Annotated in this window: 146 protein-coding genes and 2 pseudogenes (1 of these 148 cut by a window edge); 76 read left to right on the top strand and 72 right to left on the bottom strand. The window is 66.2% G+C overall.

Features of this window, described 5'->3' with window-relative positions; all coding sequences use genetic code 11:
• The 3 genes and pseudogenes from A3K89_RS26475 to A3K89_RS20810 all read left to right on the top strand — a co-directional run.
• Positions 1-171: pseudogene (locus A3K89_RS26475) on the top strand (glucose-1-phosphate thymidylyltransferase); the annotation flags it as partial.
• A 3-nt stretch (positions 172-174) separates the two neighbouring features.
• Complete coding sequence (locus tag A3K89_RS20815; protein WP_068430033.1) at positions 175-762, top strand: dTDP-4-dehydrorhamnose 3,5-epimerase family protein; 588 nt, start codon at positions 175-177, stop codon at positions 760-762.
• Positions 763-765: 3 nt separating this feature from the next.
• A pseudogene (locus A3K89_RS20810) lies at positions 766-1,017 on the top strand (dTDP-4-dehydrorhamnose 3,5-epimerase family protein); the annotation flags it as partial.
• A 164-nt stretch (positions 1,018-1,181) separates the two neighbouring features.
• Here A3K89_RS20810 and A3K89_RS20805 read toward each other — a convergent pair.
• Positions 1,182-1,667, bottom strand: coding sequence for a GtrA family protein (locus A3K89_RS20805; protein ID WP_084423913.1), 486 nt, complete (start codon positions 1,665-1,667; stop codon positions 1,182-1,184).
• A gap of 74 nt (positions 1,668-1,741) precedes the next feature.
• Between A3K89_RS20805 and A3K89_RS20800 the strand changes: the two genes are divergently transcribed.
• The 7 genes from A3K89_RS20800 (at position 1,742) to A3K89_RS20770 (ending at position 15,637) form a co-directional block, all read left to right on the top strand.
• On the top strand, positions 1,742-3,193 hold the full coding sequence (locus tag A3K89_RS20800) for an FAD-binding oxidoreductase (RefSeq protein ID WP_068430031.1): 1,452 nt from the start codon (positions 1,742-1,744) through the stop codon (positions 3,191-3,193).
• Positions 3,190-3,954: a decaprenylphospho-beta-D-erythro-pentofuranosid-2-ulose 2-reductase gene (locus A3K89_RS20795; RefSeq protein ID WP_068430027.1), complete on the top strand. Its 765-nt coding sequence runs from the start codon at positions 3,190-3,192 to the stop codon at positions 3,952-3,954. Before A3K89_RS20800 ends, A3K89_RS20795 begins: the two co-directional genes overlap by 4 nt.
• Positions 3,955-5,907: a galactan 5-O-arabinofuranosyltransferase gene (locus A3K89_RS20790; protein WP_068430024.1), complete on the top strand. Its 1,953-nt coding sequence runs from the start codon at positions 3,955-3,957 to the stop codon at positions 5,905-5,907. It begins immediately after the preceding gene.
• Between the two features lie 35 nt (positions 5,908-5,942).
• On the top strand, positions 5,943-7,727 hold the full coding sequence (locus tag A3K89_RS20785) for a glycosyl transferase (protein ID WP_068430018.1): 1,785 nt from the start codon (positions 5,943-5,945) through the stop codon (positions 7,725-7,727).
• A 48-nt stretch (positions 7,728-7,775) separates the two neighbouring features.
• Complete coding sequence (locus A3K89_RS20780; RefSeq protein WP_068430016.1) at positions 7,776-10,988, top strand: arabinosyltransferase domain-containing protein; 3,213 nt, start codon at positions 7,776-7,778, stop codon at positions 10,986-10,988.
• Positions 10,989-11,060: 72 nt separating this feature from the next.
• On the top strand, positions 11,061-14,372 hold the full coding sequence (locus tag A3K89_RS20775) for an arabinosyltransferase domain-containing protein (protein WP_068430015.1): 3,312 nt from the start codon (positions 11,061-11,063) through the stop codon (positions 14,370-14,372).
• A 59-nt stretch (positions 14,373-14,431) separates the two neighbouring features.
• Positions 14,432-15,637: a hypothetical protein gene (locus tag A3K89_RS20770; protein ID WP_157105394.1), complete on the top strand. Its 1,206-nt coding sequence runs from the start codon at positions 14,432-14,434 to the stop codon at positions 15,635-15,637.
• Between the two features lie 150 nt (positions 15,638-15,787).
• Here the strand turns inward: A3K89_RS20770 and A3K89_RS20765 are convergent, their stop codons facing one another.
• From A3K89_RS20765 to cobM, 16 genes are all read right to left on the bottom strand, one after another.
• On the bottom strand, positions 15,788-17,332 hold the full coding sequence (locus A3K89_RS20765; protein ID WP_068430012.1) for an acyl-CoA carboxylase subunit beta: 1,545 nt from the start codon (positions 17,330-17,332) through the stop codon (positions 15,788-15,790).
• A gap of 4 nt (positions 17,333-17,336) precedes the next feature.
• Entirely contained in the window at positions 17,337-22,469 is a 5,133-nt protein-coding gene (gene pks13, locus A3K89_RS20760) for a polyketide synthase Pks13 (RefSeq protein ID WP_068430011.1), read from the bottom strand.
• Between the two features lie 52 nt (positions 22,470-22,521).
• Entirely contained in the window at positions 22,522-24,420 is a 1,899-nt protein-coding gene (fadD32, locus tag A3K89_RS20755) for a long-chain-fatty-acid--AMP ligase FadD32 (protein WP_068430010.1), read from the bottom strand.
• A 163-nt stretch (positions 24,421-24,583) separates the two neighbouring features.
• Complete coding sequence (locus tag A3K89_RS20750; protein WP_084423912.1) at positions 24,584-25,624, bottom strand: LLM class F420-dependent oxidoreductase; 1,041 nt, start codon at positions 25,622-25,624, stop codon at positions 24,584-24,586.
• A 179-nt stretch (positions 25,625-25,803) separates the two neighbouring features.
• Entirely contained in the window at positions 25,804-26,772 is a 969-nt protein-coding gene (locus A3K89_RS20745) for a cutinase family protein (protein ID WP_068430009.1), read from the bottom strand.
• Between the two features lie 11 nt (positions 26,773-26,783).
• On the bottom strand, positions 26,784-27,335 hold the full coding sequence (locus A3K89_RS20740) for a DUF732 domain-containing protein (protein WP_068430127.1): 552 nt from the start codon (positions 27,333-27,335) through the stop codon (positions 26,784-26,786).
• A gap of 99 nt (positions 27,336-27,434) precedes the next feature.
• A complete protein-coding gene (locus A3K89_RS20735; RefSeq protein WP_068430008.1) occupies positions 27,435-29,324 on the bottom strand; it encodes an alpha/beta hydrolase-fold protein in 1,890 nt (629 codons plus the stop codon).
• A 255-nt stretch (positions 29,325-29,579) separates the two neighbouring features.
• Positions 29,580-30,593, bottom strand: coding sequence for an alpha/beta hydrolase (locus A3K89_RS20730; RefSeq protein ID WP_068430007.1), 1,014 nt, complete (start codon positions 30,591-30,593; stop codon positions 29,580-29,582).
• A 352-nt stretch (positions 30,594-30,945) separates the two neighbouring features.
• On the bottom strand, positions 30,946-31,875 hold the full coding sequence (locus A3K89_RS20725; RefSeq protein WP_068430126.1) for an alpha/beta hydrolase: 930 nt from the start codon (positions 31,873-31,875) through the stop codon (positions 30,946-30,948).
• 242 nt (positions 31,876-32,117) lie between these two features.
• Positions 32,118-34,067, bottom strand: coding sequence for a flagellar motor control protein ZomB (gene zomB, locus A3K89_RS20720; protein WP_302050742.1), 1,950 nt, complete (start codon positions 34,065-34,067; stop codon positions 32,118-32,120).
• Complete coding sequence (locus A3K89_RS20715) at positions 34,045-34,950, bottom strand: decaprenyl-phosphate phosphoribosyltransferase (protein ID WP_068430006.1); 906 nt, start codon at positions 34,948-34,950, stop codon at positions 34,045-34,047. The genes zomB and A3K89_RS20715 overlap by 23 nt, the downstream gene beginning before the upstream one ends.
• The gene (locus tag A3K89_RS20710; RefSeq protein ID WP_371828820.1) at positions 34,947-35,429 is read right to left on the bottom strand and encodes a phosphatase PAP2 family protein; all 483 of its coding nucleotides are present in this window, start codon (positions 35,427-35,429) and stop codon (positions 34,947-34,949) included. Before A3K89_RS20710 ends, A3K89_RS20715 begins: the two co-directional genes overlap by 4 nt.
• A 31-nt stretch (positions 35,430-35,460) precedes the next feature.
• Positions 35,461-37,368, bottom strand: a complete 1,908-nt coding sequence (locus A3K89_RS20705) for a glycosyltransferase (RefSeq protein ID WP_068429998.1) — start codon at positions 37,366-37,368, stop codon at positions 35,461-35,463.
• Complete coding sequence (glf, locus tag A3K89_RS20700) at positions 37,365-38,594, bottom strand: UDP-galactopyranose mutase (protein WP_174551478.1); 1,230 nt, start codon at positions 38,592-38,594, stop codon at positions 37,365-37,367. The genes A3K89_RS20705 and glf overlap by 4 nt, the downstream gene beginning before the upstream one ends.
• A gap of 67 nt (positions 38,595-38,661) precedes the next feature.
• Complete coding sequence (gene cobF, locus A3K89_RS20695; RefSeq protein ID WP_068429995.1) at positions 38,662-39,390, bottom strand: precorrin-6A synthase (deacetylating); 729 nt, start codon at positions 39,388-39,390, stop codon at positions 38,662-38,664.
• Positions 39,387-40,175, bottom strand: a complete 789-nt coding sequence (gene cobM, locus A3K89_RS20690) for a precorrin-4 C(11)-methyltransferase (protein ID WP_068429993.1) — start codon at positions 40,173-40,175, stop codon at positions 39,387-39,389. The genes cobF and cobM overlap by 4 nt, the downstream gene beginning before the upstream one ends.
• Before the next feature lie 317 nt (positions 40,176-40,492).
• Between cobM and A3K89_RS20685 the strand changes: the two genes are divergently transcribed.
• Positions 40,493-42,580, top strand: a complete 2,088-nt coding sequence (locus A3K89_RS20685; RefSeq protein ID WP_068430124.1) for an N-acetylmuramoyl-L-alanine amidase — start codon at positions 40,493-40,495, stop codon at positions 42,578-42,580.
• A gap of 180 nt (positions 42,581-42,760) precedes the next feature.
• Here A3K89_RS20685 and A3K89_RS20680 read toward each other — a convergent pair whose 3' ends face one another.
• Positions 42,761-43,597: a Cof-type HAD-IIB family hydrolase gene (locus A3K89_RS20680; protein ID WP_068429991.1), complete on the bottom strand. Its 837-nt coding sequence runs from the start codon at positions 43,595-43,597 to the stop codon at positions 42,761-42,763.
• 130 nt (positions 43,598-43,727) lie between these two features.
• On the opposite strand from A3K89_RS20680, the gene A3K89_RS20675 reads away from it, so the two are divergent.
• Genes A3K89_RS20675 through A3K89_RS20655 form a run of 5 tightly spaced genes read left to right on the top strand, consistent with a single transcriptional unit; the run spans position 43,728 to position 55,168 of the window.
• On the top strand, positions 43,728-51,866 hold the full coding sequence (locus tag A3K89_RS20675; protein WP_068429988.1) for a non-ribosomal peptide synthetase: 8,139 nt from the start codon (positions 43,728-43,730) through the stop codon (positions 51,864-51,866).
• Between the two features lie 10 nt (positions 51,867-51,876).
• Positions 51,877-52,833 carry a daunorubicin/doxorubicin resistance ABC transporter ATP-binding protein DrrA gene (locus tag A3K89_RS20670; protein ID WP_068429984.1) on the top strand — a complete coding sequence of 319 codons (957 nt, stop codon included), beginning with the start codon at positions 51,877-51,879 and terminating at the stop codon, positions 52,831-52,833.
• Positions 52,830-53,606, top strand: a complete 777-nt coding sequence (locus A3K89_RS20665; protein ID WP_068429979.1) for an ABC transporter permease — start codon at positions 52,830-52,832, stop codon at positions 53,604-53,606. Before A3K89_RS20670 ends, A3K89_RS20665 begins: the two co-directional genes overlap by 4 nt.
• A complete protein-coding gene (locus A3K89_RS20660; protein WP_068429976.1) occupies positions 53,603-54,376 on the top strand; it encodes an ABC transporter permease in 774 nt (257 codons plus the stop codon). The genes A3K89_RS20665 and A3K89_RS20660 overlap by 4 nt, the downstream gene beginning before the upstream one ends.
• A gap of 48 nt (positions 54,377-54,424) precedes the next feature.
• On the top strand, positions 54,425-55,168 hold the full coding sequence (locus A3K89_RS20655; RefSeq protein ID WP_068429974.1) for a CPBP family intramembrane glutamic endopeptidase: 744 nt from the start codon (positions 54,425-54,427) through the stop codon (positions 55,166-55,168).
• Positions 55,169-55,781: 613 nt separating this feature from the next.
• Here A3K89_RS20655 and A3K89_RS20650 read toward each other — a convergent pair.
• Entirely contained in the window at positions 55,782-56,528 is a 747-nt protein-coding gene (locus A3K89_RS20650; protein ID WP_068429971.1) for a lysophospholipid acyltransferase family protein, read from the bottom strand.
• A gap of 2 nt (positions 56,529-56,530) precedes the next feature.
• Positions 56,531-57,274 (bottom strand): lysophospholipid acyltransferase family protein, encoded by a 744-nt coding sequence (locus tag A3K89_RS20645; RefSeq protein WP_068429968.1) that lies wholly within the window; start codon positions 57,272-57,274, stop codon positions 56,531-56,533.
• A gap of 64 nt (positions 57,275-57,338) precedes the next feature.
• Here A3K89_RS20645 and A3K89_RS20640 point away from each other — a divergent pair, with 64 nt between their 5' ends.
• Entirely contained in the window at positions 57,339-58,169 is an 831-nt protein-coding gene (locus A3K89_RS20640; protein ID WP_068429965.1) for a hypothetical protein, read from the top strand.
• A complete protein-coding gene (locus A3K89_RS20635; RefSeq protein ID WP_068429962.1) occupies positions 58,166-58,588 on the top strand; it encodes a hypothetical protein in 423 nt (140 codons plus the stop codon). Before A3K89_RS20640 ends, A3K89_RS20635 begins: the two co-directional genes overlap by 4 nt.
• A gap of 87 nt (positions 58,589-58,675) precedes the next feature.
• Here the strand turns inward: A3K89_RS20635 and A3K89_RS20630 are convergent, their stop codons facing one another.
• Entirely contained in the window at positions 58,676-60,625 is a 1,950-nt protein-coding gene (locus A3K89_RS20630) for an amino acid transporter (RefSeq protein WP_068429953.1), read from the bottom strand.
• Between the two features lie 51 nt (positions 60,626-60,676).
• Between A3K89_RS20630 and A3K89_RS20625 the strand changes: the two genes are divergently transcribed.
• Together A3K89_RS20625 and A3K89_RS20620 are read left to right on the top strand one after the other, a co-directional pair.
• Positions 60,677-61,906, top strand: coding sequence for an NAD(P)/FAD-dependent oxidoreductase (locus A3K89_RS20625; RefSeq protein ID WP_068429950.1), 1,230 nt, complete (start codon positions 60,677-60,679; stop codon positions 61,904-61,906).
• A gap of 16 nt (positions 61,907-61,922) precedes the next feature.
• Positions 61,923-62,228 (top strand): ABC transporter permease subunit, encoded by a 306-nt coding sequence (locus A3K89_RS20620; protein WP_254303606.1) that lies wholly within the window; start codon positions 61,923-61,925, stop codon positions 62,226-62,228.
• A 55-nt stretch (positions 62,229-62,283) separates the two neighbouring features.
• Here the strand turns inward: A3K89_RS20620 and serS are convergent, their stop codons facing one another.
• Together serS and A3K89_RS20610 are read right to left on the bottom strand one after the other, a co-directional pair.
• Positions 62,284-63,537: a serine--tRNA ligase gene (serS, locus tag A3K89_RS20615; RefSeq protein ID WP_068429948.1), complete on the bottom strand. Its 1,254-nt coding sequence runs from the start codon at positions 63,535-63,537 to the stop codon at positions 62,284-62,286.
• A gap of 11 nt (positions 63,538-63,548) precedes the next feature.
• Positions 63,549-63,944: an ankyrin repeat domain-containing protein gene (locus tag A3K89_RS20610; RefSeq protein WP_068429946.1), complete on the bottom strand. Its 396-nt coding sequence runs from the start codon at positions 63,942-63,944 to the stop codon at positions 63,549-63,551.
• Between the two features lie 21 nt (positions 63,945-63,965).
• Between A3K89_RS20610 and A3K89_RS20605 the strand changes: the two genes are divergently transcribed.
• Both A3K89_RS20605 and A3K89_RS20600 read left to right on the top strand, forming a co-directional pair.
• A complete protein-coding gene (locus A3K89_RS20605) occupies positions 63,966-65,069 on the top strand; it encodes a septum formation family protein (protein ID WP_068429943.1) in 1,104 nt (367 codons plus the stop codon).
• A gap of 13 nt (positions 65,070-65,082) precedes the next feature.
• The gene (locus A3K89_RS20600; RefSeq protein WP_068429938.1) at positions 65,083-65,415 is read left to right on the top strand and encodes a metallopeptidase family protein; all 333 of its coding nucleotides are present in this window, start codon (positions 65,083-65,085) and stop codon (positions 65,413-65,415) included.
• A 51-nt stretch (positions 65,416-65,466) separates the two neighbouring features.
• Here the strand turns inward: A3K89_RS20600 and A3K89_RS20595 are convergent, their stop codons facing one another.
• Positions 65,467-66,258 carry a CbtA family protein gene (locus A3K89_RS20595; protein ID WP_068429935.1) on the bottom strand — a complete coding sequence of 264 codons (792 nt, stop codon included), beginning with the start codon at positions 66,256-66,258 and terminating at the stop codon, positions 65,467-65,469.
• Positions 66,249-66,443, bottom strand: coding sequence for a CbtB domain-containing protein (locus A3K89_RS20590; RefSeq protein WP_068429932.1), 195 nt, complete (start codon positions 66,441-66,443; stop codon positions 66,249-66,251). Before A3K89_RS20590 ends, A3K89_RS20595 begins: the two co-directional genes overlap by 10 nt.
• 199 nt (positions 66,444-66,642) lie before the next feature.
• On the opposite strand from A3K89_RS20590, the gene A3K89_RS20585 reads away from it, so the two are divergent.
• From A3K89_RS20585 to A3K89_RS20570, 4 genes are all read left to right on the top strand, one after another.
• Positions 66,643-67,209 (top strand): histidine phosphatase family protein, encoded by a 567-nt coding sequence (locus A3K89_RS20585; protein ID WP_068430122.1) that lies wholly within the window; start codon positions 66,643-66,645, stop codon positions 67,207-67,209.
• A 111-nt stretch (positions 67,210-67,320) separates the two neighbouring features.
• Entirely contained in the window at positions 67,321-67,623 is a 303-nt protein-coding gene (locus A3K89_RS20580; RefSeq protein ID WP_068430121.1) for a PE domain-containing protein, read from the top strand.
• Between the two features lie 34 nt (positions 67,624-67,657).
• Positions 67,658-68,932, top strand: coding sequence for a PPE domain-containing protein (locus A3K89_RS20575; RefSeq protein ID WP_068429928.1), 1,275 nt, complete (start codon positions 67,658-67,660; stop codon positions 68,930-68,932).
• Complete coding sequence (locus A3K89_RS20570) at positions 68,929-69,753, top strand: ESX secretion-associated protein EspG (RefSeq protein WP_068429924.1); 825 nt, start codon at positions 68,929-68,931, stop codon at positions 69,751-69,753. Before A3K89_RS20575 ends, A3K89_RS20570 begins: the two co-directional genes overlap by 4 nt.
• Here A3K89_RS20570 and A3K89_RS20565 read toward each other — a convergent pair.
• The 3 genes from A3K89_RS20565 to A3K89_RS20555 are packed head-to-tail and all read right to left on the bottom strand — an operon-like array spanning position 69,746 to position 72,074.
• Complete coding sequence (locus tag A3K89_RS20565) at positions 69,746-70,411, bottom strand: histidine phosphatase family protein (protein ID WP_068429919.1); 666 nt, start codon at positions 70,409-70,411, stop codon at positions 69,746-69,748. The two genes, A3K89_RS20570 and A3K89_RS20565, sit on opposite strands and share 8 nt — an antisense overlap.
• A complete protein-coding gene (gene pheA / locus A3K89_RS20560; RefSeq protein WP_068429914.1) occupies positions 70,412-71,353 on the bottom strand; it encodes a prephenate dehydratase in 942 nt (313 codons plus the stop codon).
• Positions 71,354-71,363: 10 nt separating this feature from the next.
• Entirely contained in the window at positions 71,364-72,074 is a 711-nt protein-coding gene (locus tag A3K89_RS20555; RefSeq protein WP_068429911.1) for a hypothetical protein, read from the bottom strand.
• A gap of 98 nt (positions 72,075-72,172) precedes the next feature.
• Here A3K89_RS20555 and A3K89_RS20550 point away from each other — a divergent pair, with 98 nt between their 5' ends.
• The 5 genes from A3K89_RS20550 (at position 72,173) to A3K89_RS20530 (ending at position 76,472) form a co-directional block, all read left to right on the top strand.
• On the top strand, positions 72,173-72,940 hold the full coding sequence (locus tag A3K89_RS20550) for a DUF2470 domain-containing protein (RefSeq protein WP_068429909.1): 768 nt from the start codon (positions 72,173-72,175) through the stop codon (positions 72,938-72,940).
• A 24-nt stretch (positions 72,941-72,964) separates the two neighbouring features.
• Positions 72,965-73,771 carry a CPBP family intramembrane glutamic endopeptidase gene (locus tag A3K89_RS20545; RefSeq protein WP_068429907.1) on the top strand — a complete coding sequence of 269 codons (807 nt, stop codon included), beginning with the start codon at positions 72,965-72,967 and terminating at the stop codon, positions 73,769-73,771.
• A 247-nt stretch (positions 73,772-74,018) separates the two neighbouring features.
• Positions 74,019-75,257 (top strand): LCP family protein, encoded by a 1,239-nt coding sequence (locus A3K89_RS20540; RefSeq protein ID WP_254303609.1) that lies wholly within the window; start codon positions 74,019-74,021, stop codon positions 75,255-75,257.
• Positions 75,258-75,273: 16 nt separating this feature from the next.
• Positions 75,274-75,804 carry a ferritin gene (locus A3K89_RS20535; protein WP_068429904.1) on the top strand — a complete coding sequence of 177 codons (531 nt, stop codon included), beginning with the start codon at positions 75,274-75,276 and terminating at the stop codon, positions 75,802-75,804.
• Between the two features lie 113 nt (positions 75,805-75,917).
• A complete protein-coding gene (locus tag A3K89_RS20530; protein WP_068429902.1) occupies positions 75,918-76,472 on the top strand; it encodes a ferritin in 555 nt (184 codons plus the stop codon).
• 69 nt (positions 76,473-76,541) lie between these two features.
• Here A3K89_RS20530 and A3K89_RS20525 read toward each other — a convergent pair whose 3' ends face one another.
• The 4 genes from A3K89_RS20525 to A3K89_RS20510 all read right to left on the bottom strand — a co-directional run bounded on the left by A3K89_RS20525 (position 76,542) and on the right by A3K89_RS20510 (position 79,572).
• Entirely contained in the window at positions 76,542-77,447 is a 906-nt protein-coding gene (locus tag A3K89_RS20525) for a DUF5926 family protein (protein ID WP_068429900.1), read from the bottom strand.
• A 33-nt stretch (positions 77,448-77,480) separates the two neighbouring features.
• Complete coding sequence (locus A3K89_RS20520; protein ID WP_068429898.1) at positions 77,481-78,263, bottom strand: glycerophosphodiester phosphodiesterase; 783 nt, start codon at positions 78,261-78,263, stop codon at positions 77,481-77,483.
• Positions 78,260-79,123, bottom strand: coding sequence for a DUF4328 domain-containing protein (locus tag A3K89_RS20515; protein WP_217266277.1), 864 nt, complete (start codon positions 79,121-79,123; stop codon positions 78,260-78,262). The genes A3K89_RS20520 and A3K89_RS20515 overlap by 4 nt, the downstream gene beginning before the upstream one ends.
• Before the next feature lie 101 nt (positions 79,124-79,224).
• Complete coding sequence (locus A3K89_RS20510; RefSeq protein WP_068429894.1) at positions 79,225-79,572, bottom strand: rhodanese-like domain-containing protein; 348 nt, start codon at positions 79,570-79,572, stop codon at positions 79,225-79,227.
• 159 nt (positions 79,573-79,731) lie between these two features.
• Here A3K89_RS20510 and A3K89_RS20505 point away from each other — a divergent pair, with 159 nt between their 5' ends.
• Positions 79,732-80,661, top strand: coding sequence for an LLM class F420-dependent oxidoreductase (locus A3K89_RS20505; RefSeq protein ID WP_068430120.1), 930 nt, complete (start codon positions 79,732-79,734; stop codon positions 80,659-80,661).
• A 25-nt stretch (positions 80,662-80,686) separates the two neighbouring features.
• Here the strand turns inward: A3K89_RS20505 and A3K89_RS20500 are convergent, their stop codons facing one another.
• Positions 80,687-81,805: an acyltransferase family protein gene (locus tag A3K89_RS20500; RefSeq protein WP_371828819.1), complete on the bottom strand. Its 1,119-nt coding sequence runs from the start codon at positions 81,803-81,805 to the stop codon at positions 80,687-80,689.
• Between the two features lie 262 nt (positions 81,806-82,067).
• Here A3K89_RS20500 and A3K89_RS20495 point away from each other — a divergent pair, with 262 nt between their 5' ends.
• From A3K89_RS20495 to A3K89_RS20470, 6 genes are all read left to right on the top strand, one after another.
• Entirely contained in the window at positions 82,068-82,691 is a 624-nt protein-coding gene (locus A3K89_RS20495) for a superoxide dismutase (RefSeq protein WP_068429890.1), read from the top strand.
• Between the two features lie 206 nt (positions 82,692-82,897).
• Positions 82,898-83,425, top strand: coding sequence for a peptidase (locus A3K89_RS20490; protein WP_068429889.1), 528 nt, complete (start codon positions 82,898-82,900; stop codon positions 83,423-83,425).
• A 224-nt stretch (positions 83,426-83,649) separates the two neighbouring features.
• The gene (locus A3K89_RS20485; protein ID WP_068429888.1) at positions 83,650-84,360 is read left to right on the top strand and encodes a TMEM165/GDT1 family protein; all 711 of its coding nucleotides are present in this window, start codon (positions 83,650-83,652) and stop codon (positions 84,358-84,360) included.
• A gap of 43 nt (positions 84,361-84,403) precedes the next feature.
• The gene (locus A3K89_RS20480) at positions 84,404-85,582 is read left to right on the top strand and encodes a sensor histidine kinase (RefSeq protein WP_068429887.1); all 1,179 of its coding nucleotides are present in this window, start codon (positions 84,404-84,406) and stop codon (positions 85,580-85,582) included.
• Positions 85,567-86,604 carry a phosphatidylserine/phosphatidylglycerophosphate/cardiolipin synthase family protein gene (locus A3K89_RS20475; protein WP_068429886.1) on the top strand — a complete coding sequence of 346 codons (1,038 nt, stop codon included), beginning with the start codon at positions 85,567-85,569 and terminating at the stop codon, positions 86,602-86,604. The genes A3K89_RS20480 and A3K89_RS20475 overlap by 16 nt, the downstream gene beginning before the upstream one ends.
• 122 nt (positions 86,605-86,726) lie before the next feature.
• Positions 86,727-87,494, top strand: coding sequence for an SDR family NAD(P)-dependent oxidoreductase (locus A3K89_RS20470; RefSeq protein ID WP_068429885.1), 768 nt, complete (start codon positions 86,727-86,729; stop codon positions 87,492-87,494).
• A gap of 89 nt (positions 87,495-87,583) precedes the next feature.
• Here A3K89_RS20470 and A3K89_RS20465 read toward each other — a convergent pair whose 3' ends face one another.
• Positions 87,584-89,197, bottom strand: a complete 1,614-nt coding sequence (locus tag A3K89_RS20465) for a TM0106 family RecB-like putative nuclease (RefSeq protein ID WP_068429881.1) — start codon at positions 89,195-89,197, stop codon at positions 87,584-87,586.
• Between the two features lie 102 nt (positions 89,198-89,299).
• Here A3K89_RS20465 and A3K89_RS20460 point away from each other — a divergent pair, with 102 nt between their 5' ends.
• The 10 genes from A3K89_RS20460 (at position 89,300) to A3K89_RS20415 (ending at position 99,044) form a co-directional block, all read left to right on the top strand.
• Positions 89,300-89,953: a DUF6474 family protein gene (locus A3K89_RS20460; RefSeq protein ID WP_068429880.1), complete on the top strand. Its 654-nt coding sequence runs from the start codon at positions 89,300-89,302 to the stop codon at positions 89,951-89,953.
• A gap of 7 nt (positions 89,954-89,960) precedes the next feature.
• Entirely contained in the window at positions 89,961-90,485 is a 525-nt protein-coding gene (locus tag A3K89_RS20455) for a hypothetical protein (protein ID WP_068429879.1), read from the top strand.
• A gap of 46 nt (positions 90,486-90,531) precedes the next feature.
• Positions 90,532-91,197 (top strand): YcnI family copper-binding membrane protein, encoded by a 666-nt coding sequence (locus A3K89_RS20450; RefSeq protein ID WP_068429878.1) that lies wholly within the window; start codon positions 90,532-90,534, stop codon positions 91,195-91,197.
• Entirely contained in the window at positions 91,194-91,712 is a 519-nt protein-coding gene (locus A3K89_RS20445) for a copper resistance CopC family protein (RefSeq protein WP_068429877.1), read from the top strand. The genes A3K89_RS20450 and A3K89_RS20445 overlap by 4 nt, the downstream gene beginning before the upstream one ends.
• 2 nt (positions 91,713-91,714) lie before the next feature.
• Complete coding sequence (locus A3K89_RS20440; RefSeq protein ID WP_254303604.1) at positions 91,715-92,635, top strand: CopD family protein; 921 nt, start codon at positions 91,715-91,717, stop codon at positions 92,633-92,635.
• Positions 92,636-92,725: 90 nt separating this feature from the next.
• The gene (locus tag A3K89_RS20435; RefSeq protein ID WP_371828817.1) at positions 92,726-93,757 is read left to right on the top strand and encodes an ABC transporter substrate-binding protein; all 1,032 of its coding nucleotides are present in this window, start codon (positions 92,726-92,728) and stop codon (positions 93,755-93,757) included.
• Positions 93,747-95,384, top strand: coding sequence for an ABC transporter permease (locus tag A3K89_RS20430; RefSeq protein WP_068429875.1), 1,638 nt, complete (start codon positions 93,747-93,749; stop codon positions 95,382-95,384). Before A3K89_RS20435 ends, A3K89_RS20430 begins: the two co-directional genes overlap by 11 nt.
• Entirely contained in the window at positions 95,384-96,436 is a 1,053-nt protein-coding gene (locus tag A3K89_RS20425; protein ID WP_068429873.1) for an ABC transporter ATP-binding protein, read from the top strand. The genes A3K89_RS20430 and A3K89_RS20425 overlap by 1 nt, the downstream gene beginning before the upstream one ends.
• Before the next feature lie 179 nt (positions 96,437-96,615).
• Positions 96,616-97,089, top strand: a complete 474-nt coding sequence (locus tag A3K89_RS20420) for a MarR family winged helix-turn-helix transcriptional regulator (protein ID WP_068429870.1) — start codon at positions 96,616-96,618, stop codon at positions 97,087-97,089.
• A gap of 2 nt (positions 97,090-97,091) precedes the next feature.
• Positions 97,092-99,044 (top strand): MDR family MFS transporter, encoded by a 1,953-nt coding sequence (locus A3K89_RS20415; protein ID WP_068429868.1) that lies wholly within the window; start codon positions 97,092-97,094, stop codon positions 99,042-99,044.
• 276 nt (positions 99,045-99,320) lie between these two features.
• On the opposite strand, the gene A3K89_RS20410 is transcribed toward A3K89_RS20415, so the two are convergent.
• Positions 99,321-100,874 (bottom strand): succinic semialdehyde dehydrogenase, encoded by a 1,554-nt coding sequence (locus tag A3K89_RS20410; RefSeq protein WP_068429866.1) that lies wholly within the window; start codon positions 100,872-100,874, stop codon positions 99,321-99,323.
• Between the two features lie 245 nt (positions 100,875-101,119).
• On the opposite strand from A3K89_RS20410, the gene A3K89_RS20405 reads away from it, so the two are divergent.
• Genes A3K89_RS20405 through rraA form a run of 5 tightly spaced genes read left to right on the top strand, consistent with a single transcriptional unit; the run spans position 101,120 to position 104,501 of the window.
• Complete coding sequence (locus A3K89_RS20405; RefSeq protein ID WP_254303602.1) at positions 101,120-102,325, top strand: lipase family protein; 1,206 nt, start codon at positions 101,120-101,122, stop codon at positions 102,323-102,325.
• Positions 102,326-102,379: 54 nt separating this feature from the next.
• Entirely contained in the window at positions 102,380-103,129 is a 750-nt protein-coding gene (locus A3K89_RS20400; RefSeq protein ID WP_068429863.1) for a MerR family transcriptional regulator, read from the top strand.
• A 53-nt stretch (positions 103,130-103,182) separates the two neighbouring features.
• Positions 103,183-103,632, top strand: a complete 450-nt coding sequence (locus A3K89_RS20395; protein ID WP_068430113.1) for a hypothetical protein — start codon at positions 103,183-103,185, stop codon at positions 103,630-103,632.
• Positions 103,633-103,642: 10 nt separating this feature from the next.
• Positions 103,643-104,014 (top strand): DUF5313 family protein, encoded by a 372-nt coding sequence (locus A3K89_RS20390; RefSeq protein ID WP_068429858.1) that lies wholly within the window; start codon positions 103,643-103,645, stop codon positions 104,012-104,014.
• Between the two features lie 10 nt (positions 104,015-104,024).
• Positions 104,025-104,501, top strand: a complete 477-nt coding sequence (gene rraA / locus A3K89_RS20385; protein ID WP_068429855.1) for a ribonuclease E activity regulator RraA — start codon at positions 104,025-104,027, stop codon at positions 104,499-104,501.
• 92 nt (positions 104,502-104,593) lie between these two features.
• Here rraA and A3K89_RS20380 read toward each other — a convergent pair whose 3' ends face one another.
• Both A3K89_RS20380 and A3K89_RS20375 read right to left on the bottom strand, forming a co-directional pair.
• On the bottom strand, positions 104,594-105,301 hold the full coding sequence (locus A3K89_RS20380; RefSeq protein WP_068429853.1) for a YoaK family protein: 708 nt from the start codon (positions 105,299-105,301) through the stop codon (positions 104,594-104,596).
• 21 nt (positions 105,302-105,322) lie between these two features.
• Positions 105,323-106,162, bottom strand: a complete 840-nt coding sequence (locus tag A3K89_RS20375) for an alpha/beta fold hydrolase (RefSeq protein WP_068429849.1) — start codon at positions 106,160-106,162, stop codon at positions 105,323-105,325.
• 106 nt (positions 106,163-106,268) lie between these two features.
• Here A3K89_RS20375 and A3K89_RS20370 point away from each other — a divergent pair, with 106 nt between their 5' ends.
• Together A3K89_RS20370 and A3K89_RS20365 are read left to right on the top strand one after the other, a co-directional pair.
• Complete coding sequence (locus A3K89_RS20370) at positions 106,269-106,826, top strand: TetR/AcrR family transcriptional regulator (RefSeq protein ID WP_174551477.1); 558 nt, start codon at positions 106,269-106,271, stop codon at positions 106,824-106,826.
• 136 nt (positions 106,827-106,962) lie between these two features.
• Positions 106,963-107,145 carry a hypothetical protein gene (locus A3K89_RS20365; protein WP_068429847.1) on the top strand — a complete coding sequence of 61 codons (183 nt, stop codon included), beginning with the start codon at positions 106,963-106,965 and terminating at the stop codon, positions 107,143-107,145.
• A 27-nt stretch (positions 107,146-107,172) separates the two neighbouring features.
• Here the strand turns inward: A3K89_RS20365 and A3K89_RS20360 are convergent, their stop codons facing one another.
• The 6 genes from A3K89_RS20360 to A3K89_RS20335 all read right to left on the bottom strand — a co-directional run bounded on the left by A3K89_RS20360 (position 107,173) and on the right by A3K89_RS20335 (position 114,439).
• Entirely contained in the window at positions 107,173-108,423 is a 1,251-nt protein-coding gene (locus A3K89_RS20360) for a reverse transcriptase family protein (RefSeq protein ID WP_240931412.1), read from the bottom strand.
• Positions 108,424-108,638: 215 nt separating this feature from the next.
• Positions 108,639-110,024, bottom strand: coding sequence for an FAD-binding oxidoreductase (locus tag A3K89_RS20355; RefSeq protein ID WP_068429845.1), 1,386 nt, complete (start codon positions 110,022-110,024; stop codon positions 108,639-108,641).
• 14 nt (positions 110,025-110,038) lie between these two features.
• Positions 110,039-110,824 carry an SDR family NAD(P)-dependent oxidoreductase gene (locus A3K89_RS20350; RefSeq protein ID WP_068429842.1) on the bottom strand — a complete coding sequence of 262 codons (786 nt, stop codon included), beginning with the start codon at positions 110,822-110,824 and terminating at the stop codon, positions 110,039-110,041.
• Positions 110,821-111,690, bottom strand: a complete 870-nt coding sequence (locus tag A3K89_RS20345; protein WP_254303600.1) for a PCC domain-containing protein — start codon at positions 111,688-111,690, stop codon at positions 110,821-110,823. Before A3K89_RS20345 ends, A3K89_RS20350 begins: the two co-directional genes overlap by 4 nt.
• The gene (locus tag A3K89_RS20340) at positions 111,687-113,273 is read right to left on the bottom strand and encodes an AMP-binding protein (protein WP_084423911.1); all 1,587 of its coding nucleotides are present in this window, start codon (positions 113,271-113,273) and stop codon (positions 111,687-111,689) included. The genes A3K89_RS20345 and A3K89_RS20340 overlap by 4 nt, the downstream gene beginning before the upstream one ends.
• Entirely contained in the window at positions 113,270-114,439 is a 1,170-nt protein-coding gene (locus A3K89_RS20335) for a thiolase domain-containing protein (protein ID WP_068429833.1), read from the bottom strand. The genes A3K89_RS20340 and A3K89_RS20335 overlap by 4 nt, the downstream gene beginning before the upstream one ends.
• Positions 114,440-114,578: 139 nt before the next feature.
• Between A3K89_RS20335 and A3K89_RS20330 the strand changes: the two genes are divergently transcribed.
• Positions 114,579-115,769, top strand: a complete 1,191-nt coding sequence (locus A3K89_RS20330; RefSeq protein ID WP_240931413.1) for a zinc-dependent alcohol dehydrogenase — start codon at positions 114,579-114,581, stop codon at positions 115,767-115,769.
• A gap of 4 nt (positions 115,770-115,773) precedes the next feature.
• Here A3K89_RS20330 and A3K89_RS20325 read toward each other — a convergent pair whose 3' ends face one another.
• On the bottom strand, positions 115,774-116,967 hold the full coding sequence (locus tag A3K89_RS20325) for a PucR family transcriptional regulator (protein ID WP_068429831.1): 1,194 nt from the start codon (positions 116,965-116,967) through the stop codon (positions 115,774-115,776).
• A 151-nt stretch (positions 116,968-117,118) separates the two neighbouring features.
• On the opposite strand from A3K89_RS20325, the gene A3K89_RS20320 reads away from it, so the two are divergent.
• Both A3K89_RS20320 and A3K89_RS20315 read left to right on the top strand, forming a co-directional pair.
• Positions 117,119-118,468 (top strand): MFS transporter, encoded by a 1,350-nt coding sequence (locus tag A3K89_RS20320; RefSeq protein WP_068429828.1) that lies wholly within the window; start codon positions 117,119-117,121, stop codon positions 118,466-118,468.
• 45 nt (positions 118,469-118,513) lie between these two features.
• Positions 118,514-118,984, top strand: coding sequence for an ATPase (locus A3K89_RS20315; RefSeq protein WP_068429821.1), 471 nt, complete (start codon positions 118,514-118,516; stop codon positions 118,982-118,984).
• On the opposite strand, the gene A3K89_RS20310 is transcribed toward A3K89_RS20315, so the two are convergent.
• The gene (locus tag A3K89_RS20310) at positions 118,957-119,427 is read right to left on the bottom strand and encodes a MarR family winged helix-turn-helix transcriptional regulator (RefSeq protein WP_068429818.1); all 471 of its coding nucleotides are present in this window, start codon (positions 119,425-119,427) and stop codon (positions 118,957-118,959) included. The two genes, A3K89_RS20315 and A3K89_RS20310, sit on opposite strands and share 28 nt — an antisense overlap.
• Positions 119,424-120,035: a DJ-1/PfpI family protein gene (locus A3K89_RS20305; protein ID WP_068429816.1), complete on the bottom strand. Its 612-nt coding sequence runs from the start codon at positions 120,033-120,035 to the stop codon at positions 119,424-119,426. Before A3K89_RS20305 ends, A3K89_RS20310 begins: the two co-directional genes overlap by 4 nt.
• 147 nt (positions 120,036-120,182) lie before the next feature.
• On the opposite strand from A3K89_RS20305, the gene A3K89_RS20300 reads away from it, so the two are divergent.
• Positions 120,183-121,199, top strand: coding sequence for a DUF5914 domain-containing protein (locus A3K89_RS20300; RefSeq protein ID WP_068429813.1), 1,017 nt, complete (start codon positions 120,183-120,185; stop codon positions 121,197-121,199).
• A 13-nt stretch (positions 121,200-121,212) separates the two neighbouring features.
• Here A3K89_RS20300 and A3K89_RS20295 read toward each other — a convergent pair whose 3' ends face one another.
• Genes A3K89_RS20295 through A3K89_RS26060 form a run of 5 tightly spaced genes read right to left on the bottom strand, consistent with a single transcriptional unit; the run spans position 121,213 to position 126,013 of the window.
• Positions 121,213-122,700 carry a hydroxysqualene dehydroxylase gene (locus A3K89_RS20295; protein WP_068429811.1) on the bottom strand — a complete coding sequence of 496 codons (1,488 nt, stop codon included), beginning with the start codon at positions 122,698-122,700 and terminating at the stop codon, positions 121,213-121,215.
• Positions 122,697-123,431, bottom strand: coding sequence for a class I SAM-dependent methyltransferase (locus tag A3K89_RS20290; protein ID WP_068429808.1), 735 nt, complete (start codon positions 123,429-123,431; stop codon positions 122,697-122,699). The genes A3K89_RS20295 and A3K89_RS20290 overlap by 4 nt, the downstream gene beginning before the upstream one ends.
• Positions 123,428-123,661 (bottom strand): RNA-binding S4 domain-containing protein, encoded by a 234-nt coding sequence (locus tag A3K89_RS20285; protein WP_068429806.1) that lies wholly within the window; start codon positions 123,659-123,661, stop codon positions 123,428-123,430. The genes A3K89_RS20290 and A3K89_RS20285 overlap by 4 nt, the downstream gene beginning before the upstream one ends.
• A gap of 14 nt (positions 123,662-123,675) precedes the next feature.
• Positions 123,676-125,859 carry a heavy metal translocating P-type ATPase gene (locus tag A3K89_RS20280; protein WP_068429803.1) on the bottom strand — a complete coding sequence of 728 codons (2,184 nt, stop codon included), beginning with the start codon at positions 125,857-125,859 and terminating at the stop codon, positions 123,676-123,678.
• A 16-nt stretch (positions 125,860-125,875) separates the two neighbouring features.
• Positions 125,876-126,013 carry a hypothetical protein gene (locus A3K89_RS26060; protein ID WP_167674330.1) on the bottom strand — a complete coding sequence of 46 codons (138 nt, stop codon included), beginning with the start codon at positions 126,011-126,013 and terminating at the stop codon, positions 125,876-125,878.
• Positions 126,014-126,167: 154 nt separating this feature from the next.
• Between A3K89_RS26060 and A3K89_RS20275 the strand changes: the two genes are divergently transcribed.
• From A3K89_RS20275 to A3K89_RS20255, 5 genes are all read left to right on the top strand, one after another.
• The gene (locus A3K89_RS20275) at positions 126,168-127,850 is read left to right on the top strand and encodes a cutinase family protein (RefSeq protein ID WP_068429802.1); all 1,683 of its coding nucleotides are present in this window, start codon (positions 126,168-126,170) and stop codon (positions 127,848-127,850) included.
• A 124-nt stretch (positions 127,851-127,974) separates the two neighbouring features.
• Entirely contained in the window at positions 127,975-128,361 is a 387-nt protein-coding gene (locus A3K89_RS20270; RefSeq protein ID WP_068430095.1) for a helix-turn-helix transcriptional regulator, read from the top strand.
• Between the two features lie 19 nt (positions 128,362-128,380).
• On the top strand, positions 128,381-128,788 hold the full coding sequence (locus tag A3K89_RS20265; RefSeq protein ID WP_068430092.1) for a VOC family protein: 408 nt from the start codon (positions 128,381-128,383) through the stop codon (positions 128,786-128,788).
• A gap of 40 nt (positions 128,789-128,828) precedes the next feature.
• On the top strand, positions 128,829-129,128 hold the full coding sequence (locus A3K89_RS20260; RefSeq protein WP_068429801.1) for an ArsR/SmtB family transcription factor: 300 nt from the start codon (positions 128,829-128,831) through the stop codon (positions 129,126-129,128).
• Entirely contained in the window at positions 129,125-129,514 is a 390-nt protein-coding gene (locus A3K89_RS20255) for a VOC family protein (protein ID WP_068429799.1), read from the top strand. Before A3K89_RS20260 ends, A3K89_RS20255 begins: the two co-directional genes overlap by 4 nt.
• 18 nt (positions 129,515-129,532) lie before the next feature.
• On the opposite strand, the gene dmpG is transcribed toward A3K89_RS20255, so the two are convergent.
• The 3 genes from dmpG to A3K89_RS20240 are packed head-to-tail and all read right to left on the bottom strand — an operon-like array spanning position 129,533 to position 132,349.
• On the bottom strand, positions 129,533-130,591 hold the full coding sequence (gene dmpG / locus A3K89_RS20250; protein ID WP_068429798.1) for a 4-hydroxy-2-oxovalerate aldolase: 1,059 nt from the start codon (positions 130,589-130,591) through the stop codon (positions 129,533-129,535).
• Positions 130,588-131,535 carry an acetaldehyde dehydrogenase (acetylating) gene (locus A3K89_RS20245; protein ID WP_068429795.1) on the bottom strand — a complete coding sequence of 316 codons (948 nt, stop codon included), beginning with the start codon at positions 131,533-131,535 and terminating at the stop codon, positions 130,588-130,590. The genes dmpG and A3K89_RS20245 overlap by 4 nt, the downstream gene beginning before the upstream one ends.
• Before the next feature lie 4 nt (positions 131,536-131,539).
• Entirely contained in the window at positions 131,540-132,349 is an 810-nt protein-coding gene (locus tag A3K89_RS20240; RefSeq protein ID WP_068430089.1) for a 2-keto-4-pentenoate hydratase, read from the bottom strand.
• Between the two features lie 137 nt (positions 132,350-132,486).
• On the opposite strand from A3K89_RS20240, the gene A3K89_RS20235 reads away from it, so the two are divergent.
• From A3K89_RS20235 to A3K89_RS20225, 3 genes are read left to right on the top strand one after another with little or no spacing between them, the layout of a single operon-like run.
• Entirely contained in the window at positions 132,487-134,832 is a 2,346-nt protein-coding gene (locus A3K89_RS20235) for a CaiB/BaiF CoA-transferase family protein (RefSeq protein WP_068429793.1), read from the top strand.
• 29 nt (positions 134,833-134,861) lie between these two features.
• Positions 134,862-135,824 (top strand): quinone oxidoreductase family protein, encoded by a 963-nt coding sequence (locus A3K89_RS20230; RefSeq protein ID WP_068429791.1) that lies wholly within the window; start codon positions 134,862-134,864, stop codon positions 135,822-135,824.
• Positions 135,825-135,840: 16 nt separating this feature from the next.
• Complete coding sequence (locus tag A3K89_RS20225) at positions 135,841-137,364, top strand: AMP-binding protein (protein ID WP_254303599.1); 1,524 nt, start codon at positions 135,841-135,843, stop codon at positions 137,362-137,364.
• Here the strand turns inward: A3K89_RS20225 and A3K89_RS20220 are convergent.
• From A3K89_RS20220 to A3K89_RS20165, 12 genes are all read right to left on the bottom strand, one after another.
• Entirely contained in the window at positions 137,345-138,253 is a 909-nt protein-coding gene (locus tag A3K89_RS20220; RefSeq protein ID WP_068429786.1) for an IclR family transcriptional regulator, read from the bottom strand. The two genes, A3K89_RS20225 and A3K89_RS20220, sit on opposite strands and share 20 nt — an antisense overlap.
• Before the next feature lie 137 nt (positions 138,254-138,390).
• Positions 138,391-138,720: a ferredoxin gene (gene fdxA / locus A3K89_RS20215; protein WP_068429785.1), complete on the bottom strand. Its 330-nt coding sequence runs from the start codon at positions 138,718-138,720 to the stop codon at positions 138,391-138,393.
• 4 nt (positions 138,721-138,724) lie between these two features.
• Positions 138,725-139,714 carry an NAD(P)/FAD-dependent oxidoreductase gene (locus tag A3K89_RS20210; RefSeq protein ID WP_068429782.1) on the bottom strand — a complete coding sequence of 330 codons (990 nt, stop codon included), beginning with the start codon at positions 139,712-139,714 and terminating at the stop codon, positions 138,725-138,727.
• A 155-nt stretch (positions 139,715-139,869) separates the two neighbouring features.
• Positions 139,870-140,658: a class II aldolase/adducin family protein gene (locus A3K89_RS20205; protein ID WP_068429779.1), complete on the bottom strand. Its 789-nt coding sequence runs from the start codon at positions 140,656-140,658 to the stop codon at positions 139,870-139,872.
• A complete protein-coding gene (locus A3K89_RS20200; RefSeq protein WP_068429778.1) occupies positions 140,655-141,488 on the bottom strand; it encodes an ABC transporter permease in 834 nt (277 codons plus the stop codon). The genes A3K89_RS20205 and A3K89_RS20200 overlap by 4 nt, the downstream gene beginning before the upstream one ends.
• Entirely contained in the window at positions 141,485-142,291 is an 807-nt protein-coding gene (locus tag A3K89_RS20195; protein WP_068429777.1) for an ABC transporter ATP-binding protein, read from the bottom strand. Before A3K89_RS20195 ends, A3K89_RS20200 begins: the two co-directional genes overlap by 4 nt.
• A complete protein-coding gene (locus A3K89_RS20190; protein WP_068429775.1) occupies positions 142,288-143,271 on the bottom strand; it encodes an ABC transporter substrate-binding protein in 984 nt (327 codons plus the stop codon). The genes A3K89_RS20195 and A3K89_RS20190 overlap by 4 nt, the downstream gene beginning before the upstream one ends.
• A 205-nt stretch (positions 143,272-143,476) precedes the next feature.
• Positions 143,477-144,472, bottom strand: coding sequence for an NAD(P)-dependent oxidoreductase (locus A3K89_RS20185; RefSeq protein WP_254303598.1), 996 nt, complete (start codon positions 144,470-144,472; stop codon positions 143,477-143,479).
• Between the two features lie 129 nt (positions 144,473-144,601).
• A complete protein-coding gene (locus A3K89_RS20180) occupies positions 144,602-145,474 on the bottom strand; it encodes an alpha/beta fold hydrolase (protein WP_068429771.1) in 873 nt (290 codons plus the stop codon).
• Positions 145,471-146,454 (bottom strand): catechol 1,2-dioxygenase, encoded by a 984-nt coding sequence (locus A3K89_RS20175; RefSeq protein WP_068429768.1) that lies wholly within the window; start codon positions 146,452-146,454, stop codon positions 145,471-145,473. The genes A3K89_RS20180 and A3K89_RS20175 overlap by 4 nt, the downstream gene beginning before the upstream one ends.
• A 4-nt stretch (positions 146,455-146,458) precedes the next feature.
• Entirely contained in the window at positions 146,459-147,778 is a 1,320-nt protein-coding gene (locus A3K89_RS20170; protein WP_068429766.1) for a M20 family metallopeptidase, read from the bottom strand.
• 126 nt (positions 147,779-147,904) lie between these two features.
• On the bottom strand, positions 147,905-149,203 hold the full coding sequence (locus A3K89_RS20165) for an aromatic ring-hydroxylating oxygenase subunit alpha (RefSeq protein ID WP_068429764.1): 1,299 nt from the start codon (positions 149,201-149,203) through the stop codon (positions 147,905-147,907).
• A 180-nt stretch (positions 149,204-149,383) separates the two neighbouring features.
• Here A3K89_RS20165 and A3K89_RS20160 point away from each other — a divergent pair, with 180 nt between their 5' ends.
• Together A3K89_RS20160 and A3K89_RS20155 are read left to right on the top strand one after the other, a co-directional pair.
• Complete coding sequence (locus A3K89_RS20160) at positions 149,384-150,154, top strand: enoyl-CoA hydratase/isomerase family protein (RefSeq protein ID WP_068429762.1); 771 nt, start codon at positions 149,384-149,386, stop codon at positions 150,152-150,154.
• Between the two features lie 34 nt (positions 150,155-150,188).
• Positions 150,189-151,157: an ABC transporter substrate-binding protein gene (locus tag A3K89_RS20155; protein ID WP_068430086.1), complete on the top strand. Its 969-nt coding sequence runs from the start codon at positions 150,189-150,191 to the stop codon at positions 151,155-151,157.
• Positions 151,158-151,208: 51 nt separating this feature from the next.
• On the opposite strand, the gene A3K89_RS20150 is transcribed toward A3K89_RS20155, so the two are convergent.
• Both A3K89_RS20150 and A3K89_RS20145 read right to left on the bottom strand, forming a co-directional pair.
• On the bottom strand, positions 151,209-151,601 hold the full coding sequence (locus tag A3K89_RS20150) for a hotdog domain-containing protein (RefSeq protein WP_068429760.1): 393 nt from the start codon (positions 151,599-151,601) through the stop codon (positions 151,209-151,211).
• Positions 151,598-152,083 carry a hypothetical protein gene (locus A3K89_RS20145; protein ID WP_068429758.1) on the bottom strand — a complete coding sequence of 162 codons (486 nt, stop codon included), beginning with the start codon at positions 152,081-152,083 and terminating at the stop codon, positions 151,598-151,600. The genes A3K89_RS20150 and A3K89_RS20145 overlap by 4 nt, the downstream gene beginning before the upstream one ends.
• 101 nt (positions 152,084-152,184) lie before the next feature.
• Between A3K89_RS20145 and A3K89_RS20140 the strand changes: the two genes are divergently transcribed.
• From A3K89_RS20140 to A3K89_RS20125, 4 genes are all read left to right on the top strand, one after another.
• On the top strand, positions 152,185-153,033 hold the full coding sequence (locus tag A3K89_RS20140) for an alpha/beta fold hydrolase (RefSeq protein ID WP_068429756.1): 849 nt from the start codon (positions 152,185-152,187) through the stop codon (positions 153,031-153,033).
• Positions 152,987-154,240, top strand: coding sequence for a multidrug effflux MFS transporter (locus tag A3K89_RS20135; protein WP_068429754.1), 1,254 nt, complete (start codon positions 152,987-152,989; stop codon positions 154,238-154,240). Before A3K89_RS20140 ends, A3K89_RS20135 begins: the two co-directional genes overlap by 47 nt.
• Before the next feature lie 5 nt (positions 154,241-154,245).
• A complete protein-coding gene (locus A3K89_RS20130) occupies positions 154,246-155,094 on the top strand; it encodes an alpha/beta fold hydrolase (RefSeq protein WP_068430083.1) in 849 nt (282 codons plus the stop codon).
• 82 nt (positions 155,095-155,176) lie between these two features.
• Entirely contained in the window at positions 155,177-156,343 is a 1,167-nt protein-coding gene (locus tag A3K89_RS20125; RefSeq protein WP_254303597.1) for a hypothetical protein, read from the top strand.
• On the opposite strand, the gene A3K89_RS20120 is transcribed toward A3K89_RS20125, so the two are convergent.
• Positions 156,344-156,916, bottom strand: a complete 573-nt coding sequence (locus A3K89_RS20120; RefSeq protein WP_068429751.1) for a dihydrofolate reductase family protein — start codon at positions 156,914-156,916, stop codon at positions 156,344-156,346.
• 78 nt (positions 156,917-156,994) lie between these two features.
• Here A3K89_RS20120 and A3K89_RS20115 point away from each other — a divergent pair, with 78 nt between their 5' ends.
• Positions 156,995-157,561: a TetR/AcrR family transcriptional regulator gene (locus A3K89_RS20115; protein ID WP_068429748.1), complete on the top strand. Its 567-nt coding sequence runs from the start codon at positions 156,995-156,997 to the stop codon at positions 157,559-157,561.
• 139 nt (positions 157,562-157,700) lie between these two features.
• Here A3K89_RS20115 and amaB read toward each other — a convergent pair whose 3' ends face one another.
• Positions 157,701-159,266, bottom strand: a complete 1,566-nt coding sequence (amaB, locus tag A3K89_RS20110) for an L-piperidine-6-carboxylate dehydrogenase (RefSeq protein ID WP_068429745.1) — start codon at positions 159,264-159,266, stop codon at positions 157,701-157,703.
• A gap of 115 nt (positions 159,267-159,381) precedes the next feature.
• Between amaB and lat the strand changes: the two genes are divergently transcribed.
• A complete protein-coding gene (gene lat, locus A3K89_RS20105) occupies positions 159,382-160,704 on the top strand; it encodes an L-lysine 6-transaminase (protein ID WP_068429744.1) in 1,323 nt (440 codons plus the stop codon).
• On the opposite strand, the gene A3K89_RS20100 is transcribed toward lat, so the two are convergent.
• The gene (locus tag A3K89_RS20100; protein WP_068429743.1) at positions 160,692-161,309 is read right to left on the bottom strand and encodes a class I SAM-dependent methyltransferase; all 618 of its coding nucleotides are present in this window, start codon (positions 161,307-161,309) and stop codon (positions 160,692-160,694) included. The genes lat and A3K89_RS20100 overlap by 13 nt on opposite strands.
• Before the next feature lie 137 nt (positions 161,310-161,446).
• On the opposite strand from A3K89_RS20100, the gene A3K89_RS20095 reads away from it, so the two are divergent.
• Positions 161,447-161,794: a PLD nuclease N-terminal domain-containing protein gene (locus A3K89_RS20095; RefSeq protein ID WP_068429742.1), complete on the top strand. Its 348-nt coding sequence runs from the start codon at positions 161,447-161,449 to the stop codon at positions 161,792-161,794.
• A gap of 27 nt (positions 161,795-161,821) precedes the next feature.
• On the opposite strand, the gene A3K89_RS20090 is transcribed toward A3K89_RS20095, so the two are convergent.
• Positions 161,822-161,943, bottom strand: the 3' portion of a protein-coding gene (locus A3K89_RS20090) for an ABC transporter ATP-binding protein (RefSeq protein WP_068429741.1). The gene runs 667 nt beyond the window's last position; 122 of the gene's 789 nt are visible here — the last part of the coding sequence; the start codon falls outside the window, past its right edge — the gene reads right to left on this strand; it ends in the stop codon at positions 161,822-161,824.

Below are 161,943 nucleotides of genomic sequence, written 5' to 3'. Positions count from 1 at the left end.
AACTTCGTCCGTACCATCGAAGAACGCCAGGGCATGAAGATCGGCGCCCCCGARGAGGTGTCGTGGCGTCGCGGGTTCATCACCGAYGACGAACTGCGTGAGCGGGCGGAGAAGCTCGTCAAATCCGGCTACGGGCAGTACCTGCTCGAACTGCTCGACCGAGGGAAATAAGACGTGACTTTTCGCGAGTTGAAGATCGCCGGCGCCTACGAGTTCACCCCACGCCAGTTCGGTGACGATCGTGGCGTGTTCTTCGAATGGTTCAAATCAACCGCRTTCGARGARGCGATCGGGCGGCCGYTSGAGCTACAGCAGGCGAACTGTTCGGTGTCCGCRGCCGGGGTGCTGCGCGGTATCCATTTCACCGACACCCCTCCCGGGCAGGCGAAATACGTCACCGCCGTGAAGGGYGCGTTCCTSGACGTGATCGTCGACCTGCGGGTTGGTTCGCCYACGTTCGGGCAGTGGGACAGTGTGCTCATCGACGACGTCGACCGGCGCGCGGTGTATCTGCCCGAAGGTCTCGGGCATGCGATCTTGTCCCTCGAAGACGGCTCGACGGTGATGTACCTGTGCTCGATCGAGTACACCCCGTCCCTCGACCGCGACCTGAACCCCCTCGATCCGGACCTGGCGATCACCTGGCCCACCCACGGCCGCGACGGTCGACCGTTGGAGTATCAGCTCTCGGACAAAGACAAAGCCGCACCCTCGCTCGCCGACGCCATCACCGCCGGATACCTACCCAAATACGACGGCTGAGTCCTGCCCGAAGGTCTCGGGCATGCGATCTTGTCCCTCGAAGACGGCTCGACGGTGATGTACCTGTGCTCGATCGAGTACACCCCGTCCCTCGACCGCGACCTGAACCCCCTCGATCCGGACCTGGCGATCACCTGGCCCACCCACGGCCGCGACGGTCGACCGTTGGAGTATCAGCTCTCGGACAAAGACAAAGCCGCACCCTCGCTCGCCGACGCCATCACCGCCGGATACCTACCCAAATACGACGGCTGACCGCGCACTTTCCAGCACACGCGCACGTTGCAACCTGCGCAGCCGCTGAAACCTGCGCGCATAAGCCGCCCGCCCCGGAAGCCCGGGGCAGCCCCACCCCCGACCGCGCACCTTCCAGCACACGCGCACGTTGCAACCTGCGCAGTTGCTGCAACCTGCGCGGATCAGCGAATTTTGAAGATCACCGCACGCTGCACGACGAAATTGATGACCGTCGCGGTGCCCTGGGCGATCACGAACGCGGCCGCGCTGTACAGGATTTCCTCGGGCCACAGGTGGCCGAACACCGTGTACAGCAGGTTCTGCACCCCGAACGTTGCTGCGTAGAGCAGGACGACAGCGATGAACCGAGCTCTCGACGGTTCCGCCTTGAACGTCCAGCGCCGATTGATCAGGTACGCAACGGTTGTTCCCACCACGAATCCGACCGCCTTGGCGATGGACAGCTGCAGGCCAAGTCCGTACTGCAGCGCGATCGTGATCGAGAAGTCGAAAACAGCCGACAGCACACCCGTCGCCAGGAATCGGATGATCTGAGTCTTCAGGTCGAGCGCCTCGTCGGCGATGTTCTCGGTCAGTGGCAGTTCGACGGGGAGAGGCGCGTGATGCTCGTCGCCGGTCGGCCGGTCGTCTTGGGTGGACACGACCACAGAGACTAGCCCTCCCCCCTGAGCCTCAGCGCAGCCTGCGGAGTGACCCGTCGAAGCGGGTACCCTCTACACCGATGTCCACGACAGCCGACGACGCACTCTTCCCCCTGGAACCCCAGGCCGGGAACACTGCGCCGCTACCCACGCACACCCGCACACTCACCGGATGGGGACGCACGGCGCCCTCGACGGGTGAGGTGCTCTCCACCTCGGACCCCGAGCTCATCGCGAAGGCCGTCAAGCAGGTCGCAGAGCAGAACGACAGCAAGCCGTCCCACCTTCGCCGCGGCGTCATCGCACGTGGCCTGGGCCGGTCGTACGGTGACAACGCTCAGAACTCCGGCGGCCTCGTCGTCGACATGACCGCGCTGAACGGCATTCACAGCATCGACGCGACGACACGCATCGTCGACGTCGACGGCGGTGTGAGCCTCGACGCTCTGATGCGTGCGGCCCTGCCGTTCGGCCTGTGGGTTCCGGTGCTGCCGGGTACGCGTCAGGTCACCATCGGTGGCGCCATCGGCTGCGACATCCACGGTAAGAACCATCACAGCGCCGGGAGCTTCGGCAACCACGTGCGCTCGATGGAACTGCTGACCGCCGACGGAGAAATCCGTCACCTCACCCCCGCCGGCCGCAACTCCAAGCTGTTCTGGGCCACGATCGGCGGAAACGGTCTGACCGGGATCATCCTGCGCGCCACCATCGAGATGACGCCGACGGAGACCGCGTACTTCATCGCCGACGGCGACGTCACGCAGACTCTCGACGAGACCATCGCGCTCCACACCGATGGCAGCGAGAACAACTACGACTACTCGAGCGCCTGGTTCGACGCCGTCGCCGCTCCCCCGAAGCTGGGTCGCGCCGCGGTTTCACGTGGATCATTGGCTCGACTGGATCAGCTGCCCGAGAAGCTGCAGAAGGATCCGCTGCGGTTCAACGCCAAGCCTCTCGTCACGTTCCCGGACATCTTCCCGAACGGTCTGGCGAACAAGTACACGTTCTCCGCCGTCGGCGAGGTCTGGTACCGCAAGGCGGGCAACTACCGGAACAAGGTGCAGAACCTCACGGCGTTCTACCACCCACTCGACATGTTCGGTGAGTGGAACCGCGCCTACGGATCAAAGGGATTCCTGCAGTACCAATTCGTGGTGCCGCCGGAGGCCGTCGAGGAGTTCAAGAAGATCATCGTCGACATTCAGCGTTCGGGTCACTACTCGTTCCTGAACGTCTTCAAGCTGTTCGGCCCGGGAAACAAAGCGCCACTGAGCTTCCCGATTCCGGGTTGGAACATCTGCGTCGACTTCCCGATCAAGCCGGGGCTGAACGAATTCGTGCGCGAACTCGACAAGCGCGTCCTCGAATTCGGCGGACGCCTCTACACGGCGAAGGACTCGCGGACCACCGCCGAGACTTTCCACGCGATGTACCCGCGGATCGACGAGTGGATCAAGGTCCGCCGATCCGTCGACCCCACAGGCGTTTTCGCCTCCGATATGGCCAGAAGGTTGGAATTGCTGTGACGATCGACGCTGTGGGTAATCCGCAGACCATTCTCGTACTCGGTGGCACCAGCGAGATCGGTCTCGCCATCACCGAGGAGTACCTGGCGAAATCGCCCGCCCGCGTCATCCTTGCGGCGCTGCCGAACGACCCGCTGCGCGACAGTGCCGTCGCACAGTTGACGGCCAAGGGCGCCAAGGCAGTCGACGTCATCGACTTCGATGCACTCGACACCGCGTCGCACCCGAAGGTCATCGACGAAGCCTGGTCCAAGGGTGACGTCGACGTCGCCATCGTGGCATTCGCCGTCGACTTCGACGCCGAGGAACTGTGGCAGGACCAGCGCAAGGCGGTGTTGACGGCCAACATCAACTACACCGCGTCCGTCTCCGTCGGCGTGCTGCTCGGCGAGAAGATGAAGGCACAGGCGTCGGGACGCATCATCGTCATGTCGTCGGTCGCCGGTGAGCGCGTGCGTCGCTCGAACTTCGTCTACGGCTCCACCAAGGCGGGTCTCGACGGCTTCTACCTCGGACTCGGAGAAGCGTTGCGCCCGTTCGGTCCTCGCGTCACCGTCATCCGCCCGGGCATGGTGCGCACCAAGTTCAGCGCCCACGTCAAGGAAGCACCGCTGACAGTCGACAAGGAAGACATCGCCGCGCTGGCAGTCGCCGCGTCGCAGAAGGGCAAGGACCTGGTCTGGGCACCCGGGCCGTTCCGCTTCGTGATGATGATCCTGCGGCACGTCCCGCGGCCCATCTTCCGCAAGCTGCCCATCTAGATGAAACGAGCGCTCGGGACCGCCGTCGACGGCGTACTGGCCGCTCTCGTCGCGACACTCGTTGCGACGGTCGGGCTGTACGCCTTCTCGCTCGTCGAGTGGCCGGCGTTCAACTCGTCCAACGTCACACGGGCACTCACGACGCTGGGACAGGTCGTAAGTGCGGCCCTGCTCGGTGCGGCCATCGTGCTGTACCGACGCGGCACTCGTGCATGGCTGGCACGCGGGCTCACATGGGTGGGCCTGTCCGGCTTCGTGACGGTCACGCTCGGAATGCCTTTGGCGGCAACGAAACTCTATCTGTTCGGCATCAGCGTCGACCAGGAGTTTCGCACCGAATACCTGACGCGGTTGACGGATTCGGCTGCGCTGCGCGACATGACGTACGCGGACATTCCGCCGTTCTACCCGGCCGGATGGTTCTGGATCGGCGGACGCGTCGGCAACCTGCTCGGCATGGACGGCTGGGAAGTGTTCAAGCCGTTCGCAATCGGCTTCCTGGCCGTCACTGCCGTCGTCGCCTACACACTGTGGCGCCAACTGGTTCGCGCGGACCTGGCCGTCGCGGTCTCCGCGGTCACGACGGCTCTCGTCGTTGCCTATGCATCTCCCGAGGCCTACAGTGCCGTCATCGCTCTCCTGATCGCGCCGGCCTTCCTGCTCGCGTGGGGTGCGCTGAATCGGCCGGTGACTGCCCGCTTCGTCGGCATCGATGGTCCGCGGCATCCGATAGACGGCGACAGCGGTCCATCGATGCCGACAAAGGCGGGCAAGGGCTGGGGCTGGGGCGCTGTCGTCGGGACCGGTCTGTTCCTCGGTCTCGCTGCGACGTTCTACACCCTCTACCTCGGGATGGCCGCGTTCGCCGTCGTACTGATGGCGATCGTCTCGGCGTTCCTGGGCATTCGCGCCGAGAAGACGTGGCGCGCAGCGATACCCGTCGTCGTCAGGCTCGCCGTGATCGCGGTGATCTCCGGGCTCGTCGCGCTGACGGTGTGGCTGCCGTATCTGGTCGATGCGCTGACCGGTACACCGGCGACGTCCGGCACCGCGCTGCACTATCTACCGGAAACCGGTGCGACACTGCCGTTCCCGATGTTCGAGTTCTCGCTCCTCGGCGCGCTCACGATGATCGGAACACTGTGGCTCGCCGTGCGGACCGCCACGTCGCGACGGGCACAGGCACTGACCATCGGCGTCGTCGCGGTGTATCTGTGGACGCTGCTGTCCATGGCCGCGACCGTCGCGGGAACGACGCTGCTGAGTTTCAGACTCGAAGCGGTACTGATCGTATTGCTCGGCGCCGCAGGCGTTTTCGGTTTCATCGAGGGCTCGAAGGCGATCTACCAGGCGATCAACGAGCCGGTGCGGTTCAAGGCCGCAGCGGTCGTCGTCGCGGCCGTGGGGGCGTTGGCGTTCGCCCAGAACATCCCGCAGGTGCTGCAGACCGAGATCACCGTCGCCTACCAGGACACCGACGGTGACGGCGTGCGCGCCGACAAGCGGCCACCGAGCGCGGTGTCGTACTACGGCGACGTCGACAAGGCCATCGGTGAGCAACTCGGCAAGCCTCGCGACGAGACGATCGTGCTGACGGCGGACACGTCGTTCCTCAGCTACTACCCGTACTTCGGCTTTCAGGGTTTGACGTCGCACTACGCGAATCCGCTGGCTCAGTTCGATCAGCGGGCCGCAGCCATCGAGGACTGGGCGGAGCTGGAGTCGCCCGACGAGCTCGTCGCCGCGATGGACGGCAGCGAATGGACAGCTCCCGACGCCTTCCTGTTTCGCCGCGGCGCCGACGGTTACACGCTGCGCCTTGCCGAGGACGTCTACCCGAACGACCCCAACGTACGGCGCTACACCGTCACGTTCGACGAGTCGCCGTTCGAGGATCCGCGATTCACCGTCACCGACATCGGACCGTTTGCGCTGGTCACACGAGTTTCGTAGGCAAAACACATAACGTTCACGTAACGTTCGATTCGATGACAACCACCGACCAGACCGTTCTCGGGCCTTCGGGGACGACGCAGGAACAGAAGACCGGGGCGCGACGACAGCTCCACCGCGCCGACCTCGCGGCCGCCGTAGCGTTCACCGTCGGCGCCCTGTTCGTCCTGCAAGGTCAGTGGCGAAACCTGTCCAGCGGGTACCTGTACAACAGCGGCCAGGACCAGGCCATGTGGGAATGGTTCTTCGCCGTCGCGGCGCATGCCGTCGCGCACCTCGACAATCCGATGTCGAGCGATCTGCAGAACTACCCACTCGGCGTGAACCTGATGGCCAACACGGCGATGTTCGGGCTGTCGATTCCGCTCACACCCGTGACGTTGCTGTTCGGCCCGACCGTCACGTGGGCCATCGCCCTCACCGCGGGCCTCGGCGGCACCGCGTACGCGTGGTACTGGCTGTTCTCGCGACGCGTCGGCGCGTCGAAGGGAGCGTCGGCACTCGGAGGAGCGCTCTGCGGGTTCGCCCCAGGGATGGTGTCGCACGCCAACGGTCACCCGAACTTCGTCGTCCTGTTCCTGCTGCCGGTGATCGCGTCGCTCGTCATCGGCATCGCACAGGACGGCCCCACCCGCCGCAGTACCATCACGCTCGGCCTCGTCGTCGCGCTGCAGATCATGTTGGGCGAGGAGCCGCTGCTGATCTTCGCGATCGCGTTCGGCGTGTTCGCCTTCGCCTACTACCTCGGCAGCCCGCGAAGCTTCGTTCCTGCGGTGAAGAACGCGTCGAAAAGCCTTCCGTCAGCCGCGATCCTGACGCTGCTGCTCGTCGCGATTCCGTTGTACTGGCAGTTCTTCGGGCCGCAGAGCTACTCGTTCCTCGAACACGGCAACATGGGCAACGACGTCAAAGCTCTGTTCCAGTTCCCGGCCCAATCCATCGGCGGCACCGCCACACCCGGCCAGGACGTCAGCATCAACGCCACCGAGGAGAACGCCTACTTCGGCTGGCCGCTGCTCGTCCTGGGTCTGATCGCCACCCTGTGGATGTGGCGCGAGGCCCGGGTGCGCGCCGCGGCCGTGACGGTCGTCGTCGTGAGCGTTCTGTCCCTCGGATCCGAGCTGTACATCGGCAAGCGCAACACCGGAATCGAATTGCCGTGGACGTGGCTGGCCGAGTTGCATCTCGTCGAGTCGGTACTCGAAACTCGTTTCGCGCTGGCCGCCGTGCCCGCGCTCGCGTTGCTGATCGTCGTCGCCACCGACAAGGCATTCGGACGCGGATTGCGTCCGGTTCCTGCGCTGTGGTCGATCGCGTTGGCGCTGGCCCTGATTCCGCTCGTACCGACGCCGCTGCAGGCCGTCGATCGGTCGCCGACGCCTCAGTTCTTCGCGGGCGACGAGTGGAAGAACTACGTGTCCGACGGCTCGGTCGTCACCGTGCCGCTGCCGCGCCCCGAGGATGCACGTCCGCTGCGCTGGCAGATCCAAGCCGACATGCAATTCCCGCTCGCCGCAGGCTATTTCGTCGGGCCGAGCGACGCGGCGGACAAGAAGGCGAAATACGGTGCCGTCGATCGTCCGACCGCTCTGCTGCTCGGATCCGTGCAGAACTCCGGCACGGTCCCGGACATCACTCCCGACCAACGGGCACAGGCCGTCGACGATCTGCGCTTCTGGAACGCCGACGTCGTCGTCCTGCCGCCGGAAAAGAACGCCACCGCGCTGCGCGGAACCGTCGACCAACTCCTCGGTTCGGAAGGCGAATTTCACGGCGGCGTTTGGGTGTGGGACGTGCGCCAATTGGTGAACACTCCCTGACCTGCGAGAAACAGGGGCCCACAGGCCCGTGCCCTAGCATCGACAATCGTGTCCACCGCAGCAGCCACCGCACCGAAACCGCCTTCCGCAAAATCGACGTCACGTATCTCGGCGGGACTGGTCGCTGTCGTCTCCGGTGTCATCGCCGTCCTCGCGGCGATCGTGACGCCACTGCTGCCGGTCACTCAGGATTCGGCGTCGATCAGCTGGCCGCAGAACGGAACGCTGAACTCCGTCGAGGCGCCGCTGGTGTCGTACTCGCCGCTGTCGATCGACGCGTCCATCCCGTGCGACGTGATCTCCGGTGCAGCTCCCGACACGGTCGTTCTGTCCACCACCGCACCGGGCGCGCCCGACGCCCAGGGCGTCGGACTCGTCGTGACCCGCACCGAGGGCGGCCTGCAGGCGGTGTTGCGCGAACAGGTTCTGCTGTCGTTGACCGACGCCGAGCTGGCGTCGTGCTCGTCGGTGGACATCAGCTCGACGGACGTCGTGAGCACCGCGTCGGCCGCGGGCACCGACGTCACGACCACGATCGAGGGTGACCAGCGCCCGCAGACGGTCGGTATCTTCTCCGAACTCGACGGCGCCGCGCCCGCAGGGCTGAGCGTGGACGTGCAGATCGACTCACGGTTCTCGTCGACCCCGACCCTGCTGAAGAAGCTCGCGATGGCCGTCGCGGTGCTCGGCACGATCGTGTCGCTGATCGCGCTGCATCGGTTGGACCTGCTCGACGGCCGTCGAGGACGCCGTTTCTTCCCCGCGCATTGGCTGCGCGTCACCGTGGTGGACGGGATCGTCGTCGGCGTGCTGGTGGTGTGGCACTACATCGGCGCGAACACGTCCGACGACGGCTACCTCCTCACAATGGCCCGCGTCTCCGAGCACGCCGGGTACATGGCCAACTACTACCGCTGGTTCGGCGTCCCCGAAGCGCCGTTCGGCATGCCGTACTACGACATGCTCGCCGCGTTCGCGAAGGTGTCGACGGCCAGCCCGTGGATGCGCCTGCCGGCGCTCGTCGCCGCGGTGCTGTGTTGGGCGGTCATCAGCCGTGAGGTGATTCCACGTCTCGGTCGCGCCGTCCGCTTCGACAAGGTCGCCATCTGGACGGCGGGACTGGTGTTCCTCGCGTTCTGGCTCCCCTACAACAACGGTCTACGCCCCGAGCCGGTCATCGCTCTCGGCGCGCTGCTGACGTGGTGCTCGATCGAGCGTGCCATCGCCACCGGCCGACTCCTCCCTGCCGCCGTCGCCGTCCTCATCGCCGCGTTCTCGTTGGCCGCCGGGCCGACGGGACTCATCTGCGTCGCCGCCCTTCTCGCCGGCGGACGCCCCCTCGTTCGCGTCGTCATCGCGCGAGCACGCATGGTCGGATACGCCGCCGTCCTCGCCCCGATTCTCGCGTCGGGCACCGTCATCATCGCTGCCGTCTTCGCCGATCAAACGGTGACGACGGTTCTCGAGGCGACGAAAGCGCGTGCGGCCGTCGGCCCGAACGTCCCCTGGTTCGACGAGCGCACCCGCTGGGATTCGCTCATGGAGATCACGCCCGACGGCTCGCTCGCCCGCCGATTCGCGGTCTTCGCAATGGTGCTGTGCGTCATCACGACGATCGTCGTCATGCTGCGTCGCAACGGTCGCATTCCCGGTGTGGCACTCGGCCCGTCGCGTCGCATCGTCGGCATCGTGATCGGCGCGTTGGCGCTCATGATGTTCACCCCGACCAAGTGGACGCACCACTTCGGTGTCTACGCGGGCCTCGCCGCATCGCTCGCAGCCGTCGCCGCGGTCGCAGTCGCCTCCGTGACACGGGAGAACGCGCGCAACCGCACGCTGTTCACCGCGGCGGTCCTGTTCCTGACCGCGCTCGCGTTCACCGGCTCGAACGGCTGGTGGTACGTCTCGAGCTACGGCATCCCGTGGTTCGACAAGCCGCCCATGATCCTCGGCAAAGGCTTCTCGACGGTCTTTCTCGGACTCACCGTCCTCGCGCTCCTGTACGCCGGGTGGCAGCATCTCCGCGCGCCCTATCGCGCGCCGGCCCGATCCGCGCGCTTCGGCGTGTCCGCGCTGACGGTGATGGCCGCATTCATCGTGCTGTTCGAGCTGTTGTCGTTCGCCAAGGGCATCGTGGCCCAGTATCCGGCGTACTCCGTGGCCCGTTCGAACCTGAACGCGCTGGCCGGGAACTCGTGCTCGCTCGCCAATGATGTTCTCGTCGAACAAGATCCGAATTCTTCGATGCTCACGCCGATCGATTCGTCCGCCGCGGACTCCCTCGCCGGGCCGGGAACCACCGGATTCACACCCGACGGCGTCCCGACCGACCTGACCGCCGACGAGGAAGACGTCTCGCAGCAGAGCACCCGCGGATTCGGCGACGACGCGGACACCGACCAGCAGACGGCATCCGCGTCCGGGGCCTCCGGCACCGAAGGCGGCACCACGGAGGCCACCGGCATCAACGGAAGCTCCGTCGCCCTGCCGTTCGGGCTCGACGCGTCGCGCACCCCGGTTCTGGGCAGCTACGGCGCCGACACGGCGGAACCCGCGACCCTCGAGACCGGGTGGTTCGCCCTGCCCGACGACCCTGCCAGCGACTTCATCGCCATCAGCGCGGCAGGACGCATTCGCTCGGTCGACTCCGACGGCATCGTCGCGTCGGGCCAGCCGCTCGAGGTGGAGTACGCGTCGGGAGACCAGGTTCTCGGACGCATCACGCCGATCGACATCGGACCGCAGCCGTCGTGGCGCAACCTGCGGGTGCCGCTGGCCGACATCCCACGTGACGCCGACCGCATCCGCCTCGTCGCCACCGACTCCGACATCTCGCCCGACCAGTGGCTCGCGGTGACGCCGCCGCGCATTCCGCGCACGACCCCGCTCGTCGACGTCATCGGACCCGATGTCCCGGTGATGCTCGACTGGACCGTCGCGCTCGGTTTCCCGTGCCAGCGTCCGTTCGGTCACAAGGACGGCGTCGCCGAACTGCCCGAGTACCGGATCCTGCCCGACCGCAGTGGTGCGGCAGCTCACAGCCCCGTCATGGACGCGTACGGCGGCGGACCGCTCGGATGGCAGCAGCTCGTCCTGTCGGCGCAGGTCGTACCGACCTATCTACGCGACGACCTGGACCGCGACTGGGGTTCGCTCGAGCGTTTCACGCCGATCGATTCGTCCGCTGCGCCGGCCGAGCTGACGGTCGACACGGTCACCCGCAGCGGATGGGAGTCGGAGGGACCCATCAGAGTCGGATGAAACGGGATTCTTGCCGGTTTCTTTCCGACGCGGGTGCGATGAACCGATCACGGTCGCATAACATCGTCAATCGTGCCCGACGTCGTGACAGATACATCCGCTGTGCCCCCTGCTCCATCGAAGAAGGGCTCGGCGGTCGATCTGCGATCCCAAGTCCGCACGACGCGGCTGGTCGCGATAGTCACGGGTCTGCTCGGCGCGCTGTTGGCGATCATGACGCCGTTCCTGCCCGTCGTGCAGACGACGTCGACCATCTCGTGGCCGCAGAACGGATCGATTCAGGACGTCGACGCGCCGCTCGTCTCCCAGGCGCCGATCGCCTTCACCGCGACCCTTCCGTGTAGCGCCGTCGCCCAGCTGCCGCCGCAGGGCGGACTGCTGCTCGCGACGGCCCCTGCGCAGGGTGAGGGCGCGGCGCTGAACAGCTTGTTCGTGCGCGTCAGCGAAGGGTCGGTCGATGTTCTCGACCGCAACGTCGTCGTCGCGTCGGCACCTCGCGCCGACGTCGAAGGCGCAGCCTGCGGGTCCATCGAGATCAACTCGGACATCGACTCCACCACGGCCGAATTCACCGGGCTGTCCGACGACGCGGGCAACCCGCGCGCCGGACGCCTCGACGGCGACCTGCGACCTCAGGTCGTCGGCGTCTTCACCGACCTCCAGGGCGCAGCACCTGCGGGCATGTCGGTCACGATCGACGTCGACTCGCGGTTCTCGTCGACACCCACCCTTCTCAAACTCCTGGCCATGATCGTCGCCGTCGTCTGCACGATCTCCGCGATGGTTGCGCTCGGACGTCTCGACGGCATCGACGGCCGCGGTCACCGCAGGTTCTTCCCGTCGCACTGGTGGAAGTTCACCGGCGTCGACGTCACCGTCGTCGGCGTGCTCGTCGGCTGGCACTTCGTCGGCGCGAACACCTCCGACGACGGATACCTGCTGACGATGGCCCGTGCTGCCGAGAAGTCGGGCTACATGGCCAACTACTTCCGCTGGTTCGGTGTCCCCGAGGCACCCTTCGGCTGGTACTACGACGTCCTGGCCGTCTTCGCCAAGATCTCGACGGCAAGCCCGTGGATGCGTCTGCCCGCACTGATCGCAGGCGTGCTCTGCTGGATGGTCATCAGCCGCGAGGTCGTCCCGCGCCTGGGCCGGGCAGTGCGGAAGTCCAACGTCGCACTGTGGACCGGCGGCCTGGTCTTCCTCGCCTTCTGGCTGCCCTACAACAACGGCCTGCGACCCGAACCCATCGTTGCCGTCGGTGCGCTGCTGACGTGGTGCTCGATCGAGCGCGCCATCGCCACCGGACGGCTGCTGCCCGCCGCGGCCGCGTTCCTGATCGGCGCCTTCACGCTCGCGTCGGCGCCCACCGGTCTGATGTGTGTGGCTGCCCTGCTCGCAGGTGCCCGCCCGATGGCCCGCATCGTGGTGCGTCGTCATCGTCTCGTCGGCACGTTGCCGCTGCTGGCGCCGTTGGCTGCCGCCGGCTTCCTCGTACTCGTCGTCGTCTTCGCCGACCAGACGTTCGCGACGGTCATGGAGTCGACGCGGGTGCGTACCGCCATCGGTCCGAGCGAGGCGTGGTACCAGGACTTCCTGCGCTACTACTACCTGTTCGTCCAGACCGTCGACGGTTCCGTGGCACGCCGCTTCGCGTTCCTCGCCATGATCCTGTGTCTCTTCACGACGCTGTTCGTGCTGCTGCGTCGCCGCCGCGTTCCCGGCATCTCCAACGGGCCCGCGTGGCGTCTGATGGGCGTCGTCTTCGGAACGATCTTCTTCATGATGTTCAACCCGACCAAGTGGACCCACCACTTCGGTTCGTACGCGGGCATCGCAGGCAGCCTTGCAGCCCTGACGGCCGTTGCCGTCTCCGCGAGCGCACTGCGTTCGCGCCGGAACAGGACGATCTTCCTCGCCGGCCTGATGTTCGTTCTCGCACTGTCGTTCTCGGGCATCAACGGATGGTGGTACGTCTCCAGCTACGGTGTGCCGTGGTTCGACAAGACGGTGTCGCTGAGCGGAAACCAGTCCAACACACTGTTTCTCGTGCTCTTCGCGCTCGCGCTGGCACTCGCCGCATGGCAGTATCTGCGTGAGGGCTATGCCCCGCCGCAGCCGCGCGCAGGTACCGAACGCGGACGACGCATCAAGAAGTTCGCGGCAGCACCGTTGACCGTGATCGCAGGACTGATGGTGCTGTTCGAAGTGCTGTCACTCGTCAAGGGCGCCGTGTCGCAATACCCGGCCTACTCGCTGGCGCGCTCGAACATCCAGGCACTGACCGGAAACACGTGCGGACTCGCGAACGACGTCCTCGTCGAATCCGACGCCAATGCCGGCGTGCTGCAACCGATTCCGGACGACTTCGACCCCGAGACCGGACCGTTGGGAGGATCGACGCCGTCGAACTTCACACCGAACGGTGTGCCGACGGACCTCAGCGCCGACGCCGTGGAAGTCAAACCGGGACAAGGCAATACGGATCAGCAGAGCGTCGGACCCGCATTCGAGGAAGGCCAGAGCTCGGGCACCGGAGGAGGCGTCGGCGCCCGTGGCGTCAACGGTTCCACCGCGGCACTGCCGTTCGGACTCGACCCCGCCACCACCCCGGTCCTCGGCTCCTACCAGCCGGGCATCCAGGAGCCTGCGTCGGCCACGTCGAGTTGGTATGCGCTGCCGGAGCGTTCGGACTCGGCACCGCTGATCGTCATCTCGGCCGCAGGCCGCATCCTGTCGTACGACGACACCGGCGCGATGACGTACGGTCAGTCGTTGCTCGTCGAATACGGCACCCGCCAGCCCGACGGCACCGTCGACGTCAAGGGCACCTACCTGCCCCGCGACATCGGCCCCGCGCCGTCTTGGCGCAACCTGCGCATCCCGATCGCCGATCTGCCGGGCGACGCCGACGCCGTTCGCATCGTCGCCAACGACCCGAACCTGACCGGTGACCAGTGGTTCGCGTTCACCCCGCCGCGCGTTCCGCAGCTGGAGACGCTGAACTCCGTCATCGGCAGCGAACAGCCCGTGCTGCTCGACTGGGCCGTCGGACTGCAGTTCCCGTGCCAGCGTCCCTTCGACCACCAGTACGGCGTCGCCGAGGTGCCCGGATACCGCATCCTCCCCGACCGCCCGCTGGCCGTCAGCTCCACCGACACCTGGCAGTCCGCGGACAACGGTGGTCCGCTGGGATGGAGCGAACTCCTCGCCCAGCCCGTGACCGTGCCCACCTACCTCAACCGGGACTGGGCGCGCGACTGGGGCTCATTGGAGCGCTACGACCCGTACTACCCCCAGGCCGTCCCGGCGACCATCGACACCGCTGAAGCCACGAGATCGGGCTTCTGGACGCCCGGAAACCTGCGCGTGTTCGACAGGTAGGTTCTGCGGGTTCTGCTGAGCCCTTCCGGCATCGATGGACCACGGCAACTGTCTAACGGTTGTGGCGGGCCATCGATGCCGTTGCTTCAGCGCACCTTTTCGGCATCGATGGTCCGTGGCAACCGTCTAACGACTGTGGCGGGCCATCGATGCCAACCGGTGCGACCGCACCAGATCGGCACCACAACGGCGCGTCGACTGTCCTCGCCCATCGCCGACACGACCATAGTTGTCCACAGGACTCCGCTATCCACAACCCAATTCGCGACCTGCGGGATACCGATCTTCATGTCGGCGCGAACGTCGAGGGTGAGCGCATGAAGAAACCGAAATGGTCACCGTCTCAACTGCACGATCTCAGCACTCACGGCGTCGTCACCCGGGCAATGCTTCGGGAAGCGAAGGTCTCTGACAGCACCCTCACCGCCCGGTGCGCGCCCGGCGGGCCTTGGCAGCACGCGCTGCCGAGCGTCTATCTACTGCACAACGGGTACCCGACGCCTCTTCAGCGGTCGATCGCCGCACTGGAGTACTGCGGTCCTACGAGCATGATCACCGGTCGCGTCGGCCTCGGCGCGCACGGTTACGGGACGGGCGCCACGCCCAGCGAGGTGCATGTGCTGATCCCGTCGGACCTACGACGCGCCTCCAAATCTTTTGTGCGCGTGGAGCGCACGGGCCGATTACCCGACCCGACCATCAAAGGTAGCCTCCGCGTCGCGCCATTGGTTCGGTGCCTGGTCGACACAACGCGTGCAGTGACCAGCGACAAGTTGTGCACTCAGTTGTTTGCCGAGGTTCTCCAACGCGGCGAAGTCACGATCGCCGACATCGACCGCGAACTGCGCGATGGGCCAAGACAATACGGCGCTATAAGCCGACGAGTAGTGAACGAGTTACGCGACGACGCGCATTCGGTCGCGGAAGCCGAAGCACAGAAGCTCTACGCCCGCAGCGGGCTCCCACCGATGCTGCACAACTGCAACGTGTACACCGAATCCGGCGTGTTCATCGGATGCTTCGACAACTTCCTCGACGAGGTCGGTTGGGTGTGGGAAGTCGACTCCTACGCTCACCACCTCTCCCCTCCCGACCACGCGAAGACCATGGAACGGCGAACGCATATACAGAATCAAGGTCTTCTCCTGCTGTCCACACTGCCCAGCGAGATTCGTGACAACCCTGAGAAAGTGTTGGCGGACTTGAGGTCTCACTACGAACTCGCGCGGAGCCGGCCAAGACCGCGGATCGTCGTGAAGCCCTGACCACCGACCGCATCGTTGGCCCGCGGCAACCGTCCAACGGATGCTGCGGGCCATCGATGCCAACAGGCCCGAGTCGGCCACCAACATGAATGGCCCGCGGCAACCGTCTATCGGATGCTGCGGGCCATCGATGCCGAAAAGGCCGGGACACTAGATCGGAAACAGGTGATGCTTCCGCGGGTTCTTGAACACCTTCTTCTCCGTCAACAGCTTCAACGCCTTACGGAGCTCGAGGCGGGTCTGCGACGGCTCGATGACGGCGTCGATGTAGCCACGCTCGGCCGCGACCCAGGGGGTGGCGACGTGCTCGTTGTAGAAGTTGATGAGCTGCTGACGCACGGCGGGGGCGTTCTCGCCTGCCGCGGCGAGCTGCTTGCGTCCGATGATGTTGACGGCACCCTCGGCGCCCATGACCGCGATACGGGCCGTCGGCCAGGCGAAGTTTATGTCGGCACCGAGCTGCTTGCAGCCCATCACTGCGTAGCCGCCGCCGTATGCCTTGCGGACCACGACGGTGATCTTCGGGACGGATGCTTCGATGTACGAGAACAGGAATCGGCCACCGCGCTTGATGACGCCGACCTTCTCCTGGTCGACGCCGGGCAGGAAGCCGGGTGTGTCGACGAGGAACACCAGCGGAATGTTGTACGCGTTGCAGATGCGCACGAAACGCGCTGCCTTGTCGGCACTGTCGGCGTCGAGCGCACCCGACAGGTACATCGGCTGATTGGCGACGACACCGACGGACTTGCCGTCTACCCGCGTCAGACCGGTGATGACATTCGGCGCGATTTCCGACGACAGTTCGTGGAACTCGCCGTCGTCGAACAGGCGCAGGATGATGTCGTGCATGTCGTAGCCGGCGTTGTCGGCGTCGGGCATGATCCGGTCGAGCGACAGATCGGACTCGGTGATCTCGGGCTCGAGACCCGGGTTCACGACGGGCGGATCTTCCTGGCAGCTCGACGGCATGTAGCTCAGGTAGTTACGCACCCAGTCGAACGCGGCCTTCTCGTCACGCGCGACGTGGTGCACGTTGCCGTACTGCGCCTGCTTGCGTGCACTGCCGAGTTCGTCGAGGCTGACGTCCTCACCGGTGACGGACTTGATGATGTCCGGTCCGGTGACGAACATGTACGCCTCTTCGGTGGCGACGACGATGTCGGTGTTGATCGGCGCGTAGACGGCACCGCCTGCGCACTTGCCCAGGATGACCGAGATCTGCGGGCACATGCCCGACAACGGCTCGTGACGACGGCCCAGCTCGGCGTACCACGCGAGTGACGTGACGGCGTCCTGCACGCGCGCGCCACCGGAGTCGTTGATGCCGACGACGGGGCAGCCGACCTTGATCGCGAAGTCCATCAGCCCGGCGACCTTGCGGCCGAACATCTCGCCGACGGTTCCACCGAACACGGTCTGGTCGTGGGAGAAGACCGCGACGGGACGGCCGTCGACGGTTCCGTGGCCGGTGACGACGCCGTCGCTGTACAGCGCGCCCGGATCGTTCGGAGCTTTGACCAGCGCGCCGATTTCGACGAAGCTGCCCGGGTCGAGGAGCATGTCGATGCGCTCGCGCGCGCTCGGGATGCCCTTCTTCGCCCTCTTGGCGACACCGACCTCCCCTGCCGGTTCCCTGGCAAGTTCGAGGTTGGCGCGTAGCCCGGCCAGCTTTTCCGCGGTGGTACCAGTCAAGATTCTAAACTCCGGTTCTAGCTGACTCGATGTCGTTCAGCGTCGTCGTCAGGTGTGCCGCAATACGGCCGATGTACGGTTCGTCGACGACGGCAAGGTGGTCGCCTCCGATGTACACGATCTCGAGATCCTTCACGACCGGACCCCAGCCGCCGTGTTCCTCACGGGTGGCGTACGCGGGTTCGAGCGCGATGGCGTCGTCGTGGTACTTGTCCGCCATGTACAGCGTCACGTGTCCACCGTACGGCTTCAGTTCCGCCGTTTGGATGGCACGGTTGTCGAGCCACGACGTGCGCTGGTGCTCGATGATGCCGCCGGGGATCTTCGCACCGCTGAGCTTGACCAAGTCCGTGATGATCCGGATCTGGCCCTCGTCGTCGGCATCCACGAGCTTCTCGTACGGGATCGGGTAGTCGACGCCGTACGTCTTCTTCGCGAACGCGGCGTACCGCTCCCAGCGTCGACGCACTTCCTCGCGCGTGTCCGGAATCTCGGTGCCCGGCATGACCGTGTCGAGCAGTCCGACGTACGCGACCTCGATGCCCTGCTCTTCCATCTGCCGCGCGACCTCGTAGGCGAGGATGCCGCCGAGCGACCAGCCGACGAACACGTAGGGACCCTCGGGCTGGATCTCGCGAATGAGCGGCACGTACTCGGCGGCCCGCTTCGAGATCGGGCCTTCGACGCGCTCGAGTCCGTACATCGGCGTGCCCGCGGGCAGCTTGCGGAGCAGCGGCTCGTAGGCGACGGTCGAGCTACCTGCCGAGTGGAACGCGAAAACCGGTGTGGCCGTCGACCCTTCGGGACGCGGACGCAGGTTGCGTACGAGCCCGTCCATCTCCCCGCCTTCGAGGTGCGGACGTACCTTCTCGGCGAGCTGCTCGATGGTCTCGGAATCCAGGACGTCGTCGAACGTGACCTCGCCGCCCGCACGCTCGGTCAACCGAGCAGCCAATTTCTCGGCGGTCTCGTCGTCGAGAATCGGCAGCGTGTTGAAGATGCCCTTCGCGGACTCCTTCGTCACGACGGCCCATGTGGCGAACGTCAGACGCTCGGCGTTGTCACGCGGCGGCACATCCGACCCGGCCGCCTCGGCGAACGCTTCACGATTACCGACGTCGGCAGCCCCGGTCTCGGGGGCAGGCTGGTATTCGGCACTCGGCACGTCGGTTTCGGGGGTCGCGACGGCCTTCTCCAGCGCCTCGTCGCGCGCCTGGCCACCGGCTTCGGCCGCGGCTTCGGCTTCCTTCTCCGCCTTCTGCTGATCTGCCAGCGCCTGAACCTCGTCGCGGTTCTCGAGCGCGTAGCGCAGGTACTTCTCGACCTCGCGCAGATTGGCGTCACGCACAGCCTGCAATTGCACTGTGGGGATGTCGAATTCGTACTCGACGCGGTTCTTGATGCGCACCGCGCTGAGCGAATCGAGACCCAGCTCGATCAGCGGAATCTCCGGCGGCAGATCCTCGGGTGCGTAGCCCATGGAGTCGGCGACGATGATCGCGAGCCGCTCCTCCATGGTCTGCTTGCCTGCCGGATCCCAACGGTCACCGAAATCCTCGACCACCTCGGGCAGCTCTTCCACTCCGGTCTGGTCGCTCCGCAGGCTCCGCTCCTGTGGCGACGAAGAAGGCACTGCGACAACAGGTTCCGGCAGCGCCTCACCCGATGTCACGACGGCTTCGTGCAGCAGCGTGAACGTCGACCCGGCGCGCGCATGAACCTGGATCGACGCGCCTCCGAGGTGCGACGTCAGCGTCGTGACCAGCGTTCCACCGGCAGGCACCGAACCGTGCGACACGGACGCGCCGAGCGTGACGCCCGAGAACACCTGTGCGGCAGCCGCATTCACCAACGCGTCCAACGAATCCACAGCCGACGCGTCGACCTCCCACACGTGGCGGCCGTCCGGCAGTGCTACCCGAGATCCGGGAATCCGGGCGCTTCCGCTCGAGTTCACCCGAGTCGACAGCCAGAATTCCTTGCGCAGGTACGCGGTTCGTGGAATCGCCGCGTACGCACCGTCGTCGAACAGCGTCGTCAGGTCGAGCGCGTGACCGTGCACGTAGAGCTGCGCGAGCGCGGCCAGGAACGTCTCGGCCTCGTCTTCCTTGCGCTTGAGCGTCGGGATCAGCGTCGAATCGGCGACGCCCGCAGCCCACGCCGTCGCGGCGACCGACATGAGAGCGACCGGGTTCGGCGCCAGCTCCACGAACGTCGTATGCCCATCTCCCACAGCCACATTGACAGCCTGCGTGAAGTAGACCGGGTACCGCATACCCTTGGTCCAGTAGTCGACGCCGTGGATCGGCTCGTGGCCGGCGCGGTAGTGCGCTTCCTTGTCGACGGACGAGTACACGCCTGCGCGCAGCTTGCCCGGCTCGATACCTGCCAGTTCGGCCGCGAGTTCACCGAGCAGCGGGTCGACCGCAGCCGTGTGGCCTGCGCCCTTCACGTCGAGGATGCGGGCCATCTTCTCGGCCGCTTCCGCTTGCGCGACAAGCTGTTCGACCTGTTCGCGCGGCCCACCGACCGTGGTGTGCGTCGGTGCTGCGTAGACGCAGGGTTCGACGTCGGGGAATTGATCGGTCAGCTGAGTGACCTCGTCGGGGGTGTATTCGACGAGTGCCATCGCGCCCTGCGACGCGGCACCGAGACCCTCCTGGCCCTCGGCGAGCAGGCGGGATCGTGCGTAGATGATGCGCACGGCGTCCTCGAGGTTCAGACCACCGGCGACATAGGCCGCGGCGACCTCACCCATCGAGTGCCCGATGACGGCAGTCGGCTCGGCGCCGTGCGCGCGAAGCGTTGCCGCCAAGGCGATCTGGATGACGAAGATGGCGACCTGAGAGTTCTCGAACTCGTAGGTCTGCGAGTCGTCGAGGACGATCTCCTTGATGGAGTACCCGGCCTCGTCGATCAGCAGTTCGTCGACCTCGTCGAGCGCGGCAGCGAAGATCTTGTTCGTGCGGTACAGCCGCGACGCCATCTTGCGATGCTGCGAGCCGAACCCGGAGAACACCCACACCGGCCCGTTCGACGCGGGCGAGTCGGCCGAGAACACACCGGGCCCCGGCTTGCCTGCGGCGACCGCGCGAAGTCCGGTGATGGCCTCGGCCGTCGTCGACGCGAGAACCACTGCGCGCGAACGACCGTGGTTGCGCTTGGCCAGCGCGCGGCCGACGTCGACGAGCGGGGTCGTGCTGCCCTCTTCGGTCTCGAGCCAGTCCGCGAGATCCGAGGCAGCGCGCTTGCGTCGCGACGGCAGTGCCGCCGACACGGCGAGCACGATCGTCTCGGGAGCGAGCTCCTCGGCGAGCGTCTCCTCCGCAGCGGGCGTCTCGAGAACCACGGGTTCTTCCTCGACGGGTCGTTCCGCGGGCTCTATTCCTGCCGAAACACCCTCCGCCAGAACGGCTTCCGGGTCCACCGACGCCGCGTCGAAACCGGCTTGTCCATCGGGTCGTTCCGCAGGCTCCACTCCTGCCGTTTCGTCGGCGACGTACTCCTTCACGACGACGTGCGCGTTGGTGCCACCGAAGCCGAAGCCCGAAACACCCGCGACGGCCTTGCCGGTGTAGCGAGGCCACTCCGCGCCGTCGGGAATGACCTTCAGATGCGCCTTGTCGAAATCGATGTACGGGTTGGGGCCCGCGAAGTTCAGCGACGCAGGCAGACGGTTCTGCTGCATCGCGAGGACGACCTTGATCAAACCTGCTGCGCCTGCAGCGGATTCGAGGTGGCCGAAGTTGGTCTTGGCCGAACCGAGCAAGGCAGGCTTGTCGGCGTCGCGCCCACGGCCGACGACGCGTCCCAACGCGTCGGCCTCGATCGGGTCTCCGAGGATGGTGCCGGTGCCGTGCGCCTCGATGTAGTCGACGCCCGACGGGGCGATGCCCGCATCGCGGTAGGCGAAACGAAGCGCGTCGGCCTGAGCGTCGGGACTCGGAGCGAGAAGACCGTTGGAACGCCCGTCCTGATTGACCGCGGAACCCGCGATGACGGCGAGGATGTCGTCGCCGTCGCGCTTGGCGTCCTCGAGACGCTTGAGCACGACGAGACCGCCGCCCTCGGAACGAATCATGCCGTTGGCGTCGGACGAGAACGCTTTGATCTTTCCGTCGGGCGCGAGCACGCCGGTCTGACCGAATCCGACGGTGATCGGCGGCGCTAGCAGCATGTTGACGCCACCGGCGACGGCGAGATCGGACTCACCGGAACGCAGGCTGCGGACTGCTTGGTGGACGGCGACGAGCGACGACGAGCACGCGGTGTCGACGGCCACGGACGGGCCACGGAAGTCGTAGAAGTACGAGACGCGGTTGGCGACGATGGCGGTCGACGTTCCGGTCAGCGCGTACGGGTGCGCGTTCGGGTCGCTGACGGCGAGCAACTGGTAGTCGTTGGACGAGCTGCCGATGAAGACACCGACCTGCGAACCCTTCACCGAGCTCGCCGGGATGCGTGCGTGCTCGAGCGCTTCCCACGTCAGTTCGAGAGCGAGTCGCTGCTGCGGGTCGACGTTGACGACCTCGTTGGGCGACATCGCGAAGAATTCGGCGTCGAACGTCTTGACGTCGTCGAGGTATCCGCCCTTGGTGACGGTCGCGTCGACGGCTGCCTTGATCGCCGGATCGGAGGTGAACTCCTCCCAGCGGCCCTCGGGCAGATCGGTGATGCCGTCGCGTCCTTCGCTCAGCAGCGACCACATCTCCTCGGGCGTCGACCCTGCACCGGGGAAGCGCGTCGACACGCCGACGATGGCGATGTCGTGCGAGTCGCCGGGCTGCAGCCCGTGCGTGTAGAACGAGTCGTCGACCGTGTCCGTGACCTCGGGCTCGCCCTCGATGATGATCGTGGCGAGCGAGGCGATGGTCGGGTGCTGGTAGACGACCGTCGCCGTGAGCGTGACGCCGACGAGCTCCTCGATCTCACCACTGAGAGCGACGGCGTCGCGCGAGGACAGCCCGAACTCCTCCATCGGCCGGTCGTCGGAGATCTGCTCTGCCGACTGGCCGGTGGCCTCGGCAACCCAGTTGCGCAGCCACTCACGAAGCTGAGCGACGGTCATGTCACCCCCAGCGCCGTCGCCGGCCACGGTGGGCATCGTCTTCTCAGCATCGTTTTCGTGGTCTGCCATCAACTCACCAAGTTACCTGTCGATTGAGGAACGGGACGTCTGCGCGCCGAGGTCAGTTCTGCAGTTCCGCGTCCGGGAACGCGGTCTGCTGGTATCCACCGCGCAGCGTGCCCTCGATGTACGCCGCCTTGCAGGCACGGCGGGCGATCTTGCCGCTGGACGTACGCGGGATGGACCCGGCGGGAACGAGCAGGATGTCGCGAGCGGTGACGCCGTGACGAGCCGAGATCGCAGCGCGCACCTCGTCGGCGATCGGCTGCGGATCCGCCTTGCCTGCGCCGGGAGCACGCTCGGCCACGATGACGAGCTGCTCGGACGAGTCGCCCGGATCCTTCGTCAGTGCGGCGCCTGCGAATTCGAAGACGACGTCGGGCAGCTGGTTGGCCGGGACCGCGAACGCTGCGACGAAGCCGGGGCGCAGGGCCTTGCTCGCTTCCTGCGCCGAGAACTCGATGTCCTGCGGGTAGTGGTTGCGACCGTCGACGATCACGAGGTCCTTGACGCGACCGGTGATGTACAGCTCGTTCTCGTAGTAGACACCGAAGTCGCCGGTGCGCATCCAGTTGGCACCCTCGGGCGCTTCCTCGGCGTGCGACGCGGTTCCGCTCAGCGTCAGCAGCTTGTTGTGGAACGTCTCGCTGGTCTCCTGCTCACGACCCCAGTAGCCCTGACCGATGTTCTCGCCGTGCAACCAGATCTCGCCTACGCGCTCGTCGGGCAGCTCGGTGGCGGTCTCGGGATCGACGATGGCGGCCCACTGGCTCCGCGCGACGTGTCCGGTGGAGACCTGCGGAATCGCTCCCTCGGCGTCCTGATCGACGACGACGAACTCGCCCGCGTTGAGCTTGTTCCGATCGACGTAGACGACCTTGGCCTCGTCGGTGTGCCTCGGGGTGGAGACGAACAGCGTCGCCTCGGCCATGCCGTACGACGGCTTGATGGCGGTCTTCGGAAGCCCGTAGGGGCCGAACGCCTCGTTGAACTTTCTCATCGACGTCGTCGTGACCGGCTCGCTGCCGTTGATGAGGCCGATGACGTTCGACAGGTCGAGGGTCTCGCCTGCTTTCGGCAGGCCGCGGGTCGCGGCGTGCTCGAACGCGAAGTTCGGGGCGGCGGCGAAGGTACCTGCACCGTCGGAGACGGCAGCGAGTTCCTTGATCCAGCGCCAGGGACGCTGGACGAACGCGCGCGGGGACATGATGGTGATGTACTTGCCGCCCAGCGCCGGGAGGATGACGGTCAGCAGACCCATGTCGTGGAACATCGGCAGCCACGTCACGCCGCGCGAGTCCTCGTTGAGCTCCATGCTGTCGACCATCTGCAGCGCGTTGACGCCGACGGCGCGGTGCGTGATCTCGACACCGGCGGGCACACGCGTCGAACCCGACGTGTACTGCAGGTAGGCGATGTCGTCCAGCTTGGCGGGCGGCTCGACCCAGGTCTCGCCGACGCTGTCCGGGATGGCGTCGACGGCGATGACACGGGGACGCTGAGCGGCGGGAAGAGAGCGGAAGAAGTTACGTACACCGGCGGCGGAATTCGTGGCGGTGAGGATGGCCGTCGGCTCGCAGTCACCGAGGACCGCGTGCAGCCGGTCGGTGTGGCCGGGCTCGTCGGGATCGAACAGCGGGACGGCGATGGTGCCCGCGTAGATGGCACCGAAGAACGCGACGACGTAGTCGAGCCCCTGCGGCGCGAGGATGGCGACGCGGTCTCCCGGCTGGGTCACCTGCTGCAGACGCGCGGCGACTGCGCGGAGTCGGGTGCCGAACTGAGACCAGGTGAGCTCGTGAGCTTCCCCGTCGCGTTCGCGGGAGTAGTCCATGAAGCGGTATGCCAGCGTGTCGGCGTTCTCCGCGACGTTCACCTCGACGTGGCGGACCAGCGTCTTGCCCTCGCCGATGTTGATGTGGCCGTTCTCATCGATGTACTCATCGAATTTGTGGCTCATTGTGTTCAATCTCCTCCGACGGGATTCCGCTGCCGGCTGTGCCCCGAACGGCAACGGCCCGCGCCCGACTATGCTCCGGCTCACGCCTGGTTCGAACAGCGTGAATATTAGTAGCTGCTAACTATCTCGATGACCAAATCTTTTCGTCGCACCGCGTCCGCGGTCATTCGCCTTTCAGCAGATCCACGACGGGTGCGAAGGCTTCCATCTGTGTGGGGAAAACCCCGACATAGGACATCGTCGTCATCTTGCGAACGTTACGGATCTGGTCGGCTATTTCCTCGTACGTGCCGAATGCCAGGTACGGGGACGTCAGAATGTCCTCGACGCTGAGCTTCACGTCGACGTCGACGTTCGGCGGGTACCCGTTGTCGAGCGCGGCCAACGCCATCTCTGCCATCTGCTCGCGGTCGTCGGTGACGACGATGGTGGTGATGGCCCAGTTGAGCTCGATCGAGTCGAAACGATCGCCCGCTGCCTTGCGGATCAGTTCGACGCGCTCCAACGTCTTGTCGAGGGTCATTCCCGACAGCTGGAGCTTGCCCTCCTTCGTCGTACTCGGCACGACGGAGATGATGTCGGCGTACTTCGCCGCGAGCGCCAGCATGCGCGGTCCGCCGCCTCCGACGCAGATCGGCGGGCGCGGACCCTGACGCGGGCGTGGGCTTCCCTTGAGACCGGTGATCGTGAAGTGCTTGCCCTCGAAGTTGCATTCCTTGCCGCGCAGCAGCGTGTCCAGGATCTCGAGGCTCTCCTCGAGCTTCTCGATACGGACACCGGGCCGGTCGTACTCGATTCCGGCCTTGTCGTACTCGTCGCGCATCCAGCCGGCGCCGAGACCCAGTTCGAGACGACCGCCCGAAAGGACGTCGATCGTCGCCGCGTCCTTCGCGAGGATCGCCGGATGACGGAACCCGTTGGCGAGGACGGCGGTGCCGAGGCGGATCTTGTCCGTCGCGACCGCGAGTGCTCCGAGGGCGGCAATCGGCCCGACCTGGTTCCCGAGGTGATCGGGGATCATGAAGCTGTCGTAGCCCAGCTCTTCGGCCTGCTGCGCCAGCTTGATGAACTTACGCGCCCCGCCCTCTTCGGCATTGCCCTCTCCGCCTGCGGCGAAGCGGAACTTGCGCAGTGCCGCGGTCTGCCCTTCTGCGGGCTGAGCTGAGCCCCCGGGAGACAAACCTGGGGCCTGGGCGGAACACATCTATTGGTCTCCTCGGTGCGGGTTTCGGCGTGGTCGATCGATGCCGATCTCGGCTGGTCCAAGGCGTCACTCTATAGGTTCGCCACGTGCGAATACACCTGGCGGGGTCACCCACGACCAGCTTTGTGCCCGATCATCGACCGTCCCGAGCGGTCGTTGTGAGAACTACACGGCCGTAGTCAGGAGTGCGCAATCTCCGGTGCCGACTCGATCAGACCAGCTGCCCACGACGCCGTCCACTGCGTCGAAGTGGTACCCGCGTCGTCGACGACGAAACTGTTGTACGACGCGTGCACCGGGTTGCCCGCGGCCCCCAGCAGGATGCCGATGCTTTGCGGAATGTTCCGCAGCGACAAGCCTTCCGACGGCGCGGCGCAGATCAGATCGCCTGCCGCGCAGATCTGATTGACCTTGTCGTCGAGCGTTCCGAAACCACCGGGACGCGGTCCTGTCATCGTGATTCCCGGCAGGTCCAATCCGCCGAGAGCCACCTCGGCTCCGACGCCGTCGACGGCCGGTCCGATGTCGTTTCCGGACGTGCCGTCGCGCCTGCCGTCGGCGATGAGTGTCACGCCGAGAACGCGGTCCGCGGCGATCGGTCCGTTGCCCGCGCCGATGTCCGACGCGATGTCACCGGCGATGACCGCGCCCTGCGAGAAGCCCGTCAGAACGAAGTTCGTCAGGGGGCAGTGCTCGCTGTAGCGAGTCATCTCGTCGCGCGCCACTGCCGAACCCTCGGTGCGGCTGTTGTTGTACGACTGCTGCCCGTCCGGCGGGAACGCGATCGGATTCGAGAACTGCGCGACGTACGGAACGGTGTAGACCGTTGCACGGCTCGGGTCGAACTGCTGCTGCAGCGCTCGCGTCACGTTCAGCATCAGGGACGCGGGGTTCGCGGTCGGGTTGTACGGGTCGTCGTTCGCCGCGGATTCCCACGTGCCCGGAATGGCGATGACCGCGACGTCGGCGCAATCGGCGGGTTGCGACGACGGCTGTTCGGGACCCGGCCCCGGAATCGGCGACGGAATCTCCTTCGGGAGCCTTCCGGCCAACAGGTACCAGAGCGCCACGATGACAAGCCCGAGTACGACTGCTACCGCGAGAAGCTTCGGTAGCAGTCGTCTTCTGCGTTTCGTTCGATTCGCCACGACGTGTCTCGTCAGGACTTGCAGTAGGTGTTCTGCGCGGCCGTGATGTAGGTCTGGGCCTGCTGGCCTGCCTGCTCGGCGCTGATCTCCGTGCCCGACGCGCTGGCCTCGACGCCGACGTTCGCGGTCACGAAGGTCGAGATCTCGTCCGCTGCGACACCCTGCGACTGCGCAGAGCAGATGTAGTTGGCGGTCGAGATCGCGATCTCACCGTTTCCTGCCGGCGTGATGCCGTCCTTCTTCAGCTCGTCGAGGAACGCCTGCCCGCGTGCGTCGATCGGACTCTCGGTCGTGCCGGGGAAGTCGTCGGGCACGGGCTGCGGCTGCTCGGGGGGAGCCGTCGCCGCCTCGCCCGGAGTCGTCGTCGGCGCAGTCGAACTGGTCGTCTCCGACGCCGACGTGGTCGCCTCCGCCGATGTGGACGTCGACTCGGCGGCGGCGGAGGTCGTGGTCGACGGAGTTCCGGTGGCAGTGGAATCGTCGCTGCCGCACGCCACCAACAGTCCACCGGCGGCGACGGCCAGTAGGCCCATGGACAGTGTTCGGGCCAGAGTCGTGTGCATCATCGTGTCTACGTCCTTGGTCGTCGTCGTTTCAACGCGTCACGGTACAGAGAACCGCTGAGAGAACTCTGAGGGACTACTCGTCGGTAACTGCGGGAGTTACGGGGCGATCGTGACCTTGCCGTCCTTGACCGTGATGATGCCGAACTGGAAGTTCTGCTGGATTCCGCCGCCGTCCATCTCGAACTGATCGCTCGTGATGTAGCCGAGGCGTCCGTTCTCGTAGCCGACGCTCTTCCACGCGTCGAAGATCTCGCCGTTGCGGATGGCCCATGCACCCGTCACAGGACTCCAGTAGATGTTGCCGTTCTCGAACTCGTTGAACCGACCGCCATCCTTGAGCGGACCCATCTCGCTGGTCTTCGGGAAGCCGAGAGCGCTGTTCTCCCAACCCAATTGACCGTACTTGTCGAGAATCATGCCCTGCACGGAATGCGTACCGAGATCGGGGCTGTGGTACATCGCTCCGATCTCGAAGCCCTGGACCGCGCCCGGCTTCGACGGCGTCGCGACCTCGTCGAGGACGGGGTAGCCGAGCGGTCCGGTCTCGTAGCCCTGACGCGCCCACTCGTCGAGGATCGCTCCGCGGACGGCGTGCGCACCGGTCTGCGGCGTGAAGTAGATCATCCCGTTCTGGAACGCGCCCGCGCGTCCGCGGCCGTCCGGCGTGCCGAACTCACCGGTCTTCGGGAAGCCGAGCGGGCCCGCAGGTCCGCCGGATCCCTGGTAGTTTCCGCCGATCGCGCCTGCCACGACCTGCGCACCGGAGTCCTGCGAGAAGAACACCCGTCCGAAGCGGAAGTCCTGGGCGCGTCCACCCGCGACGTTGTATTCCGGCGTCAGGCAGTCGCCGAGCCAAGCGTTGGCTCCCGACGCGTTGCCGATGGCACCCGTCGGGCTGCACGCGGGCTTGTCCGCTTCGACACCGAGAGCGTTGGCGAGCTGCGGCCACAGCTGGTGCAGCTCGAACTGCCAGTACTCCCACGAGTGCGTGCCGGACGGCCGGTAGTTGACCTGCGCGGGAATGCCGAGCTTGTTGAGCTTGGTCGCGAACGTCTGCGACGTCAGTCGCGACAGAATCTCGAGGCCCATGCCGGCGTAGTTGGAGCTGACGCCGGGGATTCCCGACGGTGCGTCGTACGGCCCCGCGGCACCGTTGCCGCTCGAGATGTACAGGCTGACGCCCTTCAGCTTCTCGGCGAGCAGATACGGGTCGTGCTGCGCCCACAGATCGTTGGTCGGCGCGCCCCACATCGCCTTCGAGTCGAAGCCACCTGCGTCGGCCATCGCGTACTGGATTGCCTGCGGCATGCCGAGGGTCGTCGTGGTGAGCATTCCGGACAACGATCCGGCGAACTGGAAGAAGCCCTCGTTGCGCGCGGCGAGGAACATGGCCGCGGTGCCACCCATCGACAGGCCGACGACGCCGCGTGTCTGGTTGGTGCGCCAGTCCCGCTCGAGAATCGGGGGCAGTTCCTTCGTCAGGAACGTCTCCCACTGGTAGTTCTTGCCGTTGTCCTGGTCGACCCAGTCCGAGTAGAAGCTGGACTGTCCGCCGACCGGGAGGACGACGTTGACGTTCTTGTCCGCGAAGTACGACTCGGCGTCGGTCTCGGCGGTCCAGCCGTTCTCCATGTCGGTGGCGCGCAGACCGTCGAGCATCCACACGGACGGGAAGGACGCCTGCGGGTTCAGATTCCAGTCACGCGCGAGCAGCAGCTGCACCTGGATCGGAGTGCCCATCGACGGCGACTGGATCCACAGCGCGACGCGGCGGTCCGACAGCCAGTCGACGGCGGTGACCGTCGCTCCGGACGCGGTCTGCGTACGGTCGGGCGACGACGCCACTGCAATGGGCGACGCCTGCGCGATCCCGACAGCGCCGAACGGCGACGCCAATGCGACGGCCACTGCCGCGGCGATCGCAGCCCGACGAGCCTGAATTCCGGCTGTGCGGCGCCGATCGGTCCGAGCAAGCCCAGTGCGCATGATGGTGACTCTCCTTCTGCAAGTGCTGCTGCGAGGTCGCGTCGACCCGTGTCGGATGCCGACGAGGGGTAGGTCACCGACCTCTTTAGCTGTCTTTCTTACACGCGAACGACGACGAAACGACCGAGGCTCGCTGTGGCTGGTGATGCAATTGTGAATTTGTCTTCGAAATGCCGACCGGTCCGTACACACGCGAAAGCCGTCCTACGCAGGGCGCAGGACGGCTTTCGACGATCATGAGACGAACGACCCGAATCAGGCGTTCAGGGCCTCGAGGATCTGGCCGCGAGCCTTCCAGAGCTCTGCGGACCAGTACGGCCACGAGTGGATTCCGTTGGACGGGAAGTCGAACGTCGCCGGGATTCCGAGCGTTGCCAGGCGGACCTGGAATGCGCGGCTGTTGGCGAGCGCGAGCGCTTCGAGAGCCATGCCGTTGGCCGTGTTGTAGAAGTCGATCGGTGCGCGCGGGTGATCGAACTCGCCGGGCAGGCCGCTGGCTGCCGAGATGTACATCGACAGGCCCTCGAGCTGCGGAGCGAAGACGAACGGGTCGTTACGCAGCCATGCCGGGCTCCACGGAGGTCCCCACATGGAGTCGACGTTGAACCAGGACTGCGACAGCATGGCGACGCGGATCGCTTCGCGCATACCGGGAGCCGAGATGTTCAGGTAGCCCGAGAACGAACCGGCGAACTTGAACTGCTCGCGGTGGTACGCAGCCAGCGTCAGAGCGGCCGATCCACCCATCGAGATGCCGAGAACGGCGTTGTTGGTACGCGAGACTCCGTAGCCCTCGAGGAACGCGGGCAGGTCCTGCGTCAGGAAGGTCTCCCACTTGTAGGTGACTTCCTGGCCGTTCAGGTTCGACGCGGCGTACCAGTCGCTGTAGAAGCTGGCCTGGCCGCCGACGGGCATGACGAGCGTGACGTCGTCGTTCGCGAACTGGTCCTGGGCGTTGGTCTCGAACGTCCATGCGTTGCGGTCGTCGCGAGCACGGAGGCCGTCGAGCAGGTACAGAGCCGAGCTGCCGCCGCGGGCTGCCCACTGGACCTGGACCTTGATGGGGCCCATCTCGGACGGAACCCAGAGGTCCTCACGGCCGCCGGCCGGAGCCTTGTGGGTGATGGGGCTGGGAGCCGCTACCGCTGTGGCACCGCCGACGGCTCCGAGAGCGATCGGAAGTACGAGTGCGGCTGCACCGAGTCCCATGAGTCGCTGACGCCATCGCTGGGTCAACCTCGGTTTGTTGCTGAGGCCGGCAAATCGCATGAATCGTGCTCTCTCTCGTCTTCTGCGGATTCCGCGTCTGCTGCGGCCCCCGGCAATTCCAACAGGGCTGTTCTTCGGCCCTGTCGGGCCGTAGTACGGGCTGTTCAGTTTTTCGACAATCAAGTGTGAAACAGGTACGGACCCGTCCGCGTCCGCGAGGGTCGGCGGCCGTGACCGAAAGGGAGGCTATTGCACCCGGCGGCCCCGATGCAAAACCGTGATCTTGATCTCAGGTTTGCTTCGGGGCCGATATCAAGTCGTGACACTATCCTGTCGGCCCCCCCGCGCGACACCCCGTGAAAGTAGTGAAATATCACAGCAAGTTGTCGTGCGGGGACCGCCGTCAGGTGTTTCAGCCGATGTTGGCGCTCAGGTCCGGTGCCATGATGTGCACCTGCTCCTGCCAGTAACCCCACTGGTGGGTACCGACGGCCGGGAACGCGTACGTGACGTTGTTGGCGCCGATGCTGGCCATCCGGACCTGGAATGCCCGGCTGTTGGCCAGTGCGATCGCTTCGAGTCCCATCGCGTTGCCGGTGTTGTAGTAATCGATGAAGCTGCGCGGCTGATCGAGACCACCCGGGAGACCGCTACCGGCGAAGACCCACACTCGGGTGCCGTTGTCGCGCAGTCGCGGGGCGAAGACGAACGGGTCGTTGCGCAACCACGCCGGGTTCCACGGCGGGCCCCACATCGCGTCGATGTTGTATCGGCCCGAATCGAGCAGAGCCAGACGCATCGCTTCGCGCATGCCGGGTGCCGAGATGTTCAGGTAGCCGGACAGCGAGCCCGCGTAGGAGAACTGATCGGGGTGGTAGGCCGCCAGCGTCAGCGCCGCGGATCCACCCATCGAGATGCCGACGACGCCGTTGCGGTTCCGGTTGAAGCCGAGCTGATTGGCGAGATTGTCGCGCAGGTTCTGCGTCAGGAACGTTTCCCACTTGTAGGTCGTCTGCTGACCGTTGAAGTTCGACGGCGCGTACCAGTCGGAGTAGAAGCTGGACTGACCACCGACGGGCTCGACGACATTGATGTTCCAGGCAGCGAGCGTCGCGCCTGCATCCGTCTCGTGCTCCCAGCCGGAGATGTCGTTCGTGGCGCGGAGGCCGTCGAGCAGGTAGACGACGCGGTCGGTGTTACCGTCCGCGGCCCGCCAGACACGGCTCTTGATCGGGCCCATGCTCGAGTCCGTCCAGAAGTCGAACGCACGCGGATCGAACGCCGCGTTGGCGGTCGCACCCGTTCCCACCACTGCCAGCCCGAGGGGTAGTGCCACAGCCATCACCAGTGACGTCAGCAAACGGCGTGTGCGCCCCCCGGCACTCTTCTTCGTTCCAAACAGCATGCAATCGACCTCTCAGCGGTTTTGGTGGGCCGTAGTGCTACGACTCGCCCGTTCAGCGTGGTGATTTCGGTCCCGACGGCCCATCAGTCACACACATCTTCGACATACATCGGCCGAAACTCGACCTCCGTTACGAAAATGAGATATCCCATCTTGGCGTCGAACCGATATCGGCGCAACTAATTGTCGGCTTGGAGAACCGGCTCTTCCAAACCACATCTCTGTATTTCGTATTTCGGCACGCGGTCGAAACGGTAACCCGCATAGAACAGCGACCGCTTGATGTTCCTGATGAACAGGTCTTTCGTCAACGGGGCCCGGTACGACGCGATCAATTCCTGTGTATCGGGGCAGGACAGCGCGACCCGCGCCTCGGTGTTCCAGTCCTCGTCCATGTACCAGGGCAGATACGGATGCTCGCCGACCATGCCGAGATCGGCGACGACCCAGTCCGGGAAGAGGTTCTTGTCGTGGCCGATGCGTCCGTTGTCCAGCCGCTCGGTGTGGGACGCCAACGGGTACGCGAGGCCCATCTGATCGATGACGCGAACGTCGAGACCGACGTTCATGCTCGTCATGCCCAGATTGAGGAAGTACACGGTATGCCCTGCGCCGCCGGGCGGGATCGGCAACGGTGGCGGCACGACGTCCCAGTACGTGAATTGCGACGACGGAAGCAGCAAGCCGCCGTCCGGCGTGTTGTCTATGGCTTCGACCATCGCACGCATACGGGGGTAGTCCAGGTAGTCCGACGCCAAGATCGGGTGCGCGTGACCGGTGTTGAGCGCGTAGAAGGCGCGCTCGTCGACGATGCCGGATCGACCGACGATCGACCCCTCGGGCATTCCCGTCGTGTTCGCCGCGAAGAATGCCCAGATCACCGTGACCACCCAGACGAAGGCACCCGCACAGAGGAGAACGACACCGCGGGTATCGGACTTCGTGGCGGGGGCGGTCAGCGGCAACACCGAGATCGGCAGCAGAAGGGTGAACAGTGCCGGGAGCAGCGTGCGTCCGTGCATGAAGTCGCCGCCGACGCGTACCGCGTACACGAGCTGCAGCACACCTGCGAGCAGTACGAACACGAGAACCGCAGTCGGCGACCGCAGCGCACGTTGCGCGCCTCCCAGTGTCTTCGGGAGTTGCACCTTCCGCGGCGTGCCCGTCGTGACGACGGCGCCGACGAGGAGCAACAGCAGTGGCAACCACAGCATGTACGGGCCGAGAAGATTCCACAGGTAGTCCAAGCCCTGTGCCCATTTGGCGCCGCCCGCATCCTTCGCCACCGCGGTGTTGGGGTACGGCAGGCCGTAGTAGCCCATGCGCCAGATCTGGTAGGCCACGGGGACGGCGCCGGCGAACACGAACACGAGGAACCGACTCGGCCAGGTCTGCGGGGCCAGGAAGATCATGGCGAGCGCGAGCCCGGACAGGATGACCAGCTCGGGGCGAACGAGCGGGCCGAGGCCCGCCCAGAACGACAGGAACAGCAGCTTCGCCTGGTCACTCCGCAGGCTGCGCTCCCGCGCCGCCTCGCCGATGTCTCGCGTCGCCCACCGGACCATGAGCAGCCACAGCGTCGCGATCCAGAAGATGACCAGGCAGGTCTCGAGTCCCGACGTCGCGAAGTCACGTGCAGGCGGGACGGCGATGTAGACGAGTACGCCGGCGGGAAGAAAGATGCGCTTCGCGCCCGTGCGCGGAAAGTTGGGCCCTGGGCCAACTATCCGCTCACGAGCACGAAGTGCATAGGTGCCGATCATCGCGATCGCGATGGCGGCGGTCGACAGGACGAGCGCGATCGTCAGCACGACGTACTCGATGCGCGCCTCGCTCAGCCAGCTGCCCGCGTAGACGAGGTACGTCCAGATCGTGCTGGTGTTGGTCTCGACGCGTTCGCCCGCGTTGAAGACCGGCCCGTTGCCCGCCAGGAGGTTGCGGACGGTGCGAAGGACGATCAGACCGTCGTCGGCGATCCACCGTCGTTCCCAGGCGCCGAACAGGAACAGCAGGCTGGAGACGGCGACGCCGATACCGAAGATCGCTGTGGTGAGGGGGGTACGCGAGCTGACCGAGGGCGCGTCGGGTGCGGGGTCGGTCAGTGCCTCACGCGAGGTAGACAGCGACACCCACTACTCCGATCCACGCAAGGGCGAGCACCTGCAACACCCTGTCGCCCAGCGCGATCTCCTCCGGTTCACCGGCCTGACCCCCGTCGACGTCCACCGCGTACCGCAGGATCGCGATGGTGAACGGAATCATCGAGATCGCGAACCAGTTTGTCGAGGTTTCGGCGTCTTGTTCGAAGGCCCACAGTCCATAGCAAATCACGACGGCCGTCGCGGACAACGTCCAGACGAACCGAAGGTAGGTGGTTGTGTAGTTCTCGAGCGACTTACGGATCTTCGCGCCGGTACGTTCTGCCAGCTGAAGCTCGGCGTAGCGCTTGCCCGCGGCCATGAACAACGAGCCGAACGCCATGATCAACAGGAACCACTGCGACAGCGGAATCGATGCGGCGACGCCACCCGCGATGGCGCGAAGCAGGAAGCCCGACGAGACGATGCAGATGTCGAGCACGGCCTGGTGCTTGAGCCCGAAGCAGTAGGCGAGCTGGATCGCGATGTAGACGGCGATGACCAGCGCGAGCTTCCAGTTCGCGAGGAACGACAGTCCGATCGCCAGCACGATGCAGGCGATGGCCATGCCGTACGCCAGCGGGACGGGCAGTACGCCCGCGGCGATGGGCCGGAAACGCTTGGTGGGGTGCGCACGGTCGGCCTCGACGTCCATCGCGTCGTTGACCAGGTAGACACCCGATGCCGCGAAGCAGAAGACGACGAACGCCAGACCCACGGGCAGCAGGACGTCGGCCTGCGTCACCGATCCCGCGGCGAGCGGGGCAGCCAGGACCAGGACGTTCTTGACCCACTGACGTGGACGCAGGGCCTTGATGATCCCGTCGACCAGGTTCTTCGGGGGCGCCCCGACGGCAGTAGCTTCCTCGCTCATGAATCTCCTTCGAACTTGCGCACGGCGGCTGCGGACAGAGCGCCGAGCGCAGTTCCGGCAAGTACATCTGTGGGGTAGTGCACACCGAGGACGAGCCGCGACAGCAGCATCGGAGGCACCAGGACCGCAGGCAAGGGTAGACCGGTGAGCCGTCCGAGCAGAATCGCGGCTGCCGTCGTCGAGGTGGCGTGCGACGACGGGAAGCTCAGCTTGCTGGGCGTCGAGACGTTGATCTGGACGCTCGGGTCGTTCGGTCGAGGGCGACGGACGACGCGTTTGATCACGATCGACGCCGCATGCGAGCCGACGGCACCGACGGCGACGCCTGCCCACTGCTTGCGACGCGTCGAGTCCAGAGCCGCGCCGACGCCTGCGACGGCCACCCAGCCGAGCGCGTGCTCGCCGAAGTGGGACATGCCGCGTGCGACGGAGATCGCGCCCGGCTGGGCTGCGACGGTCTTCTGGATTTTCGACAGGATGCGAACTTCGGCGGCTGCCTCGCTCTGGTTCTTACGCCTCGTAACGAAAGACACGTTCCCAGGTTTCCTTACTGGTGAGGTGAGGGACGGCGTCGCGATAGCGACCCTTGAGATCGGGGAAGCGGCGAGACAGTTCCGTCCGCAGCGCCATGGCTTCCTTGAACAGAGCCGCCGCCTTCTCGCGGTCACGCTGCCGGTACACGACGCCACGGCCGTCGGCAGTGGTGACGGTGACCCCGTCGACCTGGGACAGCAGGAACCAGCGTGCGTCGAGCGTCGGCACGTTGAGCTGCGGGCGCTCGTGATGACGCGTGTGCGCGGGCTTGACGTTGTGGATCAGGCCCTTCGCGAGACGGCCGATCTTCGCGAGCGGGTTGGTGGGCAGGCCGACGGCTCCCACCTCTTCGCCGGACGCCAGCGGCAGTTCCGTCGAGGAGCCGACGACGACGGCGTCCGGGTAGTTCTTGCGCAGCGCGTGCACATCGCCGAGCGACGTCGGCAGGATGTCCAGGATGTGTTCGGGTCCTTCGAGGAAGTCGCGGATCGCCTTGTTCTGGATTGCGACGGTCGAGTACTCGAGGCACAGCAGATGCTTGATCGTCGCCTTGACGGTGTCGAGGACGAGTCCTCGGCCGTTGCCCGGCATGTGCAGCGCCGCGACGACGAGACGGTTACGCAGGTGGAAGTACGCCTGCCAGTCGATGGCGTCGTCCTTGTCGCTCCACGCCATGTGCCAGATCGCGGCACCGGGCAGAGTGACCGTCGGGTAGCCGGCTTCCCGTGCGCGCAAACCGTATTCGGCGTCGTCCCATTTGATGAACAGCGGGAGCGGCTGGCCGAGTTCCTCCGCGACGACGCGCGGGATCATGCACATCCACCAACCGTTGTAGTCGACGTCGATACGCCGGTGCATCAACTTGCTGGAGCGCAAAGGGTTTTCGCTGAAGTCGTGGTCGTACTCGACGTTCTGGGCACCGGTCCACATGAAGTTGGTCCGGTTGACGACCTCACCCATGACGTGAAGGTGACTGCGCGCCTGCAGATTCAGCATCTGTCCGCCGACGAGTGTCGGTACTTTCGCGAAGCGGGACATCGCGAGGGCACGCAGGATCGAGTCCGGCTCGATCTCGATGTCGTCGTCCATGAACAGGATGTGCTGCGCCGACGTGTTGTTCAGCGCCTCGTACATGATGCGGCTGTATCCGCCGGAGCCGCCGAGGTTTGCCTGGTCGTGGACGGCAAGCCTGCCACCCAGAGTTGCGGCGGCCGCGTCGAAACCGGGTTCGTCCTTGGCTTTTCGGGTTCCCTGGTCCGGCATGATGACGGCGTCGATCACCTCGAGAACCAGCGGGTCCGATCCGAGCGCCTCCAACGCCTTGACGGCGTCGGTCGGGCGGTTGAACGTCGGGATTCCGACGGCGACGCTTGCCTCGCCCGGCGCCTCGATCGGCGCGTACCAGCCTGCGCTCTCGAGCACGACCTCGCTGTCGGAGGTGATGTCGAACCAGATCCAACCGCCGTCCTCGAACGGGCCGAGATCGATCAGGAACTCTTGTGTCGCATCGGATTCGACGACCTCGCGGCCCTCGACGTGGATGCGCGACGCATCGGCCTTGGACCGGTAGACGTCGATGCGGCAGTGCCCGGAGACCTCGACGCGCAGCACGACGGACGTCAGGATGCTGTAGCGCCGCCAGTAGCTGGCCGGGAACGCGTTGAAGTAGGTGCAGAACGAGACCTCGGACTCAGCACCGACGGTCAACGACGTGCGCGAGAGCGAATGCGCCCGTCGCGCATTGGTCGTCGCTTCCTCGAGGTAGAGCGTGCGCACGTCGAGCGGCTCACCGGATCGCGGCAGCAGAATTCTCTGCAGAAGCGACTTGCCGAGAACCTCGGTGACGTCCTGGACACCGTCGTCGAGCAAGTGTTTGGCCGTCATTTGTCCCCCGTCAGCGCAGCGCCCGACTCGAAGTGCGGGACGAGCGTGTTGTCGTACATGTTGAGCGCGCTGGCGATGGCCATGTGCATGTCCAGGTACTGGTACGTGCCGAGGCGACCACCGAACAGCACGCCCGCGTCGGCCGTTTCCTTCTTGGCCAGGTCGCGGTACGCCTCGAGCTTCGCGCGGTCGTCGGGGGTGTTGATCGGGTAGTACGGCTCGTCGCCGCTTTCCGCGAACCGCGAGAACTCGCGCATGATCACCGTCTTGTCCGACGGGTACTCGCGCTCGGGGTGGAAGTGGCGGAACTCGTGAATACGGGTGTACGAGACGTCGCCGTCGTTGTAGTTCATGACGGGCGTGCCCTGGAAGTCGCCCGTCGGCAATACCTCGGTTTCGAAATCGAGTGTGCGCCAACCGAGTTCGCCCTCGGCGTAGTCGAAGTACGCGTCGAGGGGACCGGTGTAGACGATCGGAGCGTCGGGGCTCTCGGCCGTCAGCTCCGCCTTGACGTCGAACCAGTCGGTGTTCAACCGAACCTCGACGAGCTCGTTGTCGGCCATCTTCTCGAGCCACGCCGTGTAGCCGTCGACGGGAAGGCCCTCGTAGGTGTCGTTGAAGTAGCGGTTGTCGAAGTTGTAGCGGACCGGCAGACGCGTGATGTTGCCCGCGGGCAGATTCTTCGGATCGGTCTGCCACTGCTTGGCCGTGTAGTCGCGGATGAACGCCTCGTACAGCGGGCGGCCGATCAGCGAGATGGCCTTCTCTTCGAGGTTCTGCGCGTCCTTGGCGTCGAACTCGCTGGACTGCTCCTCGATGAGGGCGCGCGCCTCTGCAGGCGAGTAGTACTTGCCGAAGAACTGCGAGATCAGACCGAGGCCCATCGGGAACTGGTACGACTGCCCGTTGTGCATCGCGAAGACGCGGTGCTGGTAGCTCGTGAACTCGGTGAACTGGTTGACGTAGTCCCAGACCCGCTTGTTCGAGGTGTGGAACAGGTGCGCGCCGTACTTGTGGATCTCGATGCCGGTCTCCGGCTCGGCCTCCGAGTACGCGTTGCCGCCGATGTGGTGACGACGGTCGAGGACGAGGACGCGCTTGCCCAGCTGCGACGCCGAACGCTCCGCCACGGTCAGGCCGAAGAATCCGGATCCGACGACGATGAGGTCGTATCGGCCGGTCACGGAGGCATCTCGGGCAGAAGACGAAGGAGTTACAGCAGTCACGGGCAACCAGGGTATCCGACGCCGGCAGATGTGCCGTCCATGGTTGGTTCGCCGGCGGATTGCCCAGTCACCGGCGCAGCAGGTATGTATCCATCACCCAGCCGTGCTCGGCCTTGAGCTGCGCACGCACCTGCTCGATCTCGCCGATGCAGTCGTCGAGCGGCCCGGCCACCAACTGTTCATCGTCCGTTCCCAGGTTGGCTCCCCAATGAATACTCCACCGGCCGTCGCCGACCAGGCTGCGGCAGGTCAGGTGGCCGTCGAGCATGACGACGACGTTGTCCGCCCCCGCGTTCACGTCGTCGAGCAGGGCCCGTCCGGTCGTGATCACGATCGGCCCGCCGATGCGATTGAGCACCAACCGGTGCGCCGCTGCGAGCATCGACACACTGCTGATGCCAGGGGTGACGTCGAAATCGATGCCCAGCCTCTCGACGACTCGAATGGTGCTGTCGTAGAGCGCCGGGTCGCCCCAGACCAGGAAACCGATCGTCGACGACGGATCCAGCTGCGCCAGGACCTCCTCGTACGCGCGGGCACGGGCGTCGTGCCAGTCGAGCACCGCGGTGCCGTAATCGCCGGGCTTCCGGTCGCGCTCCGGATCGGGCACCTGAATGACCGTCGGCTCACCGGGAACGTGGCGACGCAGGATCTCGGCGCGCGCCTGGGCGAGGTCGCCCACCGAGGAGCCCTTGTCGGCGACGAGAAAGACGTCGACCTCACGGAGCTTGGCGACGGCCTGGACGGTGATCTGGTCGGGATGGCCTCCGCCGATTCCGACGAGATGCGCCCTCACGCGTCGCCCCCCGGCCGTTCCGGTCGTTCCGCGGGCTCCACTCCTGGTCGTTCGCGGCACGCGTCGTACAGGTGCGATTCGACGCCCGGAGTGCGGCCCACCGCAGGCCCGACCAGGATCACTGCCGCCTGCCGAAGCCCCGCGGCCTCGACCTGATCCGCGATGTCGGCGAGTGTTCCCGTCAGAACGAGCTGATCCGGCTTGCTGGCGTGGAACACGACGGCAGCGGGGCAGTCGGACCCGTAGAACTCGACCAGCTCGTCGGCCAGAACCCGGGCGCGCGTGATCGCGAGGTGCAGCACCAGCGTCGCGCCGGTCGCCGCGAAGTTCGTGAGCGCCTCGGCGTCGGGCATCGCGGTGGAGCGTGCCTGGGTCCGCGTCAGGACGACGGACTGCGTGACCTCGGGAACCGTCAGTTCGACGCGCAACGTCGCCGCTGCGGCCGCGTACGCCGGCACCCCAGGCGTGACGTCCCACGGCACACCTGCCCGGTCCAGGCGCGCGGACTGCTCCGCGAGCGCCGAATAGAGAGACGGGTCACCCGAGCACAACCTGGCGACGTCCTCACCGCGTTCGTGCGCGGCGACGAGCTCGGCGGTGATCGCGTCGAGATCCATCCTTGCCGTATCGACCTTCCGAACATCGTCGGGGCAATGCGCGAGGACGGCGTCGTCGATGTAGGTGCCCGCATAGACGCAGACCGGGCTGGTTCGGAGTAACTCCGCCGCGCGCAGCGTCAGCAGATCTGCGGCGCCCGGGCCGGCGCCGATGAAGTGAACAGTCACGAGCAGCAGCCTAAATCGGGTCGCTCCTGCGGACTCCACGCCCAACCCCAGGCACGGAGCCCGACGCGCCGCGGCCCCTCGGATCCCCGCACTGGCTAACTCTCAAGCTAAGGTTTAGCCTTGTGTCTGATGAGGTTGTTGTTACTCGTGTGACTTGATTCAAGCATCAACAGTCACACACGTAACAACAGCATCGAAGCTTGCGGACATTGGATCTGAACGGAAGCAGAACGCGTCGCACCGTCGCCGGAAGCTTCGCGGCGGAGGCCATGGCAGTACCGGTCGCCCGTCGCACCCAACAACCAGGGAGAAACGCCTTGCACCGTCGAACGAAGCCGTCGATCGTTCTCGGCGCAGTCGCCTTGCTGGCCGTCGCGGGCCCCGTGACGGTCTACAGCATCTCCGGCGACGCTGCGTCCACCGATGTTCGATCGGCCAACGAGACCACCCCTGTCACCGTGCCGACCAAGATCGTCGAGACAGCGCTCGAATCCGCGCCGGACATCGTCCTCCCCCTCGCAGAACTCACGGGTCTGCCGTTGCCGGACCTGCGCCTCTCCGACCTGAAGTACCTACCTCTTCCGGACAACATCACGCTTCCTGCGATCCCGGAGATCCCCGGCCTGACCGTTCCGGCACCGACGAGCCCGTCGGCGCAAGCTCCCATTCCCGGCCTGGAGCGCAACAACGCATCGGCACCGATTTCCCCGTCCGCCGACGACCCGGGCGCCCCCTTGGGTGCCGTCGTCAAGGAACTGCGTCAGGACGACCCCTTCAGCATGGTCGCGCTGACGTCGACGGCTCTCGACGGGGCTGTCGCGCAGGTCCGCCGCCAGCTCGACGACGGTTCGTGGGGCCCGTGGATCGCGACGGAACCGATCGACACCGCCGCGAGCGACGCCGCACCCGTGCCCGACAAGAAGGGCACCGAACCGATCTTCGTCGGCGCGACGAAGGCCGTGCAGATGCTGCTGACGCCGCGGCCCGGATCTGCCGTTCCCGCACAGGAACTCGCACCGGCACCCGAGGCAACACCTGTTCCCGAGGCGCAGGCACCCGCTCCCGAAGCGCAGGCACCCGCTCCCGAAGCGGCAGCACCCGATCTCGGGTACACACCCGCGTCGGTCTCGAAGCCGCTGCGCCAGCAGGAAACTCCCGTCGCGGACGCATTGGCCGACATCAGTGCCGTGCTCATCCAGCCGGGAAGCTCGCCTGCGGACTCCGCGCTCGCCGACCTCGCGACGCCCGTCGCCGGTGATGCAGGGCCGAAGGTCATCTCGCGTGCACAGTGGGGTGCCGACGAATCGATCCGCTGCGCCAACCCGACGTACGACGACTTCCTCGGTGGCGCAACGGTTCACCACACCGCAGGCAGCAACGACTACTCCAAGTCCGAGTCGGCCGAGATCGTCCGCGCGATCTACGCCTACCACGCACAGACGCTCGGCTGGTGCGACGTCGGCTACAACGTGCTGGTCGACAAGTACGGCCAGATCTTCGAGGGTCGCGCAGGCGGACTCGACAAGCCGGTCCAGGGCGCGCACGCCGGTGGCTTCAACGAGAACACCATGGGCATCGCGATGATGGGTGACTACACGTCGCAGTCGCCGTCGCAGGAAACCCTCGACTCGGTCGGCAAGTTCCTCGGATGGCGTTTGGGCAAGGCAGGTCTCGACCCCAAGGGTGAGACCACGATGACGTCCGAAGGCACGAACTACACGTTCATCGGCCAGGGCCAGAGCGTCGACCTGCCGGTGATCTTCGCGCACCGCGACGTCGGAAACACGACGTGCCCCGGCGACGCCGCCTACTCGAAGATGGACGAGATTCGCGACATCGCGGCCGCGAATCTCGGGGGCGGAAGCGTCGACACCGCTCCTGCACCGTCGGTGGACGAGCCGGAACAGGCAACGCCGTCGTCACCGGGAACGGATGCGAGCAGCACTGTCGGACAGAACATTCCGGCTCTCGTCGACGAACTGGTTCGCCTTGCGAGCTCGAACCCCATCGCGAAGAAGTGGCTCGACTCCGGCGGTGAGACAGGATCGCTCGGCACCCCCGTCAGCGGTCTGGTCCAGGTCAAGGGCGGCGGCGAAGCCGCGGCGTTCACCAACGGGTCTATCTTCACTTCGCTTGCCGGACAAGCTGTATCGGTGATCGGCAAGATCTTCGAGCAGTTCATGGCCCTCGGCGGCGAGAACGGTGAACTCGGTCTGCCGATGACGGACGAGTACCGGGTTCCGGAAGGTCTGCGCACCGACTTCGAGAACGGGTCGCTGATCTTCAACGAGCTCACCGGCATCGTCACGACCGTCATCAAGACGTACAACGACACGTACGAGCAGGAGATGCAGAATCCTGTCGCTGCCCCGGTCGAGCCCGCTCCCCCGGCTCCGGCCCCGTAGCAGTTCCGCCCAGAGAAATGCCCCCGCACAACGGCGTGCGGGGGCATTCAGCGTTCTCGGGGCCGTGGGCTCTGGGGGCCGTGGGCTTTGGGGACCGGGGGCTGGCGCGGCATCGATGCGCCGAGGTAGCCGTCCAACGGCTGCCGGGGACCATCGATGCCACCGGGGAGGGCCGAACCGTCACCACCAACGCTCGAGGACCCGCGCGACGCCGTCGTCGGCGTTGGTGGCCGTGACCTCGTTCGCGACGGCCAGAGCGGCGGGATGCGCGTTGCCCATGGCGACGCCGAGGCCCACCATTTTCAGCATCGGCACGTCGTTGGGCATGTCGCCGAACGCCGCGATCTCGCCGACCGCGACGCCGAGCCGCTCGGCGACGACCGAGAGCCCCGACGCCTTGGTGACACCGGGCGCAGAGAGTTCGATCAGTCCGTTGTCGGTGGAGAACGTCAGGTCGGCGCGACCGTCGACGAGCGGTTCCAAGGCGTCGACCATCTCTCCGCTGGATGCGCTGGACAGTCGGATGAGCAGTTTCACGGCCGGGACGTCGAGAACCTCGTCCTGCGAGACCTCGGTGTTGTCCGGGTTCAGCCAGGCGTGTTCGTAGCCGGGTGAGCTGACGAACTGCGGGGTCGCGGCGTCGTGAGCGGTGGCGCCGACGCGTTCCGCGGCGAGACCACAGCCCGGCAGGGTGCGGTAGGCGATGTCGGCGAGCCAGCGCAGCGTGTCGCTGGACAGTGTCTGCGCGTCGAGGATGCGGTCGGTGCCACTGTCGTAGACGACGGCCCCGTTGGCGCACACGCACATGGGGGCGTACCCGAGTTGCTCGACGACGGGCCCGATCCAGCGCGGCGGACGGCCGGTGGACAGCACGAACGGCGTTCCTTCGGCGGCCATGGCCAGCACGGCCCTGCGGGTACGCGGGGTGACGTTCTCGTGCGGGTCGAGGAGCGTGCCGTCGACGTCGCTGGCAACGAGGCGGGGCTGGATACGGCTGGTTTCAGGCATCAGGGTCATTCTGCCGTACCGACATCCGCGCCAGTGGAGCGGAGCCCCACCCAGGGTGGAAAAACCACCACCTCAGGGTGCACGCCACCACCTCGAGGGTCCGTGTCGGCGAAGCCCGATCCCGACGAGTGTTCTGTACATGGATTTCACCACTTCAGAGGCCACGACCTTCCCGCTCTCCGCCGCTCAGCGCGGAATCTGGTTCGCGCAGCACCTGGCGGGCGACGTCCCCATCTCCATCGCGCAGTACGTCGAGATCCACGGCAATCTCGACATCGAGCGCCTGACCACTGCGGCGAAGACCGCGGGCCGCGAGTTCGGCACCGGTTACCTGCGCATCGTCGAGGTGGACGGCCACCCGATGCAGACGATCGATCCCTCCACCCCCGAGACCATGCCGTACTTCGACCTTCGCGACGAGGCAGATCCGATCGCCGCCGCGCGAGCCTGGATGTACGACGAGTACACCTCGCCCCTCGATCCGACGCGCGATCGCCTCGTGAACATGGCCGTCCTGCGCGTCGGCGACGAGCAGTCGTTCTGGTACTCCCGCATCCACCACATCGCCCTCGACGGGTACGGCGCGATGACGCTGCTGAAGCGCTGCGCCGAGCTCTACACCCTCGGTTCCGACGCCCCGGCGTCCAAGGCCGAGGACCTGAACATCCTCGTCGACGCCGACCGGAAGTACCGCGCGTCGGACCGCTTCGACGCAGACCGCGAGTACTGGACCGAGCATCTCGCCGGACTTCCCGACCCGGTCAGCCTGGCCGGCCACGCAGCACCGGCCGGGGCACATCCGAGGCTGCACCGCGGCGAACTGAGCCGCGCGATGTCGCAGCGTCTCGAAGAGGTTGCGGCGCAGCTCGAGTCGAGCGTCGCACCCGTCACCGTCGCCGCCTTCGGTGCGTATCTGGCCCGTGCCACCGACAGCACCGAGGTCACCCTCAGCCTGCCGGTCTCGGCACGAACGACCGCCGCGCTGCGACGCTCGGGCGGCATGATGGCGAACGTCGTCCCCCTGCGTCTGCGGCTGACGGCCGCGACGTCGGTCGCCGATCTGGTGCGCGACGCGCAACTGGAACTCACGGGGGCCCTGCGGCGTCAGCGATACCGTCAGGAAGACATCGCCCGCGATCTCGGCAACGCGTCGGGCTTCGGACCGTCGGTCAACATGATGATGTTCGACACGCGAATCATGCTGGGCGACTTCACCGGCCGATTGCACGTGCTGACGTCGGGCATGATCGACGACCTGTTCGTGAACATCTACCCCGGTGTCGGCGGTGAGAGCACGCACATCGATTTCCAGGGCAATCGCGAGCTCTATTCCGACGACGATCTCGCACGTCATCACACCGCATTCCTCGCGTTCCTCGAACGATTCCTGGACTCGCCGTCCACACCGGTCGTCACCCTCGACATGACCGACGTCGACGAGATGCACAGCGGCGCCGAACCCGTTGCCGTACGAACCTTTCCGGAGATCCTGGGCGACGCGGCGACCCGGCGCCCCGACGGAATCGCCATCGCGAACGGTGACGACGAGATCACCTATCGCGAACTCGACGAACGTTCGAACCGTCTTGCTCGCGGACTCATCTCCGACGGCGCGCGCCCCGAAACCACGGTAGCCGTGCAGATCTCACGCTCGATCGAATCCATCGTCGCGATGTGGGCCGTCGCCAAGACCGGCGCCGCGTTCGTCCCCGTGGACCCGACCTACCCGCAGGAGAGAATCGACTACCTCGTGTCCGACTCCGGCGCACTGTTGTCGATCGACGACGTCACCGGACACGACGACTTCTCCACCGAACCCATCACCGACGCCGACCGTATCGCGCCGATCCGCCCGGGTAACGCCGCGTACATCATCTACACGTCGGGGTCGACGGGGAAGCCGAAGGGCGTCGTCGTCACGCACGGCGGACTCGCCGATCTGGTCGACGACGGTGTCACCCGCCTCGGACTGACCGAGAACTCGCGCCAGACACATTTCTACTCACCGAGTTTCGACGCGTCCCTGTCGGAACTCCTGGTGACGTTCGCTGCGGCCGCGACGGTGGTCGTCGTACCTCCCGGAACCTACGGCGGCAGCGAACTCGCCGACCTGCTGACCGCGCAGCGCGTCACGCACACCGACGTCACCCCTGCCGTTCTCGGCACGCTCGACCCCACGAAACTGCCCGACCTGACCCATGTAGTCGTCGGTGGCGACGCCTGCCCATCGGAGCTTCGCGCCCGGTGGGCAGGCGACCGGCAGATGATCAACGGGTACGGGCCGACCGAGATGACGGTGACGTCCACCTACAGCGCACCGATGAGCGTCGACGGCCCGGTCACGATCGGCACCCCGGTCGGCGGCACGTCGGCCATCGTTCTGGACCGCTGGCTGCGGCCCGTCCCCGCTGGACGCGTCGGCGAGCTGTATCTGGCGGGTGAGGCGATGGCCCGCGGATACCACGATCGTCCGGCCGTCACGGCATCCCGGTTCGTCGCGAGCCCGTACTTCCCCGGCGAACGCCTCTACCGCACCGGCGATCTCGTGCGCTGGAACTCCGATGGCCAGCTCGAGTACTCGGGACGCAGCGACTTCCAGGTCAAGATTCGCGGGTTCCGCATCGAGCTCACCGAGATCGACGCGGCCATCTCCGCCGCAGCGGACGTCGACTTCGTCATGACGATCGGCCACCGAACCGATTCGGGTGCAACGATTCTCGTGTCGTACGTCACCGGACGGGTCGACGTCGCCGCCCTGACCGCGCAGCTGTCCGCGACCCTGCCCGCCTACATGGTGCCGTCGTCGATCATGGTGCTGGACACGGTCCCGCTGACCCCGGTCGGCAAAGTCGACCGCCCAGCACTTCCCGACCCGGTGTTCACGACGTCGACGTCGCACCGACCGCCGAGCACCGAACGGGAGATCGCGATCGCAGCACTGTTCGAGGACGTTCTGAGTATCGACTCCGTCGGCGCCGACGACAGCTTCTTCGCCCTGGGCGGCGACAGTATCGTCTCGATCCAACTGGTGTCCCGCGCGAAGACCGCAGGACTGCACTTCACCGCTCGCGACGTCTTCGAGCGCAAGACCGTTGCGGCACTGGCCGATATCGCCACCGATATCGTCGCCGCACCGGTGCTCGACGAACTACCGGGCGGCGGCGTCGGAGACGTGCCGTTCACGCCGGTTGCCGCCGAGATGGTGGCTGCGGGCCACTTCCGCACCTACAGCCAGGCAGTCCGGATCACCCTTCCCGACGGCATCTCCGACGACACGCTGATCACTGCAGCGGCGATTCTGATCGATCATCACGACGCCCTGCGCTCCCGCGTCACGGACAAGCACGAGATCATGCCGGCCGGATCCGTCGATGCCGCAGCGGCATTCGTCACGGGGGACCTGGAGGATGCCGCGGATCGTCTCGATCCGGGAACCGGGAAGGTCGTCCAGCTGGCCCGCACCGACGATTCTCTGTGGATCGTCCTGCACCACATCGCCGTCGACGGAGTGTCGTGGCGAATCCTGCTGCCGGACTTCGCGTCCGCCGTGATGGGTGAGTCGCTCGAACCCGTCGGCACCTCGATGCGCCGATGGGCGCACGGACTGACCGACTGTGCCGCCCGGCGCATGGACGAGGTGTCCCTGTGGTCCGACATCGCACGCACACCGGATGCCCCACTGTCGCACCGCTCGATCGATCCGGCGATCGATACCGTCGCCACCCGCGTCGACAGCGTCGTGACCGTCCCGGCGGCACTCACCGATACCGTCCTCGGCACCGTCGTCGACCGCTTCGGGTGCGGGCCGAACGATGTCCTGCTGGCTGCACTGGCCCTGGCCGTCGCCCGTTGGCGTAGCCGTGCGACGTCCGTGGTCTCGCTCGAAGGCCACGGACGAGAGGAGCAGGCAGTGCCCGGAGTCGATCTGGCGCGCACAGTCGGATGGTTCACGACGGTCTTCCCCGTCGCGTTCGATCTGACCGGCATCGACATCGCCGACGCGTTCGCCGCGGGTCCGGCCGCAGGCACGGCGCTGAAAGCGGTCAAGGAACGACTGGCCACGATACCGGACCATGGCATCGGCTACGGCATGCTGCGCCACCTGGCCGACGCGTCGGAGATCGCCGTGACGCCCCAGGTGTCCTTCAACTACCTGGGACGCGTGCAGACGGCAGCCGATTCCCCCTTCATGCCTGCCCGATTCGCGTCGCATGCCGATCCGGCCATGCCGCTTCCCGCCGCGATCGACATCAATGTCGTTGCGGAACAAACGGGTTCGGACACCGAGCTGGTGGCGACGTTCTCCTACGCGTCGACCATGTTCGACGACGTCGACGACCTGGCCACCGCGTGGATGGATGCACTGACCGCCCTGGCCGCGCACGCCGACGCCGAGACCGTCACGAGGCACACGCCGTCGGACTTCCCGCTCGTGCACACGACGCAGACCGAGATCGATTCGTGGGAAACCGAATTCCCGGAACTGATCGACGTGTGGCCCCTGTCGCCGCTGCAGGAGGGCTTGCTGTTCCATGCGGTGTTCGACGCGGAGGGTCCGGACAGCTACATCGTCCAGTCCGTTCTGACGTTGACGGGCACCGTTGACGCCGGCCGGTTGCACGATGCAGCACAGGCACTCGTCGACCGGCACGAGAATCTGAGAGTCGCCTTCCGCGAGCAGGATTCGGGCCCTCGACAGATCGTGTTGGATCAACTCGACGTCGGCTGGACCGAGACCGATCTACGTGGCGCGGAAGACGCAGCATTGGACCGAATCTTGGAGCAGGACAGGGTTACTCGCTTCGACATGGCACATCCGCCGCTGATCCGGTTCGAACTGATCCGTACCTCCGACGACGGATACCGCCTGGTGATGACCAACCACCACATCCTGCTCGACGGCTGGTCCACGCCTCTGCTGGTCCAGGAATTGCTGACGCTCTACGCGGCGCTGAACGGCGTCGTCTCACTTCCGCCCGCACGCTCGTACCGCGAGTACCTGGCGTGGCTGGCAGAGCAGGACCGCGGCGCGTCTCGGCTGGCGTGGCAGGAGGCACTGGACGGAGTCACCGAACCGACGCTCGTGTCGTCGTCGGACCACATCGGCGGCGACAGCACCGCGGGTGAGCACTCCCGGGCGCTCGGCGCCGACGTCACGGCCGCTCTGCACGGGCTGGCCAGGACGCACGGCATCACGATCAACACGGCCATCCAGACCGCGTGGGCGATGACGCTGTCGTCGCTGACCGGCAGGACCGACGTCGTCTTCGGCGGCACGGTGTCCGGTCGGCCACCGGCTCTGCCGGGCGTCGAGCAGATGGTCGGACTGTTCATCAACACCGTTCCCGTCCGAGTTCAGCTGGATCCGCGAGAGACGCTCGCCGAGTTGATGTCTCGCGTCCAGAAAGAACAGTCCCAGTTGCTCGACCACCAGTACGTCGGGCTCAGCGATATCCACGAGGCAACAGGACTTCCCGAACTGTTCGACACGTCGACGGTGTTCGAGTCGTACCCGGTCGACCGAGCGGCGCTGTCGCAGTCACTGGACCTGGCCGGAATGCGGGTCGTCGACGCCGAAGGCACCGATGCAACTCCGTATCCGCTGTCGCTGTTGATCATCCCGGGTGACTCACTGCAGATCACGCTGAAGTACCTGGAGAACGCCGTCGACGATCCCGAAGCAGTACTCGACCGCTGCGTGGATCTGCTGTCGCGGGTCGCTGCCGAGCCGGACACGAAAGTCCTGGCCCTGTCGCCGGCTGCAGAGCCCATCCGTGGTGAAGCAGCACACGCTCCGCGTACCTTCGCGTCGATCCTGTCCGACACGGTCGCGGCACACCCCGATCGCATCGCCGTCACCTACGAGGGCACGGAGATCACCTACCGCGAACTCGATGCACGGTCGAATGCGCTGGCACACCGACTCGTTCGGCACGGCGCGAGGCCGGAGACGTTCGTTGCACTGGCGATCCCGAGGTCCATCGAGTCGGTCCTCGCGATGTGGGCGGTCGTCAAGACCGGCGCCGCGTTCGTTCCGATCGACCCGAAACTGCCCGCCGAGCGGATCGAGCGCATGCTCGACGACTGCGGCGCCCGTATCGGCATCATCGCCGATCACGACATCCCCGCCTTCAACGCGCCGATGACGTGGATCGACGCCACCGACACCGCCTGCAGCACGACACCTGTGGACGCACCGGCTCCACACCTGGACAACCTGGCCTACATGATCTTCACGTCGGGATCGACCGGGACGCCGAAGGCCGTCGCGGTTCCGCATCGCGGGCTGGCGAATTTCGCCGAGTCACAGCGCGAGGAGTTTCGCCTCGACAGCACGGCACGCGTGCTGCACTTCGCCTCACCGAGTTTCGACGCGTCGATCTCGGAGTCGCTCATGGCCTGTGCACACGGCGGCACCCTGGTCGTCGCACCACCGACCGTCATGGCAGGTGTCGAGCTCGCCGAGCTGGTGCGTCGGGAACGCGTCACGCACATGGTCATCACGCCCGCAGCGCTGGCCACGGTGGATCCGATCGACAGTGTGCGTGTGTTGGCTGTCGCGGGTGAGGCACCGAGTCGCGACGTGGTCGAGCGGTGGGCAGGCGATCGGGTGATGCTGAACCACTACGGACCCACCGAGTTCACGATCTGGGCGACGGGTTCGGCTCCGCTGCAGACAGATTCACCGGTCGACATCGGTGGTCCGATTCGCGGGGCATCGATGCTGGTTCTGGACAGCTGGCTCCGCCCGGTCGCCGACGGCACCCCCGGCGAGCTGTACCTCGCCGGCCCCGCCGTCGCGCGTGGATATCAGAACCGCCAGGACCTGACGTCGACGCGATTCGTCGCGCATCCCACCGATCCCGGCGTTCGCATGTACCGCACGGGTGACATCGTCCGCTGGGACGGAGAGCGACTGCACTACCAGGGCCGCGCCGACTTCCAGGTGAAGATTCGCGGCTTCCGCGTCGAACTCGGCGAGGTGGACGCGACGTTCACCGAGCGTCCCGACGTCGAGTTCGCCGTCACGATCGGTGTCGACGGACCTGCGGGAGCGACGGTCCTGGTGTCCTACGTTCTTGCCGCCGACGGCACGACACCGGATCCGGAAGCGTTGCGGCAACACGCATCCGAACGCTTGCCCGGATACATGGTCCCGACGGTCGTCCAGATGCTCGACGAGGTCCCGCTTACTCCCGTCGGGAAACTGGATACGGCGTCGCTCCCGAAGCCGGACTTCGCATCTCGGCGTCGACGCTACCGCGCTCCGCGCACACCGATCGAGTTGCTCGTGGTGGACGCGTTCAGCGAGATACTGGGCGTCGACGACGTCGGTGCCGACGACTCCTTCTTCGACCTCGGCGGCAACTCGCTCGTCGCGACCCGAGTGGTGACGCGCATCAACGCGGCTCTGCCGTCACCTGTGTCGCTGCGTGACCTGTTCGAATCCCCCACTGCAGCAACGCTGGCGACCCGAATCGACGACGGCGACACCGGCTCGGAATCGACACCGTTCGATACCGTCGTCCCGCTGCGGCGCGGCGACACCGAGGCTCCGCTGTTCTGCATCCATCCCGCATCCGGGATGGCATGGAGCTACGCGGGACTCGCGGCGATGCTCGGAACGGATCGCACCGTCTACGGTATCCAGGCACCCGAACTGGCTGGGGTGGCAACGACGTCCACGCACCTCGACGACGTGATCGATCGGTATCTCGCCGAGATCCGCGCGGTGCAGCCGCAGGGCCCGTACAACCTGCTCGGATGGTCGTACGGCGGGTTCGTCGCACACGGAGTCGCAGCCCGGCTGCAAGCAATGGGCCAGGAGGTGTCGCTGCTGGCGATGCTCGATTCCGACGTCGACGCGTGCGAGCTCGAACCGCCGAATCCACTGACCACCGGTGAATTCTTCGGTGAGTTCGCGCCCGTACTCGGCATCGACGGCGTGACGGCCGAGATCTCCGCGGACGACGCAGCGTCCCGGGTTCGGGAAGCCGTCGGAGTTCCCGTCGAAGCGCAGCACGTCGACCGTCTCGCGACGGCCTACAACAACGCACTACGACTGCTTGCCGGATATCGCCCGCCGGTATTCGACGGGGACGTGCTGTTCTTCAGCGCTCGCGACTCCCGCGCTGCCGAGACGTGGCGAACCTACGTCACCGGGTGGATCGACGACCATGCCGTCGACGCCACCCACGACGACATGCTGGATTCCGGTTCGCTGCACCAGATCTCGGCCCCGCTGTCCGCCCACTTCACCTACGCACTCGCCTCCTAGGAAGGATCACATGACCACCTCGATCAAGGTATGCGACCTCCGCAAATCGTTCGGCCCCGTCCAGGCATTGCGCGGCATCGACTTCGCCGCCCAGCGCGGTGAGGTGCTGGCGGTCCTCGGGCCGAACGGCGCGGGCAAGACGACCACCGTCGGTGTCCTGGCCACACTCGTCACACCGGACAGCGGGACGGCACGCGTGGCAGGACACGACGTCGTCACCGACCCCGCAGGTGTCCGCGCGTCCATCATGCTGACGGGCCAGAACGCCACGCTCGACGAAACCCTCACCGGCTACGAGAATCTCGTGATGTTCGCCCGACTCATGGGCATGCGGCGCCGCGATGCGAAGCGTCGTGCGGACGAACTGCTCGACGAGTTCGACCTCACCCACGCGGCCGGTCGACGCGTCGGCCGCTACTCCGGTGGGATGCGTCGCCGCATCGACATCGCCTGCGGTCTCGTCGTCCCACCCGAGGTCGTGTTTCTCGACGAGCCGACCACAGGACTCGATCCGCGCAGCCGACAGGCCGTGTGGGACTTGGTCGCCGGCTTCTCGGACCAGGGCATCACCACATTGTTGACGACGCAGTACCTGGAGGAGGCAGATGTGTTGAGCGACAGGATCGTCGTGGTCGATCACGGCACGGTCGTCGCCGAGGGAACCTCGGCGGAACTGAAGGCGCGCACCGGTGGAAGTTACTGCGAGGTGGTTCCGCTGCACCCGCACGACGTGCCCGCCGTCGCCGAGGTCCTCCGACCGATGTTCCCGGGTGGCTTCCTCCTCGACCCGACATCCGACCGGGTGTCCGTTCCCGCGCCCGACGGCGCCCGCACGCTGGCCGAGGTGCTGCACCGAATCGACGGTGCCGACGTCGAACTCGTCGACATCGCACTGCGACGCCCCTCGCTCGACGAGGTCTTCCTGTCTCTCACCGGCACACCAGTCGCAGACAAGGTCGCGTCGTGACCGCGCCTGCCCGGTCCTCGGGCTTTCAGTGGTGGGTGCTGACGTCGCGCACGCTGCGCACGTCGATGCGTGCGGGTGAGTTCGTGACGGCGCTGATCGCGCCGGTCGTGTTCACGATCGGCTTCTATCTGCCACTGCAGAAGGTCATTTCGATGTTCGGCAACGGCGTGTCCGACTTCGGGCAGTTCCTGATGCCTCTGATCGCGTTGCAGGCCATCGCGTTCACGGCCATCTCGGCGGCGTTCCTCGCTGCGACCGACGCCACCACGGGCATCAACAGACGGTTCGCGTCGATGCCCGTCTCGCCGGCCGTGCCACTGTCGTCGCGCGTGGCGACGGGACTGCTCAAGTGTGCGATCTCCTCCGCCGCGGCCCTCGCATGTGGTCATGTGATCGGATTCCGGTTCTCCGGCAGCGCGCTTCAGACTGTGGGTTTCGTCGCTTTCGTCGTCGTCATCGCGGTGACACTGATCGTCGGCGCAGACATGGTCGGCACCCTGTCCACGAGCCCGGAGGCGACGACGCAGATCCTCGTCCTCCCGCAGCTGATTCTCGGCCTGCTGTCGACCGGTTTCGCGCCGATAGACCAGTTCCCCCAGTGGGTTCAGCCGTTCGTCCGCAACCAACCCATCTCACAGTTCACCACGGCACTGCGAGGCCTCGCCGACGGCACCGCCACCGGGTCCTCGCTGCTGCCCGCCGTGCTGTGGCTCGCGGGCATGCTCCTGCTGTTCGTTCCCCTGTCCCTCCGCGTGAATACGAGACGCCCATGACCGAGAACTCCACTTCCGTACTTGTCCCCCAGACTCTGATCCAGAGCAGGCGCCTGCTACTGCATCTCGTGCGCGATCCGATGACCCTGATGCAGTCGATCGTCTACCCCGCCATCATGCTGGTGATCCTGAACATCGTTCTGGGACAGCAGGTATCCGCATTCTCCGGTCACGACGCACTGTACGGGACAGTGCCCATGACCGCGGTGCTCAGCGCGATGCTCGGATCTGTCGCCGGTGCCGTCACCCTCGGGAGGGAATGGGACGCAGGCATTCTCGCCAGGTTCTGGGTGTTGCCGATCCACCGCGCATCCGGCCTCGCGGGTCGTGTGACGGCAGAAGCCACACGAATTCTGGTCACTACGCTAGCCATCATTGCTGTCGGGCTGCTTCTGGGTTTCACGTTCCACGGCTCGGTGGTGCTGTTCGTCTTGATCCCGTTGGTGTACGGCATGGCGTTCACGACGGCTGTCATGGCCGCGTCGTTCACGCTCGGTAAGACGGCACTCGTCGAGACGGTGTCGTTGTTCTGCTCGCTGTCGATGTTCCTCAGCCCGGGCTTCGTGCCGATCGCCGCCTATCCGTCATGGATCCAGCCGCTCGTCGAGTACCAGCCGATGAGCTGCGCGATCCAGGCGATGCAGGCGGTTGCACTCGGTGAACCGGCCGGCGCGGCGCTGGCGAAAGCGGGCATCTGGGCGGTCGGAATCTTCGCCGTCTCCGTCGTCCCGGCCTACCGCGGATTGCGACGGGCAACGCAGCCACGGTGATCCCTCGTTCGGCGGACGTTCTCAGGAACCGTCCGTACACTCGGCGGGATGCTCATGACGAAGGACGCCGCGAACGCTGCTCGCTGGCGCGGCTTCCACGCGTACCTCGACGTCGCCATCGTCGTCGCCGTACTCGTCTGCACCAACCTGATCGCGCACTTCACCACCGTGTGGGCCAGCGTCGCGACGGTCCCGATCGCGGCCGTCGTCCTGGTTGCCCTGACGCGTCGGCGCGGGCTCGGATGGGCCGAACTCGGCCTGTCCCCGAGACAGTGGAAGACCGGCTCGCTGTACGCGCTCGGTGCCGTCGGGCTCGTGCTCGCCGTCGTCGCGATCGGTGCATTGCTGCCGCTGACCAGGCCGTTCTTCATGGCAGACCGTTACGCGACCATCTCGGCTGCTCTGGTGGCGTCGATGATCGTCATCCCGCTACAGACGGTCATCCCCGAGGAACTCGCGTTCCGCGGGGTACTGCACGGCACGCTGGGTCGGATCTACGGCGCTCGCGGTGTCTTCGCCGCCGGATCTCTGATGTTCGGACTGTGGCACATCGCGTCGTCGCTTGGCCTGACCGCAGGCAACGCCGGGCTGAGCAACTTCCTGGGTGGAGGGGTGTTCGGCCAAGTCGCCGGTATCGTCGCCGCCGTCCTCGCAACCGCAGCCGCCGGGTTCGTCTTCACGTGGCTGAGGCGTCGCAGCGGCAGTTTGCTGGCCCCGATCGCGCTGCACTGGTCGCTCAACGGCCTCGGCGCGCTCGCCGCGGCACTGGTGTGGCACGCGTCGGTGGCCTGACGCTCGCTCGGTGTGGCCTGCGCTCCCACGCGCAGGTTGCAGCAACTGCGCACGTTGCAACACGCGCGGCTGCTGGAACGTGCGCGGTCAAGGTGAGGATTGCGGGACCGTAAGCACAACCATCCCCCCGCGCAGGTTGCAGCAACTGCGCACGTTGCAACACGCGCGCCTGCTGGAACGTGCGCGGTCAGGGTGAGGATTCCGGGACCGTGAGCACAACCATCCCCCCCGCGCAGGTTGCAGTGAGTGCGCACGTTGCAACACGCGCAGCTGCTGGAACGTGCGCGGTCAAGGTGAGGATGCCGGGACCGTAGGCTCAACCATCCCCGCGCGCAGGTTGCAGCAACTGCGCACGTTGCAACACGCGCGTTTGCTGCAACGTGCGCGGTCAAGGTGAGGATGCCGGGACCGTAGGCTCAACCACCCCCACGCGCAGGTTGCAGTGAGTGCGCACGTTGCAACACGCGCGTCTGCTGCAACGTGCGCGGTCAAGGCGAGGATGCCGGGACCGTAAGTTCAACCATCCCCGCGCGCAGGTTGCAGCAGCTGCGCACGTTGCAACACGCGCAGCTGCTGCAACGTGCGCGGTCGTTCCCAAAAACCTGGCCCGGCGCTACTTCTCCCTCGCAGCCCGTCTGGCCGCTATTTCGGCCTCTTCGATCTTCAGTGCCTCGTCCAGCGTCGGTGCCGTTCCACCGAGGCGTCGCGGAACCCACCGCGCGCCGACGGGGTGCTTGTACCCGTCCTGCGCCGCCGCGAGCGTCGTCTCCATCGCCGTTCGCAGCTCGGCGGTCAGCTCGTCGGGCGTGCCGTGCGGTTGGATGGGCGGGCCGACGGCGATGTGGATCGGGAAATTGTGCCGACCCACCGCCCTCGGGATGTCCTTCGTCATGACCCGCTGCGCGCCCCAGATCGCGACGGGAACGATCGGCACCTGAGCTTCCAGAGCCATCCGCGCGGCACCCGACTTGAACCGTTTGAGCTCGAAGCTACGACTGATCGTGGCCTCGGGATAGACGCACACGAGTTCGCCGTCGCGCAAGGATTCGACTGCGGCCGCAAAAGACGCTGCCCCGGCCTCACGATCGACGCCGATGGCTTTGCAGTGCCGCATCAAGAACCCGATGATCGGGTTCGCTTCCAATTCCTTCTTCATCATGAAGCGAACCCGCCGCTTACCGCGCCGCGCGACGAGACCGACCTGCATGAAGTCCAGGTACGCGGTGTGATTGACCGCAAGCACGACGCCGCCCTCGCGCGGAATGTTCTCGGTGCCGCGGTAGGTGGTCCGCAAACCCTGCGCCGCCGTGATCGCCCGCACCAGCGCGGTGAGGGTGGCGTAGACGGGTTCGCGGGACATCGTTACTTCTGTTGTCTCCGTGCTGCTTTCGCGGCCGCGTCGTCGGCGTCGAGCTTGTTGGCTTCCTCGAGCGTCGGAGCGCTACCACCGAGACGCGCGGGCACCCAGTAGGCGCCGGCCTCGTGCTCGTAACCGGTCTGGAGCTTCAGCAGCATCTCCTGCATCGTCGAGTGCAGCTTCTCGGTCAGTTCACTCGCGGGACCGACGGGAGCGATCGGCTCGCCGACGGCAATCGAGATCGGAGTGTTGGTGCGCCCCAACCGTTTCGGGAATCCTTTGGTCCACACGCGCTGCGCGCCCCAGATGACCGTCGGGATGATCGGAACGCCCGCTTCGATGGCCATGCGCGCTGCGCCGGACTTGAACTCCTTGATCTCGAAGCTCCGGCTGATGGTCGCTTCCGGGTACACGCCGACCAGTTCACCCTTCTGCAGGGCCTGCACTGCCGCCTTGTAGGACTCGGCGCCCGCAGCACGATCGACCGGGATGTGCTTCAAGGCGCGCATGATCGGGCCGGAGATCTTGTTGTCGAACACTTCCTTTTTCGCCATGAAGCGGATGTACCGCTTCACGCTCCGCGGCGGCAGACCCGCGTAGGTGAAGTCCATGTAACCGGTGTGATTGACGGCGATGACCGCACCGCCGGTCGCAGGGATGTTCTCCTCGCCCTCGACCTTGAATTTCAGGCCTTCGAAAGCGAAGACCGTACGGGCAATGCCGATGACAGATCGGTAGACGGGTTCCACAGTCGGCTAGCGTAGTCGCATCGGCAACTCGGGGAGAAGACAAAGTGGGGAAGGTCAGCTGAACATGAGTGACGTGCGCCGTTTTTCCATCGCCGGAGTCGGGCTGTCGGTGGCAGTTCTGGCGCTCACCGCATGCGGGGGCGACGGGCAGCAGGGGCTGCCTACCGAGACGCAGTCGGCGCCGACCACGGAGGACACGACCACCACGACGCAGCCGACCACCACAGTCGCGCCCCCTCCCGGACCGGCGGTCGGAGAGGTCGCCGGGAACCCGGAGGCCGCGTCGGCGCTGCGTGCGTTCCTGGTCGACCTCGAAGCGGGCGGTGTCCCCGCCGTCGCACCGACATGCTGGACCATCCCGCCGTCCGAGGTGCCGCAGCAGTACGCGGACGTACCGGCGATTCTCGACGCGGCCGCCGCACCCGGCGTCGACGGGCCCGCGACCGTCACTTGGAGCGGGCCTGCGGTCACGCTGTCCGTCGCACGCACCGACGCCGCGTCGGGTTATGCGTGCCCGCGCGTCGCACCCGCCGGAGCAGGGCCCGTCTTCTCGGACGCCGACGCCACCTACACCGTCGCGCGCTACTTGGGCCGCTTCACCGGCAGTCCCGTGTCGCCGGGCGATCTCGAGGGCGACTTCCCTCTCGTCTGTGCCGACGTGCCGACGTGGGACCCGCAGGGCACCGGCGCGCCGACGGTTCCGCCGCTGGTGAACAACCCCGGCCGGCTCACCGGGTCCGCGTCGTACAACCCCGACAGCGTCTACGTCGCCGCGGTGAACGGAATCTATACGACGGTGTACGCCGACGTCACCGATGTGTCGGGGTTCGAGCAGAATCGAGTGTTCACGCTTGCATCAGGGCCGAACGGCTACTGCATCGGTGACGTCGCGTGATCGGGGTCGACACCAAGATTCTGCTGCTGTTCGCAGGCTTGATTCTGGTGTGGGCGCTCGCGCTCGGGGTGTGGAAGTTCCGAGAAATGTCGACGTCGCCGACGGCTCTGGCCCACCCGTACGTCGACATCGCGCATCGCGCTGCGCTGATGTACTCGTTCGCGACGCTCGTACTGGCCGCGCTGACGGAGTTCTCGGGATTCGCAACGGCGGTGAACCTCATCGCGGGGCTGGTGGTGGTGTTCTTCTTCGTCGCGGCCATCGCGAGCTACATGTACCACGGGTGGGCGAAGGACACCGACAATCAGTTCCAGAACCCGGTGCACGGCACGAACGCGTTCATGTGGGCCTTGATCGTCGGCGAAATCGGCGGTACGGCAGTGCTTCTCGCCGGCTTCGTGAGTGGGCAGTTCTTCTGATCGCTCGACGCCCCCCACCTTTCGGCATCGATGGTCCGCAGCATCCGATAGACGGTTGCCATGTGACATCGATGCCGCCGGCGGCGCTCACCCCACGTGCACATTCGGCCGCCGCTTCGGATCGCGCTCGGCCCGCCGGATGACCTCGCGGGTCACCGGTGCCACCTCACCGACTCCGATGAACAGGAACCGCAACAGGTTGACGACGGGATTGCCCTCCGACCATTCGAAGTAGACGTCCGGGCGCACACCCGTCGTATCCCGAATCTGCAGCAGCACAGCCGCAATCGAGTTCGGTACGGCCGCGGCGTCGACCCACAGAATCCGATAGTCGCCGCGCTGCCGACCATGCACCAGAATGTCCGTCGAGAATTCCGACGCGTCCTTGATGTTGATCTCCAGGAACAGGATCGGGTCGTCCGACGGAATGTGACTGTCCGCGCGTTGCTGCGCTTCCTTCTGCCCGTACTCGTCGAAATCGAGGTTGCGCGCATCGTGGCACACCACTTGGATACTGCCCCTCGCGGCAGCCTCGGCAACGAAGGCCGATGCCTGCTCATCGAAAGTAACCGACGTAGAACGCAATTCGAACGATCGCGTCACCCGCGAGACGAACGACACCGCAAGGATCGCGGCGATGAAGAACGACGCCACCTTCACGCCGTCGGGACGCTCGAAGATGTTGGCGACGGTCGTGTACACGAAAATCGTTGCGACGACCGAGAACATCCACGCAAGCCTGCGCTGACCGTGACGTGCGGCCGACAGCGACACCGCGACGGACGCCGACGTGATCAGCACCAGCACACCCGTCGCATAGGCGGAACTCTGTGCGTCGACACTGGCCTTGAAGTACAGCGTCACGACGAACGCGATCACCGAGAACACAAGCACCAGTGGACGAACCGCGCGCGCCCATTCAGGGGCCATGCCGTACTTCGGTAGATAGCGGGGCACCAAATTCAGCAGACCGGCCATCGCCGACGCGCCTGCGAACCACAGAATGGCGATGGTGCTGACGTCGTACACGGTTCCGAACGCACTCCCCAGGTATTCGTGCGCCAAATACGCGAGCGCACGACCGTTCGCCTGTCCCCCTGCCTGGAACTCAGCCGGAGGGATCAGAATCGTCGTGACGATGCTCGACGTCAGCAGGAATCCACTCATGGTCAGTGCCGCGGTCGTGAGCAGTCGACGTGCGCCGCGGATACGCCCGGCTACCTCCCGTGCGTGCGAATGTGTAGAGGAGTACGCATTTCTGCTCACATGGCCGTCGATCTGCGGCATCACCGCAACCCCGGTTTCGAAACCGGACATTCCCAGTGCGAGCTTCGGGAACACGATGAGCGCGACGGCGATCATCATCAACGGATTGCCGTGCTCGGCCGTCAGGGCGTGTTGCCAGTCGGTGATCAGCGATGGCTCGGAGGCGATCTCCCAGAACCCCACGATCACGACGACGAGGTTCAGCGCCAGGAACGTCCCGACGAGTGCGACCGCGATACCGATCGCCTCGGTGAACCCTTTCAAGAAGACAGCGGCGAGGAGCGCCAGCAGCACGAGGGTGATGATCACCTCCGCGTCGCCCAGACCTGCAGGCGCGAACGGGTTCTCGACGACGTGAGCCGACGCGTCGGCCGCCGACAGTGTCATCGTGATCAGAAAGTCCGTCGCCGCGAACCCCAACAGGACGAGCACGAAGATCTTGCCACCCCATTTGGGGAGCAGCTTCTCCAGCATCGCGATGGAGCCCTCACCGTGCGGGCTTTCCCGTGCAACGCGCCGATACACCGGGAGGGCACCGAACAGCGTCAACAGAATCAGTACGACGGTAGCCAGCGGCGCCAGCGTTCCCGCCGCCAAGGCAGCGATGCCGGGTTGGTAGCCGAGCGTCGAGAAGTAGTCGACGCCGGTCAGGCACATCACCTTCCACCACGGATGAGTGTGCTCGACCTTGTGCGGCTTGCGATACGGACCGAGATGTCCCGACGGTTGCTCGGTGATATCGCTCAGCAGCCACGACCGCAGACGCACCATCTCCAGAGCGTAAACCCGCACACGCGGTACGGAGGGGCTTACTGTTGTCCCATGACTCACGTGGTGGTCGCCGGAGCTGGACTGGCAGGCATTGCCTGTGCACACGAGTTGGGGAAGAAGGGGGTCGACGTCACGATCGTCGACCGACACGACTATCACCAGTTCCAGCCGCTCCTCTACCAGGTCGCGACGTCGCAGTTGCCTGCCGAGGACGTCGCCCGGCCTCTCGCGTCGATCTTCGAGCATCTGCCGACGGTCCGAGTCGTTCGTGCCGAGATCAGCTCGATCGACGCCGGGGCGCGTTCACTCGTCGCGTCCGACGAGACGATCTCGGGTGACTACCTCGTCGTGGCCGCGGGTGCGACGGCGAACTTCTTCGGAACTCCCGGCGCCGACGAATGGTCGTTCCCGCTCTACTCCGTCGCCGACGCCGAGCGACTTCGGCACCATGTCCGCGACGTGCTGGCCACCGCCGAGGACCCGCTGGACATCGTGATCGTCGGCGGTGGTCCGACAGGTGTCGAGACGGCGGGCGCCTTCGCGGAACTGTTCCGCGCGCTGCGCACGATGAACCACCCGGGCGGACGCGGTGATGCGTGGCTCGTGAACCACGGCCCCGCGCTGCTCGCGCCGTTCACCGACAAGTCGCACCGGTACGCGCACGACACGCTCGTCGCACACGGCGCCAAGGTCTGCCTCGGTGTCGGCGTGCAGTCGGTCGACGCGGACGGTGTGCAACTCAGCGACGGGACACGCATCTCGTCACGGACCGTCGTCTGGGCCGGCGGGGAGACCGCAGCTCCGGTCGCCGGAACGGCGGGGGTGACGCTCGGCCACGGTGGACGAATCGACGTGTCCGCCGATCTCACCGTTCCCGGTGTCGACGCGGTGTATGCCGTCGGCGACGTCGCGAACATTCCTGACGACGACGGAAAAGCACTGCCGCAGTTGGGTTCCGTCGCGCAGCAGGCAGGAACGTGGGTCGCGCACAACATTCTGCGCACAGCCGAGGGCAAGGCGACGAAGTCGTTCTCCTACCGGGACAAGGGCATCATGGCGATGATCGGTCGCGGTGCCGCGGTCGCCGAGATCGGCGAGCACCGTCATCAGATCGAGGGGCCGATCGCGTTCGCGGCGTGGCTCGGCGTCCATGCCGCGCTGCTCAGCGGCGCACACAGCAAGGTCGACGCGTTCCTCACCTGGGCCTGGGACTACTTCGACGCCGACCACGCCGCGATCGTCGAATGCCACGGGGATCCGAAGCGCATCGCGTGGGCGTAGTGCGGCTCCGCCACCCGTGCGGCAGGCGCCCTCGCTTCAGGTCGGTTGGCCACGGTTGATCCGGCAGATCGTCATCCCGTCGGCGCTTCCGGCACTGGCGACGGGTATGCGGATGACGTTCGGTCTCGCGTTCCTCGGTTTGCTTCTCGCCGAGATGTTTTCGTCGTCGAGCGGAATCGGCTACGAGTTGCTGCGCAACGTCAGCCTCGTGCGGATGGAGAACATCATGGGCACCGTCGTGCTCATCATGGTGATGGCGCTACCGCCGACGATCGCGTTGCAGTGGTTGGAGCACCGGGTCACGGCGAAATACGGCGGCTGACGCCACCCGTGAGTGGCAATGTATAGCGCGCTATACATTGCCACTCACCTGCGCGCTAGCGCAGCACGTCCGTCCCGACGAACGGAACCAGCGCCTCCGGGACGCGCACGGTGCCGTCGGCCTGCTGGTGGTTCTCCAGGATCGCGACGATCCATCGCGTCGTCGCCAGAGTTCCGTTGAGCGTCGCGGCGATCTGGGGCTTGCCGTTCTCGTCGCGGTAGCGGACGTTCAAGCGCCGCGCTTGGAACGTGGTGCAGTTCGACGTCGACGTCAGCTCGCGGTACGCGTTCTGCGTCGGGACCCAGGCTTCGCAGTCGTACTTGCGCGCCGCCGAAGAACCGAGATCGCCGCCTGCGACGTCGATGATGCGGTACGGAAGCTCCACTGCCGCAAGCATTTCCCGCTCGAATTCGAGGAGCTTCTTGTGCTCGGCCGCTGCGTCCTCGGGCTTGATGTACGAGAACATCTCGATCTTGTCGAACTGGTGCACACGGATGATGCCGCGTGTGTCCTTGCCGTAGCTGCCTGCTTCGCGGCGGAAGCACGACGACCATCCGGCGTAGCGCCTCGGGCCGTCGGACAGGTCGATGATCTCGCTCGAGTGGTAACCCGCCAGCGCGACCTCGGATGTACCGACGAGGTACAGGTCGTCGGCTTCGAGTCGGTAGATCTCGTCGGCGTGCGCACCGAGGAACCCGGTCCCCGCCATGATCTCGGGGCGCACGAGCACCGGCGGGATCATCATCTGGAAACCGTTCTTGACCGCCTTCTGGGCCGCGAGCTGCAGCATTCCCTGCTGCAGCAGCGCGCCGTAGCCGGTCATGAAGTAGAACCGCGAGCCCGAGACCTTCGCGCCGCGTTCCATGTCGATGAGGTTCAGCGACTCGCCGAGCTCGAGGTGATCCTTCGGCTCGAAATCGAACGACGGAATCTCGCCGACGGTCTCGAGCAGCACGAAGTCGTCCTCGCCGCCGGCGGGGGCTCCCTCTTCGACGATGTTGGAGATCTTGCGCGCGGCGACGTCGAGGGCCGCGTCGGCCTCGTTCTGGGCAGCCTCGGCGGCCTTGACCTTCGCCGCCAGCTCGGATGCGCCCGCGAGCAGGGCCGGCCGCTCCTCGGCGGATGCCTTCCCGACCTTCTTACCCAGCGCCTTCTGCTCGGCGCGGAGCTGATCTCCGGTCAACACAGCGGCACGACGGGTGGCATCGGCCGCGAGCAGTGCATCGACGAGACCGGGGTCTTCGCCGCGGGTGCGCTGCGAGGCGCGGACAACGTCAGGGTTCTCGCGAAGGAACTTGAGGTCGATCACGACATGCAACCTTACTTGCCGAGGATCCCCAGGTAGTCCTCGCGTCCGAACATGCGAGCTGCGTCGATCGCCGACGGGTGGCCGCCGTGCGGATCCGCGCCGCCCTCGACGAGCGCCTGCACGACGCCGTCCTCGCCCTTGAACACCGCCCCGGCCAGCGGCGTCTGTCCCTTGTCGTTGAGACGGTTCACGTCGGCACCCCGTTCGACCAGCACTCGAACCGTCTCCGCGTGACCGTGGTACGACGCGAGCATGACCAACGTGTCACCGGACTCGTTGTTCAAGTCGACCGGGACGCCCGCGTCGAGGTAGCTCGCGAGCGCGGCCGTGTCACCGGTGCGCGCCATGGTGAACAGTCGGCCCGCCAATTCGGCGATGTCGGCGTCGTCTGCATCCGGGTGCGTCATGGGAACCGAACATACTCGGGCATGATGGAGGAGATGTCCACACCCGATCCCGCCCGGCCCGGGCGCTCGAAACCACGACGCAACCAGCGCACCGTGACCGCGCCCGTCGCGCGCCGAGGGCTGGCGTTGATCGCGATCGGCGCGGTCGCGGCCGCCGTCGTGACCCTCTTCGTCTCCGGGGGCTTCTCGCAACCCGAGAAGATCACCACCCACGCCGATTCCGGGCCTGCCACCAGCGGACCTGTGTCCGCGAGGTCGTTCGGATCCGCCGATCCTGGCACGTGCCTGCAGTGGACGCCGACCGACGATCCCGAGACCGACCGTCAGGATCTCGCCGAGGTGTCGTGTGCAGAACCGCACCGGTTCGAGGTCGCCCAGGACGTCGACCTGAGCGCGTACCCCGGCATCGAGTTCGCGCCCGGCTCGGCCTATCCGGGGGCACTGCGCTTCGGTCAGTTGCGCGACGAGCACTGCGTCGGCATCGTCGACGACTACCTGGGCACCAAGTTCGATCCGAACGGCAAGTTCAGCGTCGGACTCATGTTCCCGTCGCAGTCCGGATGGATGGCAGGAGAGCGGACACTCCGATGTGGCATCCAGCAGTCGTCGAACACCGGGGTCCCTCAGGAGATGACCGGTTCGGTGCTCGACCAGGACCAGTCGAACGTATGGGACGTCGGCACCTGCATCGGCATCAACCAGAACGTGCCCGCCGACCCCGTCGACTGCAATTCGCCCCACGCGTTCGAGGTGGCGTCGATCGTCGATCTTCAGCAGCAGTTCCCGAGCGGAATCCCCAGCGAAGCAGACCAGGACGCCTACCTCGAACCGACGTGCACCGCCACCGTCAACACCTACTTGGGCTCCGACACGGCTCTGCGCGACAAGACGCTGACGCTGTTCTGGAACACCATCGACGTCACCAGCTGGCTGGCCGGTAGTCGGCAGATCACCTGCTCGGTCGGCAAGGAGCTCGACGAAGGCGGATTCGCCACCATCACCGGAAGCGCCAAGGGCGACATCCTGATCAACGGTCAGGCACCCGTCCCACCACCGGCGGCACCGGACGGACGCGCCTTGCCGACCCCGCTGCCCGGCGCAGCCCCGATCACCCCGGGAGGGTGACATTCCTTTCCACATGAGCGACGCCGACTTCGACAACGTGGTCTCCGACGCCCTCGACACCCTCCCGCCCGCGATCATCGACTTCATGGACAACGTCGTCGTCCTGGTCGAAGACGAACACCCCACCGAGGACATCCTCGGACTGTACGAAGGAATCGCGCTGACCGAGCGCTTCGAATACAGCGGTCACCTTCCCGACGTCATCACCATCTACCGTCGACCGATCCTCGAGATGGTCGACGACGCCGACACCGCTCGTCGCGAAATCGCCATCACGGTCGCCCACGAGGTGGGCCACCACTTCGGCATCGACGACGAGCGGTTGCACGAGCTCGGGTTCGGCTGATCTTCGGTCCCACACCGCCCGAAGTCGGCATGGATGGCCCACCGCAGCTGTCTAGCGGATGCCGCGTGACATCGATGCCGACGGGGTGGCCGGCGAACGCGACGCCCGATCGGTCAGGAAGGCGAACACCAATCCGAGTCCGAGCCACAGGGTCGCCTGGGTCGCGAGGGACGACACCCGGAATTCCCACAGCAGCGCGGCTGGGAAGTCGTCGCCGACCTCGTCGATGCCGGGCAGCAGGACGTACCCCAGCCCGACGACGAGCAGGAACGCCGCCAGCGGGGCCGCTGTCTTGACGGCGAGCGACGACTGCGCCGCAACCAGCTTCGCGACGTAGATCCCGACTCCGACGGCCAACAGTCCCAGCGTCACCGACGCAAGCCACAGCCACGTGCGCTGCGAGATCGTATCCGGATCTCCGACGGCAGGCGGGTTGGCCGGGTACTTCAGGAACGGCACCGCCTCGATCGCGACCCATCCGAGAGCCGCGGCAGCGAGGGCGAGCGCCGATCCCGACAGTGACGTGAACCGTCGCGCGTAGTGCAGGACCGTCGCGAAGATCGCCCCGAGCGCGAGACCGGCGAGTCCCGTCGCCAGGAACAGCCCGACGCGTTGGCCGTCGCGGCTGACGAGAGCATCGTCATCGTCATGTGAATGCGCGCCCGGTGTTTCCTCGGCGTGGGAGTGGCCGCCCGCCGACTCTTCGATGGCGATGGCCGAGTCGACGTGTGGCTCACCGATCGTGAACGCGACGGCTCCCGCCAGCAGGCCGGCTATCAGTCCGGCGAGAAGACCCCGCACGAGCAGTTGTACGAACGTGCCCTGCAGTGGGTTCAGTGGCATGGCAGGCCCAGCAGGTGGCGTCCGTCGTGCATCAGTTCGTGCATGAACATTCCGCTGCGCGAAATGGCGCCCTGGTCGAATCCGACCAGGTAGAGCACGAGGAACGCGAGCAGAATCACCGCAGCTACGACGAGGGCGAGTGCCGCCGACTCGGTAGTGTTGCTGGGGGTATGGACAGTAGCCATCGGGGTGTTTCCTCCTGGGATTGTGCGTCCCGCCGAAACATGAAGCGATATGTGAGTTTTCTGGCTCCCGAACTCGCGTCCGGTCACAGTGGCGCAACCGCTCCGGATTTCCACCGGTATTACCTGCACACATCGCACTGACCCGCGAACTGTGGCACCGATCTCTCGTGTCTGTCAATGCCGACATACAGTGTCGCGCATGGCTCCGACCGTCACCCGGCTGTCCCTGATCAGCCATGCCATGACCGAGGCCATGCGTCGTGCGCGCTTTCCTTCGGACGAACCGGTCGATTCGGACGGGCTGCGACGGTTGGACGAACTCACCCTCGCCATGAGTGTGGACCTCGTTCTGATCGCGCCCGAACGACGAACCCGCCAGACTGCCGACGCGTTGGGCTTGCACGGCAGCATCGTCGACGGTCTGGCCGACCTCAGCTACGGCGATTGGACTGGAGCCGGTCTGGAAGATCTGGCCGAGCGCGAAATGACAGGCCTTCTCACCGACACGTCGACGACGCCACCGGGCGGGGAGTCGATCGACGCGTTGCTCACCAGAGTCGGCCACTGGATGGACCGCGTCAGCTCCGAACAGCGGCGGGTACTGGCCGTGACGCATCCCGCTGTCGTCAGAGCCGTCGTCGTACGCACACTCGACGCGCCTGCCGAATCCTTCTGGCGCGTCGACATTCCCCCGTTGACGACGACCAGCGTGAACTTCCGCGGTGGGCGATGGACGTTGCGGTCGGTCGCCGAAAAATTCGCCTAAGCCTTTTTCCTCCAACCGGGAACCGATCACCCGCGGATGCCGTCCAACTCCTACGAGAACGGAATTCTCGCTCGATCCCGAAGCTCTTTCATTCCTGGTAAGGGAGTACTGATGCCGGCACACGTGCGTGTGGACCCTGTCGCTCTCGAAGCCGCTGCCGCGGAGCTCGACGCGGTCGCCGCCCGGCTGCAGGCGAGCCTGGCTGCGGCGTCGCTTCACATTCAGGTGCTTCCGTCGGGCAGCGAAGAAGTGTCCCTGTTGGCCAACCGCTACTTCAAGCATGCGGCGGGCTCGTACACGCCGACCGCACGCGAGGCCGTCGACGAGCTGATCCAGACCGCAGCGGCCTTGCGGACACAGGCCGCGGCGTATCGCGACGTCGACCTCGAACACAGTCGCGCACTGGGCATCTGAGCCGGCAACACCATCACACGACGGGGGTAGATCGATGACGCTGGGAGTGACAGGAGTCGTGTGGTTGCCCCGCACGGCAATGGTCAATTCGACGACGCTGTTGGCCGGGGCCGGGCCTGCACCGCTGGCGGCGGCGTCGGGCGTGTGGCAGTCGGTTGCCGCTGCGTACACGGACGCAGCGGTCACCGTCACCCGCGTGATGGCGATCCTCGCAGCCGGGTGGGAGGGCTCGACCGCCGACGCAGCGCAGGCCAGGCTCGGTGCGTTCTCCGCGTGGGCACAGGCGTCGGCCGTCAAGGCAGCCGACGTCGGAATCCACGCAGCAGGTGAGGCTGCGGCCTACACGACGGCCACCGTCGCGATGCCGAACCCGGTCGAGATCGCCGCGGTGGAATCCGCCAAGGTCGCCGCGTACGGCACCGGCGGAGCACTCAACGGAAGCGCCGCGGCACTCGAAGCCACCGCCCGCGTCCTCGACGTCCGAGCAGGTCTCGTCATGGAGGCCTACGAAGCTGCGACGACGCCACTCGCCGTTCCGGTCTCGTTCGACAGCCCACCCGAGATCGTCGTCGACGCCTCGGGTGCATCGTCGCGGGCATCGACATCCATCGACGGCGCCACGTCCTACGAGGAATCCGGAGTGTTCGGGTTCGGTGCACGCACGTCCCCCGCGCAGGCCGCCATCGCGGCAGTCACTGCGGCAGTACAGAATCCGGCCGTAGCAGGCGCAATCGGACAGGCCGCGAGCACGGCAGGTACCGTCGTCGGATCGTCGGTCACGACGGTCGCCTCTGCGGCAACCAACCTCGGCGGCGCAGCGGTGTCGTCGCTGATGAGCGCCACTCAGGGCACATCCCAGTCTCCCGCACCGATGCAGGCAGCCACCCGGGGAGACGCCGGTGCACCGGTTCGGACGCGGGCGGTGTCGTCGAATTCCGTTGGCCGCGGCGGCCTTTCGGGCCTCGGCTCGAGCGGTGGGTCGCTCGGAGGTTCACGCCTTCCGGCAGGAGCGCCAGGAAGCGTCACCGGACAACTCTCCGGCACCGAACGAAACATGTTCGGCAGCACTCTCTCCGGAGGCCCAGGGACAGGACCGCTCGACGCGGCCGCCACCACTCGCGGTGGTCATGCGGGCGCCCCGATGGCGGGAGCTCGCGCCGACGACGGAGACGACGAGCACGACACCCCCGATTACCTCGAGCAGTTCGAGCACTTCGCGGACGGACGTACGGTGGCGCCGTCCGTCATCGGCGCCGAACCGGCAGGAGTGGAGCCTGCGGAACGACCCGGTGATCGGAACGGTCGTTGATCGACTTGGGAACGCGACCTGTCGGCCACGGCCTACCGTTCGTCGAGCTCGACGACGATTGCTTGGATTACCTCGTCGAACGGCTCGGCATCGCCGAACTGCCCGTCGTGCTCGACGTCTTCCCGCGTTTCGACGCGGCCGCGGATCGGCAGGCCGCGCTGGTTCGTGGGCGTGCGGGGCTCGTCGGACACGGAGTGGTCAGCGACGATCACGTACTTCCGGATCTGGAGGCGTGGCTGCGCACTCTCGAGCGTCCCACCTGGTACATCGCGGCCCGGCTGGTTCCGCGCCCGTACGGCACCGGTTCGATCACTCGGGTCTGCCGGGCCGCAAACGAGTCCGGTTCGGTGATCGCGGTACGCCGATCCGGCCTTCTCACCATCCGCGCCACCGTCGCCGATCCAGCGCGTGACGTGCTCGATGCCGTCGGGAGTGAGCCTGCCATGGACTTCGTAGGAGTCTCCGCGCCTACCGACACTCTCGCCGAGGGCCTCGATGCCAGCCCGACCGACGCCGGAGCCACTGCCGACCGTCTAGCGAGTCTCGGTATCGACCGTTCCGCAGCCGTGGACATCGCGTCGGCTCTCGCCACATGCACCGCACACATTGAAATGACTTGCACGACAACGAATTTCGGAACCAGCGCTACCGATCCGCACCCGATCGCCGTGTTCGACACTCCACGGGGTCGCCTCGTCGCGACCACGAGCACCGCCGCAGACGGTCGGCGATGGACGTCGTTCGCGCCCGGTTCCGATGCGCGCATCAGGTCGGCGCTCACCGACATGGCTCAGCGAGCGGATGCGTCGGGCGTCAGCTGATCGGGTTGTCCGCGACGTGACTTCCCTTGCCTGCGAACGGCGGCAGGAACGTGCCCCAGCGGACGCAGGTCCAGCCACCGCCTGGCGTCGGCACCAGTTCGACGGTCTCGGTGTTGTTCAGGTGATTGTCGGCGGCGAACTCACCGTCGACGCCTCCCAACACCGCGCCCACCAGGCGAATGGCGGCACCGTGACTGACCACGACCACGTCGGGAGCATCCACGTCGGTCAGGTACTCGTCGCGCAGTGATTCGAGCACCGGCACGTAACGGCCCAAGATGGACCGTCCGCTGTCCCCGCCGGGAGCCTGCGCGTCGAGGTCGCCGGCCTGCCACTTGCCGTAGATCGCCGTGAAGGCGTCGTGTGCTTCCTTGTCGGTGCGGTCCTCCCACTCACCGACGAACGTCTCCTGGATACCGTCACGTTCCTGGGCAGGGACGGACGTGGCCTTGGCGATGTGTTCGGCGGTCTGTCGCGCACGCAACGCCACCGACGAGACCAGGACACTCGGGGGCGTCGCGACGAGTGCGTCGCCGAAGCGCTTGGCCTGTTCGTGTCCGAGGTCGGTCAGTGCTGCGCCGGGCGGGAGGGTGTCGAGGCGTTTCTCGACGTTCGCGAACGTCTGACCGTGCCGTACCAGTATCAACTTGCCCGTCATCTATCCGCCTTGCCCGTCGTCCGACTTGCCCTCGCGCAGTCGCTCCAACCATCCGATCTGCTCGTCCAACGAAGGCGGCGTGCTTCCTGTTCCCGTCGCGACGGGCCAGGATCCGAGAAATCGAAGAGTCATCTTGCGATGCAGGGCGCCGAGGGCTTCGGCCACGATCGGGTCCTCGATGTGGCCGGCGCAGTCGACGAAGAACCTGTAGGTCCCGAATTCCTTTCGGGTGGGCCGTGATTCGATGCGGGTCAGGTCGATGTCGCGAAGTCCGAACTCGGCGAGGGCGGACTGCAGCACACCGGGCACGTTGTCGGGCATCAACACCAGCGCGGTGCGGTCCGCTCCGGTGGGGGCGGGCGCAGGCCGCGGCGGGCTGACCAGCACGAAGCGGGTGCGAGCCGTGTCCACGTCGGCGACGCCGTCGGCCAGGGACGGCAGTCCCAGCCTCTCCCCGGCGAGGGACGTCGAGACGGCCGCGTCGGCGAGACCGGCAGCAACGTCCTCTGCCGCACCCGCGTTCGACGACGCGAACTGCACCTCGGCGTCCGGGATCCTTCGCTCCAGCCATTCTCTAACCTGCGCTGCCGCAATGGGATACGCGCGGACCGACTTCACGTCGTCGAGCGCGATTCCCGGCCGCCCGAGTATCGAGAAGGCGACGTCGATCTCGGTCTCGGCGATGATCTGCAACCGGCTGGACGCAGCCAACGCGTCGAGCGTCGGAGGAACCGAACCTTCGACCGAGCTCTCGATGGGGACCACCGCGGCAGCCGCTTCGCCGTCGCGCACGGCCTGCAACGCTGCCGGCTGACTTCCGTACGGGACACGTTCGATGTCCTGGCCGAATCCGAGTGAATCGAGGACGCCTGCGGCCTCCAACTGGCCGAGCGCCATTTCGGTGAACGTTCCCGACGGGCCGAAGTACGCGATTCTAGGCACGACTGCCAGATTACGTCCCCAGCGAATCCGTGCGGATCAAACCCGCCGCGTCCAGTTCGCGATGCGCGGCCGATGCGTCGTCCACCTCGATGCCGAGCAACACGGTACGGACGGCATCTGCCGCCTCGGGGCGCAGTGCCGCCAAGGCCGCGACGTCGGGATCAGCCAGCGCGGCAGGAATGTCGTCGCCACGCAGCGCGGCGACGGTGGCCGCGACGACGGCGATCGCGTCGGCACCCGACCGGGCCCGCGCGGTGAATCCGACCTCGGAATGCGCGACGACGGCAAGCACGTCGGCGATATGACGCGGGGGCTGCCAGGCCGCGATGCCCGGGGTGCGGTGAGCGTCGACGATCGCGGTCACGGTGTCCAGCGCCGACGCGTCGGACAATTCGGGATAGAGGACGACGGGCGACGGCAGCCGCAGCGCGAGCGCGTCGGGAAGGGTGTCGTCATCGACGTTCACCGTGTACCGCACGACCTCGTACGACGCGCGGCTGTCGCGCAGCCGGTCCGGATCCACGTCGAGCTCCACGACCACGCGACCGAGCTGCACGTCGTCGTCCAGACCCAGCAGGACGGAGGCCGGAACGACGACGGGACCTGCCGTGATCGCCCTCTCGCCGCCGGTGGACGCGGGGTATCGCTGCTGCAGGAGGCCTGCGACGAGCGCGTTCGGGTCGGGCCGGTGCGGTACGCCCAGCGTCAAGGGAATGGACACCGTCTACACGCTAGACCGCCCGCTGCACTTGCGGTCCAAGGAAGTGTGGACTAACTTAGGTTTGCCTCACCTCGTATCCCACGCATCGGAGGAAGCCCATGCTCGGCGCTACCACCAACGGACCGTCCACCGCCGAACGCGTTCGCAGCGCATGTGCGCGTGCGGAGGGTGCTGCACTCGCCATCGAGGGCAGCGAACCCGTGGTCACCACGATGCATCATCTGCGCTCCAACGGTGAGGTGGTCCTCGCGGTGCCGATGGACTCGCCCATGGGGTCCATCGCGTGGCAATCGTCCCGCGCAGGAGTTCCGGCCGTGCTCGAACTGACCGATCACGCGCCACTGGCACTACGCGAGCCGGTCCGATCGCTGGTGTGGTTGCGCGGCGAGCTGCGTCCCGTTCCCGAGTCGCTCATGCGCCCGATGGCCGGGGCGGTCGCCGCCGAACATCCACACCCGTCGCTGCTCGACGTCGGACACAGCACCGTACTTCTTCGCCTGATCATGTCGTCGGCCGTCGTCGCCGACAGTACGGGCGCCGAGCCCGTTGCCGTCGACGATCTGCTCGCAGCCGAGCCGGATCCGTTCTGGGAGATGGAAACCAGCTGGCTGCAGCATCTCGACGAGGATCACACCGACCTCGTCAACCAGCTTGCCCGACGCCTCCCCCCGTCGCTGCGGCAAGGACGCATCCGCCCACTGGGCATCGACCGCTACGGCATCCGGTTGCGCATCGAAAGCGACTACGGAGACAACGACGTTCGACTCGGTTTCGCCGAGCCCGTGGACGACACGATGTCGCTGAGCCGAGCACTCCGCGTCCTCGCGGGATGCCCGTTTCTGAACGGACTGCGCGCCAGGAGTTGAGTCGCACGAGGCAGACTTGCCTTCGTGATCGACGTCAAGAGCTGGCTCAATCCGCCGTCGCCGACTACCGGCCCTCCGCTGGAACCGTCCGAGCGACGTGCGATCAAGATCGAGATAGCGATCGTCCTACTGGTGACGTTCGGGCTCAGCGGACTCAGCAGCATGCTGTCCCTCGTCGAGGACGCGCTGCTCGCAGGCAGTCTGTCGGATCAGACCGTCGCACTGAACACGTCGAGCTCGAGCCTCGGCATCATCGACCTGCTCTACCAGGTTCTGCGCATTCTCCGCCTGTGCGCGTGGGGTGCGCTCGGCCTGTATCTGCTGTGGCGTGCCGGGCTCGGACCGAAGCTGATCGGTCTCGCGAAACCCCGCGTTCGGCCCGACCTGCTCCACGGGGTCGGTCTGGCCGCGCTCATCGGCATTCCGGGGCTCGCGCTGTACCTCGTCGCCAACGCACTGGGCCTGAACCTCACCGTCGTCCCCAGTGCGATCGACGACCACTGGTGGCGTGTTCCGGCTCTCGTCGGCTACGCCTTCGCCAACTCGGGCGCCGAAGAGATCATCGTCGTCGCCTACCTGATCTCGCGGCTACGACGCCTCGGCGTCTCCGAGAACGCATCCCTGCTCGCCTCGGCCCTGCTGCGCGGGTCCTACCACCTCTACCAGGGCCTCGGCGGCGGAATCGGCAACGTCGCGATGGGTCTCGTGTTCGGCCGGTACTGGCAGAAGACCGGCCGGTTGTGGCCGCTGCTCATCGCTCACGCGGTGATCGACATCATCGCGTTCGTCGGATACACAGCCCTGAGAAACCAACTCTCGTGGCTACCGTGAAAATCTCCGCTCATTCCTGCAGGCTCCACTCCTCGCCCTCCGGTCATTCCTGCAGGCTCCACTCCCTGGGTACAGTCACATCGTGAACGACGACCAGCGGAACCGGGGGAACCCCAGGCAGGGCCCACCACCGCCGCGCCGAGTTCCTCCCCCACCCGGCTACCGGCCCCCGCCGCCGAGGAACCCACCTCCCGGCCGCATGCCGCCGCCGCGCAGGCCCGACGGTCCGTCCCCGGAAGGCACCCAGATCATCCGACGCGACGGCCGCCCGTCGGCGCCGCGTCCCGGCCCGAGCGGGCCACAGGCCTGGTCGCAGGCGCCCGAGCCCGATGCGTTGTCCCGAGGACCCAACCCAACCCGAAGCTACTCACGTAACGATCAGCAGGGCGTGCAGTACGCGCCACGGCAGACCCCGCAGCCGTACGTCGACGAACCCCCGCGCCGCCAGCCACCGCGCCGTGAACCACCCCGTCGTGAGCCCCCTCGTCGCGGGGCACCGCCACCCCCGGCAAGACCGACGCCGCCGCGTGCGCGCAGGAAACGACACTGGGGTCGACGGTTCGGCGTGACGTTCCTCGTCCTACTTCTCGCCCTCGGCGGCCTCGTCTACTACGTCGACAGCTCCCTGACACGCGTCGACGCACTTCCTGAGTACAGCGGCCGCGTCGGCGACACTCCCGGCACCAACTGGCTGCTCGTCGGATCCGACAGTCGCACCGGGCTCACGCCCGAGCAGGAAACGGCGCTCGCGACGGGTGGCGAGGTCGGGCCGAGCCGCACCGACACGATCATCATGATTCACATCCCCGAGGGAGGCGGGCCGTCGACGATGGTCAGCCTGCCGCGAGACTCCTACGTGTCGATCCCCGGTTACGGACAGGACAAGCTGAACGCGTCGTTCGCGTTCGGTGGCCCGCCGCTGCTGGTCCAGACGGTCGAGGAAGCCACGGGCGTCCACATCGACCACTACGCCGAGATCGGATTCGGCGGGTTCGCGGGCATCGTCGACGCCATCGGCGGTGTGGACGTCTGCCTGCAGAACGCAATCTCCGACCCGCTCGCCGGCATCGACCTCCCGGCCGGCTGTCAGGAACTCGCCGGGTCGGAGGCGCTCGGTTTCGTGCGGTCGCGTGCGACGGCCCTCGCCGACCTCGACCGGATGAACAACCAGCGTCAGTTCATGTCGGCCCTGTTGGCGAAGGCGACGAGCCCGTCGACCTTCCTCAATCCGCTTCGGCTGTGGCCGCTCGTGAAGGACACCGCGTCGTCGATGAGCGTCGCCGAAGGTGACCACATCTGGAATCTCGCCGGTCTCGCGTGGGCGATGCGCGGTGACCTCGTCACGACCACCGTGCCGGTCGGCGGATTCGAGGATTCCGACGTCGGAAACGTGCTGTTGTGGGACGACGATCGCGCGTCGCAGTTCTTCGACGCGCTGGCACAGGACCGTCAGATTCCGGAGGAGCTTCGCACTTCGGGGCCGTAGGAGTAGCGTTACTTCCATGTCCTCCAACGGCTTTCACGAACTCCTGCGAGAGCAGATCGGCCACGAGTTCACGGCGTCGCAGCAGTACGTCGCCATGGCGGTCTGGTTCGACTGCAACGATCTACCGCAGCTGGCGCGACGGTTCTACGCGCAGGCGACCGAGGAGCGTGGCCATGCGTTGATGATGGTTCGGTACCTCATCGACAGAAAAGTCTCGGTCGTCGTGCCGCCCATCGGGGACGTGGCGTCCGAATTCGCTACGGTCGGCGAGGCCGTCGAACTCGCGTTGCGCCAGGAGGAGACCGTCACCGACCAGATCACCGCACTGGCGCAGTCGGCGCGTGAAGGCGGGGATTACCTCGGTGAGCAGTTCGTCCACTGGTTCCTGCAGGAGCAGGTCGAGGAGGTAGCGAGCATCCGCAGCCTCGTACGGATCGTGCACCGAGCCGGTACCGACTTCTTCGACGTGGAGCAATACGTGGCGCGCGAAAGCGTCACGCGGAAGAGCCGCGGCACGAACGCCCCGAAACAGGCAGGAACCGTATGACCTGTTTTCGCTGGTAGAGGTAAAGAATTAGGCGGGTCTTATTTAGGGAACGTTGACCTCAATAAGGCCGAGCTTGGATGACAACGCCCTCTGACCAGCATATTCTCGTCGCCATGAGCGCAGACATCAAGGAAACGACCCACTCGAAATTCCACGCACTTCTTCGCGATCAGGTTCGCAACGAATTCAATGCCTCGCATCAATACATTGCGACCGCCGTGTATTTCGCGAACGTCGACCTGCCGCAGCTGGCAAAGCACTTCTATGCGCAGGCCGTCGAAGAGCGCAACCACGCGATGATGATCATCCAGTACTTCCTGGACCGCGACATCACCGTCGAGCTCACCGGAGTCGACGCCGCGAAGACCGTCTTCACCGACGCACGCGAGCCGATCGCCCTCGCCCTGGCGCAGGAAGAGACCGTCACCGAGCAGATCGTCAACCTCGCGAGCACCGCACGCGAAGAGGGCGACTACCTCGGCGAGCAGTTCATGCAGTGGTTCCTCAAGGAGCAGGTCGAAGAGGTCGCCAGCATGAAGACGCTGCTGAACGTCGCGGATCGCGCCGGCCACAACCTGTTCGATCTCGAGCAGTTCGTCGCCCGCGAGTACAGCAACAACGTGCCCTCCGACACCGGCGCACCGAAGGCTGCCGGCGGCGCGATCTGATGTGCCTCCGGCGCTCGTGAGTGGGAATGTAGAGCGGGCTGTACATTCCCACTCACATGCGCGAAGCGCCTAACGCAATGTGACCTGACGAGAACGCAATCCGTCACGTGAGCGTCGCTGCTCCGAGGTCAGCGGCGCATCGTCGGCCAGGGCCTCGGACAGCTTCGCGCCGAATTCGATTGTCGGCGTAGCCCATTCGGTCGGATGCATCTCGGGATCCAGATCGAACACCGGCACGAGCAGACCGTGCGTTCGGAACGATCCCGCATAGCGAGACCCCTCACCCAGCGACAGATCGCCTGCCGCGTGCAGCCGAGCCAGCGCGAGCATCAGATCGTCCTCGCTCTCCGGCCGCACCCACCTCAGATGCGCCTTGTCACCCGCGTCGACCCACCACGCCGCCACCAGGCCCTCGCCTTCCAAGCGTGCCGACGGCATGATCGCCTGGTTGGCGCGTTCGACGGTCGCTGCGACATCGGGTGCAGGAGAGGCGCTTTCGGGAATCCACCAGTTGAAGTCCTGGTGCACGGTGATGTCGAGCTCGCCGACGGAACCCAGAACCTCGCCGATCGGCGCCGTGTTCCCGTCGGGATTCGCTGCTTCGAGCGACTCACCCGCCTCGGCACCCGCAGCCCACCGCAACGCGCTCGACAGATCGGCTGCGACGTTCGGCGAATGCGCCTGAACCTGCAGCGCCGCATAGCCTTTCGTCGCACCATCCTCGTCGCGCGTCAACGCCGCGACCGCACCGGGAAGAACCGTCGCGATCGTCACCGTACGGCCGTCGACCTCGACGGGCGCAGTAGCCGACGGCACGAATTCACGTAGCGCGACGAGATCGCACTCGGCAGCGACACCTTGGAACGGGCGTACCGGCGCGGCAGCCGCGTTCCGACGGTCGGCCTCACGCTGCGCCAGCAGCGCGGCTCGGTTGCTGCCCTGCTTCGGACCACTGTTTCTTTTGCTCTTACCCACGCCCGAAACTTACACGCTATGCCTCCACCCAGGTCATTCCGCAGGCTCCACTCCCGCCTCCAGCCATTCGCGAGTCCGGCCCGGATTGTTCGTCGCGATCCACCCCACACCGAGTTGCCTGCACAGTTCGACGTCGTCCTTCTCGTCGACCGTCCAGCAGTACGTCGCACGTCCCGACGCGGCCGCCCGATCGACGATGCTCGGACGCTCGCGCAACGTGGCAATCGACGGGCCGACGGCGGTCGCACCTACGGTCGTCGCCGCGCCGCCACCGAGGTAGTACGACGCGTCGCCCAGCAGAACCGTCGGAAGCAACGGCGCCGAGCGGCGGATTCGCCAGACGGCGGACGGCGCGAACGACATGATGACCGCACGCGAATGATCCGCGGATGCCGGTTGCGCGAGACCGAAACGATGCAGCTCGGCCAGCACCTTCGCCTCGATCAGGCTGCCGAATCGCACAGGATGCTTGGTCTCGATGAACAGCTTGGTGGGCTTGCTGGTCCAGCTGAGCACCAGCTCGATCAGGTCGGACAGGGTCAACAGTTCCGCCGGCTCGCTGTCGTCGCCGTAGTCGAACGTCTTGAGCGTGTCGTACGACAGTTCGCTTACGATGCCGGTGCCGTTGGAGGTGCGGTCGACGCGGCGGTCGTGCACACAGACGATGTGCCCGTCCCGGGTCAACCTGACGTCGCATTCGAGCCCGTCGGCACCTTCGCGCAGCGCGAGATCGTACGCGGCAAGCGTGTGTTCCTTCTTCTCCGCCGACGCGCCGCGATGGGCGACGACGAACGGTCCACGGCGTCCCGACGTCATGACGCGGTCACCTCGTCGCGCGCGGGTTCGGTCTTACGCGAGGTGTCCACGACCCACCGCGTCGGCGCGGGCCTGTCCGCACCACGCAAGCTGCGACTCTCGACGTCGCGCACGAGCCGCAGAGTGAAAAACGCCATGCCTGCGCCGACGAGGGCCAACAGTGCGGAGAACAGCACGCCGTCGGCCTGTGCTTGCAGGGAATCGCGGGTGCGCCACAGCGCCGCGCCGAGAATCAAGACCCAGTTCACGGTCCAGCTCGCCCACCAGAGACGAACCAGCATTCGCAGCCGATGTCGGTCGCTACGGCCTCGGACGTCGACCAGTTCGGTGAGAAAGACGCCCGGCAGAACCAGCGACACAACCGGAACCAGGCACCCGAGAAAAATCGTCCGGCCGCTGCGTGGATCGCGGGATCCCGCCCGCGCATAGAAGTCACGACGGCGTTTCACGAGCCAGCAGGTCGACGCGACAGCAGCCGCGATACCGATGACGATTGCCGAGACCTCGGCGAACAGAACGAGAGCGTCGGACGTGACGAGTACCGTGCGGTCGATCAGACGCGTCCGGTTGTACAGCAGAATTCCGTAGCGGACGAGCTCGGCCACGAACGCGAGCAGCAGCAGCGCCCCGGTCAGAACGAGCAGTCCCGACGCCGACCGAGCCCACCGGTCCAGCCGGGAGACGTGGTCGTCGGGCCGGGAAACCGGGTGGTCCAGCAGTCCCCAGCGCGGCATCTCGTCGTACCGCGGTGTCGTCCTCGGACGGCGGACCGTGCGACGCGGCGGCCTGGCCCCGCTTCTCGGTGTGCGCGCAACCCACTTGAAGTTGCGAATGCCCTGCGCAGGGGCCTGAGCCGACACCGGTGACAGCAGAACTCCATGGCATCGCGGGCACCACACCGCAGGCGCAGTCCCGACGGGCCACCGTGTGGCACAGCGGGCGCAGACCTGGAATGCGGACACTAGAAGATCTTTGCGTCGTCGGCGCCGTCGTCACGCACGAGAGGCCGGCCCGCGACCTGCCAGCCGACCATGCCGTCGTCGACGTTGACCGCGTCGTATCCGATCTGCTGGAGATACTCGACGACGCGCAGCGAACGGCCGCCCTGCCTGCACACGACGTACAGCTCGGCATCGATGTCGATTTCGCCGATCCGCGACGGAACTTCGGTCATCGGGATGTGCACTGCGCCGGGCGCATGCCCTTGCTGCCATTCGTCGTCCTCGCGGACGTCGAGGAGAACCACCGGTTCGGTCAGTTCGAGAGGCAGTTCGGCGGCGGGCACGGAAGGGCGATCCGGAGCAGACACTCCCCGATCTTGTCACGCAGTCGCCGTGACCTGCCACCCCACAGCCGCGTTATCCACAGTTTCCACAGGACATTCCACAGAAACGGGGAATCCGACGGTTTTCATCCACAGGCGTCGAGCGGCCTCTCTTCTAGGATTCGAAGCATGGCCTCATCGAGTATCGAACTTCGCATCTTCACCGAACCACAGCAGGGGGCGACGTACGACGACCTTCTGCGCGTCGCTCGCACCGCCGAGGACCTCGGCTACGGCGCGTTCTTCCGCTCCGACCACTTCCTGGCCATGAACGCCGAAGGACTGCCCGGTCCGACGGACGCGTGGATCACGCTCGCCGGCATCGCCCGCGAGACCTCGGCGATCCGGTTGGGGACGCTGGTGACGTCGGCGACTTTCCGCTACCCGGGACCGCTGGCGATCAGTGTCGCGCAGGTCGACGCGATGAGCGGCGGCCGCGTCGACCTCGGTCTCGGCGCCGGATGGTTCGAAGAAGAGCACACCGCGTACGGCATCCCGTTCCCACCGCTCGGTGAGCGATTCGATCGGTTGGAAGAGCAGCTCGCCGTCATCACCGGGCTGTGGGAGACGCCCGTCGGCGACACGTTCTCGTACGACGGCAAGCACTATCCCGTCGCCGATTCGCCCGCGCTGCCCAAGCCGGTACAGAGTCCGCGACCTCCGATCCTGATCGGTGGTGGCGGCAAGAAGCGCACGCCTGCGTTGGCAGCGAAGTACGCCGACGAGTTCAACATCCCGTTCGCCTCGCTCGACGACACGGACACGCAGTTCGGCCGCGTTCGCGCCGCGTGCACGACGGCCGGCCGTGATCCCGAATCCCTCGCGTATTCGACGGCGCTCGTGCTGTGCTGCGGAAAGACCGAGGAGGACGTTGCCCGACGCGCGGCCGCCATCGGCCGTGAGGTGCCCGAACTGCGCGAGAACGGTGCCGCGGGTTCGCCTGCCGAGCTGGTCGACAAGATCGGCCGCTACGGCGAGATCGGTGCGTCGCGGGTGTATCTACAGATGCTGGACCTGAGCGACCTGGATCATCTCGAGCTGGTGGCGTCGGAGGTCATGCCGCAGCTTCGCTGACTCGTGAGTGGCAATGCATAGCCCTCTATGCATTGCCACTCACGGGGCGGCGTAGCCGCCCGTTCAACCAGCGGGCGGCGGGCGTCTCGACCCATCGGTAGACGGCTTCGGACACCACTGCGGTGACGGCGACGAACGCGACGACGGCCCCGGTGGGCCCGGTGATCGGGACGACGTTCTCGTAGACTCGGTAGAGAATCAGCGTATGGACCAGGTAGATCGCGTAGCTGCGGGTGCCGATCCAGCGTACGACTTCCCACTGGGCGACGCGGCCGTCGTACCGGGCCAGGACCAGAACCAGTCCGGTCACGACGACGATCGTCCACATGTACTTGTCGCCTGCCCAGTAGGCGTGGATGTCCGTCGCGAGGCGCACCACCTCGGCCTGCGCGATGACGGCGACGACGACCCACCGCCAGCCGATGATCCGCGCCCACCCGAGGTAGATGATCTGCCCGAGGAACAGCGTCGGTAGCGTCGCGGCGATCTTGGACAGCATCGGCACCGACCACGGCTGCGGAATGTAGAAGTTGTAGAGCAGCACGACGACGCACAGGGCCGCGCCCATCAGCGGCACAACCACCGGATACCGGCGCAGCACGCCGCGAACAGCCGAGCAGTAGAGGTAGAACAGCAACTGAACGGTCAGCGTCCACGTGACGCCGAGTACCGCGACCTCGGGCTTCAGGAAGAAGCCACCGAGCACGAAGCTCAGCGCTGCCTCGGAATTGCTGATGCCGTTCTGACCGCTGAACATGCCGTTGATCCCGAGCCGAACCAACACGATCGCCGCGGCGACGCTCACCCACAGCGCGGGGAGCAGCCGCGCGAGCCTGCTGACGGCGAAGTCCCGACGCGACTGCCGCATCGCCGAGCGCGTGACGAGCAAGCCCGTCAGCAGCATGAAGATCGCGACGCCGACGAACGACAGGTGTTGGTTGAGACCGGTCTCCTGCACGAGCGTCGCGTAGACGACGTCGATGACCCACCAGCCTTCGCCGCGGTCGTCGATCAGATAGAACGAGATGTGCGAATAGAGGACCGCGAAGACCGCGATGGTCCGAAGCAGGTCAGCGCCCGCGAGTTCGACCCTGGGGGCGACGACCGAGGGTCGCGCGTCGGCACGCTCGCTCGACCTTCCCACCGGACCCACGCGGGCAATACTAGGTTCCTGTTCACTTACCGGACGAATCCTGACGCCGGGCTGTGATCTTGCCGTGACCTTCCCGGGTGCCGAGACGAGCGCCGAGCCGTGCGTCGCGTGGGCGCGTTTTTATTCCGAGAAATGCGTCTCGGTTACAGGTGTTGCACTAGGGGTAGGAATGATATTGGGTTGAACCTGACGAATGATCAACAGAAGGCGTACGCCTGCAGTTTTGCGTCGCGCCGAAAGAGAAGGGAAACACGTGTCCGAGTACACCCTGCCCGACCTTGACTTCGACTACTCCGCCCTCGAGCCCCACATCTCGGGCGAGATCAACGAACTGCACCACTCCAAGCACCACGCAACCTACGTTGCCGGCGCCAACACCGCCCTCGAGAAGCTTGCCGCTGCACGCGACAACGAGGACCACGGCGCCATCTTCCTGCTCGAGAAGAACCTCGCGTTCCACCTCGGCGGACACGTCAACCACTCCATTTGGTGGAAGAACCTCTCCCCGAACGGTGGCGACAAGCCGACCGGCGAACTCGGCGCTGCGATCGACGATCAGTTCGGTTCGTTCGACAAGTTCCGCGCACAGTTCACCGCCGCAGCCAACGGCCTGCAGGGCTCGGGCTGGGCAGTTCTCGGATGGGACTCGCTCGGCAAGAAGCTGCTCACCTTCCAGCTCTACGATCAGCAGGCCAACGTGCCGCTGGGCATCATCCCGCTGCTGCAGGTCGACATGTGGGAGCACGCCTTCTACCTGCAGTACAAGAACGTCAAGGCCGACTATGTCAAGGCATTCTGGAACGTCGTCAACTGGGCCGACGTCCAGGCTCGCTTCGAGGCAGCGACGTCGAAGACCCCGGGCCTGATCTTCCCGTAAGCGTTCTTCCGTAAGCCTTTTCGCATCGATGGGCCGTGGCAGCCGACAGACGGTTGCCACGGCCCATCGATGCGTTCGGGGGTAGGCCCGAAAAACCGTTAGCACTCACACCATCTTGTGTGCCAGAACGGTTTCGGGCCACAGTTGGTCGTACCCAACGTGGCGTACCGGATTTTTCTGGGCTGATCCCGCGCGAGGAGTGCGACATGAACGACCGTGATCTCATCGGCATCTCCCCCTTCCATGCCGCAGGCATCCTGCAGGGCTTCGTCGTCTCGGGCCGCTGGCCCGACACGACGAAAGAGTGGGCACAGTTCCTCGCGTTGGCCGTGCGCGTCGCGTCCATGCCGGGTCTGCTCGTCACGTCCACCGTGTTCGGCGTTCGAGAAGAGCTTCCCGACGACCCGGCGCCCGGAACCGTCGGACTCGTCGTGTCCGAAGGCACCGTCATCGGTGAGACGGCTGTCACACCCGGTCGCTTCGCGGACCATCAGCCGGCGGCCCTTCTGATGCTGCATCCGCCGTCCGAGACCACTCCGAGCCTGCCGGAGTGCGCCGGGGCCGCGTCGGGATGCGTTCTGTTGCCGGGCTTGCCGCACCTGGGCCTCGAACACCGTGCTGCCTGGGTCGAAGCGGAATCCGACGGTACCGTCACGTCGATGGTCAGCAGGGTCGGCCTCGACCCGATCAGCGATCCCGACACCGCTGTTTTGGCCATGCTCCTGGCGTCGTGACCTGGGCCCGAACGCGTAAGTTCGGGATCCCAAACTTATTGTGCCGTTGGACTTTTCACGAACCCCCTCCTAATCTGGACCGCAGCGAAGGGGAGTAGCCCCCAATTGCTGTGTCGACATACTGGCAGCGCGGATCGATGCGCAGCCCGGCACAGTGAACCGTCTCGAGACAGGCGGTGGGCGAGACCTTCGGTCAGAGAAGACGACCGAAGGAGTCTCACCCCGTGCTGTCCGCCCTGTTCCTCAGCTTCGCTGTCATCTTCGTCGCCGAGCTCGGCGACAAGTCCCAGTTGATGGCCATGACGTTCGCGTTGCGCTACAAGTGGTACGTCGTCATCGGCGGAATCACGGCTGCTACCGCCGTCACCCACCTGGTCTCGGTCGCCGTCGGCCACTTCCTCGGCCTGTCGATCCCCACCCACATCGTCTCGATCGTCGCGGGCATCGCGTTCGTGATCTTCGGATTGTGGACGCTGCGAGGCGATTCGCTGTCCGACGAGGAAGGCGAGAAGGCGTCGAAGGTCGGACGCTCGGCATTCATCGCTATCGCATCCGCGTTCCTCCTCGCCGAGCTCGGCGACAAGACGATGCTCGCGACGGTTACCCTGGCCGCCGACAACAACTGGTTCGGCGTCTGGATCGGCTCGACGGTCGGCATGGTCGCCGCCGATGCGCTGGCCATCGTCGTCGGAGCCGTCCTCGGTAAACACTTGCCCGAGAACTTCATTCGCATCGGTGCGGCGGTTCTGTTCTTCGTCTTCGGTGTCTCCCTGTTCTTCGACGGCGTCATGCCGGAGACCGCGGCTCCGGCGATCGGTGCAGCCGTCGTGTTCGTGGTCTCGGTCATCGCGTGGATCGCGATCGCCGCCACCCGTCGCCGAAAGAACCGCGACGAGGTGTCGTTCGAACAGCAGAACGTGTTGAACGACAAGTAGTCACCGCCGTACACTCGTCCGCCGAGACGAGGGACGGGGATGCATGACGACCGACCGTGACGGCACGGGTGAGCATTCGTCGTCGGATCGACTGCTTCGCACGTTCGCCCGCTTCATCGCAGCCGGCTATCTGATCTACCTCGTGATGCTGTTTCCGGAAATCGTTCGCACAGCATCGTTCACCGCGTCGTGGTGGACACCCACCAGCACCGTCGCCGTCTTCGGCACCGGGCTGGCCATGGCCGCCGCGTCGGTCGCCCCGGACGCGACATGGGTTCGAATCGCGGCTGCCACAGCATCTGTCACGTACCTGGCAGCGGCACTGACGTGGTGGTTCGCATGGAACGGCACCCCGGACATGAACGGTATGCCGCTGGCGACCTTCCCCGGTGTTGCAGGACTCGCAGCCGGGTGCGCGTTTCCTGGCTGGCTCGCGTTCGCCTATCTGGCAGCGGCCGTGTCGTCGGTCCAGATCGGTCAGTACGCACTTCGATCGACTCTCGTCGATGCGCCGTTGTTCGCGGAATTGGTCTTCGCACTCGTCCTGTGCTCGGTGTTCCTCGCCGCAACCATCGGTGCTTTCAGGACGGCCCGCATTCTCGACGCGACCATCGACGCCACCCACCGGCAGGTATCCGCGACGGCAGCCGTCAGCGCACGAGCGGTCGAACGCGAGCGCTTCGACGCTCTGATTCACGACGGCGTGTTGTCCACCCTGCTCGCGGTCGCCAGGCAAGGACGCACCGACGGGGTCGTTCAGCAAGCGAAACGCACTCTCGCGCAATTGGATTCGCTACGCGCACACGCGGTCGTCACCGAATTCGACGCGAGCGAAACCGTCGCCCATCTACGTTCTGCCGCAACGACTGTCGACGAACACATCACCGTCACCGTCACCGTCGGGGCGGCCGACAGCGGACGCTTCTCGGCCGACGCCGTGCGCACGCTCGGCGCGGCCGTGTCGGAGGCCGTCCGGAACAGCGTCCGACACGGCGGCGACGACGCCACCCGCGCGGTCGCCATCCGCGTCGACGACGGACTCCTCGACGTCGTGGTGCGCGACGACGGTTCCGGATTCGATCCGGCGCACGTCCCGCCGCACCGCCTCGGCATCGCCGTCAGCATCCACGGCCGAATGAAGAGTCTTGCCGGTGGTTCCTCACGGCTCGAATCGGCTCCCGGCGCCGGCACAACCGTTCAGCTGTCATGGGCACAGCAATGAACGAGCACGACGGCGAGGACATCCGTGACCTCATCGGCATCCGGTCGCGCGCCGCGTACTGGTTCGTCGGCTTCTACACACTCGCCGCTGTCACGTGCGCCTTGTCGACGCTCGACGGCGTCGACCCCGTCTGGCCGGTCCTGGTGGCCGCGTGTGTCACCGCGGCCGGCGCGCTGGGCGTCGTCATGACTCCGGGCGACCCGCTACCCCGACTGCCCGCCGTGGCGTTGGCGGCCGTCGGCCCGATCACCTGCGCGCTGGTCTTCGCTGCCGTCCCCGTGCCGCTGACCAGTGCGCTTCAGACCTGGCCGCTGGGCATGTCGGTCGTGATGTACACGTTCATGTGCGTGCGCGGCCGGACACCGCTGGCATGGCTCGGCCTTTTGATGTCGGTGGGCATCACCGTGCTGTGGGCCGTGCAGACCGGTCAGGGCGCGCACTACGGGTTGTCCTACAGCTTGATCAACGCTGCCCCGCTACTGATGGCGACGTTCTTCGCGTTCACCATCAGACCGCTCGGACGCTCCATCTTCGAGCTGCGGAGGCAGTCCACCGAGCGCATCGCCGCTCAGGCCGCTGCCGCTGCCGTCCTCGACGAACGCGACGCCCAGCTGGAACGCCTCGATGCGCTGGCACGCCCCCTGCTCGAACGTGCCGTCACCGGGCCAAATCTCGACTACGAGGAGGCGATGGCGTGCGTCGTCCTCGAAGCGGATCTGCGTGATTCGCTGCGTGCGCGTCGTCTCGTCGACCCCGTCCTGCAGGATTCGGTGCGTGCCGCGCGGCGACGCGGCGTCGGCGTCGTGCTTCTCGACGACCATGCCGACGGGGACCTGCCCGACGAGGTGCGCGCGACCATCGTGACGTCGGCCGCCCGGTACCTCGACGACCTCGAGAGCGGCTCGGCCACCATTCGGTTGCTCCCGCCCGGTCGACCGGTGCTCGCGACGATGCTCGTCGATTCCCCGGAGTCGACCTACCGCGTCGAGTACGCGCACGACGGGTCGTCCCGCATCCCGTAACCGATGTGACTCGCAGCTGGACCGATTCGGGATGTGGCGGGCGCCGCACCAATGCTTGGACGTCCCAGTTATGGTGCAGGGCGAGAGCATTACCGGGCACGACCAGCGAAGGGGATTCGTCAGTGGAGATTTCGGGAACAGCAGCTCTGGTCACAGGAGGCGCGTCGGGCCTCGGTGCCGCGACGGCCGCACGACTCGCGGGGGCGGGTGCCACCGTGTTCGGCCTCGATCTGGCGCAGTCCATCGAACGCGCAGGTGACAACGTTCCGGACGGGGTCACGCTGATCCCCGCCGACGTCACCAGCGAAGAAGAGGTCGAGGCAGCCCTCGACACGATCACCGGCGCAGGCGTCCCGCTGCGCATCGTCGTCAACTGCGCAGGTGTCGGCTGGGCCGGCCGCATCCTGTCGAAGAAGGGCCCGCACGACCTCGAGCTCTTCCGCACGGTCATCACCATCAACCTGCTGGGCACGTTCAACGTCATGCGCCTGGCCGCGAACCGCATGCAGTCGCTGCCGACGGTCGACGACTCGGGCCAGCGCGGCGTCGTCGTCAACACCGCCTCCGTCGCGGCGTTCGAGGGTCAGATCGGTCAGATCGCCTACACCGCCTCGAAGGGTGGCGTGCACGCGATGACGATCACCGCGGCGCGTGACCTCGCGCAGGTCGGCATCCGCGTCAACACGATCGCACCCGGCATCGTCGACACCCCGATGCTCGCCGGCGTCACCGAGGAGTACCGTAAGGGCCTCGAAGCAAGCGTGCCGTTCCCGTCGCGCCTCGCTCAGCCCGCCGAATACGCGCAGCTGGTGCAGATGATCGCCGAGCACGACTACCTCAACGGCGAGACCATCCGCATGGACGGCGCGATCCGCATGGCGCCGCGGTAGTTTCCCCAACCCGATCGCATCGATGGACCGTGGCAGCCGATAGACGGTTGCCGCGGTCCATCGATGCCGTGGGGGGCGACGGCAATCCCTCACGCCTGCGCGCGCAACGCCTCCAGCGTCGGGATCTCGGCGTCCGCGCGGTCGGTCATCCACTCGCGCAACACCTTCGTGGCCTGTACGTCGTCCTCGTTGTACACCAGCAACCTCTTGCGCTGCGTGAGGTCCGGTTCCGCGTCGTAGCCGACGGCTTCCCGGTACCACCCCATCGACGCCTCGCCGCCCGCTTCGGGGTCACGCCACGTGAATCCGGCGACGGGAGCGATCTTCTTGAGCCCCTTGCCGTTCGGGCAGATGAACTGATCGCTGACCGCCTGGTAGATGTCGACCCACTGCTCGCTGTCGATGAACTCGCGGATCTCCGCCTCCGTCGGCACGCCGGGGACGTCGCCGAAGCGTCGCGCGGAATCGAGCAACCACTTGTCCTCGGCCTGACGCGAATAGCAGTACGCGGCAAAGGTTTTCCCCTGTGCAGCCGCGTCGGCGCGTACGGTCGTCAGCCACGACCAGAACTCGGCGAACGACCTGCCCTCGTCGACGGTGGGCAGCGGATCCCACGTCACGAACCCGCGATAGACGGGCTCGGGGCCACCCCGCTCGGTCAGCAGCGTGCCCCACAGGTACGCGCCGTGTTCCTGGTAGCTCTCCATGTCGACGTCGACCTCGACGTCCGCGCGATGCACGGTGACGTGCTCGGTCCGACGCAGCAGCGGAACGTCGGCCCGCCATGCCGCCGCAGCGGCCACGGCGTCGTCGAAACTGCCGAACGGCCAGTTCTCGGGCTCGGGGCCGTCCCAGCTCGCGAGCTCGTCGACGGTGTACACGTTCTGCTCGCGCAGCGCCTCGGCCCGTCCGCCCGACGCCACCAGACTGACGTCCCGCGTTGCCTCGAGCTGCGGCAGGCAGTCCGACCACCACGGGCACGCGCGGCATTCACTGACCTTCGACGGCACCGTGACGCTCTCACCCCGCGCGACGGCGAGGCGGTCCGCGAAACGCGAATCGTATTCTGCGAACACCGAATTCAGGTCGTGGACGAGGATGCACTCGGCGCGATATCCGATGGCACCGCCGGTGGCCGTCGGACTCGCGAGGCCCTGCGCGTCGAGCATTCGGTACAGGTGCGCGAGCCTGAGCTGGTCGCGCAGTTGACTGCGCACCTTGCGGGTCTCGTCGACGACGGGTGCCCATTCGGTCAGCGGCGACGTCGTGGCACCACGACCGGGGTCGGTGACCTTGTGATTGACGACGATGATCGGGATGTAGCCCTCGCCGGCCGGATCGAGCATCAGCAACTCACTGCGGCCGCGTCGACCTGCGTCTCGATCGAGGGGCAGCACCGCATTCCAGATCCACGGGGCGCCGCGCCGACACGCGTCCATCGTTCGATTCGCCGACGACGCTGCATCGGGCGCGTCGATGTCGACCCATCCGTCGAGTTGCGCCGACAGCGTCGACCGAATGGCCTCGCGATGCGCCTGCGCTGCCTCACGCCGTTGACGCACACCCGGATTCTCGGGTTCGTCACGCAGCAGGGCCGAATAGGCGGTGTCCAGATACAGTCGATGCCTGCACCGAGTGAGGCACCCGGCATCGATGAGTACCGATGCCTCGGTGCGCGTGGCGCGTCGACTGTTCACGGGCACGAGCCTATGTCCATACACCGACACCGGCTCCGGGCGCCACCCCGCAAGCGTTACGGATAGGCTGTCGTTCGTACGGAAATGCTGACGTAAGGGGCCTCGTCGATGGGTTTGTTCGGTAAGCGCAAGGGTCGTGCCACCCGCAGGGCCGAGGCGAAGGCGCTCAAACACAAGGCCGCCTTGGAAGCGAAGCTCGGCGCGAAGAACGAACGCAAGCAGCTGAAGTCCATCGCGAAGGCGCAGCGCAAGCTGAACGCCGTCGAGGCCAAGTCGCAGAAGAACGTCGAAAAGGCGCAGGTCGCGACGCTGAAGGCGCAGCAGAAGGCGGCGGCGCAGGGCTCGTTCAATGCAGCCCAGGTACGCAAGTACATCGGTATCGCACGCGTCCTCGTCCCGGTTCTGACGCCCATCGCCTATCGCGTGGCGTCGGTCGTTCGCGGCCGTCTGGACGATCGCAAGGCCACCAAACTCGGTGTCAGCCCGTCCGAGCTCGGCGAATTCACCGGCTACGGCGCGAAGCTCAGCGCACGCATCGCCGGCGCCGAGAAATCGCTCGCCCAGGTCACCGCGTCGCACTCCGGCGACGCGGAGACGCGCAAGTTCGCCGACGCCATCAGCCAGCGCCTGAGCGACCTCGGCACCGCGGTCCGCACGTCCGAGCAGATGCCTGCTCCGCGTCGCAAGGCTGCACACCACGCTATCTCCGCCGAGCTCGACGGCATCGAAGCCGACCTGCTCGCGCGTCTCGGCGTTCGCTAGTCCCGTCATGACGTCGACGGCCTCCTCCCTCCGTGGCGGAGCCGTCGGCGCACTCGTCGTGACCACCGCCGTCGCGGCGCACGGGCTCGCAGGCGGCGGCTTTCCTGCCGGGTCGTCGTTCGTGTTCCTGGTGATCGTCGGCATCGGCGTCGGGACGCTCGTCGCCGTACCGAGTCCGAGGCACGGCCGAACCCACGCCGCACTGCTACTCGGTGGGCTCGCACTCGGCCAGCTCGCGGCGCACGTCGCGCTGACGGTCGGCAACGTTCACGAGACGGCGCACGCGCACTCGCTGTTGCCGAGACCGCCGATGCTCGCGTTCCACCTCGTCGCAGCCGTCGTCGGCGGAGCGCTCGTCCATGCCGCCGAGCGTCTCTACGGACCCGTCACGTCGATCGTCCGTGCAGTCCTCGATCCCCCACTCCCCCTTCCCGACACGTCCGCACCCGGCCGGGTCGGGGCTGCGGCGTATCTGCACGTTCCGCAGCGTCCGTTCACGACGACCATCTCGAGGCGTGGTCCGCCGAAGTAAGTGAACCTCCACTTCACTTCACTTACGTCATCGAGAAGGATTCATCATGAACAGCTTCATTCGTCGTGCCTCGATCGTCGCGGGCGCCACATCGGTCGCCCTCGTCGTCGGCGCGGGCGCTGCGTCGGCCCACGTGTCGGTCGTGGCTCCCGGCGCCGAGCAGGGCGGCTACACCGTCCTCACCTTCCGCGTTCCGACCGAATCGGACACGGCCGCGACCACGTCATTGCGCGTCGAACTTCCGGATCTGAATTCGGCTCGCACACAGCCGATTCCGGGGTGGACGGCCACCGTCGACAAGAACGGCGACGGCCTCGCCACTGCCGTCACGTGGACGGCGCAGCCGGGATCCGAGGTCGGCCCAGGCCAGTTCCAGCAGTTCCTGCTGTCCGCAGGCCCGCTGCCCGAGGAAGACACCGTGTCGTTCCCCGCCGTCCAGACCTACGACGACGGCCAGGTCGTCGAGTGGACGGAGGAGACGACCGGCAGCGAGGAACCCGAGCACCCGGCGCCGATGCTCTCCCTGGCCGCCGCGAGCGGCTCCGAGCACGGCGGTCACGGTGCCGCCACCACGTCGGAGACAAGTACCGAAGCGTCGTCGACGTCCTCCTCGGACAACACCGCCCGCTGGATCGCAGGCGTCGCGCTCGTCCTCGGCGCGCTCGGTGCCGCACTCGGCCTCGGCGCAGCCATCAGGGGCCGCCGGTCATGAGGTCGCTGACAGTCACGCTGCTCGCGCTGGCGGCACTGATCCTCGGAGCGCCGGCAGCATCCGCGCATTCGATCGTCACCGGTTCGACACCCGAGGACGGTTCGTCCATCGCCGAGGGTCCCGCGCAGATGTCGATCAGCTTCAACGAGGTCCCGCAGTCGCAGTTCGCGACACTCAACGTCGTCGGCCCCGACGGCAACCTGTGGTCCAAGGGCGACCCGCGCATCGAAGGGCAGAGCATCGTCGTCGACGTCGGCGAACTCGGTCCCGTCGGCGACTACACGCTGGCGTACCGGGTCACGTCCGCCGACGGCCATCCGATCAGCGGAACCCGCACGTTCACGCTGACCACGGAAGGATCGGGCACTCCTGGCGCTCCGGCCGACGCGTCGGCCGAGGCCGATTCCGAGGACGGCGGCAGCAGCATTCCGCTGTGGCCGTTCCTGGTCGTCGGCGGGCTGGTGTTCGTCGGCGCGCTGGTGTTCGCGCTGCGCAAGCCGAAGGGGAACGGCTGACCGTGTTCCGCCGGTGGTGGATCCTCGCCGCCGGCTGGGCCGCGATCGTCGGGGTGGGCGCAGCCTGGTTGCTCGCTCACCCCGAGGGGCCCGACCCGTCGTCGGTGCTGCGTGTTCTCGCGGACTGCCTGGGCGCCACCGCGCTCGGCCTAGCGCTGCTGCGGACCGACCTCTTTCCGGCCCGCAGCAGGCCGACGGTCTGGCGGTCGGCGGTCCTCGTCGGCGGCCTGTGGACCGTCGCCGAGGTCGCACTGCTGGTCACCGCTGCCGTCGAATCGTTCGGCGGCGGGATCGGCCGTCTGTCGATCGCGTCGTTCGGTACGTTCCTCACCGACATCACCGTCGGCCAGCTCGGTGTCGTCACGGTGCTCTGCACCACGGCTCTGTACATCTACGCGCTCGTCGGATATCGCGGGAACCGTGACCTGTCGGCCGTGCCCATCGCCGTGCTCGCCGTCGTCGCACTCGTGGCGCGGCCGATCACCGGCCACATGTCCCAGCAGCTCTTCGGTGCCGTGTTCGTCGCCGTCCACACCGTGGCCGCTGCGGTGTGGCTCGGTGTGCTCGCCGCGATGACGCTGACGCTGCGCGCAAAAGGCGCGTGGGCACTCGCGTTGCCCGTGTACTCGCGCCTGGCCTGGTGGTCGGTGTGGATTCTCGCGGCGAGCGGAACCGTCAACGCGGCGGTGAAACTCGGCGGGCTCGGCGGCCTCGTCGACACCGGCTACGGGCGCGTCGTGCTCGCGAAGACCGTGGTTCTCGTGGTCCTCGTCCTTCTTGCGCGACGCCTCCGCGCCACCTGGTTGGTCTCGGTCGCTGCGCATCGCACATCGCAGGACGAGTCGGTGATTCGCGCCGGCCTGCACATCTGCGTGCTGACCGTCGCGTTCGGACTCGCCGCGGCCTTGGCCACGACCGCCTAGCGTTCACGCGGGCGCTACTTCGAGTTCTCCGCGGGGTTGCCTGCGCGCGACAGGATCGACGCTTCACCATCGGTTCTCGTAGGAGTTTTCTTGTCTTCCTTGCGTCGTCCCCTCGTGGGTGTTGTTGCGTCTCTCGCTGTGATCACCACCCTCGCTGCATGTTCCGAGCCCGCCGAACCCACCTCCGACGCGGCGTCGTCGGAATCCGCAAGCGGAACGTTGACGGTCTACACCTCCGAACCGCAGGCGAAGATCGACGCACTGAACGCCGAGTTCATGGCGGAGAACCCCGACATCGACGTCCAGGTCTACCGTGCAGGAACCGGAGATCTCAACGCGCGCATCGCATCCGAGCGTGAGACCGGCAAGATCGGCGCCGACGTCCTGCTCGCCGCCGACGCTCCGACGTTCGAGGGATACAAGACCGACGAACTGCTGATGCAGTACACCCCCGCCGACGTCGCCGCGCTGAATCCCGACGTCGTCGACCCCGACGGCTACTACGTCGGAACCCGCATCATCCCGACGGTCATCGCTTACAACACCGGTGCCGTCACCGCGCCTCCGACGTCGTGGAAAGAACTGGCCGACCCGAAGTACAAGGGCCAGATCACTCTTCCGAACCCGGACGTGTCCGGCGCAGCCGCGTTCAACACCGCCGTCTGGCTGAGCGAAGAGACGTTGGGTCAGCCGTGGCTCGAAGGTCTCGTCGCGAACCAGCCGGTCGTGGCCGAGAGCAACGGTCCCGTCGGCCAGGCCGTCGCCGCAGGCACGCAGCCCATCGGAATCGTCGTCGACTATCTGGTTCGCGAGTTGGCGGCCAAGGGTTCGCCCATCGCGGCCTCGTATCCGACCGACGGTGTTCCGTACATCTCCCAGCCTGCAGGCATTTTCAGCGACTCGGCGAACCCGGAGGCAGCGAAGAAGTACGTCGACTTCCTCGTCGGTAAGCGCGGACAGGAGATTGCCGTCGAGCAGCAGTACCTGCCGGTTCGCGCCGACGTCGGAACACCCGAAGGCGCACCGGCGCTGGGTGACCTGACCCTCCTGAACCCGGACCTGGCCGAGATCAGCGCATTCCAGCCCGAGGCTGTGAAGAGGTTCAACGAGCTTGTCGGTTAGGACTACGTTCTCGGGCGTCACCGGCCTCCGGATCGCCCTGTGGCTCGTCGTCGCGGCGGTAGTGCTGTTCCCGATCGGGGCGGTCGTCTCGATCGGGTTGGGCGGCAATCATATTCAGGAGTTATTTGACGCCGGAATCGTGGATGCGGCGATCAACAGCGCGGTCTCGTCGTCCGTCTCGGCCGCCCTCGCCGTGCTACTCGCCGTCGTCATGGCACTCGCTCTGGACAGGACGGATCTGCCGGGTCGATCGGTTCTGCGACTGATCCTGTTGAGCCCGTTGCTCATTCCGCCGTTCGTCGGCGCCATCGCATGGGCCGGCCTGCTCGGCCCGAGCGGCAGCGTCAACAAGTGGTGGGAATCGATGTTCTCGTCGCCGCTGTGGAACATCTACGGCGGCGACGGCGTGATATTTCTGTTGACGATTCACTCGTATCCCGTTGCCTACCTGATCGTCTCGGCTGCGGTGAAGCGAATCCCCGCGGAACTCGAACAGGCCGCGCGCATCTCGGGAGCGACGCCGTGGGCCGCGATGCGCGGAGTGACGCTACCGCTGCTACGCCCGGCGGCGGTCGCGTCGTTCACGCTCGTCGCGGTGTCGAACCTCGCCGATTTCGGCATTCCCGCCCTGGTCGGTCTACCCGACCGATACGTGACACTGTCGACGATGGTCTACCGCTTCATCCAGTCCGGCACCGTCGCCAAGCCACTCGAAGTGGTGTCGACGATCGGTATCGCGCTGTTGTTCCTCGCTGTCCTCGCCGTTGCCGTCGACCGTCTGTTGGCGGCGCGCAGTGCACACGGCATCGACGGCCCGACCACGTCGCTGCAGCGTCTTCCGCTGGGCCGAAGCAGAGTCGTCGCGGCCGTGGGCGCGTGGGTGATCGCGGCCGCGATCACGGTGCTCCCGATTCTCGCGCTGGCGACGCAGGCGCTTCTCCCTGCGCCCGGAATTCCGCTGACGTGGGACAACCTGACCCTCGACAACATCACCTCCGCCGTCACCGCGCCGGGAACCCTTGTCGGGATCCAGAATTCGGTGATGCTCGCGGTGTCGGCCGCGGTGATCTGCGGCGTCGTCGGCCTCGCCCTCGGTGTACTGACGACGCGTACCGCATCACGCGACAATGTCGGCCTCGACCTGGTCGCCATGCTTCCCCAGGCAATTCCGGGGTTGGTCATCGCCGTCGGGTGGCTGATCGTCGGACGGTACACCGGCCTGTTCGACACACGCTGGGTCATTCTGTGCGCCTACGTCATGGCGTTCCTGGCGATCGTCGTCCAAGCCGTACGTGCACCGTTGACGTCGACGCCGATCGCGCTCGAGGAGGCCGCGCGGTCATCCGGCGCAACACCGGTACGCGCCTTGTACGACGTGCCGTGGAAGATGGCGATTCCCGCTGCCGTCACCGGGAGCGTTCTCGTGGCGCTGACCGCGGTTCGAGAGTTGACGATGTCCGTCCTGCTCGTCGCGCCCGGCACGCAGACCCTCGGCGTCTCCATCTTCAACCTCCAGCAGGCGGGTGACTACAACGCCGCCGCCGCACTGTCCCTACTCGTCGCGCTCGTCGGACTCGCAGGTCTCGGTCTGGTCGCGGGAGCAACCGATCGAAAGAAGCGCGCCTGATGTCCTCGATCACGCTGAACGACGTCCGTTTCGACTATCCCGGTGGCACAGCAGGTTTGCGTGACATCGACCTGACGATCGCCGACGGCGAATTCCTCGCACTGGTCGGGCCGTCGGGATCGGGAAAGACGACGCTGTTGCGTACCATCGCAGGCTTTCTGGAGCCGTCGTCGGGCACCGTGACGATCGGCGGTGACGTCGTCGCCGGACACGGACGACCGGTGCCACCCGAGGACCGCCGACTCGGCATGGTCTTTCAACAGCACGCATTGTGGCCGCACCGCAGCGTCGGCAAGAACGTGTCGTATCCCTTGGAACTGGACGGGGTTTCACGGGCCGACCGCAGGAAATGCGTCGCCGACGCGTTGTCGTTGGTCGGCCTTCCTGGGCTCGAAGCGCGTGATCCGGCGACACTCTCGGGCGGGCAGCGTCAGCGAGTTGCGTTGGCACGCGCGCTCGTTCGCTCGCCCCGGGCACTGCTGCTCGACGAGGCCCTGGCCGCACTCGACGAACCCTTGCGTGACCGCCTGCGTCTCGAGCTCCGGTCTCTCACTCGCGCTGCGGGATTGACGGTCGTGCACGTGACGCACGATCGCAACGAGGCACTGGCGCTCGCCGACCGCGTGGCCGTTCTCGACGGCGGACGCGTCGTACAGATCGGGACGCCCGAGCAGTTGGTGCAGACACCGGCCACGTCGTTCGTCGCCCAATTCCTGTCCGACGCCAACCTGATCGACGGCGTCATCGACGACGGTCGCTTCCACGCCGACGGCCACCCGATCGAGATCGGTGCCGACCTCATCGAGGGCAGGGCTCCGGGTCGCGGGACGTTGGCGGTTCTGCCGTCGGACATTTCTCTGAGCGCCGGATCGCCCCACGACTGCTGCGCGGGGGTCGTCACGTCTTCGCTGTTCGGTCGCGACGCCAGCGACGTCGTCGTCGAATCGCACGGTGTCACCTTTCGCTGCTCGGTGCGTGGGCGTCGGCCCGCGGTGGGTGACGAGGTCACCATGACCGTGCGACGCGGGATCTTCGATCCGGCTACTGCTTGAAGGGTTCACCCTCGGCATCGATGGCCCACGGCAACCGTCTGACCGTTGCCACGTGACATCGATGCGTCGGTCTGTGCGGTCGATGTGACCCACGAGATAGGTAAAATAGTTGTTTACCTCATCTATCCACATATATGGTTGCGGACAGCAAGTAATTGATCGTGACCGTTGGAGCCCTCATGGCAGTACGAACAACCACAGCCGAGGCGCTGGTCGAGGAGGTTTTCCTCTTCGGACGAGCGTTGAAGAACGCCGTGACCACCGGAGATGAGAGCTCACCCCTGCCGCAGGCATTGACCGGAGTACTGGCCATCCTGGCGACCGAGGGTGAGTGCAGACAGACCGACCTGGCCAACAGGCTCTGCGTCAGCCAGTCCGCCCTCAGCCGGCAGATCGCAGACCTCGTCGACCTCGGATACATCGACCGAACACCCGATCCCGACGACAAACGCGCATCCCGCGTCTGCGTCTCCGACGAAGGCCGGCAGAAGTTGTCCGCCATCTGGGACAGACGAGCCAGACGATTACGGGAGATGTTGAGCGACTGGAGCGAAACCGAGGCAGTCGATGCCCTCGAATCCATTCGCAAACTCAACACCACGTTCAACGACAACGCTCACGACGCAGCACACTTGAAACTGATTGCGAGATAAGAATGACCACCACCGAAGCGCCGCCCAATCTTCAGGCGTCCGAACCGGACGCGATGTCCCACCGCGAAATCCTCGAAGCCCTCACCGGCCTGCTGGCAGCACTGTTCACCGCGCTGCTGAGCACCACGATCGTCGCCACCGCGCTGCCGACGATCATCGGCGACCTGCAGGGATCCCAGACCGCATACGCCTGGGTCATCACCACCGCGCTGCTCGCCAACGCGGCGTCGACCCCCATCTGGGGCAAGCTCGCCGACCTGTTCAACAAGAAAGTCCTCGTCCAGACGGCGATCGTCATCTTCGTCATCGGCTCGGTCATGGCCGGATTCGCGCACAACGTCGCAATCCTGCTGGTGGCACGCGTCATCCAGGGCATCGGCATGGGCGGTCTGACGGCACTCGTCATCGCCATCATCGGCTCGATCGTCTCCCCGCGTGACCGCGGTCGATACTCCGGCTACACCGGTGCCGTCATGGCAGTGTCCATGTCCGGCGGCCCGATCCTCGGTGGCGTCATCGTCGACAGCCCGCTGGGGTGGCGCTGGTGCTTCTTCGTCTGCGTGCCGCTGGCCGTCATCGCCCTCGGACTGCTGCAGAAGACGCTGCACATGAAGACCGAACGCAAGGACGACGTCTCCATCGACTGGATGGGTGCGCTGCTCCTCACCGCAGGCGTGTCCGTCCTGCTGGTCTGGGTCTCGTTCGCAGGCAAGGCCGACTACTACGCATGGATGTCGCGTGAATCCGCCATCCTCGTCGGCGTCGGTGTGCTGCTGCTCGTCCTGACCGTCATCGTCGAAGCCAAGGTCAAGTCGCCGATCATCCCGCTGAAGATCGTCACCGAACGCACCACCGGGCTCGCCATCATCGCGTCCATCGCAGTCGGCGTCGGCCTGTTCGGTGCGACGACCTTCCTGGGCCAGTACTTCCAGACCGCCCGCGGCTACTCCCCGACCGAAGCAGGCCTGCTGTCACTGCCGATGGTGGCCGGAATGCTGGTCGCCACAGTCGGATCCGGACAGCTCATCACCAAGTTCGGTAAGTGGAAGCCCTTCATCGTCATCGGTTCCGTCCTGCTGATCGTCGGCTTCATGCTGCTCGGCACTATCGACCACGAGACGAGCCTGTGGGTCGTCGGCGGATTCATCACCATCGTCGGACTCGGCACCGGCATGCTGATGCAGAACCTCGTTCTCGCAGTGCAGAACACGGTCAGCGTGCACAACATCGGTGCCGCGTCGTCGACCGTCGCGTTCTTCCGTACCTTCGGTGGCGCGATCGGCGTCTCCGTCCTCGGATCGCTGCTCGCCACCCGCGTCGGAACGTTGTCGCAGAGCGGCCTTGCCGAACTCGGTATCGACAGCTCGGGCAGCGGCGGTGGATCGCTCGACCTCGGTGCACTTCCGGCCCCGGTCGCGCTGGTCATCCGTACCGCCTACGGTGACGCCACCGGACGCATCTTCCTCATCGCCGGGTTCGTCGCGATCATCACGCTGCTCGCGGTTCTGTTCATCCCGAACCGCCCGCTGCGCAAGACGATCGACATCGCTCAGGCACCGGCAGCCGACGAGGAAGTCGCAGAAATCCCGTCGTTCGGCGAGGCACGTGAGTACCTTGCACCCGAGCGCGACATCGTAGGACGCCACGAAGCACCCGCAGGATCGGCACCGTTCGAGGGACTCAGCACCGACGCACGTGATCGACTGCTGAACCTTCTCCTGCCGGAGCCCAAGGACACCCTGCAGGCACTCGACGAAGCCGAGGCCATCCGCGCAGAGGTCGTCGCCCTCCAGCAGGAACTCGACGCGAAGATGCTCGACTTCGACGCGGTCTGCGAACGACTCCGGCGCCTGGGCCTCAGCGAGGACCAGATCGCCCGGGTACTCGGCGACGCCCACATTCCGGATCCGCACCACTTCGTGCACTCGGAACTCAACGGCCACCGGGTCAACTAGTTCCACCCACGACGAAGCCCGCACACCTCGGTGTGCGGGCTTCGTTGGTTTCGCCGTCGTCGCCGCCGCTCTGAAGTGACCGAATGTCACATACGGTCACTCGAAGTGACCGAGGGACGCCCTCGCTAGCACCCGGCCCGCCGATTGACCGAATGACCCCCTCGCTCACTCAGAGTGACCGAAGGACGCCCTCGGTGGTATCCGCCCGCGCCCAAGTGACCGAAGGTGACATTCGGTCACCCGAGCGCCGGCGACAGGACGCCCCGACACCCCGCCCTACCGACCCGGCAGGTACTTGAGCGCCTCGACGAACGGGGGCATGATCTTCGCCCATACCTTGGGCGACAGTCCGCGCGGCCCACCTAGGTTGAGCAGACGCGTCGTCGCGATGGTCTGCGATTCCGTGTACTTGAGCAGACCGTCGGCTCCGTGTCGCCGGCCCATGCCGGAGACACCCATGCCGCCCATCGGGGCAGCCGTCGTACCCCATGCGGGTGCGTAGCCTTCGTCGACGTTCACCGTGCCGGAATGCAATCGAGCAGCGATGGCCTCGCCCTGAGCTTTGGTCTTCGCCCAGACGCTGGCGTTGAGTCCGTAGTCGGTGTCGTTGGCCTTCGCGATGGCTTCCTCGACGTCGGCCACCGGGTAGATCGACACCAGCGGACCGAACGTCTCGTTGGCCGCGCACTCCGCGTCCTCGGGCACATCGGTCAGCACGGTCGGCTCGAAGAACAGCGGTCCGAGGTCGGGGCGCGCATTGCCGCCCGCAATGACCTTGGCGCCCTTGACCTTTGCGTCGTCGACGTGCGCCGAGACGGTCTTGACCTGATCCTCGGAGATGAGGCTGCCCATTTCGATGCCGAACTCGTAGCCCGGCCCGACCGTCATGTCTTTCACACGCTGCCCGAACTTCGCGGTGAACTCGTCGGCGATGGACCGCTCGACGTAGATGCGTTCGATCGAGATGCACAGCTGGCCGGAGTTGGAGAAGCAGGCACGCACGGCCGCGTCGGACACCTCTCGGAGATTGGCGCCACGGGCGACGATCATGGCGTTCTTGCCTCCGAGCTCGGCGGAGAAACCGATGAGGCGACGCCCCGCTTGCTCTGCGAGATGCTGGCCGGTCGCGGTGGATCCGGTGAACATGACGTATTCGGTGTTCTCGACGATGGCGTTTCCGACGACCGATCCCGGACCGGGCACGACGGCGAAGAGGTCACGCGGCAACCCGGCCTTGTACAGCAGCTCGACGCACGCCAGCGCGCAGTAGGGGGTCTGCGAATCCGGCTTGAGGACGACGGCGTTGCCCGCCAACAGCGCGGCGATCGCGTCGGATACCGCAAGGGTCATCGGGTAGTTCCACGGCGAGATGACGCCGACGACGCCCTTCGGCTGGTAGTGCACGGTGGTCTTGGTCAGCACGGGCAGCATGCCGGTGACGCGCTTCGGCGCGAGCAACTTCGCGGCCGTCCGTGCGTAGTGACGCGACGTCATCGCGATGTCGAGCACTTCTTCCTGGGCCGCGGCGCGCGACTTGCCGGTCTCGGCCTGCGCCATGTCCATCAGCTCGTCACGGTGGGCCAGCACCAGGTCGCGGTATCGATGGAAGATCTCGGCGCGCTCGGAGACCGGACGCTTGGCCCACGCCTTCTGTGCGACGCGTGCGCGAGCGATCGCTGCGTGCACGTCCTCGGCGGTGCCGACCGGGATGGTAGCGAGCTCCTTGCCGGTGAACACCTCCGTGATGGACTTCGTCGCCCGTGCGTCGACGTCGGTGATGGCGGACAGTTCGGCGAGCCGCGAGAAGGTCGCAGCGCTCGGAGCTGGCATTTTGCACCCCTACTGGTGAGTAGTTCTTCGAGTTACAGACAAACTACCCCCTCGGTGGCTCGGATCACAGCGTGCATCTCGAACGGGTGGGCGCCGTGTACCGGTTTCGGTCGTCCGGCGGCGGGATCCCGCGCGGAGCGCAACGAGACTGGAACACCACGCCCACGCCGAACCATGTGGCACCATGGGCCACGGTCTTTCCTAGGCGTCGGGGCGCTCGGAACGAACATGGGTGGGGGATCTCAGTGCGTGCAGCACTCGTTCTCGTCGGCGCAGCAGCTCTACTGATCGCGTCGTCACCGTCGGTCCAGGCCGACCCGATCGGGGATCTCGTCACTCCCCCGCGCGACCCGGCCGCGTATCTGCCGACACCGTTGGGCGATCCGTGGTTCACTCCGCCCGCCGGTTTCGAGGCACAGGCCCCGGGAACCGTCTTGAACACCAGAAGCGTTGCCGTACAACCCGGTACGACGTCGACCCAACTGCTGTTCCGTTCCACCGATTCGGAGAACAACCCCATAGCCGCGGCGACGACGGTCATCGTCCCCGACGCTCCGTGGGCCGGCGGCGGACCGCGTCCGGTCGTCGCGTACAACGAGGCGACGGATTCGCTCGGCAACACGTGCGCCCCGTCGTACACGTTGCCGCGGGGCACCAACAAGGAGATCGACCGGGTTCAGGACCTGCTGGGCCGCGGATATTCGGTCGTCGTCACCGATTATCAAGGCCCGCGGCAGGCGTACTCGGCAGGCCTCGTCGCAGGTCACACCGTGCTCGACGGCCTCCGCGCCTCGCACAGCGCAGGCGTCGCAGCCGACGCTCCGATCGGTATCACCGGGTACTCCGGTGGCGCGATCGCGTCGGGATGGGCAGCACAGCTCGCACCGTCGTACGCGCCGGAGTTGAACATCGCGGGCGTCGCGTTCGGTGGCCCTCCGACCGACTACAAGATTCTGCAGCGTTCGCTGAACGGCGGCATCGGGTCGGGACTGTTCGCCGCCGCCTCGTCGGGCTTGGCCCGGGAGTATCCCGAGATGCGGGACCTGACCAACGACAACGGTCGACGCGTCGCGCTGCTCCAGAAGGATCAATGCGTCGACGTCCTGTCGTACAGCGGTCTGCTCCTGCTAAATCAGCAGAATCTGTCCGATGTCCCGAACGTGTTCGACCATCCGGTCAGCAGAGCCGTCGTCGAGGAGAACCGGATGGGGCAGGTCAAGCCGGACGCCCCCATGTACATCTACCAGGGGTTGCAGGACTTCCTGATTCCCAAGGAGGGCGCGGAAGCCGTCCAGGATCAGTGGTGCGCGCTGGGTGCGTCGGTACATCTCGAGGAGATTCCCGGTGACCATGCCGGCGCGGAGACCAGCGGCCGTCCCGGTGCATTCGACTGGTTGTCGCAGCGCTTGGCGGGTGCCACTACCGGCGGATGCGACAGGGTGGTTCGCTAGAAGGACTTGACCCTGACGTTGCGGGAGGTACCACGCTTGTCTTCTGTGAGCGATATGAAGGTGGGCGAGGTGGCCCGGCTCGTCGGGATCAGCGTTCGGACGTTGCACCACTACGACGACATCGGTCTTGTGGTGCCGTCGGGTCGCACCTCGAAGGGCTACCGCAGTTATTCGGCGTCGGATGTCGAACGGCTGCACCAGGTGTTGACCTACCGCGAACTGGGGTTCGGGTTGGACGACATCGCCGCCCTCCTCGACGATCCGTCCATCGACACGATGGCGCACCTGAGGCGTCAGCGAAAGTTGTTGGACGCCAAGATCGATCGCTTGCATCGAATGGCTGCGGCCGTGGACAGGATGATGGAGGCGAAGAAGATGGGAATTCAGTTGACCCCCGAAGAGCAGCGCGAAGTGTTCGGCGACGACTGGCTCGGTGAGGAGTACGCGGGCGAAGCCGAGGAGCGGTGGGGCCAGACGGAGGCGTGGAAGCAGTCGCAGGCCCGCACTGCGTCGTTCACCAAGGAGGACTGGACGCGGGTCAAGGCCGAAACCGATGCTCTCGAAGCCGATTTCGCGGCCGCGATGATGGCCGGTGTTCCGGCGGACTCCGAGCAGGCAGCGGAGTTGGCGGAGCGGCACCGCGCCGGCATCGAGCAGTACTACGACTGCGGATACGAGATGCACGTCTGTCTCGGCGAGATGTACGTCTCCGACGAGCGCTTCACCAAGCATTACGACGACGTCGCACCGGGTCTCGCGCAGTATCTGCGTGACGCGATCGTCGCCAATGCGGCTGGTAAGTGACGGATCGGGCCGAACACGTGCCAGGCCTGTCGGCCGCGGGCGATACTCGTCGCATGAACCTGACAGTGCGTTCGGCCCTGTTGTCCGCAGCGATCGGCAAGGCGAGTGGGTTTCGTAGTTCCGTCGGAATCAGCGTCGGTCTGTTGAGCTGGTTCCGCGGATCGCCGTACGAGCGGTTGGCGGTCGGGGGTTCGGCGGTCGTCACGGCAGGCGAGCTCGTCGCGGACAAGCTGCCGTCGACGCCGTCGCGACTCGATCCGGGCCCGCTCGGTGGCCGAATCCTCGCGGGTGCGGGTGGCGCCTATGCCGTCGCCCGCGCTCTGGGGAACGACCCGGTCCCGGCGGCAGTCATCGGTGGCCTGTCCGCGGTTGCCGGTTCCTATGCAGGTCACGCCTACCGCGGATGGGCGTCGACGACGGTTCCGCCGCTGGCTGCGGCCGTCGCCGAGGATGTTGTTGCGTTGGGGATCGGCGCGGCTGTCCTCGCGCAGGTTCGGGCGTAGAGTTCACCGTGTGAGACCGAACTTCCGGCAGTACGTGGGCTATCAGTTCGGCCGTGTCCTGCCGCCGTCGATGCAGGATTGGGTCCGCGAGGATCTCGTCGGCAACGGCGCGCAGGCTCGCTACATGATCCGGTTCACGTTGCCCGTGATCCCGCTTCTCTGCCTGTTCCTGCTCGTTCCCGGTCCGCTGTGGATCGGGTTGGCGATGATGGCGTTGCTGTTCATTCCGCTCGTCTACTTCGCGATCGCGCTGATGAACGTGTACCGCCGTCACCGCCTGTTGGTGCACGGTCTCGACCCGGAACTGCTCAATGCGGGCACGCAGGCCAGACTGGACCGGACGCGTGAGGAGTACGAGAGGCGGCACGGGCGTCTCGACTAGGCTCCCGTGCATGACTTCCGTCGAATTCAAGGCAACTGCAGACCTGGCCGACGAGATCGGTCCCGAAATCCGTAGCTGCGACACGCAATTCATCCAGTTCGGCAAGCACACCGAGTTCGCCGGTCCGATCACGACGATCAAGTGCTTCCAGGACAACCTGCTGGTCAAGCAGACTCTCGGTGAGCCCGGCAACGGTGGCGTTCTGGTCATCGACGGCGATGCGAGCATTCACACCGCCCTGGTCGGCGACATCATCGCAGGCAAGGGCGTCGCGAACGGGTGGGCGGGCGTGATCGTCAACGGCGCCATCCGCGATTCCGCGATCCTGCGCACCCTGGAGATCGGCGTCAAGGCACTCGGCACCAACCCGCGCAAGAGCACGCAGACCGGCTCGGGCGAGAAGAACGTCCCCGTCGAGATCGGCGGCATCACCTTCAACCCGGGCGAGATCGTCTACAGCGATTCCGACGGGGTCGTCGTCGTCTGATCGTCCGCTACCTGCGAAATTTACCCTCCTGTTGTGCGCTTTCGACTCCGCGAACCGCACAACAGGAGGGTAAATTTGGTTGGGCGGTAGCGTCATACGCGGGGATCGCGGACCCGCGGGACGTCGCGCCACTCGTCGAACAGAAACAGCGCCAACGCAATCACGAGCATCCCGGCGGCGACCCACGCGGCTCGAACATCCAACAGCCGCACCGCGAGTGCGCCGACGATCGCCCCGCCGAGGAACCCGGCGATGACGGTCCCGAAGTTGGCCGCCCGCACCCCGGCGTCCTTGTGACCTGCGACGACGCGTCGAAACACGGCCTGCGAGAAGCTCCGTAGATTGCCCGTCGTCATCGTCGTGCTGAACGCCTGATCCACCAGCACGCGAAAGGTGGTGACCTGCAGGGCTGCGACGAACGAAATCGAAATGGTGACAACGGCATTCGGCGCCGACGCCGGGACGAAACCGACGGCCGCGATCACCAGGATCTCGATGACGAGAACCGCGCGAACCGGTCGTCGCACGATGCGCGCGACGGCCGGCCTCGTCACGGCTTCGGCGGTAAAGACACCGAGAACGAACGCGATCAGCGGCGGGAGATAACCGCGCGCCGAGGCCCAATGACCCGACGCCGCATCGATCCCCAACAGAACGACGTTGGCGGTCTGTGCATTGGCGAACACACCGTCGCGCGTCATGAACGTGTAGACGTCGACGAACCCGCCGACCGCCGCGAGCAACACTCCGAGCCGTACGGACTCGGAGGTCGCCACGGTCGGTCGCGGGCCATCGGTCATTCGTTCATGCTTGCACAGCTCTTACTTCACGAATGCCAGAAGCGCGTCGTTGACCTCGGCGGCGTGCGTCCACAGCAGACCGTGCGGAGCGCCCTCGACCTCGACGTACTTCGCTTCAGGGAACGCCTTGGTGAACTCGCGTCCGGTGGAGTCGATCGGCAGGATGTTGTCCTTGGTGCCATGGAGGATGAGCGTCGGCTTTCCGGATTCGCGGACCTTCTGCACGTCGGCGCGGAAGTCCTCGATCCATGACGAGACCACTGCATATGCGGCGACGGGTGCGCTGGAGGCAGCCGTGGCCGTGTTGGCGCGGACGGTCGCTTCGCTGATGCGGCTGCCGAGGTTCTCGTCGAGGTTGTAGAAGTCCTTGTAGAAGTTGTCGAACCACGCGAAACGGTCCTCGCGCGCGGCAGCCTCGATGCCGTCGAACACGGATTGCGGGACGCCTGCCGGGTTGTCGTCGGCCTGCACCAGGTACGGCTCGAGCGACGCGAGGAAGGCGAACTTCGCGACGCGATCGGTGCCGTACTTCGCCGCGTAGCGTGCGAGCTCACCCGTTCCCATCGAGAACCCGACGAGGATGACGTCGCTGAGATCCAGTGTGGTCAGGACTGCGTTCAGGTCGGCCGCGAACGTGTCGTAGTCGTAGCCGACGGTCGGCTTGCTCGACTTGCCGAACCCACGACGGTCGTACGTGATGACGCGATAGCCGGCCGCCAACAGCTCGCGCGACTGACGCTCCCAGGAGTTGCCGTCGAGCGGGTAGCCGTGGATCAGCACGACGGGCTGACCGGTGCCGTGATCCTCGTAGTAGACGTCGATCGGGGTGCTGTTCTCGGTACCTACGTTGATGAAAGCCATGATGCAACACTTCCTCGTGGGTCAGGGTTCCCGCAGGAGAACGGTCGTTCTCTCGCCGTGGACTACACTAGAGAACGTTGGTTCTCTGCGCAAGGAGTTGGTGACGATGGAGACGGACGCCTCACGAGCATCGGTGCTGGCGGCGGCCGACGAGTTGTTCTACGCCCGCGGTGTTCAGGCCGTCGGAATGGACGAACTGCGCGCCGCGGCGGGCATTTCTCTGAAGCGGATGTACACGTTGTTCCCGTCCAAATCCGACATCGTCGCGCGCGTCCTCGAAGGCCGCACCGAGCTGTGGAACGAGCGCATCCTCGCGCAGGCCGCCGAGTACAGCGATCCGCGTGAGAAGTTGCTGTCCATCTTCGACTTTCTCGACACCTGGTTCCGCGAGGACAATTTTCGTGGCTGCGCGTTCATCAACTCGTTCGGCGAGTTGGGTGCCACCATGCCCGCGGTGGCCGACGCGGCACATCGTCACAAGCGCGAATTCGTCTCCTACGTAACCGAATTGGCCGTCGAGGCAGGGTGCCCGGAAAAGCTCGGGTTGCAGATTGCACTGTTGGCCGAGGGGGCGCAGACGACCGCGGCGATTTCCGAATCGCCCGAATCCGCGCTCGCCGCAAAGGAAGCCGCGACGGTTCTGCTCGACGCAGGCACGCGCTGAGGGGCTCGGTGCGGCGGTGCTATCGACGCCGTCCCCGACCGGCACCGGTCTCGGGCTACACCCAGGACACGCATCTCTTCTCCCGAACTTGTCGGACCGCGGTGATAGGAATGGGGCTACAGGGAAAGGAGTCCTCATGCACGACATCGCAGACGTCTGCGAAGGCACGCTCGTCATTCACGCAGTCGGCGACGCGGAATGCACCGACCCAGGCTGCGTGGATCTCGAGTACGTTCGGCACTACCTCGTTCTCGACTGCGCCGAGATCACCGGCGGATGCCAGTGCGTCGGCGAAATCGAGCTGACGCGCGCCTCCTGAACCGGGCGATACGCGTCGAACAGGTGGTCAGGACCAGTTCACGCGTTCTGCGAGCTCGAGCAATTTCCGACGCCTCGTAGCGCTCGTCTCGCCGATGCGTGCGATGCGGCCGTAGAGATGGGCTCGAAAGTCGCCGTGCCCAGAACGGTTCTGCGCCTCCGGGCCCGTCCGTGCGCAGTTGTGCAGTATCGCTCGGAGCTCGTCGTACTCGGATCGCGGCACCGCAGGCCACTCGTTCACGACGAGGCCCGTCAACTGCTGTCGCTTGTGCGAGCGTCGTACGCGGGTTTTGTTCGGATGCAGCATGAATCCCTCGTCACGCACGATGTGTCTGACCACCCAGAGCACCCTGTCGACGTCGCACGTTCCGGAGAACGCCAGGTCGTCGGCATATCTCGTGTACCGCAGGCCCATGGAACGGGCGAGACCGGTGAGCCGGATGTCGAGCATCCGGGCCGCCAGGTTGGCCAGAGCGGGTGACGTCGGGGCGCCCTGCGGCAGGTGACGGGTTCGCAGCAAGGACGCTGTCTCGTACGGAACGCCGGCCAGTTCGCCCGCCGGAGCGCTCGTCGTGCACAGGTACGCAAGATTCCACGCGACCGTCCGCGGGTAGCCGAGGGCGTCGAAAATCGCGACGACTCTCCCGATTCCGATCGACGGGAAGAAGTCCTTCAGATCGGCGGCGAGGACGACGTCCCGGCCGGCGTGCGGGATCCCGAACGTGCGAGGGCTTCGGCCGGTGACGAAGCCGTGTGCCGCACCGTGCGCAGGAACCTGATCGAGTATGCGACGCAAGACTTTTCGCTGAATCTCACGAAGGCGAGGCTTCGGAATTTCGAGCACCCGAGCGCCGGACCGTTTCGAAATCGACGTGGCCCGGTAGTGCCGGAGCGTCGACGACGCCGTCTTCAGTCGTTGTTGCGCGTCGGCGAACCATTCGATCTCGTCGATCGTCAGGTTCAACGATTCCGCGAGGTCGCCCGTCGAGAAGTAGCGGGGAACGTCGAAGCGCCAGGGCTTCGGGCCGGACGTTCTGCGTTCGGGCTCCTCCGACTTCTTGTCGGGCAACCGGGGAAGATCAGCAATGAGCCGGTACAGGGATTCCTCGTCGAACGGCGGTGACGGGTACAGGTCGATCAACCGGTCCGCGAGTCGCAACGCCTTCACCCCCAACACCGGCATGAACGCCTCCTCGAGACGGTCACGCGTCCACGGAACGTCGGATGCGAGCTCGGCCAGAAACGCAGCCATCGGCGTGGTGAACTCGCGTGGGTTCATCCGTGCGGTCCCGGGTGCAGCGGCGACGGGCGACCTGAAACTTTCGTACTCGGCGCCGTCTGGCACGCGGAGCGTGCGGAGCGGCGTCGGACGCAGTGACCGGTTGTTCTCTCACACCCAGGGGTTACCCCTGAGGATGGTCGCGCGGACCAACTCTCGCCCGTGCGCCGCTGCATGGTGTCCAATATGCCATGTGCGCGCGAATGTATAGCGGGCTATACATTCGCGCGCACGGGTGCCGCAGGCGCACACCCCGGATTCAGGATTCCCGTGGGGTCGAGCGCAGCCTTGACCGCCCGCTGCACCTGCATCGACGTCTCGTCGTGCTCGACGGCCAGCCAGCCGGACTTCAGTCTGCCGACACCGTGTTCGCCGGTGATGGTTCCGCCGAGATCGAGCGCGCGCCGAGTGATCGCGTCGAACGCCGACAGTGCCGCGGCTTTGCTCGAGGCGTCGGACTCGTCGTAGATGATCGTCGGATGCAGGTTGCCGTCGCCTGCGTGACCGAACACTCCGATCGTCAGACCCAACTCTGCGGCGAGTCCTTCGATGTAGCCGATGAGATCGGTGATGCGCGAGCACGGGACGGCGACGTCGTCGAGCAACCAGTCACCGAGGCTTTCCAGCGCCGGCAGCGCGAGACGACGCGCTTCGAGCAGCATCGCGGCCTCGGCCTGATCCGAGCTGACGACGACGTCGGACGCACCAAGCCGGTCGCACGTCGATTCGATTGCAGCGAGGACGGATTCGGCGTCGACGTCGTCGCTCTGCACCAGCAGGAGTGCGGCGGTGTCCTCGCCCATACCCATCTTCGTCATCCGGTCGACCGCCTGAACCGTTGTGCGGTCGAGGATTTCGAGCATCGACGGCGTCGAACCGGACGACGCTATCTCGGCCACCGCCAGACCAGCTTTTTCGAGCGTGGGGAACGACGCGACGAGCGTACGGGCCTCGCGAGGCGCAGGCAGCAGCTTGACCGTGATCTCGGTGATGACGCCCAGCGTGCCCTCCGAGCCGACGAGCAGATGCGTCAGGTCGTACCCCGCGACGCCCTTGACCGTGCGCCTTCCGGTGCGCAGAATTCGGCCGTCCGCGAGAACGACCTCGAGCGCGAGCACGAAATCGCCTGTCACACCGTATTTCACGCAGCACATTCCGCCCGCGTTGGTGGCGACGTTGCCGCCGATCGTGCTGAACGCGACGCTGCCCGGGTCCGGCGGATAGAACAGTCCGGCATCGGCTGCCCGCGCACGCAGATCCGCCGTCACGACGCCCGGCTCGACGACGGCCAGTCGGTCGACGGTGTCGATCTCGCGGATTGCGGTCATACGGTGCAGACTCAACACGACGGCACCTGCGGTCGCATTGGCTGCGCCGCTCAGTCCACTTCCTGCACCACGCGGAATCACGGCCACCGAATTACTGTGTGCCGCTGCCAGACACGCGGACACCTCCCCCGTCGTTCGGGGAACCAGAACCGCCGCGGGCGGTGCGCTGTCGGTGAATCGCGACTGATCGTGCGCGTACGACGCCACGATGTCGGGATCGGAGATGACGATCTCCCGCGGCAATGAATCGATGAGGGCTTCTACCGCAGTCATTCCAGCTATCGTAGTCACAGCGCTCGCACCGCCAATCCCCCGTCGACGGGAAGGCAGACCCCGTTGACGTATGCGGCCTCGTCCGACGCCAGGAAGACCGCCGCAGCAGCCACGTCCCACGGCGAACCCATGCGACCCGTCGGGCTCGCGGCGTGACGGGCTTCGATCGTCGCCGGATCCGCCCCACCGAGCTGACCTGCGACGAGCGGGGTGTCGATCAGGCCGGGAAGCACTGCGTTGACGCGTATTCCGCGCGCTGCGTACTCGAGTGCGAGCGAGACCGTCAGCTGGTTGACCGCCGCCTTCGTCGCCGAATAGCTCGGGTACGTGAAGCCGGTGTACCGGATACTCGCGGTCGACGACACGTTGACGATCGAGCCACCGCCCGCGGACAGCATCAGCGGAATCGTGTGCTTGCACGTCAGGAAGACCCCGGTCAGGTTGACCGCGAGCGCTGCATCCCACGTCGCCCGGTCCATGTCGGTGATGTCCCCGACGGTGGTGACACCGACGTTGTTGTGCAACACCGTCGGTGCACCGAATTCGTCGGCGGCCGCAGCGATACACTCCGCCACCTCGGCCTCCTGCGTCACATCCGCACCGAACGCTGCTGCGGTGCAGCCTTCGTCGCGAATCATCTTCGCCGTCAGCTCGGCCTCCTCGGCGCTGCGATCGACGGCGACCACGGTCGCACCCTCGCGAGCGAACGACACCGCAGCGGCACGGCCGTTTCCGACGCCCGATCCGCTCGACCCGGCGCCGAAGACCAGTGCAACCTTGCCCGCCAGACGGCCCGTCACGACCCGATCTCCTCGACCAGAAGCTCGAACGTCACCGCGACGAGGTTCCCGCGCTCGGCGAGTTCTCCGACGTGGACGGCGCCGTGCCGATCCATCACCAGCACCGACAGATGAGTGTCGTCCGGTCCCATGTGGCCCGCGATGGCCACTTCGGTGGCCGGGCCGTCGACGGACACCGGATCGCCGTCGCGCAGAAGTGTTGCGCCGACCAGGCTTCCGAGGCTTCCACGAACCGATGCCCGACGCATGTCCGCGTTCCCCATCACCTCACGCACCGCATCGTGGATCTCGACGCCCGGACGCACCCGGGTCATGACGGCCCGTCGCGTGCCTGCCACCGAGCCGATACGCGACGCCGACGGCGTGAAGACCGGCATCAGCGTCTCGGAATCCTCGCCGCTGGTCAGTGCGACCGAGTCGAATACGTGCAGCACGATCTCCACCGGCGTGGCCCCGACGACGGTGTCGGGCCACAGGTGTCCGCCGCGCAGCTGCCCGTATGCGTCGAACCACGCTGCGTGGCAATGCATGAACCGCTCACCGTCACGACGTCCGACGGATGCGCTACCGCCGATGATCGTCGCAGGCGTCACGGCCTCGTGCGTCTCGCTGTACCACGCCGCACGCGATCCGTCGTGGCACAGATCCGGAATGCAGTACGAGACGCGCGCCAACGGGCCGCCGAGCAGCTCGACCTGCGCGGAATCCGCACCCAGACGCGCTAATTCGTCGTCGATCGCGTCGACCAACCGACGGCCGGGCTCGAGCGAGATTCGTTCGACGGCCGTCGCGCACGACACGGATTCGAGGCGCTGGGGAGCCCGAGGGCCGGGATGCACCAGCGGAGCGAGGAACGTCGAGGTCACGACGCCCCCTCCAGAACCGGTGCGTACGGCCCCCATTCGCGAGCCGCCAGTTCGTCGCGAATGGTGCGCTTGACGATCTTGCCGTACCCCGACTTGGGCAGCGCATCCCAGAACAGCACGTGCCGCGGCAGTTTGTATCGCGCCATCTTCGCTCCGAGCCATGTCGTCAGCTCCTCCGCGGTGACCGACTTGCCCTCGGCGAGAACGCAGATCGCGACGCCGACCTCACCCCACTTCGGGTCGGGGACGCCGAGAACCGCGACCTCGTCGATCGCGCCATGGGTGAGGATCTTCTCCTCGATGTCGCGCGGGTGGATGTTGGAACCGCCCGAGATGTACATGTCCGACGACCGCCCCGTCACGTAGACATAGCCGTCGGCATCCACGACGCCGAGGTCACCGGTGCGAAACCATCCGTCGCGGAACGCATCCGCGTTGGCCTTCGGATTGTTCAGGTACCCGGCGAACACGGCGGGTCCGGCGACGCAGAGCTCACCGATCTCCCCGGAGGGCACTTCGGCACCCGACTCGTCCTGGACGCTCACGAGCATTCCCGTGCGGGGGAATCCGCACGTGCCGGCCGAAAGTCCCTCGGGCACAGGCCGACCGTGCTCTCGACTCGGCAGCACCGTGATGTTGCCCGTGACCTCGGCGAGCCCGTAGTACTGGACCAGCACCTCGCCGAGGATCCGACGCGCACGCTCCTGATCGGCCGTGTACATCGGCGCGCCCGCGTAGATGACGTACTGCAGCGACGAATGGTCGTGCTCCTCGACGGCCCGATGGTCGACCAGAACCTTCAGGATCGTCGGGACGGTGAACATGTTGGTCACCCGTTCACGTTCGACGAGGGACCACACCTCCGCCGGATCAAGACTGACCGAGGACGGCAGAACCGTCGTCGCACCACGCGCGACCTGCGGCAGCATGTGCATGCCCGCCCCGTGCGACAGTGGAGCGACGACGAGGGACGCGTGGTCGGAATCGGTCGTCGGCATGAGATCGGCGAGGTGGTTGTTGATGACGAACCCGAGTTGGTCGTGGGTGAGAATCGCCGCCTTGGGGGTTCCGCTCGTGCCGGACGTGAAGAAGTACCACGCCGGGTCGCCCTCCCACGTCGACACCGCAGCCGGAATGCCCGACGGCACAGCCGATATCGCGTCGTCGCTGCTGCTCTCGATCCACAGCACTCCGCCCGAGAGCTCGTGCGCCGCGCGAATCGCGTCGACGTGCGACCGCGTCGACGAGTGCCCGATCACGACGACGGGACGGCACACTCCGGCGATCACGACGACGTCGTCGTCGTGCAGCCGCGAATTGACCGGTGCGAGAACAGCTCCGACGCGCCAGGTCGCGAACATCGCGGTAATGAACTCGGGGTGGTTGGGGCTGTCGATCAGCACGACGTCGCCCTTGGACACACCACGGCGTTCCAGTTCGGCGGCGAGCGAGTCCACCTGCGAGTTCAGTTCCCGCCAGCTCCAACGTGTTTCACCGTGTACGACGGCAGTACCGCCCGCGACCCTGCGCGCGGTCTGGCTCAGAATCTCGGCCAGGTTGACCGCTCTGCGCGTCGTCGTCATCGTGTTGCCTCCAGAACAGTTGCGTAGTTGGCGACTGCCGCGCCGCCCATGTTGAAGACCGCAGCGCGATCGGCCGTCGGCAATTGCATGTCCCCTGCCTCGCCCGTCAACTGCAGTGCGGCCATCACGTGTTGGGACACACCCGTCGCACCGAGTGGGTGGCCCTTCGCCTTCAGTCCCCCGGAACGGTTCACCGGCAGGATGCCGTCACGCTCGGTGCGTCCCTCGGCGAGTACCTCGGCTCCCTTGCCCGGCGCCGCGAGCCCGAATGCTTCGTACTGCAGCAACTCGGCGATGGTGAAGCAGTCGTGCGTCTCGAGAAGATCGAGATCGTCGAGGGTCGTACCCGCGTCGGTCAACGCGCCACGGAACGCCCGGGCGGCACCGTCGAACGCCAACGCATCGGCGCGACGGGCGATCGCCAGATGGTCGTTCGCCTGTGCACGGCCGGCGATGCGGACGGAGCGTCGGGCGGTGGCGGCAACGTCGGGCAATGCGACGACCATCGCCGCCGCGCCGTCGGACACGAGAGAGCAGTCGGTGCGCAGCAGTCGGCCGACGACGGTCGGGTTCTTCTCCGACGGTGTTCTGCAGAAGTCGAACCCGAGGTCGCGGCGCAGGTGCGCATACGGGTTGTCGACGCCGTTGCGGTGGTTCTTCGCGGCGATGCGTGCCATCGCGTCGTGGGGATCGTCGTACCGTGCCGCGTACTGATCGGCCAGGTCGGCGAACACTCCGGCGAAACTGCCCATGTGCGACTCCGACGCGCGGTGGCAGCCGGCGAGCAGGATGTCGTTGATCTTGTCGTTCCGCGTGGCGGTCATCTTCTCGGCGCCGACGACGAGGGCGATGCGGCTTCGACCTGCCTGCAGGTTGTCGAGGGCGGTGAACAGCGCGGCACTACCCGTCGAACATGCATTTTCGACGTGGATCGAGGGAACCAGCGCGAGGTCGGGTTGTCCGGCGCCGACCAGGGCGCCTTCGAAACCCTGCTGGGAGAAGCCGTTGTTGAACACGCCGACGGTGACGAGGTCGACGTCCTTCGCGTCGACGCCCGCGTCGGCGATCGCCGCCAACGAGACCTCGGCGATCAGGGCTTCGACGTCGGGACTCTCGCTCTTGCCGAACTTGGTGTGCGCCCAGCCGATGATGTGCGGTGCGGTCACGTGGCTTCCTCTCCTCGTCGTGCGTGAGGCAGGTCACTTCCCCACAGTCAGTCATGGTGGTCCGCGAGGGCACGCGGGAGAACCGCCCTCCGACGAGGACCCGAACCGTCATTTCCTCTTTTTGTCGAACGACGTCCGGATGCGACAGAAAGAGGAAAGCCCGTCCTGTTTCCTCACTCCCGGCCCGATGCCGGTGATCGGCGTCACGCACACACTGGGCGGACCCACACCGCGGAACGAGAGGCCTCACAACGTGCGCGCAGTGCTCAAGACCGAGCCCAAGCCGGGATTCGACCTGGTGAACGACCTGCCCGATCGGCCTCTCGGCCCGGACCAGGTGCGCATCGACGTCGGCGCGGTGTCCGTCTGCGGAACCGACCGCGAGACGTACGAGTACGGGCCTGCCGTGCGCGACCTCGGTCTGCGTCTACCGGTCGTCACCGGGCACGAGTGCGCGGGCGTCGTCGTCGAGATCGGACGGGATGTGTCCGCTCTGCACGTGGGTGACCGCGTCGCCGTCGAAACGCACGTCGCCTGCCTGGACTGCTATCAGTGTCGACGCGGCAACGCACACAACTGCCTGCGGATGGATCTGCTCGGACTGACGATCGACGGCGCGTTCGCGGAGCGTCTCGTCGTTCCTGCGTCGACCTGCTTTCGACTTCCCGACGAGCTGTCCCTCGAAGCCGCCGCGTTACTCGAGCCGGCGGGCAGTGCGATGCACGCGGTCCAGCGCAGCGGTCTCGACCTGAGTGGTGCGCACGTCCTGGTCAGTGGTGCGGGACCCATCGGTTTGGCTGCACTGCAGATTGCGCTGGCACGCGGGGCGAACGTCCTGGTCGTCGAACCGAATCCGCATCGTGCCGCGATGGCGGCCGAGCTCGGGGGAACCGTGGTCCCTGCCGGGGACGGACTGATCGACCGCATTCGCGACCTGACCGGCCCGGCGGAAGGCGTCGACCTGGTGCTCGAATGCTCGGGCGCGCTTCCCGCACTGGAAGCAGGACTGGACGCGGCGCGGCGTGAGGGGACTGTCGTCAGTGTCGGCCTGACGGCTCGACCCGTCGAACTCAGCGCGACGCGTCACCTCATCAGCCGAGGTCTCACACTGAAGGGCAGCTTCGGCCGTCGGATCTGGGATTCGTGGACCGAGCTTTCGGCGCTGGTGGCGTCGGGGCGCGTCGACCTGTCGCGTCTGGTGTCGCACCGGATGGAGCTCGAGGACGTGGAAAGCGCGATCGAGCTGCTGACCGGCGACGCCTGCAAGGTCGTCCTGTATCCACAGGGTGTTCCGCAGGAACTGCGCTCGAAGGAGCTCACGGCGAGCTGACGTGTCAGAACGGTTCGATCCCCTCGGCCCGCATGAGATCGGCGACGCGTAAGCCCAGATGCAGGTTCAGCCGGACGGTTCCGTCGTCGAGGTCGACGCCGATCGCGTCGCGAATTCGGTCGAGCCGGTAGTACAGCGTCGTCCGATGGATGAACAGCGCCTCGGCCGCGGCAGGTCCGGAGCCTGCATGATCGAGGAAGGCACGCAGCGTCTCGAGCAGTCTGCCGGATCGGTCGGCCTCGGCGAGGCGACGTAGCTCGTCGGGGACGGCGGTCCTGTCCCACTGCGCCGTCGGCACCCGGGCCAGCACGCCCAACACCCCCGCGTTCTCCCAGGCGACGACGGGGTCCTGGCCGACGCGTCGCGCGATCGACGCCGCGAGGCCCGCCTGACGTGCCGACAGCCACGCGTCGGCGAATCCTGCGGCTTCGGCTCCGACGCCTGCGGTGATCGACGCTCCCCGACCGGCCACGTCGGCGGCGTCCCGTGCCATCGCGCGGGCTTCGGCGACGATCGTGTCGAGGTCACGCATCGCCGTCGCGAGATAGACGAGATGGCCGGACGACCCGTCGACCGCGAGCAAGGCGTCACCTCGACTGCGTGACCGGGCGGCCACGAGCGCATGCCGCAACGCGATCGACGTCAGATCCGTGTCGGTGCCGTGGTGCAGCATCAGGGTGACGACGCGTACCGCGCCCGGCTGCACGACGAGTTCCGCCAGTGCCGATTCGCGCCGACCGTCGTCGAGTCCGAGCGCGGCGGCGACGAGCGCCTCCGACTGGGCCGAGTCCTGCGGCGCACGATCGACGACCATGAGGGGTGCGATCTCCGCGGCGACCTCGCCGATCCGTGTGAGCTCGCCGTCGGTGATGCCGCCGTCGGCGTCGATGACGAGGATCTGCCCGAGCACCTCTCCACGCCAGCGAATGGGCACGCCCGCGCGCGAGTGCAACCCGATAGCGTCGGAACCGGCGATCCGTCCCGGCTTCGTCCACTGGTTGATGCCACTGGCAAGCAAGTGACCGATGGCTTCGCTGCCCGCGTCGCGGTTGAGCATGGCCCTGATGCGCACCGGGTCCTCGTCGCCGAAATGCCTGCTGGCGAACAACATTCTGACGTACGGATCGTTGACCACGACGGACCGACCGAGCTCGTCACCGAACCGATCCACGATGGCCTGCACACTGTCCCTGGACATGCGCTGAGCGTACTCATCGCCTTTTCGACAAAAAGAGGAAACCCGTGGCCGAGCCTTCGTCAACCGACTGTCGTGACTCAGGTCACTATGGATGCAAGGTATGTGAGCCCGCCACGAAATCGACGGGTTCAGACCTCGAGACTGGAGCGCGATGACGTCACGAACACACTCCCCCGCCGAACCGGCGTCGGACGATCAGATGGCAAGCCGGGTGATGCGCAAAGTCGCCCTGCGGCTGATTCCGTTCCTCGGCCTCGCGTACTTCCTGAACTACATCGACCGAACGAACATCGCGTTCGCGAAGCTGACGATGAGCGAGGACCTCGGCCTGACCGAGACCGCGTACGGCCTGGCGAGTGGCTTGTTCTTCGTCGGCTACATTCTTCTCGAGGTCCCCAGCAACCTCGCGCTGCACAAGTTCGGCGCACGACGCTGGATCGCTCGAATCCTCGTGTCCTGGGGGCTGATTGCCGCTCTCATGGCGTTCGTTCCCAACGCCACGTGGCTGAACATCGCTCGCGTCGCACTCGGAATCGCCGAGGCCGGCTTCTTCCCCGGCATCATGCTGTACCTGACGTTCTGGTTCCCCCGCGCGGTCCGCGTGCGATTGGTCGGCGTGTTCATGGTGGCCCTGCCGCTGTCGAGCGCACTGGGCGCACCGATCTCGTCGGCGATCATCCAGTACTGGCACGGACTGTTCGGCCTCGAAGGCTGGCGCGTCATGTTCCTCGTCGAGGGCATCCCGACCGTTCTTCTCGGCATCGCCGCGTGGTTCTACCTCACCGACCGCCCGCGTCAGGCGAAGTGGCTCAGCACCGAGGAGCGCACGTGGCTCGACCGACGCATGGAAACCGAGCACTCGGAAACCGCCGACACCGGCCACGTCTCGGCCCGTAGCTCGCTGCGCAACCCGAACGTCTGGCTGCTCGGCGTCACCTACTTCGGCATCGGCTACGGCTTGTTCGCCATCAGCTTCTTCCTGCCGACGATCGTCGCCGGCTTCGCGAAGCAGTTCGACACGACGTTCTCGATCGCGCAGAACGGCCTGATCGTCGCGGTTCCGTTCCTGATCTCGTCCGTCGCGATGATCCTGTGGTCGCGACGCTCGGACCGGCTGAAGGAACGCATGTGGCACGTCATCGTGCCGACCGCGTTGGCCACCGTGAGCGTCCCGGTCGCGATGTACATGAGCTCGCCCCTCATGACGATGGTGGTCATCACGCTCACCGCCGTCGGAATCTTCTCGGCGCTGCCGGTCTTCTGGTACCTGCCGACGACGTTCCTCACCGGTGCCGGCGCCGCCGCCGGAATCGCCCTGGTCAACACCATCGGCGCCTCGGCAGGGCTCGTCGCGCCGTACATGACGGGATGGCTGCTCGACGCCACCGGCAGCTCCAAGACGGGCCTCTGGGTCGTCGGCGGGTTCATGGCAATGGCCGTCGTGCTGCTGCTCGTGCTGCGTGGGCGGTTGGCGGCTTCGCCCGTGCGCGCGAATGTATAGCGGGCTATACATTCGCACGCACGAGGGGCACTGCATAATGCCCGCATGGCACCCACCGGAATTCTGCGCCGCACCGATACCGGCGTCGACCTCGAGTTGACCCGAACCATCTCCGCGCCGCGCGAGGACGTGTGGGCGACGCTCACCGACTCCGACCGCACCGCGGGATGGTACGGACCATGGGAACGTTTGTCCGAGAACAGCATTCGCGTCCAGATGCTGTTCGAGGACGGCGCACCCTGGATGGACATGAACATCGACGTGTGCGAAAGCCCTTCTCGCCTGGCCGTCTCGACGACAGGTGGCTGGCAGCTCGACGTCCGGCTCACCGGCGCGACCACACTGACGCTGATCCACCACCTGTCGAGCACCGAGGGCGTCGGCGAAATCGGGCCTGGGTGGGAGTACTACCTCGACATGATGCTCGCCTCGCGCGACGGCACCCCGCTGCCGAGTTTCGACGACTACTACCCGTCGCAGAAGGAGTACTACTCGACGCTGGGAGTGGAGCGATAGCGACGGGACGCGGCGACGATCCTCGCGATCGACTCGCGGGTTCGTTTCAGCTCGTCGAGACCGACCTCCTTGCCGACGGCGTCGGCCCAGGCGTGCTGGTCTTCTCTCAGCCTCCCGAGGGTATCCCGCCCGTTCTGCGTGGGCCGTAACAGCTTGGCGCGTCGGTGTTTCGGATTGTCGACGTACTCCGCCCAGCCCTTGTCGACGAGGATGTCCGCCGTCCGCTGCACGGATTGGCGAGCGAGACCGAGGCCGACGCGTCGGGCGATCTCGGCGACGGCCAACGGCTCGTCGAGCGTGGCGCCCAGTACCTGCCACCATGCGGGCGTCAGACCGGCCGGCTCGGCGATGTCTTTCGCCGCGGCCAGGAATTCGCCGTTGAGCTCGAACGCCGGCAACACCAGGCTCGTCAGCGCATCCCCGGCGGCAGAGCGGTCGCTCACGCGCCGCCGCCGGCGAGTACGTCGTAGTACTTCTTCTCTCCCGTGCTGTAGAGGCCGTACCAGGCGTCGACGATCGACTGGGGGAACAGCTGCAGCAGTTCGAAGATCGCCTTCGAGAACTCGAGTGGTGCAGTTCCCGGTGCCGTGACGAGTGTGCCGTCGACGACCACCCGTGCGTCTTCGTAGTAGAGGCTGCCGCTGTATTCGGTGGCGCTGGTGAGGAATTCGAGCGCGTTGCTGGTGTGCTTCTTCGCATTCAGCAGGCCGGTTCGCGCCAGCCCGAGCGTCGCGCCGCAGATTCCGCCGACGGGCGTGCCCTTCTCGACCAGCGCCGACGCGAGTCCGAGAACCTTCTCGTGCCCCTCGTTCCACGTGTTCCCGCCCGGAAGAACAAGCGCCGCAACGGATTCGGTGTCGAGGTCGGAGAGGTCGCCGTCGGGCCGGACATGCAGTCCGCCGAGCGTCGTGACTTCCTGCCCGTCTTCGGACAACACCCGCAGCTCGTACCGGTCGTCACCCTGTTCCCGAGCCATGGCAACCCCGGCAACCAGGTAGCTGTACTCCCAGTCCGCCATGGTGTCGGTTGCGTACAGAACGATCGTCGACATCGCTACCTCCGTATTTGACAGTGTGCTGTCAACTATAACGCAGCGAACCCCGCACGCCCACCCCCACCGCGCACCTTCCAGCACACGCGCACGTTGCAACCCGCGCACTCGCTGCAACCTGCGCGGAACCCGCCTACCCTGTTGATCATGGTGTCGCTCGAAGCGCTACGCAGCCGCTGGCCGAAGAAGATCCCCCTGCAACCGCTTCCGACCGAGTCGTGGGCGAAGCAGGAGCCCACCTGGAAGGGCGCGAACCCGCAGGTCATCGAGTCTGCGCTCAAGCGCGCGAAGACCAGGCCGACGGGCAACTGGTTCGTCTTCGCCGCGAGCCGCGACATCGGCACGAAGGAACCGTTCGGCCGCGACATCGCCGGCATCGAACTCGTTGCCTGGCGGGACGACACGGGCGGCATCCACATCGCACCCGGATCGTGCCCGCACCTCGGCGCGCCGCTCGACAAGGCCAAGATCGAGTGCGACACCCTCATCTGCCTGTGGCACGGCATGCCGCTCGGCCCCAAGGGTCGCCCCGGCTGGCGACCGTTTCCCGCGTTCGACGACGGCGTTCTCGTGTGGGTCCGCCTCGACGACCTGGGCGGCGAGGAGCCGACGGACGTCCCCATTGTCCCGATCCGCCCCGCCGCGTCGACGAGCATCGACGCCGTCATCACCCTGACGGGTATCTGCGAAACCGACGACGTCATCGCCAACCGTCTCGATCCGTGGCACGGCGCCTGGTTCCACCCGTACTCGTTCGCGCGACTGAAGGTCGTCGACGCGCCCCGCGACATCGACGTCCCCGAGGAGGACGACCGATTCCTCGTCGACGTCACCTTTCGCGTCAGCCGGGGCATCGGCGTCCCGGTGCGGGCGGAGTTCGTCTGCCCGGGTCCACGCACGATCATCATGCGCATCCTCGAAGGCGAGGGCGTGGGAAGCGTCGTCGAAACCCATGCGACGCCACTCGGCCCCGGCCCGGACGGTAAGCCGCGCACGGCGGTCATCGAGGCCACCATCGCGAGCTCGGACCGCAAGGGCTTCAAGATTGCCCGACGCGTCTCGCCCGTGTTGCGTCCGGCGATGAACTTCACCGCCGCCCGGTTGTGGAAGGACGACCTCGACTACGCCGAGCGTCGGTACCACCTCAGGTCGAAGGGGCGCTGACCCAGCCGAACCCTCAGAGCTGACGCAAGGACGCCAAGGCGTCGAACACCCGGTAGCGCCCCCGCACCGGGACGGTCAGGATGTCGTGCCCCGCGATACCCCAGCCGGACAACAGTGTGTTCGCCGCCGAAAGACCCGTCGTCGCTGCACGTTCCATCAGCGCGACGGGCAGGTCGATGCGAATCCCGTCGCCCGCCAACACGAGTCCCGGCTCCGGCGTGCGCACGGTGGGTCTGCCAGCAAAAGCTCCCAGACCGAAGAGCGGGCAATCATCTCGCCATTCCGTGCGCGAGTCCACCACCGTCGCCAAGGCCGTTTCCGGATAGATCTCATGCATCCGCGCCATCAGCTGCTCACGCGTGACGTCCTCGGATTCCGTTGCGGCATAGGCGTGCAACTCGACGACCGAACCGCCCGTGCGCCCAGCCCATTCGGCAGCCTCGTCCTCGAACCTCTCGAGCACACTGATGTTGTCGATCGGCGGCATTCCGCCGGTGCCGATGAACGCGGGTCGGTCCGCGTTCACGGGCTTGTCCAGCCACACGCGGTGCACCAGGAACGGCGGCGTGTTCTGCAGCCCTGCCACCTGCGAGCGCCACGCGGCAGTCCCCAGAGAACCGGTCAACTTCTGCAGGCCACCGATATCCGTCGCCAACACCACCGCGTCGAACTTCTCACCGTCGACGTCGAAGCCCCGCGAGATCTCCTTCACCGCCGCACCCAATCGGATGTCGACGCCGAGGCCGGTCAGATACTCGCCCAACGGTTCCCACAGCGACTGCGGGTACGGCCCGACCGGCACGTCGAACACCAACCCCTCGGACGAGCCGAGGAAGTACAGGTGGAACATCATCGCCAGTTCGGCCGCCGACATCTCTTCCGGGTCGGCGAAGAAGCTGCGCGAGAACACACCGAACGCAAGGTGACGGGCCGGCTCGGGAAAGTTGATGCGCCGCAGGAACTCCGCGGCGGGCACCTCGTCGAGCTGCTCGTAGATCCCGGGGACACTGACCGTCATCAACGGAAGCGCCGCAACAGCGTTGAGCGAGAACAGGTCTCGCAACCGGAACGTCGGACTCCGACCGACGAACGCGAACGCATTCAACCCCGGTGTCGACGGCAATCCCTTGAATCCGTCCACGCGGCCGGAGTCGTCGATCAGCGGGTAATCCTCCACCTCGTGCAACCGGGACAGGTCAGGATCGGTCCGCCGCAACAGGTTCCGGAGGTTGTAGTACTGGCGGAAGAACGCGTGGAACCCGCGGCTCATCGTCGCAGGCGACCCGTCGTCCAGAACAGTCGACCAACCGCCGACCCGGCCACCCAGGTACGACTCCTTCTCGAACACCGTGACGGAGACGCCGCGTTCCGCCAGCGCTGTTGCCGCCGACAACCCGGCGATACCGCCGCCGATCACCGCGACGCGCGGCACCGACGCCAACGACGCAGCAGACGGATATCCGTCCGGCCCTTCGTGTACGACGCGTCTGCGGTCGTTCATACGATCTCCGACGGCCGCGCCCCGAGGAACGTGTGTACGACGCCGTTCTGCCATCCGGTCATCGTCTCGGTGCCGAGGCCGGTGAACCCGGCGCGCTGCATGCGCCGCGTGAATTCGGTTGCGCCGTCGAACGTCACGACACTGCGCCACAGATGCTTGTACAGCGTGGCATCCCGAGTCGCGAGATACCCCAGCGGAATGATCACCGCCCAGCACACCAGCGACCACAACGCCTGCGCACGACGGGAATCGCGCACCGAGTACTCGTGGAACGCGATCGATGCACCCGGTTTCAGCAAGGACCACAACGACTTCAGCTCCGTGTCCGGGTCGTCGACGTTCCGGATCAGGTATGCGGCGAGGATACCGTCGAACGGCCCGTCGACCCCGTTCTCGTGCAGGTCTTCCACCCGCGAGTGCACGAACGTGACGTTGGGTGGCCACTGCTTGCTCCGCGCGACTTCGAGCATCTCCGACGACGCATCGGCCGCGACGATCGTGGCGTGCGGCGCAGCCTTCAACAGCGCCGCCGTGGATGCGCCTGTGCCACAGCCGATGTCGAGCAAGGTAAGCCCGTCGCCCAGCCCGGGCAGCCGTAGTCGCTCGGCGGACTTGGCGAGGTGCTCGTGATATCCGGGGTTGGCGCCGACGAGCCTGTCGTACGCCCGCGCGCCGACGTCGAACGCGCCTGGAACTTGCTCTCTGGGTAGACCGCGCTCGCCGACGCTCACCAGCCGCCACCGTTCACGACGCGGGCGGAAGGCCCACCGTCGATGGAGACGACATCTCCTTGATGAAGCTGCCTGCCGCGTCGCACATCGACTTCCCCGTTGACGCTGACCAGGCCGTCGGCGATGATTTCCTTCGCCTCGGACCCGGACTCGATGAGATTCGCGAGCTTCAGGAATTGCCCGAGCCGGATCGACTCGTCACGGATAGGGACATCTACTGCGTCGGCCATTCCTCCATCTTGTACTACGAGGCAGAAAATCTCCGCAAACGCAGACTGTTACTGACCACGAACACCGAAGAGAAGGCCATCGCCGCCCCCGCGAGCATCGGATTCAGCAGGCCCGCTGCCGCGAGCGGAATCGCCGCGACGTTGTACGCGAACGCCCAGAACAGGTTGCCCTTGATGGTCGTCAACGTGCGCCGCGACAACCGAATGGCGTCGCCGACGGCCCGTAGATCCCCACGCACGAGCGTCAAGTCGCTCGCTTCGATCGCGACGTCGGTGCCCGTCCCCATCGACAGGCCGAGATCGGCCGTGGCCAAGGCGGCCGCGTCGTTGACGCCGTCGCCGACCATCGCGACGACCTTGCCCTCGGACTGAAGCCGAGCAACCGCGTCGACCTTTCCTTCCGGCATGACGCCCGCGATGACGTGGTCGATTCCGACCTCGGCGGCGATCTTCTTCGCCGCCGCTTCGTTGTCGCCGGTCAGCATGACGGGCGTCAGGCCGAGTTCACGTAGTTCGGCGACGGCCTGTGTCGACGTGGGTTTGATCGCGTCGGCGACGACGAGAACGCCGCGTGCCGTGCCGTCCCACCCGATCGCGACCGCGGTACGGCCGTCGTGTTCGGCGTCGGCCATCGCCATCTCGAGCTCCGGTGGGAGCGGCTGAGCCCACTCCGTCAGCAGCGCAGCACGTCCCAGCACGACGGCTCGGCCGTCGACGATTCCGGTGACTCCCGCGCCCGCCACGTTCGAGAACTCGTCGACGGGCCACTTGTCCTCGGCCGCATCGGCTATCGCACGCGCGATCGGATGTTCGGAGCCCGCCTCGATCGAACCGGCAACGCGCAGAACCTCGTCGGCATCCTCGCCAGGCGCGGCATGGACGGCGAGCAGCGTCATGACGCCGGTGGTGACGGTTCCGGTCTTGTCGAGCACGACGGTGTCGATGCGACGCGTCGACTCGAGCATCTCGGGTCCCTTGATCAGAATGCCGAGCTGCGCGGCCCGTCCGGTGCCGACCATCAAGGCCGTCGGCGTCGCCAACCCCAGTGCGCACGGGCACGCGATGATGAGTACCGCCACCGCGGCCGTGAAGGCAGCGGCGACGGAACCGCCTGTGCCGAGCCAGAACCCGAGCGTTCCCACCGAGATGGCGATGACGATCGGCACGAAGACACCGGAGATGCGGTCGGCGAGCTTCTGCGCCTGCGCTTTTCCGGTCTGTGCGTCCTCGACGAGCTTGGCCATCTGCGCGAGCTGGGTGTCCGATCCGATCCGCGTCGCCCGCACGACGAGCTTGCCGCCGACGTTGACCGTCGCACCGACCACGGTGTCGCCCACGGCTACCTCGACGGGCACGGATTCACCGGTGAGCATCGACGCGTCGACCGCGGACGCACCGGAATCGACGACGCCGTCCGTCGCGATCTTCTCGCCGGGTCGCACGAGGAACAGGTCTCCGACGGCGAGATCGGCCACGGGAACCTGATGTTCGACGCCGTCGCGCAGCACCGTCACGTCCTTGGCGCCGAGGTCGAGCAACGCCCGCAGCGCCGCCCCGGCCCGACGCTTGGACCGCGACTCGAAGTAGCGACCCGCAAGAATGAACGTCGTGACGCCTGCCGCGGCCTCGAAGTAGATGTTCGACGACCCGTCCATTCGCGCGATCGTCAGCTCGAACGGGTGCTTCATGCCCGGCGTGCCTGCGGTTCCGAAGAACAGCGCGTACACCGACCAGCCGAGCGCGGCGAGCGTGCCCATCGAGACGAGCGTGTCCATCGTCGACGTGCCGTGCCGCAGATTGGTCCACGCAGCCTTGTGGAACGGCCACGCACCCCACACGACGACGGGTGCAGCCAAGGTCAGCGACAACCACTGCCAGTTCGTGAACTGCAGCGCAGGCACCATCGCCATCGCGATCACCGGGACCGACAGAACCGCCGAGACCAGCAATCGCTGTTTCAGCGGATCCGTTTCCGGAGCCTCTTCGGGTTCCGCGGCCGGGAGCGTCGCGGTGTACCCCGCGGCCTCGACGGCCTTGATCAGGTCCTCGGCGGGGACGCCGTCACTCGTGACGCGCGCCTTCTCGGTGGCGTAGTTGACCGTCGCGGTGACGCCGTCGAGTTTGTTGAGTTTGCGTTCGATCCGATTGGCGCACGAAGCACACGTCATGCCGCCCAGAACCAACTCGACCTGGGTCATTCCTCCCGCCGTTCTTTCACTGGCCATCGACTACCTGCGCATGTTCGTGCTGAGCCGGAGCTTCTCCGACCGGTCCGACGGCGGTACCGAGTGCGTATGTTGCGAAGAACACCAATGTAATTCCGACTACGTACCCCGCGAGCTTCACCGTCATGTTCATCACTCCGTTCTACCATACCCCCCTAGGGTATGGGTCCACGAAGTTCCCGACGCCCTGTAACGCGAATGACAGGAGAGACGAATTCCGTGTAGCCCGCCCGCGCCGCACGCCCCTCGGATGCAGCGCGACGAACTGATTGGGATGGAACATGGGTATTCGCTCGCCTCGCAAGACCCGACGGCTGATCACCAGCGCCGTCGCCTTCGTGTCCCTGGGAGCCCTGGCCGTCGGTGCAGCGGTTCTCACCACCGACACGCTGTCGTCGTCCGATGCCGAGGTAGAACTCGCGTCGACCGCGACCTGCTACGACATGGTCAGCATCGCGATCGGTGGACGCGGCGACACTCCGAGCAACAGCGCGACGAAATTTCTGACGACGCCCGACGGCACCGCCCTCCCGGCCGCGCTCGCAGGCGATTTCGAGAGCGATTGGATCGACCAGATGGTCGGCGCTCCGAACGACGCCGTGAAGCAGGGTTCGTACGCAGCCGTGTACATCGATTACCCGGCTAACCTCGCCACCTACGAGACCGCCGTCGACACCGGTGTCCAGAACGCCCAGACCGTCATGAAGGCCATCGTCGCCTCCTGCCCGAAGACGCGCTTCGCGATCGTCGGCTACAGCGAGGGCGCCGACGTCACCCGTCGTACCGCGATGGAGATCGGCAACCAGGTCGCCGACGACAACGGCAAGTACGGCATCGTGGACCCGTCGCAGGTCGTCGGCGTCGTGATTCTGGCCGACGCGGGGCGCGAGGACGGCGACAATCCGTTCCCCGGCTCGAAGACCGGCACCAACCCGGACAACTTCGACACCAAGTACCAGAACAACGCGTCGGGCCCCGCAGGCGCGGGCGCGCTGCCGGGCACGGCAGGCAGCTTCGGAGCACTCGATGGCAAGGTCGCGTCGTTCTGCTCGCAGAAGGACCTGACCTGCGCGATGCCGCAGAACACGTCGCTGCTGCACCTGGCCGCCAACGTCGGCCGTCAGCTCGACGTCGACGCCATCCAGCGCGACAACACGGTCACCCCTGCCACCGGCGCCGACATGGCCATGGTCATCGGACGCATCGCCGGGCTCGCCTTCATGGACATCGCGTCGCAGGACAACTGGCTCGCCGGTGACGAGACCTTCCTCCAGGTTCTGATCAAGGTCTCCGAGCCCGGGTACACACCTCCGGACCCGACTACCAAGGTATCCGCGAAGACGGACACCGAGGAAGGAACGGACCCGGACGAGGCGCCGTTGCCCGCAGACAAGGCCGTCAACCTGGCCTACCTACCGTCGAAGATCGTCAAGGAGATCGTCGGCCTCATCGGATCGAACACCGACACCGTGCCCGTGCTGATGAACGATCCGTACGGTCAGACGCTCGGCCCCGGCTCGGGAGCGCACTTCGACTACTGGCGTGACGCGGACGCGTCGAACGGACGCCCGCTGACGTCGGCACAGTACGCCGCGGCGTGGCTGACCCAGCTCGCCAAGGATGCCGAGGCGGGCAAGCCGATCAAGTCGGCCGAGGTTCAGCAGAAGGCTCTCCTGGTCGCGCAGTCGGCAACCCCGGCTCCGACGACGACATCCGCTGCACCGGTCGCGTCCGGCGCCTCGGTTCAGCCTGTCGCACCGGCCGCGCCTGCCCCTCTCGCAGCAGTTCCTGCTGCTCCCGCCGAGGTCGCTCCCGCCGCCCCGGTCGAGGGTGCCCCGGCTCCTGGTCTCCCCGTCGAGAGCGCTCCGGCCGTTGTCACGGAGACCCCGGCCGCCCCGTCGACGACGGAAGCACCGGTCACCACATCGGTCGCACCGACCACGACGGCGACGCCGACACCCTGACGGTCGCACCCCTCGGCCCCCAATCCGTACTCGGGTTGGGGGCCGATCTGCGCTCCGGGCGTGGAACGATGCGGGGGTGACACCGGAACGTGCGGAAGAACAGCGCTTGCGCGACATCACCGCCATGCGACGCGTTCGCGACCGGATCGACCGCGAGTACGCGAAACCTCTCGACGTCGACGCACTCGCGCGCGGTGCGCACATGTCCGCCGGTCATCTGAGTCGCGAATTCCGCCGCGTCTACGGCGAATCCCCGTACTCGTACCTGATGACGCGACGGATCGAGCGGGCGATGACGCTGCTGAGGCGCGGGGACATGAGTGTCACCGAGATCTGCTTCGCCGTCGGCTCGTCGTCGCTCGGCACGTTCAGTACCCGGTTCACGGAGCTGGTCGGCGTGCCGCCGAGCGTCTATCGACGCGACCACTCACAGCACGGCGAGGGCATTCCGCCGTGCCTGGCCAAACAGGTGACGAGACCGGTCAGGAATCGAGAAGCGCGGCAGCAGTAGCCCCTTTAGCGTGATGGACATGAACATCACCATTCACTACGCGTTCCTCCCGCACACCGATGCCGACGCGGCACTGGGCTTCTACCGCGACACACTGGGTTTCGAGGTCCGCAAGGACGTCGGCTACGAAGACATGCGGTGGATCACCGTCGGGCCCGTCGGACAGCCGGGCACCTCGATCGTGCTTCACCCGCCTGCCGTCGACCCCGGAATCACCGACGACGAGCGTCGCACCATTCTCGACCTCATCGCCAAGGGTTCGTACGGCGCCGTGACGCTGGCCACCGACGACCTGGACGGTCTTTTCGAGCGTCTGCAGGCGGCGGGGGCGGACGTACTGCAGGAACCGATCGATCAGGACTACGGCGTGCGCGACTGCGCCTTCCGCGATCCCGCGGGCAACCTGATTCGCGTCAACCAGCTCTGATGCGTTGACAGGCAAGTCATCGCTTGCCTATGGTGAGGGCGTGACCGAACAGCCGGACGACTCCGAACTGTTCAAGGCGCTCGCAGACCCGACTCGCCGAATCATCCTCGACGAGCTGGTGGAGCGCGACGGTCAGACATTGTTCGAACTGTGCACGAGATTGATCATGAATCACGGCAATTCGTCGTCGCGGCAAGCAGTTTCGCAGCATCTCGACGTCCTGGCCTCGGCGCAGCTGGTCCGCGCCGAGCGTCAGGGCCGCTACAAGTTCCTCTATGTCGACACACGCCCACTCGCCCGGATCCAGCAACGCTGGCCCATCGCTCAGGAGTTCACGTGAAGATCTACATCTCGTCCCTGTTCGTCCCCGACCAGGACAAGGCACTCGAGTTCTACACCACGACACTGGGTTTCGTCGTCAAGCACGAGATCCCGCTCGGTGAGCACAAATGGCTCACCATCGTCGGCGCCGAGAATCCGGACGGGCCGGAAGTGTCCCTCGAGCCCGACGTGCACCCGGCCCTGAAGCCGTTCAAGACCGCGTTGATGGAAGACGGCATTCCGGCGACGTCGTTCATGGTCGACGACGTGAACGCCGAGTACGAGCGGCTCACGAAGCTCGGCGTCGTGTTCACGCAGCAGCCCACCGAGATGGGCTCGATGACCCTCGCGACGTTCGACGACACCTGCGGCAATCTGATCCAGATCGTCAGCGGCGCAGAGTAGGCGCGAGGGCATCGGCGGTCAGGATCGGACGCGTCGCTCCGACGACAGATCCAAGGCGATGTCGGCGATCAGATCCTCCTGACCTCCCACGAGTCCCCGCTCACCGACAGCGAGCAGAATCGAGCGCGTGTCCAATCCGTACTGCGCGGCAGCGGATTCGGCGTGCCGGAGGAAGCTCGAGTAGACGCCCGCATAGCCCAGGGTGAGCGTCTCGCGATCGACCTGCACCGGTCGATCCTGAAGAGGACGCACGATGTCGTCGGCCGCATCCTGCAACCCGAACAGGTCGCAGCTGTGCTTCCACCCGTACAGATCTGCGACGGCCACGAACGGCTCGAGCGGGCAGTTACCGGCGCCTGCGCCGTGCCCGGCCAGCGACGCGTCGACACGCGTCACGCCTTCCTCCACGGCCACAACGGAATTGGCCACGGACAACGACAGGTTCTGGTGAGCGTGAATTCCGATCTGCGTCTCGGGATCGAGCACGTCCCGATAGGCGCGCACGCGGTCGCGCACCCCATCCATGGTCAGACGCCCACCCGAGTCGGTCACGTAGACGCACTGGGCGCCGTAGGACTCCATCTTCTTCGCCTGCTCCGCGAGAAGAGCCGGCTCCGCGAGATGGGACATCATCAGGAACCCGGAGACGTCCATGCCGAGTTCTCGTGCCGTCGAAATATGCTGCGCGGACACGTCCGCCTCGGTGCAATGGGTCGCGACGCGGACCGACGTCACTCCCATCTCGAACGCCCGCTTCAGCTCCTTGACCGTCCCGACACCGGGAAGCAACAGCGTCGTGAGCCGGGCCCGATGAACCTGTGCCGCAGCAGCTTCGATCCATTCCCAGTCGGTGTTGCTGCCGGGGCCGTACGTGAGGCTGTGGCCTGCAAGGCCGTCCCCGTGCGTCACCTCGATGGCGTCGACGCCTGCACGGTCCAGCGCGCCCGCGATTCGCCCCACGTTCTCGGGGCTGATGCGATGCCGCAACGCGTGCATACCGTCGCGCAGCGTCACGTCCTGGATGTACAACGCCGCGCCGTCGGGCACGGTCGAACGGTTGTCGGTCGAGATGCTCATCGTGCTGCCACCTTTGCCCTGTCGCCCGCGATCGTCTCCGCGACCTGCAGTGCCGCCGACGTCATGATGTCGAGATTTCCCGCGTATGCCGGGAGGTAGTGTGCAGCCCCCTCGACCTCGAGAAAGACCGAGACCTTCCACAGCCCTGGGCCCTTGTCGACGCCACCGGTCAGCGTGGTCATCGAGTCGCCGTCGTCCACACGAGTGAACTGCACGTCCTGCTTGAGGCGATATCCCGGTACGTAGGCCGACACGGTGTCGATCATGTCGAGGATCGACCGGCGGATCGCATCCTGGTCCGGATCGGACACCAGTGCCAGGACGGTGTCTCGCATGATGAGAGGCGGATCTGCCGGGTTCAACACGATGATGGCCTTGCCGTGTGCCGCACCGCCCACCTGTTCGATCGCGGCGGCCGTCGTCTCGGTGAACTCGTCGATGTTGGCCCGCGTACCGGGACCTGCGGATTTCGACGCGATCGACGCGACGATCTCCGCGTAGTGGACCGGGGTGACGGACGAGATCGCTGCCACGACGGGGATGGTCGCCTGTCCGCCGCACGTCACCATGTTGACCACCGGCGCGTCGAGGTGTTCGTCCAGGTTGACCGCGGGGACGACGAACGGGCCGATCGCGGCGGGCGTCAGGTCGATCAGGCGTTTGCCGTACGGACGCAACGCCTCCTCGTTCGCCTTGTGGGCGGCAGCCGACGTGGAGTCGAAGACGATCTCGATGTCGTCGAAGTCCGGGTGTTCGATCAGACCCTGTACGCCGGTGGCGACGGTGTCGATGCCCATCCGGGCGGCGCGGGCGAGGCCGTCGGATGCCGGGTCGATTCCGACGAGGACGGCGATCTCGACGTTCTTCGCGATCCGCTTCAATTTGATGACCAGATCGGTTCCGATGTTTCCGGAACCGATGACTGCGGCCTTCGTGGTGGCCATGGTGCTACCTGTCCTCTTCCGGTCGATGCGTGAATGTGGCTGTGGCGGTGCCGATTCCCGAGATCGTCGTCGTGTACGTGCTTCCCGGTGCGACGGGGACCATCGGGCCGAGCGCTCCGGTCAGCACGATGTCGCCTGCGCGGAGCGGGGCACCGAACTCGATGCAGGTGTTCGCCAACCACACCAGTGCGTTCCACGGACTGCCCAAGCAGTCCGAACCACGACCGGTGGACACCTCGACTCCGTCCGCGGTCAGCGTCATCGCGACCGAGGCGAGATCTGGTGCATCGACACGTGGCACCGAATCGCCGAGCACGAACAGGCCGGACGACGCGTTGTCCGCCACCGTGTCGGCCAGCGAGATGTCCCAGTCTGCAATTCGGCTGTCGACGATCTCGAAGGCCGCGAACACGGTCGAGACCACATCGGGCGCCCGTTCTGCGGTCAACTCTTCGGTGACGTCGACATCGAGGATCACGGCGATCTCCGCCTCGATCTTCGGTTGCAGAACACGGGTGATGTCGAGCGGGCCCGCTCCCGTGCAGTCCATGTCGTCGAGCAACACTCCGAAATCGGGTCGGTCGACGCCGAGTTGACGCTGGACGGCGGGCGACGTCAACCCGATCTTGCGACCCACGACAGTCCGCCCCGACGCGAGCAGCGCATCGATGTTGCGTGACTGAATCCGGTACGCGGACGCGATGTCGTCGCGGCCGATGAGATCACGCACCGGTGAACACGGCTGCCTGGTGCGCGCCGCTGCGGCGAGACGATCCGCGGCTTCGCCGATCGTGTGTGGCTCCAACGTTGTCATGAGGCACAGAGTAGGAACGGCGACGGTCACTGCATACGAGATCGGTCCGGTCAGCGGTCCCGCACCGTTCGCACGACAACCGATGCGCATCTAGTGTCGACGACATCCAGCAACCGCGACGATCGGAGAGATCCACCTTGAGTGACAACGACATCCGAGTTGTCGAGCTGTCGGGGCCCTTCGTGCGGTCCGCCGGGCGGATGCTGGTCGGAATCGGCTGCGACGTCGTACTCGTCGAGCCACCGGAGGGTGACGATACGCGTCGCGACCTCGGCGGGTGCACGTTCGCGCACTGGCACGCGGGTAAGCGATCGGTCGTCGTCGAGACGGGCACCGCGAGCGGGTCGACGTCACTGACCACTCTGCTGCAGTGGGCCGACATCGTGCTCGACGGAAGGCAGCCCGGCGCAACGCCTTTGCCCGACGTCGACGGTCTCGTCCGCGTCCGCGTCACCCCGTTCGGCAGCGACGGCGTCCACAGTGGTTGGGAGGGAACGGATCTGACCGTCGCCGCACGCGGCGGCGCCATGGCACAGGTCGGGGATCCGGACGGACCCCCGTTGCTTTTGCCCGAGGGTCAAGCCGAACAACTCGCCGGCGTCAACGCTGCCATCGGCGCTCTGCTCGGCCTGTCGGCCCGACGTCGCGGACACGGCGGGCAGGACATCGACATCTCGGCACAGGAATGCGTCGCGGCGGCGCTCGAAGCAGGAACGCTGGCGTACCTGCACGAAGACCGAGTTCCACCGCGTCCGGGCCGTGTGCATCCTCTCGTGCCGCACGGCTTGTTCGACGCCGCGGACGGACACCTCGGAGGAGGCCTAGGCGGCAGCCCGCGCATGTGGGACAACCTCGTCGCATGGCTCACCGAGATGGGTGTGAAGGAGGATCTGGGCGATCCGAAGTGGGCCGACGCCCGCACCCGAAAGTCGGGGCAGCAGCACATCTTCGACGTCCTGAACCGCATTCTCTCGTCGTGGACGAAGGAAGAGTTCGCCGCCGCGGCCCAGGACCACCGACTGCCGTGGGCGGCCGTGGACAGGCCGGACGAAACGATCCGCAACCCTCAACTCAACGATCGCGACTTCTTCGTCGATCTGGAACGTGAGACGGGAACCGTGCGCGACCTCGGCTTCGGCTTCGCGTTCCCCGAGGGCCGTCGGCCGACGCGTCTGGACGTGCAGGCGCTGGGAGCGGATCAACAGCTGCTGACGTCGTTGCCCGATGTACGGCTCCCCGCCCACAGCAGCGAACAGGCCGGTCCGCTCGCGCTGTCCGGGATACGCGTGCTCGATCTGACCTGGGTTCTCGCGGGTCCGTACTGCACGCGCATTCTGGCCGACCACGGCGCGGAGGTGATCAAGGTCGAGTCGCTCGGACGACCGGACCCGACGCGCTTCGCCCCGTTCATGCACCTGTCGCGGGACGGCGGCGACGACCCGAACACCAGCGGCTACTTCAACGACGTCAACCGCAACAAACGCAGCATCACACTCGACACCAGATCGCCGGAAGGGCTTGCGGTCCTGCGGGATCTGATCGCCACGTGCGACGTCGTCGTCGAGAACTTCAGTTCGTCGGTGATGGAACGGATGGGCCTCGGTTACGCCGAACTCGACAGCATTCGCCCGGGTATCGTCTACACCTCCATGTCCGGCATGGGCCATACCGGACCTCGCAAGGACTGGGTCTCGTACGCCGACATCGTCTCTGCCAGCAGCGGTCTCACGGCCCTGACCGGCTGGTCCGTCGACGACGTCGTCGGAGTCATCTACGGCCACGGTGACATCGTCGCCGGGTTGCAGGCGGCGTTGGCGACGCTCGCGGCTCTCGAACATCGCAGCCGCACCGGCCGCGGGCAACACATCGACCTCTCGCAACTCGAAGCGATGGCGTCGCACATGGGTACGTCGGTCGTCAGCGCCAACGGCGCGGGCATCACTCCGACCCCGATCGGCAACGCGCACAGACTGTATGCGCCGCACGGGGTGTATCGATGCCTCGGCGCCGACTCGTGGTGCGCCGTGGCGGTACGCGATCATGCCGAGTGGGCGGCCCTGTGCCGTGTCGTGGGCCGAACCGACTGGGTCGACGACCCCCTTCTGCAGACGGCCGATGCTCGACGCGCCCGAGACAAGGACATACGCGATGCCGTGGAGGCCTGGACCCGCGTACGTCCGGTCGCAGTGGTTCAGGACGCGCTGCAGCAGGCGGGCGTGCCCGCGGGCGCGGTGCAGAACGGCAGGGATCTCGTGGAACACGATGTGCACCTGCGTGATCGACAGTTCTACGTCCCCGTCGACCATCCCGTGGCGGGCACCTTCCTGCACGAGGGAACGCCCATCCGTATGTCGTCCACCAGGGGCGGTGTTCGTCGCCCCGCCCCCGTTCTCGGATCCGACACCGACGACGTGTTGAGCACGATCCTCGGCTACACGCCCGACCAGATCGCATCCCTACGGTCCGCACAGACACTGCGCTGACCACCCCGCACACTATTTCAGGAGGCCACATGCGCGCCGCGCTACTGCACACCTACGGCGAGAGCCCCGTCGTCGAGGACATCGATGTACCGGTGCGGGAACCGGGTCGTTCCCTCGTTCGGGTCGACGCGGCCGCCCTCGGCCATCTCGACCTCACCGTCGCCAGCGGCACGTTCGGGGTCAAGCCCACGCTGCCGCACATCGGCGGCACGGACGGGTCCGGCACCGTGGTGGAGTCCGACACCTTGCCCATCGGCTCACGAGTCCTCGTGCGCGGCAAAGGGATCGGACTGTTCAAGAACGGCTGCTGGGCCGACTACGTCGTCGTCGACGACCGCGCTCTCACTCCGGTGAACGCCGAGCTCGATCCAGCCGTCGCCGCGACCTTCTTCCTGCCGAGCACCACCGGATACGTATCGGTCAACGACGTGGCTCGGGTCGCGCCGGGTGAACGCGTCGTCGTCTCCGGCGCGTCCGGCGCCGTCGGCGCGATGGCCGCACAGTTCGCGCTGCTGGCCGGAGCGGCCGAGGTCATCGGGGTCGTACCGCGCGAGGACCAGGTCGAGTTGGTGCCCGCAGGCGTACGGCCGGTGGTGGGGCGCGGGGACACGTTGCTCGAGGCGCTCGGATCGGAGCCCGTCGCCGACGTATTGATCGACACCCTGGGCGGCGACGTACTCGCGCCGCTACTGCGGACGGTGGTGCCGGGTGGTCGGGCCGCGCTGATCGGCTACACCCTGGGTACGGAACTGACCGTCGATCTGCCGAACTGGTTGCTCAGCGACGTGTCGCTGCTTCCGGTCAACATGATGCGCAAGACCGATCGACAGGCCGAACTCGCACCTGTCATGATCGACCGACTGCTGTCCGGTGATCTGGTCCTGACCGTCCAGCGATTCGATCTGGAAGACATCGCCGACGCTCTGATCGCACTGCGGGAAGGCAAAGTGGCCGGCCGGGCAGTGGTCGTTCCCGGGCTCCGGAATCGCTGAACCCTTGGATCGACGCGTGAGAACCATACCGGCGCTGATCGCGGCGCGCGCTGCCGAGCGTCCCGACGCATCGGCGCTTCGCGGGTCCGGTACGACGCGCTCGTACGGACTCCTCGCGGAGCGCGTCGCGTCGATGGGCGGCGCCTTACTGGATCACGGCGTGGTGCAGGGTGATTCGGTCCTCGTGCTGTCGTCGAACCGCATCGAGATGGTCGAGGCCATGCTGGGGTGCGTCTGGATCGGCGCAGTAGCCGTTCCCGTCAACCCCGAGTTGCGAGGCGACGGGTTGACCTTCGTCCTCGCAGCCTCGGGGGCACGCCACGTGTTCACCGAACCCGTCCATACGCAGCGGATTCGATCCGCCGGTTTCCGAGGGGCCCTGTGGGAGTTCGGTTCCGACGCGCCCTCACCCGAGACCGGCCGATCGGTTCCCGCCGCGGACGTCGATTCGCTCGACACCGCCATGGTGCTGTTCACGTCGGGAACCACCGGACCTCCCAAGGGCGTGCGGTGTCCACACGCGCAGTTCGTGTACTGGGGACTCGGTGTCGGTGACGCGCTCGCGGTGACACAGGACGACGTGCTGTACAACTGCTTGCCGTTCTTCCACACCAACGCGATCAACGCCATGTTCCAGGCCTTCGTCGCGGGTGCGACGTTCGTTCTGGGACAACGGTTCTCCGCCCGTGCCCATTGGGCCGACGTCGCCGACGCGCAGGCGACGGTGACCTATCTCCTCGGCGCGATGGTCGCCATGTTGTCGTCGCTACCGCCATCCGAGGCCGACCGCGCACATTCCGTCACCCGATCGCTCGCGCCGGCGACGCCGCCGCACCTGTACACCCTGTTCCGGGAACGGTTCGGCGTGGACCTGATCGACGGGTTCGGATCGACGGAAACCAATCTCGTGCTCGGAAACGACTGGGCGACAGCCCGCCCGGGCTACCTGGGCACCGTACGTCCCGGATACGACGCGGTCGTGCTCGACGCCGACAACGCTGTCGCCGACGGCAATCCGGGCGAACTGGTCGTGCGTACTCACCTGCCCGGCGCCTTCGCGACCGGGTATCTGGGCGAGCCGATTCCCGCGACGGACTCCTGGCGTCGTACCGGCGACAGGGTCGTCCGTGAACCCGACGGCTGGTTCCGCTTCGTGGACCGCATCAAGGACGTCATTCGTCGACGAGGAGAGAACGTGTCGTCCGTCGAGGTCGAAACGGTTCTCGGCCGGCATCCGGCCGTCGCACAGGTGGTGGCGTTTCCTGTCCCGTCGTCGCTGGCCGAGGACGACATCATGGTGGCCGTCGTTCCTCGGACCGGGCACGTCGTCGATCCGCTCGACCTGCTGCGCCGGTCGGAACCGCATCTGCCGTACTTCGCACTGCCCCGTTACGTCGACGTCGTGGACGAGCTGCCACTGACCGACACGGGCAAGGTGCGGAAAGCCGAATTGTCCGGCCGTGGGGTCGGACCGAACACCTGGGATGCCGAACGCTACGGGTACGTACCGACGCGGGTGGTCACCGACCGCACCCGTTGAACGAGCACACCGTCGGGTGGCACGTCGACTCGCGATTCGCGAGGCCGTCGGGTCGGTGGCACTTCATCGCCTGCAGCGTGCGGGAGATCCCCATGCCCGCGGTGCGCAGTGCACCGGTGACGCGACTGACGTTCAACCGAGAGGTCGGTGCCGTCACCGACAGCGCGCCTGCCAGGACGTCGTGGCCGCTGAACACCGGCACCGCGACACTCATGTACCCCAGCCGCGTCTCCTCGACCTCGACAGCGAGCTTGTCGCGTCGCATCCGCTCGAGTTGGTGCGCCAGTACCGACACCGACATCGTCGTACGTGCCGTCAGCGCGGTGAAGCCCTGGGCCGCGACCTCGTCGAACACCGAGCGAGGCGAGAAGGCCATGATGATCTTGCCGGTGGCCGTGCAGTACAGCGGCAATCGACCGGCGACGCGGGAGTTCTCGTTCAGTCCCCGGTGCCCGACGATCTTCTCGATGTAGAGAACGTCGAGGCCCTCGCGAACCGCGAAGTGCACGGTCTCCTGCGTGGCGAGCAGGAGATCCTCCATGTACGGCAGAGCGGCGTCGCGCAGGATCCGCTGCCGCGGTACGAGCTGACCGAGTTCGAAGAGCCGGAGGCCGAGTCGGTATTTCGTTCCCGCACGCTCGAGCAGTCCCCACTCGACCAGCTCACCCGCCAACCGATGCACACTCGCCTTCGCCACACCGCTGCGGCGGGTGAGCTCGGTCAAGGACAGATCGGCGTTCTCGCGGTCGAACGCGTCGAGGATGAGTCGCGCTTTCCCCAGGACGGACGCAAGATCCGCCGAAGGAGCAGACGGCGCGGACGGGCGTGCATCGATGCGCAGCAGCGGAGCCGACGAAGGACCTGGGGATGCGGGAACTGCGGAACTCATTCTTCACCTCGTGTTCGACTGTTGGCTTCCCCCGACAGAACGTTAAGGGTTTTCGGCCGGCTCGGTCACCGAAACGGGTTCATTGGGCGAACTGGACTCATGTTCGTTACATGCCGAGCCGTTTCGTCCGGTTCCGGTCAGGCTTCCTCGAATTCGTCGACGATGGGAGTGTCGACACCGATCGGCCCGATCTTCGCGGCACCGCCCGGCGTTCCGACCGGTTCGGATCTTCCGTCCAGCACCTCGAGGAAGAACCGCTTGTTGTCCTCGCGGAACTCCGGATCCGCCTTGCGGTCGACCGTGATGGCCTCGACCGGGCACGCCAATTCGCATGCCCCGCAATCGATGCACTCGGCCGGGTTGATGTACAGCTTGCGATTGCCCTCGTAGATGCAATCGACCGGGCATTCTTCCATGCACGATCGATCCATGTAATCGATGCACGCTTCTCCGATGACGAACGGCATGACGTCAGTTCTCCTGCTCTGTGGAATGACCCGGGAAGATTTCCGCGTCGGGGTCGAGGACGGCGGCCGCGTTGTTGACGGCGGTGGCGGCTTCACCGAAACCGACGGCGATCAGCCGCACCTTGCCGGGGTAGTCGGTGATGTCGCCCGCTGCGTACACGCGCGGGGCCGTGGTCTGCATTCGGGTGTCGACGAGTACGTGCCGGTTCTCGATCGCGATGCCCCAGTCGTTCAGCGGACCGAGGTCGGCGGTGAAGCCGAGAGCCGCGATGACCGACTGCGCCGACAGGGTGTCCTGGTGACCTGCCTTGTGCGCGATGTCGACCTCGGAGATCCACTCCTCACCGCGCACCGCCGAGACGTCGGCGTTGACGACGACCTGCACCGAGCTGTCGAACACCTTGGCCACCGATGCCTTGTGCGCACGGAACTTGTCACGCCGGTGCACGAGAGTCACCGATTTCGCGATCGGCTCCAGATGGGCTGCCCAGTCGAACGCGCTGTCACCACCGCCCACGATGACGACGTCGCGATCGGCATGCGCGGACAGGTCGGGCACGAAGTAGCTCAGCCCGCGACCGAGGAAACCGTGCCCCTTCGGCAGAGGCCGCGGCGTGAACGCGCCGATGCCACCGCAGATGACGACTGCACCCGCGAAGATGGTGCGGTCCTTGTCCGTCGAGATCGCAACGGATCCGTCCGGAAGGTGCCGCAGATTCGATGCGCGCTCGCCCAGTACGTATTCGGGTGAGTACGGAGCAGCCTGCGCCAGAAGGCCGTCGATCAGGTCGCGTCCTTTCACCGACGGGAACCCTGCGATGTCGAGGATGGCCTTCTCCGGGTACATCGCGCTGATCTGCCCGCCGGGCTCGTCCAGTGCGTCGAGTACGGCGACCCGCAGTCCGCGGAATCCGGCGTAGTACGCGGCATACAGCCCGGCCGGGCCGGCGCCGATGATCAGAATGTCGACCGACAGGTCCACCGATGAAGTCATGATCGAACCGTAAACACAGTGCGGCGCAGAGGAAATGGAAACGGTTCGCTCACCGGAACACTCCCGCCGGCCCGTGCAATCGGCGGTGCACGACGAAAACCGGGTACGCGCGACAAGTCGTCGCGCGTACCCGGTGCTTGAAGTGCAGAACGAAATCAGTGACCGAAGATGTCGGGCTCCTCGGCCGCGATCTTCTGGATGATGGTCGAGTAGGCGAACCACCCCACCTTCTCGGTCCCCACGGCGTCGTACGTCGTGGCCGCGATCTTGTCGTACAACACCACTGGCGTTCCCGCCGCACGTGCCGCGAGCTCCGCCTGCATCGAGCGTTCCATCGACACGTACCACCAGACGGCCGACTCGACGGATTCCCCGACCGTGAGGTGGCCGTGATTGGTCAGGATGACCGCCTTCTTCGAACCCAGTGCGGCCGCGATCCGTTCGCCCTCCTCGTCGTCGAGAACCACACCGTGGTACTCCTCGTACATCGAGTGATCGTCGTAGAAAGCGCACGCGTCCTGCGTGATCGGTGAAAGCAGTTGGTGCAGCGACGAGAACGCCTTGCCCTGCAGGCCGTGTGCGTGGACCGCGCCGATCACGTCCGGGCGTGCGTGGTGGATCTTGGAGTGGATGACGAAGGCCGCCCGGTTCAGTGGCCCGGAACCGGACAGAATCGTTCCGTCCGACCCGACGTGCAGTAGTTCTTCGGGTCGCACCTGCGAGAAGTGTCGACCGAACGGGGCCGTCCAGAAGGTTTCCGGGTCCTCTGGGTCACGGGCCGTGATGTGGCCCGAGATTCCCTCGTCCAGTCCGAAGCGAGACAGGATTCGGTAGCCTCCGACCACCGCGACCTTGCGGCGGTGACGTTCCTGCTCGACAGTCAGACCTGTTGGGGCGCCGGGGATTCCGGCCTTCTCTGCGATGGTGGCGGTGTCGTTCGTCATTTCACTCCGTACTTTCCGAGGAACCTGGTGGAGACCGTTCGGAGAATGCGGTCGAAGAGGAATCCCATGATTCCCAACGTGATGATTCCGACGAAGGTCCAGTCGATGCGTCCGTAGTTACGAGCCTGCCAGATCATCGAGCCGATACCGGCGTTGGCGGCGACGATCTCGGCCGAGACGATCGTCAGGAAGCTGTTTCCCATCGCCAGACGCGCACCGGTCACGATTCCCGGGACGGTCGACGGCAACACGACCGTCTTCATGATCTGGAAGCGACCGGCACCGAGATTGGCCGCTGCCTGCAGCTTGTTGTCGCTGATCGCGACGGTCGCCGCGATCGTACTGACGGTCACGATGAACACCGACGTGTAGAAGATCAGAACGATCTTGGACGTCTCACCGATGCCGAACCAGACGACGGCGAGTGTCACGAACGCGATCGGTGGGATGAATCGGAAGAATTCGATGTACGGGTCGAGGAGTTGTCGAACGATGTCGATGCGGCCCATGAGAATTCCGACGGGGGCTCCGACCACGACGCCGAGTGCCCAGCCGATGAGAATTCGTCCCGCCGACGCCTGGATCGAGCTCCACAGGACGCCGCTGTCGGACAGTTCCTTGGCAGCGGACACCACTGCCGTGGGCGACGCCATCGTGGTCGGCCCGTACCACCATGCAAGGAAGGACCACACGGCCAGTCCGAGCACGACGGACGCCGACCAGAGGGCTGCCGTGCGGAGGACCGATCCGCTCATGGAGCGCGCTCGGCTTGCCTTCCGACGGCTGGGTGCTGATGCGGTCGCGGGACGACCGGCGACGACTGCGGTCACAGCTCGTCCTCCTCGATTCCTTGATTTCTCAGTGAGGCAACGACTTCGGCACGGATGTCGTCGCGAAGACGTTCGTAGAGATCCGCCACGGCCGGGTTCTTCCGGTCACGTGGGCGGGGCGCGTCGACGGTGTAGACGCTCTTGATGCGTGCACTCGGCCCTGCGCTCATGACCACGACCCGATCGGCGAGCGTGATCGCCTCGTCGATGTCGTGGGTCACGAACACGACGGTGCAGCCGGTGTTCCGCCAGATCGTGTCGAGTTCGGTCTGCAGCACCTGACGCGTCTGCGCGTCGAGGGCTCCGAAAGGCTCGTCCATCAGGACCAGGCGCGGCTGGTTGGCGAGAACGCGAGCGATCTGCACACGTTGCTTCATGCCGCCGGACAGCTGGGTCGGGTACTTGGCGCCTGCGTGACGGAGACCGACCATGGCCAGGTACTCGGCGGCGATCCGGGCCTGTTCGGCCTTGTCGGCCCCGCGCATCCGCGGACCGTAGGCCACGTTCTGGCTCACGGTCATCCACTCGAACAGAGCTTCCGAGCTCTGGAAGACCATGCCGGCGTGCGTGTTGTTGCCCTCGACGCGGACGTCGTTGCAGACCACCTCACCCTCGGCGGTGTCGACGAAACCGGCGAGTGCCGACAGCAAGGTCGACTTGCCGCATCCACTCGGTCCGAGCAGACAGACGAACTCGCCCGGTTGGATGTCGAGATCGATTCCGGACACGACCTCCAGCTCGCCGAAACGAATGGCTACATCGCGTACGTGAACCGGGACTCCCTCGATGGTGCTCGCGGTCATGCCTGCCCTCCTTCGGACCAGTCGACGAGAATCGACGCGTTCAGATCCGGCTGCGCGTTCATCGCTCCCACCTTCAGATAGAAGTCGACGACCGACTGTGCGTCCTCGATGCTCTTCTCGGTGAGGTCCTCGACGACGAAGTCGATCTCGTCGATCGCGGTCAGCGTCTGCTGCTCGTCGGAGTTGACCGCGGCCATCGTCGCCGCGGTGGCGGCTGCAGGGTCGGCTTCGACCTTCTCGGTAGCCTCCTGCAGGACGTCGCGCACGGTGCGTGCGGTCTCCTCGTTCGCGCTCAGCCAGGAGTCCGTCGTGATCGCCCAGTGGTGGTAGAACCAGTCGTAGTCACCGGTGGTCGCCACGACCTTGCCCGTTCCCTGGTCGAGGGCCGCCGTCGGCCACGGCTCCCAGAGCACGTAGCCGTCGATGTCACCTCGGCTCAGCAGAGCGGGCATGTCGGTCGGTGTCGCGGTGATCTCCTCGATCGAATCCGCGGCGATGCCGTTGGCCTCGAGGTACTTGTCCGTCGAGATCTGGCTGAGCCCGGGAACGATGCCCAGCTTCCTGATGGCCTGCGGGGAATCGACCCGGTTACGCAGAACCACCTTGATGTACTCCCCCGAGGTCTCGTAGGAGTACATCGCACGCAGCCCCGGGTTCTGCTGCAGCTGCGCGATCGTGGTGGTGTCCGAGCTACCGGCCATCTGAACCTGCCCGGTCGACAGCGCATCGACCGCTTCGCCGCCGCGCCCGAACTGGACCAGTTCGACGTCGAGTCCGGCGGCGTCGAACATGCCTTCGTCCTTCGCGAGGAAGAACGGTGCGTAGGACGCGTCGATGCCGACCGCGATGCGGATGCTCCCTCCCGCCGAGGTGGATTCCGCTGCCTCGGTCGCGGGACGGCTGCAGGCTCCGAGAAACAGTGCGGCCAGCGTCGCCGTCGCGAGAACACTCGTCGTTCCGAGCTTGAATCGTTGTGCCATGGGCTGAAGCTTTCCTTTGTGTGATCTGCGTCGCATACGCGGGCTCATGTCCGAAAACGTAATTGCGGTAGTCGTGAGCGCCCACCAACTGGGTCCACCGTGCGGACCGGGACGAACAACTTACGGCGACGCAACGTCCGGCCACCGGGCCGGAACGAGGACGCAACGCGGGCGAAACATTCCCCGCGCCGAGGTGAGAAGCCGATTATCGGGACGAGAGCGACGTCGGCTGCTGCCCGGCGACGCCGTTGACGACCCACAACGGGTCGTGGTCGCTCAGTACACGCTCGACGTTCCTGGCCACCATGTCGGCGATCGCACGCATTGCCGTCGAGGAACCGCCCGCCACATGAGGACTGAGCAGCACGTTGTCGAACTCGCGTAAGGGTGAGCCGTCAGGCAGCGGTTCGGTCTCGACGACGTCGAGCGCCGCGCCTCCCAGCCGGCCGCGCCGCAGAGCGTCGATCAGCGCGGCCTCGTCGACGACGCCTCCGCGCGCGACGTTCACCAGCACTGCGCCGTCGGGCATGGCGTCGAACTGTGCGCGACCGATTGCGCCCCTCGTGTCGTCCGTGAGCGGTACCGACAGCACGAGGACGTCCGACTCCGCGACGAGCACGTCGAGCGGTACGCGTTCGAAGTTCGCGTCCCGTTTGTCGCTCCGCGCGGCATAGCGCACCGTGCACCCGTACGCGCCGAACAACGACGCAGCGCGTCGCCCGACCTCACCGAAACCGACCACGCCGACGCGACACTCGGCCAGATCGCGGCAACCACGACGCACGATCGACTCCTGCGGCCACCGGCCCGCGCGGACTTCGGCATCGGCCCATCCGACGGATCGGTTCAGGTACGACGCGGCCGTGACGGCCCACTCGGCAACGGAACTAGCATTACCGCCCGGCGCGTTGCTGACCGGCACTCCGGCGTCGGCCCATGCACCGAGATCGATGAAGTTGACGCCTGCACCGGGCTGCTGGACGAGGCGCACGTTCGACCCGGCCAGGGCCTCGTCACGTCCGAGTGGCAGTTCGCCGCTCCACTCTCCGATGACCACCGTCGCGTCGGGAAGCAGTGCCGACACCGCTCGTCGCGTTCTCTCCGGTGGGCGAACGACGTGCCCCCTTTGTCCGATCCGGTCGGTCACGGTGCATTCGATCACACCGTATTCGTCCGTCGCCAACAACAAGATCGTTTCCACGCCTTCACCTTTCACGTCGAGCAGCATCGGCCGAAAACGCACGCGGCCGACGGCACCATTGTGGGTCCCGTCGGCCGCGTCCGCGAGTTGTGCGCACCGAGGCTCACTCGCCCTCGGTTCGAGAATCGGTCAAGCAGTCGTCTTCGCCGCCGCCGACGCTTCCGCGAGGAAGTCGAGACTGAGCGGGTTGTAGAGCGCCGCCTGCTCGTGCTGCGGCCAGTGTCCGCACTCCTCGAAGAGTTCGAGGCGCGCACCGGGGATGTCGGCGGCCATCTTTCGGGCCTCCGGCACGTCGCCGAACGGGTTCTCGTGACCCCACACGACGAGCGTCGGCGCCGTGATGGACGCAAGCCGCTCCGGCCGCAGCAGGTTTCGCTGCCGGGTCTCCATCTCCTGCAGGGTCAGCAGATTGTGGATGTTGTCGACGAATTCCTGGCGGTGATAGATGCGGTGACGTACGTTCACCAATTCTTCGGTCGCGTTGGCCGGATCGTGCATCAGCAGATGCATCCGCGAACGCGTCAGGCCGATGTCGTCGGTGGTGACCGCACGCATGGTGGACGTCTTGATGCGTTCCATCACCTCCGGGTTGGCCACGGTGCCGCCCGCCGCCAGAAGTTGCAGCGACAGAACGCGTTCGGGCTGCTCACTCGCCAGGTGTGCGGCAACCCAACCGCCGAGGGACTCACCGACCAGGTGGGCGCGCGAGAGGCCGACGGCATCCATGTAGGCGACGAGATGCTCGACGTAACGCGGGATTTCGTACGGGTAGTCCGGTTTCCCGGTGTACCCGTGTCCCAGCATGTCGATGGCGTGGCATTCGTAGCGTTCCGAGTGCGAGGCGATGTTGCGTGCGAACGCCTCGAGATGGCCGCTCGTGCCGTGGAGGAAGATGACGGCCTCGTCACCGGATCCGGCTTGCAGCGAACGCGTCGGAATCCCCGCGGCGTCCACCGTCTTCACGCAGAAGTCCAGCCCTGCCAGTTCGGTCCAGATGGTCATTGTCTCTCCGATTTCGTCGTCGTAGCGTTCTGTAGGTCCTGCTGTGCTGCGGGATCGAGCACCGTGATGCCCATGCCCGTGAGCCATTCGGGGATCGACTCGTACGCGAGCCGTTCGCCCGCGACGTCGCGCAGGAGGGTCGACATCATCAGCCAGGTGCGCAGCTCCTGGGCGCCGTTGCCCGCTTCCTTCTCCATCGATTCGGTCGTGTAGTCGACCAGTTCGGACGCACTGCCCTTCTCGAACAGGCGAAGCACGTAGTCGTCGAAAGCCGGCGTGATCGCGGCCTCGGCCGCTCGGATGATCTCACGACGTCGAACGTCGTACTGAGACCAGTTGGCGCGGCCGTCCAGCCACGCCTGGACCATGAAGTCCTCGTCCTCGCCGTGCGGATCCCGCCAGTCCGGCCACGGCAACCGGTGGGACATTCCACCGGACGCGATGACCACGACTCGCTTGTCGGAGGCTTCCCGCTCGATCGAATCACGCAGCGCGACAGCGAAATCCCTGCACCGCTCGAACGTCGGGAGGGGAGGCGCGAACACGTTGACCACGATCGGGACGATCGGCACGTCGATACCGTCGAGAAGATACTGAATGGCGTGCGACTGGCCGTGATCGATCTGAATGCGTGCCGAGAACGCCGGATCGAACTTGCCGTTCTCGATCAGGTCGTTCGCGAGATGACGGGCGAACTCGACGTCGACCCGCTGCGGCCCCTTGGGCGTACCCGACTCACCGCTCGCGACGCATTCGCCGACGCCGATGGTGAACGCGGGTATGAGATCGAGCCAGAATCCTCGAAAGTGGTTGGAGCCCAACAGAACGACGACGTCCGGCCTCGAGTCCGCGATGCGATCGCGAGCCGCGCGCAGTCCGTCACGGAACCGCTCCGCCTCGTCCTTGTGGGTGGTCTCCTCCCAGTGGGTGTTCATCAGGGTGCTGTGCGAAGCACCTACACCCAACGTCACGATAGCCATGTCGTCACAGTCCTACTTCCTCGAGTGTGCGGGTGACCGTGTCGAGTGCGACGTCGACGAGATAGTGCGTCAACTCCTCGGCCCGGCGCAGATCCACGGTGTTCATTCCCATCGCGAAATCCACCTCGAACGGCGCGTCCACTACCTTCGGCATGCCGACCCGAACGGTGGGAATTCCTCTGCTACGCAATATGTTCGCGTCTGTTGCGCCACTGGCGTCGTACGCGGGTTCGTGCGGTCTTCCTTCCCTCGCCTCCCACGCGGCGATCGCGCTACGGCACAACCACATGTCCTCGTCCGACGATTCGCCCGCGATGGCCAACACCTGCTCGACCTCGATCTCCAGTCCGCCCAGGTCGTCCGCGATTCGCCGCACGGCCGCCAGGAGCTGTCGTTTGGCGTCGCTGGGTGTGGTGCGCGGACTCAATCGCAGATCCACCGTCATCGTCACCTGCTCGGGGGTGAACGACGCGGTGCGTTCCCACCCGCCGCGGATGTTGGCGACGATCCCCTGTGGCGCCACCAGACCCGAGGTGTTGGCCACCGAGTACTTCGGGAACCACTCCTCGAGTCGCGCAGCGACCGCCCCCGCCGCCGCAATGGGGTTCGCGTAGGGCAGGCGATGTCTCGACCCGACGTAGGTGTGTGTCCCGTGGACCGTGACGGTGAACCAGGCGAGGCCCACTTCTTCCCACGAGACGGTCCACCCCGGTTTCGCGATCAACGCGAAGTCCGCCCAGACCCCCTGTTCGAGAAGGAACGAGCACCCCACGCCCTGTCCGGTGTTCAGACGCGGATTGCCGACTCCCGCACGCGCATTGGTCGGCATGCCTCCTGCGCCGAATCCGACGATCAGATCGCCCTTCAGCGGTATCTCGGCTGCGGCGATCGCCTCGACCGCGGCGATGACGCACGCCGCGTGCCCCTTGGGGTTGGACGCGCCGAGGCCGATCAGGTAGTCCCCGTCGACTCTGGCCTTCGCCACCATGTCCGGGCGCAGCGCGGGGCCAAGTGCAGGCAGGTCCTCTGCGGGGTCGCCGGTGGTGACGGTGTCGATCGGCGCGTAGAGAAGCAGGTCGGGACCTGTGCCGTCCCCACGCAGGCGACCCCACGAGTTGGCCTGCCGATCGTCCAACGCCATGGTGTGCGCGTCGACCCCCGCACGGTCGAGCGTCTCGGTGACGACACGGGCGAGCGGAGCTTCGTCACCGGTCGGGCTCGCGACGTCGACGAGGTCGATCAATATGTCCCGCAAGCGGTCTCGACTCACGTGCCGATGTGCCTGCGCCGAACGATCGGTGCGGTCGTCGGGCGACGACGTCACGGGCGGACCTGATGGACTTGCGTGTTCGAGTGACGGGCGACGAACTGCCACAGCAGCTGGGAGCCCACGAGCGTACCTGCGCCTGCGAGTGCTGCGATCACGATTCTGGTCATGTCTTCTCCTGGACTATTCGGCGGACTGCCCGTTGACGGGCGTCGAGGCAGGTTCGGTTCCCGCGGACGCGGCGGGTACACGACGCTTGCGTGCTGGCCGCGCCTCCTTCTGCGGAGCGAATTGCGCAGCGGCCGAGAGCTTTTCCGCATACTCCTCTTCCGCGAGGTTCCGCCATGACGTCAACGAGACGTCGGGCCGGTACAGCTTCTCCGGCGGCGCGTCGGTGACCTCGACCATCCAGGCGTCCTGTCCGGAGAACTGACCGTGGAACAGCCATCGGATGGCGCCCAGGTACTTGACGTAGAACTTGGCCTTGCCCAACCCGGACACGAAGTTCACCATCAGACCGACGTAGCGGTGGTTCTCTTCGTCGACGGGCACGTAGAACTCGTAGTGGATGAACGTCGGGTAGGCGATCCTGAGGACCCCCGGCATGGACAACGACGCGAAGCCCGGGAACTTCTGGGCCGCGATGACCGGATTCACTTCCTTACCCGCACCGGTGTTTCCGATGTTGGAGATCTTCGATTCGTCCGGCTTCTTCTTCCACCACCGCTTGTTCGTCCACTTGCCGACACCGGGGAACGTGGCCTCCCAGTAGACCTCGTCCTGGACGCGGTAGATCCACCGTCCCTCGGGAATGATTCGCGTGATGTTCCACGTCGGCATGGGCTTGAACAGACGCCACAGCGCGGTGCGATGCAGGTACTTGGCGTGGCCCTCGTCGAAACCGTTCTCGCACGCGAAGCGCCAATCACCCTGGCGCGGTTGGATGCGCCCGCCGATGATTCCGGTGTTCTCGGTCAGCTCGCGGGGCAGCTGGTCGTCGATGGGGTGAGGCGGCTCGTCGGCGATGGGCAGGTACACCCAGACCAGTCCGAGGCGTTCCTCGACCGCATAGGTTCGGACCGACAGCTTGCCGCAGATCTTCGAGTCGGGACCGTCGGTGATGACCGCGGCCAGCTTTCCGGTGTCGAGCTTGAAGGTCCATCCGTGGTACGGGCAGCTGACCGTGCCCGGGAACTGCTGGTCGCCTTCGGAGAGGGGAACGCCACGATGCGGGCAGCGATCGTGCAACGCGTAGATCTTTCCGCCATCTCGCATCAGCATGAGCTTGTCCCCGCCGAGCATGTAGCTCTTCGGGTCCTTCGTGATGTGACTGGCCCACACCACCGGGTACCAATAGCCGCGGTAGCCACTGCTGGCAGCGTTGTACAGCGGCCAGGCCGTCCAGTCCTGCCGTCCTGCCGCACGGGGGCGCTGTGGCTCGCTGGCGGCGACCGAAGCGTCGGTCACGTCTGTTGTCGTCATGAATTTCCCTTCGAAACGGCGAGCTCGATATCCGAATCCTGAAGCACGACAGATCACTGCCCAATGGATTCGGTTCATTCAGCAAACCGCCGCAGCGAGAGTTCGCCTGTCGGACCGAGGCCCTGTGGTCCGCGCAGCACCTCACGAATGATGAGGCGACCGATTACCGAAGGGACGCTCATGACCTCGTACCTACGTACCACCGTCGCGGACGCGGTCGCGACCGTCGTCGTCGACCGGCCACCGGCGAACGCATTCGACCCGGACCTGATCGACGAGTTGCTGACGGCGTTGCCGCCGCTCGCCGACGACCCGTCGGTGCGCTGCATCGTCGTACGCGGGACCGGTCGCTTCTTCGTGGCCGGCGCCGACATCTCGGTGATGCGCAATCTCACCGAGGAGACACAACGCGCGATGCGTCCGTGGGTCGACGTACAGCACATTCTGACGTCGGCGCCCAAACCCGTCATCGCGGCGATGAACGGTCACGCACTCGGCGGCGGAGCGGAATTGGCACTAGCGTGCGACCTCCGGGTGATGAGCGACGCCGCGACCGTCGGCTTCCCGGAGATCGCGTTGGGACTGTTCCCGGGTGCCGGTGGTAGTCAACGACTTCCGCGCCTGATCGGCGCTCACCGCGCCGTACTGCTGATGATGGAGGGTCGCAAGCTGACGGCCGCCGAGGCGCTGGACATCGGACTCGTCGACCGAGTGGTGGCAGACGATCGTTTCGACGACACCGTTGCCGAGCTGGCCGCGGCGTACGCCGCGAAACCGACCGCGGCGATCGGTCTGATCAAGCAGGTGGTGACCGACGGTCTGCCGCTACCCATGCACGAGGCGCTCGACGTCGAGTTCGACGCCGTTCTGAAACTGATCACGACCAGCGACACCGCCGAGGGACTGCAGGCGTTTCTCGACAAACGACCTGCCGTCTTCACCGGCAAATGACGGAACCGACAACCCCGAGAGGACGCACATGTCGATGATTTCAACCAGGAAGCGGTGGGCGACCGGAGCCACGGTCGCCGCGTTGTCCGTGCTCGTCGTCGCCACCGGATGTACTCGCCCAGCCACCCAGGAAGCGACCGGTACCTCGCTCGTCCGCATCGCCGTCGGCGTCGACCCGTCGTATGCGCCGCTGTTTCTCGCCGACCACGAAGGCATGTTCGACGCGGCGGGCCTCGACGTCGAGATCGTCCAGACCGAAGGGGGTGCCGCGGGCGCCCAGAACGTGGTCGCCGGGACGTCGGAGATGTCCGGTAATGCGGATTCGACCGCGCTGACCGTCATGGCGGCGAACCCGCAGCTGCGGGCGCTCGGCGTGTTCCAGGACTCGGATCGGTACTTCCAGGTCGTTCTCCGAGACGGTGTGCAGCCGAAGGACATCAAGACCATGGGTGTCTTCCCGGGCATCGGCGTCTACTTCACCGATCTCTATCTGAGAAGCCTGGGACTCGACCCCGCGACCATCGAAATCGTCTCGACGAGCCCGCCCGAGCAGCCTGCACTGTTGGCACGCGGTGACATCGACGGATTCGTCTCGTTCGACCCGTGGGTGGCGCAAGCAGAAGCCGATGGATCCAGCGTGGTGGCCACGACCGGTGACTTCGGAGCCGAGTACTCGCAGTGGATCCTCGCCCGAGAGGATTGGCTCGACGCCAACGACGAACTCGCGGGGAAGGTGTTCGCAGTCATCGCCGACGCGTCGGAGATCATCCAGGAAGATCCCGATCGCGCGGCAGCCGCCATTGCGGCCGAGATCCAGATGGATCCAGCGGAGGCACGCGATCGCGTCACTCAGATCGACTTCACCGGCCGTGATTTCAGCGAAGATGACCTCACCCGCTCGAGGAGTCTCGTCGATTTCTTCACGCAGCAGGGTTCCATGGCAGGACCGGTGGATCCCGACGAGGTTCTGTTGACCGGTTGGGTCTCCGACCACCGCGAGTGACATCTCGACTCAGGTCGGCCGGACAGTACCGTGACGTCCGGCCGACCGGAGTCAGGGCAGCCGAACGACGGCGGACCCTGTGGCACACAGTCTTCCGTCCTCCGTGTGCTCCTCCAGCTCGAGGTGGGCGACACCGTCCTGCACGTCGATCACCCGACCCGACACCGTGAGGGTCTCACCGACGTATGCGGGAGCGCGGTTCTGCCACGACAGTGCGGTCACCGTACCGCCCTGCCCGGCCGCCCGAGCAGCGGCACGATGGAACAACGTCCCCTGCAACTGGGCCATCACGACCGGCCTCTCCAAGCCGTCCGAGGCGGCGTGGACCGCGTCGTAGTGAATGCGGTGCGCATTGTGCGTCGTCGCCCCGAAACGGAGGACGCGGACGGGATCGGTTGCGAGAACCACCGTTTCGATGGCGCCCCCGGCCTGAATCGCGTTCATCGGACGATGAAGGTCTCGCGAACACGCGCCAGCGTGCCCGCACCGGACGAGACGTAGTCCTTGACCGTCTCGAGGAGCAGAAACTGCGAACCGGTTCGACCTTTGACGGTGACCGCATCGAGATTGCGTACTGCGTCGACGGTTTCACCCACCACCGGCTCTGCAAGAAACTCGATCGCCTGACCGCCTGCCATCAACCGCACGTCGAGTCCAGCAGTACCGGGCACCTCGTCCGCGAACATTCCGTCGGGACGGTAGTCGTCGTCGACGCCTCCCTGGTGACCGCGCAGCATGCTCAGCAGGTACATCGGGTGCACGGCGAAATCCGCGCGCGTCGGGTCCAGGTATCGGGGCTCGTCGACGGCGGCTGCACGCGCGAAGGCCACCGCATGATCGGCGGACAGCGTTCCCAGCGAACGCGATTCGCGCACACCGACCACGGCGCGTGCCCGTTCCTCGGCAGTGTGTAGGTCAGGATTCATAGCTCGACGGTAGGTCACGTCCGCGGCCACGGAACGAACCCCGGCCCGGAGAGTGGACCCGTTCCCTTTCCGTCGATCACCCGACGCGGTGGAATGACGCCATGGCACAACGACCCCCGAGCCAGTACGCCACGGCGGACGGCGTCAAGTTTCACTATCACGATCTCGGATCCGGCGATCCGGTCATCTTTCTTCACGGAGGTGGTCCTGGCTGCACGGCCTGGTCGGACTTCGGCCCGGTGGCCCCGATGTTCGCGTCGACGCGGCGCGCGATTCTCGTCGACATCCCGCAGTACGGGCTGTCCGACAAGTGCACCATCGAAGGGCCGATGTGGGATTTCCACGCGGCCAAGATGGTGGCCCTTCTCGACGAACTGGGAATCGACCGTGCCGATTTCGTCTGCAACTCGTGGGGAGGCACCATTGCCCTCAACCTCGCAGCGAAGTACCCGACCCGCGTTCGCTCGCTCGTCGTCACCGGCAGCATGCCCGTCTTCTACGGCCCGCTCGCTCCGCTTCCCGAGGGTGGCCGACGCGGTAGGAACGCGCGGGACGTCTACTACGGCGGCACCGGCCCCTCCCGCGAGAAGATGCGGGAACTGATCACCCGCCTCGAATGGTTCGACGGCGATGCGCTCCCGGACGAGACCGTCGACATGCGCTACGAGCAGAGCCTCGACCCCGACGAGATGGCCTTGGCGGCCGCGTCGGACAACCCACGAGGCGAATGGCAGGACCTCACAGCCGAATTGGGGCAGATCGAAGCCCCGGTGCTGTTCGCGTGGGGAATGTACGACGACTTCCTGACGCCCGACTACCCGCTGATGCTCGCGCGCATGGTTCCGCGAGGCCAGCTCTACGTCATGGATCGGGCATCACATCATCTTCAGGAAGAACGGCCACATGACTACCACGCCGTCGTCGCAGGATTCCTCGACCAACAGCACTGACACCACCACACCGACACCACAGGGCTGGACGCGCTTTCGGCTCGTCCTCGTCCTGGGTGCGGTGACCGCCCTCGGTCCGTTCACCATCGACATGTATCTGTCGGCGTTTCCGTTCATCGCCCACGACCTGGGTACGTCGGACGAGCTGGTGCAGTTCACACTCACCGGCTCGCTCGTCGGTTTCGCATTGGGGCAGTTGATCATCGGGCCGCTGTCCGACGCATTGGGCCGCCGTCGTCCGCTGATTGCCGGTTCCGCGATGCATGTCGTCGCATCCGTGGGATGCGCTGTCGCCCCGACGATCGAGACGCTGGCGGCGCTGCGCGTGCTGCAGGGTCTCGGCGCGGCCGCAGGTACCGTACTGGCACTCGCGGTGGTGCGTGACCTGTTCGACGGGCACGCTGCGGCCGTCGTCATCTCCCGATTGATGCTGGTGATGGGAGTTGCGCCGGTGTTGGCGCCCACTATCGGCGGACTCGTCGTCTCCCTCGCGTCGTGGAGATCGATCTTCTTCGTGCTCGCGCTCCTCGGGCTGATCTCCGTCGCGCTCGGAGTGTGGGCGATGCCGGAGACGCTGCCGCCCGTCAAGAGGCATCGACCTCGGATGCGCGTCATGGCGAGGAACTATCGAACGTTGTTCTCTGATTCGCCGTACGTGCGGATGGTGATCGTGTGCGGATGCGGTCGCATCCTCATGTTCTCGTACATCGCATCGTCTCCGTTCGTGCTGCAGAATCAGTTCGAGCTCACCCCGGGACAGTTCGGAGTGTTCTTCGCCTGCGGCGCAGCGGTGTTGATCGGATCGTCGCAACTGAACGTGGTACTGCTGCGGCGGTGGAGCCCGTACGGAATACTCCGGGCGTCACTCGCGGCGGGAACGCTGGTCGGCGGCGTCTTCGTCGTTCTCGCTGCAACGGAGACAGGTGGCCTCGCGGGGTTCGGTGTTCCCGTCCTCCTTCTGCTCGCCGTGATGGGGTCCGTCATGCCGAACGCTCCCGCGCTCGCACTCGCCCGCCATCCCGACACCGCAGGCACGGCATCGGCACTGATCGGCGGATTCCAGTTCCTGTGCGCCGCCGCCGCCGCGCCGGTCGTCGGGCTCCTGGGTAACAATGCACTGGCAACAGCGTCGATGATGGGCGTAGCGGCAGCCGTCGCTCTCGGTCTCGTCGTCACGACCCGTCCCCTCGCCGGGGCTGAAAGGTGACAAGGTTGAACACGCGTTCGCGTTACGTCGATTGCCCGATCGGACAGATCCACGTGGTCGAAGCCGGCGACGGCCCCGCCCTGCTGCTGCTGCATCAGGCGCCGCGCTCGGGCGACGAGTTCCGCGAATTCATACCGCTGATGGCCCGTGAGCATCGCGTGATCGCCATGGACATGGTCGGCTTCGGGGCCAGCGTCAAAGTGCCTGCACCGCAATCCATCGAGCTGTACGCACGCGGCGTCCACGAGCTCCTGCACGAGATCGGGATCGACGAGGTGAGCCTTCTCGGTCACCACACCGGCGGACTGGTCGCACTCGAGGTCGCCTCCGCGGCCGGGAACGGCGAAGTGAGTACCGACGTGACCGCGCTGGTGCTGTCGTCGTGCCCGTTCACCGGCCCGGAGCGTCGTGCACGTCCCGAGAATCCCGACGGCGTCGACAAGGCGAACATCTCCGACGACGGCACGCATCTGAACACGTTGTGGAACAAGCGGCGTCCCTACTACCCGCAGCCGTCCGCGGATCTGTTGAACCGCTTCGTGCACGACGCGCTGACGTACGGCGTCGACCCGGCAGAGGGACATCGGGCGTGCGACCGCTATCGCATCGAGGACCGAATCGGTCTCGTCACGGCGCCGACACTCCTGCTCGGCGCGTCGGACGATCCGTTCGCGATGCCGAACATCGCGCCGCTCGAGTCCGCTCTGTCGCAGGTGACGCGGGTGGAGACAACCATCGTGGAGCACGGGACGGTCGCGCTGTTCGAACGCAAGGCCGACGAGATCTCCGCCGTCGTGCAGCCGTTCCTCCACCGCGCGGCCGCCGACCGCGTAGGGGTGCATTTCGCTCCCTGATTCGACGATATTCGCGAAGATCCCGCATATCCGGTCGAGTAAGGGAGCGAAATACTCGGGGCGCCCGGTTACCATCTCCCGCGTGGCGGCAAACGGCGTGGACCCGAGGGCACGGCTGGCATACCTCGTGCTCGAACGCATCCGGGTCGAGGGCGGCGCCGACCCGATGTACGACTCCGAGAATTTCGCCGTCTACTACGGCCGCGACGCGGTGCTCTACCTGGACAATCTGTTCGCCGAGACCGCCGCGTACGGGGAAGCCGAGCTGTCGGCCCACATCGAACACTTCGTCGCCACGATGATCGAAGCGAACGACGCCCCCGGCAGCTGGGACGTCGCGCTCCCCCGTCTGCGCCCGGTGTTGAAACCGTCGACGTACACGATCGGCGCGCCCCCACCCGGCCTCCTCGTGTCGCGACGCGTGTTCCCCCTCGTCGACGAGCTCGTGGCCGTCGACACCCCGGGCCGGCGCACCATCGTTTCCTGGGAGACCATCTCCGAATGGGGCGTCGATCCCGCCACCGTGTTCTCCGCAGCCCGATCCAATCTCGCGACGATCACGGTGCACGCCGATCCGACGAAGGGCCGCGCGATACAGCGTCTGGTCGACAGCGGCAGCAACTACTTCACGTCCTGGTTGCTCGACCCGGGCTGGCTCGCGTCGCATCGATCGCGATTCGGTTGTGCACCTGTGGCTTTCGTTCCCGACGTCGACACGATCTACGTCGTTCCCGGTGACGACGAGGAGATCCTCGCCCGACACTTCTCGATGATCGAACATCAGTACACCCACACTGCACGCGGGCTCTCGCCGCAGGCGTACACGGTCGACGACGACGGACACATCGTCACCTTCGACACCGTACGGCCCGACAGCGCCGAGGCCGCGCGGGCACGGTGCGTGCACATCGCGAGGGAGTACGACGCTCAATCCGTTTGGCTGCGCGGACAATACGATCTCGACGGCACCACCATCACGATCCGGTCCGCAGCGGTGATCACGACGCCGTTCGGTCCACGCACCGTCACCATCTGGGACGAGGGCGTCGACTGCACGCTCCCGCGAACGGATCTCGTCGCATTCGCCGGTCGCGCGTCGGACATGTTCTACGTGCAGTTCGAGGACGTCGCACGCATCACCGGAATCGAGCCCATGCCGGGTATGGAACCCGCCCGCTTCCGTGCTGCGGCCTGGCCGTCGCACGACGTCGTAGAACAGCTTCGGGCGCACAGCATCTCGGTGGAGTGATCACCGTTCGATCGTGTACTCGTCGATCACGACGCCGGATTCGTACGGTGTGCTCGCGACCAACCGCGCGGTAGTGACGTCGTACTCTCGCTCCGCGAACAACTTCTTGCCCGACCCGAGCAACACCGGGTTGACCTTCAGAATCAGCCGATCGATCTCGTCGATCAGCGACGACGCGAGTTCCCCGCCACCGCACAGGTAGATACCGCTTCCCTCCTCCATCTTCAGCTTCCGCACGACGGTCACCGGATCGTCCGACGTCACCGTGACACCCGGCTCGTCGATCGAATGGTTGCGCGTGAACACGTACTGCCGCAGGTGCGCATACGGATCGGTGGCGCCCGCGGGCAGCCCGGCGGCGTACGTGTTCCACCCCATCAGCACGGTGTCGAACCGTGTGAGCGGTGCCGTGAGACCGAGCGCCTGCAGCCCCAGCGTCGGGACGGTGTCGGTGTATTCGCGCAGGATCATGTCGATGTGATCGCCCTGTACCGGAAATGCGTCGAAGGTGTCGTCGGGTGCCGCGATGTACCCGTCGAGACTGACGGCGACGTAGTAGACCAGTTCTCGCATGGGTTCTCCATTCACGACGTCTGTAGTGGTTCAAGGAGCAGACTACGACATCTGTCGTGGTTGCGCTAGCCTTTTCCCGTGGCACGCAATCCGCAGAGACGGTCGGAGCTCGCCGACGCCGGCCTGCGCGTCCTCGCACGTGAGGGCGCCCGCGGTCTGACGCATCGCGCGATCGACGTCGAGGCAGCCGTCCCCCGGGGCACGGCGTCGAACTACTTCAAGACGCGCGAGGACGTCATCGCGGGCTTGATCGAGCGCATCGGGGAACGCCTCGCACCCGACCCGACGGTGCACGCGCCGCTCGCCGAGCGAGTGCCGAGCGCCGAGTTGTTCGCCGACTACGTCCGCGACATCGTCGCGCGTCTGATCGACAATCGCGACGTGACGCTCGCGCTGTTCGAGCTGCGGCTGGAGGCGTCGAGACGTCCCGAGGTCAGGGAGCTGCTCGGCGACTGGCAGCGATCGGGTTTCCGCGCGGACGTCGAATTCAACCATGCGGCAGGCCTACCGGGCGGCGCGAAGGAGGTTGCGCTGTTCCACTACGCGATCGACGGATTGCTGTTCGACCGACTGACGATGCCGATCGACCCGGAGACGTCGACCGACGAGATCGTCGACGCACTGGTGCAGGGATTGATGCGCTGACGCACACCCCTTGTATGGGTCGTTCCTGCAGGCTCCACTCCCGTTGTATGGGTCGTTCCTGCAGGCTCCACTCCCGTTGTATGGGTCGTTCCTGCAGGCTCCACTCCCGTTGTGCGTGGTTGGTTGCCCTATGGTTCGACTATCCATGCACGGGCGCGAAGCGCACTCCCTGCGCGAGCGGCAGTTCGTTCGAGTAGTTGACCGTGTTGGTCGCCCGGCGCATGTAGGACTTCCATGCGTCCGAACCCGATTCGCGTCCGCCGCCGGTTTCCTTCTCACCGCCGAACGCGCCACCGATCTCCGCTCCGGACGGGCCGATGTTGACGTTCGCTATGCCGCAGTCCGATCCGGTGACCGACAGGAACCGCTCGGCTTCTCGAAGATCCGTCGTGAAGATCGACGACGAAAGCCCCTGCGGCACATCGTTGTGCAGCGCGATGGCCTCGTCGAGGGTGTCGTAGGTGAGCACGTACAGAATCGGAGCGAACGTCTCGTGCCGCACGATGTCCGCCTGGTCCGGCATCGAAATGATGGTCGGCTGAACGTAGTACGCGTTCTCACCGAAATCGTCGACGCGCTGTCCGCCCGCTCGGATCTCGCCACCCGACGCGACTGCCGCGTCGATCGCCTTCTTGAACCCCGCGAACGCGGGCGCATCGATCAGCGGCCCGACGAGTGTGTCCGACTCCAAAGGCGAACCGATGGAGAGTGATTCGTAGGCCTGTGCGATGCGATCGACGAGTTCGTCGGCGATCGACGAGTGCACGATGACGCGTCGCAGCGACGTACACCGTTGTCCGGCAGTGCCTGCCGCCGAGAAGACGATGCCGCGCGTCGTGAGATCCAGATCCGCCGACGGCGTCACGACGGCCGCATTGTTGCCACCGAGTTCGAGCAGCACGCGCCCGAAGCGCTGGGCGACGCGAGGGGCCACCTCGCGTCCCATTCGGGTCGACCCCGTCGCGGACAGCAGCGCGACACGCGAATCGTCCACGAGCGCTTGCCCTGCGACGCGATCGCCGATGAGCAGTTGCGCGACCTTCGGGTCCACACCGGCCTTGGCTGCCGCACGCTGGAACAACGCGTGGACGCCGAGTGCGGTCAACGGCGTCTTCTCCGACGGCTTCCAGACGACGGTGTCACCGGCGACCAACGCCAGCACCGCATTCCAGGACCACACGGCCACCGGAAAATTGAACGCCGTGACGACGCCGACGACGCCGAGCGGGTGCCACTGTTCCATCATGCGATGGCCGGGTCGCTCGGTCGCGATGGTGTTGCCGTAGAGCTGACGGGACAGTCCGACGCCGAAGTCACAGATGTCGATCATCTCCTGGACCTCGCCGAGGCCCTCGGACACGATCTTTCCGGCTTCGATCGACACCAGTGCGCCCAGATCGTCCTTGTGCTCGCGCAGCAGTTCACCGAGTTCGCGAATCAGCCCGCCGCGTACCGGGGCAGGGACCGTCGACCATTCGGCGAAGGCGGTCCTTGCGTCGGCCAGCACCGCGTCCACGTCCGACGCGTCGGCCGCGCGAAGCGACGCGAGATTTCCGCCCGTGATGGGCGATCGGGCGACGATCGTCTCGTGCGAGCGCGGAACGTCGAGATCCACGTCGACGCCGAGACGCTCCAGGATGGCGCGAGTCCTGACGCTCAGTTCGTCGTGGCTGACGGTCGAAGACTGGTCGCCGAGGACAGACATGGCACTACCTTTCGGTGGGGAACGACGACTACGAACGTAATCGACGCGGTGTTCTACCGGATATTTTCCTGCAAAAAGCCGTTGATTACGAAATTTCGGCGCGTATCTTGGTTTCATGACGCAGGTATTACATCGCCAGGAGATCCGCGCCGACGACGTGCACGACACTCTTCGTCGCCACATGCTCGCCGACGGTTTCGAGGTGGTGCTCGACCTCGATGCGTCGCGCGGATGCACGCTCGTCGACGCGCGCGACGGCACCGAGTACCTCGACCTGTTCACCTTCTTCGCGTCGTCCGCGCTGGGAATGAACCATCCCGGTCTGGTCGACGACGCAGCGTTCCGCGCCGATCTGATGCAGGCCGCCGTCAACAAGCCCAGTAATTCCGACATCTACACCGTCGCGATGGCTCGGTTCGTCGACACCTTCTCGCGCGTTCTCGGCGATGCGCGTCTGCCGCATCTGTTCTTCGTCGAGGGCGGCGGCCTGGCCGTAGAGAACGCGTTGAAAGTCTGCTTCGACTGGAAGTCACGCTGGAACGAGGCGCACGGGATCAGTTCCCCAGGCAGCCAGGTCATGCATCTCGAGCACGCGTTCCACGGGCGCACGGGATACACGATGTCGCTCACCAACACCGACCCGAACAAGGTAGCCCGCTTCCCCAAGTTCGACTGGCCCCGAATTCCGTCCCCGTTCATCGGATCCGACGTCGACATGGATGCCGTCGAGGCCGACGCCCTCACCGCGGCCCGCGTCGCGTTCGAGGCCAATCCGCACGACATCGCCTGCGCCATTGTCGAACCCATCCAGGGCGAAGGCGGTGACAATCACTTCCGCCCGCAGTTCCTACAGCAGCTACAGGACATGTGCCACGAGTTCGACGCACTGTTCGTCGTCGACGAGGTGCAGACGGGCGCCGGAACGACCGGAACCAACTGGGCCTTCCAGCAACTCGGCCTGAACCCCGACGTCGTGGCCTTCGGCAAGAAAGTCCAGGTCTGCGGGATCATGGCCGGCGGACGCGTCGACGAGATCGCCGACAACGTGTTCGCCGTGTCGTCGCGTCTGAACTCCACATGGGGCGGCAACCTCACGGACATGGTGCGTGCGCGTCGAATCCTGGAGGTCATGGAATCGGAGCAGCTCGTCGCGCGAGCCGCGGTGCTGGGCGAGCATCTGCTGACCAGGTTGCAGGGTGCGGCCTCGCGGCATTCGGCGATCACGCAGGTCCGTGGCCGCGGTCTGATGTGCGCCTTCACGATGCCCGACGCGGCCTCGCGCGACCGACTCCTCGACGATCTTCGCGTCGTCGAACATGTTCTCGTCCTCGGTTGTGGGGAGCGAGCCGTACGGTTCCGGCCTGCGCTGACGGTCACCGAGGACGAACTGGATCGGGGTGTGGACGCGATCGAGCGGTGTCTGACTCAGGCCGGGTAGTACCCCTCGGCCCAAGCACGGCTGGCAGGCGGCTCGACGACGTCGACCGGCACGCCGTCGCGGTAGTAGCTCCGGTGGACGACGGACCCGGCCTCGACGGCTTCCTGCCACGCCTGGGTCGGCCCTTCGCCGAACCACAGCCACGGGGTGATGTCGTCCATGACGACAACGGTCTCCGGAGTGGCCAGCGAACGCAGGTCGGCGAGGTCGGCGCGGGCACCGTCGAGCGAATGGTCCCCGTCGACGAAGATGACGTCGAACCGCATGTCGGGATACTTGGCCGCGAATTCCTTGATCGTGGAGTGCGAGTCGCCCTGAATCAGGGTGTGGCGGCCGGGAAACAGTTCGTCGATGTGTTCCTTCGCGGCCGCGCTGTAGGCGTAACCGGCCAGGTCGAACGAGTACACGACCGTCGACGAGGACGCCGACAGGAACGCCCAACTGGAGAAGCCCGCATTGAATCCCACTTCGCACACGAGCTGCGTACCGGGCCTGGCCGCCAGGGAAGCCAGGTAGTTCAGCTCCGACTCGTCCGCCCCGTACTCGAAAGGCTCCCCCGCGGTCACCGTTTCCTTCACCATCGCCTCGAGCTGTTGCAGACCCACGGACGCCTCCTGTCGTCGATTTCTCGAAGCGGTCGATACCGCAAACCCGGCGTCGGTAAACCGAGGCCTGTCCTTCCCGACGATTCCCTGTATGGTTCTCCTGGCTAAATACCGCCTGGTCTGTAGGAGGACGAACGGTGCCGTACCTGGGCTTGCTCATCATGATCCTGTGGGTGTTCTGTCTGATCGACGTGATCACGGCCGACGAGGGCGGCGTCCGGCACCTGCCGAAGATGATGTGGCTGCTGCTGGTGATCTTCATCCCGCTCGCGGGGTCGATCGTATGGCTGCTCGTCGGCAGGCCAATCGGTGGCGGTATCTGGGGTGGGGCAGGCGTGCCGCAGCGACGCAGCAACTCCGCGTATCCCGAGTACGACACCCGGCCCGGCCGCGCCGTCGGAACCACACCCGAGGCCGACGCGGAATTCCTGCGTCAGTGCCGCGCCCGCGCCGAGGAGCAGCGACGAAAGGCCAGGGGCGAGTAGCGGACGTGCGCGCGAATGTACAGCCCGCTATACATTCGCGCGCACGTGCCCGGTGCGCCGACGATACGTGACCTGCAGATACGTCCCCGACTCGTCGAGTTCGACGTCGGCGTGCACGTTGTAGACCTCCCGCACCAGGTCCGCGGTGA

The sequence above is a fragment of the Rhodococcoides kyotonense genome (genome assembly GCF_001645385.1).
GTDB classification, from domain to species: domain Bacteria; phylum Actinomycetota; class Actinomycetes; order Mycobacteriales; family Mycobacteriaceae; genus Rhodococcoides; species Rhodococcoides kyotonensis_B.
Note: the sequence above shows the minus strand (reverse complement) of the source record. Positions and strands in the feature narration are given on the sequence as shown.

Coding starts and splice junctions, on each gene's coding strand:
- A3K89_RS20330 (WP_240931413.1), top strand. CDS start 114,579: ATGCGACAGAAAGAGGAAAGCCCGTCCTGTTTCCTCACTCCCGGCCCG.
- A3K89_RS20565 (WP_068429919.1), bottom strand. CDS start 70,411: ATGACGGGCAAGTTGATACTGGTACGGCACGGTCAGACGTTCGCGAAC.
- fadD32 (WP_068430010.1), bottom strand. CDS start 24,420: ATGAGCCACAAATTCGATGAGTACATCGATGAGAACGGCCACATCAAC.
- A3K89_RS20605 (WP_068429943.1), top strand. CDS start 63,966: ATGATGGAGGAGATGTCCACACCCGATCCCGCCCGGCCCGGGCGCTCG.
- amaB (WP_068429745.1), bottom strand. CDS start 159,266: ATGTCTGTCCTCGGCGACCAGTCTTCGACCGTCAGCCACGACGAACTG.
- A3K89_RS20660 (WP_068429976.1), top strand. CDS start 53,603: ATGACCGAGAACTCCACTTCCGTACTTGTCCCCCAGACTCTGATCCAG.
- A3K89_RS20650 (WP_068429971.1), bottom strand. CDS start 56,528: ATGTCCCGCGAACCCGTCTACGCCACCCTCACCGCGCTGGTGCGGGCG.
- A3K89_RS20750 (WP_084423912.1), bottom strand. CDS start 25,624: ATGTGTTCCGCCCAGGCCCCAGGTTTGTCTCCCGGGGGCTCAGCTCAG.
- A3K89_RS20280 (WP_068429803.1), bottom strand. CDS start 125,859: ATGACCCAGGTCGAGTTGGTTCTGGGCGGCATGACGTGTGCTTCGTGC.
- A3K89_RS20800 (WP_068430031.1), top strand. CDS start 1,742: ATGTCCACGACAGCCGACGACGCACTCTTCCCCCTGGAACCCCAGGCC.
- A3K89_RS20400 (WP_068429863.1), top strand. CDS start 102,380: ATGAAGGTGGGCGAGGTGGCCCGGCTCGTCGGGATCAGCGTTCGGACG.
- A3K89_RS20630 (WP_068429953.1), bottom strand. CDS start 60,625: ATGGTGCGTCTGCGGTCGTGGCTGCTGAGCGATATCACCGAGCAACCG.
- A3K89_RS20715 (WP_068430006.1), bottom strand. CDS start 34,950: ATGAGCGAGGAAGCTACTGCCGTCGGGGCGCCCCCGAAGAACCTGGTC.
- A3K89_RS20785 (WP_068430018.1), top strand. CDS start 5,943: ATGACAACCACCGACCAGACCGTTCTCGGGCCTTCGGGGACGACGCAG.
- A3K89_RS20790 (WP_068430024.1), top strand. CDS start 3,955: ATGAAACGAGCGCTCGGGACCGCCGTCGACGGCGTACTGGCCGCTCTC.
- A3K89_RS20580 (WP_068430121.1), top strand. CDS start 67,321: ATGCCGGCACACGTGCGTGTGGACCCTGTCGCTCTCGAAGCCGCTGCC.
- A3K89_RS20275 (WP_068429802.1), top strand. CDS start 126,168: ATGGGTATTCGCTCGCCTCGCAAGACCCGACGGCTGATCACCAGCGCC.
- A3K89_RS20535 (WP_068429904.1), top strand. CDS start 75,274: ATGTCCTCCAACGGCTTTCACGAACTCCTGCGAGAGCAGATCGGCCAC.
- A3K89_RS20410 (WP_068429866.1), bottom strand. CDS start 100,874: ATGCCAGCTCCGAGCGCTGCGACCTTCTCGCGGCTCGCCGAACTGTCC.
- A3K89_RS20180 (WP_068429771.1), bottom strand. CDS start 145,474: ATGACCATCTGGACCGAACTGGCAGGGCTGGACTTCTGCGTGAAGACG.
- pks13 (WP_068430011.1), bottom strand. CDS start 22,469: ATGGCAGACCACGAAAACGATGCTGAGAAGACGATGCCCACCGTGGCC.
- A3K89_RS20705 (WP_068429998.1), bottom strand. CDS start 37,368: ATGACGGCCAAACACTTGCTCGACGACGGTGTCCAGGACGTCACCGAG.
- A3K89_RS20360 (WP_240931412.1), bottom strand. CDS start 108,423: ATGAACCCACGCGAGTTCACCACGCCGATGGCTGCGTTTCTGGCCGAG.
- A3K89_RS20190 (WP_068429775.1), bottom strand. CDS start 143,271: ATGGCACAACGATTCAAGCTCGGAACGACGAGTGTTCTCGCGACGGCG.
- A3K89_RS20245 (WP_068429795.1), bottom strand. CDS start 131,535: ATGGCCACCACGAAGGCCGCAGTCATCGGTTCCGGAAACATCGGAACC.
- A3K89_RS20680 (WP_068429991.1), bottom strand. CDS start 43,597: ATGACCCTGATGCCTGAAACCAGCCGTATCCAGCCCCGCCTCGTTGCC.
- A3K89_RS20450 (WP_068429878.1), top strand. CDS start 90,532: ATGAACAGCTTCATTCGTCGTGCCTCGATCGTCGCGGGCGCCACATCG.
- dmpG (WP_068429798.1), bottom strand. CDS start 130,591: ATGAGCATCTCGACCGACAACCGTTCGACCGTGCCCGACGGCGCGGCG.
- A3K89_RS20315 (WP_068429821.1), top strand. CDS start 118,514: ATGGCACCCACCGGAATTCTGCGCCGCACCGATACCGGCGTCGACCTC.
- A3K89_RS20415 (WP_068429868.1), top strand. CDS start 97,092: ATGACCACCACCGAAGCGCCGCCCAATCTTCAGGCGTCCGAACCGGAC.
- A3K89_RS20120 (WP_068429751.1), bottom strand. CDS start 156,916: ATGCGAGAACTGGTCTACTACGTCGCCGTCAGTCTCGACGGGTACATC.
- A3K89_RS20585 (WP_068430122.1), top strand. CDS start 66,643: ATGGCTCCGACCGTCACCCGGCTGTCCCTGATCAGCCATGCCATGACC.
- A3K89_RS20140 (WP_068429756.1), top strand. CDS start 152,185: ATGGCACAACGACCCCCGAGCCAGTACGCCACGGCGGACGGCGTCAAG.
- A3K89_RS20195 (WP_068429777.1), bottom strand. CDS start 142,291: ATGACCGCGAGCACCATCGAGGGAGTCCCGGTTCACGTACGCGATGTA.
- A3K89_RS20590 (WP_068429932.1), bottom strand. CDS start 66,443: ATGGCTACTGTCCATACCCCCAGCAACACTACCGAGTCGGCGGCACTC.
- A3K89_RS20625 (WP_068429950.1), top strand. CDS start 60,677: ATGACTCACGTGGTGGTCGCCGGAGCTGGACTGGCAGGCATTGCCTGT.
- A3K89_RS20740 (WP_068430127.1), bottom strand. CDS start 27,335: ATGCACACGACTCTGGCCCGAACACTGTCCATGGGCCTACTGGCCGTC.
- A3K89_RS20300 (WP_068429813.1), top strand. CDS start 120,183: ATGGTGTCGCTCGAAGCGCTACGCAGCCGCTGGCCGAAGAAGATCCCC.
- A3K89_RS20550 (WP_068429909.1), top strand. CDS start 72,173: ATGCTCGGCGCTACCACCAACGGACCGTCCACCGCCGAACGCGTTCGC.
- A3K89_RS20320 (WP_068429828.1), top strand. CDS start 117,119: ATGACGTCACGAACACACTCCCCCGCCGAACCGGCGTCGGACGATCAG.
- rraA (WP_068429855.1), top strand. CDS start 104,025: ATGACTTCCGTCGAATTCAAGGCAACTGCAGACCTGGCCGACGAGATC.
- A3K89_RS20160 (WP_068429762.1), top strand. CDS start 149,384: ATGACCTCGTACCTACGTACCACCGTCGCGGACGCGGTCGCGACCGTC.
- A3K89_RS20355 (WP_068429845.1), bottom strand. CDS start 110,024: ATGACTGCGGTAGAAGCCCTCATCGATTCATTGCCGCGGGAGATCGTC.
- A3K89_RS20640 (WP_068429965.1), top strand. CDS start 57,339: ATGAGTGACGTGCGCCGTTTTTCCATCGCCGGAGTCGGGCTGTCGGTG.
- A3K89_RS20600 (WP_068429938.1), top strand. CDS start 65,083: ATGAGCGACGCCGACTTCGACAACGTGGTCTCCGACGCCCTCGACACC.
- A3K89_RS20365 (WP_068429847.1), top strand. CDS start 106,963: ATGCACGACATCGCAGACGTCTGCGAAGGCACGCTCGTCATTCACGCA.
- fdxA (WP_068429785.1), bottom strand. CDS start 138,720: ATGCCGTTCGTCATCGGAGAAGCGTGCATCGATTACATGGATCGATCG.
- A3K89_RS20735 (WP_068430008.1), bottom strand. CDS start 29,324: ATGCGCACTGGGCTTGCTCGGACCGATCGGCGCCGCACAGCCGGAATT.
- A3K89_RS20135 (WP_068429754.1), top strand. CDS start 152,987: ATGACTACCACGCCGTCGTCGCAGGATTCCTCGACCAACAGCACTGAC.
- A3K89_RS20670 (WP_068429984.1), top strand. CDS start 51,877: ATGACCACCTCGATCAAGGTATGCGACCTCCGCAAATCGTTCGGCCCC.
- A3K89_RS20210 (WP_068429782.1), bottom strand. CDS start 139,714: ATGACTTCATCGGTGGACCTGTCGGTCGACATTCTGATCATCGGCGCC.
- A3K89_RS20175 (WP_068429768.1), bottom strand. CDS start 146,454: ATGGCTATCGTGACGTTGGGTGTAGGTGCTTCGCACAGCACCCTGATG.
- A3K89_RS20375 (WP_068429849.1), bottom strand. CDS start 106,162: ATGGCTTTCATCAACGTAGGTACCGAGAACAGCACCCCGATCGACGTC.
- A3K89_RS20445 (WP_068429877.1), top strand. CDS start 91,194: ATGAGGTCGCTGACAGTCACGCTGCTCGCGCTGGCGGCACTGATCCTC.
- A3K89_RS26060 (WP_167674330.1), bottom strand. CDS start 126,013: ATGACGGTGAAGCTCGCGGGGTACGTAGTCGGAATTACATTGGTGTTC.
- A3K89_RS20165 (WP_068429764.1), bottom strand. CDS start 149,203: ATGACGACAACAGACGTGACCGACGCTTCGGTCGCCGCCAGCGAGCCA.
- A3K89_RS20230 (WP_068429791.1), top strand. CDS start 134,862: ATGCGCGCCGCGCTACTGCACACCTACGGCGAGAGCCCCGTCGTCGAG.
- A3K89_RS20595 (WP_068429935.1), bottom strand. CDS start 66,258: ATGCCACTGAACCCACTGCAGGGCACGTTCGTACAACTGCTCGTGCGG.
- A3K89_RS20480 (WP_068429887.1), top strand. CDS start 84,404: ATGACGACCGACCGTGACGGCACGGGTGAGCATTCGTCGTCGGATCGA.
- A3K89_RS20150 (WP_068429760.1), bottom strand. CDS start 151,601: ATGAACGCGATTCAGGCCGGGGGCGCCATCGAAACGGTGGTTCTCGCA.
- A3K89_RS20285 (WP_068429806.1), bottom strand. CDS start 123,661: ATGGCCGACGCAGTAGATGTCCCTATCCGTGACGAGTCGATCCGGCTC.
- A3K89_RS20655 (WP_068429974.1), top strand. CDS start 54,425: ATGCTCATGACGAAGGACGCCGCGAACGCTGCTCGCTGGCGCGGCTTC.
- A3K89_RS20145 (WP_068429758.1), bottom strand. CDS start 152,083: ATGAATCCTGACCTACACACTGCCGAGGAACGGGCACGCGCCGTGGTC.
- A3K89_RS20460 (WP_068429880.1), top strand. CDS start 89,300: ATGGGTTTGTTCGGTAAGCGCAAGGGTCGTGCCACCCGCAGGGCCGAG.
- A3K89_RS20575 (WP_068429928.1), top strand. CDS start 67,658: ATGACGCTGGGAGTGACAGGAGTCGTGTGGTTGCCCCGCACGGCAATG.
- A3K89_RS20420 (WP_068429870.1), top strand. CDS start 96,616: ATGGCAGTACGAACAACCACAGCCGAGGCGCTGGTCGAGGAGGTTTTC.
- A3K89_RS20305 (WP_068429816.1), bottom strand. CDS start 120,035: ATGTCGACGATCGTTCTGTACGCAACCGACACCATGGCGGACTGGGAG.
- A3K89_RS20455 (WP_068429879.1), top strand. CDS start 89,961: ATGACGTCGACGGCCTCCTCCCTCCGTGGCGGAGCCGTCGGCGCACTC.
- A3K89_RS20395 (WP_068430113.1), top strand. CDS start 103,183: ATGAACCTGACAGTGCGTTCGGCCCTGTTGTCCGCAGCGATCGGCAAG.
- A3K89_RS20610 (WP_068429946.1), bottom strand. CDS start 63,944: ATGACGCACCCGGATGCAGACGACGCCGACATCGCCGAATTGGCGGGC.
- A3K89_RS20220 (WP_068429786.1), bottom strand. CDS start 138,253: ATGAGTTCCGCAGTTCCCGCATCCCCAGGTCCTTCGTCGGCTCCGCTG.
- A3K89_RS20265 (WP_068430092.1), top strand. CDS start 128,381: ATGAACATCACCATTCACTACGCGTTCCTCCCGCACACCGATGCCGAC.
- A3K89_RS20425 (WP_068429873.1), top strand. CDS start 95,384: ATGTCCTCGATCACGCTGAACGACGTCCGTTTCGACTATCCCGGTGGC.
- A3K89_RS20295 (WP_068429811.1), bottom strand. CDS start 122,700: ATGAACGACCGCAGACGCGTCGTACACGAAGGGCCGGACGGATATCCG.
- A3K89_RS20490 (WP_068429889.1), top strand. CDS start 82,898: ATGAACGACCGTGATCTCATCGGCATCTCCCCCTTCCATGCCGCAGGC.
- A3K89_RS20730 (WP_068430007.1), bottom strand. CDS start 30,593: ATGCGATTTGCCGGCCTCAGCAACAAACCGAGGTTGACCCAGCGATGG.
- lat (WP_068429744.1), top strand. CDS start 159,382: ATGACGCAGGTATTACATCGCCAGGAGATCCGCGCCGACGACGTGCAC.
- A3K89_RS20340 (WP_084423911.1), bottom strand. CDS start 113,273: ATGACGACGACGCGCAGAGCGGTCAACCTGGCCGAGATTCTGAGCCAG.
- A3K89_RS20370 (WP_174551477.1), top strand. CDS start 106,269: ATGGAGACGGACGCCTCACGAGCATCGGTGCTGGCGGCGGCCGACGAG.
- A3K89_RS20380 (WP_068429853.1), bottom strand. CDS start 105,301: ATGACCGATGGCCCGCGACCGACCGTGGCGACCTCCGAGTCCGTACGG.
- A3K89_RS20325 (WP_068429831.1), bottom strand. CDS start 116,967: ATGTCCAGGGACAGTGTGCAGGCCATCGTGGATCGGTTCGGTGACGAG.
- A3K89_RS20520 (WP_068429898.1), bottom strand. CDS start 78,263: ATGACGTCGGGACGCCGTGGACCGTTCGTCGTCGCCCATCGCGGCGCG.
- A3K89_RS20270 (WP_068430095.1), top strand. CDS start 127,975: ATGCGACGCGTTCGCGACCGGATCGACCGCGAGTACGCGAAACCTCTC.
- A3K89_RS20240 (WP_068430089.1), bottom strand. CDS start 132,349: ATGACAACGTTGGAGCCACACACGATCGGCGAAGCCGCGGATCGTCTC.
- A3K89_RS20475 (WP_068429886.1), top strand. CDS start 85,567: ATGGGCACAGCAATGAACGAGCACGACGGCGAGGACATCCGTGACCTC.
- A3K89_RS20155 (WP_068430086.1), top strand. CDS start 150,189: ATGATTTCAACCAGGAAGCGGTGGGCGACCGGAGCCACGGTCGCCGCG.
- A3K89_RS20675 (WP_068429988.1), top strand. CDS start 43,728: ATGGATTTCACCACTTCAGAGGCCACGACCTTCCCGCTCTCCGCCGCT.
- A3K89_RS20205 (WP_068429779.1), bottom strand. CDS start 140,658: ATGACGAACGACACCGCCACCATCGCAGAGAAGGCCGGAATCCCCGGC.
- A3K89_RS20530 (WP_068429902.1), top strand. CDS start 75,918: ATGAGCGCAGACATCAAGGAAACGACCCACTCGAAATTCCACGCACTT.
- A3K89_RS20725 (WP_068430126.1), bottom strand. CDS start 31,875: ATGGCTGTGGCACTACCCCTCGGGCTGGCAGTGGTGGGAACGGGTGCG.